Annotated in this window: 212 protein-coding genes, 1 tRNA gene, 3 pseudogenes and 1 riboswitch (1 of these 217 cut by a window edge); of the genes and pseudogenes, 110 read left to right on the forward strand and 106 right to left on the reverse strand. The window is 64.1% G+C overall.

Annotated elements, in window-relative coordinates:
* On the reverse strand, positions 1–931 hold a 931-nt coding region (locus HYH07_RS36200; protein WP_228749151.1), incomplete at its 3' end, for a HAMP domain-containing protein.
* 424 nt (positions 932–1,355) lie between these two features.
* Here HYH07_RS36200 and HYH07_RS00405 point away from each other — a divergent pair.
* Entirely contained in the window at positions 1,356–1,640 is a 285-nt protein-coding gene (locus HYH07_RS00405) for a hypothetical protein (RefSeq protein ID WP_409363866.1), read from the forward strand.
* A gap of 2 nt (positions 1,641–1,642) precedes the next feature.
* Here HYH07_RS00405 and HYH07_RS00410 read toward each other — a convergent pair whose 3' ends face one another.
* The gene (locus tag HYH07_RS00410; RefSeq protein ID WP_220000589.1) at positions 1,643–2,158 is read right to left on the reverse strand and encodes a DUF4142 domain-containing protein; all 516 of its coding nucleotides are present in this window, start codon (positions 2,156–2,158) and stop codon (positions 1,643–1,645) included.
* Positions 2,159–2,355: 197 nt separating this feature from the next.
* Between HYH07_RS00410 and HYH07_RS00415 the strand changes: the two genes are divergently transcribed.
* From HYH07_RS00415 to HYH07_RS00425, 3 genes are all read left to right on the forward strand, one after another.
* Positions 2,356–2,550, forward strand: coding sequence for a hypothetical protein (locus HYH07_RS00415; RefSeq protein ID WP_220000590.1), 195 nt, complete (start codon positions 2,356–2,358; stop codon positions 2,548–2,550).
* Between the two features lie 79 nt (positions 2,551–2,629).
* Positions 2,630–2,818 carry a hypothetical protein gene (locus HYH07_RS00420; RefSeq protein ID WP_220000591.1) on the forward strand — a complete coding sequence of 63 codons (189 nt, stop codon included), beginning with the start codon at positions 2,630–2,632 and terminating at the stop codon, positions 2,816–2,818.
* 84 nt (positions 2,819–2,902) lie between these two features.
* Entirely contained in the window at positions 2,903–3,109 is a 207-nt protein-coding gene (locus HYH07_RS00425) for a hypothetical protein (RefSeq protein WP_220000592.1), read from the forward strand.
* A 153-nt stretch (positions 3,110–3,262) separates the two neighbouring features.
* Here the strand turns inward: HYH07_RS00425 and HYH07_RS00430 are convergent, their stop codons facing one another.
* Positions 3,263–3,511 (reverse strand): hypothetical protein, encoded by a 249-nt coding sequence (locus tag HYH07_RS00430; RefSeq protein WP_220000593.1) that lies wholly within the window; start codon positions 3,509–3,511, stop codon positions 3,263–3,265.
* Positions 3,512–3,684: 173 nt separating this feature from the next.
* On the opposite strand from HYH07_RS00430, the gene HYH07_RS00435 reads away from it, so the two are divergent.
* Positions 3,685–3,855: a hypothetical protein gene (locus HYH07_RS00435; RefSeq protein ID WP_220000594.1), complete on the forward strand. Its 171-nt coding sequence runs from the start codon at positions 3,685–3,687 to the stop codon at positions 3,853–3,855.
* 191 nt (positions 3,856–4,046) lie between these two features.
* Here the strand turns inward: HYH07_RS00435 and HYH07_RS00440 are convergent, their stop codons facing one another.
* From HYH07_RS00440 to HYH07_RS00470, 7 genes are all read right to left on the reverse strand, one after another.
* On the reverse strand, positions 4,047–4,487 hold the full coding sequence (locus HYH07_RS00440; RefSeq protein WP_220000595.1) for a hypothetical protein: 441 nt from the start codon (positions 4,485–4,487) through the stop codon (positions 4,047–4,049).
* A complete protein-coding gene (locus HYH07_RS00445; RefSeq protein WP_220000596.1) occupies positions 4,487–4,834 on the reverse strand; it encodes a DUF3147 family protein in 348 nt (115 codons plus the stop codon). The genes HYH07_RS00440 and HYH07_RS00445 overlap by 1 nt, the downstream gene beginning before the upstream one ends.
* Positions 4,827–5,405 (reverse strand): phosphatase PAP2 family protein, encoded by a 579-nt coding sequence (locus HYH07_RS00450; RefSeq protein ID WP_220000597.1) that lies wholly within the window; start codon positions 5,403–5,405, stop codon positions 4,827–4,829. Before HYH07_RS00450 ends, HYH07_RS00445 begins: the two co-directional genes overlap by 8 nt.
* 81 nt (positions 5,406–5,486) lie before the next feature.
* Complete coding sequence (locus HYH07_RS00455; RefSeq protein ID WP_220000598.1) at positions 5,487–6,377, reverse strand: SDR family oxidoreductase; 891 nt, start codon at positions 6,375–6,377, stop codon at positions 5,487–5,489.
* A 204-nt stretch (positions 6,378–6,581) separates the two neighbouring features.
* On the reverse strand, positions 6,582–7,133 hold the full coding sequence (locus HYH07_RS00460; RefSeq protein WP_220000599.1) for a DUF4142 domain-containing protein: 552 nt from the start codon (positions 7,131–7,133) through the stop codon (positions 6,582–6,584).
* Positions 7,134–7,214: 81 nt separating this feature from the next.
* A complete protein-coding gene (locus tag HYH07_RS00465) occupies positions 7,215–7,442 on the reverse strand; it encodes a hypothetical protein (RefSeq protein ID WP_220000600.1) in 228 nt (75 codons plus the stop codon).
* Between the two features lie 8 nt (positions 7,443–7,450).
* Positions 7,451–9,250 carry a thiamine pyrophosphate-requiring protein gene (locus HYH07_RS00470; protein ID WP_220000601.1) on the reverse strand — a complete coding sequence of 600 codons (1,800 nt, stop codon included), beginning with the start codon at positions 9,248–9,250 and terminating at the stop codon, positions 7,451–7,453.
* A gap of 142 nt (positions 9,251–9,392) precedes the next feature.
* Here HYH07_RS00470 and HYH07_RS00475 point away from each other — a divergent pair, with 142 nt between their 5' ends.
* From HYH07_RS00475 to HYH07_RS00490, 4 genes are all read left to right on the forward strand, one after another.
* Positions 9,393–9,767 (forward strand): PRC-barrel domain-containing protein, encoded by a 375-nt coding sequence (locus tag HYH07_RS00475; RefSeq protein WP_220000602.1) that lies wholly within the window; start codon positions 9,393–9,395, stop codon positions 9,765–9,767.
* Between the two features lie 23 nt (positions 9,768–9,790).
* Positions 9,791–9,949 carry a hypothetical protein gene (locus HYH07_RS00480; protein ID WP_220000603.1) on the forward strand — a complete coding sequence of 53 codons (159 nt, stop codon included), beginning with the start codon at positions 9,791–9,793 and terminating at the stop codon, positions 9,947–9,949.
* A 186-nt stretch (positions 9,950–10,135) separates the two neighbouring features.
* Positions 10,136–11,293: an HlyD family secretion protein gene (locus HYH07_RS00485; RefSeq protein ID WP_220000604.1), complete on the forward strand. Its 1,158-nt coding sequence runs from the start codon at positions 10,136–10,138 to the stop codon at positions 11,291–11,293.
* Positions 11,290–12,909: a DHA2 family efflux MFS transporter permease subunit gene (locus HYH07_RS00490; RefSeq protein WP_220000605.1), complete on the forward strand. Its 1,620-nt coding sequence runs from the start codon at positions 11,290–11,292 to the stop codon at positions 12,907–12,909. The genes HYH07_RS00485 and HYH07_RS00490 overlap by 4 nt, the downstream gene beginning before the upstream one ends.
* Positions 12,910–13,092: 183 nt before the next feature.
* On the opposite strand, the gene HYH07_RS00495 is transcribed toward HYH07_RS00490, so the two are convergent.
* The gene (locus tag HYH07_RS00495; RefSeq protein ID WP_220000606.1) at positions 13,093–13,557 is read right to left on the reverse strand and encodes a helix-turn-helix domain-containing protein; all 465 of its coding nucleotides are present in this window, start codon (positions 13,555–13,557) and stop codon (positions 13,093–13,095) included.
* 162 nt (positions 13,558–13,719) lie between these two features.
* Here HYH07_RS00495 and HYH07_RS00500 point away from each other — a divergent pair, with 162 nt between their 5' ends.
* From HYH07_RS00500 to HYH07_RS00515, 4 genes are all read left to right on the forward strand, one after another.
* The gene (locus tag HYH07_RS00500; RefSeq protein ID WP_057753882.1) at positions 13,720–14,457 is read left to right on the forward strand and encodes an SDR family oxidoreductase; all 738 of its coding nucleotides are present in this window, start codon (positions 13,720–13,722) and stop codon (positions 14,455–14,457) included.
* Between the two features lie 64 nt (positions 14,458–14,521).
* Complete coding sequence (locus HYH07_RS00505; RefSeq protein WP_220000607.1) at positions 14,522–15,523, forward strand: nitronate monooxygenase family protein; 1,002 nt, start codon at positions 14,522–14,524, stop codon at positions 15,521–15,523.
* A gap of 108 nt (positions 15,524–15,631) precedes the next feature.
* Entirely contained in the window at positions 15,632–16,096 is a 465-nt protein-coding gene (locus HYH07_RS00510) for a hypothetical protein (RefSeq protein WP_220000608.1), read from the forward strand.
* A 422-nt stretch (positions 16,097–16,518) separates the two neighbouring features.
* Complete coding sequence (locus HYH07_RS00515) at positions 16,519–17,337, forward strand: aldo/keto reductase (protein ID WP_220000609.1); 819 nt, start codon at positions 16,519–16,521, stop codon at positions 17,335–17,337.
* 236 nt (positions 17,338–17,573) lie between these two features.
* Here the strand turns inward: HYH07_RS00515 and HYH07_RS00520 are convergent, their stop codons facing one another.
* Together HYH07_RS00520 and HYH07_RS00525 are read right to left on the reverse strand one after the other, a co-directional pair.
* Positions 17,574–17,795 carry a hypothetical protein gene (locus HYH07_RS00520; RefSeq protein WP_220000610.1) on the reverse strand — a complete coding sequence of 74 codons (222 nt, stop codon included), beginning with the start codon at positions 17,793–17,795 and terminating at the stop codon, positions 17,574–17,576.
* A gap of 94 nt (positions 17,796–17,889) precedes the next feature.
* A complete protein-coding gene (locus tag HYH07_RS00525; protein ID WP_220000611.1) occupies positions 17,890–18,354 on the reverse strand; it encodes a hypothetical protein in 465 nt (154 codons plus the stop codon).
* A gap of 161 nt (positions 18,355–18,515) precedes the next feature.
* Here HYH07_RS00525 and HYH07_RS00530 point away from each other — a divergent pair, with 161 nt between their 5' ends.
* Positions 18,516–18,788: a helix-turn-helix domain-containing protein gene (locus HYH07_RS00530; protein WP_220000879.1), complete on the forward strand. Its 273-nt coding sequence runs from the start codon at positions 18,516–18,518 to the stop codon at positions 18,786–18,788.
* Positions 18,789–18,905: 117 nt separating this feature from the next.
* On the opposite strand, the gene HYH07_RS00535 is transcribed toward HYH07_RS00530, so the two are convergent.
* Together HYH07_RS00535 and HYH07_RS00540 are read right to left on the reverse strand one after the other, a co-directional pair.
* Positions 18,906–20,138 (reverse strand): PLP-dependent aminotransferase family protein, encoded by a 1,233-nt coding sequence (locus HYH07_RS00535; RefSeq protein ID WP_220000612.1) that lies wholly within the window; start codon positions 20,136–20,138, stop codon positions 18,906–18,908.
* A 255-nt stretch (positions 20,139–20,393) separates the two neighbouring features.
* Positions 20,394–20,924, reverse strand: coding sequence for a DUF3124 domain-containing protein (locus tag HYH07_RS00540; protein ID WP_220000880.1), 531 nt, complete (start codon positions 20,922–20,924; stop codon positions 20,394–20,396).
* 288 nt (positions 20,925–21,212) lie between these two features.
* Between HYH07_RS00540 and ribB the strand changes: the two genes are divergently transcribed.
* The 3 genes from ribB (at position 21,213) to HYH07_RS00555 (ending at position 24,668) form a co-directional block, all read left to right on the forward strand.
* Positions 21,213–22,289 (forward strand): 3,4-dihydroxy-2-butanone-4-phosphate synthase, encoded by a 1,077-nt coding sequence (gene ribB / locus HYH07_RS00545; protein ID WP_220000613.1) that lies wholly within the window; start codon positions 21,213–21,215, stop codon positions 22,287–22,289.
* An 83-nt stretch (positions 22,290–22,372) separates the two neighbouring features.
* Entirely contained in the window at positions 22,373–23,587 is a 1,215-nt protein-coding gene (locus HYH07_RS00550; RefSeq protein ID WP_057753629.1) for an acyl-CoA dehydrogenase, read from the forward strand.
* Positions 23,588–23,750: 163 nt separating this feature from the next.
* On the forward strand, positions 23,751–24,668 hold the full coding sequence (locus HYH07_RS00555) for an MBL fold metallo-hydrolase (protein ID WP_220000614.1): 918 nt from the start codon (positions 23,751–23,753) through the stop codon (positions 24,666–24,668).
* Between the two features lie 115 nt (positions 24,669–24,783).
* On the opposite strand, the gene HYH07_RS00560 is transcribed toward HYH07_RS00555, so the two are convergent.
* Positions 24,784–25,641, reverse strand: coding sequence for a DUF1499 domain-containing protein (locus tag HYH07_RS00560; protein WP_220000615.1), 858 nt, complete (start codon positions 25,639–25,641; stop codon positions 24,784–24,786).
* A 204-nt stretch (positions 25,642–25,845) separates the two neighbouring features.
* The gene (locus HYH07_RS00565) at positions 25,846–27,474 is read right to left on the reverse strand and encodes a fatty-acid--CoA ligase (protein WP_220000616.1); all 1,629 of its coding nucleotides are present in this window, start codon (positions 27,472–27,474) and stop codon (positions 25,846–25,848) included.
* 65 nt (positions 27,475–27,539) lie between these two features.
* On the opposite strand from HYH07_RS00565, the gene HYH07_RS00570 reads away from it, so the two are divergent.
* A complete protein-coding gene (locus HYH07_RS00570; protein ID WP_220000617.1) occupies positions 27,540–28,685 on the forward strand; it encodes an extensin family protein in 1,146 nt (381 codons plus the stop codon).
* 41 nt (positions 28,686–28,726) lie between these two features.
* On the opposite strand, the gene HYH07_RS00575 is transcribed toward HYH07_RS00570, so the two are convergent.
* Complete coding sequence (locus tag HYH07_RS00575; protein WP_057753617.1) at positions 28,727–29,410, reverse strand: L,D-transpeptidase; 684 nt, start codon at positions 29,408–29,410, stop codon at positions 28,727–28,729.
* A 338-nt stretch (positions 29,411–29,748) separates the two neighbouring features.
* Between HYH07_RS00575 and HYH07_RS00580 the strand changes: the two genes are divergently transcribed.
* Together HYH07_RS00580 and HYH07_RS00585 are read left to right on the forward strand one after the other, a co-directional pair.
* Positions 29,749–30,726: a magnesium transporter CorA family protein gene (locus HYH07_RS00580; protein WP_220000618.1), complete on the forward strand. Its 978-nt coding sequence runs from the start codon at positions 29,749–29,751 to the stop codon at positions 30,724–30,726.
* A gap of 207 nt (positions 30,727–30,933) precedes the next feature.
* On the forward strand, positions 30,934–31,152 hold the full coding sequence (locus HYH07_RS00585; protein WP_220000619.1) for a hypothetical protein: 219 nt from the start codon (positions 30,934–30,936) through the stop codon (positions 31,150–31,152).
* A 178-nt stretch (positions 31,153–31,330) separates the two neighbouring features.
* Here the strand turns inward: HYH07_RS00585 and HYH07_RS00590 are convergent, their stop codons facing one another.
* Positions 31,331–32,083, reverse strand: a complete 753-nt coding sequence (locus HYH07_RS00590) for an SDR family NAD(P)-dependent oxidoreductase (RefSeq protein WP_220000620.1) — start codon at positions 32,081–32,083, stop codon at positions 31,331–31,333.
* 38 nt (positions 32,084–32,121) lie between these two features.
* A complete protein-coding gene (gene pdxH / locus HYH07_RS00595; protein WP_220000621.1) occupies positions 32,122–32,763 on the reverse strand; it encodes a pyridoxamine 5'-phosphate oxidase in 642 nt (213 codons plus the stop codon).
* Positions 32,764–32,918: 155 nt separating this feature from the next.
* Between pdxH and HYH07_RS36680 the strand changes: the two genes are divergently transcribed.
* Complete coding sequence (locus HYH07_RS36680; protein WP_312016616.1) at positions 32,919–33,284, forward strand: RT0821/Lpp0805 family surface protein; 366 nt, start codon at positions 32,919–32,921, stop codon at positions 33,282–33,284.
* A gap of 166 nt (positions 33,285–33,450) precedes the next feature.
* On the forward strand, positions 33,451–34,410 hold the full coding sequence (locus tag HYH07_RS00605; protein WP_220000623.1) for a DnaJ C-terminal domain-containing protein: 960 nt from the start codon (positions 33,451–33,453) through the stop codon (positions 34,408–34,410).
* Between the two features lie 438 nt (positions 34,411–34,848).
* Here the strand turns inward: HYH07_RS00605 and HYH07_RS00610 are convergent, their stop codons facing one another.
* Positions 34,849–35,622, reverse strand: coding sequence for an anti-sigma factor (locus HYH07_RS00610; protein WP_220000624.1), 774 nt, complete (start codon positions 35,620–35,622; stop codon positions 34,849–34,851).
* 106 nt (positions 35,623–35,728) lie between these two features.
* On the reverse strand, positions 35,729–36,217 hold the full coding sequence (locus HYH07_RS00615) for a sigma-70 family RNA polymerase sigma factor (protein WP_220000625.1): 489 nt from the start codon (positions 36,215–36,217) through the stop codon (positions 35,729–35,731).
* A 172-nt stretch (positions 36,218–36,389) separates the two neighbouring features.
* On the opposite strand from HYH07_RS00615, the gene fabI reads away from it, so the two are divergent.
* The 4 genes from fabI (at position 36,390) to HYH07_RS00635 (ending at position 40,390) form a co-directional block, all read left to right on the forward strand.
* Positions 36,390–37,214, forward strand: coding sequence for an enoyl-ACP reductase FabI (gene fabI, locus HYH07_RS00620; protein WP_220000626.1), 825 nt, complete (start codon positions 36,390–36,392; stop codon positions 37,212–37,214).
* 12 nt (positions 37,215–37,226) lie between these two features.
* Positions 37,227–37,826 carry a histidine phosphatase family protein gene (locus HYH07_RS00625; RefSeq protein WP_220000627.1) on the forward strand — a complete coding sequence of 200 codons (600 nt, stop codon included), beginning with the start codon at positions 37,227–37,229 and terminating at the stop codon, positions 37,824–37,826.
* Between the two features lie 208 nt (positions 37,827–38,034).
* On the forward strand, positions 38,035–39,123 hold the full coding sequence (gene aroC, locus HYH07_RS00630) for a chorismate synthase (RefSeq protein WP_220000628.1): 1,089 nt from the start codon (positions 38,035–38,037) through the stop codon (positions 39,121–39,123).
* A gap of 76 nt (positions 39,124–39,199) precedes the next feature.
* Positions 39,200–40,390 (forward strand): adenylate/guanylate cyclase domain-containing protein, encoded by a 1,191-nt coding sequence (locus HYH07_RS00635; protein WP_220000629.1) that lies wholly within the window; start codon positions 39,200–39,202, stop codon positions 40,388–40,390.
* Between the two features lie 50 nt (positions 40,391–40,440).
* Here HYH07_RS00635 and HYH07_RS00640 read toward each other — a convergent pair whose 3' ends face one another.
* From HYH07_RS00640 to leuC, 3 genes are read right to left on the reverse strand one after another with little or no spacing between them, the layout of a single operon-like run.
* Positions 40,441–41,754: a 2-hydroxycarboxylate transporter family protein gene (locus tag HYH07_RS00640; RefSeq protein WP_220000630.1), complete on the reverse strand. Its 1,314-nt coding sequence runs from the start codon at positions 41,752–41,754 to the stop codon at positions 40,441–40,443.
* A 44-nt stretch (positions 41,755–41,798) separates the two neighbouring features.
* Positions 41,799–42,401 carry a 3-isopropylmalate dehydratase small subunit gene (gene leuD, locus HYH07_RS00645; protein ID WP_220000631.1) on the reverse strand — a complete coding sequence of 201 codons (603 nt, stop codon included), beginning with the start codon at positions 42,399–42,401 and terminating at the stop codon, positions 41,799–41,801.
* On the reverse strand, positions 42,398–43,822 hold the full coding sequence (gene leuC / locus HYH07_RS00650) for a 3-isopropylmalate dehydratase large subunit (protein ID WP_220000632.1): 1,425 nt from the start codon (positions 43,820–43,822) through the stop codon (positions 42,398–42,400). The genes leuD and leuC overlap by 4 nt, the downstream gene beginning before the upstream one ends.
* 113 nt (positions 43,823–43,935) lie before the next feature.
* Between leuC and HYH07_RS00655 the strand changes: the two genes are divergently transcribed.
* A complete protein-coding gene (locus tag HYH07_RS00655) occupies positions 43,936–44,889 on the forward strand; it encodes a LysR family transcriptional regulator (RefSeq protein WP_220000633.1) in 954 nt (317 codons plus the stop codon).
* A 3-nt stretch (positions 44,890–44,892) separates the two neighbouring features.
* Here HYH07_RS00655 and clpS read toward each other — a convergent pair whose 3' ends face one another.
* From clpS to HYH07_RS00680, 5 genes are read right to left on the reverse strand one after another with little or no spacing between them, the layout of a single operon-like run.
* Positions 44,893–45,198, reverse strand: a complete 306-nt coding sequence (clpS, locus tag HYH07_RS00660) for an ATP-dependent Clp protease adapter ClpS (RefSeq protein WP_220000634.1) — start codon at positions 45,196–45,198, stop codon at positions 44,893–44,895.
* A gap of 44 nt (positions 45,199–45,242) precedes the next feature.
* On the reverse strand, positions 45,243–45,584 hold the full coding sequence (locus tag HYH07_RS00665; RefSeq protein WP_220000635.1) for a DUF190 domain-containing protein: 342 nt from the start codon (positions 45,582–45,584) through the stop codon (positions 45,243–45,245).
* Between the two features lie 2 nt (positions 45,585–45,586).
* The gene (crcB, locus tag HYH07_RS00670) at positions 45,587–46,012 is read right to left on the reverse strand and encodes a fluoride efflux transporter CrcB (RefSeq protein ID WP_220000636.1); all 426 of its coding nucleotides are present in this window, start codon (positions 46,010–46,012) and stop codon (positions 45,587–45,589) included.
* Positions 46,013–46,018: 6 nt separating this feature from the next.
* Positions 46,019–46,408 carry a fluoride efflux transporter CrcB gene (gene crcB / locus HYH07_RS00675; protein ID WP_409363867.1) on the reverse strand — a complete coding sequence of 130 codons (390 nt, stop codon included), beginning with the start codon at positions 46,406–46,408 and terminating at the stop codon, positions 46,019–46,021.
* Between the two features lie 19 nt (positions 46,409–46,427).
* On the reverse strand, positions 46,428–47,636 hold the full coding sequence (locus tag HYH07_RS00680; RefSeq protein WP_220000637.1) for an MFS transporter: 1,209 nt from the start codon (positions 47,634–47,636) through the stop codon (positions 46,428–46,430).
* 98 nt (positions 47,637–47,734) lie between these two features.
* Positions 47,735–47,813, reverse strand: a riboswitch (Fluoride riboswitch).
* Positions 47,814–48,016: 203 nt separating this feature from the next.
* Between HYH07_RS00680 and HYH07_RS00685 the strand changes: the two genes are divergently transcribed.
* Together HYH07_RS00685 and HYH07_RS00690 are read left to right on the forward strand one after the other, a co-directional pair.
* Positions 48,017–48,889, forward strand: coding sequence for a DUF1194 domain-containing protein (locus HYH07_RS00685; RefSeq protein WP_220000638.1), 873 nt, complete (start codon positions 48,017–48,019; stop codon positions 48,887–48,889).
* 162 nt (positions 48,890–49,051) lie between these two features.
* Complete coding sequence (locus HYH07_RS00690) at positions 49,052–49,687, forward strand: hypothetical protein (RefSeq protein ID WP_220000639.1); 636 nt, start codon at positions 49,052–49,054, stop codon at positions 49,685–49,687.
* Between the two features lie 70 nt (positions 49,688–49,757).
* On the opposite strand, the gene HYH07_RS00695 is transcribed toward HYH07_RS00690, so the two are convergent.
* Positions 49,758–50,816: a methyltransferase domain-containing protein gene (locus HYH07_RS00695; protein ID WP_220000640.1), complete on the reverse strand. Its 1,059-nt coding sequence runs from the start codon at positions 50,814–50,816 to the stop codon at positions 49,758–49,760.
* 246 nt (positions 50,817–51,062) lie between these two features.
* Between HYH07_RS00695 and HYH07_RS00700 the strand changes: the two genes are divergently transcribed.
* Entirely contained in the window at positions 51,063–51,620 is a 558-nt protein-coding gene (locus tag HYH07_RS00700) for a hypothetical protein (RefSeq protein ID WP_220000641.1), read from the forward strand.
* On the opposite strand, the gene HYH07_RS00705 is transcribed toward HYH07_RS00700, so the two are convergent.
* The 8 genes from HYH07_RS00705 to HYH07_RS00740 all read right to left on the reverse strand — a co-directional run bounded on the left by HYH07_RS00705 (position 51,617) and on the right by HYH07_RS00740 (position 60,843).
* Positions 51,617–52,864: a methyltransferase gene (locus HYH07_RS00705; protein ID WP_220000642.1), complete on the reverse strand. Its 1,248-nt coding sequence runs from the start codon at positions 52,862–52,864 to the stop codon at positions 51,617–51,619. The two genes, HYH07_RS00700 and HYH07_RS00705, sit on opposite strands and share 4 nt — an antisense overlap.
* On the reverse strand, positions 52,857–53,591 hold the full coding sequence (locus HYH07_RS00710; protein ID WP_220000643.1) for a TlyA family RNA methyltransferase: 735 nt from the start codon (positions 53,589–53,591) through the stop codon (positions 52,857–52,859). Before HYH07_RS00710 ends, HYH07_RS00705 begins: the two co-directional genes overlap by 8 nt.
* Positions 53,592–53,614: 23 nt before the next feature.
* Complete coding sequence (locus HYH07_RS00715; protein ID WP_220000644.1) at positions 53,615–54,169, reverse strand: nucleoside 2-deoxyribosyltransferase; 555 nt, start codon at positions 54,167–54,169, stop codon at positions 53,615–53,617.
* Between the two features lie 182 nt (positions 54,170–54,351).
* Complete coding sequence (gene dxs / locus HYH07_RS00720; protein ID WP_220000645.1) at positions 54,352–56,280, reverse strand: 1-deoxy-D-xylulose-5-phosphate synthase; 1,929 nt, start codon at positions 56,278–56,280, stop codon at positions 54,352–54,354.
* Positions 56,281–56,856: 576 nt separating this feature from the next.
* Positions 56,857–57,108, reverse strand: a complete 252-nt coding sequence (locus tag HYH07_RS00725; protein ID WP_194477154.1) for an exodeoxyribonuclease VII small subunit — start codon at positions 57,106–57,108, stop codon at positions 56,857–56,859.
* Positions 57,109–57,181: 73 nt separating this feature from the next.
* Positions 57,182–58,111, reverse strand: coding sequence for a histone deacetylase family protein (locus HYH07_RS00730; protein ID WP_220000646.1), 930 nt, complete (start codon positions 58,109–58,111; stop codon positions 57,182–57,184).
* Positions 58,112–58,245: 134 nt separating this feature from the next.
* Complete coding sequence (locus tag HYH07_RS00735; RefSeq protein WP_220000647.1) at positions 58,246–59,904, reverse strand: bifunctional UDP-sugar hydrolase/5'-nucleotidase; 1,659 nt, start codon at positions 59,902–59,904, stop codon at positions 58,246–58,248.
* 177 nt (positions 59,905–60,081) lie between these two features.
* Entirely contained in the window at positions 60,082–60,843 is a 762-nt protein-coding gene (locus tag HYH07_RS00740) for an enoyl-CoA hydratase-related protein (protein ID WP_220000648.1), read from the reverse strand.
* A gap of 269 nt (positions 60,844–61,112) precedes the next feature.
* Between HYH07_RS00740 and HYH07_RS00745 the strand changes: the two genes are divergently transcribed.
* Positions 61,113–62,348 (forward strand): MFS transporter, encoded by a 1,236-nt coding sequence (locus HYH07_RS00745; protein WP_220000649.1) that lies wholly within the window; start codon positions 61,113–61,115, stop codon positions 62,346–62,348.
* A gap of 140 nt (positions 62,349–62,488) precedes the next feature.
* Here HYH07_RS00745 and HYH07_RS00750 read toward each other — a convergent pair whose 3' ends face one another.
* Positions 62,489–64,267 carry an acyl-CoA dehydrogenase gene (locus HYH07_RS00750; protein WP_220000650.1) on the reverse strand — a complete coding sequence of 593 codons (1,779 nt, stop codon included), beginning with the start codon at positions 64,265–64,267 and terminating at the stop codon, positions 62,489–62,491.
* A gap of 246 nt (positions 64,268–64,513) precedes the next feature.
* Here HYH07_RS00750 and HYH07_RS00755 point away from each other — a divergent pair.
* Positions 64,514–64,588, forward strand: a tRNA-Gln gene (locus tag HYH07_RS00755).
* 11 nt (positions 64,589–64,599) lie between these two features.
* Here HYH07_RS00755 and HYH07_RS00760 read toward each other — a convergent pair.
* From HYH07_RS00760 to HYH07_RS00775, 5 genes are all read right to left on the reverse strand, one after another.
* Positions 64,600–65,376, reverse strand: a complete 777-nt coding sequence (locus HYH07_RS00760) for an ABC transporter permease (protein ID WP_312016617.1) — start codon at positions 65,374–65,376, stop codon at positions 64,600–64,602.
* A 17-nt stretch (positions 65,377–65,393) separates the two neighbouring features.
* Positions 65,394–65,726: a hypothetical protein gene (locus tag HYH07_RS36685; RefSeq protein ID WP_312016618.1), complete on the reverse strand. Its 333-nt coding sequence runs from the start codon at positions 65,724–65,726 to the stop codon at positions 65,394–65,396.
* 1 nt (position 65,727) lies between these two features.
* Positions 65,728–68,466 carry a ribosome-associated ATPase/putative transporter RbbA gene (gene rbbA, locus HYH07_RS00765; RefSeq protein WP_220000651.1) on the reverse strand — a complete coding sequence of 913 codons (2,739 nt, stop codon included), beginning with the start codon at positions 68,464–68,466 and terminating at the stop codon, positions 65,728–65,730.
* The gene (locus HYH07_RS00770; protein ID WP_220000652.1) at positions 68,453–69,364 is read right to left on the reverse strand and encodes an HlyD family secretion protein; all 912 of its coding nucleotides are present in this window, start codon (positions 69,362–69,364) and stop codon (positions 68,453–68,455) included. The genes rbbA and HYH07_RS00770 overlap by 14 nt, the downstream gene beginning before the upstream one ends.
* 228 nt (positions 69,365–69,592) lie before the next feature.
* Entirely contained in the window at positions 69,593–70,480 is an 888-nt protein-coding gene (locus tag HYH07_RS00775) for a VOC family protein (protein WP_220000653.1), read from the reverse strand.
* 171 nt (positions 70,481–70,651) lie between these two features.
* Here HYH07_RS00775 and HYH07_RS00780 point away from each other — a divergent pair, with 171 nt between their 5' ends.
* Positions 70,652–71,839 (forward strand): CaiB/BaiF CoA-transferase family protein, encoded by a 1,188-nt coding sequence (locus tag HYH07_RS00780; RefSeq protein WP_220000654.1) that lies wholly within the window; start codon positions 70,652–70,654, stop codon positions 71,837–71,839.
* Positions 71,840–72,124: 285 nt separating this feature from the next.
* Here HYH07_RS00780 and HYH07_RS00785 read toward each other — a convergent pair whose 3' ends face one another.
* Positions 72,125–72,307: a hypothetical protein gene (locus HYH07_RS00785; protein WP_220000655.1), complete on the reverse strand. Its 183-nt coding sequence runs from the start codon at positions 72,305–72,307 to the stop codon at positions 72,125–72,127.
* Here HYH07_RS00785 and HYH07_RS00790 point away from each other — a divergent pair.
* Positions 72,306–75,413 carry a DEAD/DEAH box helicase gene (locus HYH07_RS00790; protein ID WP_220000656.1) on the forward strand — a complete coding sequence of 1,036 codons (3,108 nt, stop codon included), beginning with the start codon at positions 72,306–72,308 and terminating at the stop codon, positions 75,411–75,413. The genes HYH07_RS00785 and HYH07_RS00790 overlap by 2 nt on opposite strands.
* Positions 75,414–75,443: 30 nt before the next feature.
* Here the strand turns inward: HYH07_RS00790 and HYH07_RS00795 are convergent, their stop codons facing one another.
* On the reverse strand, positions 75,444–76,145 hold the full coding sequence (locus tag HYH07_RS00795; RefSeq protein WP_220000657.1) for a Crp/Fnr family transcriptional regulator: 702 nt from the start codon (positions 76,143–76,145) through the stop codon (positions 75,444–75,446).
* A gap of 841 nt (positions 76,146–76,986) precedes the next feature.
* On the reverse strand, positions 76,987–77,385 hold the full coding sequence (locus HYH07_RS00800; RefSeq protein WP_220000658.1) for a response regulator: 399 nt from the start codon (positions 77,383–77,385) through the stop codon (positions 76,987–76,989).
* Positions 77,386–77,476: 91 nt separating this feature from the next.
* Here HYH07_RS00800 and HYH07_RS00805 point away from each other — a divergent pair.
* The 5 genes and pseudogenes from HYH07_RS00805 (at position 77,477) to HYH07_RS00825 (ending at position 83,588) form a co-directional block, all read left to right on the forward strand.
* Positions 77,477–78,489: pseudogene (locus HYH07_RS00805) on the forward strand (chemotaxis protein CheB).
* Positions 78,490–78,497: 8 nt separating this feature from the next.
* Positions 78,498–78,779 carry a hypothetical protein gene (locus HYH07_RS00810; RefSeq protein WP_220000659.1) on the forward strand — a complete coding sequence of 94 codons (282 nt, stop codon included), beginning with the start codon at positions 78,498–78,500 and terminating at the stop codon, positions 78,777–78,779.
* Positions 78,780–78,947: 168 nt separating this feature from the next.
* A pseudogene (locus HYH07_RS00815) lies at positions 78,948–82,117 on the forward strand (CheR family methyltransferase).
* Positions 82,117–82,863: a Crp/Fnr family transcriptional regulator gene (locus tag HYH07_RS00820; RefSeq protein WP_220000660.1), complete on the forward strand. Its 747-nt coding sequence runs from the start codon at positions 82,117–82,119 to the stop codon at positions 82,861–82,863. Before HYH07_RS00815 ends, HYH07_RS00820 begins: the two are co-directional and overlap by 1 nt.
* A 509-nt stretch (positions 82,864–83,372) precedes the next feature.
* Positions 83,373–83,588 (forward strand): hypothetical protein, encoded by a 216-nt coding sequence (locus tag HYH07_RS00825; protein ID WP_228749139.1) that lies wholly within the window; start codon positions 83,373–83,375, stop codon positions 83,586–83,588.
* 141 nt (positions 83,589–83,729) lie between these two features.
* Here the strand turns inward: HYH07_RS00825 and HYH07_RS00830 are convergent, their stop codons facing one another.
* The 5 genes from HYH07_RS00830 to HYH07_RS00850 form a co-directional block, all read right to left on the reverse strand.
* Positions 83,730–84,875 (reverse strand): caspase family protein, encoded by a 1,146-nt coding sequence (locus HYH07_RS00830; RefSeq protein WP_220000661.1) that lies wholly within the window; start codon positions 84,873–84,875, stop codon positions 83,730–83,732.
* A 70-nt stretch (positions 84,876–84,945) separates the two neighbouring features.
* The gene (locus tag HYH07_RS00835; protein ID WP_220000883.1) at positions 84,946–86,094 is read right to left on the reverse strand and encodes an amidohydrolase; all 1,149 of its coding nucleotides are present in this window, start codon (positions 86,092–86,094) and stop codon (positions 84,946–84,948) included.
* A 100-nt stretch (positions 86,095–86,194) separates the two neighbouring features.
* Complete coding sequence (locus HYH07_RS00840; RefSeq protein WP_220000662.1) at positions 86,195–87,283, reverse strand: mandelate racemase/muconate lactonizing enzyme family protein; 1,089 nt, start codon at positions 87,281–87,283, stop codon at positions 86,195–86,197.
* A gap of 148 nt (positions 87,284–87,431) precedes the next feature.
* Positions 87,432–88,637 (reverse strand): M20/M25/M40 family metallo-hydrolase, encoded by a 1,206-nt coding sequence (locus HYH07_RS00845; RefSeq protein WP_220000663.1) that lies wholly within the window; start codon positions 88,635–88,637, stop codon positions 87,432–87,434.
* A gap of 158 nt (positions 88,638–88,795) precedes the next feature.
* Positions 88,796–90,043: an MFS transporter gene (locus HYH07_RS00850; RefSeq protein ID WP_220000664.1), complete on the reverse strand. Its 1,248-nt coding sequence runs from the start codon at positions 90,041–90,043 to the stop codon at positions 88,796–88,798.
* Between the two features lie 144 nt (positions 90,044–90,187).
* Here HYH07_RS00850 and HYH07_RS00855 point away from each other — a divergent pair, with 144 nt between their 5' ends.
* Entirely contained in the window at positions 90,188–90,742 is a 555-nt protein-coding gene (locus HYH07_RS00855; protein ID WP_409363871.1) for a GDSL-type esterase/lipase family protein, read from the forward strand.
* 600 nt (positions 90,743–91,342) lie between these two features.
* Complete coding sequence (locus HYH07_RS00860; protein ID WP_220000665.1) at positions 91,343–91,612, forward strand: hypothetical protein; 270 nt, start codon at positions 91,343–91,345, stop codon at positions 91,610–91,612.
* 104 nt (positions 91,613–91,716) lie between these two features.
* On the opposite strand, the gene HYH07_RS00865 is transcribed toward HYH07_RS00860, so the two are convergent.
* The 9 genes from HYH07_RS00865 to HYH07_RS00905 form a co-directional block, all read right to left on the reverse strand.
* Positions 91,717–92,016, reverse strand: coding sequence for an avidin/streptavidin family protein (locus HYH07_RS00865; RefSeq protein ID WP_220000666.1), 300 nt, complete (start codon positions 92,014–92,016; stop codon positions 91,717–91,719).
* A gap of 16 nt (positions 92,017–92,032) precedes the next feature.
* Positions 92,033–93,535, reverse strand: coding sequence for a CYTH and CHAD domain-containing protein (locus HYH07_RS00870; protein WP_220000667.1), 1,503 nt, complete (start codon positions 93,533–93,535; stop codon positions 92,033–92,035).
* A gap of 162 nt (positions 93,536–93,697) precedes the next feature.
* A complete protein-coding gene (locus HYH07_RS00875; protein WP_220000668.1) occupies positions 93,698–94,684 on the reverse strand; it encodes a dienelactone hydrolase in 987 nt (328 codons plus the stop codon).
* A gap of 39 nt (positions 94,685–94,723) precedes the next feature.
* Entirely contained in the window at positions 94,724–95,641 is a 918-nt protein-coding gene (locus tag HYH07_RS00880) for a GIN domain-containing protein (RefSeq protein WP_220000669.1), read from the reverse strand.
* Between the two features lie 13 nt (positions 95,642–95,654).
* Entirely contained in the window at positions 95,655–96,227 is a 573-nt protein-coding gene (locus HYH07_RS00885; protein ID WP_220000670.1) for a DUF1700 domain-containing protein, read from the reverse strand.
* Positions 96,228–96,551 (reverse strand): PadR family transcriptional regulator, encoded by a 324-nt coding sequence (locus tag HYH07_RS00890; RefSeq protein ID WP_220000671.1) that lies wholly within the window; start codon positions 96,549–96,551, stop codon positions 96,228–96,230.
* Positions 96,552–96,892: 341 nt separating this feature from the next.
* The gene (locus HYH07_RS00895) at positions 96,893–97,249 is read right to left on the reverse strand and encodes a response regulator (RefSeq protein WP_220000672.1); all 357 of its coding nucleotides are present in this window, start codon (positions 97,247–97,249) and stop codon (positions 96,893–96,895) included.
* Positions 97,250–97,309: 60 nt separating this feature from the next.
* A complete protein-coding gene (locus HYH07_RS00900; protein WP_220000673.1) occupies positions 97,310–97,618 on the reverse strand; it encodes an HGGxSTG domain-containing protein in 309 nt (102 codons plus the stop codon).
* Positions 97,615–98,217, reverse strand: coding sequence for a hypothetical protein (locus HYH07_RS00905; protein WP_220000674.1), 603 nt, complete (start codon positions 98,215–98,217; stop codon positions 97,615–97,617). Before HYH07_RS00905 ends, HYH07_RS00900 begins: the two co-directional genes overlap by 4 nt.
* A gap of 433 nt (positions 98,218–98,650) precedes the next feature.
* Between HYH07_RS00905 and HYH07_RS00910 the strand changes: the two genes are divergently transcribed.
* On the forward strand, positions 98,651–99,778 hold the full coding sequence (locus tag HYH07_RS00910) for a DUF1236 domain-containing protein (RefSeq protein WP_220000675.1): 1,128 nt from the start codon (positions 98,651–98,653) through the stop codon (positions 99,776–99,778).
* A gap of 46 nt (positions 99,779–99,824) precedes the next feature.
* Here HYH07_RS00910 and HYH07_RS00915 read toward each other — a convergent pair whose 3' ends face one another.
* The 3 genes from HYH07_RS00915 to HYH07_RS00925 all read right to left on the reverse strand — a co-directional run bounded on the left by HYH07_RS00915 (position 99,825) and on the right by HYH07_RS00925 (position 103,161).
* Positions 99,825–100,793: a lytic transglycosylase domain-containing protein gene (locus tag HYH07_RS00915; protein ID WP_220000676.1), complete on the reverse strand. Its 969-nt coding sequence runs from the start codon at positions 100,791–100,793 to the stop codon at positions 99,825–99,827.
* Between the two features lie 170 nt (positions 100,794–100,963).
* Positions 100,964–101,821: a VOC family protein gene (locus HYH07_RS00920; protein WP_220000677.1), complete on the reverse strand. Its 858-nt coding sequence runs from the start codon at positions 101,819–101,821 to the stop codon at positions 100,964–100,966.
* 146 nt (positions 101,822–101,967) lie between these two features.
* Positions 101,968–103,161 (reverse strand): urate hydroxylase PuuD, encoded by a 1,194-nt coding sequence (locus HYH07_RS00925; RefSeq protein ID WP_220000678.1) that lies wholly within the window; start codon positions 103,159–103,161, stop codon positions 101,968–101,970.
* 205 nt (positions 103,162–103,366) lie between these two features.
* On the opposite strand from HYH07_RS00925, the gene HYH07_RS00930 reads away from it, so the two are divergent.
* Positions 103,367–104,677, forward strand: a complete 1,311-nt coding sequence (locus HYH07_RS00930) for a sorbosone dehydrogenase family protein (RefSeq protein WP_220000885.1) — start codon at positions 103,367–103,369, stop codon at positions 104,675–104,677.
* Between the two features lie 15 nt (positions 104,678–104,692).
* Here the strand turns inward: HYH07_RS00930 and HYH07_RS00935 are convergent, their stop codons facing one another.
* Positions 104,693–105,493, reverse strand: coding sequence for an SDR family NAD(P)-dependent oxidoreductase (locus HYH07_RS00935; protein ID WP_220000679.1), 801 nt, complete (start codon positions 105,491–105,493; stop codon positions 104,693–104,695).
* A 243-nt stretch (positions 105,494–105,736) separates the two neighbouring features.
* Here HYH07_RS00935 and HYH07_RS00940 point away from each other — a divergent pair, with 243 nt between their 5' ends.
* Genes HYH07_RS00940 through cyoD form a run of 4 tightly spaced genes read left to right on the forward strand, consistent with a single transcriptional unit; the run spans position 105,737 to position 109,593 of the window.
* Positions 105,737–106,576 (forward strand): cytochrome ubiquinol oxidase subunit II, encoded by an 840-nt coding sequence (locus HYH07_RS00940; protein WP_228749140.1) that lies wholly within the window; start codon positions 105,737–105,739, stop codon positions 106,574–106,576.
* Entirely contained in the window at positions 106,566–108,566 is a 2,001-nt protein-coding gene (gene cyoB, locus HYH07_RS00945) for a cytochrome o ubiquinol oxidase subunit I (RefSeq protein WP_220000887.1), read from the forward strand. The genes HYH07_RS00940 and cyoB overlap by 11 nt, the downstream gene beginning before the upstream one ends.
* Positions 108,566–109,207, forward strand: a complete 642-nt coding sequence (locus HYH07_RS00950; protein ID WP_057753462.1) for a cytochrome (ubi)quinol oxidase subunit III — start codon at positions 108,566–108,568, stop codon at positions 109,205–109,207. The genes cyoB and HYH07_RS00950 overlap by 1 nt, the downstream gene beginning before the upstream one ends.
* Positions 109,204–109,593, forward strand: coding sequence for a cytochrome o ubiquinol oxidase subunit IV (gene cyoD, locus HYH07_RS00955; RefSeq protein ID WP_220000680.1), 390 nt, complete (start codon positions 109,204–109,206; stop codon positions 109,591–109,593). Before HYH07_RS00950 ends, cyoD begins: the two co-directional genes overlap by 4 nt.
* A 376-nt stretch (positions 109,594–109,969) precedes the next feature.
* Here the strand turns inward: cyoD and HYH07_RS00960 are convergent, their stop codons facing one another.
* Positions 109,970–110,755, reverse strand: coding sequence for a thermonuclease family protein (locus HYH07_RS00960; RefSeq protein ID WP_220000681.1), 786 nt, complete (start codon positions 110,753–110,755; stop codon positions 109,970–109,972).
* A 200-nt stretch (positions 110,756–110,955) separates the two neighbouring features.
* On the opposite strand from HYH07_RS00960, the gene HYH07_RS00965 reads away from it, so the two are divergent.
* The 4 genes from HYH07_RS00965 (at position 110,956) to HYH07_RS00980 (ending at position 115,911) form a co-directional block, all read left to right on the forward strand.
* Complete coding sequence (locus HYH07_RS00965; protein WP_220000682.1) at positions 110,956–112,554, forward strand: GMC family oxidoreductase; 1,599 nt, start codon at positions 110,956–110,958, stop codon at positions 112,552–112,554.
* Positions 112,555–112,561: 7 nt separating this feature from the next.
* Positions 112,562–113,011 (forward strand): hypothetical protein, encoded by a 450-nt coding sequence (locus HYH07_RS00970; protein WP_220000683.1) that lies wholly within the window; start codon positions 112,562–112,564, stop codon positions 113,009–113,011.
* A gap of 91 nt (positions 113,012–113,102) precedes the next feature.
* Entirely contained in the window at positions 113,103–114,122 is a 1,020-nt protein-coding gene (locus HYH07_RS00975; RefSeq protein WP_220000684.1) for a S1C family serine protease, read from the forward strand.
* A 58-nt stretch (positions 114,123–114,180) separates the two neighbouring features.
* Positions 114,181–115,911, forward strand: coding sequence for an FAD-dependent oxidoreductase (locus HYH07_RS00980; RefSeq protein WP_220000685.1), 1,731 nt, complete (start codon positions 114,181–114,183; stop codon positions 115,909–115,911).
* 133 nt (positions 115,912–116,044) lie between these two features.
* Here HYH07_RS00980 and HYH07_RS00985 read toward each other — a convergent pair whose 3' ends face one another.
* Positions 116,045–119,521 (reverse strand): indolepyruvate ferredoxin oxidoreductase family protein, encoded by a 3,477-nt coding sequence (locus tag HYH07_RS00985; RefSeq protein WP_220000686.1) that lies wholly within the window; start codon positions 119,519–119,521, stop codon positions 116,045–116,047.
* 162 nt (positions 119,522–119,683) lie between these two features.
* Here HYH07_RS00985 and HYH07_RS00990 point away from each other — a divergent pair, with 162 nt between their 5' ends.
* From HYH07_RS00990 to HYH07_RS01000, 3 genes are all read left to right on the forward strand, one after another.
* Positions 119,684–120,637 (forward strand): hypothetical protein, encoded by a 954-nt coding sequence (locus tag HYH07_RS00990; protein WP_220000687.1) that lies wholly within the window; start codon positions 119,684–119,686, stop codon positions 120,635–120,637.
* Between the two features lie 323 nt (positions 120,638–120,960).
* Entirely contained in the window at positions 120,961–121,659 is a 699-nt protein-coding gene (locus HYH07_RS00995) for a cysteine hydrolase family protein (protein WP_220000688.1), read from the forward strand.
* An 11-nt stretch (positions 121,660–121,670) separates the two neighbouring features.
* Entirely contained in the window at positions 121,671–123,338 is a 1,668-nt protein-coding gene (locus HYH07_RS01000) for a regulator (RefSeq protein WP_220000689.1), read from the forward strand.
* A 52-nt stretch (positions 123,339–123,390) separates the two neighbouring features.
* Here HYH07_RS01000 and HYH07_RS01005 read toward each other — a convergent pair whose 3' ends face one another.
* From HYH07_RS01005 to HYH07_RS01055, 11 genes are all read right to left on the reverse strand, one after another.
* Positions 123,391–125,322: a S9 family peptidase gene (locus tag HYH07_RS01005; protein ID WP_220000690.1), complete on the reverse strand. Its 1,932-nt coding sequence runs from the start codon at positions 125,320–125,322 to the stop codon at positions 123,391–123,393.
* Positions 125,323–125,478: 156 nt separating this feature from the next.
* A complete protein-coding gene (locus tag HYH07_RS01010; RefSeq protein WP_057753439.1) occupies positions 125,479–126,303 on the reverse strand; it encodes a carbohydrate ABC transporter permease in 825 nt (274 codons plus the stop codon).
* Positions 126,300–127,238, reverse strand: coding sequence for a carbohydrate ABC transporter permease (locus HYH07_RS01015; RefSeq protein WP_057753437.1), 939 nt, complete (start codon positions 127,236–127,238; stop codon positions 126,300–126,302). Before HYH07_RS01015 ends, HYH07_RS01010 begins: the two co-directional genes overlap by 4 nt.
* Positions 127,235–128,560, reverse strand: a complete 1,326-nt coding sequence (locus HYH07_RS01020; protein WP_220000691.1) for an extracellular solute-binding protein — start codon at positions 128,558–128,560, stop codon at positions 127,235–127,237. The genes HYH07_RS01015 and HYH07_RS01020 overlap by 4 nt, the downstream gene beginning before the upstream one ends.
* A gap of 79 nt (positions 128,561–128,639) precedes the next feature.
* A complete protein-coding gene (gene soxA / locus HYH07_RS01025) occupies positions 128,640–129,419 on the reverse strand; it encodes a sulfur oxidation c-type cytochrome SoxA (RefSeq protein WP_220000692.1) in 780 nt (259 codons plus the stop codon).
* Positions 129,416–129,733 carry a thiosulfate oxidation carrier complex protein SoxZ gene (soxZ, locus tag HYH07_RS01030; protein ID WP_220000693.1) on the reverse strand — a complete coding sequence of 106 codons (318 nt, stop codon included), beginning with the start codon at positions 129,731–129,733 and terminating at the stop codon, positions 129,416–129,418. Before soxZ ends, soxA begins: the two co-directional genes overlap by 4 nt.
* Positions 129,733–130,188 (reverse strand): SoxY-related AACIE arm protein, encoded by a 456-nt coding sequence (locus HYH07_RS01035; RefSeq protein ID WP_220000694.1) that lies wholly within the window; start codon positions 130,186–130,188, stop codon positions 129,733–129,735. The genes soxZ and HYH07_RS01035 overlap by 1 nt, the downstream gene beginning before the upstream one ends.
* An 8-nt stretch (positions 130,189–130,196) precedes the next feature.
* The gene (soxX, locus tag HYH07_RS01040; RefSeq protein ID WP_409363868.1) at positions 130,197–130,637 is read right to left on the reverse strand and encodes a sulfur oxidation c-type cytochrome SoxX; all 441 of its coding nucleotides are present in this window, start codon (positions 130,635–130,637) and stop codon (positions 130,197–130,199) included.
* Positions 130,638–130,650: 13 nt separating this feature from the next.
* The gene (locus HYH07_RS01045; protein ID WP_409363869.1) at positions 130,651–131,934 is read right to left on the reverse strand and encodes an FCSD flavin-binding domain-containing protein; all 1,284 of its coding nucleotides are present in this window, start codon (positions 131,932–131,934) and stop codon (positions 130,651–130,653) included.
* 46 nt (positions 131,935–131,980) lie between these two features.
* Positions 131,981–134,164: a molybdopterin cofactor-binding domain-containing protein gene (locus HYH07_RS01050; RefSeq protein WP_220000697.1), complete on the reverse strand. Its 2,184-nt coding sequence runs from the start codon at positions 134,162–134,164 to the stop codon at positions 131,981–131,983.
* 12 nt (positions 134,165–134,176) lie between these two features.
* Entirely contained in the window at positions 134,177–134,626 is a 450-nt protein-coding gene (locus tag HYH07_RS01055; RefSeq protein WP_057753426.1) for a (2Fe-2S)-binding protein, read from the reverse strand.
* A 394-nt stretch (positions 134,627–135,020) separates the two neighbouring features.
* Here HYH07_RS01055 and HYH07_RS01060 point away from each other — a divergent pair, with 394 nt between their 5' ends.
* Entirely contained in the window at positions 135,021–137,216 is a 2,196-nt protein-coding gene (locus HYH07_RS01060) for a hypothetical protein (protein ID WP_220000698.1), read from the forward strand.
* Positions 137,217–137,378: 162 nt separating this feature from the next.
* Here the strand turns inward: HYH07_RS01060 and HYH07_RS01065 are convergent, their stop codons facing one another.
* Positions 137,379–138,305, reverse strand: a complete 927-nt coding sequence (locus HYH07_RS01065) for an alpha/beta fold hydrolase (protein WP_249781096.1) — start codon at positions 138,303–138,305, stop codon at positions 137,379–137,381.
* A gap of 335 nt (positions 138,306–138,640) precedes the next feature.
* Between HYH07_RS01065 and HYH07_RS36210 the strand changes: the two genes are divergently transcribed.
* The 3 genes from HYH07_RS36210 (at position 138,641) to HYH07_RS01080 (ending at position 140,131) form a co-directional block, all read left to right on the forward strand.
* A complete protein-coding gene (locus tag HYH07_RS36210; protein WP_228749141.1) occupies positions 138,641–139,129 on the forward strand; it encodes a hypothetical protein in 489 nt (162 codons plus the stop codon).
* A gap of 34 nt (positions 139,130–139,163) precedes the next feature.
* A complete protein-coding gene (locus HYH07_RS01075) occupies positions 139,164–139,394 on the forward strand; it encodes a hypothetical protein (protein WP_220000700.1) in 231 nt (76 codons plus the stop codon).
* 425 nt (positions 139,395–139,819) lie between these two features.
* On the forward strand, positions 139,820–140,131 hold the full coding sequence (locus tag HYH07_RS01080) for a hypothetical protein (RefSeq protein ID WP_228749142.1): 312 nt from the start codon (positions 139,820–139,822) through the stop codon (positions 140,129–140,131).
* A 531-nt stretch (positions 140,132–140,662) separates the two neighbouring features.
* On the opposite strand, the gene HYH07_RS01085 is transcribed toward HYH07_RS01080, so the two are convergent.
* A complete protein-coding gene (locus HYH07_RS01085) occupies positions 140,663–141,406 on the reverse strand; it encodes an SDR family NAD(P)-dependent oxidoreductase (RefSeq protein ID WP_220000701.1) in 744 nt (247 codons plus the stop codon).
* Positions 141,407–141,550: 144 nt separating this feature from the next.
* Between HYH07_RS01085 and HYH07_RS01090 the strand changes: the two genes are divergently transcribed.
* From HYH07_RS01090 to HYH07_RS36695, 4 genes and pseudogenes are all read left to right on the forward strand, one after another.
* Positions 141,551–142,321: a methyltransferase domain-containing protein gene (locus HYH07_RS01090; protein WP_220000702.1), complete on the forward strand. Its 771-nt coding sequence runs from the start codon at positions 141,551–141,553 to the stop codon at positions 142,319–142,321.
* Between the two features lie 228 nt (positions 142,322–142,549).
* Entirely contained in the window at positions 142,550–143,551 is a 1,002-nt protein-coding gene (locus tag HYH07_RS01095) for a DctP family TRAP transporter solute-binding subunit (RefSeq protein ID WP_220000703.1), read from the forward strand.
* Positions 143,552–143,829: 278 nt separating this feature from the next.
* Positions 143,830–144,153 (forward strand): annotated as a pseudogene (locus tag HYH07_RS36690) (TRAP transporter small permease); the annotation flags it as partial.
* 243 nt (positions 144,154–144,396) lie between these two features.
* Complete coding sequence (locus HYH07_RS36695) at positions 144,397–145,680, forward strand: TRAP transporter large permease subunit (RefSeq protein ID WP_312016621.1); 1,284 nt, start codon at positions 144,397–144,399, stop codon at positions 145,678–145,680.
* Between the two features lie 157 nt (positions 145,681–145,837).
* On the opposite strand, the gene HYH07_RS01105 is transcribed toward HYH07_RS36695, so the two are convergent.
* Positions 145,838–146,908 (reverse strand): glycosyltransferase family 4 protein, encoded by a 1,071-nt coding sequence (locus HYH07_RS01105; RefSeq protein ID WP_220000705.1) that lies wholly within the window; start codon positions 146,906–146,908, stop codon positions 145,838–145,840.
* A 271-nt stretch (positions 146,909–147,179) separates the two neighbouring features.
* On the opposite strand from HYH07_RS01105, the gene HYH07_RS01110 reads away from it, so the two are divergent.
* From HYH07_RS01110 to HYH07_RS01125, 4 genes are read left to right on the forward strand one after another with little or no spacing between them, the layout of a single operon-like run.
* On the forward strand, positions 147,180–148,943 hold the full coding sequence (locus HYH07_RS01110) for an ABC transporter ATP-binding protein (RefSeq protein ID WP_220000706.1): 1,764 nt from the start codon (positions 147,180–147,182) through the stop codon (positions 148,941–148,943).
* A gap of 59 nt (positions 148,944–149,002) precedes the next feature.
* The gene (locus HYH07_RS01115; RefSeq protein WP_220000707.1) at positions 149,003–151,207 is read left to right on the forward strand and encodes an amylo-alpha-1,6-glucosidase; all 2,205 of its coding nucleotides are present in this window, start codon (positions 149,003–149,005) and stop codon (positions 151,205–151,207) included.
* Positions 151,208–151,229: 22 nt separating this feature from the next.
* A complete protein-coding gene (locus HYH07_RS01120) occupies positions 151,230–151,751 on the forward strand; it encodes a PRC-barrel domain-containing protein (RefSeq protein WP_220000708.1) in 522 nt (173 codons plus the stop codon).
* 23 nt (positions 151,752–151,774) lie between these two features.
* Entirely contained in the window at positions 151,775–153,085 is a 1,311-nt protein-coding gene (locus tag HYH07_RS01125) for an MFS transporter (RefSeq protein WP_220000709.1), read from the forward strand.
* A 41-nt stretch (positions 153,086–153,126) separates the two neighbouring features.
* On the opposite strand, the gene HYH07_RS01130 is transcribed toward HYH07_RS01125, so the two are convergent.
* From HYH07_RS01130 to fixL, 4 genes are all read right to left on the reverse strand, one after another.
* Positions 153,127–153,825, reverse strand: coding sequence for a helix-turn-helix domain-containing protein (locus HYH07_RS01130; protein ID WP_220000710.1), 699 nt, complete (start codon positions 153,823–153,825; stop codon positions 153,127–153,129).
* A 225-nt stretch (positions 153,826–154,050) separates the two neighbouring features.
* A complete protein-coding gene (locus HYH07_RS01135) occupies positions 154,051–154,473 on the reverse strand; it encodes a response regulator (protein WP_057753397.1) in 423 nt (140 codons plus the stop codon).
* 58 nt (positions 154,474–154,531) lie between these two features.
* A complete protein-coding gene (gene fixJ, locus HYH07_RS01140) occupies positions 154,532–155,149 on the reverse strand; it encodes a response regulator FixJ (protein ID WP_220000711.1) in 618 nt (205 codons plus the stop codon).
* 3 nt (positions 155,150–155,152) lie between these two features.
* Entirely contained in the window at positions 155,153–156,670 is a 1,518-nt protein-coding gene (fixL, locus tag HYH07_RS01145) for a sensor protein FixL (protein WP_220000712.1), read from the reverse strand.
* Between the two features lie 190 nt (positions 156,671–156,860).
* Here fixL and HYH07_RS01150 point away from each other — a divergent pair, with 190 nt between their 5' ends.
* The 12 genes from HYH07_RS01150 to HYH07_RS01205 all read left to right on the forward strand — a co-directional run bounded on the left by HYH07_RS01150 (position 156,861) and on the right by HYH07_RS01205 (position 168,612).
* Positions 156,861–157,691: a universal stress protein gene (locus HYH07_RS01150; protein ID WP_220000713.1), complete on the forward strand. Its 831-nt coding sequence runs from the start codon at positions 156,861–156,863 to the stop codon at positions 157,689–157,691.
* A gap of 37 nt (positions 157,692–157,728) precedes the next feature.
* Complete coding sequence (locus HYH07_RS01155) at positions 157,729–158,154, forward strand: HPP family protein (RefSeq protein ID WP_220000714.1); 426 nt, start codon at positions 157,729–157,731, stop codon at positions 158,152–158,154.
* A 253-nt stretch (positions 158,155–158,407) separates the two neighbouring features.
* A complete protein-coding gene (gene ccoN / locus HYH07_RS01160) occupies positions 158,408–160,057 on the forward strand; it encodes a cytochrome-c oxidase, cbb3-type subunit I (RefSeq protein ID WP_220000715.1) in 1,650 nt (549 codons plus the stop codon).
* A 10-nt stretch (positions 160,058–160,067) separates the two neighbouring features.
* Positions 160,068–160,802, forward strand: a complete 735-nt coding sequence (ccoO, locus tag HYH07_RS01165; RefSeq protein WP_220000716.1) for a cytochrome-c oxidase, cbb3-type subunit II — start codon at positions 160,068–160,070, stop codon at positions 160,800–160,802.
* Positions 160,803–160,815: 13 nt separating this feature from the next.
* On the forward strand, positions 160,816–160,980 hold the full coding sequence (locus HYH07_RS01170; protein ID WP_057753387.1) for a CcoQ/FixQ family Cbb3-type cytochrome c oxidase assembly chaperone: 165 nt from the start codon (positions 160,816–160,818) through the stop codon (positions 160,978–160,980).
* A gap of 6 nt (positions 160,981–160,986) precedes the next feature.
* Entirely contained in the window at positions 160,987–161,862 is an 876-nt protein-coding gene (gene ccoP / locus HYH07_RS01175; RefSeq protein ID WP_220000717.1) for a cytochrome-c oxidase, cbb3-type subunit III, read from the forward strand.
* 121 nt (positions 161,863–161,983) lie between these two features.
* Complete coding sequence (gene ccoG, locus HYH07_RS01180; protein WP_220000718.1) at positions 161,984–163,450, forward strand: cytochrome c oxidase accessory protein CcoG; 1,467 nt, start codon at positions 161,984–161,986, stop codon at positions 163,448–163,450.
* A gap of 15 nt (positions 163,451–163,465) precedes the next feature.
* Positions 163,466–163,951, forward strand: a complete 486-nt coding sequence (locus HYH07_RS01185) for a FixH family protein (protein WP_220000719.1) — start codon at positions 163,466–163,468, stop codon at positions 163,949–163,951.
* A gap of 10 nt (positions 163,952–163,961) precedes the next feature.
* Positions 163,962–166,151 carry a cation-translocating P-type ATPase gene (locus HYH07_RS01190; protein ID WP_220000720.1) on the forward strand — a complete coding sequence of 730 codons (2,190 nt, stop codon included), beginning with the start codon at positions 163,962–163,964 and terminating at the stop codon, positions 166,149–166,151.
* The gene (gene ccoS, locus HYH07_RS01195) at positions 166,151–166,321 is read left to right on the forward strand and encodes a cbb3-type cytochrome oxidase assembly protein CcoS (protein WP_220000721.1); all 171 of its coding nucleotides are present in this window, start codon (positions 166,151–166,153) and stop codon (positions 166,319–166,321) included. The genes HYH07_RS01190 and ccoS overlap by 1 nt, the downstream gene beginning before the upstream one ends.
* Before the next feature lie 129 nt (positions 166,322–166,450).
* Entirely contained in the window at positions 166,451–167,593 is a 1,143-nt protein-coding gene (locus HYH07_RS01200; protein ID WP_220000722.1) for a patatin-like phospholipase family protein, read from the forward strand.
* 68 nt (positions 167,594–167,661) lie between these two features.
* Entirely contained in the window at positions 167,662–168,612 is a 951-nt protein-coding gene (locus HYH07_RS01205; protein WP_220000723.1) for an oxygenase MpaB family protein, read from the forward strand.
* 203 nt (positions 168,613–168,815) lie between these two features.
* Here the strand turns inward: HYH07_RS01205 and glgA are convergent, their stop codons facing one another.
* Positions 168,816–170,231, reverse strand: a complete 1,416-nt coding sequence (gene glgA, locus HYH07_RS01210) for a glycogen synthase GlgA (RefSeq protein WP_220000724.1) — start codon at positions 170,229–170,231, stop codon at positions 168,816–168,818.
* 202 nt (positions 170,232–170,433) lie between these two features.
* Between glgA and HYH07_RS01215 the strand changes: the two genes are divergently transcribed.
* From HYH07_RS01215 to HYH07_RS01250, 8 genes are all read left to right on the forward strand, one after another.
* The gene (locus HYH07_RS01215) at positions 170,434–171,630 is read left to right on the forward strand and encodes a CaiB/BaiF CoA-transferase family protein (RefSeq protein WP_220000725.1); all 1,197 of its coding nucleotides are present in this window, start codon (positions 170,434–170,436) and stop codon (positions 171,628–171,630) included.
* A 130-nt stretch (positions 171,631–171,760) separates the two neighbouring features.
* Positions 171,761–173,305, forward strand: coding sequence for an ABC transporter substrate-binding protein (locus tag HYH07_RS01220; protein WP_220000726.1), 1,545 nt, complete (start codon positions 171,761–171,763; stop codon positions 173,303–173,305).
* A 7-nt stretch (positions 173,306–173,312) separates the two neighbouring features.
* Positions 173,313–174,263 (forward strand): ABC transporter permease, encoded by a 951-nt coding sequence (locus HYH07_RS01225; RefSeq protein ID WP_220000727.1) that lies wholly within the window; start codon positions 173,313–173,315, stop codon positions 174,261–174,263.
* Positions 174,250–175,122, forward strand: a complete 873-nt coding sequence (locus tag HYH07_RS01230) for an ABC transporter permease (RefSeq protein ID WP_220000728.1) — start codon at positions 174,250–174,252, stop codon at positions 175,120–175,122. The genes HYH07_RS01225 and HYH07_RS01230 overlap by 14 nt, the downstream gene beginning before the upstream one ends.
* Positions 175,119–176,111, forward strand: coding sequence for an ABC transporter ATP-binding protein (locus HYH07_RS01235; protein ID WP_220000729.1), 993 nt, complete (start codon positions 175,119–175,121; stop codon positions 176,109–176,111). The genes HYH07_RS01230 and HYH07_RS01235 overlap by 4 nt, the downstream gene beginning before the upstream one ends.
* The gene (locus HYH07_RS01240) at positions 176,108–177,079 is read left to right on the forward strand and encodes an ABC transporter ATP-binding protein (protein ID WP_220000730.1); all 972 of its coding nucleotides are present in this window, start codon (positions 176,108–176,110) and stop codon (positions 177,077–177,079) included. The genes HYH07_RS01235 and HYH07_RS01240 overlap by 4 nt, the downstream gene beginning before the upstream one ends.
* A gap of 79 nt (positions 177,080–177,158) precedes the next feature.
* On the forward strand, positions 177,159–178,226 hold the full coding sequence (locus tag HYH07_RS01245; RefSeq protein WP_220000731.1) for an alcohol dehydrogenase: 1,068 nt from the start codon (positions 177,159–177,161) through the stop codon (positions 178,224–178,226).
* Between the two features lie 130 nt (positions 178,227–178,356).
* Entirely contained in the window at positions 178,357–179,436 is a 1,080-nt protein-coding gene (locus tag HYH07_RS01250; protein WP_220000732.1) for an isocitrate/isopropylmalate dehydrogenase family protein, read from the forward strand.
* Positions 179,437–179,478: 42 nt separating this feature from the next.
* Here HYH07_RS01250 and HYH07_RS01255 read toward each other — a convergent pair whose 3' ends face one another.
* From HYH07_RS01255 to HYH07_RS01275, 5 genes are all read right to left on the reverse strand, one after another.
* Complete coding sequence (locus HYH07_RS01255) at positions 179,479–179,754, reverse strand: hypothetical protein (protein ID WP_220000733.1); 276 nt, start codon at positions 179,752–179,754, stop codon at positions 179,479–179,481.
* A gap of 299 nt (positions 179,755–180,053) precedes the next feature.
* Complete coding sequence (locus tag HYH07_RS01260) at positions 180,054–180,869, reverse strand: enoyl-CoA hydratase (RefSeq protein ID WP_220000734.1); 816 nt, start codon at positions 180,867–180,869, stop codon at positions 180,054–180,056.
* A gap of 109 nt (positions 180,870–180,978) precedes the next feature.
* The gene (locus HYH07_RS01265; RefSeq protein ID WP_220000735.1) at positions 180,979–182,343 is read right to left on the reverse strand and encodes a murein L,D-transpeptidase; all 1,365 of its coding nucleotides are present in this window, start codon (positions 182,341–182,343) and stop codon (positions 180,979–180,981) included.
* A 405-nt stretch (positions 182,344–182,748) separates the two neighbouring features.
* A complete protein-coding gene (locus tag HYH07_RS01270; RefSeq protein ID WP_020608151.1) occupies positions 182,749–183,120 on the reverse strand; it encodes a helix-turn-helix domain-containing protein in 372 nt (123 codons plus the stop codon).
* A gap of 29 nt (positions 183,121–183,149) precedes the next feature.
* Positions 183,150–184,199: a LysR family transcriptional regulator gene (locus HYH07_RS01275; protein ID WP_220000736.1), complete on the reverse strand. Its 1,050-nt coding sequence runs from the start codon at positions 184,197–184,199 to the stop codon at positions 183,150–183,152.
* Between the two features lie 470 nt (positions 184,200–184,669).
* Between HYH07_RS01275 and HYH07_RS01280 the strand changes: the two genes are divergently transcribed.
* Both HYH07_RS01280 and HYH07_RS01285 read left to right on the forward strand, forming a co-directional pair.
* Positions 184,670–184,936 carry a hypothetical protein gene (locus tag HYH07_RS01280; RefSeq protein ID WP_220000737.1) on the forward strand — a complete coding sequence of 89 codons (267 nt, stop codon included), beginning with the start codon at positions 184,670–184,672 and terminating at the stop codon, positions 184,934–184,936.
* Positions 184,937–185,144: 208 nt separating this feature from the next.
* A complete protein-coding gene (locus tag HYH07_RS01285) occupies positions 185,145–185,876 on the forward strand; it encodes a cytochrome c biogenesis CcdA family protein (protein ID WP_220000738.1) in 732 nt (243 codons plus the stop codon).
* Positions 185,877–185,922: 46 nt separating this feature from the next.
* Here HYH07_RS01285 and HYH07_RS01290 read toward each other — a convergent pair whose 3' ends face one another.
* From HYH07_RS01290 to HYH07_RS01300, 3 genes are all read right to left on the reverse strand, one after another.
* On the reverse strand, positions 185,923–187,056 hold the full coding sequence (locus HYH07_RS01290; RefSeq protein ID WP_220000889.1) for a mandelate racemase/muconate lactonizing enzyme family protein: 1,134 nt from the start codon (positions 187,054–187,056) through the stop codon (positions 185,923–185,925).
* Positions 187,057–187,058: 2 nt separating this feature from the next.
* On the reverse strand, positions 187,059–188,525 hold the full coding sequence (locus HYH07_RS01295) for a sensor histidine kinase (RefSeq protein WP_220000890.1): 1,467 nt from the start codon (positions 188,523–188,525) through the stop codon (positions 187,059–187,061).
* Between the two features lie 357 nt (positions 188,526–188,882).
* Positions 188,883–189,227 (reverse strand): DUF1236 domain-containing protein, encoded by a 345-nt coding sequence (locus tag HYH07_RS01300; RefSeq protein WP_220000739.1) that lies wholly within the window; start codon positions 189,225–189,227, stop codon positions 188,883–188,885.
* Positions 189,228–189,361: 134 nt separating this feature from the next.
* Here HYH07_RS01300 and HYH07_RS01305 point away from each other — a divergent pair, with 134 nt between their 5' ends.
* Entirely contained in the window at positions 189,362–189,595 is a 234-nt protein-coding gene (locus HYH07_RS01305) for a hypothetical protein (protein ID WP_220000740.1), read from the forward strand.
* 249 nt (positions 189,596–189,844) lie between these two features.
* Here the strand turns inward: HYH07_RS01305 and HYH07_RS01310 are convergent, their stop codons facing one another.
* The gene (locus HYH07_RS01310) at positions 189,845–191,119 is read right to left on the reverse strand and encodes a serine hydrolase (protein WP_220000741.1); all 1,275 of its coding nucleotides are present in this window, start codon (positions 191,117–191,119) and stop codon (positions 189,845–189,847) included.
* 159 nt (positions 191,120–191,278) lie between these two features.
* Between HYH07_RS01310 and HYH07_RS01315 the strand changes: the two genes are divergently transcribed.
* Positions 191,279–192,196, forward strand: a complete 918-nt coding sequence (locus HYH07_RS01315; protein ID WP_220000742.1) for an intradiol ring-cleavage dioxygenase — start codon at positions 191,279–191,281, stop codon at positions 192,194–192,196.
* Between the two features lie 12 nt (positions 192,197–192,208).
* On the opposite strand, the gene HYH07_RS01320 is transcribed toward HYH07_RS01315, so the two are convergent.
* Both HYH07_RS01320 and HYH07_RS01325 read right to left on the reverse strand, forming a co-directional pair.
* Positions 192,209–193,942, reverse strand: coding sequence for a bifunctional protein-serine/threonine kinase/phosphatase (locus HYH07_RS01320; RefSeq protein WP_220000743.1), 1,734 nt, complete (start codon positions 193,940–193,942; stop codon positions 192,209–192,211).
* An 85-nt stretch (positions 193,943–194,027) separates the two neighbouring features.
* Positions 194,028–194,867, reverse strand: coding sequence for a formate/nitrite transporter family protein (locus tag HYH07_RS01325; protein ID WP_220000744.1), 840 nt, complete (start codon positions 194,865–194,867; stop codon positions 194,028–194,030).
* A gap of 680 nt (positions 194,868–195,547) precedes the next feature.
* Between HYH07_RS01325 and HYH07_RS01330 the strand changes: the two genes are divergently transcribed.
* From HYH07_RS01330 to HYH07_RS01375, 10 genes are all read left to right on the forward strand, one after another.
* Complete coding sequence (locus HYH07_RS01330; RefSeq protein ID WP_220000745.1) at positions 195,548–196,864, forward strand: CmpA/NrtA family ABC transporter substrate-binding protein; 1,317 nt, start codon at positions 195,548–195,550, stop codon at positions 196,862–196,864.
* Between the two features lie 61 nt (positions 196,865–196,925).
* Positions 196,926–197,822, forward strand: a complete 897-nt coding sequence (gene ntrB / locus HYH07_RS01335; RefSeq protein WP_220000746.1) for a nitrate ABC transporter permease — start codon at positions 196,926–196,928, stop codon at positions 197,820–197,822.
* 13 nt (positions 197,823–197,835) lie between these two features.
* Positions 197,836–198,630, forward strand: coding sequence for an ABC transporter ATP-binding protein (locus tag HYH07_RS01340; RefSeq protein ID WP_220000747.1), 795 nt, complete (start codon positions 197,836–197,838; stop codon positions 198,628–198,630).
* 324 nt (positions 198,631–198,954) lie between these two features.
* Positions 198,955–200,334: an MFS transporter gene (locus tag HYH07_RS01345; protein WP_220000748.1), complete on the forward strand. Its 1,380-nt coding sequence runs from the start codon at positions 198,955–198,957 to the stop codon at positions 200,332–200,334.
* Positions 200,335–200,456: 122 nt separating this feature from the next.
* Complete coding sequence (locus HYH07_RS01350) at positions 200,457–200,885, forward strand: globin family protein (protein ID WP_057753819.1); 429 nt, start codon at positions 200,457–200,459, stop codon at positions 200,883–200,885.
* Positions 200,886–200,895: 10 nt separating this feature from the next.
* Entirely contained in the window at positions 200,896–202,113 is a 1,218-nt protein-coding gene (locus HYH07_RS01355) for an FAD-dependent oxidoreductase (RefSeq protein ID WP_220000749.1), read from the forward strand.
* Position 202,114: 1 nt separating this feature from the next.
* Positions 202,115–204,820 (forward strand): nitrate reductase, encoded by a 2,706-nt coding sequence (locus HYH07_RS01360; protein ID WP_220000750.1) that lies wholly within the window; start codon positions 202,115–202,117, stop codon positions 204,818–204,820.
* Between the two features lie 331 nt (positions 204,821–205,151).
* A complete protein-coding gene (locus HYH07_RS01365; protein ID WP_220000751.1) occupies positions 205,152–205,991 on the forward strand; it encodes an aldo/keto reductase in 840 nt (279 codons plus the stop codon).
* Between the two features lie 176 nt (positions 205,992–206,167).
* A complete protein-coding gene (locus HYH07_RS01370) occupies positions 206,168–207,109 on the forward strand; it encodes a DMT family transporter (protein WP_220000891.1) in 942 nt (313 codons plus the stop codon).
* Between the two features lie 60 nt (positions 207,110–207,169).
* On the forward strand, positions 207,170–208,249 hold the full coding sequence (locus tag HYH07_RS01375; protein ID WP_220000752.1) for a zinc-binding dehydrogenase: 1,080 nt from the start codon (positions 207,170–207,172) through the stop codon (positions 208,247–208,249).
* A gap of 155 nt (positions 208,250–208,404) precedes the next feature.
* Here HYH07_RS01375 and HYH07_RS01380 read toward each other — a convergent pair whose 3' ends face one another.
* Entirely contained in the window at positions 208,405–208,866 is a 462-nt protein-coding gene (locus HYH07_RS01380) for an Lrp/AsnC family transcriptional regulator (protein WP_057753316.1), read from the reverse strand.
* A gap of 130 nt (positions 208,867–208,996) precedes the next feature.
* Between HYH07_RS01380 and HYH07_RS01385 the strand changes: the two genes are divergently transcribed.
* The gene (locus HYH07_RS01385) at positions 208,997–211,360 is read left to right on the forward strand and encodes a transketolase (RefSeq protein WP_220000753.1); all 2,364 of its coding nucleotides are present in this window, start codon (positions 208,997–208,999) and stop codon (positions 211,358–211,360) included.
* Between the two features lie 272 nt (positions 211,361–211,632).
* Complete coding sequence (locus HYH07_RS01390; protein WP_220000754.1) at positions 211,633–213,063, forward strand: aldehyde dehydrogenase family protein; 1,431 nt, start codon at positions 211,633–211,635, stop codon at positions 213,061–213,063.
* Positions 213,064–213,228: 165 nt separating this feature from the next.
* Here HYH07_RS01390 and HYH07_RS01395 read toward each other — a convergent pair whose 3' ends face one another.
* Positions 213,229–214,197, reverse strand: a complete 969-nt coding sequence (locus HYH07_RS01395) for an SMP-30/gluconolactonase/LRE family protein (RefSeq protein WP_220000755.1) — start codon at positions 214,195–214,197, stop codon at positions 213,229–213,231.
* Positions 214,198–214,286: 89 nt separating this feature from the next.
* On the opposite strand from HYH07_RS01395, the gene HYH07_RS01400 reads away from it, so the two are divergent.
* Positions 214,287–215,111 (forward strand): NAD(P)-dependent oxidoreductase, encoded by an 825-nt coding sequence (locus HYH07_RS01400; protein ID WP_220000756.1) that lies wholly within the window; start codon positions 214,287–214,289, stop codon positions 215,109–215,111.
* 215 nt (positions 215,112–215,326) lie between these two features.
* Here the strand turns inward: HYH07_RS01400 and HYH07_RS01405 are convergent, their stop codons facing one another.
* Positions 215,327–216,157: an ion transporter gene (locus tag HYH07_RS01405; protein WP_220000757.1), complete on the reverse strand. Its 831-nt coding sequence runs from the start codon at positions 216,155–216,157 to the stop codon at positions 215,327–215,329.
* Between the two features lie 13 nt (positions 216,158–216,170).
* A complete protein-coding gene (locus HYH07_RS01410) occupies positions 216,171–217,076 on the reverse strand; it encodes a transglutaminase family protein (RefSeq protein ID WP_220000758.1) in 906 nt (301 codons plus the stop codon).
* Between the two features lie 196 nt (positions 217,077–217,272).
* Here HYH07_RS01410 and HYH07_RS01415 point away from each other — a divergent pair, with 196 nt between their 5' ends.
* Together HYH07_RS01415 and HYH07_RS01420 are read left to right on the forward strand one after the other, a co-directional pair.
* Positions 217,273–217,536: a GlsB/YeaQ/YmgE family stress response membrane protein gene (locus HYH07_RS01415; protein WP_220000759.1), complete on the forward strand. Its 264-nt coding sequence runs from the start codon at positions 217,273–217,275 to the stop codon at positions 217,534–217,536.
* Positions 217,533–217,943 (forward strand): hypothetical protein, encoded by a 411-nt coding sequence (locus tag HYH07_RS01420; protein WP_228749146.1) that lies wholly within the window; start codon positions 217,533–217,535, stop codon positions 217,941–217,943. The genes HYH07_RS01415 and HYH07_RS01420 overlap by 4 nt, the downstream gene beginning before the upstream one ends.
* Here HYH07_RS01420 and HYH07_RS01425 read toward each other — a convergent pair.
* Positions 217,940–218,623 (reverse strand): nitroreductase, encoded by a 684-nt coding sequence (locus HYH07_RS01425; RefSeq protein ID WP_220000760.1) that lies wholly within the window; start codon positions 218,621–218,623, stop codon positions 217,940–217,942. The two genes, HYH07_RS01420 and HYH07_RS01425, sit on opposite strands and share 4 nt — an antisense overlap.
* A gap of 147 nt (positions 218,624–218,770) precedes the next feature.
* Positions 218,771–219,460, reverse strand: a complete 690-nt coding sequence (locus HYH07_RS01430) for a GntR family transcriptional regulator (protein ID WP_220000761.1) — start codon at positions 219,458–219,460, stop codon at positions 218,771–218,773.
* Positions 219,461–219,634: 174 nt separating this feature from the next.
* On the opposite strand from HYH07_RS01430, the gene HYH07_RS01435 reads away from it, so the two are divergent.
* The 4 genes from HYH07_RS01435 to HYH07_RS01450 all read left to right on the forward strand — a co-directional run bounded on the left by HYH07_RS01435 (position 219,635) and on the right by HYH07_RS01450 (position 224,477).
* Positions 219,635–221,347 carry an IlvD/Edd family dehydratase gene (locus HYH07_RS01435; RefSeq protein WP_220000762.1) on the forward strand — a complete coding sequence of 571 codons (1,713 nt, stop codon included), beginning with the start codon at positions 219,635–219,637 and terminating at the stop codon, positions 221,345–221,347.
* 63 nt (positions 221,348–221,410) lie between these two features.
* Positions 221,411–222,406 carry a TRAP transporter substrate-binding protein gene (locus tag HYH07_RS01440; protein WP_220000763.1) on the forward strand — a complete coding sequence of 332 codons (996 nt, stop codon included), beginning with the start codon at positions 221,411–221,413 and terminating at the stop codon, positions 222,404–222,406.
* Between the two features lie 155 nt (positions 222,407–222,561).
* Positions 222,562–223,140, forward strand: coding sequence for a TRAP transporter small permease (locus tag HYH07_RS01445; protein ID WP_220000764.1), 579 nt, complete (start codon positions 222,562–222,564; stop codon positions 223,138–223,140).
* Positions 223,137–224,477 carry a TRAP transporter large permease gene (locus tag HYH07_RS01450; RefSeq protein ID WP_220000765.1) on the forward strand — a complete coding sequence of 447 codons (1,341 nt, stop codon included), beginning with the start codon at positions 223,137–223,139 and terminating at the stop codon, positions 224,475–224,477. The genes HYH07_RS01445 and HYH07_RS01450 overlap by 4 nt, the downstream gene beginning before the upstream one ends.
* A 3-nt stretch (positions 224,478–224,480) precedes the next feature.
* Here HYH07_RS01450 and HYH07_RS01455 read toward each other — a convergent pair whose 3' ends face one another.
* Positions 224,481–225,275, reverse strand: coding sequence for an enoyl-CoA hydratase/isomerase family protein (locus HYH07_RS01455; protein ID WP_220000766.1), 795 nt, complete (start codon positions 225,273–225,275; stop codon positions 224,481–224,483).
* A gap of 238 nt (positions 225,276–225,513) precedes the next feature.
* Between HYH07_RS01455 and HYH07_RS01460 the strand changes: the two genes are divergently transcribed.
* Complete coding sequence (locus HYH07_RS01460; protein ID WP_220000767.1) at positions 225,514–226,734, forward strand: NAD(P)/FAD-dependent oxidoreductase; 1,221 nt, start codon at positions 225,514–225,516, stop codon at positions 226,732–226,734.
* A gap of 96 nt (positions 226,735–226,830) precedes the next feature.
* Here the strand turns inward: HYH07_RS01460 and rbsK are convergent, their stop codons facing one another.
* A protein-coding gene (gene rbsK / locus HYH07_RS01465; RefSeq protein ID WP_220000768.1) for a ribokinase crosses the window boundary here: on the reverse strand, positions 226,831–226,998 show its end. 738 nt of this gene lie beyond the right edge of the window; only the last 168 of its 906 coding nucleotides appear in the window; its start codon lies off the right edge, out of view; the stop codon is at positions 226,831–226,833.

Genomic DNA, 226,998 nt, shown 5'->3' on the forward strand with positions numbered 1-226,998 from the left:
CCACCATGGTGTTGATGGTGTCCTTCAGCTCCAGGATTTCGCCGCGCACGTCCACGGTGATCTTGCGCGACAAGTCGCCGCGCGCCACGGCGGTCGTCACGTTGGCGATGTTGCGAACCTGTGCGGTGAGGTTGCCGCACATCGCGTTCACGGAATCGGTCAAGTCCTTCCAGGTGCCGGCAACGCCGGGCACGATGGCCTGGCCGCCGAGCTTGCCGTCGGTGCCGACTTCGCGCGCCACGCGCGTCACTTCCGAGGCGAAGGAGCGCAGCTGGTCGACCATCGTGTTGATGGCTTCCTTGAGCTGAAGGATCTCGCCGCGGACGTCGACGGTGATCTTTTTCGACAGGTCGCCGTTGGCGACCGCGATCGTCACCTCGGCGATGTTGCGAACCTGGTTGGTCAGGTTGTTCGCCATCGAGTTGACGCTCTCGGTCAGGTCCTTCCAGACGCCGGTCACCTCAGGCACCTGGGCCTGGCCGCCGAGCTTGCCCTCGGTGCCGACCTCGCGCGCGACGCGCGTCACCTCGGAGGTGAACACGCCGAGCTGCTTGATCATCGTGTTGACGATGGTCGCCGATTGCAGGAATTCGCCGCGCAGCGGGCGGCCATCGACGTCGAGCTTGACCGTCTGAAGCAGGTCGCCCTGCGCCACGGCCGCCACGGCGCGCGTCACCTCGCGCGTCGGCCAGAGCAGATCGTCGATCAAGGTGTTGACGGACCCTTCCATGTCGGCCCAGGAGCCGGAGGCGAGGCCGAACTTGACGCGCTGGCGCGTCTTGCCTTCGCGTCCGACCACCTGGCCGACCAGCTCGAGCTGCTGCGCCATGCGCTGGTTGGCTGCGATGATTTCGTTAAGAGTGTCGGCGATCTTGCCGTCGATGCCGAGATAGTCGCCGCTCATGCGCACGGAGAAATCGCCGCTGCGCATGGCCTGGAGCGCGAGCAGCAATTCCTGCCGGGCATCGGGCTCTGAGGTGCCATTGGGTTTGGGTTTTGGGACGCGACGACCGGAGCGTGATGCAGTTCCGGGATCGAGGTCGCTCATACTGATTCCCCCGCAGGCGTCCGCCGAATCTCTTGGCGCGACGCGTCTGATCAAACTTAGAGCGTCAGCCAAATTCGAAATCAAGCGCCAAGGTAGCGACGCCGGGAATTGGAACCTGCCGTGCTCAGCCCGACGAAGCTAACGGCGAAGAGTATCGAGAGTTCCATTCGATTAGCTAAAAGTTCTTCGACCCTTAATGGGGTGGGCGATGTTCCGGTTTCGAAACCCACGAGCCCTGGGCTTAGGAACGCCGGGACAGGTCCTGAGGTTAGCCCCAAACACAGGGAGAGCGCATATGAGAGCCGGATTGAGCGTCCTCATCGCCGCATTATTCGCAACGGGATCTGCGCTGGCGCAGGCTGGGGCGCCCAGCGGGCGCGGGGCCGTAACAGGAGATCCAGCCGCCAGCTCCGCCACGCCGCAGGCGGATTCACAGACCACGGGGAGCGCCACCAAGTCGAACCCCAGTGGCAGCGGCACCTCGACTTCGGGGGGCAAGGACGACAATGGCGACGCCGGCCGGGACAAGATGCTCGACAGCAATAGCGCTGCGCGCCCGATGGATCAGCGACATCATCCGGAGGACAAGTAGGGCTATTGCTTGTCGGCCATGGTGCGCTCGGCGTCCTTCAACTGCGCGCGGAGCACCGGGAGGTGCTCGCGTGCGAAGGCCGCGAGCGCGGGATTGTCAGGCGTCCTCAGATAGCGCTCGAGCAGGGTGATCGCGGACTCGTATTCGGGGATCTGGGCGGCATAGAAAGTTCTGACATAGGCCGGCCCCTCGGCATCATCGGGTTTTGCGAGGCTGATGCCGGTTGATGTCGCCTTGCTCAGGCGCGGCTCGGCGCCGATCGCATCCTGAATCTCCTTCAGCGTCTTGTCGCGCTTGGCCGCCTCCTCGGCGCGAAGTGCGGCGAGGTTCTTGACTTCCGCATTGCCCTTGAGGTCGGTACTCTCCAACAGGTCTTGCTGGAAGCGGCTGAAAGTGTAGAGGCCACTGATGACCTCGGTGGCGTCAGGCACACGATCTCCGCGCATTTGCTCGCCGGTGCTGTCGGCAACGGCCGCGGTGCTGATGAAGGCCAGGATGATCGCGACAAATATCCGCATGATCATTCAATGACCTGTAGCGTGCAAGGTTCCGGCGGAGGATACGATCCCGTTAGAGCATGATCCGGAAAAGTGTGCAGCGGTTTTCCGAAAAGATCATGCTCAAACAATAACCTAAAGCGCAATGAGGGTTTCATCCTGATCTCATCGCGCTTTAGGCGGTTGCGGGCGCCGGGTTCCGTACCCACGTCTAAGGCATGAAACAGTCTGATATCTTCAGGGACAACGCAGAGAACTGCCTGCAATTGGCCGAGCGCTCGGAAGGGCGGCCCGCCTTTAATCGCTATTCCCGCATGGCGGATGCTTGGACGGCCTTGGCGAGAGAGCAGGACTGGCTCGACGGCGAAGTCCCGCCCGTCAGGGTCAGCGTCGTGCAAAGCCAGGGCGTCTGAAGCTAGGGCCGTCTGGCGGCCGCCTTTGTCGTGGCTCTGCGTGTGAGGCGGCTCACGGAATGAGCTGCAGAAATCAACGATGATCCGTCAACAGTCGGTCGCATTGATTTTTCGATTCCAGAAGGAGGTTCTTGCGATGGCTCCACGTCTGGCACTTCTCTCACTCATTCTCGCCTTTGGCGTCTCCGTCGCGTTTGCGACCGTGACGACGATCCGGCAGGTCCATCAGGAAAACGCCTCCGTGGCGGTGCACGCGGCACACAGCTAGCACTGCTTCCTCTCGCGCTCGTAGGAACATTCGGTGCATGGAGGCGTAAGCGCTTCGAGGCATCGGAAGAAGCGAGAGGACATCATGGCACATTCCGACCACGGCATCGTCAAGGACAAGCGCGGGGAGGATCAGCCGCGCGACAAGCACCGTGCGCAGACCGTGCACAAGACAAACGAAACCGGTTCACCATCGCGCGAGGCGACGCGCGATCCCAAGCTCAACGACAACAGCAAGACGCCGGGCTCAGGCATGACGTCGGATGATTCCGGCGAGGCTCCGAGCGGCTAATTTTTCGCGAGGAACGAATCGTCCTGCGAAGAGTCGACTGATTGCTTCCGGTGACATGCCCCCGGTGCTCCGGAAGCAATCTCCAACGGCCCTGGCACGCCCCGTGCCGGGGCCGTTTTGCTGTAAGGCTGCGATCAGCCCCCGGTGCCGTTTTCAGCCCCCGGCGCCGTTCTCGGGATCGTTCTGAGTGTGCCCCTCCGGTCCGCGCCCGAATACGCCGAAGCTGCTCGACTTGACCCCCGGTATCGCATCGACGCCAACGGCGGCCAGTCCCGACTTGAGAAGTTCGCGGACGGCTGCCGCACGTGTCGGCATGCGGTGCTTGAACCGGAAATCGTCAACCGCGGCCAGCTCTTCCCGAGAAAGCATGACCTGGAGGCGCTCCGCGCGAAGGTCGTTCATGGTCGATCACACAAAGTGAGTAAGTTGAGTAGTTTGTTCAACGGGCGAGATCGGCGCGGGTTCCACAAGAGTCGTCAAAACCTCCAAATGAGTTAGAATAGTCAATGAAATCAATAAGTTAATATTGAAACGAGTTGGGCTTTGGTGCATTCTCCTGCAAAGGGAGATTGGCCATGACAGATGAAGTCAGGTTACCCCGCAACCTTTCCGACGAGCCCGAAGGACCAAAGCCGGTGCGTCCGAGCCACAAGAAGGTCATCGAGCAGATCGAGCGCTGGGCCAACAGCCCGGGCCTGCAACCCCCAAGGACAGATCCAAGGACAGATGATGCGAAAACGATCTGAGCCCCATACGTTCGAACAACGTCTCCATGAGCAGAGGCTGCGGCTCGAGAATGAGCTGTCGCGCCTGCCTGACGGTCATCAGCGCGACTCCGTCGCGGCCCGTATCGATCAGTTGAAAACGGCAGCCGAGATGTACGATTTCCTCAAGTTGGGGGAAGCGGCAGTGGCTTCTCGCTGATCGCCCTCAGCGTTCAGTCCGCGTGACGGGAGGTGATGCGAAGCTTTCGCCTCAGCCACCACGCAGCCACAGAGACGGCAGCCCATACCAGGATAGAAGCCGCGAATGCCCCGACCACGCTCGCCGTGACCAGGGCGTGGAAGGTCGCGGCAAACGCCGCAAGACCAATGCTTCCGAGGCCAGCCCCCGCAGCATCGAGAGCTGCAGCCTGCTGCCCGCGTCGCCGTCCGGCAAGACCGGCCTTTTCCTTGGCGCGGCGCTCGTGGCTCTCGATCAGGGTCGCGCTGGCGCAGAAGATGGCTGGGAGCGCGAGGAAGAGCCCGCCGATGGCCACGCCAAAGCGTGCGCTGACGAGGCCGGTGAAAACGGTCGCCGATCCGCCGAGCACGAAGCGAATGCCGTACTCGTACCAGCGTGTTTGCTTTAGAGCCGATGATGACAGCTTGACCAGCATCACGTGGTCCCTCCTAAGCCCGCGAGCAGGGCGAAGGCGACCGCAAGCCAGACGACGGAAGCGATGAGAGTGGCAGAGAGCGCCCGGAAGCGAAACCTCATCAGAATTTGGCAGACCGCGATGCTGTAGCAGGCGAGGGCTGCTGCGCCATAGATCATGGTCCAGCTTTCCGCAGCAGCATATCGCGCGCCGTGCTGAACGACGGCGATGCTGAGGGTTGCCAGCGCCACCGACGGCGCCGCCGCGAGGAGCCCTGCGAAACTCTTGGGTCGCAACATGTCGCCGAGAATCGCGAAGGCCGATACGATCGCGCCCCCGGCGATGAATCGCAGGAGATACTCAGTCATCGCCGAGCCCGGGAGCGCTGTGCCACCGGCTGAGCGTAAAGAGCCGTAAAACTCGTTCGACAGCGATGCCCAAGGTAAAACCGGCCAGCACATCGCTCGCCCAATGTGCAAGCAGGACGACGCGGGTCAGCGAAAGCCCTACGGCGAGAGCGCGAACCATGCGCCGCGGCCCGGACGGAAGCAGGCCAGCAGCGGAGGCGAGGGCGCCCATGTGGACGGCGTGGCCGGACGGAAATGCGTCTCGGGCACGCCCTGACAAGGGAACGCCACGACAATGGCCGAGTGCCGTCAGCCGATCCGGTCGTGTCTGATCGAACACGGACTTCAGGACATGCGGCAGCGCCGCCGTTACCAGCGACACCAGCAAGATGTGATTTGCGGTCGAACGTTGCCTGGGCGCGCACAGTTGGGCGTAGACCCATCCAGCCGCAGCGAGTCCTATCAGAACGTGCTCGTCGGCTCCCCAAGTCAGGGCCTCGGCTACATGCTCCAGTTTCGAGTTAGTGTGGCTTGCGATCTGGTTGGCGATCGCATTGTCGACGCGTGTCGGTTCTACAGTGAAGAGCGCCATTGATCCGTTGTGAACAAGCTAACATCGTGACAGTTGCGTTACACTTGCATGACAACGGATTTTCCGGCCCGAGAGTTCCTTTTACGGTTGCCCGGATCCACCGGCAGAACCATAGACTTGGCCGGTCGCATAACTCGCATCGGCCGCGGCAAGCTGCACATAGATCGAAGCCAGCTCGGCGGGTTGGCCGGGACGGCCAAGCGGCGTCATGCCGCCGAACTTTTCCAGCTTCTCCATCGTCGCGCCGCCGGAGACCTGGAGCGGCGTCCAGATCGGTCCCGGCGCAACGCCGTTGACGCGAATGCCCTTCGAGGCGAGCTGCTTGGCCAGGGACTTCACATAGCTCATCGTCGCCGCCTTGGTCTGCGCGTAGTCGTAGAGATCCGGCGAGGGATCGTAGGCCTGCTCGGATGTCGTGCCGATGATGCAGGAGCCGGGCTTGAGATGCGGCAGCGCCGCCTTGATGATCCAGAACGGCGCGTAGATGTTGGTTTTCATGGTCGCGTCGAAATCCTCCGACGAGACATCGAGGATGGACGCGCGGGTCTGCTGCCGGGCGGCGTTGTTGACGATGATGTCGAGCCCGCCGAGGCCCTGGACGGCCTCGTCCACCAGCTTCTTGCAGAAAGCTTCGTCCTTGAGATCGCCGGGAATGGCGAGGCCGGTGCGACCTTCCTTCCTGATCAATGCAATCACCTCCTGCGCGTCCGGCTCCTCCGCGGGCAGATAGTTGATGGCGACGTCGGCGCCTTCGCGCGCATAGGCGATCGCGGCCGCCCGGCCCATGCCGGAATCGCCGCCGGTGATCAGCGCCTTGCGGCCTTTGAGGCGGCCGGAGCCTTTGTAGCTGCTCTCGCCGTGATCCGGTCGCGGCTCCATCTTGCCGGCGAGGCCGGGCCAGGGTTGCGATTGCTTCTTGAAGGGCGGCTTGGGATAGCGGGTGACGGGATCGATCAGGTCTTGCTCGGCCATGTCAGCGTTTCCTTGCGCGGTCGACGACGCCAGCGAAGCCGCAGCGAGCGTGGCGCTCGCCGCGCGGACGACGTGCCGGCGGGACACTGAAGTCTTGCCTTGATGTGCCATGAGGGCCTTCACATTCGCGATCTCAATGCGCGGAGGCTGGCATCGTTGCAGAACGATGGACGCCGGGAGCCACCGGCGTCCTCACGAAGGCTTTTACTTCGACTGCCCGACGCTCGGTGCTTTGCCGAGCTCCTTGGCCATGTCGAGGTGGTGCCTGAGCGCGGGCAGCGTCTTACCCGCCCAATCCTTCAGCTCGGAATTGTCGCCACCCTTGGCGTAACGCTCAAAAAGGGAGACTGCGTCCTCGTGGGCGCTGACCTGGTAGGAGTTGTAGTCCGTGCTGAAATCCTTGCCCGAGGCACTCGTGAGCTTGTCGAGCTTGCTCTGGTGCGAGCTGTCGAGCGCGGTCGGCAACGTCGCCTGGACCTTGCCGTTGCCGACGAGGCCCTTCAGCTCGCTGCTGGTCTTGCTGTGGTCGGTGACCATTTGCTGCGCAAAGCTCTTCTCCTGCGCGTTGCCCTTCTGCTGTGCGAGCTTGCTCGACTCGATCTCGAACATGTCGCTGATGGCGACCTCCTTGACGAAATCGGCGGTCGCAGGCGCGACACCGAGCGCCGAATTGACGCCGGTCTTCTCGCCAAGCGACTGGGCGAGAGCTGGGCCTGCAAGAAGCACGCAGGCAAACGCGATGACGGTACGTTTCATGGTCCGGTCCCTCTGATTGACCGCACGGCGCTTGCCGCGCCGGTCTTCGTGGCGATCAACACGGTTTCGGGACCGAGGTTCCTAATCCGTGGGGTGACGGCCGGTGCGGGGATTGATCGGATCGGTCGCCTTTCGCCGCAGCCGCTCGGGCAGGAACGGCTCGGACGGCGAGGCCGACGGTTCGGCTCGCACGTCGGCATGACGCTGCGCCCGCTCGTGCGGCGTCTGGTTGGTGTTGATCTGACGCTTCACGTCGACGCCGTCGACCGGATCGTTGACGCCATGCTGAATGTCACGAAAGTCGCTCATGGTTCACCTCATTCCTTTCCAGGCAGGATTTTTTCGAGCACCTGCCGCGCCGCGCCCTTGATCACGCTGCTCTCGTTGGGATCGCCCTTCATCAAGGCGAGGGAGAAGTTCTTCGCCTGCTGCAAGGTGATGTGCGGTGGCAGCGGCGGCACCTCGGGATCGGTCTTCACCTCCAGGACCACAGGCTTCTCGCTTGCCAGCGCCTGTTCCCAGGCCGAGCCGAGCAGCTGCGGGCTGTCGACGAAGATGCCGGTGAGGCCGATCATCTCGGCAAAGCGCGAATAGGGCACGTCGGGGATGCGCTGGGAGGCCTCGAATTTGGGGTCGCCATTGATGATGCGTTGCTCCCACGTGACCTGGTTGAGATCCTCGTTGTTGAAGACGCAGACGACGAAGCGCGGATCGCGCCAGGATCGCCAGTATTTGGCGGCCGTGATCAATTCGGCCATGTTGTTCATCTGCATGGCGCCGTCGCCGACCAATGCGATCACGGGGCGGTCAGGATGGGCATATTTCGCCGCCAGCGCATAAGGCACGGCGGCGCCCATCGAGGCGAGGCCGCCGGACAGCGAGGCCATCATGCCGCGTCGTATTTTCAGATCGCGCGCAAACCAGTTGGCGCAGGAGCCGGAATCGCTGGTGATGATGGCGTTCTCGGGCAAGCGCGGCGACAATTCCCAGGCGACGAGCTGCGGATTGATCGGCGCAGCGGGCTGATGCGCCCGGTCGTCCAGCGTTGTCCACCATTTGGCGACGTCATCCGCGATCGACTGCCGCCAGGCGCCGTCGCGCTTGGGGGCGAGCCGTGGCAGCAGGCTCCGCAACGTCTCGGCCGCATCGCCGACCAGGCTGACCTCCATGGGGAAACGGATCGACGTCATGCCGGCGTCGATGTCGATCTGCACGCCGCGCGCGGCGCCTTCCTTGGGAAGGAATTCCGCGTAAGGGAACGCGGAGCCGACCATCAGCAGCGTGTCGCATTCCATCATCATGTTGTAGCTCGGCTCGGTGCCGAGCAGGCCGATCGAGCCCGTCACCCATGGCAGGTCGTCCGGCAGCGCCGCCTTGCCGAGCAGCGCCTTGGCGCAGCCGGCGGACAGGCGGTCGGCGACTGCAATCACTTCGTCAGTGGCGTGCAGCGCGCCGGCACCGACCAGCATCGCGACTTTCTTGCCGGCGTTGAGAACTTCGGCGGCATGATCGAGCTCGGCCTCGCGCGGCATCATTCGTGGACCGCTGTAGCCGACACCGGAATGCAGCGTGCCGTGCGTGCGCGGAGGCCCTTCATAGGGCTCTTCCTGCAGGTCGTTGGGCAGGATGATGGCCGTCGGGGCCCGGCGTGCGAGCGCGATCCGTACCGCGCGGTCGATCAGGTGCCGCACTTGAGCGGGCGAGGAAGCCTGCGCGACATAAGCGCCGGCAACGTCCTTGAACATCGAGACGAGATCGAGTTCCTGCTGATAGCTGCCACCGAGCGCGTTTCGCGCCTGCTGGCCGACAATCGCCAGCACGGGCTGGTGGTCGAGCAGCGCGTCATAGAGCCCGGTGATGAGATGCGAGGCGCCGGGGCCGGAAGTTGCGATGCAGACGCCAAGCTCGCCGCAGAATTTCGCATAGGCCGATGCCATGAACGCCGCCATCTCCTCGTGGCGGGCCTGCACGAAGCCGATCCTGGTCTCGGCCTTGGCCTCCGCCCGGTTCAGGGCGCCGAACACGCCGTTGATGCCGTCGCCGGGGTAACCGAAGATGTGACGCACGCCCCATTGATGCAGACGCTGGACGATGAAGTCTGAGACGGTCTGAGACATCGCGGGCGGCTCCCGGTTTCCTTGGCTGGACAACCAAGAACAGCGCGCCTGCGGCGATGTTCCTGCCTGGGCGCAGGTGCCGTCTGGAACGATCGCCCCTGGGCGCCAGTTGATCCCCATATCGGCTGAGTGGAGAACAGACATGTTGAATCAAGGCGAGCTGGACCGCAGCGAGATGGGCCGTCTGATCGGCAGCGACAAGGTCGAGGGAACATCGGTCTACGGTGCCGACCGCAACCGGATCGGTTCGATCGAACGCGTGATGATCGACAAGATCAGCGGCAAGGTGTCCTACGCCGTGCTCGGCTTCGGCGGATTCCTGGGGATCGGCAACGATCACTATCCCTTGCCCTGGCAGTCGCTGAAATACGACACCGAACTCGGCGGCTATGTCACCGGAATCACCGCAAAGGCGCTCGAAGGCGCGCCGAAATATGGCGAGCGCAGCGATTGGAACTGGGGCGACGATGCCGCGATGCGCGGCATCAATGCCTATTACGGCGTTCCATTCGCGTGAACATGTTGCAGAAAGGCTGATCGATGAGCAAGGAACGGCCGACCGACGATCCCCGGGATCAGACTGACTGGGGTTCGCACAGGCAGACGGACACGCCCTGGAAGGGCACTCCGGAAAAAGAGCAAGGATCGGACAAGGTGAAGCCCGATCTGGAGAAATGGCACGAGACCAAAACGCACTGATCTCGTGCGCAGGCAATGGATGAAGCGCGGTACCGCCGGTGCCGCGCTTCTTTCTTGCGCAATGCGTTCACGATTGACGGCGGTGCTTCCGGCAGCCGGAACCATGCTCCAGCGCTACGGTTAGGTTCCGGCGTGCGCGCAAGGCGAGCCTCTGCCGCAGCAAAAACCCCGATCGAGGTGTTCGCCGTGGATGCTCAAATCCGGGAGCGTGGCCCGTCCGCGGAGCAGCCGCAGAAGGCGGAAGCTCCAAAGACTTCGCCTGATCCAAAGCTCGAGAGCAGGGAGCACCCGGCCAAGCCGGACCAAACTCCGACGCTGCGCGAGCGGATCGCCGAGCACTGGCTGCTCGCAACCGTCGGCACCATCGTGCTGATCGCAGCGTTGGTCGGCGGTCTGCTCTACTGGCTCCAGGTCCGCCACTATGAATCCACTGATGATGCCTTCGTCGCCGCCCGCAGCTTTTCCGTGGCCTCGAAGGTCGGCGGCTACGTCACCGAAATTCCTGTGACCGACAACCAGCATGTCAATGCCGGCGATCTCCTCGCCAGGATCGACGAGCGCGATTATCGCATCGCCGTCGATCAGGCCGAGGCCCAGGTCGCGGTCTCCAAGGCCAACATCAGCAATGTCGCGGCGCAGATCGATTCCCAACAGGAGCAGATCAAGCAGGCCCAGGCGCAGCTCGAGCAGGCGCAGGCCCAGCTTCAATTCTCGCAGGAGGAGTTCAACCGCGCACAAGATCTCGTCGAGAAGGGCGCCGGCACCGTGCAGCGTCAGCAGCAGACCCGCTCCGATCTTCAGGCCCAACAGGCCAACACGGAGCGCGCGAAGACGGCGGTGATCGCGGCGCAAGTCGGCATCAAGAGCCTGGAAGCCCAGCTGGAAGGCGCCAAGGCGCAACTCGAGCAGTCGCAGGCGCAGCTCGATCAGGCCAGGCTGAACCTGCAATACACCAGCATCGTCGCGGCGCAGTCCGGCCGCGTCGTCAAGCTCTCGGGCGCCAAGGGCACGTTCGTCTCCGCAGGCCAGAGCCTGATGATGTTCGTTCCCGACGATGTCTGGATCGTCGCCAATTACAAGGAGACCCAGCTCGCCGACATGCGGCCGGGCCAGCCGGTCGAGATCCGCATCGACGCCTATCCCGGGCGCAAGCTGACCGGCCATGTCGATTCCGTGCAGCCGGGCTCCGGCACCGCCTTCAGCCTGTTGCCGGCGGAGAATGCCACCGGCAATTACGTCAAGGTGGTGCAGCGCGTGCCGGTGAAGATCGTGGTCGACGTTTGGCCGGCCGATCTGCCTGTAGGCCCCGGCATGTCGGTCGTGCCCTGGACCAGGGTGCGATGACGGACTCAACGCAAGACGGCGCGTCCGCTGGTGCCTGGTCGCCGGAGCGCTCGGCGGCCGGCGGGCACAATCCTTATCTCATCGCCTTCGTGGTCTCGATCGCGACCTTCATGGAGGTGCTCGACACCACCATTGCCAATGTCGCGTTGCGCCACATTGCCGGCGGGCTCGCGGTCGGCATCGACGAGAGCACCTACGTCATCACCAGCTATCTCGTCGCCAATGCCATCGTGCTGTCGATCTCGGGCTGGCTGTCGACCGTGATCGGCCGCAAGCGCTTCTACATGCTCTGCGTGGCGACCTTCTCGGTGGCGTCCTTGTTGTGCGGCTTCGCGTGGAATTTGCAGGCGCTGGTGCTGTTCCGCATCCTGCAAGGTCTCGGCGGCGGCGGCATGGCCACCAGCGAGCAGGCGATCCTCGCCGATTCCTTCCCGCCGGAGAAACGAGGCCAGGCCTTTGCGATCTATGGGGTCGCCGTTGTCGTCGCGCCGGTGGTCGGCCCGACGCTTGGCGGCTGGATCACCGATACCTATAGCTGGCACTGGGTGTTCCTGATCAACGTGCCGATGGGGCTGCTCTCGCTGTTCCTGGTCGGCACGCTGGTCAAGGAGCCGTCGGGCGCGGAGGAGGAGCGGGCGAAGCTGCTCGCGAAGGGCCTGCGCGTCGACTATATCGGCTTCGCCCTGGTCGCGATCGGGCTCGGCTCGCTCGAATTCGTGCTCGACGAAGGCCAGCGCAACGACTGGTTCGGCTCGAATATGATCGTGCTTTTCGCGGTGCTCGCGGCGGTCTCGCTGCTCGCGCTCATCCCGTGGGAGCTGACGCGCGAAGACCCCATCGTGGATCTCCGCCTGCTCGGCCGCCGCCAGTTCGCCGCCTGCTTCCTGGTCATGCTCGGCACCGGCGCGGTGCTGATCTCGACCACGCAGCTTCTGCCGCAACTGCTTCAGACCGAGCTGAATTACACGGCGATGCTGGCCGGTCTCGCGTTGTCGCCCGGCGGTATCGCAACATTGTTGCTGATGCCCGTGGTTGGCAGGCTCGTCAGCACGGTGCAGCCCAAATATCTCATCATGTTCGGCGCCGCGGTCGTGGCGTTCTCGATGTGGCATCTGACCGGGCTCAATGGCGACATCACGTACGGCTACGCGGCGCTGGCTCGCATCTTTCTAGCGGTCGGCCTCCCCTTCCTGTTTCTGCCGGTGACGACGGCCTCCTATGACGGCGTGCCGTCCGACAAGACCAACCAGGCCTCCGCGCTGATCAATGTCGCCCGCAATATCGGCGGCTCCATGGGCGTCGCGCTGGCGCAAACGATTCTTGCGCAGCGCCAGCAATTCCATCAGAGCCGCCTGATCGAGCATGCCGCGCCATCCGACCTCGGCTACCAGCAGACCATCGAGGCGATGACGCGCTACTTCCAGGCCCAGGGCTCGAATGCGAGCGATGCCGCCTCGCAGGCGGTCGCCTGGGTCGGCAGGACCTTGCAGCAGCAGGTCGATTTCCTCGCCTATATCGACGTGTTCTGGACGCTCGCGATCATTGCCGTGCTGATGATTCCGACCGCGGCCGTGCTGCGCCCGATCAATCTCGGCGCGCCGGCGCGCGGGCATTGAGCGCAATGGCGGTCAGTGCGTCGATGGCGTGAGATCGTATCCCACCCTCGGCGTCATCGCCCGCGGAGGCGGGCGATCCAGTACGCCGCGGCGGATGTGGTGAGAGCGAGCCCTTCAACGCTGGCCTCTGGAATACTGGATCGCCCGGTCAAGCCGGGCGATGACGGCTGTGGTTGGAGCAGCTTAAGCAATCGCCCTTGCCTGCCCAGGCCCCGCATGCACATGAACCTGCTTGGCATGCAGCACATCGCCGCATTCCGAGCACACCATCACCGGGTCGAACAGCTTGCCGCAGCTCTTGTGCTCGTGCAGCAGCGGGCGGCCGCGCTCGTCGCCCATGTGGGTGTCGCCCCAATGCACCATCGCCATGATGACAGGATAGAGGTCGAGGCCCTTCTGCGTCAGGATGTATTCGTAGCGCTTGGGCGCTTCGGAATAGGGGACGCGGCGCAGGATGCCGAAGCGGACCAGCTTCTTCAGCCGCTCCGACAAGAGATGCCGCGTGATCTGGAGCGACGACTGAAACGCCTCGAAGCGTCGCACCCGCAAAAAGCATTCGCGCAGGATGAGCAGCGTCCAGCGGTCGCCGACCACGGCGACCGTGCGGGAGAGCGAGCAGGGCTCCTCATCCAGCCTATCCCACTTCATGATCCTGTCTCCGGCACGCACATAGTCAGTCAGAAAAAGGAACTGACTTTGAATGAACACGGCTATTTCGGCATGAAGCTAGCATTCGGATCGCAAGTTTGACAGTTCTATTTTAGAACTATAGCCTCCGGCTCAATCATGCTCTCATCGGAGGAGGCGACGATGTCCAGGCGAAACGCGACCGCGGCCGTGATCGGGGCCGGCGATTTCATCGGCGCCGAGATAGCCAAGAAATTCGCAGCCGAAGGCTTCTCGATCTACGCAGGCCGCCGCAACGGCGACAAGCTGGCGCCGCTGGTGAAGGATATCGAAGCCGCCGGCGGTGAGATCCACGCGCGGTCGCTGGACGCGCGCAAGGAGGAGGAGGTCATCTCCTTCCTCAACGACGCCGACAAGCATGCGCCGCTGGAGGTCTGCATCTTCAATGTCGGCGCCAACGTCAATTTCCCGATCCTCGACACCACCGAACGCGTGTTCCGGAAAGTGTGGGAGATGGCCTGCTATTCCGGTTTCCTCGCCGGCCGCGAGGCGGCGCGGCTGATGCTGCCGCGCGGTGGCGGCAATATCTTCTTCACCGGTGCGACCGCGTCCTTGCGCGGCGGCAGCGGCTTTGCCGCCTTTGCCAGCGCCAAGTTTGGCTTGCGCGCCGTGGCGCAGGCGATGGCGCGCGAGCTCGGGCCGAAGAATATCCATGTCGCCCATCTCATCATCGATGCCGGCGTCGACACCGAATGGGTGCGACAGCGCCGGCTCGAGGCGCTCGGCCCCAACGCGCTCGACAATCCCGACCTGCTGATGCCTCCGTCGGCCGTCGCCGAGTCCTATTGGCAGCTTTATCAGCAGCCGAAGAGCGCCTGGACCTTCGAAATGGAGATCCGCCCCTTCGGTGAGACATGGTGACCGCTGCGCAAAAGTCCGGCTAGACTGAACGCAACATCAGGCAAATTCCGGGGAGGAGAATGAAGTGAAGACCGCGATCACCGAACTGTTCGGCATCGAGCATCCCATCATCCAGGGCGGCATGCATTTCGTCGGCTTTGCCGAGCTTGCCGCTGCCGTCTCCAATGCCGGAGGCCTCGGCATCATCACCGGCCTCACCCAGAAGACGCCGGAGCTGCTGGCCAAGGAAATCGCCCGCTGCCGCGACATGACCGACAAGCCGTTCGGCGTGAACCTCACCTTCCTGCCGGCTTTCTCGGCCCCGCCTTATCCGGAATACATCGCCGCCATCGTCGAAGGCGGCATCAAGGCGGTGGAGACCGCGGGCCGCAGCCCGGAAGCATACATGCCGGCGCTGAAGGCGGCGGGCATCAAGGTGATCCACAAATGCACCTCGGTGCGTCATTCGCTGAAGGCCGAGCGCATCGGCTGCGACGCCGTCAGCGTCGACGGCTTCGAGTGCGGCGGCCATCCCGGCGAGGACGACATTCCCAACATGATCCTGCTGCCGCGCGCAGCGGAGGAGTTGAAGATCCCGTTCGTCGCCTCCGGGGGCATGGCCGACGGCCGCAGCCTCGTCGCGGCGCTGGCGCTGGGCGCATCAGGCATGAACATGGGCACGCGTTTCATCGCCACCAAGGAAGCGCCGGTGCATCAGAACGTGAAGAACGCGCTGGTCGCGGCGACCGAGCTCGACACCCGCCTGATCATGCGGGGCTTGCGCAACACCGAGCGCGTCTTGAAGAACGCCAATGTCGAGCGCCTGCTCGAGATCGAGCACGCCAGGGGCGACAAGCTCACGATCGCCGACATCCACGACCAGGTCGCGGGCGTCTATCCCAGGATCATGCTGGAAGGGCAGATGGATGCCGGCGCCTGGAGCTGCGGCATGGTCGCAGGCCTCATCCACGACATCCCCAGCTGCAAGGAACTCATCGATCGCATCATGATTGAGGCGGAACAAATCATTCGTAACAGGCTGATCGGGTTCCTGGATGGGACGGGTGCGACGCGAAAGGTCGCCTGACCCCGCCAAACTTCTTAACCACTGTTACATTTGGCCGCTGGAAATGCACGCGGCGCCTCCTAAATAGGGGTAAATTACTCCTTAACTAATCAATTTCAGGAGGCGTCCGTGGTCCTGAAAAGCATTCCCAGTGTGGTTGCCATTGCCCTCGTGCTCGCAGTGGGCGGTATCGCGCGCGCTGACGATTACAAGCCTGACGAATATCTCGGTCTCGATCTCTCCAAGGCCGTGCTGTCGCCGAAGCGGCTCGGGCCCGAGACGCATTTCGCTCCGGTCGCGCTGGAAGCGAAGGGCGGCAATGAGGCGCAGGCCCGGGCCGAGCCGGTCGACGTGCCGAAGAAGGTCGCGGCCGAACGCGTGCACGTCTCCGAGCCCAAGATCGCTCACACCGAGATCGCTGACACCAAGATCGCTGACACCAAGATCGCTCACAGCAAGAGCAGCCAGCCGCGCGGCGCAGCCCGCACCAGGCTCGCGCATCGCCACGCCAATCCGCTCGACGCGCAGGCGATGGACACCCGCATCCAGACCTGGCCGTGCCGTTCCGGCGGCATCTGCAACTGGAAGCATTGAGGCGTAGCTGCTGATCATACGCCTCTGCCGCTTGCGCCGGGACTATCGCCTATGAGGAAGCGTGGCGGATAGCTCGCCTGCGGCCATCCTTCGAGACGCCCGCCTCCGGCGGGCCCTCAGGATGAGGGTGGAATGTGTGGCAGCGGTCTCGATGGGCGACGCTGCTGTTTAGCCTCATCCTGAGGAGACCGCTGGAAGCGGTCGTCTCGAAGGACGAGGCGCTCGCTCGGGCCTCGCGAGCTCATATACGACGGGCCCTGCGCTCGCTGGAGAGGCGGCCCTAACCCGATATTGATTAGCCGCCGCGCGCCTGCCGCGCTATCATGCCCGCTCCCGCCACCTCTTTTCCATCACCGAAGAGTCTGCTCACGCGGCATCGCCGCGTGCATCCGGCGGGCTGCAATATCTCAGGAGCCTGTTCCATGGACCATCTGAAAACACGGGGCATCAGCATGCCCAAGCTCGGCCTCGGGACCTTCCGCATGCAGGGCGATGTCTGCCGCGAAGCGGTCGAGAGCGCGCTGTCGATCGGCTATCGCCACATCGACACCGCCGAAATGTACGCCAACGAGGAGGCCATCGGCGCCGCGCTCGCCGCTAGCTCCGTGCCGCGCGGCGAGTTGCATGTCACGACCAAGGTCTGGCACGAGAATCTCAGCCCGGATGCGATACGCCGCGCCTTCGACGCCAGCCTGGCAAAGCTCAGGCTCGACCATGTCGACCTCTATCTCGTGCACTGGCCGTCGAGATCGGCGAACTGGGGCGCGGTGTTCGAGACCTTGATGAAGCTGAAAGAGGAGGGGCGCACGCGGGCGATCGGCGTTGCCAATTTCACTACGGCATTGCTCAAGATCGCGCTCGAGGACATCAAGGCGCCGATCGCCTGCAACCAGGTCGAATATCATGCGATGCTGGATCAATCGAAGCTGCTGGCCTATCTCAGCGCGAAGTCGATCCCGCTGGTCGCCTATTGCCCGCTGGCGCAGGGGCGTTTTGCTTCGGACTCGGTGCTCGCCGAGATCGGCGCGAAACACAACGCGAGCGCGGCACAGGTCGCATTGAGATGGCTGCTCGACCAGGACGGCGTTGCCGCGATCCCCAAGGCGTCACGCCGCGAGAGCCAGCAGGCCAATCTGGATGCGCTGAAGATCAAGCTGGATGATGCCGATCGCAAGAAGATCGCCGCGCTGCCGAAGGACAAGCGCTGCGTCAATCCGGGCTTCGCGCCGCAGTGGGATTGATGGGCTCGCGAAGTATCGTAGGGTGGGCAAAGCGACTTGCCCGCCGTAGCTCGAAGAGCGAAGGCGGGAGCGTGCCCACCTCCTGGTCGTGGGCACGGCGCAAGTGCGTCTTTGCCCACCCTCCGATTTTTCGGACTTGTGGAGAGATACCTATCGCCCGTCTCGCCTTGCAAGGGAGAGGGCGCAGAACGCATAGAAATGGCCCCGCGAGGGGCCATTTCCAGTTGCGTTGCGCGTTAGTAGTCCATGTGGTGATGGCGATGCTTGATCACCACGACGCGGTCGTGATGGCGCCAGCCGCGATGCAGGCCATAGTCGCGATGCTCGCGGAATTCGGCGCGGGCGCCGTACAGGCCGTGATGGCCGTGCTTGACGATCACAGTCTCAGCACTTGCCAGCGTCGGCGCCGCAACCGCGAGCGCACCCAGAGCGGCAACGACATAACCAAGCTTCTTCATGATGTCCTCCTCCAATCGAATGCAAATTCAAACGGCGCATTCGCGCGAACGTTCCCAAGGGAACGGGAAGAGAATTCTGAATGGATGTTCAGGATCAGGACGATGGTTGAGTGCAGCGTTGCTGTGGAGGCGTCGGCGCGCCAGTCTTCACGTATTTGCCATCCTTGATCGTGTATTCGTCCCGATCGCTGCGATTATAGATCGCGCGCAGGCTGCCGTCATTCGCATGCAGCAATCCGAATTCGCGCGTCTGATGCAACGATGCGAAGTAGACCATCAGGTTGAGCAGGCCTTCGGCGTCGACGGAGGCGGACACCACCTCGTTCTCATCCTTGACGTCACCGAAATTGCGCCGGTACATCACCCGGCCGTCCTTCCGGATTTCGTAAGTCAGCACCGCGCCCTTGTCGCGGTCGGGCGTGACAGCGCAGTCGACCGCCCATGACCCGAGCAAGCCCCATTGCTCGATCGTCGCCGCGAGCGTCTCGGCACGCGCGATCGAAGTGAACGCAACCCAAAGCACCGCCGCGCTGGTCCAGCGGCTCAAATGACGCATCATGTCCCGAAAGGCCCCGCCTCGAATAATTCCAAGCAAAGTCTAGCATCCCCGTCTCGATCGTCCACGGCAGGTCGCGATCGCGCGCGAATTTGATCCGCGTCAATGAGGCCACGCGCCTACGGGGTAAGATGACGCTCCCGAAGGCGAACGTGGTGAAAGCAATGCTGAATCAAGTCATGGATTTCGCGGGTGAGGTGCTGCCGGGGAGCTGTGCCGCGCCGCCTTGTTCGGAGACCGCGTTTCTGGCGGAGCTGGGCGAGCGTCTGAAGACGTCCCGCGCCCGCTGCGAGCTGTCGCGCCGGGAGCTGGCGCGACGCTCCGGGATTTCAGAGCGGTATATCGCCCAGATCGAGGCCGGCAAGGGCAACGTCTCGATCGTCCTGTTATTGCGGCTAGCCTCCGCGATCCACGGCAGCCAGCCTCGGGTGGCCTGATGTGCCGCTCAAGCGGAATGTGTTTTGGTTAATCGATGCGAACCGGGAGCTCAGTTCACCTCTCCCCGTCGGGGAGAGGCGATCCCGCACGTCGATTGATCCTAACTTCATCGCGCGCTACGCACGCTTCTCCACATTGGCGCTGCGGGCCGGCACGCCGAACTCCTTGCGGCAGATTTCGGCCAGCACGGCGACGCCCTCGCGAATCTGCTGATGCGACGGACTCGCAAAGCACAGCCGCAGGCGCGAGCTTGAATAGCCTTTGTTGGTCGACCATTCCGGGCCCGGATTGATCGAGACGCCGGCAGCGAGCGCAGCCTGATAGAGCTTGAGCGTATCGACCTGGTCGGGCAGCTTCACCCACAGGAAGATGCCGCCTTTGGGCTCCCTGAACTCGGCCGCGGTCCCGAACTGCTCGTTGAGGGCTTCCATCAGCGTATCGAGCTTGGTGCGCAGCGCCTTGGACAGCGCCGGCACATGGCTGGCGAAATGCGGCTTGCAATAGCTGGCGAGCACCATCTGCTCCAGCGCGCCGGAGCCGGCATCCGTCTTCAGCGCCAGCATCCGCGACATCACCTCCCAGGGCGACACGATGAAGCCGACGCGCAGCGCCGGCGCGATCGACTTCGAGAATGAGCCGATATGGATCACCCCGCCGTTCCGGCTCATCGCGTAGATCGCCGGTGGGCGATGCCCCGACCAGACCAGGTCGGCATAGCAATCGTCCTCGAAGACAGGCACGCCATGTTCGGCCGACAGCCGCAGCAGCTCGGCGCGGCGGCTCTCCGGCATGATGCTGCCGGTCGGGTTCTGCACGGTCGGGATGGTGTAGATGTATTTCGGCCGGATGCCGCGGCTCCTGAGGTCCGCCAGCGCCGAGGCTAGCGCATCCATCCGCATGCCGTCGTCGTCGAGGGGAATGCCGACGGTGTTGACGCCGAGGCGCGTCAGCCGCTGCAACGCCCCCTGGTAGGTCTCCTGCTCGACGATCACGGTGTCGCCGCGCGAAAGCAGCGTGTTGTTGACGAGGTCGAGCGCCTGCAGCGAGCCGGAGACGATCATGAGATCGTCGACCGTGCAGCTGATGCCGGCATCGCGCTTCAACTTTGTCACCAGGAACTCGCGCAGGGGGATGTAACCTTGCGGGCCGTGCGCCAGCCCGTAGGTGGCGAGCGAGCGGCCCTCGCGTTGCAGGGCCTGTTTGGCGGCCTCGATCAGCTCATCGAGCGGCAGCTGCTCGGAATCGTTGTTGCCGCCGACAAAGCTGTATTTGGCAAGGCCCGTCCAGCGCGCAGAAGGGGCCGGCAGCCCTGCGGGAAACAGGGGCGCGAAGTCAAAGCTGGACGTCATGGGGTTCCTCGTTGTTTTTTATTGAGTGTTGTTTTTATTAGGCAGGCCGGCGTGGTGCCGACCGGGCGCCGCGATGTCGATCATGACATCATGCCAGTGTTTTGCCCGACGCGTCAAACGAAATTCGTAAAATCCGCATCCTCATCGCGCATGGGAACAATGCGTTGATTTCACTGATGCGGCTACTGTGCATGGGGTTGTTTTCGTGGTTTCGGTGGGCGCTCGCGACGGCACCCGCTCGAAGCAGCGGCCGCGTTACTTCTTGCCCACCGTCCTGGTCGGACGTCCCTGGCTGATGAAAGCGTAATGCGCATTGGCGACGCCGCCAACCATCAAGGCCTCGACGACGGGCTCGGCGATCTCGCCCGTGGCGGCCCAGTCGACGATGAAATTGGCTCCGGTCCCGCCGCGCACATCGTCGGTCGGAATGACGATCGAGATGGTGGCGAGCGGCTTCACCGCGACCGGTGCCTTCAGATAGCTCTCGACCTGTTTCCCGGCGGTGTCGAAATAGGCGATGCGCCTGACCACCAGTGCTTGCGTCTCGGAGGCGTTGTGGACGCTCAGCGTCACCGAGAAGTCGACCCGCAGCTTGCCCTGGCTCATCGCCACGCTGGAATAGGCCGGCACGTAGAAGCCACCGGAGATGGCAAGCTCCTCCTTCGGCATCGCTGTGAGCGAGCTGGCGAAGGTCTGCTCGATCTCGACCTTGCTTTGTGCGAGCGCCGGCGTGACCAGGACGAGGGGGCACAAGAGGCCCGCGAGGAGTGGAGCGACGAATCTCATCTGGTGCATTGCCCGTTTCACCCTTGTCACCCTTGGCGTAGTTTGCCCGGCAGCCACGATCCTGACTACCCTATTGCCGGGGATTGCACAGCTCTATCAGGCGCGGAGCGGGTCTGGTCAGGGGAAGGTTCGGACACCTTCCGCGCGCCCCCGCCACGCCTATATGGCTGGTATCCGCCGGTACAAGGCTCAAGGCCGGTACGGCGCATATGCGGTTGCGGCCGGGGCACTAGCGCATGGATCGGAGTCCGGCTAAGCCTCCCGCCCACACCATTAAGAGATTGGGAAATGCCCGATACCGTTCAGGAAGTTTTGCAGGCCTTTGCCCGGGGCGAGCTCGTCGTCGTGACCGACGACGAGGACCGCGAGGGCGAGGGCGATCTGATCGTCGCCGCCTCATTCTGCACGGCGGAAAAGATGGCCTTCATCATCCGCCACACCTCCGGCATCGTCTGCGCGCCCATTACCCCCGAGGATGCGCGCCGGCTGCGGCTCGATCCGATGGTCGCCCACAACGATTCCGCGCACACCACCGCCTTTACGGTCTCGATCGACTACAAGCCCGACGGCGGCACCGGCATCTCGGCCGAGGAGCGCGCCTCCTGCTGCCGTGCGCTCGCCAATCCCAATGTCGGCGCCAACGACTTCGCCCGTCCCGGCCACATCTTCCCGCTGATCGCCAAGGACGGCGGCGTGCTGCTGCGCTCCGGCCATACCGAGGCCGCGGTCGATCTCTGCAAGCTCTCAGGGCTTCCGCCGGTCGGCGTCATCAGCGAATTGATGAACGACGACGGCAGCGTGATGAAGGGCGAGCAGGTCGCCCAGTTCGCCGCCAGGCACAAGCTGAAGCACGTCACCATCGCCGACATGATCGCCTACCGGCAGGCGCGCGAAAAGCTGATCGAGCGGGTGTCGACCTTCACGACCGAAAGCCCGATCGGCCCGCTTCAGGGCTATGCCTACCGCTCGCCGTTCGATTCCATCGCCCACGTTGCGTTCGTTTACAACGGCGTCGGCGACGGCAAGAATGTGCTGACGCGCTTCCACAAGCCGAACATCGTCAAGGACACCTTTACCGGCCACAAGCGCATGGCGGTCGTGCTCGAGCACTTCAAGAAATCGGGCCGCGGTGTGCTGGTTTACTTGCGCGATGGCGCGGCCGGCGTTCCGGTCTCGCCGCTGCCGGATGAGACATCGACGGAGGCTGACCGCAACCGCCAGTGGCGCGAGGTCGGCGTCGGCGCGCAGATCCTGCGTGATCTCGGCGTCACCTCGATCCGCCATCTCACCTCGTCGGTGCACGACTACAAGGGCCTCTCCGGCTTCGGCATCGAGATCGTCGCCAACGAGCAGCTTGAAAGCTGACGCCAACGCAATTGCACTTGTTGCGCTGGCGCTTTAGTTTGTCGGGCAATTTCTAGACGGAACCAGATGCGAAAGGACGTTTCATGAGCGTGCGCCCTCAGACCAAGGACAAGCCGGCCGCGGCTTCCTTCCAATGGGACGATCCGTTCCTGCTCGACGAGCAGCTCACCGAAGACGAGCGCATGGTGCGCGACACGGCGCGCGCCTACGCCCAGGACAAGCTGCTGCCACGCGTCACCAAGGCCTATCTGGAAGAGAAGACCGATCGCGAGATCTTCAACGAGATGGGAGAGCTCGGCCTGATCGGCATCACGCTGCCCGAGGAGTATGGCTGCGCCAATGCGAGCTACGTGGCTTACGGCCTCGTCGCGCGCGAGATCGAGCGGGTCGATTCCGGCTATCGCTCGATGAACTCGGTGCAGTCGTCGCTGGTGATGTACCCGATCTACGCCTATGGCGACGAGAACCAGCGCAAGAAGTACCTGCCGAAGCTTGCCAGCGGCGAGTGGGTCGGCTGCTTCGGCCTGACCGAGCCTGACGCCGGCTCCGACCCGGCCGGCATGAAGACCCGCGCCGAGAAGGTCTCGGACGGCTATCGCCTGACCGGCAGCAAGATGTGGATCTCGAACGCGCCGATCGCCGATGTGTTCGTGATCTGGGCCAAGTCGGCCGAGCACGACAACCAGATCCGCGGCTTCGTGCTGGAGAAGGGCATGAAGGGCCTCTCGGCGCCGAAGATCGGCAGCAAGCTGAGCTTGCGCGCCTCCATCACCGGCGAGGTCGTGATGGACGGCGTCGTGGTTCCTGAAAGCGCGCTGCTGCCCAACGTCTCCGGCCTCAAGGGCCCGTTTGGCTGCCTCAACCGCGCCCGCTATGGCATCTCCTGGGGCGCGCTCGGCGCCGCCGAAGACTGCATGCATCGCGCCCGCCAATACACGCTCGACCGCAAGCAGTTCGGCAGGCCGCTCGCCGCGACCCAGCTGGTGCAGAAGAAGCTCGCCGACATGGAGACCGAGATCGCGCTCGGCCTGCAGGGTTCGCTTCGTGTCGGCCGTCTGATGGACGAGGGCAAGTTCGCGCCCGAGATGATCTCGATCATGAAGCGCAACAATTGCGGCAAGGCGCTCGACATCGCCCGCGTCGCGCGCGACATGCACGGCGGCAACGGCATCTCGGCCGAATTCCACGTGATGCGCCACGTCCATAACCTCGAGACGGTCAACACCTACGAGGGCACCCACGACGTCCACGCCCTGATCCTGGGCCGCGCCATCACGGGCATTCAGGCGTTTTTCTGAGCGCTACAAATTCCGTGGTGGTTGTCTTGCTCAACTGTCATCGCCCGCGCAGGCGGGCGATCCAGTATCCCAGAGACCCCACCTTCGCCACGGACGCCACGGCGTACTGGATACCCCGCCTTCGCGGGGTATGACGGCAGAGGGTGCGGCTACAGGAATTGCCATGTCCGACAATGACGACGTCCCGTTCAACCGCAACTTTCCGCTGAAGGCCGGCGTCGTCGAGGAAGTCCGCCCCGGCGTGCGGCGCGTGCTGTGTAACAATCCGAGTCCGTTCACCTTCACCGGCACCGTCAGCTACATCGTCGGCACGGGCAACGTCGCGATCATCGATCCCGGTCCTGATGATGAGGCCCATGCGGCCGCTCTGCTCGATGCCGTGCGCGGCGAGACGGTGAGCCACATCTTCGTCACCCACACCCACCGCGACCACTCGCCGAACACGGCGCGGATCAAGCAGGCGACCGGCGCGCCAGTTTATGCCGAGGGCCCGCATCGCGCCTCGCGGCCCCGCTTCGAGAGCGAGAAGCACAATCCGGAATCCGGATCGGATCGCGACTTCGTGCCCGATATCAGGATCGCCCATGGTGACGTCGTCGAAGGCGCCGGCTGGCGGCTCGAAGCCGTGGCGACGCCCGGCCACACCGCCAATCATCTCGCCTTTGCCTGGCCCGAGCGAAAATTCAACTTCGTCGGCGATCACGTGATGGGCTGGTCGACCTCGATCGTGGCGCCGCCCGATGGCTCCATGATCGACTATATGGAATCGCTAAATCGGCTCGCTGCGCGCGAGGAGGATCTGTATTTCTCCGGCCACGGCCCGGAGATCCCGGAGGGGCAACGCTTCGTGCGCTTCCTGATCCGTCACCGCAAGGCGCGTGAGGCCTCGATCCTGCACCGCCTCGCCAAGGGCGAGACCGATATCCCGTCCATGGTGCGCGCGATCTATATCGGCATCGATCCCAGGCTGACGACGGCCGCCGGCTATTCCGTGCTGGCGCATCTGGAAGACCTCGTCGCACGCGGCATCGTCGCGACGGACGGCGATCCCGTGATTGGCGGGACGTACCGGATGGCCTAGCTGTCATTCCGGGGCGATGCGAAGCATCGAGCCCGGAATCCATCGGGCTGCAGCGTTTTTGGAGGAATGGATTCCGGGTTCGCCGCTTTGCGGCGCCCCGGAATGACGGCGGGAGCTATTTCTTCACAGTCTTTGCCGGAGCCTTGGGTGGCGGCGCCACCGGGGTCTTCTTCGCCGGCTTCAGCGCATCGGCCTCGGCCGCGGTGTTGAGATCATCGATGAACTTCGTCACGCGCGCGGCGTTGCTGCCGAGATCGCTGTCGAAATAGCGCGAGGCTGAGCGGATATCGACGCGGGAATCGTCGCCGTCAGGCACGACCCTGATCGAGACATCCTCGCGAAAGCCCATGATCGGCGTGCGCGCCACCGCCTCGATGCGGCCCATGCGGCGCGGCGGCTGCGGCTCGCGTTCGTCGATGACGGTCCATTTGCGCTTGATGACGAGCTGGCGCGCGATCGCATAGGCGCGGTCGACGGGGATCTCGAGCTCGACCGGTTCGATCTCGGGATAGAACTGACGCTGCTGCTCAGCCGAATACAGCCCGGCATAGACGGCGGTGTTGGTGCCGTCGCCGGTGCGCAGGCGCGACAGCGCCTCGAAGCGCGGCGGGTCGATCGGGTCGGTCGTGACGTCGTAGATGTGAGGCAGCTTGCGGTAAAGCAGCGCCTGATAGGTCGGATAGGCGAGAATCGCTCCGTCGATCAGGAAGGCGAGCAGGATGCGCGCCATGCCGCGCGAGCCGTTCTGCCAGATCGCGGCAAAGCCAGCGAGGCCGAACAGGATGGACAGTCCAGCGATCGCGAGCCCGCCAAAAAAGGTGGCCAGCGCCGGTTTCATCTCCAGGAAGTCGAAGCGGACGATGATGACCGACACCACCACCGCCACCACCGCGAACACGGCCAGATTGCGCGCCCAGGTGGCGAGGCTGGACACGGGCTCCGTCTGATAGGGAGCGGAAAACCTGCGGGCCATCGGATGAGCTCAACGGGGGTTTTGGGGCGGTGCCGGCCGATTTGGCGCGACGATCAGCCGTTGAGACCACGGTCTGGCGGCAAATTCAAGGGAGTCCCGGTTGTTGCAGTCCGTCATTCCGGGGCGGCTCAAAGAGCCGAACCCGGAATCTCGAGATTCCGGTTCGATGCCTGCTGGCATCGCCCCGGAATGACGTGAGTGTCCCTACGCTGCCGCGTTCGGGAAGCGATAATCCTTGAACTGGTCGCGCAATGCGGTCTTCAGGATCTTGCCGGTCGCGGTATGCGGGATGCCCTCGACAAAGGCGACGTCGTCGGGCATCCACCATTTGGCGATCTTGCCGTCCATGAACTTCAGGATGTCCTCGCGCGTGGCCTGCTGGCCCTGCTTGAGCTGGACGATCAAGAGCGGGCGCTCGTCCCATTTCGGGTGGAAGACGCCGATCACGGCAGCTTCCGCCACGGCAGGGTGGCCGACCGCGAGGTTTTCGAGGTCGATCGAGGAGATCCACTCGCCACCGGACTTGATCACGTCCTTGGAGCGGTCGGTGATCCGCATATAGCCACCCTCGTCAATGGTCGCGACGTCGCCGGTGTCGAAGAAGCCCTCCTCATCGAGGATGTTGGTGTCGAGGCGGAAATAGGCCTTTGCGACCGCGGGGCCGGAGACCTTGAGGCGGCCAAAGGTCTTGCCGTCCCAGGGCAGCTCCTTGCCGGCATCGTCGGTGATCTTCATCTCGACCGCGAAGGGCGCATAGCCCTGCATCTGCAGGACGTCGAGCCGCGCCTCGCCGGTCGCATTCTGGTGCGGCGGCTTCAACGCAGCGACGGTGCCGATCGGGCTCATCTCGGTCATGCCCCAGGCGTGGCGCACGTTCGAGCCCATGTCGAGGAAGGCCTTGATCATCGAGCGCGGCATCGCCGAGCCGCCGCAGATCACCATCTTCAGATGCGGCAGCTTCAGATTATTGGCGGTCATGTGCTGGAGCAGCATCAGCCACACGGTGGGCACGCCGGCGGTGTGCGTCACCTTTTCGGTTGCGAGCAGTTCGTAGACCGAGGCGCCGTCGAGCTTGGCGCCGGGCATCACCAGCTTGGTGCCCTGCGAGGGCGCGGAGAAAGCGATGCCCCAACTGTTGGCATGGAACAGCGGAACCACCGGCAGCATTGTCTCGGAGGCGCTGGTGCCGAGCGCATCGACATTGTTGGCCATCAGCGCGTGCAGCACGTTGGAGCGATGCGAATACAGCACACCCTTCGGATCGCCCGTGGTGCCCGAGGTGTAGCACATCGCAGCTGCCGTGTTCTCGTCAAAGTCCTTCCATTTGAATTTGCCGTCGGCCTCGGCGATCCAGTCCTCGTAGGCCACGACATTCTTCAACGTGGTCTCGGGCATATGCGCCTTGTCGGTGAGGATGATGTACCGCTCGACACTCGGCAGCTTGTCGGCGAGCTTCTCGACGACCGGCACGAAGGTCAGGTCGACCATCACGATGCGGTCCTGCGCATGGTTGATGATCCAGGCGATCTGCTCGGGGAAAAGGCGGGGATTGACGGTATGGCAGATGGCGCCGATGCCCATGATGCCGTACCAGACTTCGAGATGGCGCCAAGTGTTCCAGGCGATCGTGGCGACGCGGTCGCCGAGCGTGATGCCGTCGCGCTCCAGCATCTGCGAGACCTTGAGCGCCCGCTGGTGGATTTCGGCGTAGGTGGTGCGATGGATCGGTCCTTCGACCGATCGCGTGACGACCTCCTGTTTGCCGTGAATCTTGGCGGCGTGTTCGATGATCCGGTGACAGAGCAGGGGCCAATCTTGCATCAAACCGAGCATTCAGACGTTCCTCCGAGAAATCGCTGGGCGTATTGCCGCTCTCAGCGCAGGGCCAAAGAATTGACATGAGTTTTAGCCTGCCGGACTTTCGCCGCAAATGGTCTTATCGCGGCAATATGTCCGCCGGCGCGGCAATGGTTACCGCTGCGCTTGGGCTAGCTATTGTGCTGCCTGAGCCCGTGGATGCCCGAAACTATGCTGCACCGCTCGATATCTTTGGTCTTGGTACGCCACGGAGGCACCGGAGCGTTCATGCGACCAAGATACCGCTACCAAAGCCTCGCCCCGAGGACGCTCCCAAAGGAACGGGCAAGCCAACCGACGAGGCTGCGCCGGAGGCTGACGACAAGGCTTCCCCGGACAAGCCCTCTCCAGACAAGCCAAACGGAAGCAAGCCGGCCGAGGCTGCGCCGCCCCCCGAGAAGCAACTCTCGGCGTGCCGGCTTGCGCTGACCGAGGAGATCGCGGTCGCGCCATCCATTCCCGACATCCACGGCCCCGGCGCCTGCGGCGGCGAAGACCTGGTGCGGCTGGAGGCCATCGTGCTGCCGGACAAGCGCAAGGTCGCGGTCAAACCGGCGGCGATTCTCCGCTGTACCATGGCGTCGGCGATTGCGGATTGGGTGCGCACCGACATGGCGCCGCTGGCTAACAGCCTCGCCTCGACCATCACTGATCTGGACAATTTCGACAGCTTCGAGTGTCGTGGCCGCAACCGCGTCGCCGGCGCGATGCTGTCCGAGCACGGCAAGGCCAACGCGCTCGACGTCCGTTCGCTCAAGCTCGCCAACGGGCAAACGATCGGCCTGACCGATCGTACCCTATCCCGCGACGTGCGCGAGCGCGTGCTGCATTCGGTTTGCGCGCGCTTCTCCACCGTGCTCGGCCCGGGCTCGGACTGGTATCACGAGGATCACATCCACCTCGATCTCGCGCAGCGCCGCAACGACTACCGCATTTGCCAGTGGAACGTGTGGGATCCCTTGCCGCAGATCGCGCCCCTGCTGCCGGCGGAGCGCCCCGCGGAGGCGCCGCCACGCGAGGTCGCCGCCAAGTCGGAAGCTGCCAAGTCGGAAGGCGCCAAGTCGGAAGGTGTCAAGTCGGAAGGTCCCAAGGAAGGGGCCGACGATCAGGAGAAGCCTGCCGCGCCGGCGGACAAGCCAGCAGCCAAGTCCGGCAAGAGCAAGCCGGCAACAAAAAAGCGCCGGTAAGACCGGCGCTTTTCAAAAGCCTTCAGATCACATGGAATCCGCTAATTGCTGCTCGGAAAACCGCCGCCGCCCTGCAGCGCGAGGCGCGAATTGTAGGGCGAGTCGCCATGCTTCGGCTCGAGCACCACGACGATGGTGCCGATCTTGACGCGGCTGTAGAGGTCGATTGCGTCCTCGTTGGTCAGGCGGATGCAACCCGAAGAGATCGAAGCGCCGATATATTCGGGCTGGTTGGTGCCGTGGATACGGAACAGCGTGTCCTTGCCGCCCGAGTACAGGTACATCGCGCGCGAGCCCATCGGATTGTCCGGACCGGGGGCGACGTAGGTCGGAACGCCCAGACGCGAGATCTCACCCGGCGTCGGGTGCCAAGCCGGCCATTCCGTCATGCTGCCAACCTTGGCGATGCCGGACCAGGCCATGGCCTCTTCGCCGACGGTGATGCCGTAGCGGATCGCCTTGCCGCCATCCATCACGTAGTAGAGGTAATGGTTGTCGGAATCGACCACGATCGAGCCCGGCGCCTCCTTGCGGTGGTAATCGACAATGGCACGACGGAACGGCTCTGCCACCGGCGTATTTTCGTACCGGATCTTGGCAAGGAGTTCCTTGTCCTTCGGCTTGAAATTCTGGGTGTTGGTGGCTTCGTAATGCGTGGCCTGCATGCAACCCGAGAGCATGAAGCCCGCAGCCAAAACGCCCAACATAACTTTCAGCGACGACATGGTTTGGTTCCAATCAAACAAATACCGCGCAGGTCCTTGAAGCGTAGCACCCAAGGCCTTCGACTCCGTTGAGTTCATTATCGTTGAAATCTGCCACAATTCCAGCTTTTAGGGGCTTATCCCGCGCTGCGAGACCCAACCTGTGGCTTTTTTGCCGCAAGTTTTCCGCGGATCGGCTGGCTTTTTGGCGCGAAAAGCACAGTTGTCGAGTCGCGCCACAGTTGGGCCGTGCGGCCGCCACAAATGCAAATGCTCCGTTAATGTGGTTGTCATCATGAACTTGTCAGAATCGCGCTAAGGGCAGTCATTCTGTCGCAGGCCCTCTGCTGGAGTTGTTCATGTTTTCTGTGTTCGTCCCCACCGACACCTCCTTGAAGAAGGCCGTCGTCAACGATCTCGGGGCGGTGCCCGATCACGCCGTGTGGGTCGACCTGGTCAATCCGACCGCAGCCGAGGACAAGGCCGTGGAACGGCTGCTGGGCATCGCGATCCCGACCCGCGAGGACATGCAGGAAATCGAGATCTCCAGCCGCCTCTATATCGAGAACGGCGCGCGCTACATGACCGCGACACTGATGTGTCATTCCGATACCGATATGCCCCGGACCACAGCGGTGACCTTCATCCTGGGCGACCACCGCCTGGTCACTGTGCGCTACGACCAGCCCAAGCCTTTCGCCCTGGTGGAGGCGAAGCTTGCCCGCACCTGCGCCCCTGCGATCACGGGCGAGATGGTGCTGATGGAACTGCTGGACGCCGTGATCGACCGCTGCGCAGACATTCTGGAACGCTGCGGCACGGAAATCGACCAGGTCAGCCACGACATCTTCGAGCCGGAAAGCGAGCGCCACGGCCACGCCAAGCAATATTCGCAGATCCTGATCTCGATCGGCCGCAAGGGCGACCTGACCTCCAAGGTCCGTGAGAGCCTGGTGTCGATCGGCCGCGTCGTCACCTTCCTGTCGGCGGTGGTGGAGGGCGTGAAATGGTCCAAGGACATGCGCGAGCAGCTCAAGACCATGCAGCGCGACGTCGCCTCGCTGACCGACCACGCCTCCTATCTCTCCAGCAAGATCACCTTCGTGCTCGACGCCATGCTCGGCGTCGTCAACCTCGAGCAGAACAACATCATCAAGCTGTTTTCGGTCATGGCCGTTGTCCTGATGCCGCCGACGCTGATCGCCTCGATCTACGGCATGAACTTCAAGGCGATGCCGGAACTCGAATGGGCGCACGGCTATCCGTATGCGCTGGTGCTGATGGTGATCGCGGCCGTCGTGCCGTACTGGATCTTCAAATGGAAGAAGTGGCTGTGATCCGGCTCGCGTTTTTCGAAATGGCTACCGAGACCTTACGCCGGTTGCCAAGCCAAGGCTGATGGTGTCGCAGAATAGAGCGTCATTGCGGCCGCGCTGTGATGTGTGTGCCGTGCCCCAATTCCTCCGGTAAAATTTGAGCGGTGGGCTGAACGTTTGCGCGAAACTTGTCTGCGATAAGCAGCGGGTTAGCCGCGAGGAAGAACCATGGTTGAAAAACACATAACGACGCTCCCCAACGTCATCGATCTGACGAGCTATCGTCAGGTGGTGGCGAGCGGCAAGGCGCCGTCGTTGTCGGTGCGCATGTGCCGACACTGTGGTGCTCCGCTGCTCGATGGTGAGAACGATGACGATTGCTCGACGGCATTCAACGCAGCCACACCGCGGCTGCGCGAACGGTCGCGTCGAATTCGCCTGGACTGAGGAGCGGAAGGAAGGGCGGGCGATCCAGTCTTGCGGCGGCGTTGTCTGGATCGCCTGGCTTGCCTAAGCGCAAAATTTCGTCATTGCGAGGAGCGAAGCGACGAAGCAGTCCAGACCGTCTCCGCGGAGGCAGTCTGGATTGCTTCGCTGCGCTCGCAATGAGAGGAGAGAGGATTACCTAGACGTGCTGGCCGCCGTTGATGTGGATCTCGGCGCCGTTGACGTAAGAACTGGTGTCCGTGCACAGCACGTAGACGATCTTGGCGACTTCGTCGGGCGTGCCGAGACGGTGCATCGGAATCTGCTGGTCGACGATCTTCTCGGTGCCCGGCGACAGGATCGAGGTGTCGATCTCGCCCGGCGCGATCGCGTTGACGCGCACGCCGATGCGGCCGAAGTCGGAGGCCATCTCGCGCGTCAGTGCGGCAAGCGCCGCCTTGGAGGTCGCGTACGCCGCGCCCGCGAAGGGATGCACGCGCGAGCCGGCGATCGAGGTGACGTTCACGACCGAGCCCTTGGCCGCCTTCAATTCCTCCATCAGGCCACGCGCGATCATGATCGGCGCGAAGAAATTGACGTTGAAGACGTGCGTCCAGGTGTCGAGATCGGTGTCGACCGAGCCGAGGCGGGAGCCGCCGGGCCCCTTGGGCGAGATCGCGGCGTTGTTGACGAGGGCATGCAGCATGCCGCCTTCGAGGCGGCTCCGGATTTCCGAGATCGCGCGTGCGGTGTCCTGGGGGTCGCCGAGGTCGACCTGGATGTGATCCTCAGGGCCCGCATCCCACGGGCAATCCTCGGGGAAGGCATGCCGCGAACAGGTGATGACGCGCCAGCCCGCCGAGGAGAAGCGGATCACGGTGGCGTGGCCGATGCCGCGGCTCGCTCCGGTCAGGAGCAGCGTGCGGCGCGGCGCATTGGACGAATGCGGCATGGACATCTTTCAGGTCGGGCCAATGGTTGAGGCAAAGCTCAAGGATACATCCGCGTCTTGGACCACGGCCGGCCGGCCGCGTCACGACGAAATTCGATGCGGTCGTGCAGGCGGAACGGACGGTCGTGCCAGAACTCGATGCGAACAGGAGTGATGCGCCAACCGCTCCAGCCGGGCGGACGCGGCACCTCGCCGATGACGTATTTGGCCGCGACCTTGGCTATGGCCTGCTCGAAGGCGAAGCGGCTCTCGAGCTCTTGCGACTGCTTGCTGGCCCAGGCGCCGATCTGCGCCTGCTTCGGTCGTGTTGCGAAATAGGCGTCGGCCTCGGCATCCGTCACCGGCGTCACGTTGCCGCGGATGCGGACCTGACGGCGGAGCGACTTCCAGTGAAAAAGTAAAGCCGCCTTAGGATTTGCGGCAAGTTCGCGGCCTTTCTGGCTGGCGATGTGGCTGTAGAAGACGAAGCCTCCGGTATCGAAGCCCTTCATCAGCACCATGCGCACGTCAGGCAGGCCATCGGGATCGACGGTTGCAAGCGCCATCGCGTTCGGATCGTTCGGCTCGCTCTTGATCGCCTCGTTCAACCAGGCCTCGAACAGCGCAAACGGCTCGTCGGCGGCGGTGAAATCACCGGATGTTAAGGGTGTCTGGTGTTTCATCGAGGTCGTGTCGGTCATGTCTGGAGTCCGAATTGCGTCCCGCGGCCCAAAGCGCGCTGTCATCTGCTACTGTCCTATATAGGGCATGGGGACGCGTTGGCCTATCGGCGATGCGGTCATCCAGCTTCGTCCTTACAACGATTCTGATCGGTCTCGGCGCCGCCGGCTGCAGCATGTCCCGCACCGACACCAACGCCTACGCCAAGGCTGACGACGGCGACCGCACGGGTTCGATCGCGCGGCCGGCCAAGGACTCCGCACCGACCGAGACCGACCTGGCCTTTGCCCGCAACGCCGCCTCCGACGTGCTCAGCATGGGTGACAAGGACGCCAGCCAGCACTGGGAGAATCCGGAAACCGGCGCGCGCGGCTCGGTAACGCCGATCGCGCAATCCTACGCCGCCGAGGACGGCCGCAAGTGCCGCGATTTCCTGGCGAGTTATGTCAACGGCACCACCGAAAGCTGGCTCCAGGGGGCCGGTTGCCAAAGCAGCCGTGGCCGTTGGGAGATTCATACGCTAAAGCCGTGGCGGAGCTGAGCATGATCCGGAGAAGTGGGAACCGGTTTTCCGATAAGATCATGCTCGAAACGTAGAGAGTCGGCTGGCCTGACTAGTTGCAAAAATGCCACGCCCTCCCCACATGGATGCCAGGTGGGGCGGGGAGCCCTTTGAACAATTGGATTCCGTGAAGGAGACGTGACGGATGCGCGACCCCTATGAGGTCTTGGGGGTGCCGCGGAGCGCCACCGCTGCCGCGATCAAAAGCGCCTATCGCAAGCTTGCCAAGAAGCACCATCCCGACAGCAACAAGAACGACCCGAAGGCTGCGGAGCGTTTTGCCGAGCTCAATTCGGCCAACGAGATCATCGGCGACGAGGACAAGCGCAAGCAGTTCGATCGCGGTGAGATCGACGCCGAGGGCAAGCCGCGCTTCCAGGGCTTTCCAGGCGGCGGTGGGCCTCGCGGCCGCGCCGGTCCCGGCGGGTTCGAGAGCTATTCGTTCCGTAGCGGCGGCGCAGGTCCGGGCGCCGGCGCGTTCGAGGACATTCTCAACAGCATGTTCGGCGGCGGCATGCGCGGCGCTCGCCCCGGGGCCGGCGGCGGAGCCCAGTTCGAATTCGACACGGGCGGGATCGGCCTCGATCTCGACGTCAATGTCGCCATGTCCGTCTCGTTGGAAGAAGCGGTCAAGGGCGGCGAGAAGCGCGTCCGGCTGCCGAACGGCAAGGAACTCAACGTCAAGATTCCGGCCGGCGTCATCGAGGGCCAGCAGATCCGTCTGCGAGGACAGGGCGAGACCGCGCAAGGCCATCCGCCCGGCGACCTCCTGATCACCATCAGCATCGCAGCCCATCCCTTCTTCAAGGTCGATGGTGCGGACCTGAGGATCGACCTGCCGGTCACGCTTTACGAGGCTGTGCTCGGGGCTAAGGTCCGGGTGCCCACGCTTGGCAATGCCGTGGAATTGTCGGTCCCGAAGAACACCTCCAGCGGCCGGACCTTCCGCCTCAAAGGCAAGGGCCTGCCTAAATCTGGTGGATCCGGGGATCTCTTCGTCACCATCAGGATTATGCTACCGGACGGGAACGACGCCGAGCTTGAAGCATTGATGGAAAAGTGGCGGGACCAGCACCCCTACAATCCACGTAGCGGGCTTGGCTGACGCATGATTCGGACCCGGAGGGCCGGAGTGTGAAGCGGTTTTCCCCCGCGACAAACGCGGAACGCGTTTGCGCGGAGATCATGCGCAAACAATAAGCTAAAGCGCGAGCTATCGCGCTTTAGGGTGGCGAGAGCTGAAGGGGTTTCTCCTAAAGGCCCAGGGCATCATCTCGGAGATGATGCTCATCATATGCCTGAGGCGTGGTAGCGCCTCATGTGTTGACGTATCGGCTGTCCGGCCGGGCAGCCGATAAAAAGGTGCGGCCTCGAGAGGGGGACCAGCGCGGTACCAAAAACCCCAATCGAGGCCGCCCGCGTCGATCGGCGGATCGAACGCTGCACATTTTCGCGTGAGCATCCGGTGCGATAATGAGACGCGCCCATGTCCTGATTCCAAATTTTCAATGACGGAATCTGGGCACGGCGTTTGCTCGGTTGTTTAGCCGCCGTTTTTCTCGGCCTGGTCGTACACGGCCTGCGCCACCTTGGTCAGGCGATCGCGGTCGGCGCCGCCGCCGCTGACGACGTAACCGACGCCGCGCTCGGCCCAGAACAGCGCCCCATCCTTGTCCGTCCTGGCATAGCGCATCTGCGTTGCGCCGGTCTCGGTCTTGGCAGTGTAGATCGTGTAGCGGTCGCCCGAGGCGCCCTCATACATCAGGAAGGACGCCGGCCCATTCGGCCCCGGCAGCAACCGTCCGCCGACCAGCTTCAGCCCGCTCGCCTCCAGATTGGGCGCGAACACGGTCCAGCCACAGCGCCGGGTCAGCCAGGCCTGGAGGTGGTCGCGTTCATTGCCGCCGACCTCGACGGGGTGGCGCACCTCGACGACATAGAGGCGGTGGGCGTCGAGCGCATCCGCCGTGAAGGCCTGGAAGGTCGAGGGCGCATTCGCGGCGCCATGCGCGACCCAGCCGGCCGTGCCGCCGGCGACGAAGGCAACCAGCGTGGCCGCGATGGCGCCATAGAGCCATTGCCGCGGACGGCGCTCCAGCCGCTCGAGCTCCAGCCGGGCTGGCACCGGCTCCTGGGCGACGCCGTCGTAACGGGCGTGCAGCATCTCGGCCATGGTCCGCCAGGACTGCACCCGTTCGGCATCCACGGGGTGGGCAGCAAGCCAGGCTTCGACGTCGGCGCGGCGTTCGGGTGGCAACTCGCCATCGACAAAGGCGTGCAATTCGTCTTCGGTCACTGGAATATTGTGGTCGTTCATATCGGTCGTCTCTGGCTCTGCGGCCCAAAATATCTGACGTGGTTCAACTGCGCGGTTTCTCTCTTCATGCAGGGGACGCAGCATCCGCGATGCATCAATCCTGCCCTCATTTCACCCGCCTGAGCGCCGGGCGCTCACCCACCAGCGACGCTTTGACGTGGGCGCGGGCCCGTGCCAGGCGCGACATCACGGTGCCGATCGGCACGCCCTGGATGTCCGCGACCTCGCGGTAGCTCATGCCCTCCAGCATCACCAGCAGCAGCACCGAGCGTTGCTCCTCGACCAATGTCGAAAGGGCTCGCTCGATGTCGCGTCCCTCCGCCTCCGTCCCGCTGGCATCCGGGTTGTTCTCCGTCAGCTGCATGAATTGCGGCCGCCTTGCCAGCGAGCGCCGCCGGTTCTTGTTGAGGTTGGTCAGGATCGTGTAGAGCCAGCTCCTGACGTCGCCTCCCAGAAACAATCGCTCCGAGCGCAGCGCACGCACCAGCGTGTCCTGCACCAGATCGTCGGCCGCATCCGCATCGCGCGTCAGCGCGCGGGCGTAGCGGCGCAACGCCGGGATCATGGCTTCTACATTCTGGCGAAACGCACTCATGCCGTCCTTGCTGTCCTGCCGTTCGGCGCGAGCGGCTCTTGCAATCATAACACCCGAACGGAACGGCTATTCCGGCGCCGGAAACAGCGTTAACGCCTCGGATTAGGACTGTACCACAGGGGAGGGCTGGTGTACCTCCAGACCTTGATCCAGTTCGACGGGACGTGAAGAAATGGCGCAGAATTCAGGTCTGATGCAAGGATTGATGCAAGGCAAGCGCGGGGTCATCCTCGGGGTTGCCAACAACCGCTCGATCGCCTGGGGCATCGCCAAGGCATGCCAGGCAGCCGGCGCCGAGATCGCGCTCACTTACCAGGGCGATGCGCTGAAGAAGCGGGTCGAGCCGCTCGCCGTCGAGCTTGGCGCGCTCATGCTTGGCCATTGCGACGTCACCGATGCCGCGACCATCGACGCGGTGTTCGATGTGCTGAAGGAGAAGTGGGGCAAGATCGACTTCGTCGTCCACGCCATCGCGTTCGCCGACAAGGACGAGCTCGAGGGCCGCTATGTCGATACCACCGCGGACAATTTCTCCAAGTCGATGCTGATCTCCTGCTACTCGCTGACCGCGATCGCGCAGCGTGCCGAGAAGCTGATGACCGACGGCGGCTCGATCATCACGCTGAGCTATTACGGCTCCGAGAAATGGATGCCGAACTACAACGTCATGGGCGTTGCGAAAGCGGCGCTGGAGGCGAGCGTGCGCTATCTGGCCGCCGATCTCGGCGTGAAGGCGATCCGCGTCAATGCGATCTCGGCAGGGCCGATCAAGACGCTGGCCTTCGCTGGCATCGCCGATTCGCGCCTGCTGCTGAAATACAACGAGATCAACGCGCCGCTGCGGCGCAACGTCACGATCGAGGAGGTCGGCGACAGCGCGGTGTATTTCCTCTCGGACATGTCGCGCGGCGTCACCGGCGAGGTGCATCATGTCGATTCCGGCTACAACGTGTTGGGGATGATGCGGCCTGAAGCCACGGATACGTCGAAGGACTGATCACCGCCCGCAATGCCCGTGCCCACGATCTATTATCTTCGCCACGGCGAGACCGAGTGGAATGCGCTCGGCAGGCTTCAGGGCACCAGGGACATTCCGCTAAATGGGCGCGGCCGCGACCAGGCGTTGCAGGCGGGCCTCATCCTCGCCGATCTCTTCAGGCGCGACGGCCGCGACAAGGCTGATCTGCCCTATGTGTCGAGCCCGCTCGGCCGCGCCCGCCAGACCATGGAGCTCGCGCGCGGCAGGCTCGAATTGCCGGTGACGGACTATGCGCTGGACGATCGCCTGCGCGAGATCGGTTACGGCGTCTGGGAAGGGTTGACGCTGGCCGAAAGCGAGGCGAGAGACCCCGAGATCTATGCCAGGCGCCTCGCCGACAAATGGACCGTGGCCCCTGCGGGCGCCGAGACCTATGCCGACGTGCAGGTCCGTGTCCGTGCCTGGTATGACGAGCTCAAGGCCGACATCGTTGCGGTCGCCCATGGCGGCACCTGCCGGGCCCTGATGGTCTTGCTCGGCCTGGAGACGCCGGCCAGCGCCGCCGATCTCTATATCGAGCAGGGCGCTGTCTACGTGTTCCGCGACGGCCGGCTGGAGAAGTATAGTTAAGCCGGGCTGTCGTCGCCCCGCCCTCCGCCGTCATGCCCGGGCTTGTCCCGAGCATCCACGTGCCCTCTTTCCCGCCGTAACCAAATACGTGGATGGCCGGGACGAGCCCGGCCATGACGAACTCGGCGGGTATTTGACCCCCCACCCAGATCGCGTTACGTCACGTTCAACAAAAACGTTGTCATCCAACGCTAGGCAGCAGCTCGGTATGTCCTTCAACACCTTCGGCCACATGTTCCGCGTCACCACCTTTGGCGAGAGCCATGGAGTGGCGATCGGCTGCGTGGTCGACGGCTGCCCGCCGATGATCCCGCTGACCGAGGCCGACATCCAGCGGGACCTCGATCGCCGGAAGCCGGGCCAGTCGCGCTTCACCACCCAGCGCCAGGAGCCGGACCAGGTGAAGATCCTGTCCGGCGTGATGGCGCATCCGGAGACCGGCGTGCAGGTGACCACGGGCACGCCGATCGGGCTCCTGATCGAGAACACCGATCAGCGCTCGAAGGACTATTCGGAGATCAAGGACAAGTTTCGCCCCGGCCATGCCGACTTCACCTACGAGGCGAAGTACGGCCTGCGCGACTATCGCGGCGGCGGCCGCTCCTCGGCGCGCGAGACCGCGATGCGCGTCGCCGCCGGTGCGATCGCGCGAAAGGTGCTGCCTGATGTGAAGGTGCGCGGCGCGCTGGTGCAGATGGGCCCGCACAAGATCGATCGCGCCAAGTGGGACTGGGACGAGATCGCCAGGAACCCGTTCTTCTGTCCCGACAAGGACAAGGCTGCGTTCTTCGAGACCTATCTCGACGGCATCCGCAAGAGCGGCTCCTCGATCGGCGCCGTGCTCGAGATCGTCGCCGAGGGCGTGCCGGCAGGCCTGGGCGCGCCGATCTACGCCAAGCTGGATTCCGATCTCGCCGGCGCGATGATGACCATCAACGCCGTGAAGGGCGTCGAGATCGGCGCCGGCTTTGGCGCCGCCGAGCTCACCGGCGAAGAGAACGCCGACGAGATGCGCACCGGCAATGACGGCACGCGTTTCCTGTCCAACCATGCCGGCGGCATTCTGGGCGGCATCTCCACCGGGCAGCCGATCGTGGTGCGGTTTGCGGTGAAGCCGACGTCCTCGATCCTGCAACCGCGCCTCACCGTGGATCGCCAGGGCGCCGACACCGAGATCATGACAAAGGGGCGCCACGACCCCTGCGTCGGCATCCGCGCCGTCCCCGTCGGCGAAGCCATGATGGCATGCGTACTGGCCGATCACTTCCTGCGCGACCGCGGGCAGGTGGGGCGCTGAGCTCCAAGCTCTTGTTCCGCGGTACCAGCCCACCGCGCAGCTTGACGATTCCACAACTTCGTCGGCTAATGCGGGCATGGAAAGCTCCGAGCTCCAGCGCATCATTAATTGGCTGATCGGCGGTGCCAGGTCGTCGCGCGGGTCGGCCGAGATGATCTCGGACGCCTGCGAGCAGCTGGTCGCGGCCGGCCTGCCGTTGTGGCGGTTCGGCGTCTTCATCCGCACGCTGCATCCCGAGATATTCGGCCGCAACTTCATCTGGCGGCAGGGCGAGGACGTCGAGATCGGCACCGTCGATTTCGAGATTCTCGCCACACCCGAATTCGCGCGAAGCCCGCTGCGCATCGTGTTCGAGGAAGGCCTGGAGGTGAGGGGCCGCATGGACGACCCCGACAGCAAGCGCTTCCCGTTCCTGGACGACATGCGTGCCGAGGGTGTCACCGACTACATCGCGACGCCGATGCGGTTTCTCGACGGCTCGATCCATGCCATCAGCTGGAGCACGCGACATCCCGGCGGCTTCAGCGATGAGGACATCGCGACGATCCGCTCCATCGTGGCGCCGCTCGCGCGCGTCAGCGAAATCGTCACGTTGCGCCGCACCGCTGCGACCCTGCTCGACACCTATGTGGGCAATCGCGCCGGCGAGCGTATCCTCGCCGGCCAGATCCGCCGCGGTCACAACGACACCATGCAGGCCGCGATCTGGCTGTCAGACCTGCGCGGCTTCACCGCGCTGTCGGACCGGCTGCCGGCCGAGACGGTGGTCGAGATCCTCAACCGCTATTTCGACTGCCAGGTCACCGCCATCCGGGGGCACGGCGGCGAGGTGTTGAAATTCATGGGCGATGGCCTGCTCGCGGTGTTCCCGATCGACGAATATGTCGGTGACGCCGCGCATGTCTGTTCGCGCGTCCTGGAAGCGGCGCGCGAAGCCCGCGCCAGCGTCGAGGCCTTGGCGCATCCGGTCGGCGATGTCGTCGAGCGCTTCCGCTTCGGCGTCGCGCTGCATGTCGGCAACATCCTCTATGGCAATATCGGCGGCGGCAACCGCCTCGACTTCACCTGCATCGGCCCGGCCATCAACCTGGCGGCGCGGCTGGAGAAGATCGCCGGCCGCCTCGGGCGGACCGTCTTGGTGTCCGAGGGCTTTGCCAAAGCCTGCCAGCACGATTGGCGCAATCTCGGCGAGTTTCCGATCGCAGGGTTCTCCAAGGCGCAGCGCGTGTACGGGCTCGCCGAGGAAACGCCGGTGGTGATGGCGTGAAGGCGGCGGCTGACGACGTTCTGGATCACCTTCCGCCGCTATAGCGCGTCTTAAGAAGCAACCTTCATCGCGAGCGTCGCGATCACGATCATGATGGCGCCGCCGACGCGGGTTGCGATCTGGGCGAAGGCCATCAGGCCCATGCGATCCGCGGCGCCGAGGATGGCGACGTCGCCGGTGCCGCCGAGGCCGGAATGACATGCGGTCACGATCGCCGCCTCGACCGGATACATGTTCAGCCATTTGCCGACGAAGAAACCGGAGGCGACCATCGCCAGCACCGTCGCGGTGCAGATCGCGATATAGCCGGGATTGAACGACGCCACCAGCTGCTGCCATGACACCAGCAGCGTGCCCATTGCCACCAGGATCGCGAAGGTGAGGTTGGTCGACATGAATTTGTTGATCTGGTAGGCGCCGAGCTCCATCTCTGCTGGAAGCAGCTTCGTCAGCTTGAGCGTAACAGCGGCGATGATCATCAGGATCGGACCGGGAATGCCGGTCGTCGGCGCGAGCACCATGCCGAGCACGAACAGCACGCAGGACAGCACGATGCCGGCACCCAGCAGGCCGAGATCGATCGGATGATCGGATGGCGCCGGGCCGAAGATGTCGTCATCGCCTGACTTCACCAGCATGCCCTGGCCATTCAGATCGCGCCGCTTCTCGGCGAGCCGCGCGAGCAGCCCTGCCGCGACGATGGCGACGACATTGCCGAGCAGCGCTGCCGGCACCATCTGCGCCACCAGCTCTGCTTGCGGCCGGTGCAGCATCTCGGAATAGGCAATGGACAGCGGCAGCACGCCTTCGGCGAGGCCGCCGCCGATAATCGGGATGATGACGAAGAAGAACGTCTCCTTGGGGCTGTGGCCGAACAGCAGGCCGACAGCGATGCCGATCGCGATCGCGCTGAGCGTGCCGACCAGCAGCGGTACGAACATGCGCAAGAAGCCCTGCACCAGCACGCGATGCGGCATGCCGAGGATCGAGCCGGCGACGAGGCAGGCGATGAAGAAATACTGGAAATTGGCGGTGCGGAACGTCGTCGCGATCGCCTTCAGCGCCGTTTCCGGCATCAGGCCGTAGGCGACCAGCGCCGCCGGCACGAACAGGCACATGATCGCCGTGCCGCCGATCCGCTTCAGAAGCGGGATGGTCTGGCCGAGCTTGCCGAGCAGGAAGCCGAGCAGCATCAGCACCGAGAGGCCGCCGATCACGTCATTCGGCAGCTTGCCGGAATAGACAGCGGCTGCGCAGACGAGCGCCGCCGGAACATAGACGGTGATCGGCAGCGGGCCGATTTTCAGCGCTGAGAGCACGGATCGTGGCGTCGTCTCCTCCAGCTTCATGGTGGTGTCGGTCAAGAAAGCCTCCCTTGTCGTTTTCATTTTTGCTTGTGGACGCGCGCTCAGAACCAGGGATTGTCCGCCCGGTGTCGCGCCTCGAAGGCACGGATGTCGTCGGCAAAGACGAGCGTCGAGCTGATCGCGTCGCGCCCCCTCAGGAACGCCTCTTTCCGCGCCGGCTCGATCGGGAACGGGATGGTGCTGCCGCTATCGATGCGGATGGTCTGCGGCTCGAGGTCGATGGTGAGGCGGTTGCTCGCGGGGCTCGCGACGATGCCGGCGAGGGTACCGACGATCGCGGCGTCGAGGCTGATCGTCAGCAGGCCGTTATTGGCGCAATTATCGCTGAAGATCCCGGCGAAACTCGTGCCGATCAGGGCGCGGATGCCGAGCTGCTGAAGCCCCCAGACCGCGTGCTCGCGGCTCGACCCGCAGCCGAAATTCGGGCCGACCACGAGAAAGCAGGCATCGCGATAGCCATCCCTGTTCAGCACGAAGTCGGGATTGGGCGCGCCCTTGGTGAAGCGCAGCAGGTTGAAGGCGCCTTCACCGAGCCCGCTGCGATCGACGCCCTTCAGGAACATTTTTGGCATGATCACGTCGGTGTCGATATTGGGCGTCATCATCGGCGCGGCGACGCCGGAGACCGAATGGAACGGCGTCATGGCAGATCTCCTTCGATCAGCTGGCGCACATCGGTGATGCGGCCGGTGACTGCGGCGGCCGCGACCATCGCGGGACTCATCAGATGCGTGCGCGCGCCGGGCCCCTGGCGGCCCTCGAAATTGCGGTTGGTCGAGGAGGCCGAGCGCTGGCCCGGTGCGAGGACGTCGTCGTTCATTGCAAGGCACATCGAGCAGCCCGATTGCCGCCACTCCACGCCTGCATTGATCAGGATCTGCGCGATCCCCTCCGCTTCTGCCTGCGCGCGAACCTGCGTCGAGCCGGGCACGACGATGGCGCGAACGCCCGATGCGACGTGGCGGCCTCTGAAGATAAGCGCCGCATCGCGCAGGTCTTCGATGCGCGAATTGGTGCAGGAGCCGATGAAGGCAAGGTCGATCGGCACCGACTGGATCGGTGTTCCCGGCGTCAGGCCCATATAGGCGAGGGCACGCGCAGCCGCTGTTTTGCGATCGGCGGCCGCGATGCCGTCGGGATCAGGGATGCGATCGGTCACGGCAATCGCTTGGTCCGGGCTGGTGCCCCAGGTCACCACAGGCGCGATATCGTCGGCATCGATCGTCATCTCGCGGTCGAAATGGGCATCGGTATCGGAGCGCAGCTGCAGCCACGCCTTGGCGGCGCGGTCCCACATCGCGCCCCTCGGCGCGCGCGGGCGCCCCCCGAGATAATCGAGCACTTTCTGATCGGGCGCGATGACCACGCCGCGGGCGCCGGCCTCGACGATCATGATCGACATCACGATGCGTCCCTCGACGCTCATCTCGCTCACCGCAGGGCCGGCGAATTCCACCGCATAGCCGGTGGCTCCATCGGCGCCGATGCGCCGGATGATCTCCATGACGATGTCCTTTGACGTGACGCCAAGCGCCGGACGCCCGGTCACGTTGACGCGCATCGTCTTCAGACGGCGATATCGCACGGTCGAGGTCGCCAGATAGTGCTCGATGTCGGAGGTGCCGATGCCGTAGCCGAGCGCGCCGAACGCACCGTAGGCGGTGGTGTGGCTGTCGCCGGCGGCGATCACCATGCCGGGCATGACGAGGCCCTGTTCGGGGGCGACGACATGCTCGATGCCCTGGCGCGGATCGAGAATGTCGAAATATTCGATGCCGAAATCGCGGGCGTTGTCGGCGAAATAGTCGACCTGCCGCGCAGCGTCGGCATCCGGCATCTGCCGGGTGCGACGGGCCGCGGTCGGATTGACGTGGTCGACCACCATCAGCGCCGCGGACGGATTCCACACCTTGCGCCCGGCGGCGCGCAGGCCCGCGAACGCCTGCGGACTGGTGTATTCGTTGAGCACGGTGCGGTCGACATAGAGCAGCACCAGTCCGTCATCGTCGAGGCGGCGGACCACATGCGCGTCGATCAGCTTGTCGTACAGCGTGCGCCCTGACATCGGACCTCCCGGTACAAATTTGACTTTGTTCGAGGGTGCAGGCGCGCCTTCTGGAAATCCAATGTCACCTCATGATATGATTATGCAGGATTTGCATAAGCAGGGCGGACGCCATGGAGATCAACTGGCTGCACGATTTCATCGCGGTGGCGTCGACCAGAAGCTTTTCGCGCGCCGCCGAGCAGCGCAATTCGTCGCAGCCGGCGCTGAGCCGCAGGATCAAGGCGCTGGAAGTGTGGGCGGGTGCCGCGCTGTTCGAGCGCACCACGCATGCCGTCAGTCTCACTGCCGCGGGCGATGCATTCCGCCTGACCGCCGAGGACATCATTCGCCGCCTGTCCACCGGCCGCCTCGAGGCCCAGGAGCTGGCGCGCGGCTCATCCGACGTGCTGAAATTCGCCTCGACCAACGCGCTGTCGCTGACGTACTTTCCGGACTGGCTTCGCGGAATCGAAACGACGCTGTCCTTTGTGCCGAACGTGCAGCTCGTCGCCAACCACATGGAGGCGTGCGAGCGCATGCTGCTGGCGGGCGAGGTGCATTTCCTGCTTTGCCATCATCATCCGTCCGTGGTCACTGCGCTGACGACGTCGCAATTCCGCTCGGCCCATGTCGGCGATGATCGCCTGATCCCGGCATCTGTACCGCTCTCCAGGTCGAGCAAGACGCCGCGCTTCAGGCTACCGGGAACGGCGGCAGCGCCAGTGCAATTCCTGAGCTATCGCTCCGAGTCAGGCATGGGCACGATCCTCGAGGCCGTCCGCTCGACTTCACCGCTCAAGGCGGAGCTGAAGCCGGCATTCACCTCGCATCTTGCAAAGCTGCTGGTCACCATGGTCCAGGCCGGCCGCGGCATGGCCTGGCTTCCGCAAAGCCTGATTGTGGATCAGCTCGCGTCCGGCGAGTTGGTGAAAGCCGGCGGACAGGAGTGGGAGATCCCGATCGAGATCAGGGTGTTCCGCCCGAGGTCGCGACTGACGCCGGCGGCGGAGACATTCTGGACCTGTGTTCAGGAGGGGCCGCCGGCGACAAGTTCGCGCAAGGCGCCTCGCGCGCGGCGCGGCTAGCTGTTATTCCTCCGGCTCGGTCGTGAACAGCAGCGGATAGCCCTTGGCGCGGCCGGCATCGGTGGCGCGGGTGGCCTTGGTCTCGGCGACGTCCTTGGTGAACACGGCGACGACGCAGGCGCCAAGCTTGTGCGCGGTGATCATGACCTTGTAGGCCTGATCCTCCGTCATGCGGAATTCGGCCTTGAGCACCATGGTGACGAATTCACGCGGCGTGTAGTCGTCGTTGATCAGGATGACCTTGTGCAGCTTCGGCCGCTCGACCTTGGTCCTCGTCCTGGTTTTCGGCGTGGTAACGGTGTCGATCATTCCGCCTCCCGACACGGCGGGCTGGGGTTCCTCAGCCGGAGCGATCAGCTCGCGGCCTTCGTACCATATTGCAGGACCTGCACCTTCTCCAAGGTGATCAGGCCGCTCGACATCATGCCATCCAGGATGGGCAGGAATGCGTTGATGTTGTCTTCGCTGTCGACGATCTCGATCAGCAGCGGCAGATCTTCCGAGAGCCGCAGGATTTTCGAGGTGTGCAGCCGGCTCGACTTGCCGAAGCCCATGGGACCGCGCAGCACGGTGGCGCCGGCAAGGTGCCGCTCGCGCGCTGTCATCACGATGGCTTCATAGAGCGGCTTGCCGTCGTAATGGTCGCTCTCGCCGATGAAGATCCGCAGCGAAACAGCCTGATTGGGGATTTGCATGGTCAACTCCTCGTCAAGCGGTTGTAGCGGCTCGCCATCATATGCCCTGCCCATACCGACACCAGCCAGCAGACGATGGATGCCACGACATAGGCGAAGGCGGTATATTTCATGCCGCCGTGGAACAGGCGAAAGGTCTCCAGGCTAAAGGTCGAGAAAGTGGTGTAGCCCCCGCAGAAGCCGGTCATGACGAACTGCCGGTGCTCCGGCCGCGCCAGCATGCGGCCGTCGGGCCCGGTCAGCGTCGCATAGAAGCCGATGATCAGCGAGCCCGTGGCGTTGATGAACAATGTGGCGAAGGGAAAACCCGGGCCGGTATCGAGCGCGAGCCCGACCAGATAGCGCGTCAGCCCGCCGACGATGCTGCCGGCGGAAACCCAGGCATAGAGGATTGCGGTACGCCAGCGGTCGGCGGAGGAGGGCTTCATTCGCCTCTATCCCCCAAATCCGTCAGCAAGGAGGAAGCCGCAGCTCACGGCTGCAAGGCACAGGCCGACGGAGAACACGACATTGCCGAGCGCGTGTGCCGGCTCGCCATTGCGGGCCAGAGTCAGCGTTTGCAGGCTGAACGAGGACACCGTGGTGTAGCAGCCGAGGAAGCCTGTCACCGCGAACAGCCACGGATCGGGCGTCGCGAACACCGAACCGGGATGGGTCGCCAGCGCGCCAAACATGCCGATCAGGAAGGCGCCGGTGACGTTGATGGTCATAGTGCCCCAGGGAAAGGTCTCGCCCAGCCGGCGCGCGATGACGCCGGAGACGAAATAGCGGGCGCAGCCGCCCAGCACGCTGCCGGCCACGATCGCGATCACTCCGCTCAGCACGATGAACAGCCCCCTGTCATCATTTCTTCTCCATGGCCAGGCCGTCGCCGACGGTCAACAGTCCCACCAGCGCGGCCAGTGCGAAGCCAAGCCCGGCAAGGAACGTGCCGACCGGCCCATAGGCATCCCACAGCGCGCCGGCGATCACGCTCGCGGCCAGCATCGCAAGGCCGGTGAACAGGTTGAAATAGCCGAACGCGGTGCCGCGCAGGCTTGGGGGTGCAGTATCGGCGACGAGGGCCGAGAGCAAGCCTTGCGTCAGTCCCATATGCAGGCCCCACAGCACGACGCCGAGCGCGAGGCCGGCCAGATCAGGCAGTAGCGTCAGCGCAAGGTCGGCGCCAGCGAGGAGGACGAGGCCGAGTGCGAGCAGGGCGGTCCGGTTGATCCGGTCCGACAGCGCGCCGGCCGGGTAGGCGGAGAGGGCGTAAGCGACGTTCATCAGCACCAACACCGCCGGCACCCACATCGCATTGAGCCCGATGTTCTGCGCCCGCAGGATCAGGAAGGCCTCGCTGAAACGCGCCAAGGTGAAGATGACGCCGACTGCAACGACCCGCCAGTAGACCGGTCCGAGCTGCCGCATTGCGGCAGTGTTGAGCGGATTCTTCGCCGGCTCCCGGCTGGCATCCGGCTCCGGCTCGGTCACTGCGAAGGTGATCAGTCCGAACGACAGGAACGCCGGCAGCACCGCCACCCAGAACACGGCGACAAAATGATCTGAGGTCCACCACATCAGTCCGATTGCGACCAGCGGTCCGACTAAGGCGCCGACCGTGTCGAGCGACTGCCGCAGGCCGAAGCTCGCGCCGCGCAGGCCCATCGGCGAAATATCGGCGATCAGTGCATCGCGCGGTGCGCCGCGAATGCCCTTGCCGACGCGATCGATGAAGCGCGCTGCCACCAACCAGCCCACGCTTGGGGCAAGCGGGAACAACGGTTTTGTCAGTGCAGCCAGCCCGTAGCCCAGCGCCGCGAGCAGCTTGCGACGGCCGAGCCAGTCGGACAGGGCTCCGGAGAAGATCTTGGTGACGGCAGCGGTCGCCTCCGCGATGCCCTCGATGAAGCCGACGGTGAGGGTGGAGGCGCCGAGCATGGTGACGAGATAGACTGGCAGCAGCGCATGAATCATCTCGGAGGAGATATCCATCAGCATCGAGACGAAGCCGAGCACCCAGATCCCCCTGGGCAGCTTGGCATGGGCGGCATTCGGTGTGGTCGTCGTCACGTCGTGGACGTCTCCTTGGCCTTCGTTTCAGGCAACAAAAAACCCGCCAGCGGCGGGTTTGTCCATGCTCCCGCCACAGGCAGAGGCTGATGGCCTAGCCTTGGGCAGGAGTCATCAGCCCATTGCAGTCACGCGACCGCCGGGCGGTTGTCGGGGGACTCCATCCCCATCTGTCGGATCAGCCTAGCATGGAAATCAGGGGGAACAAATGGGCGGCCAGTCACGCGGCGCGATCGCGTGGCGGCGCAAGCGTGGCGACACGGCGGCGGTTTCGCGCCGGCGTATGAAAATCCTAACCTGAATGTGAAGCCCAAACGATCTTCGCGCTTTGCGGCACGGCGTTTGCGTGTCACCATCGCGTCATACGACGGGAGACTGCGATGCGCTTGCTGTTCTCGATCGGGGCTGTGCTGGTGGCCGGTGTGCTTGCCGGAGGGGACGTCGCGGGCTTCGCGGCACCAAGTTCTAAATTCGGACCGCCGAAATTCGAGCCAACGAGACAGCAGCGGCAGGCGGCCGACGGCGATGCGCAGTCGGTCGATGTCGAGCTGATCCTCGCGGTCGATGTCTCCTACTCCATGGATATGGACGAGCTCGCGATCCAGCGCGAGGGCTATGCCCAGGCGATCCAGTCCAAGGAATTTTTGCAGGCGCTCAAGGCCGGCCCCAATGGCAGGATCGCGGTAACCTATTTCGAGTGGGCCGCCTCGAGCGACCAGAAGATCATCATCCCCTGGCGCCTCATCGACGGACCGGAGACGGCGGATGCGGTCGCAGCCGAGATCTTGAAGACGCCGATCCGGCGCGCCTCGCGAACCTCGATCTCAGGCGCGATTGGATTTGCGATGCCGCTGTTCGACGAGGATCCCTATCACGGGCTCCGCCGCGTCATCGACATCTCGGGCGATGGTCCCAACAACAATGGCGGCCCTGTCACGGTGGCGCGCGATCTCGCACTCGAGAAGGGCATCATCATCAACGGCCTGCCGATCATGGTGAAGGAGCCGTCCTATTCGACGATGGATATCGACAATCTCGATTACTATTACGAAGATTGCGTGATCGGCGGACCCGGCTCCTTCGTGATCGCGATCAAGGATCGCGAGAAGTTCAAGGAGGCGATCCGCACCAAGCTGCTGATGGAGGTCGCGGGCCGAACTCCCACGGTGATGCACGTTGCGGACAAGGACAAGGAGCCGCGCGTGAGCTGCCTGATCGGCGAGAAGATCTGGTCGGATCGCTGGGGCCGCTGAAGTGCCCGATGAGGCCATCCGTCGCCTCGCGGCCGGCGGCTGTAATTAACTGTCCGTTAACTCCGCCGTGCCCCTAATCCAATTGTTTCTGAACGTTGCCGATGCTGCCTGCCGCCGCTCGCAGGCCAGCGAGCCCGTCGAACTCGTCCATCGCATACACTTATGCCCACCATCGCGCCAAGCACCAGCCAGATTTCGCCCGCCAACGAACGGCTGTACCACCAGAGCGCCTTGATCGGCGACTGGAAGGGCACTTGGGCGGGCAACAACCAGCCCGTCGGCTTCAAGGTCGTGAACATCCGCGGCAACCGAGCGCAGGTCGAGTACACCCATAACGGTCACACCGAGCGCGGCTTTGGCGAAGTTCAGGGCACGCTCATCAACTTCGGCGGGGTCACGGTCGGCACCAAGGACGGCAAGAACATGGTGCTCCTGTTCTCCTTTGGCGGCAGCGGCAAGCAGACTGCAAATCTCGAGAAGCAGGCACCACCGGCCTCCGACAGCCGCCTGATGGGAAGCTGGGGTGGCTATTCCAGCGACATCGGCAAGAGCGCGAGCTTCAAGGTGCTCTCGGTCAACGGCAACGAAGCCAAGGTCAGCGTCACCACCGAGGGCATCACCCGCCAGGGCACCGGCATCGTCTACAAAAACGTCATCATGTTCGGCCAGGCGCAGATCGCAACGGACGACGGGCAGAACGGCAAGATCACCTACCAGGTCGGCACCAAATCCTTCACGGTGCCGGTGACGAAATATCCGCCGGCGGATTCGTCATCCTCGGTCGACCGGACCGCGTAGCAGCTCGCCGGTGCTTCGCACCGACGCCGCAGCTTGACATGGTCGGCTGCGGCGCCCAGCGCGATCAAAATCAGATCCGCGCTTCCAGGATCAGGTTGAACGGCGTTTCCGCAGCGCGGCGGAAGCGCGACAAGCCGCCTTCGTTCGCGACCTTGCGTAGCCTTGCCTCGCCGGCTTGCGCGCCGAGTGCGAGGCCCACCTCCTGATCGAGCGAGGCCGGCGTGCAGATCATGGTCGATGCGGCATAATAGACGCGCCCGACCGGATTGAGATTGTCTTCGAGGCGGTCGCCCGCGAATGGCTCGACCAGCATGCAGGTACCGTCCTTCGCCATGGTCTGGCGCACATGGCTGATGGCGCCGACGGGATCGCCCATGTCGTGCAGGCAGTCGAAGAAGCAGACGAGATCGTAGCCCTCGGCCGGATAGGTCTTGGCCGAGTGAACCGCGAAGCTGACGCGATCGCCGAGCCTGGCCTCGGCGGCCGCCTTGCGCGCCGCCTCGATCGAACCCTCGTGATAGTCGAAGCCATAGAAGCGGGAGTTCGGAAAGGCCTCCGCCATCAGCCGTGTCGAGACGCCATGTCCGCAGCCGACGTCGGCGACCTTGGCGCCGCGCTTCAGCTTGTCCACGACGCCGTCAAGCGCGGGCAGCCATTCCTGCACCAGGTGATGCATGTAGCCGGTGCGGAAGAAGCGGGCGGTGCCGCAGAACAGGCACTCGCTGCGCCGGTTCCAGCCGACGCCCTTGCCGGACTTGAAGGCGTCGGTGACCTTTGGCTCATCGAGAAAGGCTGCGGCAATGACGTTGCCGACCGCGCCCAGGAACACCGGGCTGTCCTGGTCAGCGAGCGCCATCGCCTGCTCCGGCAGCATGGAGAACTTTCCCGAGCCGGCATCGTATTCGACGTAGCCGGATGCCGCCTGGCTCGCCAGCCATTCGCGGACATAGCGCTCCGCCGTTCCGGTGGCCTTTGCAAGTTCGGCCGAGTTCATCGGTCCCTTTGCGGCAAGAGCGCGATAGAGGCCGAGCTTGTCGCCCAGGAGGACCAGCGATGCGTTCATCGCCGCCCCGACCTCGGTAATCATCTTGCCCATAAAGGCATTCAACCTGTCGGAATTGACCTCCATGACAGCCTCCATCCAATGTCGGGCATTTTCAAAGGTCTGCGCGATCGCGCGTGATCGGACGGCATCGGGCTTTCGCGGTCAAAGCCGCGGCTTCAGCTTGCGCGTCCTTTCAATGGGTCAATCCGGCACCCAGGAGGTTCAAAGCGTCAGGGTCTGGTACCCGATGGCGTGATCAGCGGCATCGCATCACTGGCATTCGCACCTCACCGGGCGTATATTTTGCGCACCATTCTGACGGTTATCTCGATGTCCGGTTTTACTCGTACCTGCGGTCTTACAGCTCTTCTCGCACTGCTCTGCCTTGGCGGCGGACCTGCTCAAGCCCAGGTCGCGCCTGTGCAGTATTGGATTCCGGGCGGGGCTTTCGGCTATGGCGGCAGCACCGAGAGCTACAGCAATGGCTATGATTTCCGTCCCGGCTTTTTCGTCGGAAGCCGGAGCGGCGATCTCGGCCTGAGCGGTTTCACCCATGCTGGATCTTCAGGCAATTTCAGCGCGCTCTCCTACGACAGCACGCAGTTCGGCTACAACATGAAGACCGCGGGCGGCTCGCCCGTGACCTTCTTTGCCGGCTTCGACACGCTGAAATACGGTAACGGCATCGGCAGCTCGGTTGCACCGCTGACCTCCGCCGCCGGTCCCGGCTACGGCGGATTTGCGGGCGTCGAATTCAAGCCGACGTCCAATCTCAGCCTGTCGTTCGGCGCCGGGTTCACCCAGCGCGACTCCGGCCTCATGGACAGCGATATCAGGTCGAACATGCTGCCGGGCGAGTCGCCGGCGCTGGGCCAACTGAGACGCTAGCGGCTGAACTTCGCCACCAGCTCGACATGCGGCGTGTGGCGGAACTGATCGACCGGGACGACATTCTCGATCTTGTAACCGCCATCGATCAGCAGCCGCGCGTCACGGGCGAAGGTCGCGACATTGCAGGACACCGCGATCACCACGGGCACCTTGCTCGCGGCGAGTTTCAGCGCCTGTGCCTGTGCGCCCTGGCGCGGCGGATCGAATATCACGGCATCGAAATCGCGCAGCTCCGGCGGCACCAGCGGACGGCGGAACAGGTCACGCGGCTCGCACCTGATCGGCTTCAGTCCCGGCGTGCGCGCCGCCTTCGTGAGCGCGGCGATCGCGCCGGCGTCGCTGTCATAGGCGGTGACGCGGGCTTTCTCGGCAAGCCTGAGCGCGAACGGGCCGACGCCGCAGAACAGGTCGAGAACCTCCTTCGCCTTGCCGACGCGCTCGGCGACGAGTGAAGCAAGCGTCTCTTCACCGGCCACGGTCGCTTGCAGGAATGAGCCCGGCGGCAGCGTCACCTCGGCACGGCCCATCCGCACCGTTGGCGGCAGGCGTTGCAGCACCAATTCGCCGTGCCGCGTCAGCCGCGCCAGACCATGCTGCTCGGCGACGCGCGACAGCGCGGTGACCAGCGGCGTCGGCAGGGGGCCGGAGCCGCGCACGTCGATGTCGAGGCCGTTGATGGTGGCGGTCACCTGGATGTCGAGCGGTTTGGTCACCGGCATTTTCGACGTCAGCGGCTCGGCGATGGCCCAGGCGGCATCGAGCGCGCCGTCCAGCGCGGGATCGAGGATCGGACAGCGGTCGATCGGGATCACGTCGTGGGAGTTCGTCGCGGAAAAGCCGACCTTGAGCACGTCATGCGTGCCGAACCTTCCGTGCAGCGTGACGCGCCTTCGCCCGGCACCATGCGCATCGACCAGCGGCGCCACCTCGCAAGTCATGCCGGCCTGCCCCAGCGTCTCGACCACGATGTTGCGTTTCCAGGCCTGGTAAGGCTCCGCCGCCCAATGCTGGATCGCACAGCCGCCGCAGACGCCGAAATGCGGACAGAACGGCTCGATGCGCTCGGGGCTGGCGATATCGACCGCCAGCAGCTTGCGACGGTCGGGATGATGGCCGGCAACGTGATCGACCTCGACGCTCTCGCCGCCGAGCGTGTAGGGCACATAGATCGCATCGCCCGTCGTGAGCGAAACGCCGTCGCCGCGATGGCCGACATGATCGATCGTGACGCGTTCAACCACGGCGCGCGCCCAGGAAGAATTCGATATTGCCGTCACCGCCTGATATCGAGGAGGGAAACACCTCGATCTCGGTGCAGCCGAGCGAGGCGGCAAAGGCCGCGATGTCGTCGCAGATCTCCTGATGCACGGCGGCGTCGCGGATGATGCCCTTCTTGTTGTGCTTCCTGTCAGCCTCGAATTGCGGCTTGATCAGCGCCAGCAAGCTCATCGGCGCGGCCGCCAGCGACAGTGCAACGGGAAGTACGGTCTTCAGCGAGATGAAGCTGACGTCGATGACGACGACATCGGGCCGCGCCGGCAGCCGCTTGCCCTCATAGGCACGGATGTCGGTCTCCTCCATCGACACGATTTTGGGATGACCGCGCAGCGAGGCGTGCAACTGGCTGGTGCCGACATCGACAGCGAACACCAGGCTCGCGCCGTTCGCCAGCAGCACCTCCGTAAAACCGCCGGTGGAGGCGCCGACGTCGAGGCAGACATGGTCCTCGATCTCGATTCTGTAGCGCTCCAGCGCGCCGGCGAGCTTGACGCCGCCGCGCGAGACGTAGGGATGCGCCGGCTCGGCCTGGATCACGGCGTCCTCGGCGATCGTCTCCGAGGGTTTTTCGACCTGCTTGTCGTTGGCCGTGACGAGCCCGGCCTCGATTGCCGCGCGCGCCCGCGCTCGGCTCTCGAACAGGCCGCGCTCGACCAGCAGAACATCCGCGCGCTTGCGGGCAGGGGACATCGATCTCTCCAGCGACTTGATCGCTATGTAGCGATCAATCGCGCGGCCGCCATCCGGACGCAAGCCTCGAACGCGGCCAGATCATGCCAGACGTCGACAGGCATTTGCGCCGGCGTCACCAGCGGGCAGCCATGTAGCTCCAGCGCATGGATCATCATCAGGTTATCGACGAGGCCAAAATCCTCGACGGTCAGCCCCTGCGCATCGACCAGCCGTCCGTCCTCGGGGGTGACGGCCATGAAGCGACTGAGGCGGTCGGCATAGGTGGCGGGATCGTTGCAGTAAGCGAGGCAAAACTTGCGGCGGCCGGCCATGTAGCCGAGCTCGTAGACGGTGCCGGGGTCGGCGCCGGCACCGCGGAACGGGGTGAGATTGGCGATGATGGCGTCGGCCCCGTCCATCATCGCCTCATTGCCGCAAAAGATCCGCCGCGAGGCGTCTGAAGCGGTGAGGTCGATGGCGTTGTCGAGGGGATAGAGACCGGTAAGACCGTGGGCGGTGCAGATCGCGGCTTTGCGCCGGCCGATCTCAACCGCATCCGGCAGGAACACGTCGGGACCTGCCAGATAGATTTTCATGGAGATAGAACCAGAAAGTTTGAGGCGAGGTGCAAGCTACAGCTTGCGGTCTGCTCCCTCCCCCGCCTGCGGGGGAAGGGTGGGGAGAGGGTGTCTCTGCAACGGGACAGTCTCCCAGAGGATAGAACTCTCACCCGACGCTTCGCGTCGACCTCTCCCGCAAGCGGGAGAGGTGAACCAGATCAAGCCAGCTTGACCGTCTCGGCCTTCACATCCTTGCCGAGCGCTTCGAACACCTTGGCGACGATGCCCTTGGCGTCGAGGCCGGCCCGGGCGTACATCGCGGCCGGGGTGTCGTGATCCTGGAATACGTCGGGCAGGACCATTGCGCGGAACTTGACCATGCCGGTATCGAGCACGCCCTGATCGGTCAGGAACTGCGCGACATGCGAGCCGAAGCCGCCGATCGAGCCTTCCTCGATCGTGATCAGCACGTCGTGGTCGCGGGCAAGCTTGAGCACCAGCTCGGTGTCGAGCGGCTTCATGAAGCGCGCATCGGCGATCGAGGTGGAGAGGCCGTGGGCGGCGAGCTCGTCGGCCGCCTTCTCGCATTCGGCCAAACGCGTGCCGAACGAGAGTAGGGCGATCTTGTTGCCCTGGCGGATCATGCGGCCCTTGCCGATCTCGAGCGGAATGCCGACCTCGGGCATCTCGATGCCGCGGCCTTCGCCGCGCGGATAGCGCAGCGAGCTCGGACGGTCGTTGATCGCAACCTGGGTCGCCACCATGTGCACGAGCTCGGCTTCATCGGCCGCAGCCATAATCACCATGTTGGGCAGACAGCCGAGATAGGCATTGTCGAACGAGCCGGCATGGGTCGCGCCGTCGGCGCCGACGAGGCCGGCGCGGTCGATGGCGAAGCGCACGGGCAGGTTCTGGATCGCGACGTCATGGACGATCTGGTCATAGCCGCGCTGCAGGAAGGTCGAGTAGATCGCGCAGAATGGCTTGTAGCCTTCGGTCGCAAGACCGGCGGCGAACGTCACCGCGTGCTGCTCGGCAATACCGACGTCGAAGGTGCGGTCCGGGAACGCCTTGTTGAAGATGTCGACGCCGGTACCCGACGGCATCGCCGCGGTGATGGCGACGATCTTGTCGTCCTTCTGCGCTTCCTTGACGAGGCTCTGGCCGAACACGTTCTGGTAGGCCGGCGCATTCGGCTTGGCCTTGGCCTGGGTGCCGGTGGCGACGTCGAACTTGACGACGGCGTGGTACTTGTCGGCGGAGGCTTCCGCCGGGCCGTAGCCCTTGCCCTTCTGCGTCACGACATGGACCAGGATCGGGCCGGTCTCCATGTCGCGGACGTTCTTCAGCACGGGCAGGAGATGGTCGAGATTATGGCCGTCGATCGGGCCGACGTAGTAGAAGCCGAGCTCTTCGAACAGCGTGCCGCCGTCCATCATGAAGCCGCGGGAATATTCCTCGACGCGGTTGGCGCGGTTGGCGAGGATCTTGGGCAGGCGCTTGTTGATCTGCTTGGCCGCATCGCGCAGCGTGCGGTAGGTCTTGCCGGAGTAGAGGCGCGACAGATAGGCGCTCATGGCGCCAACCGGCGGCGCGATCGACATGTCGTTGTCGTTGAGGATCACGATCAGGCGCGAATTCATGGCGCCGGCATTGTTCATGGCCTCATAGGCCATGCCCGCCGACATCGCACCGTCACCGATCACGGCGATAACGTTGTTCTTGCCGCCGGAGAGATCGCGCGCGACGGCCATGCCGAGACCGGCCGAGATTGAGGTCGAGGAATGCGCGGCGCCGAACGGATCGTAATCGCTCTCGCTGCGCTTGGTGAAGCCGGACAGGCCGCCGCCGGTGCGCAGCGTGCGGATGCGGTCGCGGCGACCGGTGAGGATCTTGTGCGGATAGGCCTGATGGCCGACGTCCCAGATCAGCCGGTCACGCGGCGTGTCGAAGACGTAGTGGATCGCGGTGGTGAGCTCGACCACGCCGAGGCCCGCGCCGAAGTGACCGCCGGTCACCGAGACGGCATCGATCGTTTCCTGCCGCAGCTCGTCGGCGACCTGGCGAACCTCCTCGACCTTGAGCTTGCGCAGGTCTTCCGGCGTCCGGATGGTGTCGAGAAGCGGCGTTTTACTGTATGCGTTCACGGCGATTTCCAATTTGTCAGCGCCGGAAAGTCATTCCGGTGCGCGATGGGTTTGCACAATATCGGCGCAGCGCGAGTCCTTAAACCGTCGGAGCCACCTGCATGGGGCAAGGCCCCGTCTTCAAGCTTAGGTGAGCCTAAGTGCGCTCCGGTTCAGTCTGTGTGATCCCTGTCACGTAGATCGGCTTCGTCCGTCCCAGCCAATTCATTAGCGATTTGAGGCACTTGACATCGAAAATCGGTCCCCACGTCAAGGCTAACAAAAAGCCACACTCCGCGCAGCTTTACACCAAAGCTGAGGCCAAAGCCAACCCACAGGGCCGATCACGGGTATGCAGGTGCAACCGGCGGGCCAATTTGGTTAATCGTGGCGCCGGAGGGAAGGTTCCACTCCTGCCCGGTTCCTTGGCAGGATCTTTGCGGAAAGACAGCCTTTTCGGCGGAATTCGCGGGATGGCGAACGCCGAGGCGGAACTCTCAGGCCTTGGCGCCGGCCTTCCCTTCGCCGGCCAAGACGGGGCATGCGAGCTTGAAAAAATTGCAGGCGGCCGATGCGCGAGGCGGCTGGCTGCGCGCCTTACTGCACGTCCAGGGGTGCCGTGCCGGCGGCCTGGCCATTGGCATCTGTGGTGATCTTGTCGACGCGCGCCTCGGCCTGGCGCAACAGCTCCTCGCAGCGCCGTTTCAGGGCTTCGCCGCGTTCGTAGATCGTGACGGATTCCTCGAGCGGCACCTTGCCGTCCTCGAGCCGCTTCACGATCGTTTCGAGTTCCTCGATCGCGCGCTCGAAGGTGAGCCTGGAGACGTCGACTTGGGTATTTTCGGCCATATCCGTTTCCGATTGCCCGATTCGCTACGCTTGCAAAACAGCAGGGTTTTGCGGGCTTAATGTGGCGGGTATCTCAAGCGCCCATCAGGGCGCCGACATGCGCCGTAACAGATTCTTTCAGTCCTTGCAGGTCGTAGCCGCCTTCAAGCACAGAAACAACGCGTCCCCCGGCGGACTTGTCGGCGAGGTCCATCAGCTTGCGCGTCACCCAGGCATAATCCTCCGCGCGCAAGTTCAGCGAGGCCAGCGGATCGCGGTAATGCGCATCGAAGCCCGCGGAGATGATGAGGAGCTCGGGGCTGAATTTCTCCAGCCGCGGCAGGATCAGATTCTCGAACGCGCTGCGGAATTCGGGGCCGCCGTCTTCCGAGGCGAGCGGCGCGTTGACGATGGTGTCGTGATCGCCGCGCTCGCCCTTGGCGCCGGTGCCCGGAAACAGCGGCATCTGGTGGGTCGAGCAGTACATCACTGATGGATCCGACCAGAAGATGTCCTGGGTGCCGTTGCCGTGATGGACGTCGAAATCGACGATGGCGGCGCGCTTGATGCCGTATTTGCGCTGCGCGTGGCGCGCGGCGATGGCGACATTGTCGAAGAAGCAGAAGCCCATCGGCTTGCCGATCTCGGCGTGGTGGCCGGGCGGGCGCACCGCGACGAAGGCGTTGCGGTGCTCGCCGTTCATCACGGCCTCGGTCGCCGCCACCGCGCCGCCGACGCCGCGCATCACCGCTTCCCAAGTACCCGGGGACATCGAGGTGTCGCCGTCGAGATAGATTTGGCCGCTGGTCGGCGCGACGTGGCGCAGCTCGGTGACGTAGTGCTCGTTGTGGCACAGCGTGACGAGATCGAGATCGCCCTCCGGCGCCTGATCGCGCGCCAGGAACTGGAAGCGCTCGACCGACAGCGCTTCCTCCACCGCACGCAGGCGATCCGGGCGCTCGGGGTGTCCCGGCGGCGTGACATGGTCGAGGCAGGCCTTGTGGGAAAGGAGAAGCGTGCTCATCAGGTCGGCCTCACGGGGAACGAACTCTCGACGTCGCTTGGCGCATCCGGCGCCAAAACGCAATGCAAAACCCAATCTAGGCGTTCCGCAGCGAATGGCAAAGGCCCGACCCGTTCCGGCCCGCTTGATCCAGATCAATTGATGCGCAGGATGCGGGTGGGCGGCAACGGGCCGATCGGACCATGCGCCTTGAAGAAGGCAAACAGCGCGTCGGAATCGTAGCCGCCATATTGCGGCGAGGTGCCCTGCTTGGCGACGGTAAAACCGTCGCCGCCGACCGCCAGATAGTCGTTAAGGGTCACGCGATAGAAGCCGGCCGGCTCGATCGGCTTGCCGTTGAGCGTCATCTTGTCGGCCATGATGCGCTCGCCGAATGGCTTTGACGCGTCCCAGCTGTAGCTGAACCCGATCGAGACCTGAAGGATTCGCGGCCGCTTCGGATCGAGCCATTGCTGCTCCAGCATATCCTTGAGCTGACTGCCCGTGAGCGTCATGGTGACGAGGCGGTTGCGGAACGGCTGGCTTGCGAACAGGTCGCCATAGGACACCGCGCCGTTGTCCTTGGGGATGAGATCCGTGCGGATGCCGCCGGGATTGGTCAGCGCGATGACAGCGCTGCCGTCCTTGGCATCCTTCGTCGCGGCGAGCTGGGCATCGGCGATGACGTCACCGAGTGCGCTTTCACCGGCTTCGTTGGGAACGCGCGACAGCGTCTGCGTCACCGATCCGGCCGGCCGGTTGGCGATCGGCGCCGACAGCCTGTCATAGGCGTCGATCAGCGCGGTTTGCTCCGGATCCCTGGCCAGCGAAGCGTTGGCGACGATGACGTTCTCGGCTTTGGCGCCGACAACGTCGCGGGTTGCAGGATCGAGCTTGAGGTCGATCGCCGTAACCAGCGTGCCGTATTTGTCGCCGCTGGTGACGAGCCGCCCATCGATATCGCAAACATAGGCGCGGTGCGTGTGGCCGCTGACGATCACGTCGACGGCAGGGTCGAACTTCTTGACGATGTCGACGATGGGTCCGGTAATGGCAGGGCATTCGTTGTAGTCGCCTGCGGGCTCACCGCCCTGGTGGATCAGCACCATGATCGCCTCGACGCCTTTCGCCTTCAGCTGCGGCACCAGTGCGTTCACCGTCTCGGCCTCATCGCGAAATTCCAGTCCCGCAATGCCCCTGGGCGAGACGATGCCGGCGGTCTCCTTCAAGGTCAGCCCGATGAAGGCGACCGGAATCCCATCGAACTCGCGAATCTCGTAAGGCGGCAGCACGCTCTTGCCGGTCGCGGTCTCCACGGTGGACGCCGCGAGATAGTGGAATTTGGCGCCGGTGAAGGGATGCGGCCCCTGGCAGCCGTCTTCGGGATGGCAGCCGCCATTCTGCATCCTGAGCAGCTCGGTCTTGCCTTCGTCGAATTCGTGGTTGCCGACCGAGGTGATCGCAAGCCCCATCATCGAAAGCGATTCGACCGAGGGCTCGTCGTGAAACATCGCCGACAGGAACGGGCTCGCCCCAATCAGATCGCCGGCGGCGACGAAGATGGTGTTCTTGTGCCCCTCGCTCAGCTGCTTCACCAGCGTCGCCATGTATTCGGCACCGCCGGCGGCCACCATCGCCTTCCTGGTCTTGTCTTCGGGGTCATTGATGCGGATGCCGCCCGGCGGCGGACGGAGGTTGCCGTGGAAATCGTTGATCGCGAGAATCCGCAGCTCGACCGGCGCTGCGGTCTGCGCCGCGGCGGAGAGGGGGAGAAGCGCGAGCGAAAGCGTGGCAAGGATGGATTGGTATCGCATGGAACAAGATTAATCGCTCGGGACGAAGATTTCACGAAAGTTCTCGCTGTCATTCCGGGGCGCGACGAAGTCGCGAGCCCGGAATCCATTCATCCGCTAACTCTGCCGCCCCATGGATTCCGGGCTCGCGCTTCGCGCGCCCCGGAATGACGGCCATTCGCTGGGCGCTGGACAGTCTTACTTCTTCTTCTTCCTGTTCGCGAACGCATTGAACGCGGCAATCGCATCGTTGGACTTCAACCGCTCGCCGAACAGATGGGCCTCCTGGTCGATGCGGCGGGTCAGTTCCTCCGGCGGGGCGCGCAGCAGCTTGCGCGAGATTGCGACCGCCTCGGCCGGAAGCCGGCAGATCTCGCGCGCCACCTTGCGGGCTTCGACCTCGGTATGTCCCGGCGACACCACGGTGTTGACGAAGCCGGCAGCATGGGCCTCGGCGGCCGTGAAGCTGCGGCCCATCACCAGCATGGCGAAGGCGCGCTGGTAACCCATGGTGCTGGGCATCAGGAGGCTGGCGGCACCGACCGGAACGAGCCCGAGATTGATGTAGGGCGCCGAGAAGGTCGCGGCGTTCGAGGCGAGCACATAGTCGCAGTGAAACAGCATTACGGTGCCTATGCCGATCGAGGCACCGTCCACGGCTGCGATGATCGGCTTGACGTTGAGCGCCAGCGAATAGAGGAATTTGGCGCCGTCCGACAACGTCTCCGGACGCGCAGCGTCGGCATGCATGAAGTCGTCGATATCGTCGCCGGCGGTGAACACGCCGGAGCCGCCGGTGATGATCATGCAGCGGATATCGGGATTATTCTGTGCGGTGTCGATCGCCCGGCTCATCTCGCGATACATGTGCTGCGTGATCGCGTTCTTCTTGCCGGGACGGCGCAGGGTGATGACGCGTGTGCCGCGGTCGTCCGTGACGATGATATTGCCGTTCGGCATGAGCACTCCCTGCGCTCGCCGCGGCGCCTGCCGCTCGCGAGTCTTGCACGGCTCAGCCTACATGATCCCGCAGGCGTGCCAATCCTGTGGCTCAATCAATTCGGCAGTGATGCCGCTAAATGGTTGCATGACACCCGCCCGATGGCGTCGGGGGAACGACCCGGCAGCGCGATTTGCGCATTGCAACAATCGGCTACAACGTTTCATTTGAAAAACCGGTGGTTGTGCGTCACGATCAGCCGTTTCGTTCCTCAGGCCGATATTTGACGATGATCGCCGCAACGGAGGTTGACGAGTCCTCGCTGCGCTACCGCGGCTGGCGCGTGGTGCTGGCCTGTTTCCTGATGGCCTTCTTCATGTTCGGCTTTGGCCTCTACGGCCAGGGCGTCTATCTCGCCGAGCTCCAGCGCGCCCATGGCTGGCCGGGCACGCTGGTGTCCTCGGCCAGCACCTTCTCGTTTCTGCTGAGCGCCGTCCTTGTGATCTTTACCGACGATCTGCTCGTCCGCATCGGGCTGCGCGCCCTGATCCTGTGCGGGCTTGCGGCGCTCGGCGCATCGACCGCGCTGCTGGGATTGATGCAATTGCCCTGGCAGCTCTATCTGGCCTATGCCCTGATGTCGGTCGGCTGGACCGGAATGGGCTCGGTGGTGATCGCCACCGTGCTGAACGCCTGGTTCGAGCGACGGCGCGGGCTCGCGCTCAGCCTCGCCTTCAACGGCGCCACCTGCGGCGGCATCATCCTCGTTCCCGTTCTGCTGGCGCTGAGCACCAGCATCGGCTTCCGTTCGGCCATGCTGGCGGCGACCCTCGTGATGGTGGCGCTGGTCTTGCCGGTGGTCGTCGTCTTCACCGGCTGGCCGGCCGCCGTGTCGCTGCATGCAGCGGGACCCGTTTCAAGCGGCGAAGGCGCCGCGCGCCATTCGCGCCGGGCGCTGCTCGCCGCTGCATCATTCTGGACCATGGTGCTGCCGATCGCGATCGCGCTGCTGGCGCAGATGGGATTCATCATTCACCAGGTGACGTTCCTCGAACCATTGATCGGCCGCGCCAGTGCGGGCCTCGCGGTCACCATCATGGCCGCGATGGCGGTGATCGGGCGGCTCACGCTCGGCCTGTTCGTCGACCGGCTCGATCCGCGGCTTGCCTGCGCGGCGTCGATGATGAGCCAGGCGGCGGCCTTGCTCGTGCTCCTGCACAGCCAGAGCCCGATCGTGCTGCTGTTGTGCTGCGCCGTCTACGGCTTCTCGATCGGCAACATGATCACCTTTCCGCCCTTGATCATCCAGCGCGAGATCGGCAGTGCGGCGTTCGCGGCCGCGATGGGGCTGGGTACGTCGATCAGCGGCATCGTCAGCGCCTTCGGTCCCGGCATCGTCGGCCTCGTGCGCAGCGCGAGCGGCGACTACACCATGGCGTTTGCGATGTGCGTGGCGCTCGATGTGATCGCGGCCGGCATCGTGCTATGGCGGCCTGGGAAGCGGGCGGAGGTCGCGGCTTCGTAAGCGCGTAGGGTGGATTAGCGAAGCGTAATCCACCTCTTCTGTTCACGCGGCGGCACAAGCGGTGGGTTACGCCACGCAGATGCGCTCTGCGCATCTGCAGGGCTAACCCACCCTACGCACCGACGCTCGCGGCAAGCAGCTTACCCCAACAGCACCGCATCCGCCGCCGCGACCGACTCCGCGCTTTCCGTCACGGTGCGCTCGAGCGCGCCTGCCTGCACGGTGATGTTCTCGGCGAAGAAGCGCGCGAGCGAGACGTAGCGCGCCGCCTCGGTGTTGCCGTCGGCCTTCGCCGCGAGCGCCTCGGAGGCGAGCAGGCAGCCGCCGAGCGTCGAGCCGAACTGCTGCAGATACGGCGTCGCGCCGGCGAGCGCCTCGTTCGGCGCCGACGTGACGCGTTCGAGCAGCCACTTGCTGCTGCGCCTCAAGGCCTCCAGCGCCTCGCGCAGCTTTGCGCCGGTGGTGCCGAAGGCGGGGTCGTTGGAGGCCTCGACCTGTTTGACCGTGGCCGAGAGCTCCTCAATCAGCGCCCACACCGCCGCGCCGCCGTTGGCGGCAAGCTTGCGCGTCACGAGGTCGATCGCCTGGATGCCGTTGGTGCCCTCGTAAATCGTGGTGATGCGGGCATCGCGATAATGCTGCGCGGCGCCGGTCTCCTCGATGAAGCCCATGCCGCCATGGATCTGCACGCCGAGATAGGCAACCTCGTTGCCGATATCGGTGGAATAACCCTTTGCCATCGGTGTCAGCAGCGCCGCGCGTGCGGCCGCATCGGCGCGGACCTTCGGATCCCTGGCGCGCATGGACACGTCGAGCGCGACCGCTGTCGCATAGCAGATGGTGCGCGCGGCCGCGGTCTGCGCCCGCATCCGCATCAGCATGCGCTTGACGTCGGGGTGCACGAAGATCGCATCCGACCCGTCGCCCTTTTTGCCGACGGCGCGGCCCTGCTTGCGCTCCTGCGCATAGGCGAGCGCCTGCTGATAGGCGCGATCGGCGATGCCGACGCCTTCCAGGCCGACGCCGAGACGGGCCTGGTTCATCATCGTGAACATGCAGCGCATGCCCTGGTTCTCTTCGCCGATCAAAAATCCGATGGCGCCGCCATGGTCGCCCATGGTCATGGTGCAGGTGGGGGAGGCGTGCATGCCGAGCTTGTGCTCGACGCCCGAGGCAAAGATGTCATTGCGTGCGCCGAGCGAGCCGTCGGCGTTGACCATGAATTTCGGCACCAGGAACAGCGAGATGCCCTTGGTGCCCGCGGGGGCATCGGGCAGGCGCGCCAGCACGAAATGCACGATGTTGTCGGTCATGTCGTGCTCGCCATAGGTGATGAAGATCTTCGTCCCCTTGATGCGATAGGTGCCGTCGGCCTGCTTTTCGGCACGGGTGCGCAGCGCACCGACGTCGGAGCCCGCCTGCGCCTCGGTCAGCTGCATCGTGCCGGTCCATTCGCCGGTGACGAGCTTCTCCAGATAGATCTTTTTCAGCTCCTCGCTGCCATGCGCCTCCAGCGCCTCGATCGCCGAGGCCGTCAACAGCGGGCAGAGGCCGAAGGCGATATTCGACGCGCTCCAGATCTCGGTGCAGGCGGCGTTGATCGCCAGCGGCAGGCCCTGGCCGCCAAAGTCCTCGGAGCCCGAGACCGCGTTCCAGCCGCCGTCGATCCAGCGCTTGTAGGCGTCCGGCCAGCCCGGCGCCGTCGTCACCTTGCCGGCATCGAGCTTGATGCCGTGCTCGTCGCCGACCTTGTTCAGCGGCGCCAGCACGTCGGTTGCGAATTTGCCGGCCTCTTCCAGCACGGCGGCGGCAATGTCGGCGTCGAAATCGCCGTAATGGCCGGCCTCCACTGCGGCCTTGAGGCCGGCGCCATGGTTGAGCGACAGCAGCATGTCAGAAATCGGCGCGCGGTAGGTCATGGCAAACTCCCCGTGGACAGGTTTGCCGCCGTATTCCCATGAAATGGCTGAGGCCTCAATGGGTGCGATACGGGACCGCATCGGGCCTTCGCCCCCGCCTATATCAAGGTGTGGTGCGCCCGCGCCCCGGGCGGTGGTATTTTGCCCCTCCAGGCGGTTGAAATGCCGCGCCGCACCCTATAGACCGGCTGCGACCGAAGGGAATCTGCGGGTGCCAGCTCGCCCGGCCTTCCCGAGGTCACCTGATGGGGCGTAGCCAAGCGGTAAGGCAGCGGATTTTGATTCCGCCATTCGGAGGTTCGATCCCTCCCGCCCCAGCCAGCTTCCGAGACCTACTGCACCCGTGCCAGCATCCGGCGGAAACGGGCAAGTGCGGCCGCCAGGAAGATTGCGCCAAGCGCGACAATCGCGACGAGATGCGGCCAGACCTGGTCGATGCCGGCGCCCCGGCACAACACCGACTGCGTGAATTGCACGAAATGCACGGCCGGCGAAACCTGAATCGCGACCTGGAGCGGCTGCGGCATGGCTTCGAGCGGGGAGGCGCCGCCCGACAGCATGTTGAGGATGAGGAATACCGGGATCGCGAGCAGCGCGAACTGCGGCATGGTGTTGGCAATGGTCGCAAGCAGGATGCCGAGCGAGGCGATGGCGAAAAGATAGAGCACCATGCCGGCAACGAATAGCGGGATCGAGCCCGCGATCGGCACGTGCAATACGCCCTTGATCACGATGAGCAGCGACAACGTGCCGAAGAACGCCACCACCAGCGCATTGGCCCAGATCTTTCCGGCGGCGATCTCATGCGCGCGGACCGGCATGACCAGGAGATGTTCGATGGTGCCGCGCTCGCGCTCGCGGATGACCGCTGCGCCGACCAGCAGGATGGTCAGCATGGTCAGGTTCTCCACCAGCGCATTGATCGCCATGTGCCAGAAGCCTTCCAGGTTCGGATTGAAGAAGGCGCGTTCGACGCTGCGCACCGGCAGTTCGCGCGCGATGCCGCGGGAATGCAGATAGTTCGTCGTTTCCTGCTGCAGGATCGAGGACACGTAGCCGGCGCCGACTGCCGCCTGCGTCATGGCCGTGGCGTCGATGTTGAGTTGCACCGCCGGATCGCGCCGGTTCAGCACATCGGCCTGGAACCGTGGTGGATGTCGAGCACGAAGGCGTACTGACCTTCATCCATGAGGCGGTCGACGGCAGAGCGGTCGACCGGGACGGGCCGGCGGAAATAAGGCTGCAGCAGCGCGTCGGCGATGCGGGTGGACAGCACCGAACGATCGGAATCGACGATGGCGACCGGCGCGTTGTTGACGTCGGTCGTGATCCCCGTCGACTCGCTATAGACGCTGAACGAGAAGGAATAGACCACGAAGAAGGCCAGCACCACGTCGCTTGCGAGACTCGCGAGCTCCTTGACGCCGAGGCGGAATACGTTGGAGAGCCACCGGGTCATGTCAGCCGTCCTGCTTGCGCAACAAGAGGCTCGCCGCCACGAGATAGGCAAGTCCGAAGGCGAGCAGCATGAGATGATTCGGATAGAGTTCGACGAAGCCGCGCGCCTTGGTGATGGTGCCCAGCGAAATGTTCTGGAACCAGAGCGAGGGAAAGCTCATGCCGATGAAGCGACCGCTGCCCTGCAGGGCGGCGGCCGGGTAGAGGTAGCCGGAGAAATTGATCGCCGGGACGGTGCTGACGATGGCGGTGACGATGATCGCGGCGACCTGGCTGCGCACGAAGACGGACACCAGAATGCCGAAGGCAGTCGAGGCGAAGACATAGAGCATGCCGCCCAGCGCGAGCGCGGCAACCGAGCCCTTGACGATCACGCCGAAGGCAAGGCTCGCCAGCACCAGCAGGCTGACGAAGCTGGCGCAGCTGAACAGAATGTAGGGCAGCTGCTTGCCGAGCAGGAACTCCGCGACCGTCGCCGGCGAGGCGTAGAGATTGGTGATCGATCCGAGCTCGCGCTCGCGCACCACGCCGAGGGCGGCGAGCATCGACGGGAACAGCACCATGAAGATCATGACCAGTCCGGGCGTGAGCGCGAACACGCTGCGGAAATCCTGGTTGTAGCGAAAGCGCGGCTCGAGCGATGCCGCCAGAAGGTCCGGCACCGCGCCGCGGGTGCGGCGCGCGAGGTCTTCGACATAGGAGAGCACGATGCCGTCCACGTAGTTGCGTGTCGTCTCGGCGTGGAAGGGCGTGGCACCATCGAGGAAGAAGGCAACCTCGGGCTGGCGGCCGGCGACGAGATCGCGGCCGTAGCCGGGCGGGATGTCGATCACCAGGCGCAGGTCGCCAGCGCGCAGACGGCGATCGACCTCCGTCTCGTTGTGCAGGGGCGTCATCTGCCTGAAATAGCGCGAGGCGGCGAAGCTCTCGACCAGTTGCCGGCTGTCGGCACTATGGTCGCGATCGAGCACGGCGAAAGACAGGTTCTCCACGTCGAAGGTAATGCCGTATCCAAAGGTCAGAAGCAGCAGCAGCGGACCGAGCAGCGCAAAGCCCAGCCGCACCCAGTCGCGCTGCAGTTCGCGCATCTCACGGTAGCTGAAGGCCCACATGCGGCGCAGCGATGCAAGCAGGCTGGCCGTCGGCAGCGGACGGGCTGTCGCCGAATTCGTCCAGACGGCGCGCGCCCCTTCCTCCACCGTCCCCTCGGGATCGGCCTCTTCGAGATAGGCGATAAACGCGTCCTCCAGGCTGGCAGTGTCCTTGGCCTGCCGCAGCTCTGCCGGCGTGCCGACAGCAAGCACCTTGCCGGCGTGCATGAGGGAAATGCGGTCGCAGCGCTCGGCCTCGTTCATGAAGTGCGTCGATACGAAGATGGTCACGCCGTCGCGCCGGGACAATTCGCCGAGCAAGCGCCAGAACATGTCGCGCGCGGCGGGATCGACCCCGGAGGTCGGCTCGTCCAGGATCATCACCTCTGGGCGATGCAGGCATGCGGCTGCAAGCTGCAGCCGCTGCCGCATGCCGAGCGGCAGGCTCGGCGGCTTGCTGTTCGCCGCCTCGACCAGGCCGAAACGTTCCAGGGCCCGGTCGACAACTTGCTTCACCTCCGCTTCCGCAATACGATAGAGGCGCGCATCCAGCGCGAGATTTTCGCGGACCGTCAGCTCCTCGTAGAGCGAGAAGCCCTGCGACATGTAGCCGACGCGCAGGCGCGTGGAGAGGTCGCCCGCCTCGACGGGACGTCCGAGCAGTTCGGCGCGTCCCTCGCTGATGTCCAGCAGGCCGGTGAGCATCTTCATCGTCGTGGTCTTGCCGCAGCCGTTGGAGCCGAGGAACCCGAAGATCTCGCCCTGCCGGATGCTGAAGCTGACATGATCGACGGCGACGAAATCGCCGAAGCGGCGCGTCAGCCCCTCGGCCACGATGGCCGGCTTGCCGTCGGCGCTCGGCGGCAAAGGCGCGATGGGCGCCATCTCGGGTGCCACGCTGCCGCCGTGCAGCGCGATATAGGCCTGCTCGAAGTGCTGGGTTCCGGTCTGCTCGAGGAGCTCGGCCGGAGCGCCCTGTGCCAGCACGCGGCCGGCGTCGATGGCGACGACGTGGTCGAAGCGCTCGGCTTCTTCCATATAGGCGGTGGAGACCAACACCGTGAGCTGCGGACGCTGCGCGCGAATGTCGTCGATCAGCCGCCAGAACTGCCGCCGCGACAACGGGTCGACGCCGGTGGTCGGTTCGTCGAGGATGAGCAGGTCGGGATCGTGGATCAGCGTGCAGCACAGCGACAATTTCTGCTTCATGCCGCCCGAGAGATTGCCGGCCGGCCGGTCGAAAAACGGGGCAAGGCCGGTCGCTCTCAACAATTGCTTGATGCGTGCCGCGCGCTCGGCCCCTGACTGGCCGAACAGGCGGCCGAAATAATCGATGTTCTCGGCGACCGATAGGCTCGGATAGAGATTGCGCCCGAGGCCCTGCGGCATGTAGGCGATGCGCGCCATGATGTCGTCGCGGTGCGCGTGCGAGGCGATGTCGCCGCCAAGTGTCCGGATGCTGCCGGCCTGCAAGCGGCGTACGCCGGCGATCAGCGCGAGCAGGGTCGATTTGCCGACGCCGTCAGGCCCGACCAGCGCCGTGGCGTTGCCGGCGCGGACGGACAGCCCGATGTCGGCCAGCGCCGTTACCTCGCCGTAGCGGTGGGCAACCTCGCTGACCTCAACTGCGAAAGGCTCAGCCGGCGACATTGGGCAGCCGGATGGCAAGCCAGGCGGGCCAGGTCGCGTTCGGAATCACCTGGACATAGGCGTTGCCGCTGAGGCCGGCTTTGACATAGTCCCGGTAGGTGTCGAGCAGCTTCGGGTCGATGGCGAGCTTGACGCGGTACATCAGCTTCTGCCGCTCGTTCTGTGTCTCGACCGTCTTCGGCGTGAACTGAGCCTCGGCAGCGACGAAGGAGACGGTGGCGGGGAACACGGCGTTCGGAACCGAGTCGAGCACGATACGCGCCTGCGAGCCGAGTGCGATCCGGCCGCTGTCGCCGGTCGGCAGGAAGACGGTCATGTAGACGTCGGAGAGATCGAGGATCGTGACCACACGACCGCCTGCAGCGACCACTTCGCCGGCCTGCACCAGCTTGTACTCGACACGACCCGACACCGGCGTGTGCAATTCGGAATCGCTGAGCGTCGCCTCGATCTGCGCGACCTGGGCGTCGGCGGCCTCCCTGGCCGCATTGGCTTCGACCATCGCCGCGCGCGCACCCTCGATTTGTGCGGCGGCGACGAGGCTCTGTGCGCGGCGCCGTTCGAGATCGGCCCTGGTTCCGGCGGACGTCTGCTCCAGACGCGTCGCGCGCTGCGTCTCGATCTCGGCGAGGTCGTACTCCGCCTTGCGGATGTTGATGTCGGCCTCGGCATGGGTGGTGGAGGCTGCGGCGCGCTGAACCGCAGCCTTGGCGCCGGCAAGTTGTGCGCGCAGCTCCGTGGTATCGAGCGCGGCGATCAGCTCGCCCTTCTGGACGGCATCACCTTCCTTGACGCGGACTTGCGCCACCCGCCCGGGCAATTTGGAGGCGATGTCGACGCGCGTCACTTCGATGCGGCCGTTGGCGGTCGCAAGCCCGACAGGGGTCTGCACCGCCATCACTTGCGTCCAGTAGATATATCCGCCTGCAGCGAGCGTAAGCAGGGCGGCGATAGCAAATATCGCGGGGCCACGCATGTTGGGCACGATACCTCAATAGTCCGATCGAATGCTTTGAATAGCCCAAGCTCGTCGGAACAAATTGAGTTAGCTCAAGCAGGGCAACTCTTGGCTGGCCTTGCCCTCGGCTTTGGCGACCGATTTGCCCACCGCCCCGCCAGGTGCTCGCTACCCCTCGTATTGATCCGGTCCCATCGCCCACGACGTCTGGTCGTGACTGTGCGCGTAGTTGCGGTTGTTGACGGCGGGATTGCGATTGACCAGCGGCCGCATGAACATCGGGTGCGTCGCGCTGCGCACCTCGTGCTCGACGGTGAAGAGAGGCTTGCCGCTGTCGAGATCGATGATGTCGCAGAAGCGGTACTGATACTGATTGTCCTCGCGCGAGATCAAATCGCGCGCCAGCAGCTTGCGATAGGGGCCCGAGAAATCAGTGATGTACATCTGCACATGGTGGCCGTCATAGCCCGGCTGCGGCCGGTCGGTCTCGCGGAACAAGAGATGCTGGTCGCGGCCGGTCTTCACCGCGGCGACCTTGCCGTCACCGTTGCGCAAGGCCGCGGGCATGCCCATGACCTCAGGATAGAAGGCGCAGATCGCCTGCGCCGATCCCACCGGCACATCGAACGCGACATAGGGAATGCCGAGCGTGATGCGCCCGAAGCGCGCCGCGTCGGGTTCATGGACGCGAATTCGATTGCCCCAGGGGCAGGTCGCCTCGACATAATCATTGTGCTCGGCGTAGCTGAAGGCCGTGCCTTCGAGCTTGCCCTTGACCGAGGCCAGTCGCGCCAGCAGCGCCTCGCGTCCTTCGATGACGAGCCCGGTATGGCCGCGCAGCACCTGCGCCTTGCCGCTAGGCAGATGAAACTGGCTGCGTCCGGCATTGATCCACATGTTGGTGTCCGAGACCATCAGATAGGGATCGCGGGTCAGCCCGAGGCCGGTGACGTAGAACAGTGTGGCGAGGCGCTGATCCGGAACCGTGATGTTGACGTGCTCGAGATGAATGGCGTTGCCGAGATCTTCTGCGGATCGGTCGAATTGTTGCGGCATGGCTGTGTGTTCCCGGCTGGAGGGACTGCTGGCTCCATCCTAGAGCAGAATTTCCGCCAGCCGAAACACTTGCCCGATCACATCTTGCGAGCAAGGCAGGGTGCGGGCTGCCACCTTGCCGCGGCACCCATTCCCTGTAATCTGGCTGGAAAGAGATAAGGAACGAGGTCGATGGGAGGAGTTCTGGAAGGCGTGCGCGTCCTCGATTTCGGGCGCTATATCGCGGGTCCCTATTGCGCGACATTGCTGGCCGAGTTCGGCGCCGAGGTCATCAGGGTCGAGAAGCGCGACGGCAGTGAGGACCGCTTCGTGGCGCCGGTCGGCGAAGGCGGCGAGGGCGCCCTGTTCCTCCAGGTCAACCGCAACAAGAAGTGCATCACGCTCGATCCGATGACGGGCGAGGGGCAGGAGGTGATGCGCAAGCTGATCGCGACGGCCGACGTCGTCGTCGCCAATCTGCCGCCGCAAACGCTCCGCGCGATGCAGCTCGACTATGATTCCCTCAAGGCGATCAAGCCTGACATCATCCTGACGACGGCGACCGCGTTCGGCGGGCCGGGTCCCTGGTCCGATCGCGTCGGCTTCGATGGCGTCGGCCAGGTCATGTCGGGCTCTGTCTACATGACCGGCGCGGGCGATCCGCCATATCGCGCCGCGGTGAACTGGGTCGATTTCGGCACGGCACTGCATTGTGCCTTCGGGACGCTTGCCGCGCTGATCGAGCGCGGCAAATCCGGGCGCGGGCAGATCGTCGAGGGCGCGCTGCTGGCGACCGCTCTGTCCTTCACCAATGCGACGCTGATCGAGCAGGCGGTCATCAACGTCAACCGCGTGCCCACAGGCAATCTCGGCCAGACCGCGGCGCCCGCGGATATCTATCGCACCAAGGATGGCTGGGTGCTGTGCCAGGTCACGGGCCATCCGCTGTTCAAGCGCTGGGCCAAGCTGATGGGCGAGGAGGAGCTTTGGCTGAACGATCCGCGCTTTGCCGACGATATCGGCCGCGGCAACAACGGCCGTGTGATCAGCGAGCGGATGGCGCGCTGGTGCGCGATGCGCACCACACAGGAGGCGGTCGACACGCTCGGCAAGGCGATGATCCCGACCGGGCCGGTGCTGAGCCCGCAACAGGCGCTGGATCATCCACACATTCGCGCCGCCGGCTTCTTGCAGGACGTCGACTATCCCGGCTTGCCGAGGCAGGCCCCGGTCGCGCGCGCCGCCGTCAGGCTCTCGGAAACGCCCGGTGCGATCGCATCGCGCCCGCCGACGCTCGGCGAGCACACTGATTCCGTGCTGGCGGAACTGGGCTATGACAAGGCCGCGATCGCAGCGCTGCGGCAGAGCGGCATCATTTAGCCGAGACCTGATCACAGGAGTGGAAATAGGCCGGCGCGTCTGCTAGACGACTGGCGGCTCATCCTCGCGCATTGTGCGTTGGCCGGCGACCTCTGCGTCGCACGAGGTTTTTCGGAGAGGCGCATGTTCGTGCGCCCCATCCCATGTGCATGACCATTCGCAGCCGAATCATCATGAGCTCGGTGGCGGCTGGCATTGACGACCGCCCAAGACGACCGCCCAAGACGACTGCCCAAGACGACTGCCTAAGACGACTGCCTAAGACGAGAAACGGATTCACGTGCGTCATTCCAAGACATTCCGGCCCGCCAAGAACGCAGCAATCAAGAAAGCGGCAGTCAAGACTTCGCCCGGAAAGCGCGCGCTCGCAAACAGCCGGACAAGCAGGCGCCCGCCAGGCAAGGCTTCGCCGAAGCCGAGCAAGGGCGCGCAGCGCGCCACGATCTCCTCGTCGTCGCCGCTGGGCATGATGGCGCTGCATCTGCTGGCGCAGTGGAAAGAGTCTGGCCGCAGCGGTCTTGTGTTCCTCGCCGAGAGCGAGAACAGGGCGGAGCGGCTTGGCAGCGTCATTCACGCGCTGGACCCGACTTGCGAGGTGCTGGTGTTTCCGCGGCTGAACACCCTGCCGTTCGATCAGTTGGAACCATCGCGCGAGATCGCGGGCCGCAGAGCCTCGGTGTTGCGGCGTCTGGCGAAAGCCAAACAGCCGATCTTTCTCATCTCCACAGCTGAAGCCGTGATGGAGCGCCTGCCGGCGCCAGCGAGCCTGTTGCGCATGAACCTCAGCTTGAAGGTCGGCGGCCCCTTCTCCGAGAGCGAGCTTCGCGCCCGCCTGGAAGAGCTGGGCTATGATCTCGACGACGAGCCGGATTATCCGGGCGGCGCGCTGTTTCACGGCCAGACCTTCGAGATATTTCCCGCGGGCGCGCTGGGGCCGTTCCGGGTGGAGCATTCCGGGCGCACCATCAAGCGGATCGTGGCGTTCGACCCGCAACAGCACGACATCATTTTCGAGACAAAAGAGCTTCTCGTCGATCCCATGTCGGAGCGAACAGCCCTGTCAGGCGCGCGCGCCAGGCGTGCGACGCTGTTCGACTATTGCGGCAAGGCCAGGTGGATCGCGGATGCCGGCGTGCCTGATCATGCCGGTGCCTGGCTGAGCACGATCGAGGAGGCCGCAGGCCGCGCCGACAGGGAACGCGAATATCTCGGGCGAAGCGACTGGAAGCAGGCGACCCGCGGCATGAAGGTGCTGCCGCGCACCTCTCCGTTCCAGCCGACGCCGGAATTCTCGAAGCTGTCGTCCGCCAGGAAAGCCCTGCGCGCCTATGTCGAAGAGACCAGGCGCGCCGGCTCGCGCTTCATCTTCGTCGCCGCGCAGGAAGAGGATCTGCGCGTGATGGAGCGGATGAGCGGCGTCAGGACGGAGCGCATCGCCGATTGGGCGGCGGCCGAGGGCGCGCGCCATCGCGACGTGGCGCTGCTCGCCGATCTCGATGGCGGCTTCGTCATGCCAGGCAGGAAGCCTGCCGTGGTTCTGACCGCGACCGACGTGCTCGGCAGCCGCGCGCATCATCCGCAGCCGATGGCGCGAAGCTGGAGCGCGGCATTCGATCATGCCGACGTGCCGGAGCAGGGCACGGTGGTCGTGCATCTCCAGCGCGGCATCGGCGTGCTCGATGGCCTGCAGACCATAAACACCGGCGGCGGCGCCATGCGCGAGATGGTCAGGTTGTCGTTCGCCGGCGACGATGCGGTGCTCGTGCCGCCGTCTGACCTCGCGTTGATGTGGCCGTATTCTACCGAGCGCGGCAAGCTCGCGCTCGACAAGGCCGACGGCAGCACATGGTGGGCGCGCCGCAGCGCGGCCGAGCAGGAAATCCAGGCCGCCGGCAAGGTGCTTGCCAAGCACATCAGCCAGCGCAAGCGGCGCAAGGCGGCAAAGCTGGTGCCGCCGGGGGCGCCTTACGAAAAATTCGTCGCGCGCTTTCCCTATTTCACCACCATCGATCAGGCCAAGGCGATCCACGACGTGCTGGACGACCTCGCCTCCGGCCATCCCATGGACCGGGTGATCTGCGGCGACGTCGGCTTCGGCAAGACCGAGGTGGCGCTGCGCGCGGCGGCGGCCGTGGTGCTCTCGGGCAAGCAGGTCGCTATTGCGGTGCCGACCACCGTGCTGGCGCGGCAGCACGTCGCGACCTTCCGCAAGCGCTTTGCGCCTGTTGATATCGAGGTCGGCAGCCTGTCGCGCGCCACCTCGGGCGCGGAGGTCAGGGAGACCAGGGAGGGCCTGCGCAGCGGCCGGATCAAGGTCGTGGTCGGCACGCAGGCGCTGACGTCGAAGGACGTGAAGTTCGATGATCTCGGCCTCGTCATCATCGACGAGGAGCAGCATTTCGGTGCTGCCGAGAAGGCGAAGCTCTCGGGGCTTGCCAGGAATGCCCATACGCTCTGGATGAGCGCCACGCCGATCCCGCGCACGCTCGCGGCCGGCCTTGCCGGTTTCAGGGATCTCAGCGTCATTGCCTCGCCGCCGGTGCATCGCTTGCCGGTCGCGACCAAGATCGCGCCGCTGTCGGATGCTGCCATCGCCTCGGCCCTGCTGCGCGAGCAGCGGCGGCACGGGCAGAGCTTTTTGATCTGCCCGCGCATCCAGGACCTGGAGCCGATGCTGGCGCGGGTGCAGGCGGTCGCGCCCGATCTCAAGATCGTCTGCCTCCACGGCAAACTGCCGGCCGACGAGATCGACGAGCGCATGATGACCTTCGTCGAAGGCAAGGCCGACGTGCTGCTGGCCACCAACATCGTCGAGAGCGGCCTCGACATCCCGCGCGCCAACACCATCGTGGTGTGCTGGCCGGAGAATTTTGGTCTGGCCCAGCTGCACCAGCTGCGCGGGCGTGTCGGCCGCGGCGGCATCCGCGCCTTCGCCTATCTCCTGACCGAGTCGGCCTCGGGGCAATCAGAAAAGCGGCTCGCGGTGCTGGAGGAGTTCAGCCGCCCGGGCGCCGGCTTTGCCATCAGCGAGCGCGACCTTGATCTGCGCGGCGCGGGCGATCTGTTCTCGGAGCAGCAATCCGGCCATGTCCAGGTGTTCGGCCCGGTGCTCTACAGCCACCTCCTCAAGATGGCCTCGGAGAAGGTCGACGACGGCATGTCCGTGGTGTGGGTGCCCGATCTCAACCTGCCGATCGCCGATATGCTGCCCCCGAGCTACGTGCAATCGGCGCCTGTGCGGCTCGAGCTCTATGCCCGCGCCGCGCGCTGCGCCAGCGAGGACGATCTCGACGATCTCGAAGAGGAGACCTCGCGCCGCTTCGGACCCTTGCCGCAGGCCGCCCGCGATTTCTTTGCAGCAGCGCGGCTGCGGCTGGACTGCAAGCGCCGCGGCATCATTCGCCTCGACGTCGGGCAAAGCGCGGTGGCCGCGACGTTCCTGCCGGGACGGCTGCGGAAGTCCAAGGGCAAATCGCTGCAGCGCGACGGCGATCGCGTCGTCTATCACAGCCCGATGCGCGATGCCCCGTTCGAGCGGGTCGAAGAGTTGCTGGAGCTTCTCGACGAGTCGTGAGCGCCGCCCGAGTTGTCTATATGCGATGCTTCAACGTAGGTATTCTTGGTTGAACTCTGCAATGAACTCCAGCTCTGCACGTTGCAGCAACTCTAGCGTTTGGCCTTGCCAGTCAATCAGGCGGCGGCGACGGAGTTCTTGAATTGTGCAGTTGATGTGCACTGTCGAAAGGCCGCAAGCATCGGCAAGGTCAGCTTGAGTGAATGGCAAATTCATTTTGCCATTCTCCGCCAGCCCGACTCTTTGCAGTCGTGTTGAGAGTTCGCAGAGCAAGTGGGCAACTCGCGGAAGTGCAGCGCGTGCGCCGAGGTTCTCGACCCATTCTCGATAAATTGCCGCCTGTATAACCGACTCTCCCCAAAGGGCATAGGTTAGCCCAGGGAAATCCCGCAACACCTGTCTGAGCGCAACGTGGCCGACAGTGGCGATGATGGAGGGACCGGTGCTGCACAGGTCGTGATCCATCATTGGCACATGCAAGCAGTGGAGGTTCGGGATGTCTCCGGGTACGTAGAAGGCGGATATCTGATTTCGTTCTGAAATCACCCGCTGCCGAGACAAGAAACCGCTCATTAACACCGTGCAGCCGGAGGGGCGTTCACCCTGATGCACAGCAATGTCTCCGTCCGCCAGATTGCGCACGGCATAGGGCAATCCAGCTAACGCTTTCTGCTCCGCCTCCGACAGCCTGCTAACTGCAAGCAAACGTCTAATGAGATTTTGGTGCGGCATGACGGCGCTCCCTTGAAATGCAGGCGGGAGCTCGCTCGGTCTCTCAGCCACCGACGCCTACGGGACAGAGCCTCGGCCAGTGATCGTGAAACAATACGCCAGCACAACCGGAGGGCACATTTAGCTATGTTAACATTAGGCTCGGCTTCCTCTCTCGAAAGAGGCCTCCCACCCGTGGCGGCCTCTTTCGGCGCTGCTCAATAAACTCAAGGCTATTGCCGGATCGTTCGGCATGGCAGTGCTTCTGAAGAGACGGGGTAGCTGTGAGCTACGCTTACGCGTGATCGGGGCGGTCGCAGCTTCGGCGGCTCGGGCAGGCATTCCGCTGGCGTTACGATAGACGAGGCGGCTGATCCTGGCTATTAGCTGGCGGCCGGAGCTCTTGCGAACTAACGCGGCGCGCTATCTCTCTATTCTCGGGAGGGAATGCCTCTTGAGTCTTGCGACCTAAAAACGTGTTTGGCGGTGGGGCCTCGCGGAGCAGCTCGATCGATCGAGCCGCAGCGGCCCGGGCCTGTGCGATTTGCCTGGACAGATAAATGCGCGAATGCGCGTGGTGGTCCGCCATGACGGCGCTCCTTCGCTTGGTAGGCGGGAGCGCTGCTATCGGTCTCTCAGCCACCGACGCCTACGGGCAGAGCCACGGCCGGTGATCTGGTGACGGTGGCCTAATTCGGCTGGAAAGCGAGTCCTTTATTTCCGATGCGAAACGGAACGCTTCGTCTTGGACTGGAACGACCCGTCCCCAGAAAATTGCACGCTGGTTAAGGACATCTGGTCGAATGGCGTCCGCGATAACAACAATCGCGAAGGCCGTGATTGATCAACTCAAAAGAGAGCGCTACATCTTGTGCGAGCCGATCAGTCCGCCGAGTCCGCGGATCATTGACGCGATGTCGATCGGCTTCTCCCAGAGCGTCACGTCCTGGAATTGGGGTGCGATGCTCACCGGGTCGTAGCCTGTCGTGAACACGAACGGCACGTGGCGTGTCCTGAGCTCTTGCGCAATGGGATAAATCGTCTCGCTGCGAAGGTTCACGTCGAGCACCGCGCCGTCGATCATCGAGCCGTCGTGGAGGATGCGCAGCGCATCCTCGACTTCGCCAACCGGTCCGGCGACCTCGGCGCCGGCCGATCGCAGGGCACGGCCGATATCGTCAGCGAGGTAATATTCGTCCTCGACGACGAGGACTCGGCGTCCCGATAGCGGCCCGCGCTCATGCGACGACGTTGGCATCATCGGCAGGTTTTCCTCCGCTGCCCGAAAGACATTGGAACATACGGCCAAGGGCCGCCTTGGTGCAAACGAAGCAGGAGATGGCGGGTTCCCGATGAGCAACCGCGACATCATTGTCATCGGTGGCTCCGCCGGCGCCACCGCCCCGTTGAAGCAGATCTTGGCCGGGCTTCCGCACGACTTGCCGGCCGCCATCTTCATCGTGCTGCACATTCCCGCGCAGGGTATCGGCATCCTGTCGACCGTGGCCGCCGCTGCGGGGAGGCTGCCGGTTCATCAGGCGGTTGACGGCATGGCCTTCGAGCGCGGCCATGTCTATCTGGCTGCACCCGACCACCACCTTCTGCTGTCGGGAACGCACATCCGGCTTGGGTGTGGCCCGCGCGAGAACATGGTCCGTCCGGCGATCGACGCCCTGTTCCGCTCCGCGGCCGTGCACCACGGTCCCCGCGTCATCGGGATTGTCCTCAGCGGCCTGCTCTCGGACGGCGCTGCCGGGCTCCATGCCATCAAACGCTGCGGCGGAATGGCGCTGATCCAGGACCCCGCCGACGCGATTTCGCCGGAAATGCCGCAGCGCGCGCTGGGGGCGACGCGACCATCGCCGATCTCTGCGTTCCGGCTGCAAGACTCAGCGATATCCTGTCCGATCTCGCGCAGGAGGCGCCGGGGACCGCGCTGCCGGTGGCTCCCGACATCCGCCTGGAGGTCGAAATCGCGGCCGGCGAAAGAATCGGGGCAGGAAGCCTCACCAAGATTGCGGATCCTGCAGCGCTGACCTGTCCGAGCTGCGGCGGGGTTTTATCCCTGTTGAAAGGTGGCCGGCCCATGCGCTTTCGCTGTCAGGTCGGCCATGCCTATACCGCCGACGCGCTCGCCAAGGAGCAGGAGGGAGAGGTTGACGAGGCACTGCGTGTGGCGCTGCGGATCATCGAAGAGCGCGCCGAGCTGGTGCAGCGCATGGCGGACGATGGAAGGCGCAGCGGTCGGCCCGCGGTCGCCGAAATGTACGATCTGCGCGCCGCCGAATATCGCGAATATGCCGACATGATCCGGCGGGTCGTGCTACAATCGTTCGATCCGGCGATCCGCCCGCGACAGACTTAAGGCGCGACATGGCGATCTCCCTTGCCGAGCGGACCGAGCAACTCCACGCCGAGCAGCGCCTTCTCGTGAAGGCGGATGCCGACATCGACGAAGGTTGGCTGCGGATTCGCAACCAGGAGGATCTGGTGCGCAAGCTGCGGGCCGGGGGGCACGACTCGCGCCATGCGGAAAGACTGGTCGATCTGTTGAAGCAGACCCTCGTCGAATGGGAGCGGCACCGCGCCCTGATCGTCCAGCGGGTCAACTACCTCCAAAGTGAGGTCGATTCCGCGCCACCGCCGGCCCGCTGATCGCCTCGATTTTCAGGGCAGCCGATCAGCCTCTCCCCCTTGTCTTATGATCCCCTCCAGGCGGAACACGAAGCTATTTCCGCCATTTGGCTGTTGGGATAGGCTGATTTTCTGATATCTGCGGACGGCTGAATTGCCTGGATCCCGAGAACGAGAGTAACGGCCATTATGAATGAAGTTGCCACTGCGTCGGGCGATGGAGAGCGGCAGGGCAAGGCGCCACTGATTATCGGGGTTGGTGCCTCCACCGGCGCCATCGACAGCATCGAACGCTTCTTCGCAAAGCTTGCTCTTGGGGACGACCAGACGGTCGTGCTCGTGCTTCAGCACCGCGAGGCGCTCGCGGACGAGCGGCTCAGGGCCCTGATTCAGCGCGCGGAGGGAGTCCGGCTTTCCGAGCCCCGCGACGGGGCGGCGATCGAAGGCGGAACGATCTACCTCAGCCCGGTTGCCATGATTACCACGATCCAGGGCGGTCGTTTTGCCGTGCGCAAGGCGGAGCAGGGGCCCGGCGAGCGGGCCACCATCGACAGCTTTTTGGTGGCGCTTGCGGAAGAGCGCGCCGAGCAATCCATTGGTGTGCTGCTGCACGGGACCGACGGCGACGGCACGCTGGGTGCGGCCACCCTGAAGGACCATGGCGGCTTGGCGATCGCCGAAAAAGTGGCCGACGACGATTCCGAGCATCTCGTCGACAGCAACAGACCAGCCGCTATCGCCGATTATGTGCTGCCGCCGGAAGACATTCCGGAGCATATCCAGATCTATGCGCGCCATCTGCGGCGCCTGGAGGAGAAGCACGGCTTTGACGAGGTGCTGGCGGCCGCCGCGACCTCGCTGTCGCGTATTGCCGACATTCTGCGCAACAAGACCGGCAACGACTTCCATGGCTACAAGCAGAACACCTTCCTGCGCCGCGTCCAGCGCCGCATGCAAGTCGTGCAGATCGAGGAGATCGGCTCCTATGTCGATTTCCTCAGGAACGACAAGGATGAGGCCCAGCATCTCTTCAACGATCTTCTGATCGGCGTCACCGAGTTCTTTCGCGACAAGCGGGAGTTCGAGGTGCTGGAATCCCAGATCATTCCAAATGATCTTCCAGAACAAGGCCGCCGGGCAACAGGTTCGCGTCTGGGTGCTCGGCTGCGCGACCGGCGAAGAGGCCTATTCGATCGGCATCCTGCTGCGGGAGCATATGGCGACGCTGGAGGCCGCCCCGCAGGTCCAGATCTTCGCGACCGACATCGACGGACGGGCGCTGGCGACCGCGCGCGTCGGCCGCTACCGCACCAATATCGAGCATGACATGAGCGCCGAGCGCCTGGTGCGCTGGTTCGTGCGCGAGGGCGACACCTATTGCGTGGTCAAGGAGCTCAGGGAGATGTGCATCTTCTCCCAGCACAACGTGATCAAGGACGCGCCGTTCTCCAAGCTCGATCTGGTATCCTGCCGCAACCTCCTGATCTATCTCAACGCCGAGCTGCAGAACCGCGTCATCCCCCTGTTTCACTTTGCGCTGCTGCCTGAGCGCTATCTGTTCCTCGGCAATTCCGAGAACGTGACGCGGCATCCGAAACTGTTCGCGCCGGTCGACCGTCGCGCCCGTATCTTCAAGAAGCTGGATACCGGCACGCGGCTGCCGCCGGAATTCCCCATCTCGACCACCGCGGGCCGCGTTCCGGTCGAGTTGCCAGCGGTTCGTTCGTTCGGACCTGACGTCGGGCTGGAGCGCCGCGCCCAGCGCATCGCCGAGCGTTACGCGCCGGCCTATGTGATCACGGACGATAATTTCCAGATCCTGCATTTTTCCGGTCGCACCGGCCGCTATATCGAGCCGACGGCGGGGGCTGCCTCGCTCGACCTGCTCCAGCTTGTGCATCGCGACCTCAGGCTGGAGCTCCGCACGGCGCTCAGCCGCGCCACCGAGACCCGGTGAATCCGCCCACGCCGAACAGGTCCAGCTCGGCGTCAACGGCCACCGTGTTCTCGTCGACATCACCGTGGAGCCGTTCCAGGATGGCCCGGACGGCCACCGTAGTTTCGTCGTGCTGTTCAAGGATGGACCGGCGCGCGGACTGGAAGCAAGCGACAGCAGTCCGGGCAGTCTGGTGCGAACCGAGCATGTCGAGCGGCTTGAGAGCGATTTGCGCGCCACGCGCGAGCGCCTCCAGGCGACCATCGAAGAGCTTGAAAGCACCAACGAGGAGCTGAAATCCTCCAACGAGGAGTACCAGTCGCTCAACGAGGAGCTGCAATCGGCGAACGAAGAGCTCGAAACCTCGCGGGAGGAATTGCAGTCGGTCAATGAAGAGCTGACCACGGTCAATGGCGAACTCGCCCACCGCGTCCAGGAGTTGACCCGCGCCACCAGCGATCTGAAGAATTTCCTCGAAAGCACGCAGATCGCGACCGTCTTCCTGGACAACGATCTGCGCGTGATGAACTTCACGCCGGCGATCACCCAGATCCTGCATTTGGTCGAGACCGATGTCGGCCGTCCCATCGCGCACATCAAGGCCCGTATTCCGATCGAGGAGCTCTACGACGATGTCCGTCGCGTGCTGCGCACGCTCGCCAGCGCCGAGCGCGAGCTGACCGCGCCGGACAGCGGCACGCGCTATATCGTCCGGATCCTGCCCTATCGCAGCATCGACAATTTCATCGCCGGCGTGGTCATCACCTTCATCGACGTCACCGCGATCACGCGCGCGGAAGAGCGACAGCGGCTGCTGCTGGCCGAGCTGCAGCACCGCGTCCGCAACACGCTCGGCGTTGTCAGGTCGATCGCCCGTCGTTCGGCCGAGACCAGCTCCACCGTCGAGGAATATTCCGCGCATCTCGACGGCCGGCTGAACGCCTTTGCGCGAACGCAAGCGCTGGTAACCCGCGATCCCGAGGGCGGTGTCGATCTCGAATATCTCGTCGTCGAGGAGTTGCTTGCCTATAATGCCCGCGAGGGTGAGCAGATGCGCGTGTCCGGCCCTGCGGTTCGTTTCCAACCCAAGGCCGCCGAAACCTTCGCGCTGGCGATCCACGAGCTTGCGACCAATGCGCTCAAATACGGCGCGCTCGGCCACCCCATGGGCCGCCTCGAAATCTCCTGGCGCATCGATGAAGCCGCCGACCCTGCGCAGTTGCTGTTCGAATGGCGCGAGCGAGGCGGACCGCCGGTGGCCCAGCCAATGCGGAAAGGCTTTGGCTCGGAGCTGCTGGAGCGGACGCTGGCGTTCGAGCTGAAGGGGCAGACGATGATGGCCTTCAACGCCGCAGGCTTCGTGTGCCAGATTGCAATTCCCCTGACCAAGCGAACCTTTCACACGCCTTCGATGGACGGCTGATGCGCTCCCACGGCAACGAAGGAGGATTGGCACAGGCGGCCGTTCGCCGCCTCAACATGTTGCGGCCCTTGTCGGAGGACGCTGTTGCGGCACTCGAGCAAGCCATTTTCGAGGGTCTGTTCCGGGCCGGTGCGGGAGAAGATCTGGTCGCAGAGGGCGATCCGATCGACAGCGTCAGGGTGGTGCTCTCGGGCTGGCTGTTCCGGCACAAGACGCTCGAGGACGGTCGTCGCCAGATCGTCAACTTCATCCTGCCCGGCGAGACCTGCGACGCGCACGCCTACCTTCTGCCTGCCATCGACCATTCGATTACGACGGCGACGCCGGTTGCCTATGCCGAGATCAAACGTCCCCGCTTCGAAAAGCTGATGGCAAGCGAGCGCACGCTTGCCGAAGCGTTCATGTGCGAGACCGTTCTGAACAACGCGATCCAGCGCGAATGGGCGATCAATCTCGGGCGGCGCGTGGCCCTGGAAAAAGTCGCTCATTTGTTCTGCGAGATTTACGAGCGGCTTCGCCCCGTCGGCCTGGTCGACGGCAATTCGTGCAGCTTTCCCGTGACCCAGCTGGATTTGGCGGACGCGACCGGGCTTTCGGTTGTCCACCTCAACCGCACGATCCAGGAGCTCAGGGCAGCTAGGCTGATCACGCTGCGAGAGCGGACACTCACGATCCCGGATCTCGATGCGCTCAAGAGCGCGGCGCTGTTCTCCCCCGGGTATCTGCAGGTCTACCGGGGCGACTGAGCAGGCATCAGCTTACGTCCTGCGCTTGCCCGCCGCTGTCGAGGCGGTGGGAAGGACTACAATCCGCCGCTTGCCCCGACTGCGCATTAAAGCAGGTGAATCCCGGCGCCCGCGTCGTGCGCTCAAAAATTCCCACCCGTTAACCTATGAAAATGCCGGAACCGGTCTCGCGCTCGAAGCTGCAAACCCTGCCGGTTCAGTTGGTTCTCGGCGGGCAAGGTAGGGGCCCCGGCGCAAGACCTCCTCGCCGGGGCCAGCTCGTTCGATGATCTGTCTCGTAGGTGTTCGATGACGGCCAAACGTAACCGAAGGAAACAAACGCAATCGCTCCAGGAACGATTGATGGCATTCGCAAATAGCGCCAAGGAGCGCGCCCGCCACATGCCGCCCGGCAAGGAGCGCAAGATTCTGCTGGAGCGTGCCAAGCAGAACGAGGTGGCCTCTGATCTGACCAATTGGCTGAGCGCGCCAGGTTATAGAAGGCCAAGCTACAGACGGCACGGAGGGGCATGATGCAATCCGTCAAGCACTATCGCGCCTTCCAGATCGATCCCGACGGTCACGTGTTCGGCTGCATCAATCTCGTTTGCGGTGATGACGAGGATGCCAGGCGCCAGGCCGCGGCTCTCGTGCTGGTCCACCGCATCGAGCTGTGGCGTCTGGACAAACGAATCGCGCGGTTCGACCAGCCCGGCGAGTTCGGGCCGCCACCGGTCCTCAGCTAGACATGATCCGGAAAAGCGCGAAGCGGATTTCCGAAAAGATCATGCTCAAACAAGGCGCCAAAGCGCGATGACGAATCAACCCAATCTCATGGCGCTTTGGCGCGTTTCCGAGGCCGGCGCCACGCGGCATCGCGCGTGCGCCTACTCGGCGCTGCGCTTCCAGGCACCGGTGCCGAGCTTGCCTGTGATCACGGCGAGCGCGTCGTGGATCTCATAGAAGCCGCCATCGCTGTAGCCTGACAGGCCCCTGGTTGCGCGCAGGGTCCAGCGGCCGTTCGCGGCCGTGATCGTGCCTTCATGCGCACGCGCCGAGCGCTGCGGCTCGGCATGGAATCTGTAGGTGCCGTCGCCCATGATCTGCCAGATCCAGCGCGACTGGCCGCGGCCGCTCGACACCACGATCTCCCAGGTGCCGACCAGCGCGGGATCGATCGTCGGCGACGTCGGTGCAGGCGACACCGCCGCCGGAAGCGGGCTCGGCGGCGGTGCCTGCTCGCGACCATCAGCCGGCCGGCCGGCGAGATAGATCGCCTTGCGCGACAGCGAGCCATAGACGAACGGCTGCTGTGCGTTGCGCGTCGCCTCCATCACGTCGTCGCGGACGTTGCGGAACATGAAGGTGACCTCGACGCCCGGCGCCTCGATGTTGCGCAGCAGTGCCGCGGCAAACGGGCTGTTGCGCGCATCGCCGTCGAGCGCCGTGGTGCCGTCGCGCGCGGCATAGGCGACGAGAACGTTGCCGACGGGCTCGATGCGGCCGAGCCCGCTCACGGGAGCGGCGCGCGTCGCGATCGACCTGTTCATCTTGGCCGCAAACGGATTGTTGCGGCAGGCGTCGAGAATGACGAGGCCGAGGCTCGTGGTGTTCGACACCTGCAACATCACGCTTTGCAGATTGATGGCTTCATTCGCCGCGTCGGTGTCCCGCTTCAGCTCGGCATCAACAGGGATCAGCCAGTTCTCGCCATTGATCTCCATGCCATGGCCGGCGAAATACACGGCCGCCATGTCGGCGCCGGCGGCCTCGCGCCCGAGCGCGATCAGGCCGCGCCGCATCTCGTCGAAGCTCGCATTCGTTGCCAGGGAGACCGTGAAGCCGAGCCGCCTCAACGCCGCGGCGAGGTCGTTCGCGTCGTTCGGCGGATTGAGCAGCGCGGGCACGTTCCTGTAGGCGCCATTGCCGATGACGAGCGCGACGCGCTTTGCTTCAGCGGCTTCAGCCAAAGGCGCTACGTTCGCGAATGCTGACGCCGCAGCCAATCCTGGGACGAATTCGCGCCGGTTCATCCTGATCTCGCTGGATCGAATCCGTTTCGATCCTAGCGCATCCGGCCCAAGGGAGCCACGGGGCCGCCTCTCAGTTCGCCGCCAGCGCGGTCTTGGCGACTTCGGCCATCCAGCCCGATGCCACCGGGAGAATCGCGTCGTTGAAATCGTAGCGCGGACCGTGCAGCTCGGCGCCGTCGCGCAGGGGCCCGTTACCGATCCACACGAACGCGCCGGGCCGTTGCGCGAGATAGTGGGCGAAATCCTCGCCGGCCATGCTCGGCGCGAGATCGCGCCGCACGGGCGCCCCTACCTTGTCCGCGGCCATGCGCGCAAGGCCCGCTTCCGCCGGCGAATTGATCGTCACGCCGACGCCCATGACAATGTCGGGCGTGACCTTGACGTCAAAACTCGTGGCGATGCCGGCGCAGATCTCGGCGATCCGCGCCAGAATGATGTCCTTCACGCCATTGCGATGATGCCGCAGCGTGCCGCGGATCGTGACTTTCCCCGCGATCTGGTTGGGCGCAGTGCCGCCCTCGATCGTCGACAGCGAGAGCACGGCAGTGTCGAGCGGATCGATGCCGCGCGAGACGATCGACTGCATTGCCACGATCAGATGGCCGGCGGCCATCACGGGATCGCGGGTGAGATGCGGCATGCCGGCGTGGCCTGCATGGCCCTCGATGGTGATGGTGAGGCGTCCGCCCGAGGCCATCACCGCGCCGTCATGAACCGCGATGGTTCCGGCCTCGAGACCCGGCCAGTTGTGGAAGCCGAACACGCGCTGCATCGGGAAGCGCTCGAACAGCCCGGCCGCGACCATCGCGCGCGAGCCGCCAAAACCTTCCTCGGCCGGCTGGAAGATGAAATCGACGGTGCCGCTCCAGTCGGTGTCGGCGGCGAGCAGCGCGGCCGCGCCGAGCAGCGAGACGGTGTGCCCGTCATGGCCGCAGGCATGCATCACGCCCGGATGTTTCGAGGCGTAGCTGAGCCCCGTATCCTCGGTGATCGGCAGCGCGTCCATGTCGGCGCGCAGGCCGACGCGCCCCTCGGCCGACCCGCGCGTCAGCGTCGCGACGATGCCGTGGCCGCCGATGCCTGACACGAAGGGAATGCCGAGCTCGGTGAGCCGCTCCTGCACGAAGGCGGCGGTCGCCTTTTCCTGGAGGGATAGCTCGGGATGGGCATGCAGATGCTGGCGCCACGCGGTCAGTTTTTGATGCAGCTCGGGGGTCAAAATGCGGCTCTCTCTGATGGTGTCAGCTGTCACCACTCTAATCGATTATCCGCACTTCGCATCAAGCCCGTTGGAATGCCTCGCGTGCAGCAACGCGTTCCTACGCCGCCAGCTTCGCCAGCCCGGTCCAGTCGAAGCCGATGCCGTGGCCCGGGCGGTCCGGGGCCAGCGCCCTGCCGTCCTCGAGCACCAGCGGATGCTCGATATATTTGTCCAGCCCGAAACCGTGCGCCTCGAGGTAAGAGCGGTTCGGGCAGGCCGCGAGCAGATGCACGGTGACGTCGTGCGCGCCGTGGCTGGTGACGGGCAAATTGAAGGCCTCCGCCAGCCGCGCGATCTTCATGAAGGCGGAAACGCCGCCGCAATTGGTGACGTCGGGTTCGGGATAGGACACCGCGCCTGCCGCGATGTAGTTCTTGAACTCCCACAGCGAGCGCAGATTCTCGCCCGCTGCGATCGGGACGCCGCCGGCCCGCATGATGCGCGCGTGGCCTGCGACGTCGTCGGGAATGACAGGCTCCTCGAGCCAGGTGAGGTCGTAAGGCACCAGGGCGCGGGCGGCGCGGATCGCTTCCTCCACCGTCCATTTCATGTTGGCGTCCGCCATCAGCGGAAAGCCCTCGCCGAGATGCTGTCGCATCGCCGCGACGCGCGCGACGTCGGATTTGAGATCGGGCCGGCCCACCTTCATCTTGATGGCGCGAAAGCCCTTGGCGAGATTGCCGTCGGTCTGCTTGAGCAGCGCCTCGACCGAGAGATCGAGATCGATGCCGCCGGCGTAGCACGGCACGCGTGCATCGAAGCCGCCGAGCAGCTGATACAGCGGCAAATTCGCGCGCCGCGCCTTCATGTCCCAGAGCGCAATGTCCAGCGCGGACAGCGCCAGCACCGTCGGCCCGCCGCGCCCGCCATAATGCAGGCCCCACCAGACGTGGTGCCAGATCGCTTCGGTGTCCTCGGCCTCGCGCCCACCGACCAGCGGTGGAATCTCGCGCTTGAGGATATCGGCGACAGCGCCGCCATTGCGTCCGACCGTGTAGGTGTAGCCGACGCCTTCGGCGCCATCGGCATCGCGGATGCGGCAGGTGATCAGCTCGAACGCCGACATGTCGCCATGGGTGGAGTCGGACAGCGTGACGGGGAGGGGAATCCGGTAGAGTCCGGTCTCGATATCAGCGATGCGCGGCATGTGGCCTCCCTGTTTTTTTTCTTTTGCAGGGTGGGTTAGCCGAAGGCGTAACCCACCACTTCTGTCTCTGCGGTGACAAACAGCGGTGGGTTACGCCCTGCAGATGCGCTTCGCGCAGCTGCAGCGCTAACCCACCCTACGGATCTCTCTAGCGCGTCGTCGCCAGCTGCACGGCCAGCGCACAGGCCCGGTCGTATTCGTCCAGATTGATCCACTCGTCGATCGTGTGCGCCTCGTTCTGGCCGGCGCCGAACGTCACGGTCGGAATGCCGTGGCGGACCATCCAGTTGGCATCCAGGCCGCCATTGGCGGCGCGGACGTTGGGCGTGCCGCCGACGGCAGACACGGCCTCGATCGCGCGCTTCACCACCGGCAGGTTCTCCTTCATGCGGAACGGATAATAGTCGGTCTCGGCCTTGAACTTGACCTTGCCGGACTTGCCCTGCGCATTGGTGACCTTCTTGGCCGCCTTCTCGAACGCGGCCTTGTAGGCCTTGGTGATCTCCTTGAAGAATTTACCGTCATGGCTGCGGCATTCGCCGCGCACATGCACATAGTCGGTGACGACGTTGGTGGCATCGCCCGCAGGCCGGCCGTCGCCGCCGGTGACCGGGCCGACATTGCTGGTGCCCATCCGCGCGCTCGCGCCCTTGCCCTTCACCACCTTGCCGAACCAGCCGCCGGCCTTCACCTCGGCAAGCGCCAGCGCCATGATCATGGTCGCGGAGATGCCGCGTTCCGGCGCGACGCCGGCATGCGAGGCGCGGCCGAAGATCTCGACGGTCCAGCGGTCGGCGCCGACAGCGCCGATCACGACATTGGAAGCCGAGCCGCCGTCATAGTTGAACGCCATCACCGGCGAGCCGAGCTCGTCCAGCTTGACGTGGCGCGCGCCATAGAGCCCGCTTTCCTCGCGCACGCAGAACAACAGCGTGATCGGCGGATGGTCGAGCTTCTGCTTCTCAAGCTCGGCCGCCAGCGTCACCAGCACGCCGCAGCCGCATCTGTTGTCGCCGCCGAGCGCGGTCCTGGCCTCGTTGACGATCTTGCGCCCCGATTTCTTCGGTTTGGCGCCGGCGCAGAGCGGCACCGTGTCCATATGCGTCATGAACATGATGCGCGGCTGGTTGTGCAGCGCGCCGCGGCCGGGCAGGTCGACGATGAGGTTGCCGGTTTCGGTCGGCACGGGAATGCGGCTGTTGGCGTCATCGAGCCGGATCGCCTTGGCAGGCACGCCGACCTCCTTCAGCGCAGCGGTGAGCTCACGCCCGATCGCCGCCTCCTGTCCGGTGACGCCTTCCACGGAAAGGAAGCGCATGAGACGGTCGGTGGCGGCTTTGGTGTCGACAGGCATGATGCATTCCTTCAATGCGCGGACTGTAGGGTGGGCTAGCCCCGGGCTGCGCGAAGCGCAGTCCCTTGGCGTAACCCACCACTCTGGCTTCCGCAGTGACAGAAGTGGCGGGTTACGCCAAGCAGATGCGCTTTGCGCATCTGCAGGGCTAACCCACCCTACGAACTCGCCGAGGTGTAAGTCAAAAAGATCATCACGCCGATGAACAGCATCGCGGCCATGAACAGCAGCACCGCCGGCAGTCCCGCGACCGCCGCGACGGCGCCTGACATCGACTGCATCAGCGCGGTGCCGAGGAAGAAGGCGAGGTTCACCGCCGCCAGCGCCTTGCCCGCGACTTGCGCGTCGACCAGCTGCCGGCACATGCCGAACAGCAGCGGCTGGGCGGAGGTCGCTAGCCCAATCAGCACGAACAGCACGAGATCATATTGCGGCGGCATGACCTCGACGCCGAACAGCCATGCCACCGCATAATGCGGCGCGCCGAGCGCCATCAGCGCCACCAGCGTCGCCGCGAGACTGTGCGTGCCGGCCACCAGCTCGCGGCGGCGGCCGACCTTGCGGTCGAGCATGCCCATCAGCAGCGGTCCCGCGATCATCGCCAGCGTGTAGGCGCCGAGCTGGTTGCCGGCCTCGACCCGCGACAGGCCCTTGACCTGCATCAGCCACGGCCCGCCCCACAGGCCGCGCAGCACCAGCGAGGTCGCGAGCGACACCAGCGCCAGCGCGATCAATCCGCGCAAGGGCCGCGACAAGCCGAGCCTCAGCACCTCGATCATCTGCGACAACGGTGACGAATCGTCCTTGTGCTCGGCCGGCTGGTTCGGCACCAGCACGAACACCGCGAGCGCCACCGCGATGCCGCCGGCTGCGGCGATCCAGAACCCGGCGCGCCAGCCGTAAGTGTCGACCACGAAGGCGAGCGGGCTCGCCGACAGCAGCATGCCGATATTGCCAATCGACAGGATCGCGCCCGACCACAGCCCGAAGCGCGCCGCCGACAATTGCTTGGCCGCCAGCGTCATCGGGCACATCAGCATGCCCGATGTGGCGACGCCCAGCAGCAATTGCCCGAACGCAAAACTCTCAGGTCCCGTCGCCAGGCCCGATGCGGTCGCGCCGATCACGGTGCCCGCAAGCAGGCTCAGCGACACCGGCCGCACGCCAAAGCGGTCCATTGCCGCGCCCACCGGGATCTGCGAGGCCGCGAAGGCAAAATGATAGACCGAGCTGAGGCTCGCGAGCGCCTGCGGCTGCACGTGGAAATCCGCCGCCATCAGATCGAGGCTGAGTGCCGGGATGGTGCGCAGCAGCGTGGACAGCATGTGCCCGCAGGCCAGCGCCACCAGCGCAAAGATCAGCGCGCGAGTGCCGTGCCCCGCGTCGTCATTGGCAATCGCATCCATCCGCGTCCCGTCCCGGCAAGGTTTTTGTCGGGTTACATGATTGGAGAGGGCGTGCCAATGGCGCGAGGGGGCAGCTTATCGCATGGCCCGCCAGCGGTAGCGGCACGACGCTCCGGCGCCGCGCTCGATTGGAGCGTGCGCGTGATGCCGCAATCGATGATAAGCATGTGGCGGGAATATCATATCGATCAGGGGGCAAAAGTGATCGCAAGGCTCGGACGGATCGTTCTTCTCGGTGCATTCGCGGCGTTCGCCATGTTTGGCACCGCTCACGCTGCAACCGTCGTCGCCCTTGGCGCCAGCAACACGTTTGGCAAGGGCGTCTCGCGCAGCCAGGCCTATCCCGCACAGCTGGAAGCGCTGCTCCGTGCGAGGGGGCTTAACGTCCGCGTCATCAATGCCGGCATCAACGGTGACACCACGGGAGGCATGCTGGCCCGGCTCGATCGAGTCGTTCCCAAGGGAACGAGCGTGGTGATCCTCCAACCCGGCGGAAACGACCGGAGAAAGCTGGCCGCCGACAACACGCCCGAAATCCAGAGCCGGCTCGGCGCGATGGGAATCAAGGTGGTCATGCTGCCGAACGGGATGCTGCACGGACTGCCGCATCAACCCGACGGGCAGCATCTCACGCCCGAGGGCTATCACATGCTGGCAGAGCAGCTGGCCGGCCAGGTCGCCGCGGCGCTGGGCAAATAGCGTTAGATCGTCTGTTGAGATCAAGCAGCTCAAGTCGGAACGGCTAGGCCGTTCGACTTGAGCGAAGCTCGGCTCGTTGCTGGTAGTCGCCGTTCAAGGCTTCGAAGCCGTTTGCATCTCGTGCCCCGGGCTGAAGCTGGATGCTCCCGGCTGCCCGGAGGGCGGGCTTGAAGTCGCCGCCTGCATCTCGTGCCCCGGGCTGAAGCTGGATGCTCCCGGCTGCCCGGAGGGCGTGCTTGAAGTCGCCGCTTGCATCTCATGTCCCGGGCTGAAGCTGGATGCGCCCGGATGCCCGGAGGGCGGGCTTGACGTTGCCGCCTGCATCTCGTGTCCCGGGCTGAAGCTGGATGCGCCGGAATGCCCGGCATGGCCTGGTGAACCGTGATGTCCGGTATGCGAGTGCGAGCTCGAAAACACCGCTGAAAACGCCGCCTGTATTGCGTGTCCCAGGTGTCCCGGGCTGAAGCCTGACGCGCCGTGATTCGTTCCATGCGAGTGCGAGCTCGAAGACGCTGCTTGCATCGCGTGCCCTGGAGCTGACGCCGAACTGCCGTGGCCGCCTCCTCCCACTCCGCCATGCCCTGCACCCACGCCGCCGCCATGTCCCCCACCCATGCCAACGCCGGCTCCGACGCCGCCGCCTCCGCCAACTCCCCCGCCGGCGCCGCCGCCGCCACCACCGCCGCCGCCCCCGCCGCCACCACCCCCACCACCGCCTCCAGCGAGCAGCGGTCCAGACGTTGCGATCAACAAGGCCGGTATGGCGGTTATTGCAAGCAGCTTGGCGAGCTTCGTCACGATGATCTCCTCTTCGCCATCAATTCTGCGCGGCTAACCCAGGGCAACACGACGCGTGTCGATGGTGGTTGAAAGTCGAGCGCTCGATCGAATGTTCCGCACAAAGGGTGATTGATTAAGGCGAGCAGGTGCGCACGCCATTTCTGGCGCGGACTGTTACCCGAACGGCACATATTTCACTCCGTACAGGAGTGCTCGGGGCATTGCTCTCCTCCGGCGAGCATTGCGCGCAGGTAAAGCAGGCGGCGAGGGGCCCGCAGGTACCTCCTGATCACGCGAGGCCGGTGATTCTCTTTGGCCGATGCAATTGCCCGGTGAAATCCGGTGACTTGCACCGTTTGCCCATAAAAGCCGCTGTCCTCGAGCGCAGTCTCGAAGGTGCCCTCGATGCGGCCTTCCGCATCGCTGATGATGCGCAAGATCGAGCCGAATTGATTTCGCCAAGCACCAACCCATGACGTGCCGACCCATGCCATGCCTGATCTCCCGAAGTCATTTGCCCGGCGCGATGCGCAACGAACGCAACCGATGCAACTCCTTTGCTGCATCCTGCATCAGCCCGCGGGCCGCCTCGCGTTCCTGGCCGACGATGAAGCCCGAGGCGAAAGCCTGGGCGCGCCGGTTCGCCGGCGGGGCGTTCAGCGCGGCCTCTGTTGCCAGCTCGCGATGCGCCATGAAGTCGTTGAGCGATCCCAGCGCGGATTGAATCCGCTTCAGCCGGGACGAAAGCTCTGCAAGCTCGTTCTGGTCGCGCTCGCGATAGAGGCTCCCGAAGAAGTCGATGGCATAGCGGATCTTCTTGATCCTGATGCGCAGCTTGTGGCGCTGGTCCGGAGCGAGCTCGCCGAGCCGTTTGCCCTGCTTGCGCGCCTTGTCGATGCGCCGGCCAAGCACCTCTTCTGCGTAGGCAGGGATCCCCACGTCATCATCGGGGCGGGGGCGCAGCGTTTCGATCCATTCGAGCACGTCGATCAGCAGACGGCGGTAGCGCGCCGACCCAACCGCCTCGCCGGCGCGGCTGAACGCCGCCTTCCGCTCTGCGGAGAACTTGTCGCGGAGCGCGCGTGCGCCCCGCTTCGGCACGCCCCGGTCGGCGATCGGTCGAACGCTCTCGTTCACGAACACGTCGATCTCGCGCGCCGGCGCAAGCTCGCCGGTGAGCCATTTGAGCTCGGCCTTGATCCGCGCCGTCTGCGCGCGCGGCAGGACATCGCCAAACAGCGAGATCGCCGCCCGCAGCCGCCGCAGGCCCACCCGCATCTGGTGGACCCCTTCCGAATCCATCTTCCGGACCGGATCGGCATTGGCCGTGATCTGCCGCAGCGTCGAATGGGCGATGGCGCGGAATGCATGGAGGGGCGACATCTCGTGATCGAGCTGGATCGGCTCGGCGTGCTGTGCGCCGTCGCGCGCGCCGGTGGCAAGCCGGTAACCCCGCTCGGCCTTCGAACGCAGATCGAGCTCGGCGCCGGTTTTGCGCGCGATGGTTCGCGCCATCTGGAACAGATCGCCGACACGGCCGGATTTCAATTCCAGCTCGAGCTCCGCGATCGGCTGCGCGCGGCGTTTGGCGCCGATCCGGCCGCGGTCGACCGCAAGCTCGACCCGGCTGTTTCTGATACGACGCGCCTGCGCGGTGCGATGAACAAGGGTTTGAAAAACCGGCCTCAGCTTGCGCGAAAGCTTCTTGCTCGCGAGCTTGTCGAGCGGCGTATCCCTTGTCTTCTCGAGATCGGGCTTTTCGCCGGCGACGTCCTGTTCCCACTCGCCGCGGGTCAGGCCTCCCGCTCCGCCCGCCTTCACGGTCTGGACGTAGCGGCCCTCGACCTTGCGCACCCGAAGCGTCAGCCCGTGCCGTCGCAGCTTGTGCTTGCTCGTGTCGTAATAGGTCGAAACGAGCGTCTTCTCCGACCGGTCGCCTCGCTTGCTGCCGTGCAGGGCCGACGACAGTTTTCGGGGCGCAACGCGGAATTTCAGTTCCGTTTCGGCATTCATCGGCCATGCCTCCGTTGCGGGATTCAAAGTGACGCAGCAACGGGAAGTTCCGTGGAAACTTCGCGGAACGTGGCGTGTCAGCGCAACGTGCTGCTGAACGGGTCCATCGCGATTGGCGTCTTGAGCCCGTTCATCTCAGTGCCATCCCGGTCTCGATGCATCTCACTCGGCCGGCTGGATCAACCATCTCCGGAAGAATGCGAGCACGCCCGCGTTGAACTCGGCATGGAATGCGCCGCGGTCGAAGCCGGGCGCATCCGCGCAGAGTTCGGGCCGCTCTTTGACCAGCGCCGGCGGACACAGGAAGAACGCGAAATGGCCGGCGTTCGAAACGACGCGATATTCGTGTCGGGCCGGCAGGTTTGCGTCCACACCGGCGACATCGTGGGGCAGCACGCCGTCCCCACCGCGTTCCGATGCCCAGAGTTGAACCGGCGCCTTGAGAGGCGCCAAACTCTCGGCAGAGAAGAAGATGGCCAGAGGATCGGCGAGCACCGCGGCCTTGATCCGCGGATCGTGCGTCAGGGGCTCCGAAGGATATGTCCTGCCGAGGATCTGTTGGCAGAACAGCGACTGCCCTCGGCGGCAATAGTTCGTGGCCGCACCGGTCCAATCCGGATTGGCGCCGAGCAGCACAAGTCCGGTATAGCCGCCGCGCGAGAAGCCGAAGAAGCCGATTCTGTGTTGATCGATTTTCGCGGCGAACGGCGATGTCCCGATCATGAAGTCGATCAGGCGCTTGATGTCGGTGGGCCGCTCGACGAAGACCGAGAGATCGCCGGAACGGCCTGGATCCAGCGCGGTATCGCCTGGGTGGTTGATAGCTGCAACGACGAAGCCGCTGTCGGCGAGCGCCTCGGCGGTGTCGCGATTGCCGAGAAACGAGGCGCGCCGTCCATGGGAAGCGGCGATCAGCGGCAGGTGGTCTCCTGCGAGCGGGCAATTCTTCACGCCTGGCAGGACGAAGCTGCCGATACGAAGCTCTCCCGGCGGTTCGGCGCAGGGATACCAGACCATGCCGTGAATCGCCGGACCATCGGCGTCGGCGGGAATATCAATCGATCGCAGGCCAGCAGCTTGCGCCAACGTCGACGTGAGGCAGAAGCCGATGGCGGCGAGGAATCTGCAAGCGTTGACGGAAGCGGACATCGACGTCTCCTTCGTGTTGCGCTGAGGCTGATTGCGCGGCTATGGCACGCGCTTGATCTCACCTGAGCCCGACACGTGCGAATTGACCCGCGCCACGGTGCCGTGCAGCTTCACGACGGCGCTGCCGGAGACCGCGATATCGGCATCCTCTCGCGGCGCGAGGTCCACGTTGCCGCTGCCGTGGATTTTCGCGCTGGCTTGTTCGGTGATCAGTCCGCCGAGATCGGCGCGGCTGGAGCCGGCAGATTCGAGCGACACTTCGTGGGCCGTTCCGTTGGCGGTTATGGTGCTGCTGCCGCTCATGACGACGCGCAGCATGTCCTGCTTGACATCGGCGAGCTTGAGCTTCGCGCTGCCCGACATGTTGATGCTGGTTTTTTGCGCGACGAGCCGGCCGAAATCGGCTCGTCCGGAGCCGGCGGCATCGAACCACAACTCCTTGGCTTCGCCGCTTGCCGTCACAATGGCGCTGCCGTGCAAGGTGAGGCGCAGCACATCCTGCTTGATGTCGGAGAGGGTGAGTTCGCCCGAGCCGTTCAGCGTCCAGGCCGTGACCGCAGGGCCGGAGAGCTGGACGACGAGATCGCTCGCCGGAAAGCAATCAACCAGGCGGTCCCACTCCACCGTGTCCCATTCCAGCGTGCCGTCGTGAAGGCGCACATGGCTGACCAGCTCGGCGTCGCCGCTGACGCTGGCCTGTGGCTTCGGGCCGGGACGATAATGCACCTGCGCCGGAATTCTGATCCTGACGGCATCGCTGCCGGCCCATGCGAGATCGACGGTGCGGCGCTCGCTTGCGCCGGCCGGTTTCGCCGCAGCACAGTTTCGCAACGTTCCTGCCCAGGATCGGTGGTCGCCGTCCATCCATTCCGTTGCCGAGGTCAGAACCGCGATGACCCCGCACCCCGCCGCAATGCCCAGCGACACCATTGCGGTCCCTAACAGACGTCTGCGCATGGCGCACCTCCTATCAAGCCGGATCTTGTTCTGGTTTGAGCAGCCGGTAGTGCAGCCGGGCGTAATTCCCGAGCAACTTCACGGCGCCGTCGAGCGCCAGCAGCAGCAGTGCGCCGCATCCGACACCTGCCGAGATCAGCCCGATGCCGGCTACCGCGCGCAGCAGGATCGCGGCGATCGAGGCAAAGTGCCCGATCTTCACGAGGCTCAGCAGCAATCCGAGCCCGACGATGCCGAGCGCGAAGACGACGAGGCCGATCACCAGCATGATCAGGGCTACAGCGAACAGCAGCGGCAGCAGGAACAGAATATCGACCGTGGCCAGTCCCCCCAGCGCGAGCAGGGCGGCGGCGGAGTTGCCCGGCGTGCGGCGATTTTCCCAATGACGCAGCCCGGTCTCGGCGCGCAGCTCGCGCGCCAGCCGCCTGGGGTCACCGAGCGCCGCTGCCACATCGGCCTCGCTTCGCCCGGCTGCCTCGGCTTCGTCGAAATAAGACATGTAGTCGGCGAGGATGTCGTCGATCTCCCGCGCTGGAAGTCCGGCGAGCCCGTCATTGAGAATGGTCAAGAAGGCGACGCGGTTCATTCAGCGTTCTCCCAGCAACTGGTTGACGGCATCCGTGAACGTCCGCCACTCGCGCTTCTGCGCCGCGAAGGCAGCGCGGCCGGCGGGGGTGAGCCGATAATATTTGCGAGGCGGGCCGCTGTTCGATTCGGCGAGGCGCGTGTCGACGAGCCCGTCGTCCTGCATGCGCCGCATCAGCGGGTAGATCGTTCCTTCTCCCATGCCGACGCCGGAAGCGAGCGCGCTGGCAATCTCATAGGCATAGCTTTCGCCGCGCGCCAACAGCGCCAGCACGCACAGTTCGAGTGCACCTTTCTTGAGCTGGACCTGGTTCTGTTCGGTCATGGCAACTGCGCGGTTGAGCGTGCCAGAGAATATATAACAAGGTACCTTTTAATGCAAGGTACAGGTTTATGAAGGTAGTGCCCGCCGGCCGCGAGCGCGGCCGGCGGTTTCCCTGCGGAGCATCCTTCGAGACGCGTGCCTCTGGCGGCCCCTCAGGATAGAGAGGAGTGCGTGGCAGCAGTTTAAGCGGACATCGATGCCGCTTAGCCTCATCCTGGGGAGGCGAAGCGGTCGCCTCGAAGGACGAGGCGTGCGCGCAACTCGCTCAACGAATCCATAAGCGATAGCCCTGCGCATCAACCTGACGGGCAGCATCTCGCGCCGACGCCGGCAAACCGCTTCTATCGGCCAGCTTCCTCCAGCAGCGTTGTCGCGTAGACCGGCTTGGCGAGGAATGTCGCACCAGCCGGCAGGGGACGCGGCAGCGGACGGCCCGAGATCACGATGATCCGCATGTTGGCGTTCTGCTGCTGGGCGAAGTACGCCAGAGCCACGCCGTCCATCTTCCCGACCAGATTGATGTCGGTGACCATCAGGGAAGGGTGCCGTGCTTTCAGCGCCAGCGCCGCGGTCTCGGCATCCTCGCACTGAAGCACCTCGAAATTGCTCTCTTCGAGCAGAAGCGCCAGCATCTCGCGTTGAATGTCGTCATCTTCGACGACGAGCGCGGTCGGCCGGATCGGCTTTGATTGGCCCATGGCGCACCTCATCTTCTAACATTTGTTAATCGCGGAGGAGGGAATCTGTTCCCTCCTAGTTCATCCGGCTTCGCTCTCGTCTGGGTTGCGAATTGTTTCCGGACGCGTGAGCAATTTGCGCAGCAGATCTTCAGATTCGATCAGCACGGTGCGAACAAGCTTGCGCTCCCCGATCGCCTCGCTGGTGAAGTAGCCGTGCTTGAGGGCATTGCTGTTTCCACCAGGCGCGCCGGATCCCCATGCGCCGCCGTGCATGCGGCAGCGCATCCTGCCGCGCAGCGCCGGCGCGCGGCAGGCGTCACCATTGCGTGTTTGCGCGCCGCAACGCCGGCTCGTTCGCATCGCGCAGGTGTTGCGGGCGTGGCTCATGCGGGGAGGGCCGCCGCATCCACAAAGCCGGGCTGCGCAGCGATCAGGTTTGCGTGCTGCGTGAAGTTGCCGACCACGGCCTTGCCGCCGTCCTGAACCGAGAGATTCTGCACCGTGATCGCACAGGCGCCGTTGCTGCGGTGACGGTTCAGCGCCTCGATCTGCGCGGCGAAGGTGCGTGACAGCCGGGTCAGGGCGCGCGTGAGGCTCTCCTGCTGCTGCACATCGTCGGTGCAGGCGAGGCGACAGGCGCAGCGCATGGTCGCGACCTGAATGCTCACCATCTGCGCCGCCAGCATGGATTCGAGCGAATCCCTCGGCGCGATGCTCTTCAGTGTCGAGACCATGAAGGCGAGGTTGCCCTGGTCGGGCTTGCGCGCGACGACGCTGGCCTTCACCAGCTGGCTCAACAGTCCATGCAGCGCGTCGCGGTCGGCGGCGCCGAGCGCCTCGGCCAGCAGCGCTTCGCCGGCCTTCGTATCAGGGTGTTCGATCACGATGCGCCTGCGACGGAGTTTTACTTTCGGGCTGGCGATGATCGCGGCGCGATCGCTGGCTGCGATGGCCGTCGTTTCGGCAGATGTCAGGGATGTGGTCATGAGATGTGTCCTTTGCCGGCGCAGGCGCGCGGCCTCGCTGCAAGCGAAGCCGATCGCGCGTCTACTGATGCGGCGGTTGAGATTTTTCAGGTGGTGATGAGACGTTGTCGCGCAGCCGGGTCGAGCGCGCCGCCTCGTTGGGCGGAGCTGGACAGAGCCTGATAGCGCGATGATGCCACTATACTCCTGTTTTGCCCGACGGGTCAAAGCGATTTTCTGAAAATCAGTAGTCGCTGGCGCGCAAGCTCTTGATCTGGCGGGCGCCGGCTACTGTGCATGGGGTTGTTTTCGACAGGCCGGGATGCCGGCGCTTGTCGATGGCCTCCGCAAGGTTCCGTGCCGATGAAGCGCCCCGGGCCTGGTCCGGGAAAAACTGGAACCTCGCTTCTTAGCGCAGGTTAATAGCCAACTTCAGGACCAAAGGGAGAGAACCATGATCCGCCTGTTGGCAACCACCGCATTGGGACTTGTGCTGGCGAACGCCGCCTTTGCGCAAGCGCCGAACGCGAACACGACCTCGCAGCAATCCGCACCATCGCAAGACAAATCCGCGACGCCGTCCACCACCACGCCATCGGGGACGGCTCAGTCGCAGCAGACCACCTCGCAGCCGCAGCAGCCCTCGACGTCGGGACCGTCGGCACAGAATAACCAGAGTACCGCGCCATCTTCCACGTCCCCCGGTTCCGGGACCAACGCGGCCAACAGCGCGGATAATTCGTCACGGCCGCAGAGCGGCACGGCGAGCTCGAGCCAGACCAATCCGCCCGCGACCCAACAGGGCGCCAACCCGCCGGCGACGAACACGAACCAGGCGCAGGATCGCAGTCAGCCGCCCGCCAACACCAACCAGGCGCAGCAGGCGCCCGGCGCGACCGGCACCAACCAGGCTCAACAGGCGCCGACCAACAACCAGGCTCAGCAGGCGCCGACCAGCAACCAGGCGCAGGGCGCGCGCACCGAGACCAATTCGCAGATGGCTGCGCGAACCGACGTCAAGCTCGACCGGCAGCAGGAGACCAAGATCAGCGCCTCGATCTCGCACCTCAACGTGCGGCCACTGACCAACGTGAATTTCTCGCTGAACGTCGGCACGGTGGTGCCGCGCGACGTGCAGCTGGCGACGCTGCCACCTGACGTCGTGGAGATCGTGCCGCAATATCGCGGCTACAGCTTTGCACTGGTCAAGGACGAGATCGTCATCGTCGATCCCGCCACCTACAAGATCGTAACGGTGCTGCCGTACTCAGGGCAATCCACCGCGACGACGACGACGACGCGCGAGCGCAGCGCCAGCAAGTTCTCGGATAGGGATCGCGAGGTCATCCGCAAGCATGTCAAGGCGCGCCCCGAGCGGAGCGAGGTGCGGACCACCGGCAGCACCGCGCGCACCGAGATCCATGTCGGCGATCGCGTTCCTGACAGTGTCGAGGTCGAGGAGTTCCCGAGCACCGTCTATCAGGACGCGCCGGGTCTGCGGGACTACCGCTACATCCATCGCGACACGCGGACCTATGTCGTCGAGCCTCACGAGCGTCGCGTGATCGAGGAGGTCGAGTAGCCGCAGCAAGGAAGCCGCTCCATCGAGCGGCTTCCTGATCTATGGATCAGCCCGAGGAGCGCTCGCGCGCCGCCACGCGGACGGCGTGGGCCTTCGCCCCCTTCGCTCCCCCCTTGGCGCGGGCCGCGATCATGCTGCGCGCCTTGCCGCGGGCCGCGCCGCCCTTGCGGAGCAGGGACACGAGATGCTTGCGGGCGCGATTGGCCGCGAGCCGCGCCGCCAGCTGCTCGGCCTTGCGAATGATGCTGGCCGTCGAGGGCGTGAGGCTCGCGGGCACCCAGGCAACGTCCCGGATCTTGGAGAGGCTGCCGACGCCTTCGCACGGCGCCTCGCGCGGCAGGTCGATCCGGATCGCCAGCGCATCCGAACGCTCGATCCAGTCTTCGGCTTTGGTGCCGGTTATGATGCGGACATAGTCGCGCGTCTCGCGCGGCAGGTCACTCTCCCTGGCGAGCCATTTCTGGATGCGGCCGGGGCCGGCATTGTAGGCGGCCGCGGCGAGGCCGAGATTGCCGAAATCATCGCGGAGCTTGCGCAGGAATCTTGCCGATGCGGGCAGCGCCTTCATGGGATCGAAGGGATCGTCGAGCCCGACCTCGGCTGCGGTTTCCGGCATGAATTGTGCCACACCTTGCGCGCCGGCCTGGCTGACCTCGTTGGACTTGAAGCGGCTCTCCTGCCAGAGCAGGCGGGCAAAGAACGGCACGGGAATGCCGCTCTCCTCGGCCGCTTGCTTCAGCGCGCGACAGAATTGTTCGGTCGGGGACGGCGGAGTCTCCGCGGCAGCTTCGACTGCGGGCTCCGGCTCGATCGTCTCCTCGTAGGACGCACGCGCATTGGCAAGTTCAATGGCCTGTACGCTGGCGAGGAAGAGGTCGACGAGCGGCACCAGGGAGGGCGCGCGATCGGACTTCGGCGTGGCCTGGTCGACATGTGAGATCTGCCATGTCGGCTCCGGGCTGATGTCGCACATCAGAAGCAGGAACGCAGCGCAAGCCGCGACGAGAAATCGCATCTCGGTAAGAGTCCTCGAACTGTGGGGAACGACCAGCGAGCGCTGGTGACAAGGACTTCTTAACCGTAATTGCGGCGAAGCTGCGATTCCGCGGGACCACCGGTGTTAGTACGGTGTTCCCGTCGCAGGAACGCCGGCGGCCGCTCCCGCCGTTCCACAGCAGCTCAGGATCAGCCGGCGATGAAGGCGATCAGGGTGCCGTTGGCCTTGGCCGGGGGCACGATGATTGCCGCTCCGCTGCGGACGCCTGCCGGGCCGAGTGCCTTCTCGGTCGCTGCGAGATCGCCGCTGACGAGCACCAGCGCGGCGCCGCCGCGCCCCGAGAGGCCAGCGAGCGGCACGCCGGGATAGCGCTTGCCGAGCTGCTCCAGCGTCAGATAGACGAAGTCGGCGCGGTCGCCGCCTGAGGGCACTGTCACTGCGCCGTCAGCTCCTGCCTTCGGCTCGCGATCGATCAGCCGCGCCAGATGAGCGGCTTCCGCTGCGGGCTCGGGCGCCGCGATCAGCACCTGGCTGATCCGCTTCGCCGCGTTGGCGTGCTTCATCAGCTCGGGAATCCACACCGTCTCGCGGGTCTTGTGCTGACAGGCGAAGATGCGCACGCCGCCGGGCGCTTCGGCGGTCGGCCACATGAACGTGCGGAATTTGGCGGCCGAGACCGTGCCATCAGGTAGTGTGACCGGCCGCTCGAAATCGGTCGGACCGATCGGCGTGAAGCCGCGTGCGCGGATTTCCTCGGCACCGGCTGTGGAATCGATCGCGGTGAAGGCGATGCGCTCGATGCCTTCACCCTGTCGCTCGACAAAGGCGCGCGCCGGCGCATTGTGCTCGGTTGCGACCAGCACGCCGAGCAGCTCCATATAATCGGGGTCGAACATGATGGTGTAGTTGCCGGTGCCCATATGCGCGCTGTGGGTGCCCCGCGGCGACAGCGTGAAGCCAAGCTGGCGATAGTTCTCGGCAGCCTTGTCGAGGTCCTTCACCATGACCACGGCGTGGTCGATACCGATGACGTTCTTGAGGGCCACTGTGATTTCCCCGGCAATTGCGAACTGACTCTGGACGGCCTGCGGCCGCCGGTCCTGTCTACGCCGGATAAGCGCCCAAGTCATTTTCAAATCGGCGGGGAGATCCGGATTTTCATTCCGCGAAACGCGGCATCGACGCGCAGTGATCAGCGATCCTGCTCGCCGATATAGGCGGCGAGGACCGCGCGCTCCTCGCTGGTCATTTCGGTGATATTGCCCGGCGGCATCGCATTGGACCAGGCCGCGACGCGCCCGATCAGGCGGATGTTGCGATGGATGTGCTCGGGTGCATCGAGCAGGATGCCCTTCGGCGCGGTGACGATGCCGGCCCAGACCGGCTCCGCAGCATGGCACATGCTGCAGCGGGACATCACGATCTCCTCGACATTGGCGAGTGTCGGCTGCGTCGACAGCGCGCCGGTCTTGACCTCGCGCGGGCCAGCTGCGGAGAGAAAAAGGATCGCGATCGCGCCAACTGCCGCCACGCCCCATACCCACCATGGCGATTTGCGTCCGGCATGGCCCTCGTTGAAGAAGTGGCGGATCACCGGTCCCAGCGCCAGCACGATCGCGACGATGATCCAGTTGAAGCGCGTGGCGTAGAGCAGGGGATAGTGATTGCTGATCATCAGCACGACGACCGGCAGGGTCAGATAGTTGTTGTGGACCGAGCGCTCCTTGCTGGTCTTGCCGAGCTTCGGATCGGGCGCCTTGCCTGCGATCAGGCTAGCCACGATCTTCTTCTGGTTCGGAATGATCACCGCGAACACGTTGGCGACCATGATGGTGCCGATCAGCGCGCCGATCTGGTTGAAGGCGCCGCGGCCGCTGAGCACATGGGTGAAGGCGTAGGTCAGCGCGACCAGGAACAGATAGCCGCCGAGGGCGAAGGGCAGCTCGCGCTGCGCAAGCCCGGTGCGGCAGGCGGCCTCGTAAAGCAGCCACGCCAGTGCAAGGCTGCCGAAGCTGAACAACCCGGCCTGGAAAGGCGTGAGATCGAGGATCGACTTGTCGACAAGGAACAGGTCGGCGTCGAGATAATACACCACCACCATCAGCGCGAAGCCGGACAGCCAGGTGGTGTAGGCCTCCCATTTGAACCAGGTCAGCTCGTCCGGCATCTGGGCGGGAGCCACCAGATATTTCATGATCCGGTAGAAGCCGCCGCCATGGACCTGCCAGGCCTCGCCCTGCACGCCGTCAGGCAAATCGCTTCTGGGCTTGAGACCGAGGTCGAGGGCGATGAAATAGAACGAGCTGCCGATCCAGGCGATCGCGGCCACCACGTGCAGCCAGCGCAGCAAGAGGCCCGCCCATTCCGATACGATCGATCCCCACATGATCACCCCATCAATCGCGACACCGATGCCGCAGCTTTGATGACCGCAACCTGCGGCCGTGCCCTTACAATCTGTTGCACCGATCCGCGCCGTTTTCCAGTACGATGGATCACACCATCTGCACATCGTGCGGGCATGAGCTGACGTGGGATTTGGCAGATAAGTCCGGGAGGAAGGTGGCGTGAAGATTCATGTTTCTCACATGATGCTGTTCGCGTGGCTGTTGATGGCCTGCACCGTTGCACAAGGCGAACCCGTGCTGCAGGGCAAGGATGCCTATGGTAGCTGGCAGGCCGACAAGCCCGGTACCGTCAGGCTGATGCGCCCGCAGGATCTGGCCAAGCCCGGAGCCTCGCCCTCGGTCTCCAATCCCACGCGCGTGACCGCGCGCGGCAGCGCGACACCTGACGTGCCTGACGGATTCAAGATCGAGCTATTGGCTGACGGCCTCTCCGACCCTCGCGTGCTGCGCGCCGCGCCCAATGGCGATATCTTCGTTGCCGAGACCGGGCCGGGGCGCATTCGCGTGTTGCGTCTCGGAGAGGGCGGCAAGGCTGCGAGCAACGAGGTCTTTGCCAGCGGGCTCACCCGACCGTTCGGCATCGCCTTCTTCCCGAATGGCGACAATCCGCAATGGGTCTATGTCGCCAATTCCGGCAATGTCGTCCGCTTTGCCTATCATGCCGGCGACCTGAAGGCCTCGGGCAAGGCCGATGTGGTGGTGGCCAACCTGGCGCATGGATCGGGCCATTCCACCCGCGCCATCGTGTTTACGCCTGACGGCAAGCGCATGCTGGTGTCGGTCGGCTCCGCCAGCAATGTCGCCGAGGGCATGGGCAGCCCGCCCGGCGGGCTCGAGGCCTGGGCGCGCACCCAGGCGCTCGGCGCGTCCTGGGGCTATGAGGCGGAGCGGGCCGCGGTGCTCTCGTTCACCCCCGAAGGCAAAGACCGCAAGCTTTACGCCACCGGCATCCGCAACTGCGTCGGCCTTGCGATCCAGCCGCAGACCGGCATGCCCTGGTGCTCGACCAATGAGCGCGACGGACTCGGCGACGATCTCGTGCCCGACTATGTCACCAGCGTGAAGGAGGGCGCCTTCTACGGCTGGCCCTGGTTCTACATCGGCAACAACGAAGACCCGCGTCATGCCGGCGCGCGGCCGGACCTCAAGGACAAGGTGACGGTCCCGGATGTGCTGATCCAGCCGCATTCAGCCTCGCTTGGCATGACCTTCTACCACGGCACGCAGTTTCCGTCCGAATATCAGGGCGACGCCTTCGCCGCTGAGCACGGCTCCTGGAACCGCTCGAAGCGCACCGGCTACAAGGTGATCCGCATCAGGATGAAGGACGGCAAGCCGACTGGCGAGTACGAGGATTTTGTCACGGGCTTTGTCGTGAATGACAGCCAGGTGTGGGGGCGGCCGGTGGGGATAGCGGTGGCCAAGGATGGATCGCTGCTGATTTCGGAAGATACTGGCGGCACGATCTGGCGGGTGACAAGCGCGCCGCGATGATCGTGCTTGCCGCCCTCATCCCCGCCGCACACTCGCTCCGCCATCCACCGGCAGCGTGACGCCGGTGATGAAATTCGCCTCATCCGACGCCAGGAACAGCGCGGCATTCGCGACGTCCCAGCCAGTGCCCATCTTCTTGCGCAGCGGTACCTTGCTGTCGCGCTCGGCTTCGACCTCGGCGCGGGTCCTGTGCCATTCGCGGGCGCGGGTATCGACAGCCATCGGCGTGTTCATCAGGCCGGGCAGGATGACGTTGGCGCGGATACCGTATTCGGCGTTCTGGTAGGCGAGCTGCTCGGTGAAGGCGATCATCGCCGATTTCGTCGCCTTGTAGGCGACGTAGGGATAGGTGGTGATCGCTGCCATCGACGAGATGTTGATGATGGCTCCGCTCTTCTGCGCGCGCATGATCGGGACCACTTCCTTGGCCGCGAGGATGCAGCTCTTCAGATTGATGGCGACGACGCGATCGAACGCTTCCTCGGTGATTTGCAGCAGCTCGGCGTCGCCGCCGGCGAGGCTGACGCCGACATTGTTGTGCAGCACGTCGATCCGGCCCCAGCGCGATATGGCGTCCGCTACCATCGCCTTGATATCGGCGGACTTGGTCACGTCGGCCTTGAAGGCCGCGGCGGTCCCGCCTTTTGCGGTGATTATCGCAACCGTTTCCTGCGCCGATTCCAGGTCGTGATCGACGCACAGCACCTTCGCGCCCTCGCGCGCGAAGGTGAGCGCGGTGGCGCGTCCGTTGCCGATGCCTTCGCCGGGGCTCTGGCCGGCGCCGACCACGATCGCAACCTTGTCTTTGAGGCGCATCTCACTTCGCTCCCTGGATCGATACATCGAATTATTTTCGTGCACATTAGCAATCGATCCGACCTGAGAGAAGAGCGCGGCTCCTGCGTTCATGTCATTGACATCACATGGAATTGCATGCTGCGGCCGGCTCATCGGGCTTGGTTGCCCCTTGTGTTCAGGAACCGTTCCGACGCCGGCGCGTTTGTTGCGGAGCCTTTTCCGCGCTAGGCTCTCTTCCGGGGCTTCCCAATCGCCAGTGGCATGCCGATGAATCTGCTCGATCCACAAGGGCCGGTGGCTGCCGCCAACAGCACCATCCTGGTCGATTCCGTCTTCATCATGCTCGCGATCGTGGTGCCGACCATTGTCGCGATCGTCGCTTTTGCGTTCTGGTTTCGCGCCTCGAACACGAGAGCACGCTTCCAGCCGGACTTCGTCTATTCCGGCCGCGTCGAGATGGTGGTGTGGTCCATACCTGCGCTGACCGTTATCCTGCTCGGCGGCGTCGCCTGGATCGGCTCGCACCAGCTCGATCCCAGGGCACCCGTGCCAGGCACCGGCAGCCCGGTGCGCATCCAGGCAGTGTCGCTCGACTGGAAATGGCTCTTCATCTATCCCGACCAGCGCATTGCGACCGTCAACAGTTTGACAATTCCCGCAGGCGCCGAACTGAATTTCCAGCTGACATCGTCGAGCGTGATGAACGTGTTCTTCATCCCGCAGCTCGGCAGCATGATCTACACCATGAATGGCATGGTGACGAACTTGAACCTGCGTGCCGACAATGAGGGCAAGCTGCAAGGCCTCTCGGCGCATTTCTCCGGCGACGGCTTTCCCGACATGATGTTCGACGTCAACGTGGTCTCGCCGCTCTCATTTCCGGACTGGGTTGCTACCACCGCGAAGACCGATGCCGTGCTGAACGAGGACAGCTACAAGAAGCTGATGCAGCAGGGCATCGAGAAGGGCAGGCCGACCTATCGGCTCGACGATCCCCGCCTGTTCGACCTGATCGCAACCCAGCACATTCCGCCAGGGCCGGGGCCGGAGCTCGTCTCCGATGCCGGCCGTCCTCACACTGGAGGCGTTGATGCTCGGTAAGCTCGACTGGTCCGCCATTCCGTTCGATCAACCTATTCCCCTGATCGCGGGTGGCGTGGTGCTGGTTGCGATCCTGGCAGTGCTGATCTGGGTCGTCGTGAAAGGGCATCTGCCCTATCTCTGGCACGAATGGATCACCAGCGTCGATCACAAGCGGATCGGCGTCATGTACATCCTGCTCGCCTCGGTGATGCTGCTGCGTGGCGGCAGCGACGCCATCATGATGCGGATTCAGCAGGCGATCGCCTATCAGTCGCAAGGCTATCTGCCGCCGGAGCACTATAACCAGATCTTTTCTGCGCACGGCACCATCATGATCTTCTTCGTGGCGATGCCGTTCGTGATCGGACTGATGAACCTCGTCGTGCCGCTTCAGCTCGGCGTCCGCGATGTCGCGTTTCCGACGCTCAATTCGGTCGGCTTCTGGCTCACCGCGACAGGTGCCCTGCTGGTCAATCTGTCGCTCGTGATCGGCGAGTTCGCCCGCACCGGCTGGCTCGCCTTTCCGCCGCTGTCGGGGCTGTCTTATTCGCCCGGTGTCGGCGTCGACTATTACGCCTGGTCGCTCCAGATCTCCGGTGTCGGGACGCTGGTCGCCGGAATCAATCTTGTCACGACAGTGCTGAAGCTGCGGACCAAGGGCATGAACTATCTGCGCATGCCGATGTTCTGCTGGACCACGCTGGCCTCGAACCTCCTCATCGTCGCGGCGTTCCCGATCCTCACCGCGACGCTCGCGATGCTGCTGCTCGACCGTTACCTCGGCTTTCATTTCTTCACCAATGAAGCCGGCGGCAACGTCATGATGTTCATGAATCTGATCTGGGCCTGGGGGCATCCGGAGGTCTACATCCTGGTGCTGCCGGCCTTCGGCATCTTCTCCGAGGTGGTCTCGACCTTCTCCGGCAAGGCGCTGTTCGGCTACCGCTCCATGGTGCTTGCGACCATGGCGATCTGCGTCATCTCCTTCATGGTCTGGCTGCATCACTTCTTCACCATGGGCGCCGGCCCCGACGTCAATGCCATCTTCGGCATCGCCAGCATGATCATCGCGGTGCCGACGGGCGTGAAGATCTACAATTGGCTGTTCACGATGTATGGCGGCCGCATCCGCTTTGCGACGCCGATGCTGTGGGCGGTCGGGTTCATGGTCACCTTCATCATCGGCGGATTGACCGGAGTGCTGGTCGCGGTACCGCCGGCGGACTTCATGCTCCACAACAGCATGTTCCTGGTGGCTCATTTCCACAACGTCATCATCGGCGGCGTGCTGTTCGGCGCCTTTGCCGGCTTCGAATACTGGTTTCCCAAGGCATTCGGCTTCCGCCTCGACGAGCGCTGGGGCAAGCTGGCGTTCTGGTTCACCTTCTCAGGCTTCTGGATCACCTTCGTGCCGCTCTATGTCGCCGGCATGCTCGGCATGACGCGGCGCTTGCAGCATTATAATGTCGCGGAGTGGCGGCCGTGGATGATCGTGGCGGCCATCGGCATGGCCGTGCTGTCGATCGGCGTGATCTGCCAGATCATGCAGCTCGTGGTCAGCATTCGCAACCGCGAGGCCTTGCGCGACCGCACCGGCGATCCCTGGGACGGCCGCTCGCTGGAATGGGCGACCTCGTCGCCGCCGCCGGTGTTCAACTTCGCCTTCCATCCCGATGTCCGCGGCGAGGATGCCTATTGGGACATGAAGATCGCGGCCCAGCAGCAATCGCTCGAGCATGACGTGCCCGAATATCAGGACATCGAAATGCCCCGGAATTCGCCGACCGGCTTCGTCTGCGCGTTCTTCGCCACGATCATGGGCTTTGCGCTGATCTGGCACATCTGGTGGATGGTGATTTTGGGCGGCATCGGCGCCTTCGCGACCTTCGTCGTGTTCGCCTGGCGCGACCATGACGAATACGTGATTCCGGCAGCCGAAGTCGCCGCCATCGACCGCGTCAATCTCGAGGAGCGGCGCAGCCTCGTCAGCATGGCGGGGGCGATCTGATGTCGATGACTGCGACCGCCGGCCGCGCCCATGCCGATCCCCATCACATCGGTCTTGTCATCGAGCATCCCGGGCCCGCGCCAAAGCGGACCGTGACCGCCTATGGCTTCTGGGTGTTCCTGCTCTCCGACATCGTGATGTTCTCCTGCTTCTTTGCGGCTTACGCCGTGCTGGTCAACCAGACCGCTGACGGCCCCAAGGGCTCGGAGATTTTTGAGCAGCGTAACGTCGCTATCGAAACGGTTTGCCTGCTGCTGTCGAGCTTTACCTGCGGCATGGCCAGCATCGCCGCCGACGTCCGCAACCGGTTCTGGTTCTATCTCGGCATGGCCGTGACCTGCGTGCTCGGGCTGATCTTCCTCGCCATCGAGTTCAGGGAGTTCGCCGACCTCGTCTCCCGCGGCTATGGGCCATCACGCAGCGCCTTCCTGAGCGCGTTCTTCTCGCTGGTCGGCTGCCACGGCCTGCATGTCTCGGCCGGCGTGCTCTGGCTGCTCACCATGATGGCGCAGGTCTTCGCCAAGGGCTTTCGCGCCGACGTGCTGCGCCGGATGATGTGCTTTGCGCTGTTCTGGCATGCGCTCGACATCATCTGGGTCGGGGTGTTTTCCGTCGTCTACCTGCTAGGGGGTGGCGCATGAGCGATCAGACGCATATGCCGGCCGGACATGATCTCGCGCCGGGCGACGAACAGCAACACAGTGTCGGCGAGCGGGTGCTTGGCTATGTCGTCGGTCTTGGGCTGGCGCTAATCCTCACGGCGACCTCGTTCTTCATCGCGGGCACCGATCTGGTTTGGCAGCCATCGATCCCCGTCGCGCTGATCGTGCTCGCGATCGCGCAGATGGGCGTGCATCTGGTGTTCTTCCTGCACATCACCACGGGCCCAGACAACACCAACAACGTGCTGGCGCTGGCCTTCGGGCTGCTGGTCGTTTTCCTGGTGGTCGGAGGCACCGTCTGGATCATGTCGCATCTCAACCAGAACATGCCGCCGATGGATCAGTTCATCCGGATGCACAGCTAGCGCGCGTGTGTAACAGCAGAACGGGACGTTCGCTCTGATGCATTGACGTCTCCACATCGTCATGGCCGGGCTTGACCCTGCCATCCACGTCTTGCAGCGTGGCACGAAGAACGTGGATGCCCGGGTCAAGCCCGGGCATGACGGACAGAGCCGATGCTCACGACCGCACAAAAAAGAAGAGCCGCTTGTGCGTGACAAGCGGCCCAAGTCTAGGGAGGAAACGCCCGAGCAAGGACAATCCGATGAGGATCGTCTGCCAAGGAAACGCCCGCGCAAAGCGCGTGCGTACACATATAGGTGCAGCAACTCCCGTTTCAGTTCAATTCCGGATCATTACTGTCTCGGCCCACCACTCACGGCTGCGTGAACCCATTTTTTACTTTGGCCGGCGGCAATTATAGGCCTTGCGGAAGCCCGAAGCCTGGGCGTCGTCCTCCGAGCAGAACCAGCGGTCCGGCTTGGTCGTCGCGGCATAGCTCGGGCAGCCCCTGAGGTGATAGATGCCGATATTGCCGGTGACGCGGGCGCGCACTGCGAGCTTGCCCTTGATGGCGCAGCTCGGCGGCGCCGTCAGCTCCTCCGGAAACAGTACCGCCCGAATCTCCTTGTCGCGGTCGGGGCGGCAGGCGGCGCCGAGCAGGGCACCGTCCTTCTTCCCGGTGCGGAATTCTTGCGGTGCAACAAAGCAGCCCTTCCAGATGCCTGATGACGCGGTCCTGGCCTCGGCCGCCGCCGGCTTGACATTGGCCTTGAGCGGCTCGCGGGCGATGGCAAAGCCCAGCCTGACCAGTTCCTCGTTCAACGAAACCTTCTCGCCCTCGACCGTGCAGATCGCGCGGTGGCGCTTGCCGAATTTCTTCTCGGGACCGACGTCGTCACAGCGCACCGGCTTGCCACCGATCAACTTGGTGAGCTGGTCGCGGGCCTCGATGCCGCAGGTCCAGGAATCAGCGTGGTCGTCGATGCAGACCTGGTCGAGCTCGGGCGCGTCGACGCCGTCGAGCCGGTAGGTGACGTCGCCGAGCTGGATCGAATTGGCATCCCGGATCGTCGCAGCCGCAGTCAGCGCGGCGGCAGGATTGGACCCCAAGAATCCGGACAGAGCGAGAAATAAGACAAGGACGAAGGCGCGGGCGGCGGCCGATGAATTTTCGAAGGACATAATTTCTCGCTGTCGATTGCTCTGGCTGCTCGTTCCTAGCATCCGGTCATCGCCAGACCAATGGTCTGCGTTGTGCGAAGTGCGACATTCGCCAGCCAGCCTTTACTCGCCGGCCGGTCTACCCCTATCGTTCTGCGGCCTTGTAAGCCGTGATGGCCGAATCGCCCGGGAAGTGGCGAGGGCGGGAGGAAGACTTTTCGATGAAAGACCCCGTGGACGTCCTGATCATCGGCGCCGGCGCTTCTGGCGCGGCGGTGGCGTGGTCGCTGGCCGAGACCAAGATGCACATTCTCTGCCTGGAGCAGGGCGGCTGGATGAACCCGGCGGAATATCCGAGCACGGGCCGGGATTGGGAGGCCAGGTTCTTCGGCGAATGGTCGTCGAGCCCCAATATCCGCGGTCGGCCCGAGGACTATCCTGTTAACGACGACAATTCGCCGATCAAGGTCGTGAACTATAACGCCGTCGGAGGCTCGACGGTGATGTACACCGCGCACTGGCCGCGGCTGCATCCGTCCGATTTCAAGGTGAAGACGCTCGACGGCGTCGCCGACGACTGGCCGATCGACTATGACGCGCTGACGCCGTTCTTTGAAGAGAACGACCGCATGATGGGCACGTCCGGCCTGTCAGGCGATCCGCTCTCTCCGCTGACGCATCCGCCGATGCCGCAACAGCCGATGGGATTGTCCGGCGCCATCGTCGCCAAGGCCATGAACAAGCTCGGCTGGCACTGGTGGCCGTCGGACACGACGGTCGCGACCATGGACTACGAAGGCCGGGCGCGCTGCATCAATCTCGGCCATTGTACGCCGGCCTGCGCACAAGGCGCAAAATCCTCGACCGACATCACCTATTGGCCGCATGCAATCCGCGCCGGTGTCGAGCTGCGCACGCATTGCCGCGTGCGCGAGATCACCACCGACGAGAACGGCATGGCTTCGGGCGTGGTCTATTACGACAAGGACGGCATCGAGCAGTTCCAGCCCGCGCATGTCGTGATCATCGCCTGCAATGGCGTCGGCACGCCGCGGCTGCTGCTCAACTCGAAATCCGACCGCTTTCCGAACGGCCTTGCCAATTCGTCGGGCCTCGTCGGCAAGAACCTGATGTTCCATCCCTATGCGCAGATCTACGGCTACGTGAAGGAGCCGACCGACTCGAACCGCGCACCGCCGACCTGCCTGTGGAGCAAGCAGTGGTACGACACGGACCTCTCGCGCGGCTTCGTGCGCGGCTATGGCGTTCAGTTCGTGCGCGGGGCAGGTCCCGTATTCGAGGCCGTGGTCAGCGAGCAGAAGGGCATTCTGCCGTGGGGCGCGGATCACCACCGCGTCTTCCGCAAGCTCAATGGACATCGCTTGGGCTTCTCGGCGATCTGCGAGGATCTGCCGGAGGAGCACAACCAGGTCACGCTCGATCCCGTGCTGAAGGACAGCCACGGCATTCCCGCGCCGAAGATCGACTACACGATCTCCGAGAACAGCCGGAGGATGATGGACCATGCGCTCGCCCGCGGCCGCGAGGTCCTGGAGATGGCCGGCGCGACCGACATCTGCGTCAACTCCCCGATCCCCTGGGGCGGCTGGCACCTGCTCGGCACGGCGCGGATGGGGACTGACCCCAAGCGCTCCGTCGTCAACGAATGGGGCCGCACGCATGACGTGAAGAACCTCTTCATCGTCGACGGCAGCATTTTCGTCACCTCGGGCGGCGTGAATCCGACCTCCACCATCCAGGCCCTTGCGCTCTACATCGCCGACCAGATGAAGCAGCGCCTCGCCAATTTGTTCGATTGAGGCCGTCATGACCGCTGACAACCAACTCACGCGCGCTCAGCGCGACGACCTCCGCACCATCGCCGCGATGATCGTGCCCGCCAGTGACGAGTACAAGGTGCCAGGCGCCGACGATGCCGCGATCCAGGCCGACATGCTGGCGACGCTCGGCCGCGACACCAAGATGGTGTCGGCGGCGCTGGACCATCTGGCGCGGCTGGCCGGCGGGCCGCTCGCCGAGATCGACGCGACGCAGCGCGATGCCGTGGCGCAGGAGTTTCGCAAGAACGGCGGCGCGGCTGCGGCAACGCTCGTTCGCGTCGTGCTGCAATGCTACTACCGCGACGACCGCGTGCTGCGCTCGCTTGGACTGGAGTTGCGCGCGCCATTTCCCAAGGGCCACGTGCTCCCCGACGGCGACTGGTCGCTGCTCGATCCGGTCAAGGCGAGGGGCGGCACGCTGCGGCGCGCGCCCTAGCCATCTGGGCAGTTCAGTCCCGCGCCCCAGGCGGGTCCCTTGCGCGGCAGGGAACAGGCCACCATCTGTGTGAGCTTCAAGGACTCTTGCCATGCTGGATTTCACCTCAGATATCGTCGATGACGCAGCGTCATCGCGAACGACAGAATCTGCCCCGGTCGATGACCGGGCCCTGTTGGACGCCTATTCCAACGCCGTTATCGATGTGACCGACCGCGTCGGTCCTGCCGTCGTGCGCGTTGAGACCGGACCAAAAACGCCGAATGGCCGCGAGCGTGGCGGGCTTGGCTCGGGCATCGTGATTTCGCCCGATGGCCTCGTGCTCACCAACAGCCATGTGGTCGGCTCGGCCAAGGAGATCCGGCTACGCGATGTCGAGGGCCATGTCGGCGATGCCCGGGTGCTCGGCGTCGATCCGGACACCGATCTGGCGCTGTTGCGCGCCAACGGCGTGCGCGACTTGCCGTATGCCGCGCTTGGCAATTCCAAGACGCTGCGGCGCGGCCAGCTCGTGATCGCGATCGGCAATCCGCTCGGCTTCGAATCGACCGTCACCGCCGGCGTGGTCTCGGCGCTCGGGCGCTCGATCCGATCTGTGAGCGGCCGCACCATCGAGGACGTGATCCAGACCGATGCCGCGCTCAACCCCGGCAATTCCGGCGGGCCGCTGGTGTCGTCGAATGCCGAGGTGATCGGCATCAACACGGCCATCATCAATGGGGCGCAAGGCATCTGCTTTGCGGTCGCCAGCAACACCGCGCAATTCGTGCTGTCGGAAATCATCCGTCACGGCTATGTCCGCCGCGCCTATATCGGTGTTGCCGGGCAGACCGCGCCGGTGCCGCGGCGGCACGCGGTGCTCGCCGGCGTCGAGAACAAGATGGGTGCGCTCTTGATGCAGATCGAGCCGGATGGACCGGCGGCGAAGGCCGGCCTGTTGCCCGGCGACGTCGTGATCAGGCTTGACGGCGTCGAGATCAACGGCGTCGACGATCTGATCCGCGTGCTCGATCGCGACCGGATCGGCCGCCGCCTCGCGATGGACGTGCTGCGGCTCGGCCGGCTGCGGGCGATCGATATCGATCCGATCGAGCGGAAGCCGCAGCGCTAGCCGCGGGACGGCGGGCGGGGTATGACGGCGTCATGCCTCGCCTCCGGATCCCGGCCGCATGATGCCTGTGCATGAGACCTACGACGTCATTGTCATCGGCGCGGGTGCCGGCGGCATGACGGCTGCGGCCGTCGCCGCAGCCGAAGGCCTGCGCGTGCTGGTGATCGAGAAGACCGCCTTCGTCGGCGGTACCACGGCGTGGTCCGACGGCATGGTCTGGATCCCCGCCAATGCCAAGATGAAGGAGACAGGGCTCGCCGACAGCATCGCGGATGCAGTCCAGTATCTGTCGAGTACGGTGCCCGAGCCCGCCAACGCGGGCCTGCGCGCTGCCTTTCTCGCGCGCGGCCCGGAGGCGATCGCCTATCTCGAAGCCAGGACCGAGGTGCAGCTTCGGCCGGTGAAAGCCTGCCCGGACCATTATCCGGAGCGGCTAGGCGCGACATATGGCGGGCGGGTGCTGCAGCCCGTTACTTTCGACGGAACATGGCTAGGCGAAGCTTTCGCGCGGCTGCGCCCACCGCTGCCGGAGTTCATGCTTTTCGGCGGGATGATGGTCGATTGTCTCGACATTCCACATCTATGCCGCGTCGGAAAATCGTTGCGGTCAACCCTGCGCGTCGCACGGCTCGTTTCCCAATACGCGCTGCAACGGCTGCGCTGGTCCCGCGGGACGACGCTGCATCTCGGCAACGCGCTCGCCGCGCGGCTCTACGCCTCGCTGCTGGCGCGACGGGTGGAGATCCTCTTCAGTGCCGACGTCGAGGATCTGTCGATGCAGGGTGACCGTGTCAGCGGTGTGGTCATTCGTCATGGCGCGCGCGATCGCCTGATCACCGCGCGGCGCGGCGTGGTCCTGGCGACGGGCGGCTTCTCGCATGATGCCATCCTGCGCAAACGTTTCTTCCCTGCGGCAGCCGGGTTGGTCTCGGCGACCGACACCTCGACCACGGGCGATGGAATTCGCCTTGCGACGACGGCTGGCGCTGCGCTCAACAGGGAGGCGACGAGCCCGGCCTATTGGGTGCCGGCCTCGCTCTTCCGGCGCGCCGACGGCAGAAACGGTGTGTTTCCCCACATGGTGACCGACCGCGCCAAGCCCGGCGTGATTGCCGTCAACGCCGCCGGTCGCCGTTTCGTCAATGAAGCGCTGCCGTACCATGAGTTCGCTCTCGCCATGCTGCGCGATGCCAATGGCGAGCGGGACCGGCCGTTCTACCTGGTCTGCGACCGCCCGTTCCTGTGGAGCTACGGTCTCGGCCGCATCAGGCCGTTCACGCGCAACGTGCGGCGATATGTGGCCGGCGGCGAACTGATCGAGGCGCCTGACATCGCGGAGCTCGCGGCCAAGATCGGCATCAAGCCGGCTGTGCTCACGGCGACAATCGCGAGCTATAATGCCGATGCGAAGGAGGGCCGCGATCCCGAATTCGGCCGTGGCAGCACCATCTACCAACGGCACCACGGCGATGCCGCGCACAAGCCCAATCCTTGCGTCGCGCCGATCGTTGGCGCGCCGTTCTTTGCAATGCGGATCTATCCCGCCGATCTCGGCACGGCGATCGGCATGAAGGTCGATGCGCAGGCGCGCGTGCTGCGCGAGGACGGCACGCCGATCGCGGGGCTCTATGCCTGCGGCAACGACATGGGCTCGATCACGAACGGGAATTGTCCGGCCCCGGGCATCATGCTCGGCCCGGCACTGACGTTCGGCTATATTGCCGGGCGGCATCTGGCGGAGGGGGCTGCAATGGCTATCGGAACGGCAGCAGCCTCAGCCTCAGTCTAGCCATCTCCACCGCTGTCATGCCGCGCGAAAGCGGGGCATCCAGTACGCCGCGGCTCATCGATTCAATCACAACCGTCTCGGCGTACTGGATCGCCCGGTCGAGCCGGGCGATGACACTGAGTGTGTGGCAACGCTACTCCGCCGCGGCTGCAAAGCGGCTGTTCTCCAGCTCCGCTTCCAGCCGCGCTTTCTCGGCCGCGGCCAGCTTGATGTTAGCTTCCTTGACGTGGCCGAATCCGCGGATGGTCTCTGGGACGCGGGCAAGACGGGCCAGCAGTGGAATCTGCTCCGCCTTCAGCCCGGCGATCCGCTGATCGATCATGGCGAGATAATCCGTGATCAGCTTCCGCTCGGTCCTGCGCTCCTCGGTGCGGGCGAACGGATCGAACGGACTGCCGCGCAGGAATTTCAGCTTCGCCAGCACGCGGAAGGCGTGGATCATCCAGCCGCCGAATTCCTGCTTCTGAAGCCGTCCCGTCGTCTTGTCGCGCTTGGCGAAGATCGGCGGTGCCAAATGGTACTTCAGCGTGAAGTTGCCGTCGAACTTCTCCGACACCTTTTCGGCAAAGCTGCCATCTGTGTAGAGACGCGCGACCTCGTATTCGTCCTTGTAGGACATCAGCTTGAACAGGTTCTTTGCCACGGCCTCGGTCAGCTCCGAAGACCGGGGCGAAGCGGCCATCTCTGCCTTGCGCACCTTCGCAACCGCCGCAACATAGCGGTCGGCGTAGGCCTTGTCCTGATAGCCCGTCAGGAACTCCGCGCGGGTTGCGATGACATCGTCGAGCGACTTGGTCGCGGCGGAGTCGCGGCTCTTGAACTGCAGCACGCTGCGCACGCGTGACATGTCGTGAGCGGCGAGGCGGCCCCAGGTAAAGGCGAGCTTGTTCATCTCGATCGCGGCGCCGTTGATTTCGATGGCGCGGAGCAGGGCGTCCAGCGACAGCGGGATTGCGCCCTTCTGGAAGGCGAAGCCCAGCATGAAGGGATTGGTCGCGATGCTGTCGCCCATCAGTGCCGCGGCAATGCCTGTCGCGTCGATGATCTCAAGGTTCTTGTCGCCGACGGCGTCGCGCAGCACGGTCTGCATCGTGCCCATCTCGAAATCGATATCGGGGTTTTGCACGAAGCTCGCGGTCGGCTGCAGGTCGGCGTTGATATAGGCCTTGGTCGCGCCGCGCTCGGCACGGCTCAGCGCGGTGGGGCCGGCCGAGACGATCATGTCGCACCCGAGGATGACGTCGGCGCCGCCGGTGGTGATGCGGACGGCCGAGATATCCTCCGGCCTCCGTGCGATGCGGACATGGCTCATCACGGCGCCGTTCTTCTGTGACAGACCGGTGAAGTCGAGCGCCGAGCAGCCGCGGCCATCGACATGAGCGGCCATGCCGAGCAGCGCGCCGATGGTGATGACGCCGGTGCCGCCGATGCCGGTGACGAGGATGTTGTAGGGACCGTCCAGCTCGCGCGCGGGCGGCAGCGGCAGATCGGCGAACAACTGGCCGGAATCGACCGCCGAGGTCTTCATGCGCTTCAGCGAGCCGCCATGCACGGTGACAAAGCTCGGGCAAAAGCCTTCGACGCAGGAAAAGTCCTTGTTGCAGTTGGACTGGTCGATCTGGCGCTTGCGGCCGAACTCGGTCTCGAGCGGCTGCACCGAGACGCAGTTGGAGGCCTGCGAGCAATCGCCGCAGCCTTCACAGACCAGCTCATTGATAAAGGCGCGCTTGGCCGGATCGGGATAGAGGCCGCGCTTGCGGCGGCGGCGCTTTTCGGCGGCGCAGGTCTGGTCGTAGATGATGACCGTGAGGCCCCTGATGTCGCGCAGCTCGCGCTGCACGGCATCGAGCTCGCGGCGATGATGGATGGTGGCGCCTTGTGGGAAGTAGTTCCCCTCAGGATATTTGCCGGGATCGTCGGAGACGATCGCGAGCCGCTTGACGCCCTCAGCCCAGACCTGATGCGCGATTTGCGCAACGTTGAAGGCACCTTCGGCCGGCTGGCCGCCGGTCATCGCGACGGCGTCGTTGTACAGGATCTTGTAGGTGATGTTGATGCCGGCCGCTGAGGCGGCGCGCAGCGCCAGCAAGCCGGAATGGGTATAGGTGCCGTCACCCAGATTCTGGAAGATGTGCTTCTCGGTGGTGAAGGGCGCTTGTCCAATCCAATTCACGCCCTCGGCGCCCATATGCGAGATCAGGTCGGTGCGGCGGGTCGGCATGCTCAGGGCCATGCCGTGGCAGCCGATGCCGGCCATGGCGCGGCTGCCTTCGGGCACCCGCGTCGAGGTGTTGTGCGGGCAGCCCGAGCAGAAGAACGGCGTGCGCGCGAGCTTGATCTGCGAACTGGTCGTGACGGGATTGTCGAACGCCTCGAGCCGCGCGAGGCGCTGCTCCAGCACCGGGCTGTGGTGGCCGAGCTTGCGCAAGCGCGCGACCAGCGCGCCCGCAACGATGGTCGGCGTCAGTTCGCCTTCGCTCGGCAGCAGCGGCGCGCCGCGCTCATCGCGCTTGCCGGTGATAGTCGGGCGCTTCGACGCGTCGATGTTGTAGAGGATGCGCATCAGCTGATCTTCGATGAAGCCGCGCTTCTCCTCGACCACGAGCACGTCCTGCAGCCCTTCGGCAAAGCGCTTCGCGCCGCTTTCCTCCAGCGGCCAGGTCAGCGCGACCTTGTAGATGCGCAAGCCGAGATCCTGCGCGTCCTTGTCGGTAATGCCGAGGTCGGCCAACGCCTGGCGCAGATCGAGATAGGCCTTGCCGGTCGCGATGATGCCGAGCCGGGCGGGCTTGGAATCGAGCACGATGCGATCGAGCCGGTTGGCGCGGGCGAAGGCCTGCACCGCGGCCATCTTTGGGCCGAACAGGCGCTTCTCGGCTTCCAGCGGCGGATCGGGCCAGCGGATGTTGAGGCCGCCGGGCGGCATCTCGAAATCATCGGGAAGTGCGATCTTGATGCGTTCAGGATCGCTGTAGATGGACGCCGAGCTCTCGACCGTCTCGCTGATCGCCTTGGAGCCGACCCAGCAGCCGGAGAAGCGCGACAGCGCAAAGCCGTAGAGGCCAAGATCCAGATAATCCTGCAGCGTGGCCGGATTGATCACGGGGATCAGCGCCGCCGCGAACACCTGCTCGCTCTGATGCGCCAGCGTCGAGGACTGGCAGCCATGATCGTCGCCGGCAAGCGCCAGCACGCCACCGTTGAGCGAGGTGCCGGCCGCGTTGGCGTGCTTGAGCGCATCGACCGAGCGATCGACGCCGGGACCCTTGCCGTACCAGATGCCGAACACGCCATCGACCTTGGCGCCGGGAAACAGGCCGACCTGCTGGCTGCCCCAGACCGCGGTCGCCGCCAGGTCCTCGTTCAGGCCGGGGACGAAGGCGATATCGTGCTGCTGCAGATGCGACTTCGCGCGCCACAGCGCGTGGTCGTACATACCAAGCGGGGAACCGCGATAGCCGGAGATGAAACCGCCGGTGTTGAGCCCCTGGAGCCGGTCGCGTTCGCGCTGCAACATGGGCAAGCGGACCAGGGCCTGAGTGCCGGACAGGAAGATCCGCTTCGATTCGAGCCGGTATTTATCGTCCAGCTCGACCTGCAACAGCGTCATTTCAGCAGTCCTCGTCGTTGTATCAGGTGGGAATTTTGCGCCGCGGAAAGATTGGCGACTTGCGAAGCGGATGCGGCAGTCAAAAGCATGGAGCATCGAAGTCAATATCGCTGGCCGCATCCGTGGCGGGCCTGCTAGTCATGGCTGCCTGTGGAGGAACCGATGACAGCGAACGCGTTCAATACCGAGATCACCGAAACCGCCGAGGCTCTGATCGGGCCGTGGCGTCAGCCGCGCCAGATGCTGCACGCCCAGGTTTACGACGCGCATGCCTCCATCCACGACGACGCCACCGCGCAGAAGCTCGGCTTCAAGGGCGGCACCATCGAGGGCCCCACGCATTTCAGCCAGTTCGCGCCGCTCGGCGCGCGGCTGTGGAGCCGGGCGTGGTTCGAGAGTGGTTGTCTCTCTGCGCACTATCGCAACGCCTGTTTCGAAGGCGAGGACGTGCAGGCGATCCTGTCAAAGCCTTTGCCTGGAACGAGCCAGTGCCAGATCCAGATGATAAAGCGCGACGGCACCGAGGTGCTGCGCGGCACGGCGTCAGTCGGCGATCCCCACGCTGCGACAGCGCTGGAGACGCGCCTGACAGAGCTCAAGCCGCTCGCCGATCCGGTGATCCTGCGCGACGTGAAGGTGGCGCAGACGAGCAAGCGGCAGCCGGTGCGGATGGCGTTCGACCAGAACATGGGCGACCTCTATCCGTTCTCCCTCAGGCAGAAGCTCGCAGTCATCACCGAAAGCTCGCCTTACTATTCGAGCGCCGACAATCCGTGGCGGAAGGCGATCATCCCGATGGAAATGCTGAGCGTGCTGTTCCAGTACCGTTCCAAGGACGATCCGCTGCCGGCGAAGGGACCGGCCGTCGGCCTGTTCGCTGACCAGGAGATCCGGCTGGTGAAGGGGCCGCTCTTCGTTGACGATGAGTACGAAGTCGAACGCGAGGTGGTCGCGCTGTCCGGCAGCCGTCGGACCGAAAGCGCCTGGGTCAAGACGCGGGTGTTCGACAAGGCTGGCGCGATGGTCGCGACCATGCTGCTCAACATGGCGACGCTGAAGGATTCGTACGCGCCCTATGAGGAGGAGTATCGGCGGCTGTATGGAGCGGGGCGGTAACACCACCCTCGTCATTCCGGGGCATGCGTAGCGCGAGCTACGATGCGCAATTGCGCATCTGAGAATCCATTTCGCCTCATGTTTTGCTGTTTCCGGGTTCGACGCTTGCGCGTCGCCCCGGAATGACGACGGAGGCCGCTCATCCTTTAAGCAAATGCACGTCGCAAAGCCGTCGCACAGGGAATAAGCAGACGTCGACGTCTGACGTAACCTTCTGAGCGTGCATCGATTTTCGTTGCAACTCGCACGTCGGCGCAATTGTACACAATGGCATGGTGCTTGCAGAACTCACCTCGAAGAGAGTTCTCGCGGGAGCCTGCGTCATGTTGAACTCAGCCAAGCCGACACTGGGCGTCATCAGTGCCGAGCCCGAGCCGATCAGGCTCGACTGGTCGTCGACGGCTCTCGTGATCATCGACATGCAGCGCGACTTCATGGAGCCCGGTGGTTTCGGCGAGACGCTTGGCAATGATGTCAGCCAGCTTGCGCGCGCGGTGAAGCCGATCGGCGCGGTGCTGCAGGCCGCACGCGACACTGGCATGCTGGTGATCCACACCCGCGAAGGCCATCTGCCTGATCTGTCCGATGCGCCACCGGCGAAAGTCGAGCGCGGCGCGCCGTCGTTGCGGATCGGCGATCCCGGCCCGATGGGCCGCATCCTCATTCGTGGCGAGGCCGGCCACGACATTATCCCCGAGCTCTATCCGCTCGACAGCGAGGTCGTGATCGACAAGCCCGGCAAGGGCGCGTTCTACGCCACCGAGCTGACCGATGTGCTGGAGAAATATGGCATCGAGAATCTGCTCGTGTGCGGCGTCACCACCGAGGTGTGCGTCAACACCACCGTGCGCGAGGCCAATGACCGCGGCTATCGCTGCGTCGTCATCTCGGACGGCTGCGCATCCTATTTCCCCGAGTTTCACGAGATGGGCCTGAAGATGATCAAGGCCCAGGGCGGCATCTTCGGCTGGGTCGCTAGCTCAGCCGCAGTACTGGAGGCGATGACGATTTCGACCACATAGGGGGTATTCTCATGAGCACATTGACGGGAACGGCCGGCAAATCTGAAAGCAATACGTCCGAATTCAAACCGGCGTTATGGACATCGGGCGACTGGAACGCGTTTTTCGGCTTCGGCACCAACATCCTCGTCAACATGCTGGTGCTCACGGGCCTGCTTCGTTTCGTCTTGAAGATGCCTGATAGTCTCGTGTTCGGCCGCATCCTGCCCGCGCTCGGGCTGATGATGTGCCTCTCCACCTTCTACTACGCCTTCCTCGCCTATCGGCTCGCGCAGAAGACCGGCCGCAACGACGTCTGCGCGCTGCCGTCGGGCGTCAGCGTACCGCACATGTTCATCGTCACCTTCGTGATCATGCTGCCGATCACCTTGAAGACCGGCGATCCGCTCAAGGGCTGGTCAGCCGGCCTGGTCTGGGTGTTCTTCCAGAGCTTCATCCTGATGATCGGCGGCTTCATCGCGCCGTTCATCCGCAAGATCACGCCGCGCGCGGCACTGCTCGGCACGCTTGCCGGCGTCTCCGTTACCTTCATCTCGATGCGGCCTGCGCTGGAGATGTATATGACGCCGCAGATCGGTCTCGTCTGCTTCGCCATCATCCTGGTGAGCTGGTTCGGCGGCGTGAAATACTGGCGCGGCATTCCCGCAGGCCTCGTGGCGATTGCGGCCGGCATGATCATCGCCTGGGGCTCGAACCTGTTCGGGCTCGGCCTTGGCGGGTTGAGTCTCACAGGCGTGGGCGCAGCCTTCGCAAACTTCGGCTTCTCGGTGCCAATCCCGGCGGTGGGCTATGTCTTCTCCGGCTTCGAGTTCCTCGGCATCATCCTGGTCACTGCCATTCCGTTCGGCATCTATGACCTCGTCGAGGCCATGGACAATGTCGAGAGCGCGGAAGCAGCCGGTGACGAATATCCCACCACGCGGGTGCTGACCGCCGACGGCGTCGTCAGCCTGATCGGCTGCCTGATGGGCAATCCCTTCATCAACGCGGTCTATATCGGCCATCCCGGCTGGAAGGCGATGGGCGGCCGCATCGGCTATTCGGCGGCGACCGGCATCATGGTGGTGGTGCTGGCCTGGTTCGGCATCATCTCGGTGCTGCTGGCGCTCGTGCCCGTGGTCGCGATCTCGCCGATCCTGCTCTACATCGGCATGCTGATCGGCGCGCAGGCGTTCCAGACCACGCCGATCAAGCATGCGCCCGCGATCGTGCTGGCGCTGACGCCGCATCTTGCCGCCTGGGCCAAGCTCCAGATCGACACGATGCTGGCCTCGACCATGACGGCGGCCGCGACCGTCGGCGGCATGGCGGCCGACAAAGCCGACGCAGTGAAGACCGCGGCGGTCGCCGCTCTGCCGCAGCAGGGTGTGTTCTATCACGGGCTGGAAGTGATGGGCGGTGGCTCCATCCTTGGCGGCCTCATCCTCGGCGCGATCGGCGTCTTCATCATCGAGCGTGACTTCGAAAAGGCGTCGGCCTTCGCGCTTGTCGGTGCGGTGCTGACCTATTTCGGCTTCATGCATGGTGAAGCCGTCGGCATCGGCGGCGGCCTTGGTGTCACGCCCGCCGTGGCCTTCTCCTACGCCGTGATGGCTGCCGGCCTGTTTGCGGCCAGCAAGCTTGGAGCCAGCGAGCACTACGCCGCGCATCCGGAGATGCACGCGGCTCCGGCGGAGTAGGGCCCGTCCGCTATAAAAGGCCGGGTGACATCGTGTCATCCGGCCGCTTTTTTCAGACGACGCCCAGGTCGGACAGGATATCGGCCCCGGCGCGAACCTCGTGGCTGGATCCTTCAAAATCGTCGCCGACCGGCTCACACGCTCCGCCCAGATGCCGTGCAAAGAACGCCTCGGCAATTGCGAGATGCGAGAGCTGATTGGGCGGCCTCTGGAATCCATGACCCTCGTCGGGATAGACGACGTAGGTCACCGGAATGTTCCTGGCCTGCATAGCGGCGGCGATGGTGTCGCTTTCGGCGATCTTGCAGCGAACGTCGTTGGCGCCATGAAAGATCAGCATCGGCTTCTTGATGTTGTCGACCTTGTTGATCGGTGAGCGTTCGGCGAGCAGCCTGCGGCCTTCCTCGGTACGGGGATCTCCGTAGCTGCGATACATGAATTCGGCGAAGCCAGCCCAGTACGGCGGCATCGATTCCAGTAATGTCTGCAGGTTGGAGATGCCGACGACCGGTACAGAACAACAGAACACCTCCGGTGTGAAGGTCGCGCCGACGAACGAGGCGAGTCCACCGTAGGACATGCCAAAAATCGCGACCTTGTCCTTTTGCGCGATACCCTCGGCGACCGCCCAATCGACCATGTCGATGAGGTCGTCATGCATCTTGCGCGCATGCTCTTTCTCGCTGGCGGCAACGAACGCCTTGCCGAAGCCCGTCGATCCCCGATAGTTGACCGAAAGCACGGCATAGCCACGGTCGGCCAGCCATTGGTGGTCTCTGCGATAGCCATAGATGTCGCGGCCCCACGGACCGCCGTGGACGATGAGAACCATCGGCAACGGGCGGGGTGGCCGATCGCCTTCGATATCCGCCGGCAGCGTCAGATAGGAGACAAGCGTCAGTCCATCGCGCGACTTGCCCTGCACTTCCTGCATCCGCGCCAGGCGGTACGGCTTCAGCTCGGGCCGCGCCGTGAACAGCTCGGTGATGGTCTGCCTGTCGCGGTCAAGCAGATGATAGGTGACGGGTTGATCTGGCGCGTGGCTCGCCACGATCCATCGGCGGCCATCGTCACTCTGGCTCTCGACGTGAAACGCATGATTCGGAAGTTGCGCCCTGATGAGATCAAGCTCGCCTGCAATGGCGGGCGTTAACGCCGTCCATTCCTGCTGGCCCGGGTCGATGCACACCGCTTCCGGTTCGAAGGTCCTGGCATTGAACATGGCGCCGGTCACGTCGGCGCGATCGCTTTGATACAGCAGGCGCTCTTCGCCGGTTGCCCAGTTCATCCGCAGCAGCGCCGACTTGTCGTGCTCCAGGCTCGAGCTCATGTGGAGGTAGCTGCATCCGGCATCGAACGTCCAGAGCCGCGTGCTGATGTAGGCCTCGTAGGGGACGTCGCGCCAATGCGTGACCTTGCCGCCGTCAATACGCCAGAGCCGCGTGCCTCCATCGGGCGCATTGCTCTGCGCGTAGCGGGGCTTCAACTGCCAATCGAGGCCGACGTAGTGAAACTCCTGGCGATTTTCCCAAACCAGCGTGCGCTCACCGGTCGCGACGTCGAGCACGTATACATCATGCCATCGTGCGTCACGATCGTTGAGGTTGATCGCTATCTTGCCCGGAACGATGTGGGACCAGTAGGTCGGCATCGCGCGGACATTGGCAAAGGGCGTGAGGTCCCGCAGTTCCTGCGTGTGGGGATCAACGACGAACAAATGCAGGTTTTCATCCCCATTCTCGTCGTTGAGAAACATGATGTAGCGACCGTCCGGGCTCCAGCTCTGCCAGTTGATCGGCCGGCCTTTGGTGCGCGTCACGGGCTGTCCGGCTGCTAGGCTGTCGATCGGCGAGACCCAGATGTTGAGGACATCATCGACAGGGGCGAGCCAGGACAGGAATCGACCATCCGGCGATAGTTTGGCGCCAACGTAAGTCGGATTACCAAACAGTTTTCGGCGCGGGATCAGAGGACTAGCTGACATTTGGCGTCTCGCAGGCGGGCTTCGTCGCGACCGGAAGTGCTACGATATGTAACATATGTGCGCGCAGGCGTTACGTCAACTCCAAGTAGAGCGAGGCGCCATCGTGGCATGGAAGCGCGCAAGTGCGCGCCCTCCGAACAATCGAGAATGAGGTGACTACCCGCCCTTGACGGCCCCTGCCGTCAGTCCTGCCACGATCTGCCGCTGCGCGAACACCGTCAGCAGCAGCACAGGCAGCGTGACGATCAGTGCGGCCGCGGCGAGCGGGCCCCAGCTGAGCTGGTCGAACGAGATCATGTTGTAGACGGCGACGGGCAGGGTGCGGGTCTCACGTCCCGCCAGCACGATGCCGAACACAAAGTTATTCCAGGAGAAGATCACCGCGAGAATGAAGGCGACCGCGATACCGGGCTTGGCGATCGGCAGCGCGACGTGGCGAAACACCTGCCAGCGGCCGGCACCATCAATCAACGCGGCCTCTTCCAACTCCAGTGGTGTCGTCTCGAAATAGCCGATCATGATCCAGATCACGATCGGCACCGTCACGACCAGATGGATGATGATCTGCGGCACCAGCGTGCCGAGCAGGCCGAGCCATTGGAACAGCAGGAACAGTGGGATCAGATAGGACAGGCCGGGCGTGATGCGGGCGATCAGGATCACGATCGCCGATTTGTGCGCGGCCATGCGCGCAATGCCGTAGCCGGCGGGGACGCCCACCATCAGCGCAAGCGCCGTCGCGCTGCCTGTGACGATCAGGCTGTTGAAGAAATAGGTGACGAAGCGGTTGGAGGCGAGCACGTCCGCATAGTTCTTCCAGGCGAAATGCTCGGGGATGAAGACCGGCGGGTAGGCGGCGTTGTCGACCTCGAATTTGAGCGAGAGCGACAGCATCCAGAGAAAGAACAGGATGGCCGGCGACACGATGACGAGCACCGCGAACCACAGGCTGATCTTGCCGATGATTTGCTTCGGAGTCATGCGTCGCTCGCGATCTCGGTCCATAGCATGCGCTGGCGGGCGTAGAGCATCACCGCTGCAAGCAGGACAATCAGCAGGAAGAACACCACCGCGATCGCCGAGCCGTAGCCGAGGTCGTAATAAACGAACGCGACGCTGTAGAGGTAGAGGTTAATGGTCTCCGACGCAGATCCCGGTCCGCCCTGCGTGATCGCGAAGATGACGTCAAAGCTCTTCACCGCGTCGATCATGCGGATCATGCCGGCGATGAACAGGAACGGCATGATCAGCGGCAGGGTGATGAAGCGGAACACCTGCCACAGGCTGGCGCCATCGATCTGCGCGCTCTCATAGGGTTCGGTCGGGATCGCAGCGAGCCCGCCGAGCACGATCAGCATCACCAGCGGCGTCCATTGCCAGGTCTCGACCAGCACCAGCGAGGGGATCACCGTTGCCGGATGAAACACCCAGAGCTGCGCGGGAATCCCGACCAGCGACAGCAAATAGTTGAGCACGCCGAGCTGCGGGTGGAACATCATGGTCCAGACCAGCGCGATCGCGACGGGCGTAGCCATCATCGGCATGATGAATATGCCGCGCAGAAAACCGCGGCCGGCGAATTTCTGGTGAAACACCACGGCCGCGAACGTCCCGAACACAAGCGGCAGCAGCACGGACAGCACGGTGTAGACCAGCGTATGTCCGATCGCCTCGATGAAACGCGGATCACCTGTCAGGCGCAAATAGTTGGAGAAGCCAACGAAGGTGGTCGGCGAGCCGACCTTCCATTCGTTCAGGCTCATCCAGATCGTGAACACCCATGGGAAAATGATGATCGCGAGCACGACGACCAGCGCCGGCACCACGAACGGCCAATAGGACGGCGGCCGCAACTCCTTCTCCGGCGCGGCATCAGACTGTGCCGCGCGCGGAGCAGATTGTATCAACGTACTCACGCCTTTTCGCTACGCTCCAGGATCGGCCGGAACTGGTCGTGGGCCTTCTTCAGCTCTGTTGCGGGATCGGAGCCGGCCAGGGTCGCGGTGACAGCGGCGCCGACGAGATCGCGGAATTCGGCGACCGGGATGATCACCGGCAGGCCGAGCTTGCTGATCTTGGCGGAATCGATCACCGACTGCAGCCACTCCTTGGGCATCTTCACGCCCTTCTGGACCTCAGCATCGTTCAGGATCGAATTACGGAACGGCACGCCGCCGCCGGCCTGCAACAGCCGTGCGCCCTGCGCCTTGGAGACCGCCCACTGACACAGCAGATAAGCCGCTTCCTTGTTCTTGCTCGCCGCGGCAATGCCGAGGCCGTCGCCGTAGGTGGCCGAATATTGGCCCTTCGGTCCGGCAGGCACGACAGTGTAGCCGACCTTGCCGACCACGCGCGAGGCGGCCGGATCCTCCAGGGGCGGCGCCCAGCCGACGCCGTCGATCCACATTGCCGATTTGCCTTGCGTGAACGAGGCCATCGACTCCATCCAGTTGAAGCCGGCAACGCCGGGCGGGGCCATCTTCGTCAGCAGGGTCTGGTAGAGCTTGGTCGCTGCGACGGCCTCCGGACCGTCGGTCAGGATGTTGCCCTTGGCATCAAGGAATTCGCCGCCATAATCGAGGAAGAAATTCGTCCACAACGTCATGTTGGCGTTGCGCAGGCCTCGGCCCACGAAGCCATAGGTGCCGTCCTTGGCATCAGTGAGCTTTTCGGCGGCTGCAACCATGTCATCCAGCGTCTTCGGCACCGCGACGCCCTTCTTCTGGAACAGCTCCTTGTTGTAGTAGAGGATGAAATAGTCGACCGACCACGGCAGGGACAGCATCTGCCCCTTGTCGTTCTTGCAGTACTGCAGACCTGCGGCCGAGAAATCGCTCTCGACCAGGTCAGGCGCGGTCAGCGTCGGGTCCTTCATATAGGGCGTCAGATCGGCGAGCCAGCCGGCCTTTTCGAACTGCCGCTTCTGCACGTGATAGCTGAGATGCACGACGTCGAAGCTCGGTCGGCCCGAAGTGAGCTCGATGACGCACTTCTGGCGCTGCTGCTGCTCGGGAATCTGTTCCGATTCCACCTGAATTCCGGTGAGATCGGTGAACTCCTTGATGTTCTTTTGCAGGTTGTCGCCGCGCGGCCCCTTGGCGAGGATCACCTCCAGCTTGGTGCCCGCATATTTCTTCCAGTTGACCTCGGCGCGCGCCGGCAATCCCGTCAGGCTGAGCGCGCCAGCTGCGGCGGTGCCCGTCAACAGCGTACGGCGCGAGATCTTATGGTCAGCCACTTTAGTCCCTCCCTCTGATTCAATTCTTTGGGAGGGATACTAGCGACCGTTCCACGCCTGCCTAGTCCTAATTTGGGCGTTACGGTCGCACGGCTGGCGTTTCCATCGGCATTCCGCGGGCCCGCGACATCAGATAGAGCTCGAGAGCGACCAATTCGGGCGCGCCGTAGTCATAAGCCTGGGCGCGCACGCCGGCTATGCAATTGCGCAGGCGCCGCTCCAGGGATCCCAGCGTCTGCCATTCCAACCGATAGAGCGGATAGCCGGTCGGTTGCCCTTGGGTGATCGGCGAGCCCGCAAGGTGCTTGTCAAAGTTGTCGTCATGGCAGTTGGTGCAGGCCAGGTTGAGCTGCCCCTCGCGCTGCATGAAGAGGCTGCGCCCCTGTTCGACGAAAGGTTTTAGCTGTGGATCGTCGCCCGCGGTGATCGCAACGCCGCGCGACTGATGAGCAACGAAGGCGGACAGCGCCAGGATGTCGCGACTCTCGTAAGGCAGGGGGCTCGCCTGCTGATGATTGGCACGGCAGAGGTTGATGCGCTGGTCGAGGGTAACGGGGCGCCCCAGCGTCTTGTCGAAGGTGGGATAGCGCGCCGCGACGCCTTTCATGCTGCTTCGCGCATCGCCGTGACAGTCTGCGCACGCTTTATCGGCGCCGCCGGCCTTCTTGCTCCACAGCGCCTCACCGTCGAGCACAAACAGCATGCCTGGATTGGAGGTATCGTCATCCTGCATGGCGCGGGTGTCGGCACCCATGAAGGAATAGCCGGAGCGGCGCGCATCGGCCGGGATCTCACCGGCGAGCAGGGCAGAGGTCGTAGCGACAAGCGTCGCCACTGCTATCGCGCGCCATGAGATCATTCGACCGTGATCGATGCCGATGCGGTGGACGAATAGCCGTTGTCGCCGATCCATTCGAACTCGAGCTTGCCGCTCTCTTTGGCGATCGTAAAGAAGGACAAGTACGGGTTGGCGGCGATCGCCGGAAACAGATCGGCGCGAAAGATCTCGGTGCCATTGTAGCGGCAGGTGAAGCTCGTGATGATATCGCGCGGTACCAGCGCGCCATCCATGGTGTGGCGGAAGCCGGTTTCCATGATGTGCGAGGTCAGCGCGCGGATCTCGATGACGTCGCCGCGCTTGGCCTTTGAGGGGACGTTGATGAGCGCGGCCATCAGTTCACCTCCTCGGTGCAGGCGGCGAGAGTCACGACAACATCCGCCGTGACCTGCCAGAAGCTATCGTCGGAGAGGCGGGCGATCGCAACCACTTTCTGGGTGTCGGCTAGCCGGATCCGCGTCGAGATTTGCGCGCGGCCGCAGGACGGGCTCAGGTAGAAAGTTCCGATGTTGGGCTGCGGGTTCTTCTCGTTGAAGACGTGGATGCTCTTGACGTAGTCGTCCGCCGTCATCGGACTTGTGACGCTGACCGTCATCGGCACCGTGTTGCCGTTCTCGACCAGCGGCGGAATGTCGAGCTTGACCTTGCCGGCGCGAATGGGGGCTTCGCCGATGATGTTCCGGATCGCACTGTCGAGCATCGCAGGCGTTGCTTCGACCGGCCGCAGCGTGACGATCGGAATGACCGTAACGCCGGCCAGGCTCAAAAATTGTCGTCGCGTCGTTGGCATAAGCGGTCCTAGTCGCGAAGGGTTGCGAGAAAAGCCACGATGTCCTCGATCTCTGCGGCCGACAGTATCGGCTTGCCGGTGAAATTGCGTCCGACGCGGACGAGGCCGTCCGCACGGTAGTAGGACGGCATCAGGGTGGCCGGGTTGAAACGCGAGGCGTCAACCAGACGAAGCCGCAACTGGCTCATTGTCCAGCGGTTCCCCGTGCCGGTGAGATCGGGCGCCAGGTCGCCTTGGAACCGCGCTTCCGGGAAAGGACCGGAATGGCAGAGGATGCAGGTCGTCGTGCGTGTCGCGACCAGCGTGCGTCCCCGCGCGGCGTCGCCGGTGGCGCCGGTGGCGCCGGTCAGCGATTCCGGAATGCCGTCGCCGACGATCTTGTAGGGCGCGAGTCCTTCGGCTTTCGCGCACGCGATGACTGCGAGACCGGCGGCAATCAACGTGGCCATATGGGCGATCGACCTAGCCAAAGGTGTCCGCCGTGATGGTTTGAAACCAGCGCTCTGCCTCCGCCGCTTCCCGGCTGCGCAGCTCACGCGGCGCATCGACCGGGCTCGTAGTCCCGCCTTCGACCTCGGCAAAGATGTCGCCCTTTGGCTGGTAATTGCCCGCGAGCGAGAAGCCATAGCCTGGTGCGACGATGTTGTAGCAGACGCCGGGCAAGCGCGGCGCTTCCGGCGCACGATCAGCGAGCAGGTTGACGATGGCGGCGGCGCACGCCTTGCCTTGCGCGCTCGCGGCCGCTGCTGATTTGGGGATGCCGCCGCCGAGACAGGCGTCGCCGATGACGTGAATATTCTTGACGAGCTTTGACTCGAAGGTGACAGGGTCGATCGGGCACCAGCCGGTGGCGTCCGCAGCGCCTGCGATTTCGGCAATGCGCCCAGCGCGCTGCGGCGGGATGACATTGGCAACGTCAGGGGTGTAATTGCCGAATTCGGTGACGATGGTCTTGGTGGCGGGATCGACCGAGGTGACGCGACCGCCTTGTGACAGGCCGATCCGCTCGATCATGTCGCCGTACAGCTCTTTCCACGCCGCCTCGAACAGCCGTTGCTGTGAGAAATTGTCCTTGGCATCGAGGATCAGCACTTTCGAGCGCGGCTTCTTCGTCTTCAGATAATGCGCGATCAGGCTGGCGCGCTCGTAGGGCGCCGGCGGACAGCGCGAAGGGTTGGCAGGAATCGCGATGACGACCGTGCCGCCATCGTCCATCGCCTCCAACTGCCTGCGCAGCAACAGCGTCTGCGCGCCAGCCTTCCACCCGTGCGGCATTATGTGCGATGCGGCCTCGTCATAGCCGGGCAAGGCTTCGAAATGGAAGTCGATGCCGGGCGAGAGCACGAGGCGATCATAGGGCAGCGCGACGCCGTCGGCGGTCATGACGCTGCGTTGCCGCGGCTCGATAGCGGTCACCGCATGGCCGATCACGGTGATGCCCTCGGCAGCGAGCTTGTCGTAGTCAAACTGCTGCGCTTCGATGTCGCGCAGGCCTGCGATCACCTCGTTGCTGAAAGGACAGGCGGTGAAGACCGCATTGGGCTCGATCAGGATGACTTGCAAGTCTCCTTGCGCCCGCTTGAGCGCGCGGGCGCAGGCAGCTCCCCCGAAGCCGCCGCCGACCACGACGACGCGGCCTGTCGATTGCGCACATAATAGCGATGGCCGCGCCAATGTCGCGGCCGCGGCGGTGATGCCGAGCACGGCAGTTCGCCGTGTCATTGGTCGCGCGGTCATCAGGATCATCCAGGCAAAATGCCGCGGCGGCCATCATGGCCGCCGCGGTGCTTCCTTAGGCAAAGGTGATGTTGTGGTCGCGCAGCGGCACGGAACGGATGCGTTTGCCGGTCGCCGCGAAATAGGCGTTGAGCACCGCCGGTCCCGCAACGCCGATGGTCGGCTCGCCGACACCGCCCCAGAAACCGCCACTCGGCATCACGATCGATTCCACCTTCGGCATCACTGCGATACGCATCGAATCGTAGGTATCGAAGTTTGTCTGTTCGACGGCACCATCCTTGACCGTAATGCCGCCATAGAACAGTCCGCTCAGGCCGTAGACGAACGACCCGGCAATCTGCCGTTCGATCTGGGCCGGGTTGACGGCATAGCCGGGGTCGGTCGCCGCGACGATGCGATGCACCTTGATCTTGGTACCGTCGGTGACGGAGATTTCCGCCGCCGCCGCGACGTAACTCCCGTAGGAGGCGAAGTGCGCAAGTCCGCGGTAGATGCCTTGCGGCGGCGTGGCGCCCCAACCGATCTTCTCGGCTACGGCCTCCAGCACCGCAAGATGCTTCGGGTGGTCCTTCATCAACTTGCGCCGGAACTCGAGCGGGTCCTGGCCCGCCGCGTGTGCCAGCTCATCCATGAAGCATTCGACATAGATGGCATTCTGGTTCACGTTCACCCCGCGCCAGAAGCCCGGGATGATGTGCGGGTTGCGCATCGAATGCTCGATCAGGAGATTGGGCACCGAATATCCAAACGGTGCATCGCCCTTGGCGTTGAGGCCGGCGAAGGTCGCCGGGTCCATGCCGTTGACCAACGCCTCCGGCCGCAGGCTCGCCAGGATCGACTGGCCGGAGATCCGCATATGGAATGCCGTCAGATTGTTGTCGGCATCGAAGCCCGCGGTCAGCTTGCATTGCGTGACCGGATGGTAGCGGCCGTGCGTCATGTCCTCTTCGCGCGTCCACAGCAGCTTGATCGGCGTGCCCGGCATCTGCTTGGCGATCAGCACGGCCTGCCGCACATAATCGGTCTGGCCGCGCCGGCCGAAGCCGCCTCCGAGCAGCAACTTGTTGACGTCGCATTTCTCGGCCGGAAGTTCTGACGCTTCCAGCACGGCGGCGAAGGCCGCCTCGCCATTCTGCGTGCCGCACCAGACCTCGCATTTGTCGGCCGTATAGAGCGCGGTGGCGTTCATCGGCTCCATGGTGGCGTGGTTCTGGTAGGGATAATTATAGACGGCCTCGACCGTCTTCGCCGCACCGGCGAGTGCAGCTTTGGCATCGCCATTGGAATTGCCGACATAGGCCGGACCACCATCGAGGCCTTCGGCCAGCCACTTTGCGATCGAGGCGCTGGAGACCTTGGCGTTCTCGCCTTCGTCCCAGACAATCGGCAGCGCATCGAGCGCGGTCTTGGCGTGCCAGAACGTGTCGGCCACGACCGCAACCGCGGTATCGCCTACCTTCACCACTTTCTTCACACCCTTCATGCCGGCGATCTTGGCTTCGTCATAGCTCTTCAGCTTGCCGCCGGTCACAGGGCAATCCTTGATCGCGGCATTGAGCATGCCGGGCAGCTTGACGTCGATGCCGTAGACGGTGGTGCCGGTGACTTTGTCCGGCGTGTCGAGCCGTTTCACGCCCTTGCCGACGAGCTGCCAATCCCTGGGGTCCTTCAGCTTGACGTCGGCCGGGGGCGTCAGCCTGGCCGCGGCTTCGGCGACCTTGCCGTAGGTCGTCGTCTTGCCTGACGGGGTGTGGGTGATGATGCTGTTGGCGGCCGTGCATTCGGAGACGGGCACTTTCCAATCATTGGCCGCGGCCTGGATCAGCATCATGCGCGCGGTGGCGCCGCCTTTGCGTACATAATCGTGCGAGGCGCGGATGCCGCGGCTGCCGCCGGTCGAGTAATCGCCCCAGACGCGCTTGCGGGCGACGTTCTGGCCCGGCGAGGGAAATTCGGTGGCGACCTTGGTCCAGTCGCATTCGAGTTCCTCTGCGACGAGTTGGGCAAGGCCAGTCAGCGAGCCCTGACCCATCTCGGAGCGGGCGATGCGGATCACCACGGTGTCGTCGGGTCGGATCACGACCCAGGCATTGACCTCGGGCGAGCCGTCAGCCGCGCGAACCACGGTAGGACCGCCGAACGGCAGGTCGAAGCCGATCGCGAGGCCGGTGCCCACAGCGGCGGTGCCGATCACGAAGGCGCGGCGGTTCATCTTGGGAGCAACGTGCTTGTTCATGGGCCGGCTCCCTTACGCGCTTGCGATCGTGTGGATCGCCTCGCGCACCTGCTGGAAGGTGCCGCAGCGGCAGATATTGGTGATGGCCTCGTCGATGTCGGCGTCGGTCGGCTTCGGCTTCTCGCTCAGCAGCGCCGCCACCGCCATGATCATGCCGCTCTGGCAATAGCCGCATTGCGGAACGTCCTGAGCGATCCAGGCCTCCTGCACCTTGTGCAGCGTGGCGCCAGAGGCGAGCCCTTCGATCGTGGTGATCTTCTTGCCCTCGGCCTCTGCAACCGAGATCCCGCAGGAGCGAGTGGCGACGCCGTCCATGTGCACGGTGCAGGCGCCGCATTGCGCAATGCCGCAGCCATATTTGGTGCCGGTCAGGCCGGCATTCTCGCGGATCGCCCAGAGCAGCGGCGTATCTGGCTCGACGTCGAGCGTGAAGTTTTTTCCGTTGATTGTTAGGTTTGCCATCGCAAGTCCCTTGATTGGCCCATCCACCGATGGACTCAGAGGCGCAATGTGTCCGGCAAACTGGAACCTTTCAAATCAACAGTCTGAGGGGTCGCCACGAAGATTTCCGCGGTGGCGGGAAGATTATCGATCGTGCGGTGTTGTGCGCGCTTTGGGATGGCCCACGAAGGCTCGCGCCGGATGAGCAATTGCTGGTTCCGGTCGTTGCCGCCGGAGCGGCCGCAGCGCAAAATCAGGCCTGGCTTCCTCCGAAATTCAGGGCTGCGACTGTGTGCCGCTCGCTTGACAGCGGAACAACCTGGGGGTGATCGTTTCCGGGACAACAGCGGGGCGCCATCGATTGCGGCGATCAAGATCGGCATTGCGACGAGAATAGCTTTTTCGGGGGTGCGGCATGTCAAGGAAGGTGATCGGCTGGTCGGTCGCGGCGTTCGTCGCGATTGTTCTTGTCTTCAACTATCTGCCCTCGCTAGTCGCCGACTCCATCTACAAGAATGTCGACGACATCACCGATGGCGAGATGCCCGCCACCGTCACCTCCTTTGACGCGGGACCGGATATCGTCAGCACGATTGGTGGCAGCGGGGAGGGGTTGAATTGCAGCCTTCCTGCCCTGACCAACGTCTTCTTCGATGGAAGCAGGGATTCCAGGGGCAAGCGTCATCTCGTCCTGCAGCGCTTCCGGCAGGCCTGCGTGTTCCATGACCTCTGCTACCGCCACGGCCTCGCGACCTATGGCTATAACCAGAACGATTGCGACCGCATCCTGCAAAATGCGGCGTTCCGGCTGTGCACCTATATTCGCAACGGCAGCGGGACCGGCAGCGCTGCGCGCTGCCAGACCGATTCGAAGATGGTCCTCGCAGGCGTCAGCATGGGTGGCTACAACGCCTTTCGCGGCTGGGATCGATCGACCTATTTCGAGTTCGAATCCGATCCGTTCCGCTCGAACGGATTCCAGGCGAGCCGCGTCGTGGATCATCCGTTCAAGGCCGTGGATCCGGTCAAATATCGCGACGATCCGGACCAAGTCATCCTGTCGTTCGAGAACGTTCGATCCGACATCGCCGTAACCTGCATGACTTGCGGACAACTTCCGGTGTTCGAATACACGCAGGATCCGAACGAGGTCGACGCCGAGCTGCGCTCGGTCGGCGTGACGAAACTGCCCGAGGCATTGCTCAAGCGCGAGCCGATGCTGTCGGAGACGGTGCCGATCTGGCTGCCGCCGCGCCGTCATCATGCCGCGCCGCATTTGCTGGTGGACAGTGCGGGCAAGCATCATCTGATCTGGATGAGCCGCAACAATCGGCAGGACACGATGTCCTGCATCGTCGGCGCGGATGCCGCGCGGCTTCTCACCAATACGCTGCCTCGGCGGGATCTCTGCTCGAAAGATGCCGGTTCCTCGTTGAGCATGGTGGAGGTCGACATGTTCGCGACGTCTCCGCTGCCGATGGAACTTCCGGGCGCGAGCGACCCGATCTACGCGACCGCCATCAGTCCGCAGAAGACGATCGACAATGATCTCAGCTTCTGCTCGCGTTCGGCATCGAGGCCGATCGATCAAACCGGTCATGACGACCAGTCCAAATGCATCCGCTTCTCCGGGGACGACGTCAGCAAGGGCGCAGCGCTCGGCGCGTTCCAGGACTTTCCGGTCATTCGTCCCGGCCAGCAGATCGTCTTCGCGCGGGATGTCGACCAGCGGACGAACTCGCCGCTGACGGCGATCTGGCAGCGTGTGCTTGGCGATACTTTCTCTCCAGGTGGTGCGCTGCTCGTGATCGACGTCGCGCCACCGGCCACGTCCAAGGGACCTGCGTTGGCCAAGCTGAAGAAGATCGTCCGGTTCAATATCGACGATCGCTTCGATCCGATGATGCCGATCACGCGCAAGATCGACGATCTGCGTTTCCTGAGCCTGGAGGCATCGAAGCAGACCGTGCGCCTCCGGACGATCGATTTCGCCAAGGACAATCCCGCCGTCGGTACTGTCCGGCTGACGATGGGTGCCAAGGACCTAGATCTGGATCGCTCCTGGGCCTCACGGCCCGTGATGGTGCTGGAGACCCGGGATGCTCAGCCCAAGACGAAGCTGGTGTTCTCGCGCGGTGAAATCGCAATCGACCCCGACAAACCGGTCTCGCCGGATGCGACGACGGAAGCGCTGACATTGCAGACGCTGGTCTTCGAACGCGACGCCGCGGCGCCTTCGGATGCGCCATTCGTGAAATCGGCGGGGGCGGCTTGCAGGATCACCTATGAGTTTGCGCCCGGTCATGCCGACTGGCCGTGCTATCGCGCCTTCGAGCCTGATCGTTCGATGCGGGCCTCACCGGCTGCGCGAATGCAGGCCTCGCAGATGCTGATCGGGCATTTCTCGAAGAGCGCGGGCCACGCCATCGCGTTTCCCGATGCCTGCCTGAAGTCGGAGCCGATCATTCTCGCCCCACAAGGGAATACGTTCATGCCTGTGAGCGGGTCTGCGGGCTGGGCAGGTCCACCGAAGCTGCGGCGCACGATCACATGCGAGCCGCTCGATACGGCAACCGTCGTCAGCCAGCCGATCGCGCAAAAGGCGCCCTGAAGCACGGCCTGCTTCACCGCCAATCGCACAAACTCGAAAACAACCCCATGCACAGTAGAAGGGCCCTTGGAGGACAAGGGCTTTTTCAGATGTGGACGCGACGACACCTTGAATCGCGTCGACGTTGACACGTCGGGCAAAACACCGGCACGACAGCCGCCATCAAAGCTTTTTACACTGAAGCCAGCTGCGGATAGCCTCTATGAGTTCTGCCTTGCGTTCCAGCGGCAGCCAATGCCCGGCGGGCAAACTCACTACGGTAAGGTCCGGGCAGGCCGCGCGCATCGGGTCACCTTGGTGATTTCCGGTGATGCTGCAGATTTGATCGAAGTCGCCGTTAACGAACAACACCGGTTGCGACAGGCGGCCGCCATCGGGTGCCTTGCGCGCGTAGGCGATGTTGGCATCGTCGTTCAGGTACCACGCGCAGGATGGACGGAAGCCGTGAGCCCCGAACGACTGCACCAGCACGTTGAAGTCCCCCGGCGGCCAAAGAGCAGGGTCAGGTTCGGTCGGCGGGGCGCGGTGTGCGGCGCCAAAGCGCCCTCCGTTGCGCGTAACCGTGGCGTTCGGCGAAGGCTTGCCTGTCGCAGCGGGGTTGCCCGGCCGAAAGATCGACGCCAGTGACGCTGCGAGGTCTGCATCGAGGTCGGCGACGGCCGCCTCGAAGTGCGTCGTGTAGTAACGGTAGTAGTCCCATTGGCCGTCCGGATATTGGTCGGCCGGGTAAATCGTTCGGTCGACCAGTGGGACGATCGTGCGCAGGGCGTGCCCGTCGGGTTGATACGCGAGCGAGGTCAGCACGACGCCGCGGCTGCGCTTGGGCTCATACGCGGCGAGTTCACCAACCACAACACAGCCCCAGTCGTGACCGATCCAGATCGCAGGCTTGCCGCCGAGGTGGTCATGCAGTTCCGCCATGTCTGCCACGACGTTCTCGATGGTGTAGGCGTCATTGTCCGCAGGCGTGGAAGACTCGCCGTAGCCGCGCAGATCAGGCGCGACGCAATGCCAACCGTCGGCGGCGAACGCATCCATCTGAGCGCGCCACATCAGACCGATGCTCGGCCAGCCGTGGACGAAGATCATCAACGGTCCGTCGGTCGGCCCGCATTCGATGTAATGCGTTGTCTGACGAGGCGAGCTGAAATTGCGTTGGTTGAGCTTTGGTCCGGCTCCAGAACTGGTCGGTCGAAGCGGGGCTGTCATGGCCGAACCAATCCGGTCGCATTCGGATGGTTCCCGAACGTGACCAGCTCCAGGCTTCGCAACGCTTCCATGCAGGTTGGACTACTGAGCGGCGGCCCCAAGTACAATCTGCAGGTGGTTGCAGCGATTGTCACAGAAGCGGAAGTCTCGCACGTCGCAGCCTCGTTTTTCTGGGGAACACACGCACGATCATTTCGGCACACCCGCCGCTCGAAATGCGTGCGCTCGATGGCGGTTCGAACCTAATCGCATTGACGAAATACGCTATCGACAGTTGCTCGCTGCCAGCATCGACGCCGCCCGTCTGCAAGAACATCCTGCAGCGCAGCTACGGAACAATATTACATCCGGGATATCCACGGAACGAAACGGTTCGTCAGTCTTTCTCTGCCGATTGGGAGGTGCACATGACTTCTCAGACCATAGAAGGCGCCTGTGCGTTCGCATGGCGGAACTACCTGCTGCTTCACAACGACATCAGCGAGAACGATACTCGGCGCTCTGCCCTCTATCGCTACGTCGTCAATCTTCGTGATACCGGCCTTCGTGATGCCGGCGAAGATGATTTCGATCTCTTGCAAATAGCGGCGGTCGCTTACTTGAAAAAACTCGACGAATTGCATGACGACCGATCTGCGAGACTCGCGGTAGATCAAATTTTGGCCGAACGTTTAGAAGCACGCAGTCCACGGTGCGCCACTTAGCTTCAGGCAAGTGACACTAGAAGGAGCGAGTAGCATGGCAGACAAATCCACTAACTCAGACCGGTTCGCGCGCGAACCACAAAAACGCATAGCGGCAGCGACAGCAATCGGCGTGAATGCCTTGAACCCAATCTTGCGCTTTCAGGTCTCAATGCTGAGGATGTGGGCCGATAGTATTGAGAGGTTCGCAGGTACTTACAAAAAGGAGTTGGAGGAAACCGCGACCGCCGTAGAGGAACAGTCAGACAAGGAACGCGCCGCGTAGATCAACGCGAATGGTCACGTGGAGTCCGGCTCGTTCGGCGTGCGTTGCGCGGCGTGCTCCCCGAACAGTCGGCTCAGGGTCAATCGCGTCGGTTTGCCCCGGTCAATGTCAGGTCCGGTTTACCCCTCATCCCCGACATCGACGCGTGGGCCGAATTTTGTCGCGATGGCCCAAAGGACTAAACCGCTCGCGCGGTAGGCGGGTGCGGCAGGCAGCGCGGTCAAGCCGATAGCACGACGGGGCGTCCTGTCTTGAGATTGAGGAGTTGCAACAACCTCACTCAAGACAGCAGCATCCCGTGACCGGCGAGGCAATGAGCCCGTTGCGCCGGCGCATGATCGAAGACATGACGATCCGCAAGTTCGCAGCCAAGACCCAACATGACTACATCGTCGCGAAGATCTGGAGGGTCGTGCTGGATGCCAATGCGCCATTGGATCATCAATGGCCCGGCTCATGTCGACATCATTGATCACAGCACGGGCCTGACCGTCACTGTCAATTCCGGCAACCAGATCGATACGATTGCCGGCTTTGGTTATGACTCGCTCGGTGTCATCGATCTTGCAAACGGCGCAGGCAATTATCACTCCGTGGCCGATATCATGAGCTCGCTGAGGAGCGATGGCCATGGCGGGACCCTGCTTGCCCTGGGCAGTGCGCCCAACGCTGGGTCGATCGATTTCGTCGACACCGCGATCAGCCAATTGCACCCATCGAACTTTGCGATCGTGTAGGACGCGGCTTGCTTGCAAGGTCGCCTTGCGAAAGCAAGTGGCGGGCTCGTTCGCTCCACGCGGGGGCGTTGCCCGATCAGAGGCACGTCAGTACCTCTGCCTCACATCCGTGCCTGGTGTTGATCCTGATCAAAGGTCGAGCCGTGGCTCGCGTCACGTTGGGCGGGATCAGCGTTCGCACTGGAGGAAACAACATGATCTTCAACGTCAGGCGTCTTGGGCTGGCTGTGGCAGTGGCCCTGGCAACCGCCGCACCATTGTCTCTGCACACTTCGTCCTCAACACTTCCATCCGTATCACTCGACCAAGCTGAAGCGAGAGTGGGCCGACCGCTGACGCCGATGAGCGTCGCGGGCGTGAACCGCAGAGTGCATCGGCGCGCCTATTACGGCGCGGCGGCGGTTGGAGCTGCCGGGGCTTACGGTGCGTACGGCTACCGCAGGGCCTGCGGATATTATCCGTATCCACCCTGTTATTGAGAGAGCGCGGGGTGACCTTGCCTCTCCCCGCAAGCGGGGAGAGGGAGAGAAGTCAAAACTGATACCGTCTCAATCCCCCATCCACCGGGATCACCGTTCCGGTGATGTAGCGCGCCATCGGCGAGGACAGGAACACCGCGAGTGCGGCGAGGTCTTCCGGCTCGCCCCAATAGCCGACCGGGATCTCTTCCTCGGCAAAACGCTCGCGATACTCAGGCGGATAGTTGCGCCGGATCTGCTCGCTCATGATGCGGCCGGGCGGGATGCAGTTGACGGTGATGCCGTGCTCGCCGATTTCGCGCGACAGGCCCTTGGCCCAGGCATGAACGGCGGCTTTCGCCGCGAAGGCGGCGTTGAGGCCTTCCGGCTCGGACTTGCCGGTAACGTTGACGATGCGGCCCCATTTGCGTTCGATCATCTGCGGCAGCAGCGCATGCGCGATGCGGCGGTAGCTGGTGAAGTTGAGCGCGATCGCCTCGTCCCATTTGCTGTCGGGCGCGTCGACCGGCAGGGGACGGCTGCCGCCGGCATTGTTGATGAGGATGTCGACATGGCCGAGCTCCTTCAGCGCGAAGGCTGAAATCCTTTCGGCCGCGTCCTTGGCCATGACGTCCTGCTCGAACGGCGTGATCAGGCCGGAGCCGACCTCCCTTGCCAGATCGGCGAGCAGGTCGGTGCGGCGCGCCACGCCGACGACGCGCACGCCTTCGGCGGCGAGACCCTTGGCGATGGCGCGGCCGATGCCGATGCTGGCTCCGGTGACGACAGCGGTTTTCGATTTCAGCCCGAGGTCCATGGTGACTCGCTCTCTTGATGGGGTCTTGCTTTTTGCTTTCGTTTCCTGCCGATCCCGCGCCGCTTACCGAATTGCCTGGGCGGGACGAGCAGTGGTAACCAAGGGCGATCTCGAAGGGAACACCAAAAAGAAAAGGCTTGGGCCATGGTCTGGGATCCGCAGCAATATCTGAAGTTCTCCGGCCATCGGCTCCGGCCCGCGGTCGACCTGTTGATGCGCATTCCCGATGTCGGCCCGCGCACGGTTGCTGACCTTGGCGCCGGCGCCGGCAATGTCACCAAGCTGATCAAGGAGCGCTGGCCATCCGCAGCGGTGACCGGCGTCGAGGGGTCGGCCGAGATGGTCGCTGCGGGGCGCAAGGCCGCGCCCGACGTGGAATGGTCACATGAAGACCTCGGCCATTGGCGGCCCGCGAAACAATATGACGTGGTCTATTCCAATGCCGCACTGCACTGGCTGCCCAATCATGCGGCACTCTTCCCCTCCGTCATGGAGAAGGTCGCGCCCGGCGGCATGCTTGCGGTGCAGATGCCGCGCAATTTCCTGGCGCCGTCGCATGTCCTGATCGGCGAGACCGCGATGGACGGGCCCTGGCGGTCCAAGGTCGAGCATCTCGTGACGCCGCCGCCGGTCGAGGGGCCGGCCTTCTATCATGATGTGCTCGCGCCGCTGTCGCAGAACATCGACATCTGGGAGACCGAATATCTCCAGGTCCTTGAGGGCGAAAATCCCGTGAAGGAATGGACCAAGGGCACCTGGCTGACGCGGTATCTCGACGTGCTCGAGGGCAACGAGAAGGCCGCGTTCGAGGCCGCCTATGGGATGCGGGTCGCGAAAGCCTATCCCAAGAATGCGGCGGGGCAGACGCTCTTCCCGTTCCGGCGGCTGTTCATCGTCGCCCAGCGCAAGGGTTAACAGCATTTCGGCGATGCGACATAAGCGCTCGCTCCCGTCCGTGGAGCGCGCGCCGGGTTGCGCCTGCGACCGCAGGCAAGATAGCCTCACTGCGGCATGGTTTCGCTGCGGCAAATTGGGCTTAGGTCTAGTTGTTCGGCTTGCCGATTGCTGCCACTACTGACCGGCAAAACCGATCTGCAAAACAAAAAAGAACCCGGTCTTCTAGGGTTGTTGGGGAGGTCCTTCATGCGCAAACTGCTCTTTGCGGTCGCCGCGGCCGCGCTCGCTTTGGCCCCTGTGGTCGCCGAAGCTCAGAGCCCGATCATCATCAAGTTCAGCCACGTCGTCGCCAATGATACGCCGAAGGGCAAGGGCGCGCTGAAGTTCAAGGAACTTGCCGAGAAGTATACCGACGGCAAGGTCAGGATCGAAGTCTACCCGAACTCCTCGCTCTACAAGGACAAGGAGGAGATCGAGGCGCTCCAGCTCGGCTCGGTGCAGATGCTGGCACCCTCGACCGCGAAATTCGCGCCGCTGGGCATCAAGGAATTCGAGGCGCTGGATCTGCCCTGGCTATTCAAGGACGAAGAGACCTATTCGAACGCGATGAAGGGCGCGGTCGGCAAATGGCTGTTCCAGAAGCTTGAGGCCAAAGGCATTACCGGCCTCGCTTTCTGGGACAACGGCTTCCACATGGTGTCGTCGAATCGCCCGCTGATGAAGCCGGAGGATTTCAAGGGCCTCAAATTCCGCATCTCCGGATCCAAGATCGCCGACCAGTATTTCCGCCTGATGGGTTCGATCCCGCAGATCATGGCGTTCTCCGAAGTGTACCAGGCGCTTCAGACCGGCGTGGTCGACGGCTGCGAGAACACCGCGTCGAACTATCTGACGCAGAAGTTCTATGAAGTGCAGAAGGACATCACCGTGTCCTATCACGCGCATCTGCAATACGCAGTGATCGTCAATTCGAAATTCTGGTCCGGCCTGCCGCCCGACATCCGCACCCAGCTCGAGAAGGCGATGGCGGATGCGACCGACTACACCAACCAGATCGCGCACCAGGAGAACGAGGACGCGCTGGCCGAGATCAAGAAGAGCGGCAAGACCACGCTGCATTATCTCAGCGATGCCGACCGCAAGGCATGGCAGGAGGCGATGCAACCGACCTATAAATGGGCCAAGGGCCGGGTCGGGCAGGAAGTGCTCGATCTCGTCGCCAAGGAACTCGACGTCAAGATGAACTGACGCGGTTTCCGGCAAGACTATACCAACGGTCGGGAGTGAGTGCGCTCCCGACCGTTTCGTATCGACAGGGGGGCTTTGATTTGCTGCGCGTGCTCAACCAGCTGCTCAATCATCTCGAAGAATGGTTGATCGCGACGCTCATTGCGGCTGCAACCGGACTGATCTTCATCGCCGTCGTGCACCGTTACGGTGCGGGCGAATCGATCAACCTGTCGCGCTGGGCGGCGGCGCATGGAATGACGTGGCTCGCATCGGCGTCGATGGCGGTGTTCACCTTCATGTCCGAGCTCGATCTGTCCTGGGCGCAGGAACTCTGCATCTACATGTTCATCTGGATGGCGAAGTTCGGCGCGGCCTATGGCGTGCGCACCGGCATCCATGTCGGCGTCGACCTGCTCGTCAACCGGCTGCCGGAGCATTCGCGCAAGCACGTCATCCTGTTCTCGCTGCTGTGCGGGGCGCTGTTCACCGGCATGATCGCCGCCTTCGGCGCCTCCTTTGTCGGCGAGATGTTCCACACCGGGCAGCAGTCCAACGACCTGGAAGCGCCGATGTGGTTCGTTTATCTGGCGATCCCGCTCGGCTCCGGCCTGATGTGCTTCCGCTTCCTGCAGGTCTCCTGGTTCTATTACTGGACCGGCGAGTTGCCGCATCATGACGAGACCCATGTCGAGGGCGTGGAAGCCGACGTCTCGCCGGCGCTGCATCCGCAGCCTGCCGGTGCGGCAACGAAAGCTGCTGCGCGAAAGGTTTCGCCGCTTGGCGTCATCCTGATCATGGCGCCGATCCTGATCTTCGCGCTGTGCCTTGGCGAAAAGACCGGCTTCATCGTGCTGCCGCACTGGATGCGCGCCGCGACCGTGTTCGCGCTGCTGATCGCGCTGATGCTGACGGGCATTCCGGTCTCGATCGCGCTCGGCCTCACCGTGATGACGTTCCTGTTCACGTTGACCGCGGTGCCGATCGAAGCCGTCTCGATGAAGCTCTTCACCGGCATCGAAGGCTTCGAGATCATGGCGATCCCGTTCTTCATCCTCGCCGGCAATTTCCTCACCCATGGCGGCGTCGCGCGCCGCATGATCAACTTCGCGACCTCGCTGATCGGGCACTGGCACGGCGGTCTCGGCCTTGCCGGCATCGTCGCCTGCGCGATGTTCGCGCTGGTCTGCGGCTCCAGCGTCGCGACCGTCGCCGCGATCGGCGCCATCGTGCTGCCGGAGATGGTCCGCCACGGCTATCCCATGCGCTTCGGCGCCGGCATTATCACGGTGGCCGGGTCGCTCGGCATCCTGATGCTGCCCTCGATCCCGAAGATTGTTTACGCCGTTTCGACCAACACCTCGATCGGCGCGCTGTTCGTTGCCGGCCTGCTGCCCGGCATCTTCCTGACCACCATGCTCTGCATAGTCACCTGGTGGCTGGCGCGCAGTCGCGACTATCCGCGCTTGGCCAAGGCGAGCTGGGGCGAGACGGTTCGCACCTTCCGCGAGAGCATTTGGGGCTTGATGCTGGTCGTCATCATCATCGGCGGCATCTATAGCGGCCTGTTCACCGCCACCGAGGCCGCCGCAATGGCCGCGGTCTATTCCTTTATCATCGCCGTGTTCGTCTACAAGGCGATCAGGATATCGGACGTGCCGCGCGTGCTGCTGCGCGCCGCCAATACCAGCGCGATGCTGCTCTATATCGTCACCAATGCGGTGCTGTTCTCCTTCGTGCTCTCCAACGAGAATTTGCCGGCCACGCTCGCCGACTGGATCGCGGCGCAGAACCTCGGCTGGGTCGGCTTCCTGCTCGTCGTCAACGTGCTGCTGCTGCTCGCCGGCAACTTCATGGAGCCGAACTCGATCATCCTGATCATGGCGCCGATCCTGGCGCCGGCCGCCAAGAAGCTCGGCATCGATCTCGTGCATTTCGGCATCGTCATGGACGTCAACATGGAGGTCGGCCTCTGCCATCCGCCTGTCGGCCTGAACCTGTACGTGGCCTCGATGATAGCCCGAATGCGCATCACCGACCTCGCTGTCGCGGTGATGCCGTGGCTGCTCACCATGCTCGGCTTCCTCGTCATCGTGACCTATTGGCCCGATTTGACGCTGTGGTTGCCGCGGGTGCTGGGGATGCACTAGCCGCCGTCGTGGTGGAGTAGGGGCGGTGGTGCCGCGCCCTCCGGCATCGCCACAGACTCGCTGTGATCGCCCGGCCAGTGCGCAATTGCGCACTGGGACCGGGCGATCCAGTATTCCAGAGACGGCAAGGCAGTGTGCCTTGAGGTGAGGGCGCCCTTTACTCCGCGCTGCTCACCAGCTTGATGCGTGGCGCCTGTTCTTCGGTCAGGCTGCGGTAGGCGGCGAGATAGTCGAGCGCCATCCGCCGCGCGGTAAAGCGTTTCTCGAACTGCTTGCGGATGGCGGCGCGATCAAGCTGGGCGAGGCGATTCACGACACCTGCGGCGCTGAGGACGTCCTCGACGACGAAGCCGGTGAGGCCCTCATCGATGATTTCAGGCACCGAGCCGCGGTTGAAGGCAATCACCGGTGTGCCGCAGGCCATGGCTTCGATCATCACCAGGCCAAACGGCTCCGGCCAGTCGATCGGCAGCAACAGGCCGAGCGCGCCGCTCAAAAAGTCCGATTTCTCGTGATCGCTGATCTCGCCGATGAAATCCACCAGCGGATTGCCTGCAATCATCGGCTTGATCAGCTCGTCATAATAATCCTGGTCGGCGCGATCGACCTTGGCTGCGATCTTCAGCGGGATGCCGCAATGCATCGCGATCTTGATGGCGCGGTCGACGCCCTTCTCCGGCGCGATGCGGCCGAGCACGGCGAGATATTCCTGTTTCGCCGGCTTCGGCACCAGCAGGGTCTCGGGCAGGCCGTGGTGGATGGTGGTGACCCAGTTCGCCTGCGGCACCGGCCGCCGCTGCGCGTTCGAGATCGAGATGACCGGCATCTTGGAGAAAGTATTGAACACCGGCTGATGCTCCGGCAGGTCGAGCCGGCCATGCAGCGTGGTGAGGAACGGCGTCGGCTGCCGGTGGAACAGCGACCACGGATAATAGTCGAGATGGAAATGGAGGAAGTCGAACTCCTCGTCGTCACATTTCTGCCGCACGCGCTCCAGCAGCACCATGTGCAGTGCGTTGGGATCCCGCACGGAACCGTCGAGGCGAAGCGCCCGCGGCCATAATGCGTCGAGCTTCGCCGACGTCTGCGAATCGCCGCTGGCGAACAGGGTGACGTCGTGTCCAAGGGCCACCAACTCTTCCGTCAACCAATGCACCACCCGCTCGGTGCCGCCATACAGCTTGGGTGGAACAGCCTCCGTCAACGGAGCTACCTGCGCGATGCGCATCTCACCATCTCCTCTGCGATCATGTGGAACGTTGGAACCCCCGCCGTGTATCGGCACCGGCATGCCAACAAGGGAACGTTCCCGCAGTTGCGAAGTTCCTCTCAACAAACGTTACTTATTCGACACATCGCGAAATGTCTCGATGCTGCCATCTCCTCTTCGCAGATCGTCCGCATCCGCATGTCGTGATGACGTTGCCCGGGAACCGAGGCGAACTGGTCGTTGTTCAATCGACCAGCCAGAACAATTGAAATCATCACGACGGGGTCTCATGGATCATCTTTCTGGATACGCGCGCAGGCCATTTGCCTTTGTCTTGCGCTATCTGCGGCGACGACTGGCGTCGCATCTTGTGATCCTGACCGCTGTGGTGGCAGCCGTTGCCTGCTCGGTGGGCACGCAGTACGGCGTCAAATCTCTCGTCGACGCCTTGTCGGCAGGAACTTCACATGGCGGTAGCGTATGGCTGGCATTCATTCTGCTCATGTCACTGATCGCCGCCGACAATTTCCTGTGGCGGATCGCCAGCTGGACGGCGAGCTTTACCTTCGTCCGTGTCACCGGCGATTTGCGCCGTGACATCTTTCGTCATCTGACCGGGCATGCGCCGAGTTACTTCCTGGACCGCATGCCGGGCATGCTGACGAGCCGTATCACCGCCACGTCCAATGCGGTGTTCACGGTCGAGAACATGTTCGTCTGGAATGTGTTGCCGCCGTGCATTGCCACAATTGCGGCAATCGGGCTGATCGGAACCGTAAGTCCCTATATGGCGGCGGGCCTGACCGTGATCGCCGGCGGCATGGTGCTGGCGATGTTCCGCCTGGCCGCGGCCGGCAAGCCGTTGCATGACGACTTCGCCGACAAGGCCGCCGCCGTCGACGGCGAGATGATCGACGTTATCAGCAATATGCCGCTGGTCCGCGCCTTCTGCGGCATCGGCCACGAGCATGAGCGGTTCGACGCCACGGTGAGCCGGGAAGTCAATGCGCGCGGACGCAGCCTGCGCTATCTGGAGAAGCTGCGGCTGCTGCATGCCGCCGTGACCGTGATCCTGACGATCACCCTGATGGCCTGGGCGGTTACGCTCTGGCAGCAGGGCGAGGCGACCACCGGCGACGTCGTGCTGGTCTGTACCCTCGGTATCTCCATCCTGAGCGCGACCCGCGATCTTGCCGTCGCGCTGGTCGATGTCACCCAGCACGTCGCGCGCCTGACCGAGGCGATCGCGACGCTGTTGGTGCCGCACGAGCTGCGCGATCACCCCGAGGCCGAGCCCCTGGTCAAGAGCGGTGCCGCGATCGCGTTCAACAATGTCACCTTCGGCTATCCGGGGGCTGAGAAGATCTTCGAGCGCTTCAGCCTGCGGCTGCAGCCCGGTCAGCGCGTCGGCCTGGTCGGGCAGTCCGGCGGCGGCAAGTCCACCCTGTTCACGCTGCTGCAACGCTTCTACGACGTCGACGAGGGCAGCATCACCATCGATGGCCAGGACATCTCCAAGGTCACGCAGCAGAGCCTGCGCGAGGCGATCTCGGTGGTACCGCAGGACATCTCGCTGTTTCATCGCTCGATCCGCGAGAACATCCGCTACGGCCGGCCGAACGCGACTGACGACGAGGTGCTGCGCGCCGCGATCGCAGCGCGCTGCGATTTCATCGACAGCCTGCCCGACGGTCTCGACACCATGGTCGGCGACCGCGGCGTCAAAATGTCCGGCGGCCAGCGCCAGCGCATCGCGATCGCGCGCGCCTTCGTGAAGGACGCGCCGATCCTGCTGCTGGATGAGGCCACCGCCGCGCTCGACAGCGAATCCGAGGAGGCGATCCGCGAGGCGCTGTCGCGCCTGATGCGCGGCCGCACCGTGATCGCGATTGCGCATCGCCTCGCGACGCTGCGCAATTTCGACCGCGTCGTCGTGCTCAGGAACGGCAAGATCATCGAGGACGGAGCGCCCGACCGGCTGATGCAGGGGCATGGTCCGTACCGCGAGCTGGTGACGCAGGAAATGAGCCGGCTCGCGAAGTTCGCCGCGTAAACCCAACAGTTGCGTTTGCGTTGGTCGCGTTCGAAACACTGGCAGCAGGGGAGCAGCTCATGGCAGTCGAAGCCGCAACCAGGATCAGCTCGGCCTCGCAGACGATAGAGGCCGTTGCCGAGCAGCCGTTCTACATTCCAATGACGGGGCCCGCCGCGCGGCCCCGTCGCTCGCTCAAGCACGACGACACCTTCATCGTGCTGGACAGCCATGGCGACATCGGCGCCTCGGCCGGCGGGCCGGACGGCCTGTTCAACTGCGACACGCGTTATCTGGCGCGGCTGGAGCTGGTGCTCGACGATCTCCAGCCGCTGCTGCTCGGCTCGAACCTGCGCGACGACAATTCGGGTCTGACGGTCGACCTCACCAACCCCGATATCTATCGCCAGGGCCGCATCGTTCTTCAAAAGGACCTGCTGCACATCGTGCGCACCATCTTCCTGTGGCGCGGTACGGCGTATCAGCGCATCGGACTGCAGAACCACGGCGAGCAGCGCGCCAGCTTCGAGCTGACGCTGCTGTTCGACAATGATTTTGCCGATCTGTTTGAAGTGCGCGGCGAGCGGCGGCCGCGCCGGGGGACCGGCACCAGCAGGCTGCTCGGACCGACCGACGTGCTGTTCGAATATCGCGGCCTCGACGAAGCCGAGCGCATCACCGGCCTGCATTTCGATCCGCGACCGACGCGGCTCTCGGTCAATGCCGCGACCTGGCAGCTCGAGCTCGATCCGCACGAAGCCAAATCGCTGTTCGTGGCCGTGTCGTGCAACCGGCCGCTCGCGGAGAAGCCGGCGCGCTTCTTCCGGGGCCTGCTGGCGCATCGCCGCGAGATGCGGCAATCGGCAATCGGCGCGACCAGCATCGAGACCTCCAACAACATCTTCAACGAGGTGCTGTGCCAGGCCATGGCCGACCTCAACATGCTGATGACGGAGACGCCGCAGGGGCGCTATCCCTATGCCGGCATTCCCTGGTATTCGACCACGTTCGGCCGCGACGGCCTGATCACGGCGCTGCAGATGCTGTGGGTCGATCCGCGGGTGGCCAAGGGCGTGCTGCGGCGGCTTGCGCATTTCCAGGCCAAGGCGGTCGACCCGCTCGCCGACGCCGCACCCGGAAAGATCCTGCACGAGATGCGCGGCGGCGAGATGGCGGCGCTGCGCGAGGTGCCGTTCTCGCAATATTACGGCAGCGTGGATTCGACGGCGTTGTTCGTCCTGCTTGCCGGCCGCTATTTCGAGCGGACCGGCGATGAGAACACGCTGGTCGAGCTGTGGCCCGCGATCGAGGCCGGGCTTGCCTGGATCGACGGTCCCGGCGATCCTGATCAGGACGGCTTTGTCGAGTACCAGCGCGCGACCGAAAAGGGGCTCGCCAACCAGGGCTGGAAGGATTCCTACGACGCGATCTTCCACGCCGACGGCAAGCTCGCGGAGGGCAATATCGCGCTCGCCGAAGTCCAGGGCTACGTCTTTATGGCCAAGCAGCTCGCCGCGCGGTGCGCACGGACGCTGGGCAAGCCCGATCTCGCCAGCAAGCTCGAGGCGGAGGCCAAGGCGCTCGCCGAACGTTTCGAGGCGGCGTTTTGGTGCGAGGAGCTTGGTACCTATGCTGTCGCGCTGGACGGTCAGAAGCGGCGCTGCGAGGTCCGCACCTCGAATGCCGGGCAGGTGCTGTTCAGCGGCATGGTCCGCGAGGACCGCGCCCGGCTCGTGGCCGCCGATCTGATGCGCCCGCATTTCTTCTCGGGCTGGGGCATCCGCACCGTCGCGCGCGGCGAAGTCCGCTACAATCCGATGTCCTATCACGATGGATCGATCTGGCCGCACGACAACGCACTGATTGCGCTGGGCCTCGCCCATTACGGCCTCAAGCACTCGGTCGCGCACGTCTTCAAGGGCCTGTTCGACGCCGCGGCCTATATGGATCTGCGACGATTGCCGGAATTGTTCTGCGGCTTCCGCCGCGAGAAGCGGCGCGGCCCGACGCTCTATCCGGTTGCCTGCGCGCCGCAGGCCTGGGCCAGCGCGACGCCGTTCACGCTGCTGGAGGCAGCTCTCGGCCTCGAGTTCGACGTCGCGCGGTGCGAGATCCGGCTGCGTAATCCGCATCTGCCGGCATTTCTGAACGAGGTCATCCTGCGCGATCTGCGCCTGGGCGAATCCAGCGTGGATCTGCGCGTCAGCCGCCACGGTCACGACGTGGCGCTGGAGGTGCTGCGCACGCGCGGCCGGATCCAGGTGTCGATCGTGCTGGCGCATTAGCGGCCGCGGCAAGGAGGGTGTCATGCGTACCGCCGGATGGTTGGTTCTGAGCATCGCGATCGTCGCGGGATTGACGGTTGCCGTATCGCGTGCCGCGGAAGAATTGCCCGCCTCTGCCAATGCAGCTCCGACCGAGACGAACGCACCGCCGCCGGCTTCGGTTGTGCCCGTCACCCCGAAGGATGCGGTGCCGCCGCCGTCGGTGACCATCATCGGTGCCAGCGACGCCCATGGCGTGCTCGGGCGTGACGTGCGCAGTGCGGCGGATGAGGACATGGGGCGTATTGTCGATGTCATCGTCGATCGCGAGGGACATGTCCGCGCGGCCGTGATCGATTTCGGCGGCTTCCTCGGCGTCGGCAGCCGCAAGATCGTGGTGGACTGGAATGCACTGCGCTTTGGCAAGATTGCCAACAAGAAAGACAGCATCACCTTGGAATTGACCAAAGCGCAGGTCGCGGCTGCACCGGAATATAAGGAGGATACGCCGATGGTCGTGCTCGGGGCGTCCGGCAGTCTTCAACCGCTGCAGGCTATCCAGTGAGGAGGGGGGAGGGCTGACCACCTGTGCTACTGTCGAGGAAGCCGGATCATGCAAATCGCGAAGGACGCGTTGAACAGGACAACGTCGTCGCACCCGTCCTTGCGGCTATTCCGGCGCCGTCGCAACGAAGCCTGCGTGGTCTCGACTGGTTCATCTTCTTCCTCGCCGACGTGCAGACCGGCTTCGGCCCCTTCATCGCGGTCTATCTGACAACACAGAAGTGGACGCAGGTCGAGATCGGCTTCGTGCTGTCGATCGGCGGCATCGTCGCGCTGATCGGCCAGATGCCGGGCGGCGCCATCATTGATGCTGCGAAATCAGAACGACTGGTCGCAGCGCTCGCGATCGCCACCATCGGCTTTTGTGCGCTCGCTTATGCGGCGATGCCGATCTTCCCCGTGGTGGTGACGGCGGCGACGCTGCATGCGGCGGCGAGCTGCGTGCTGGGACCGGCGATCGCGGCGATCAGCCTTGGCCTGGTCGGCCCGCTCAAGATCGGCGAACGGCTCGGCCGCAATGCGCGCTTTGCCTCGCTCGGCAACGGCGTCGCTGCCGCCGTGATGGGCACGGCCGGCTATCTTCTCTCGAGCCGTTCGGTGTTCCTGGTCACCTTCCTGCTCGCGATCCCGACACTGATCGCGCTGTCGCGCATCCGCGAGGAGGAAGTGGACATCGCGCGCTGTCACGGCGAGATGCCGCGCGAGGCGCCGGAGCCCGGCGATACCAATATCTGGCATCTGATCCGGCAACGGCCGCTGATCGTCTTTGCGCTGAGCGTATTGTTGCTGCAGCTCGCCAATGCCTCGATGATGCCGCTGATGGCGAGCGCCGTGACGGCGCGGTCGAGCCAGTGGGCGACGGTGCTGGTGGCCTTCTGCATCGTCGTGCCGCAGGCGATCGTGGCGCTGCTGTCGCCGACCGTCGGACGCAAGGCGCAGGCGTGGGGACGGCGTCCGCTGTTGCTGATCGGGTTCGGCGCGCTGGCGATCCGTGGTCTTCTGTTTGCGACCGTGCGCGATCCCTATCTGTTGGTAGCGGTGCAGGTGTTCGACGGCATCACCGCGGCGGTGTTCGCAGTGATGATTCCGCTTGTTGTGGCCGACGTCGCGTTCGGAAGCGGGCACTTCAATCTCGCGCAGGGCATTGTCGGCACGGCGACCGGGCTCGGTGCGTCCTTGAGCACCGCACTTGGCGGCTATGTCAGCGACATGTTCGGCAATGCCACTGCATTCTTAGGGCTGGCGAGCATCGCAGCGACAGGGCTCTTGCTGATCCTCTTCGTGATGCCGGAGACCCGGCGCACTGGCATTACGGCAAAAGAAATGGCCGGCTGAACGACATCAGCCGGCCATAGGTGGTAGGGAGGACGAAAAGATCAGGCGTTGAGATTGTGCAGGCGCTGGCGGTTGCGCAGCACGATCTGGCGGGCGCCGGAGAAACCGAGAATGCCTTGGGCGTGCAGTTGCGACAGCGCGCGCGACACGGTCTCGAGCGTGAGGCCGAGATAGTCGCCGATGTCGCGGCGGCACATCGGCAGTGCCATCATCCCGGCAACGGCAAGGCGGCGGTCCATTTCGAGCAGGAAGGTCGCAACCCGCTCCATCGCGGTCTTGCGGCCCAAGAGCAGCATGTGGTCTTCGGCGTGGCGCAGCTCGCCGGCGGTCATGGCCCAGAGCTTGCGGGCGACCTGCACGTCGGTGCCGGCGGCCTTTTCGAGGCTGACGCGCTTCACCAGACGCACCTCGGTGTCGATAATGGCTTCGGCAGCGAGGCGATGGCTGGCGCCGGATTCGAGGCCGAACACGTCGCCGGGAAGATGGAAGGCGCCGATCTGGCGGCGGCCGTCCGAGAGCAGCTTGTAGGTGCGGACCGCGCCGGAGACGACCTGGTAGACATATTCAGCAGGCTCGTCCTCGCCGTAGATCTCCTCGTCCTTGCGGTAGGAGAACTCGGTGGCGACCAGGCCGACATGACCAGTGATGGCGCCGAACTGGTCGGAGACGGGATGAACAGGGGCAACCCTGCCACCGATTTGGGTGTTGATCGCCTGGGTGTTGAGGGTCTGCGTCAGCATTTGCGCCATCTCCGTTGTGATGGCGCCTTGATACGCGGTATCGGGTGCTTCGAAAATTTCGCGAGATATCTTAAGGAGCGCCCCTTACGTAGATTCCCGTAGGTCGTGGAATTCAATTCGTAGCCCGGATGGAGCGAAGCGAAATCCGGGGTTGCCTCCGCAATCGGACTCCCGGATTGCGCTGCGCTTCATCCGGGCTACGGGACCTACGTAGAGTCCCGTAGGTCAATTCCGGCGGCGGGCCTGGATGGCGTGACGGATGCCTTTGACCAAATTCTCGTCGAGAAGCGGCTTCAAGATCACGTCTTTCACGCCTGCTGCCTTTGCCCGAGCCGAGATATTGCTGTCGGGATAGCCGGTGATCAGGATCACCGGCGTGTCGCGGTCGGACTGGTGCAAGCGGCCGGCGAGCTCGATGCCGTTGATGTCGGGCATCTTGTAGTCGATCACGTAGCAGTCCGCGCCGGACGGGCTCGTCGCGTTGAGCAGCGCCGTGGCGTTCCTGAACGTCCGCACGGCAAAGCCGTCGGTTTCCAGCAGAAACCGCAGGGATCCGAGCACGGCGTCATCGTCGTCGACCACGTAGACGGTGGGCTTTACCGATGACGCCATGGGGAGCCGCGCATGGTGCGAGCCGATTTCGATCATTGGAATTGGCTAGCACAGGCCGAGGCAACCGCCTTGACTTGCCTCAAGCCGCCTTGCCTCAATCCTTCAGCAAGCCGGCGCGCATTGCCAGCCGGACCAGCTCCGAGAGGCTGCCCGCCTGCATCTTGGTCATGACATTGGCCCGGTACACCTCGATGGTGCGCGGGCTGATGTCGTATTCGCGGGCGATCAGCTTGTTCGACAGGCCGGCGACCAGTCCTTCCATGACCTGGCGCTCGCGCGGACTGAGGGATGCGACGCGGGCGGCGATGTCCTGGGATATGGCTTCGTTCTTGGCGGCGGGCTCGGCCTGCTGGATAGCCGAGTCGATCATCGAGACGAGGCGGTCGTCCTCGAACGGCTTTTCCAGGAAGTCGACGGCCCCCAACTTCATCGCCTCGACCGCAAGCGGCACGTCGCCGTGGCCGGTCATGATCAGGATCGGAAACGGCGAGTGCTGCGCCTTCATCAGCTTCAAGAGCTCGATGCCGTCGATGCCAGGCATGCGCACGTCGGAGAGGACACAACCGAACGCGAGGCCGGGGAGGGCATCGAGGAAGCGTTGCGCGTCATCGAACAGGGTTACGCTGTAACCCGATGAATCGAGCAGAAAATTCAGCGAATCGCGCATCGCTTCGTCGTCGTCGATCACGTAGACAATTCCGTTGGTCGTCATGGTTCAGCTCTCGTCGGCTGCAGGCAGAGTGAAGCGGAATGTCGCGCCGCCCGATGCGTTGCTCTCGGCCCACATGCGCCCGCCATGAGCCTCGATGATCGAGCGGCTGATCGACAGTCCCACCCCCATACCGGTTTCCTTGGTGGTGAAGAAGGTCTGAAACAGATTCGGAATGACGTCGTCCTGGAAGCCGGAGCCGGTGTCGGAAACCTCGATCTCGATCATGTCGTCACCGACACGGGCGTTGGTGACGACGAGCTCCCGTCGCGGCGACTGCGCCATCGCCTCCAGCGCGTTGCGGAACAGATTGACCAGGACCTGCTGGATCTGGACCCGGTCGGCGAGGACGAGATCGGCATTCTGATCCAGACTGAACCGAAGCTGGACGTTCTGTTCGCGCGCACCGGCGAGCCCGAGCGCGCCGGCTTCCTCGATCAGCTTGGAGAGGCTTTCCACCCGCTTTTCGGACTCACCGCGTGCGACGAAATCGCGAAGGCGGCGAATGATCTGGCCCGCACGTACGGCCTGCTCGGCGGCGCGATCCAGTGCGCTTTCGATCTTCGCCAGATTCGGATCTGCGCTGCCGGCGAGCAGTCGCCGCGATCCCTTCATGTAGTTGCTGATCGCGGCTAGCGGCTGATTCAGTTCGTGAGCCAGCGCGGACGCCATCTCGCCCATCGCGCTCAGTCGCGAAACATGGACGAGCTCGGACTGCAACTCCTGGAGCCGCGCCTGGGTCTGCTGATGCTCGGTGAGGTCGCGGACGAAGCCGGTGAAATAGGGCTCGCCGCCGGACTGCATCTCGCCGATCGACAGATGCATCGGGAAGGTGGTGCCGTCGCGCCGCTTGCCGGTGACGATGCGGCCGATGCCGATGATGTGCGGGTCCTGGGTGGAGCGGTAGCGCGCGATATAGCCGTCATGGCGGGAGCGATCCGGCTCCGGCATCAGGATGCTGACGTTCTGGCCGATCGCCTCCTGCTCCGACCAGCCGAACAGGCGCTCGGCCGCCGTCGAGAACAGCTGTATGATGCCGCGACCGTCGATGACGATCATGGCGTCGGGAATGGTGTGGAGGATGGAGCGGAGGTGGGTCTCGCGCGTGCGCAGCGCTTCCTCGACGTGCTTCTCCTCGTCGATGTCCAGGAAGATGCCGCTGAGATGACGGGCGGCGCCTGCCTCATCGCGAATCAGGCCGGCGCGGGCCCTGATCCATTTTTCCCCGCCTATGGCCCCGGCGACTCTGAAGGACACATCGAGGCCGCCGCCGCGCTCGGAGACGCGCCGGATCGCACTCTCGACCCGCTCACGATCCTTCGGCTCCAGACGCGACAGGAAGAGCTCGTAGGTCTCCGGCTGGTCTGCCGAGACGCCGAGCAGGGCCCTGGACGTGTCGGACCATTCCCATTCCATCGTCTTGAGGTCGAGATCCCAGGTGCCGACGCCGAATCCCTCGATCCGGACGCGGAAATGCTCGCCCCGGCCGTCATCTTGAGGATGCGTTACGCGGGTCGGCGACAAGCAATGCTCCTGATCCTGATGCGGTGGCACCCGATGCCGTTACCGCTGCCGCAATGTCGCCCAAGCCCGGCTCGGAGGCAAGTTCCGTCGCCGGTCGGTGGGTGGAGGCGGAGCGCTCTTGATCTATCTCATCTCCGGGATTCAGGCGGGGCGTACATTTTCACCAAACAGATTGCACTGGAGGCTTCCGATGACATACGCGACGGTGATGGTCAGCCTGGCGCTCGGCCAGCCCAACGATGCGCGCCTTCAGGTCGCCGGCGAGCTTGCCGAACGATTCGAGGCGGCGATCGTCGGGGTCGCCGCGGCGCGGTTCGCCCCGCCACTTTATTTCACGGATGGCATCGCAGCTCAGCGATTTATCGATCAGGAGGAAACCTCCATCAAGGGGCGCCTTGCCGACCTGGAGACGCAATTCCGCGCCGCGACCAAGGCCCGCGGCGGACGGGTGGAATGGCGCAGCGCCACGGACTTCCCCGCACGATTCGTCGCAGCGCAGGCGCGCTGTGCCGACATCGTCGTCAGCGGAGGACAGAGCCCCGCCTTCTCCGATTCCTTTGCGCTCGCAAGTCCCAAGGATCTGGTGATGCAGGCCGGCCGGCCGCTGCTGGTGGTGCCTGACGGGATCAAGTGGCTCGATCTGCGCAGCGTGCTCGTGGCGTGGAAGGACACGCCCGAGGCGCGGCGGGCGGTGGCTGACGCGCTGCCCATGCTGCGCAAGGCGAAGGACGTCACCATCGTCGAGATTCCCGAGGCGGACGGAGATCGTGCGGTCGTTGCCGAGCATGTCAGCGACGTCGCCGCCTGGCTCGCCCGCCACGGCGTCACGGCGACGGCGCGCGTGGTGGAGGCGGGGAACGAAACGGCCGACGTGCGATTGGAGGGGATCGCCGGCGACGTCGGAGCCGGCCTGATCGTCGCCGGGGCCTACGGCCATTCCCGCTTCAGCGAGCTGATTCTCGGCGGCGTCACGGAATATCTGGTCACGCAATCCGCGCGCTGCGTGCTGCTGTCGCATTGAAGGCGAGGCCGTACCGACAAATCGATGAGGACGTGCCGTGTACAAATTCCTTGAGCAGACCGCCGGCGGCTACATGACGCGCAACGTCAGAACGGTGCAGCGTGACCACAACCTGCTCGCGCTCAGCGAGATGTTCGAGCAGGACGATTTCAACTCCTATCCCGTGGAGGACGACGGACAGGTCGTCGGCATCGTCACCAAATTCGACATCCTGAAGTGCTTTGCCTTCACGCCGAGCCAGATGCTGCCGCGCTATCACGACCTGATGAGCCGCAAGGTCGGCGATGTCATGACGCCGGAGTTCATCTATGTCAGTCCCGACACGCGGCTGACGCGCGTGCTCCAGATCATGGTCGAGCACCGCATCCGCAGCATCATCGTGCTCGACAGCGCCCAGAAGTTGGCCGGAATCATCGCGCGCGAGGACGTCATCGCCGCCCTGAAGGCGACCGCGAGCGACTGAGTGGCTCAAGCTGGCCGGTAGGGTTCCGGCCTCCGTCATTGCGAGCCAACGGGTCCGCGCCGAGCGCGGCCCCGTTGGCTCGCAATGATGAAGGGGGCAGCGGGAGCCCATCGACGAGGAGCCCAAAAATGCCGGGCTGTCGCGAAAATGACCGCCAGATCCGAAGAACTGAACGGCAAGTCTTGATTTCAATCAATTCCCCGCGAGGGTGAATGTGGTTTCTGGCAGCGTGTTCTTTCAGAGAGAATCCGCGATGCCCCAGCCCTCCATCTCCAAATCAATGACCATCGGTGAAAGCGGCTTGGCTGTCGTGTTCGCAGTCACCGCGTTCCTCTGTGTGATCGCTTCGGCCAAGGCGCTTGACGCGCCCTTCGCCTTCCACGCTGCGCTCGGAGCAGCTGGCAGCCTTGCCGCGGTGTTCTTCATCGTCAACAATTACTACGACCGCCCGGCGAGCTTGCCCGCCGAGGAGATCAACGGCCGGCCGAACTACAACATGGGCCCGATCAAGTTCTCCGCCTTCATGGCGATGTTCTGGGGCATCGCCGGCTTCCTGGTCGGGCTGATCATCGCATCCCAGCTGGCCTGGCCCGCACTGAACTTCGATCTGCCCTGGATTCAATTCGGCCGGCTGCGGCCGCTGCACACCTCCGCCGTGATCTTCGCTTTCGGCGGCAACGTGCTGCTCGCAACCTCCTTCTACGTGGTGCAGAAGAGCTGCCGTGCGCGGCTCGCGGGTTATCTCGCGCCCTGGTTCGTCGTCGTCGGCTATAATTTCTTCATCCTGGTCGCGGGCACGGGCTATCTGCTCGGCGTGACGCAGGGCAAGGAATATGCGGAGCCGGAATGGTACTCCGACCTCTGGCTGACCATCGTCTGGGTGGTCTATCTGCTGGTCTTCCTCGTCACCATCATCAAGCGCAAGGAACCGCACATCTTCGTCGCGAACTGGTTCTATCTCGCCTTCATCGTGACGATCGCGGTTCTGCATCTCGGCAACAACCCCGCGCTGCCGGTATCGATCCTCGGCTCAAAATCCTACATCGCCTGGGGCGGCATCCAGGATGCGATGTTCCAATGGTGGTACGGCCATAACGCGGTGGGCTTCTTCCTCACCGCCGGCTTCCTCGCCATCATGTACTACTTCATTCCGAAGCGCGCGGAGCGGCCGATCTATTCCTACCGGCTCTCGATCATCCATTTCTGGGCGCTGATCTTCCTCTACATCTGGGCCGGTCCGCACCATCTGCACTACACCGCGCTGCCGGACTGGACGCAGACGCTCGGCATGACCTTCTCGATCATGCTGTGGATGCCCTCCTGGGGCGGCATGATCAACGGCCTGATGACGCTGTCGGGCGCCTGGGACAAGCTGCGGACCGACCCCGTGCTGCGCATGCTGGTGGTCTCCGTCGCCTTCTACGGCATGTCGACCTTCGAGGGACCGATGATGTCGATCAAGGTGGTCAACTCGCTCAGCCACTACACCGACTGGACCATCGGCCACGTGCATTCCGGTGCGCTCGGCTGGGTCGGCTTCGTCTCCTTCGGCGCGCTGTACTGCCTGGTGCCGTGGGCGTGGAATCGCAAAGGTCTCTACAGCCTGAAGCTCGTCAACTGGCACTTCTGGATCGCAACCCTCGGCATCGTGCTCTACATCTCGGCGATGTGGGTGTCCGGCATCCTCCAGGGCCTGATGTGGCGCGCCTACACCTCGCTCGGCTTCCTCGAATATTCCTTCATCGAGACCGTCGAGGCGATGCATCCCTTCTACATCATCCGTGCCGCCGGCGGCGCGCTGTTCCTGATCGGCTCGCTGATCATGGCCTATAACCTCTGGATGACCGTTCGTGTCGGCGAGCAGGAAGTCCAGATGCCCGTCGCTCTTCAGCCGGCGGAGTGAGGAGCTTCCCATGTCGTTCTGGACACGCCATCAAATCTTCGAAAAGAACTCGATCATCCTGATCGTCGGCATCCTGCTGGTGATCGCGATCGGTGGTCTCGTTGAAATCACGCCGCTGTTCTACCTCAAGAGCACGATCGAGGCGGTCGACGGTGTCAGGCCCTACACGCCGCTCGAGCTCGCCGGGCGCAACGTCTATGTCCGCGAAGGCTGCTATCTCTGCCATTCGCAGATGATCCGCCCGCTGCGCGACGAGGTCGAGCGCTACGGCCACTTCTCGCTCGCCGCCGAGAGCATGTTCGACCACCCGTTCCAATGGGGCTCGAAGCGCACCGGTCCCGACCTTGCCCGCGTCGGCGCCAAATATTCCGACGATTGGCACGTCACCCATCTGACCAATCCCCGCGCGATCGTGCCGCAGTCGGTGATGCCCGGCTATCCGTTCCTCAGCTCGACGGAGGTCGATCCGTCGACCATCGCCGATCATATGCGCACGCTGCGGACCGTCGGCGTTCCCTATAGCGACGACCAGATCGCCAACGCGGCCGCGGACATGAAGGCGCAGGCCGATCCTGACAATGCCGGCACTGACGCCTTCACCAAGCGCTACGCCAAGGCCATCGTGCGCAATTTCGACGGCAAGACCGGAACGCCGACCGAGATGGACGCGCTGATCGCCTATTTGCAGATGCTCGGCACGCTGGTCGACTTCAAGCTCTACAACGAGAAAGCCAATCTTCGCTGAGAAGGCATCACCGATGAAAGCCATCCTGACATTCGACAATCTCGCCTCCAGTCTCGTGACCACGATCTGGACGCCGGTCTTCGTCGCGATCTTTCTCGCGATCGTTGCCTACGCATTCTGGCCCCGCAACAAGGCCGCCTTCGACGAAGCAGCCCGCCTGCCGCTGCGGGAGGAGTGAGAGATCATGACCGATCATCAAGGTGAATTCGATTCCGTCACCGGCAGGTCCACGACCGGACATGAGTGGGATGGCATCAAGGAGCTCAACACGCCGCTGCCGCGCTGGTGGGTGATTACGTTCTATCTCACCATCATCTGGGCGATCGGCTACTGGATCGTCTATCCGGCCTGGCCGCTGATCTCCGGCAACACGCGCGGTGTGCTCGGCTATTCATCGCGCGCCGACGTCGCGGTCGAGCTCGCCAACCTCGACAAGATCAGGGGCGACAAGATGGTGGCGCTCGGCGCGGCCTCGCTGGCCGACATCGAGAAGGATCCGGCCCTGCTGGCGCTCGCCCGCGCCAAGGGCAAGACCGTGTTCGGCGACAATTGCGCGCCGTGCCACGGCTCGGGCGCGGCCGGCGCCAAGGGCTTTCCGAACCTGAATGACGACGATTGGCTGTGGGGCGGCACGCTCGACCAGATCATGCAGACCATCCAGTTCGGCGCACGCTCCGGTCACGCCAAGACCCATGAGGGCCAGATGCTCGCCTTCGGCAAGGACGGCGTGCTGAAGCCGGACGAGATCGTCGCGGTGGCCAATTATGTCCGCTCGCTCGCGGGCCTGCCGACCCGGAACGGCTACGACGCTGCCAAGGGCGGGAAGATTTTCGCCGACAATTGCGTCGCCTGCCACGGTGACGGCGGCAAGGGCAACCAGGAGCTCGGTGCGCCAAACCTGACCGACAAGATCTGGCTCTACGGCTCCGACGAGGCGACCCTGATCGAGACCATCACGAATGGCCGTGCCGGCGTCATGCCGGCGTGGGAAGGGCGGCTCGATCCGGCCACCATCAAGGCGATGGCGGTCTATGTCCATTCGCTGGGCGGTGGAAAATAGCCCGAAAAGGGACGATCAGCGGCAGGCGGGGGCGAACAAAATCGCCCCCGTTTGCGCTGGATCAACGGACCCAGCGACGTCGGGTCTAGGTTTAATCGCACCTTCCGAGACGACTTGAGCGATGAACAAGGCTGTGAACCCGAAAGACCTCACATCAGATGATGATTACGGGCCGCTCTACGCAGCTCGCAAGAAGGTCTATCCCCAAAGCGTCCACGGCACCTTCCGCCGGATCAAATGGGGCCTGATGGCGTTCTGCCTCGGCGTCTATTACTTCCTGCCCTTCGTTCGTTGGAACCGCGGTCTCGGCGCCCCGAGCCAGGCCGTGCTGATCGATCTTCCCAACAGCCGCTTCTATTTCTTCTTCATCGAGCTGTGGCCGCAGGAAGTCTATTATTTCACCGGGCTGCTGATCGTCGCCGCGGTGACGCTGTTCCTGATGAACTCGGTCGGCGGCCGCATCTGGTGCGGCTATCTCTGCCCGCAGACGGTGTGGACCGATCTGTTCTACGCGGTCGAGCGCTTCGTCGAAGGCGACCGCCGTGAGCGCATGATGAAGGACAAATCGGCCGGCGCGCTGACGATCCGACGCGTCTCCGAGATCGCGCTGAAGAATTTCATCTGGCTGATGATCGCCTGGTGGACCGGCGGCGCCTGGGTGCTCTATTTCAACGATGCCCCGACGCTTGTGAAGCAGCTGCTGACCTTCCAGGCGCCCGCCATCGCCTATATCTGGATCGGCATCCTGACCGCGACCACCTTCGTGCTCGCCGGTTACATGCGCGAGCAGGTGTGCACCTATATGTGCCCGTGGCCGCGCATCCAGGCCGCGCTCACCGACGAATGGGCGCTCAACGTCACCTATCGCTACGACCGCGGCGAGAAGCGCACTTCGGTGAAGAAGGCCGCGGAGCTCAGGGCGCTCGGCGAGCATGTCGGCGATTGCATCGACTGCTATCAATGCGTCGCGGTTTGCCCCACCGGCATCGACATCCGCAACGGGCCGCAGCTCGAATGCATCCAGTGCGGGCTCTGCATCGACGCCTGCGACAATGTCATGACCAAGATCGGCCGGCCAAATCGCCTGATCGCCTATGACAACGACATCAACATCCATCGCCGCCAGGAAGGCAAGGCGCCGATCTACCGCATCGTCCGTCCGCGCACCATAGTTTACAGCGCGATCATCGCGGCGGTCGGCGGCATCATGATCTACGTGCTGGCGACCCGCACACTGCTCGACATCAACGTGCTGCATGACCGCAACCCGGTCGCGGTCAGGCTCAGCGACGGATCGATTCGCAATGCCTACACCGCCCGGCTTTTGAACAAGAGCGGACATGATCGCGTGATCGCGATCGATATCGATGGCCCGATCAATTCGACGATCCATGTCGTCGGTGCTGATTCCGTGACGCCGGACCGCCCGATGATCGTGATTCCCCGCGACTCCACCAGCGAGCTGCGCCTGCTCGTCACCGCGCCGGCCGAGGGCAATCCGGAGAAGTCGATTCCGGTTCGCTTCCACGTCACCGATATCGGGCTCGGCGAGGCTGCGTCCACCACAGACAATTTCGTCGCGCCGTAAGACCAGGAGACTGCAATGGCAACCAGGCCGCTGACCGGAACAAAGGTCTTCCTGATCCTCGTCGCCTTCTTCGGCGTCGTGATCGGTGTCAACGTCACCATGATGAAGCTCGCGATTGCGACGCTGCCCGGCACCGACGTCGACAGCCCCTATGCCGCGGGTCTCGCCTACGACCGCGAGATCTCGGCGGCGCAGGACCAGGCCTCACGCAAATGGCAGGTCAACGCCCATATCGAGCGGCGCGCCGACGGCAACGCCGTGCTTCAGGTCGAGGCGCGTGATGCAAGCGGCCAGCCGTTGACAGGATTGAAATTCGCAGGCCGCCTGGAACGACCGACCGACAAGCGCGCGGATCTCGCGGTCGGGCTCGCGGAGGCCGGCATCGGCATCTATCGTGGCAATGCCGCCGCCGTCGCGCCCGGCCAGTGGGATCTCGTCATCGAGGGCGACGCGAAAGGTGAGCGCGTGTTCCTGTCGCGCAACCGCGTCATCTTGAACTGAAGGCCGCGCCATGCAGGTGACACGCGATTTCTCCCACTACGTCCGCACCGCGGGCGCGGGCCTCCAGCACATCGACCTCGCAGTCGAGGGCGTTCACTGCGCCGGCTGCATGGCCAAGATCGAACGCGGCCTGTCTGCGATTCCGGACGTTACGCTGGCGCGGGTGAACCTCACCGACCGGCGCGTCGCGCTGGAATGGAAGGAGGGCACGCTCGATCCCGCCCGTTTCATCGACCGGCTCGAGGAGCTCGGCTACAAGGCCTATCCTTACGAGACCGAGAGCGCGGAAGCGACTGAAGTGGCGGAATCGCGCTTCCTGCTGCGTTGTCTCGGCGTTGCCGCCTTTGCCACCATGAACGTGATGATGCTGTCGATCCCGGTGTGGTCGGGCAACGTCTCGGACATGCTGCCCGAGCAGCGCGACTTCTTTCACTGGCTGTCGGCGCTGATCGCGCTGCCGGCCGCGGCCTATGCCGGCCAGCCGTTCTTCCGCTCGGCATGGCGGGCGCTGTCGAACAAGACCACCAATATGGACGTGCCGATCTCGATCGGCGTGTGCCTTGCGCTCGGCATGTCCGTGGTCGAGACCGTCAATCACGCCGAGCACGCCTATTTCGACGCGGCGATCATGCTGCTGACCTTCCTTCTGGTCGGCCGCTTCCTCGACCAGAACATGCGGCGGCGGACCCGCGCGGTCGCCGGCAATCTCGCCGCGCTCAAGGCGGAGACGGCGGCAAAATTCGTCGGGCCCGATGAGATCTCGCAGGTACCGGTTGCGGCGATCCATCCCGGCGACATCGTGCTCTTGCGGCCCGGCGAGCGCTGCGCCGTCGACGGTACCGTGATCGAGGGACGCTCCGAGATCGACCAGAGCCTGATCACCGGCGAGACGCTCTATGTCACGGCCGAGCACGGCACGCCTGTTTATGCCGGCTCCATGAACGTCTCCGGCAGCTTGCGGGTGCAGGTTTCCGCTGCGTCGGAAGCAACGCTGCTCGCCGAGATCACCCGGCTGCTCGACAACGCGCTTGCCGCGCGCTCGCGCTACATGCGGCTCGCCGACCGTGCCTCGCGTCTCTATGCGCCGGTGGTGCATGCGACGGCGCTGATCACCATTCTGGGCTGGGTCATCGCGGGGGCGAGCTGGCACGATGCCATCGTAACTGGCGTTGCGGTGCTGATCATCACCTGTCCCTGTGCGCTGGGGCTGGCGATTCCGACCGTGCAGACGGTGGCCTCGGGTGCGATGTTCAAGGCCGGCGTGCTGCTCAATTCCGGCGACGCCATCGAGCGTCTTGCCGAGGCGGATCACGTCATCTTCGACAAAACAGGCACGCTGACGCTGCCGGATCTCGATGTGACCAATGCGGCTGACATTCCCCCCGACAGTTTTGCGCTCGCCGGCCGGCTCGCGCTGTCGAGCCATCACCCGGTCGCTGCCGCGGTTGCGCAGGCTGCGGATGCAAAGTCGCCGATCGTGGGCGCGGTCGAGGAAGCCGGGCAGGGCGTCCGTGCTGTAGTGGACGGTGTCGAGTTCCGCCTTGGCCGTCCCTCCTTCTGCGGTGCCGAGGCGCTGGTCGGTCGCGCCACGCTCGATCCTGAAGCGTCTATCGTGGCTTTCTGCAAGGGTGACGAGAAATTCATCCTCTCGGTGCGGCAAGGCCTGCGGCCGGATGCGCAGGCCGTCATCGCCGCGCTGAAGGATCGCAACATCGGCGTCGAGATCCTCTCCGGCGACCGCGAGCCCGCGGTGATTGCGGCAGCCCACGCGCTCGGCATCGCCGAATGGCGCGCCGGCGTCACGCCCGCCGACAAGATCGCGCGGATTGAGGAGCTGAAGCGGCGCGGCAGCAAGGTCCTGATGGTTGGCGACGGCATGAACGATGCGCCGTCGCTGGCGGCAGCCCATGTCTCGATGTCGCCGATTTCGGCGGCACATCTGAGCCAGGCCACTGCCGATCTCGTCTTCCTCGGCCGGCCGCTGGCCCCGGTCGTCGCGGCGATCGATTCCGCGCGCAAGGCGCTGCATCTGATGCGGCAAAACCTCTGGCTTGCGATCGGCTATAATGTGCTGGCCGTGCCGGTCGCGATCAGCGGCGTGGTGACGCCCTTGATTGCCGCGGCCGCCATGAGCGGATCCTCGATCCTGGTCATGCTGAACTCGCTGCGAGCCCGCAGCGCCTCGCGGGAGATCCTGTGATGGAGATCCTGGTCATCCTGGTGCCCCTGGCGCTGATGCTTGGAGGTGCCGGCCTTGCCGCCTTCCTCTGGTCGCTCCGCAGCGGCCAGTATGACGATCTTGACGGCGCCGCCTGGCGGGCGATTGCGGATGACGAGCCGCCGCCCCAAAAACCGCCGGCAAAGCGTTAACGCATCCTTGGCTCCGTAAGCTTCTGCACTCCCTCCCGGACAATGGTTGCTGGACGGCCGATGGTCGTCGGGCGTAACAATGACGGAGGATTTTGCGTAAGGCTCTTCCGGAGCAGGAGTGTGGCGGGCATGCAGGGAAATGCCGGGGTGTGCAGGCCGAGCGGCCTGCCGGGACAGATCGTGCTGGTGCTGCAAGGCGGCGGCGCGCTCGGCGCCTATCAGGCGGGTGTCTACCAGGCCCTGCACGAGGCGGGCATCGAGCCGGACTGGGTGATCGGCACCTCGATCGGCGCCATCAATGCCAGCCTGATCGCCGGCAATGCGCCGGAAGTCAGGCTCGCGCGCCTGAAGGAATTCTGGAAGCGGATGGAGCAGAAGCCGGTCTGGCCTCTACCAACAGGCGTTCCCGGCTTCGATGACGCGCTTGCCTATTGGTCGACACTTGCCCACGGCATTGCCGGCTTCTTCCAGCCCAATCCGCTGGCGCATGCCGGCGAGTCCTTCCCGCTCGGCGCCGACCGCGCCGGCTATTATTCGACAGCGCCGCTGCAGCGCACGCTGGTCGAGCTCGTCGATTTCGGCCGCGCCAATTGCGGCGCGCCGCGCCTCACGGTTGGTGCTGCACATGTCGGCAGCAGCCAGATGCGCTATTTCGACACGCGCGACTGCCAGCTGACCGTGAAGCACGTGATGGCCTCGGGCGCGCTGCCGCCGGCCTTCCCGGCGGTGCGTATTGACGGCGAGCTTTATTGGGACGGCGGCATTCTTTCGAACTCGCCGACGGAAGCCGTGTTCGACGACAATCCGCGCCGGGATTCGCTGATCTTCTCCGTGCATCTGTGGAATCCCGTCGGCGCCGAACCGACGACGATGAGAGAGGTCCTGACCCGGCACAAGGACGTGCAATATGCCAGCCGGATCACGAGCCAGATCGAGCGCCAGCAACAGGCCCATCGCCTGCGCCACGTCATCAACCAGCTTGCGGCGCGATTGCCCGAGGGCGAGCGCGATGATCCCGCGGTGAGGGAGTTGATCGCCTACGGCTGCTCGACGCGCATGCATGTCGTGCGGCTGCTGGCGCCGCAGCTCGCGCGCGAGACCCATACCAAGGACATCGACTTCAGCCCGTCCGGCATCAAGCAGCGTTGGGACGCCGGCTATGCGCATACGAGGTCGGTGCTGGCGCGTGCGCCGTGGATCGGCGAGTTCGATCCGTTGTCGGGCGTCGTGCTGCACGAGCATATCGACGAGATGCCGCTGGCGGCGGAGTAGCGGTTCGCTTCATCGAATTGCCACAGGCCTTGCGGATCGTCAGAGGTCCGGAATCGAAAGGTCCAGCATTGGTATCCGAGAATGATCTGGAATCCGCTCTCGATAAGGTCCGCCTCGACGCGGCGGGACCCGTGGCCGGCGTGTTCGGCCCTGGCTCAGTGACCTGGCGGATCGACCGCGAAGCCGCCGTCTTTCTCGGTGCCGGCCGCGCGCTGCTGCTTCAGCTCGCCCATCCCTGGGTCGCGGCCGCCATTGCCGAGCACTCGACGACCCTTGTCGATCCGGTCGGCCGCTTTCACCGCACTTTCGACGTCGTCTTTGCCATGGTGTTCGGCTCGCTCGACCGGGCGCTGCTGTCGGCCCGGCAACTGCACCGGCGCCACACCATGATCGTCGGCGAGATGCCCGAGTCCGTCGGCCCGTTCGCGGCCGGGTCGCGCTACTGCGCCAACGACATCCCGTCGCTGCGCTGGGTTCATGCGACGCTGGTCGGGTCGGCGCTGATGGCGCATGACCTGATCCTGCCGCCGCTTGTGGTCGAGGAGCGCGAGCGCTACTGGGCCGAGAGCCGGACCTATGGCGCACTGTTCGGACTGACCGGCGATGATCTGCCGGCGGACTGGGCCGGCTTTGCGGCTTATACGGCGAAGATGATGCAATCGGAGACGTTGACCGTCAGTCCGGCCGCGCGCGAGATCGCCGCGCAGATCCTTGGTGGCGCGCGGCCCTGGTTGCGGCCGCCACGCTGGTATCGGGCGCTCACCGCAAAGATGCTGCCGGAGCGGCTCCGCGCCGGCTTCGGGCTTGCGATTGACGAGCGGGACGCAAGGTCTGCCGACACAGCGCTGCGATGGATCCGGCGCATCTATCCCAAACTGCCCGACAGGCTGCGCTATGCCAGCCCTTACCACGAAGCGCAGGCGCGCCTGCGCGGCGAGCCACAGCCCGACTGGATGACACGCGGTCTCAACAGGCTTTGGATCGGGCGGCCGCAGATGGATGTGCGCGGGAAGGGGTGAGGGGCTCCGCTTTTCATTCCGTCATCCTGAGGTGCGAGTGGCGCGATGCCAAAGCATCGCGCCGGGAGCCTCGAAGGATGCACGGCCCTGCTGCAGCAGCCGGGCCGTCGCCCTTCGAGGCTCGCCGAAGAGGCGAGCGCCTCCAGCGACAACGGCTTCGCCGTTGCGCGGGGGTGACGGGACTAAGAGTGGAATGGCCGCCCTCACGCGACCGCCAGCTTCCTGTACAGCTTGGTGTAGCTTCCCGCCGAAATGCTCCACGAGAACGACCGGCCCATGGCGCTGCGGCGCATGGTGTCGAGCTGGTCATGGGCCATGAACGCCTCGAAGGCGCGGCGGACGCCGCCGAGGAACGATTCGTGCGACGGTCTTGAGAACAGGAAGCCGGTCTCGCCGTCGGTGATGGTCTCGGCAAGGCCGCCGGTCTGGTGGCCGATCGGCAACGAGCCGAAGCGCTGGGCGTACATCTGGCTGAGACCGCACGGCTCGAACCGTGACGGCATCAGGGTGAAATCGCTGCCGGCGAAGATGCGCCTGGCCTGCGCCTCGTTGAAGCCGATGGCAACGCCGATGGCATCGGGGCGGCGGCGATGCGCGTTGATCAGCGCCTGCTCGAGCGCGGGCTCACCGGAGCCGGTGACCACGATCTGTCCGCCGGCGTCGATGATCTCGTCGGCGGCCGACAGCACGAGGTCGATGCCCTTCTGGTGCACGAGGCGCGCGACGATGCCGAACATCGGTCCGCGCGAGACCGCGAGGCCAAACTGCTTGCGCACGTAGTCCGCATTGGCTTTCTTGCCGACCCAGTCGCCGGCGCCGAATTGTTGGGCGAGCTGGGCGCATGAGCGCGGGTCCCAGCTCTCGTCGATGCCGTTGAGGATGCCGGTGAGCTCGGACGCGTCGGAGCGGACGCGCAGCAGGCCTTCGAGGCCGCAGCCGAATTCCTCCGTGGTGATCTCGCGCGCATAGGTGCCGCTGACGGTGGTGAGGTGCGAGGCGTAGACCAGGCCTGCCTTGAGGAAGGAGAGCTGGTCGTAGAACTCGACGCCGTCGATGTGGAAGGAGCTTTCGGGGATGCCGATTCGCCGCAGCGACTCCTTTGGAAACAGACCCTGATAGGCGAGGTTGTGGATGGTCAGGATCGACGGCAGCTTGGCGCCTTGCCAGGCGAGGTAGGCCGGTACGAGCGCGGCCTGCCAGTCATTGGCATGGATCAGGTCTGCTGCCCAATTCTTGTCCAGCTTGCCCATGGCAAGCTCAGCGGCAGCCGAAGCAAAGCGCGCGAAGCGGATGTCGTTGTCGGGCCAGTCGCGCCCGGACTCGTCACCGTAAGGGTTGCCGGGACGATCGTAGAGTTGCGAGCACAGCAGCACATAAACCGGCATTCCGTCCTTGGTCGCGGCCCGTCCAAGCGAGCAGGCCGGCATCTCCGCAAATGCCGGGCAGCGTCCAACGACCTGAATATGCGTGAGTTGCTCGATGATGTCGCGATAGCCGGGCAGCATGATCCGGATATCGGCGAAGGGGCGGAGTGCTCTTGGGAGGGCTGCGGAAACGGCACCAAGTCCGCCGACGCGGACGAAGTCGTCCATCTCTGTCGTAACGAATAAGACCCTCAAGAACGGCTGCCCTCTTCCGAGCCCGATTGCTGCTATGCAAGATCGGGTCCAGTTGCCTCTCGATATTCTCAGCCCCCCGTGAGACGCACCGGCTCGGTAAAGACTTTCCTACTCGACCGCCGCCATCTAGGGTCGGCGCACCAACAAGAGAGAACAACGATAGTTCCAAATGGACTAGGGACTCGGCGAGGGCGCGGCACGGATGCAATTACCAGATAAGCACGAAGCGACGACGACAAAGGCCTTCGCCGGCCTCAGGGTGCTGGATTTTTCGACCACGATCGCCGGACCCCATTGCGCGCGGATGCTGGCCGACATGGGCGCCGAGGTCATCAAGATCGAGACCGACGAGGGCGAGACGATGCGGACGCGGCCGCCGCTGCGCAAGGGCTTCAGCACCGTGTTCGGTCAGCTCAATGTCGGCAAGAAGAGCGTGGTGCTCGACCTCAAGTCCGAGGACGGTCGGGAGGCGGTGCGGCGTCTGGTCGCGACCGCGGACATCCTGGTCGAGAATTTTCGCCCGGGCGTGATGCGCCGGCTGCGGCTCGACTACGACAGCCTCCGCCCGGTCAATCCCAGGCTGATCTACTGCTCGATCTCGGGCTACGGCCAGACCGGTCCGTCGGCCGAGCTGCCGGCCTACGCACCAGTGATCCATGCGGCCTCCGGCTACGACATGGCGCATCTTGCCTACCAGCCCGGCCGCAACAGGCCGGACTATTGCGGCATCTACCATGCCGACGTCGTCACCGGCACCTACGGTTTTGGTGCGATCGCCTCCGCGCTCTATCAGCGCACCGTGACAGGGCTCGGCCAGCACATCGACGTCTCCATGCTGGAGTCGATGCTCACGCTGACGGTGATCGAATTGCAGAGCTCGCAATTTGCGGTGAAGCCGCCGCCGCGGCCGATGTTCGGCCCGACCGAGACCGCCAGCGGCTATGTCATGATCACTGTCGCGAGCGAGAAGACCTTTCAGGCCTTGATGGGTGTGATCGGTCGCCCCGAATGGATCTCCGATCCGCGCTTTTCGTCTTACGCCCCACGGCGCGAGCACTGGGCCGACATGATGGACGGCGTCGAGGCCTGGTCGCGGCAGCTGTCGACTGATGCGTGCCTTGGCGCCTTGAGCGCGGCCGGCGTGCCGGCCTCGGCCTATCGCACCATCAAGGAAGCCCTTGATGATCCGCAACTGGCGCACCGGCAGGCGCTTTCATCCGTGGAGGATGGCGGCGGCTCGTTTAGGGTCATCAATCTGCCGTTCCGGATGACGGGCGCCGATACGAGGCCGGGCAAGACCATCGCTGCGCTCGGAGAGCACACGCGCGAACTGCGCGGGGAGATTGGCCTCGCCGATGATGCGCCAATTCCGTCTGGCAAAACAGAAGCGATCAGCTGAGCGCGTCACGCCGCATATAAGCGGCATCGAACCCCCTTCCGTTCCTCTTGCCGTGGCGAGCATTTCTCGCCAATCTCGCACGAGTCGCTCAACGATCCGAAACATCGGACGAGGGATCCCGGGAGGAACCATGACGAACATCGCTGCCGCGGCGCGCAAGCGCGCGCCGATTTTCCTTGCTACGGCATTTGCGTTCCTTCCATTGGTTGAGCCTGCCCAGGCGCAGAAGGCCGGTGGCAGCATTACCGTGGGGCTGGAGCTCGACGTTCCCGGCTTCGATCCGCTCAAGGTCGGCGTCTACGATGCGGCCGCGCTCACCCCGGCCGCCGCCATCTTCGACACGCTGACCTATCTCGACGACAAAGGCGAGCCGCAGCCCAGGCTTGCGCTGTCCTGGACCCATTCAGACGACTTCAAGACCTGGACGTTCAAGCTGCGCCCCGGCGTCAAATTCCACGATGGCACGCCGTTCAACGCCGAGGCGTACAAGGCCAATTTCGACCGGCAGAAAGATCCCGCCAACAAGTGCCGGTGCGCATTCTACATCGCTGCAGTCAACAACGTTCAGGCGCCCGACGAGCTGACGGTCGTTTACAATCTGAACGATCCTTCCGTGAATTATCCGACGCTGGTGTCCTATCCGCACCAGAACGCCGCCGTGCATTCTCCGACCGCCTGGAAGACCAGGGGCGACGACTACAACCGCAACCCTGTCGGCACCGGGCCCTACATTCTGAAGTCATGGACCGCCGGCGATCGCATGGTGCTGGAGCGGAATCCCGATTATTGGGACAAGGACAAGATTTATCTCGATCGCATCATCCTGAAGCCGCTGCCCGACGCGCAATCGCGCTTTGCAAGCCTGCAGTCGGGCGAGGCCGATCTCATCTGGGATGACGAATACGATCCCGACAATCTTCAGAAGGCTCAGAAGGATCCGAAGCTGACCGTGCACAGCTATACGGGCTCGGGCGCTCAGGTCTACGCGTTCAATACGAAGGCACCGCCCTTCGATGACGTCCGGGTGCGGCAGGCGCTGGTGATGGCGATCGACCGCAAGAAGATGTCACAGGCGGTCACGAACGGGCTCGCCAAGCCCGCGACAAATCCGTACGGCGACGGCTCGTGGGTCAAGTGCAAGGATGACGGCGCGTTGCCGCTTGACGTCGCAAAGGCAAAGGCCCTGATCCAGGAGTATGGCAAGCCGGTCGAATTCAAGATGGTGGTCACGGCCACCCCGCGCGGCCGCATCATCGGACAGGTGTTGCAGCAATTCTGGAAGAATGTCGGCGCCAGCATGGAGCTCGACCAGGTCGACCAGGCGACCATTCCCCCGCGCGGCTTCATGCGGCAATTCCAGCTTCTCCCCTGGCGCATCGTCGACCTCGCCGATCCCGATCCGCAGATGTTCGCCAACTTCCACACCGGCAGCCCGGTCGCACTGGCAAATTATTCGAATCCGGAGCTGGACAAGCTGCTCGAGCACGCGCGTGTGACCGCCGAGATCGACAAGCGCATCGAGGATTATTGTGCGGCCACGCGTGTGATCAACAAGGAAGCGATCTGGTTCTGGACCTTCCAGAACACCTATTACGCGGTGTCGAGCGCCAACATCAAAGGGCTGCCCAAGATGTACAGCGGGATGATCGACGTGTCCCGCGTCTGGAAGGAATAGCCCGCGCATGGTCGGCTTCGTTGCGCGCCGCTTCTTGTACATTGTGCCGGTCCTGCTTGCCGTCTCGCTGCTCACCTTCCTGATCGCCTCGTTGCTGCCGGGCGATCTCGCCTATGTCATCCTGGGCGATCAGGCGACGCCCGAGAAGGTCGCGGCGCTGCGCCATGACATGGGGCTCGACCAGCCGCTGTGGTGGCGTTACCTGAGCTGGCTCGGTCACGTGCTTCAAGGCGATCTCGGTCGCTCGTTCCGCACCGGGCAGACGGTGCTGCAGGCGGTCAGCGAGCGCATCCCGGTCTCGCTCGAGCTGATGCTGATGGCCGAGCTCATCGGCCTCCTGATCGGCGTTCCTGTCGCCATCGCCTGTGCCGCGCGCGCGGGCGGCGCATTCGACCGCTTCATGACCGGGAGCGCCTTTGCGATGCTGTCGATGCCGTCCTTTCTGGTCGCGATCCTGCTGATCTACCTGTTCGCGGTCGAGCTGCATTGGCTGCCGGCGACCGGCTATGTGCCGTTTACCGAGGATCCGCTGGCCAATCTGCGCTTCTTCGTGCTGCCGGCCCTGACGCTGGCGCTGGCGGAATGGCCGGGGATCATGCGCGTGCTGCGCTCCGACATGATCGCAACCTTGCAGGAGGACTATATTGCGCTGGCCAAAGCCAAGGGCCTGAAGCCTTCGCGCATCCTGTTCGTGCACGCGCTGAAACCGTCGTCGTTGACGCTGGTGACGGTCACCGGCATCAATATCGGCCGCCTGCTCGGCGGCACGCTGATCGTTGAGTCGATCTTCGCACTGCCGGGCATCGGCCGGCTGCTGGTCGGCGCGATCTACACCCGCGACCTCGTCATCCTCCAGGGCGTGGTGCTGCTGGTGGCCTGCGGCTTCGTCATCGTGAACTTCATCGTCGACATGCTCTACGCCGTGCTCGATCCGAGGATCCGCCATGGCCACGCTTGAGCTGTCAATCCAGGACGAGATTGCATCCGAGCCGGTCCGCCGCGGGCGCAAGCCAGGCCTGTTGTTCTGGATCGCGAGCGGCTGGCTCGCGATCATCCTGACACTGGCTATCCTGGCGCCGGTGCTGCCGCTGCAGAACCCTGTCGACATGGACATGCTGGAGCGCCGCGCCGCGTTTTCCGGCGAGCATTGGCTCGGCACCGACGGCCTTGGCCGCGACGAGCTTGCCCGGCTGATCTTTGGCGCGCGCGTGTCACTGACGGTCGGGCTGATCGCTCCGATGATCGGTCTTGGCATCGGCGGCGCGCTGGGCCTTCTCGCCGGCTATTTCCGCGGCCGGTTCGAGACACTGGTGGTCGGCAGCATGGATGTGCTTCTGGCCTTTCCGCCGCTGATCTTTGCCCTCGCGGTGACGGCCTATCTCGGCCAGTCCATTCCCAATCTGACCGTGATCCTTGGCGTGCTCGGTGTTCCCGCCTTCATGCGGGTGGCGCGCGCGGCGACGCTGTCGCTGGCGCGGCGCGAGTTCGTGATCGCGGCTGAGGCGCTGGGCGCCAGCCACGCGCGCATCCTGCTGCGTGAGCTCTTGCCGAACGTGATCCTGCCGCTGCTGGCCTTCTTCCTGCTCGGCGTCGCCGTCACCATCGTGGTCGAGGGCGCGCTGTCCTTCCTCGGGCTTGGCGTGCCGCCCCCGATGGCGAGCTGGGGCAGCATGATCGGCGAGGGGCGCGACAGTCTCGACGTCGCGCCGCGGCTGGCCTTCCTGCCGGCAGCCGGGCTGTTCCTGACCGTGCTGGCCTTCAACCTCGTCGGTGACACCATGCGGGCGCTGACAGACCCGCGTCAGGGAGCGCTGTGAGTATGCCGCTCCTGACCATCGAGGATGTCGCCGTCGAGCTGCCGACGCCGCGCGGCAATTTGCGCGCGGTGGATCGCGTCGATCTGTCGCTGGAGGCGGGCCGTACGCTTGGCATCGTCGGCGAATCCGGCTGCGGCAAGACCATGCTCTCGCGCGCGGTGCTCCAGCTGCTGCCGAAGAAGGCAAAACTCTCCGGGCGCGTGATGTTCGACGGCCACGATCTGGTCCGGCTCGCGCCTGAAAGCCTGCGGCGCCTGCGCGCGCGCGAGCTCGCGGTCGTGTTCCAGGATCCCATGACCTCGCTCAATCCGGTGCTCACGATCGGCACGCAGTTGATGGAGACGATCCAGGCGCATCTCGAGCTCGATGCGCCCGCGGCGCGCAAGCGCAGCGTCGAGCTGCTCGCGGCCGTCGGGATTCCCGCGCCGGAGCAGCGGCTGGCGCAATATCCGCATCAATGCTCCGGCGGCATGCGCCAGCGTATTGCCATTGCGATCGCGCTGTCCTGCGAGCCTAGATTGCTGATTGCGGACGAGCCGACCACGGCGCTCGACGTCACCATCCAAGCGCAAATTCTCGATCTGCTGGCGCGCGAGCAGCGGCGACGCCATATGGCCATGATCATCATCACCCACGATCTCGGCGTCGTCGCCGGCCGCGCCGATGAGGTCGCGGTGATGTATGCGGGCAGGGTGGTGGAGCGCGCACCGACGCTGGCCTTGTTCAAGCGCATGCACATGCCCTACACCGAGGCACTGCTGGCGGCGATCCCGAAGCTGGAGACCGCGCCGCACACGCCGCTGCCGGCCATCTCCGGCCGCCCGCCCGATCCGACGCGACCGCTCAAGGGTTGCTCCTTCGCGCCGCGGTGCCCCTATGCGACCGGGCGTTGCCGTGAGGCCAAGCCCGAGCTGAAAAGCGCGGAGATATCAGAGCATCTCTATGCCTGCTTCCATCCGATCCAGATGACGGAAGGGGTGGGTGCATGATGCAACTGGCCGTTCGCGATCAGCCGCTCCTGAACGTCGACGATCTCGTTGTCGAATACGGTCTTGGCAACAAGATCGTGCATGCCGTCTCCGGTGTCAGCCTGCACGTCGCGCGCGGCGAGACGTTGGGGCTGGTCGGGGAATCCGGCTGCGGCAAGTCGACGCTGGGGCGCGCAGTGCTGCAATTGCGCCGTGCCAAATCCGGCCGCGTGCTGTTCGACGGCGAAGACCTGACGGCGATGGAAGGCGAGGCGCTGCGAAAAATGCGTCGCCGCGTGCAGCTGATCTTCCAGGACCCGATCGCCTCGCTCAATCCGCGCCGCCGCATTGGCGACATCGTCGCCGAGCCGCTGATCATTGCCGGGGTCAAGGACGCTGCCGAGCGCAAACGGCGCGTGCAGGAGGTGCTCTCCGCGGTCGGGCTTGATCCCGATCTTGTGGCGAACCGCCTGCCGCATGAATTCTCAGGTGGTCAGTGCCAGCGCATCTGCATCGCGCGGGCGCTGGTGCTCAATCCGGAATTCGTCGTCTGCGACGAGCCGGTCTCGGCGCTCGACGTCTCCATCCGCGCGCAGATCCTCAATCTGCTGGAAGAGACGAAGGCGCGCTTCGGCCTGACGCTGCTGTTCATCGCGCATGATCTTGCCGTGGTCAAAGCCGTCAGCGATCGCGTCGCGGTGATGTATCTCGGCCGGCTCTGCGAGGTCGCCCCGTCGGAGCAATTGTTTGCACGACCCGTGCATCCCTACACCGCGCTGCTGCTGCAGGCGATCCCGGTGCCTGATCCGGATGTTCGTCCCGCCGAAAGCGTGGCGACCGGCGAGCCGCCATCGCCGATCGCGCCGCCATCCGGCTGCCGTTTCCGCACGCGATGCCCGCGAGCAGACCTGCGATGCAGCGCGGAGATACCGGAGCTGCGCGAGGTCGCATCCGGCCAGTTCGCGGCTTGTCATCATCCGCTGGCCTGACTTAAGACCCCCGCCGGGTTTGTCTCGCCCCGCCGCCCATGGCATGGTGGCGCGACAACAAGCATGCCGGGAGGACGCCATGAAGAGTTTCAAGGTCGCCGATTTCAAGGCGCCGCTGCGGGAGTTCGACGAGGCGACGCCGCAGCCGGCGGGCACGCAGGTGCTGATCAAGGTGAAGGCTGCCGGGGTCTGCCACAGCGATCTCCACATCTGGGAAGGCGGCTACGATCTCGGTCACGGCCGCAAGCCGCTGTCGCTGAAAGACCGCGGCATCAATCTGCCGCTGACCATGGGCCACGAGACCGTCGGTGAAGTCCTGGCGTTCGGCCCCGATGTGAAGCCGACCGATCAGGGCGACCTCAAGCTCGGCGACGTCGGCCTGGTCTATCCCTGGATCGGTTGCGGCAAGTGTGCGACGTGTCTTGCCGGTGATGAAAACATGTGCCTGACGCCGCGCTCGCTCGGCGTCTATTGCGACGGCGGCTATTCCGACCACATGCTGGTGCCGCATCCGCGCTACCTGCTCAACCTGAAAGGGCTCGATCCCGCGACCACTGCGCCCTATGCCTGCTCGGGTGTCACCACCTACAGTGCGCTGAAGAAGGTCGAGCAGCATTTTGACACGCCGATCGTGATGTTCGGCGCCGGCGGCCTCGGGTTGATGGCGCTGTCGCTGCTCAAGGCGATGGGCGGGAAGGGGGCGATCATGGTCGACATCGATGCCAGGAAGCGCGAGGCCGCCGAGAAGGCCGGCGCGCTCGCCACGGTCGATCCAAAGGCCCCGGATGCGCTGGAACAACTGGCGAAGAAAGCGGGCGGTCCGATCCGCGCCGTGATTGATCTCGTCGGCAACTCTGCCACGACGCAGCTTGGCTTCGATTGCCTCACCAAGGGCGGCAAGCTCGTCATCGTCGGCCTGTTCGGCGGCGGCGCGACCTGGGCCCTGCCGCTGATCCCGATCAAGGCGGTGACGATCCAGGGCAGCTATGTCGGAAACCTGCGCGAAACGCAGGAGCTGCTCGATCTCGTCCGCGCCAGGAAGATCCCGCCGATCCCGGTGACGACAGCTCCGTTGAGCAAAGCCAACGATGCGCTGTTGCAGTTGCAGCAGGGCGCGGTGGTCGGACGCACGGTGCTCACGCCGTAGTTCGACGCTCTCTCCCCCGTCATTGCGAGCGAAGCGAAGCAATCCAGACTATCTCCGCAGATGTAGCTCTGGATTGCTTCGCTTCGCTCGCAATGACGACTTGGCTAGCTCGTTCCTTGAGGCCCCTCGAATGTCCGCAAACAACGCCTTCCACATTGCCGTGCTTGCCGGTGACGGCATTGGTCCCGAAGTCATGGCGCCCGCGCTCGAGGTGCTGCGCAAGATCGAGACCAGGTCAGGCTTGCGCTTCCGCTTTACCGAGGCGGCTGCCGGCGCCAACAACTATCTCGCCACCGGCAAGTCGATGCCGGACTCGACCATCAAGCTGTGCGAGGAGGCGGACGCCATCCTGCTCGGGGCCTGCGGGCTGCCGTCGGTGCGCTATCCTGACAATACCGAGATCGCGCCGCAGATCGAGCTGCGTTTCATCTTCGATCTCTATGCCGGCGTGCGCCCGGCGCGTCTCATTCCGGGCGTGCCGAGCCCGATCGTCGGCGCCGACAGACGCGGCATCGATCTCGTCGTGATCCGCGAATCCACCGAAGGCCTGTTCGCCTCGATGGGCAAGGGCATCGTCACCCATGAGGACGCGCGCGAGACGCTGGTCATCACGCGCAAGACCTCGGAGCGGTTGTTCGAATTCTCGTTCCGGCTCGCCGAGCGGCGCAAGGCGCGCGGCAAGCCGGGGTCGCTTGCGTGCGTCGACAAGGCGAATGTGTTCAAGGCGTTTGCCTTCTTCCGCCGGATCTTTGACGAAGCCGCCCAGCGTCATCCCGATGTGAAGACGGATCATCTCTATGTCGATGCCTGTTCGGCGATGCTGGTCAAGCGTCCCTGGGATTTCGACGTGATGGTGATGGAGAACATGTTCGGCGACATCGTCTCCGACATCACTGCAAGCCTGATCGGCGGCCTTGGCATGGCGCCGTCCGCCGACATCGGCGACAAATACGCCGTGTTCCAGCCGTGTCACGGGACCGCGCCTGATATCATGGGGCAGGGCAGGGCCAATCCCACCGGCATGATCCTGTCGGCCGCGATGATGCTGGACTGGCTCGCCGACAAGCACGGCCTCGAAGGCGTCGCGGAAGCCGGCGAACAAATCGAGCGGGCGGTGGACCAGGTTTATGCCGGCGGGCTCAAGCCGATGGAGTTCGGCGGCAGCAACGGCACGGCCGATATCACCAGGGCGGTGCTCGGGGCGCTGTAGCGAGCGCACCCAAAAAAAGGGGCCTTGCGGCCCCTTCGTCATCTACCAGCGATGCCAGTAGCGGTGCCGCCAGCCCCAGGGACGTCCGTAGAACGGGCGCGGGCCATAGTAACCGTAGGCGCTATAATAGTTCGGGCGCCACCAGCAGCGGCCCCAGGCGTTGCAGACCATCCGCACCTGGTCGACCTGGGCGGCCGGACCGCCGGCGACCTGATCAGCTTGGGGAATGCCGTTCGGCATCGCCGCCAGCGCTTGTCCCGACGCCAGCGCCGCGCTGCCGAGCGCAGCCAGACCAAGAACGGCAAGTTTGAGTTTCATCGCGATCTCCCTCGTTGGTGGCGGGAGAACCTGCGGCGGATCAATTGGTTGCTATCGCGATGCGGGGAAGTGAGGAATTTAATCTTGGTGAATGAAGGTTCAGCTTAGGTGAGAGTTCCTGGTGTGCTTGGTCTCTCCACCTCGTCATTGCGAGCCACCGGGTCCGCGCGAAGCGCGGCCCGATGACAGGCTCCGCGAAGCAATCCAGAATCCCACTGCGGAAGATTCTGGATTGCTTCGTCGCAAGAGCTCCTCGCAATGACGGTGGCGAGAGATGTGAGCTCACAGCGACGGAGGAGTCACTTTCCCCTGAACTGCGGCTTGCGCTTCTCCATGAAGGCCTGTCGGCCCTCGCGGAAATCGGCGCTATCCATGCAGGCGGTGCCGATCGCCTTGATGGCGCCCATGTCGCGCGCGCTTTCGTCCTTCAGCACCTCTGCGATGGTGATCTTGGCGGCCTTGATCGCAAGCGGCGCGTTCTGCGAAATCGTCAGTGCAATGGCCATGGTCTCGCCCCAGAGCTGGTCGTCCGGGATCACGCGTTCGACGAGGCCAATGCGCAGCGCTTCGCCGGAATCGATGCGCATGCCCGAATACATCAACAGCCGCGCCCAGGACGGGCCGACCAGCGACACCAAATGCTTCAACCCGTCATAGCCATAGGCGATGCCGAGCTTCGCCGCGGGAATACCGAACTGGCTGTCATGCGCGGCGATGCGGATGTCGGCCAGCATCGCGACCTGCATGCCGCCGCCGAGGCAGAAGCCCTGGATGCAGGCAATCGTCGGCTTGGGGAAATCGGCGAGCAGCGCGCGCTGGGCCGCGCTGCGCTTGCCGTATTCCTCGGACGCGGCCGCGTTGTGCCTGACCTTCTCGAACTGGCTGATGTCGGCGCCCGAGACGAACGCCTTGCCGCCGGCGCCGCGCAGGATCACGACGCGCACCGCCTCGTCGTCGCGCAAGGACGTCAGCGCTTCGCCAAATCCCTCCCACATCTCCAGCGACATCGCGTTGCGCTTGTTGGGATTGTTGAAGGTGATGATTCCGACGCCGTCGGTGACCCGCTTGAGGATCTTGCCGTCGGCGTAGGGAGTCTCTTGGGACAGATCAGGCATCGCGCGCTCGCTTGTCGTTGGGTGAGGCGCAATGTGCTGTCAGGCCGAGGCCTGGGTCAACCGCGGCCAGGGATGCGGCTCTGCATCCGCCCGTACCGCGATTGCATGCCTACTGCGCCATATGCGCGGTCAGCGGATGGTTGCCGGCATTGCTGAAGAACGCAGCTTCTTCCGCGGTCGCCTCGAGCAACTGCTCGTCCTGGTTATAGACGTCGTTGCGGAACTGGATGGTCTGGTCCTTGGTCATCCACGCCGTGAGATAGATCCAGGCCACCGGCACCTTCTTGGCCATGGCGACCTCCTGATGCTGACCGGTGGCGATCTCGGCGTCGATCGCCGCGCGCGTCCATTTCGGCTGGTCCTTGAGCAGCCAGGCGGCGAGATCGCGAACATTGTCGACGCGGGAGCAACCGTGGGAATCAAAACGGTAGTCGTCGCTGAACAGATTGCGCTGGTTGGTGTCGTGCATATAGACCGAATAGGAGTTCGGCATGTCGATCTTCACCGCGCCGAGCGCATTGAAGCTGCCGTTCTGCTGCCGCACGGTGAAGTTCGGAGTGTGCGTGCCCGACCAGTCGACCGAATGCGGATCGATCGGATTGTCGTGGGCGTCGAGCACCTCCATGTGCATGCGCGACAGATAGGTCGAGTCCTTGCGCATATGCGCTGAGATCTCGGTCTTGGCGATCGAGGAGGGCACCGTCCAGGTCGGGTTGAGCACCACGCCCGTGATCTGGGCCGTCAGCGTCGGCGAGGGTTTTTCGGTCTTACCGACGATGACGCGATAGCGCCGCACCACGACATCGTTCTCGACCGCTTCGGCGAAGGCGGCGGGGATGTTGACCACGACGTAGCGTTGGCCGAAGGAGAAGTTCGTGTTCTCCAGCCGCTCGAGCGAGGCCTCGAGCTGGCGGATGCGCTTTTGCACGGACACGTTCATCGCCGCAAGCGTGCGCGGCGTCATCGTGCCGGTCGGCGCAACACCGTGTCGGGCCTGGAAGCGTTTCACGGCATCGGCCAGATCCTGGTCGAAGGCGCCGCTCGCCTTGTCGGCCGCGAGGTCACCGGAAAGGATCAGGCGCTTGCGCAGGAGCTCGTCATTGGTGCCCTGGACGCCAAGCACGAACTTGGCGTCCGCGGGAATCGTAGGCCAGCCGCCGCGCACAGCGAGATCGGAATAGCTCAACGCCGCGTCCTTGATCCGCTGGGCGGTGCCCTCGTCATAGGTCGGCTCATGCGTCAGCGCGAGCGCAGCGGCGGAGCGGCTCTCGGCGGTCGACGCCGGGGCCGCGACTGCGGTTTTGGGCGCGGCGGCGTGAGCCGGGTTGGCGGTTGCCGGTACTGTCCCGGATGGGGCGGCGGGTCTGGGACCGGCCTGGCCCGTGGTCTCGGTCTGCGCCAACGCGGACGCGCTGGCGAGCAGGCCCGTCGCGAACAGATTCGTGGCAATGATCACGGCAAGGCGTTTCGACATCTGTCTGGTCTTCCCCATGAGGACGAGGCCCGCAACGGACGCTCGCATCAGCAATTCCCGGCCGCCGTGCCGTGTGCGCCGATTCGTTGAAATCGGCGGCAATCTAGGTCGTCAGGGTTGAGGCCCCGTTAAGCACAGCGGATTAAAAACCCCGCGCCTCCCAGTGCGAAGGCTCTCGATTGGTCGCTGCAGAGCAGGAATGGGTTCGCAAAATCAACGCCGAATGGCGGAGCAATGGCCAAAGAAAAAGGGCGGCAAGACCGCCCGGAAGCCGTGACCGCGCGCAGATCACGCGCAGGCCAAATCCGATCCGTGAGATCGGGTCCGTCAGTCCAATCCAATCCGGCCACGTCCCGTGACGTGGCGGATTGAACATCGGCCATGGTGGCCGGACCGCAGATCGGCTCAGCTTTCGTTCGCTGCGATCGATTCCATCAGCGAGACGAGCTGACGCTGCACCGTCTGATCCTTGATCTTGCTGTAGGCGCGCAGCAGGCGGAGGCTGAAAGCCGAGTCCAGGAACAGGAGGCTTTCGACTTCGCGGGCCTTGTTGTCGCCGTCATAGAAGAAGGTCACGGGCACGTCGAGAGCGGAGGCGATCTGCTGAAGCCGAGCCGCGCCGACGCGATTGACGCCCTTCTCGTATTTCTGGACCTGCTGGAAGCTCACGCCAAGCTTTTCGCCGAGCTCAGCCTGCGAGATCTTCATCTCGACGCGCCGCAAGCGGATCCGCTTGCCAAGCTCGATGTCCGGCTTGCCGGCACTGCGCTGCTTCATTCTCTTCGCCGCTGCTTTCATTTTGGTTTTCACCTTTGTTCTTCGGTTGAAAATCCCCCGAAGAGCTGGGTCAGGGGTTCGCCCATATACGAGTCCTTGAATTCATGCGGGTGCACGAATTCTTCCTTAAACCACGGGAAGCGAGCCGGATTGAAAGCCTCGATCAGCCAGTCAATCATGTGCCGCACGCGGGGAATCCGGCCGCTACCGGGATGGTAGGACAACCAGATATCCAGCGGCCGGTTCAATTCGACCTCCAGTGGAATCAACTTCCCGCCGAGAGCAATGGCATAGCTCGGGAAGACGCCGATGCCGGCGCCGTTCGCGACCGCCCAGTAGTTGGCGCTTGAGACGTTTGTCTTCATGACCAGGAGGTCACGTTCCTGAACGCCCGGGAAGAAGCTTTCAAAGGTTTCCTTGGCGGCGAGCTGGTCGGCGAATTGCAGCACCAGGCGGTGCTTGATCAATTCGTGGGCCGAGCGCGGCGTGCCGTATTTCTCAAGGTACTTTTCCGAAGCCCAGAACATCAGATGCATGCGGCCGAGCCGCACCAGCTTGACGTCGAGGGCCGAGGGCCGGGACAGATGGATGGCGACGTCGGCCTCGTGGCGGGAGACGTCGGCCGACCGCATCGCGCAATGCAAATCGACCAGGACTTTCGGATAGGCCTGCTGGAATTCGACCAGGCGCGGAGCGAGCCAGAACGTTCCCAACCCTTCCGTCACGGCGACGCGGACCTCGCCGGTGAGGGCGTTGGCGGTGGAATCGCTGGTGCGCAGCACGTCGAAGGCCGCCGCCTCCATGCGCTCGACGGCAGACACCACCATCGCGCCTTCGTCAGTGAGATGGGTGCCGTGGACGTCGCGGGTGAACAGGGTCGTGCCGGTCTGGCGCTCAAAATCATCGATTCGGCGGCGGACAGCGTTGATCGACAGAGACAGGCGTTCGGCCGCCGAGCGGAAACTGCCGCATCGAACGACTTCCAGAAATATGCGGGCCGCGTCCCAATCGGAGAGGCCGCTGAAATTTGTTTTTAGGCGTTCCTCCAGGAGAACGCCCCTTTCCGCCAAGGAGTGCATACAAGTCCCTTCGGACCGCTAAACTGGCAGAATCTAGCGCAAACCACAACCACGACGGGTTGGGGAATGGCGAGTTTTGAACGGCATACTTACCGCGCCTGATGTGGTATTGGAGTGTTGCTAGCGCTGGGAATCGGGCAAATTGTTGCTCGGAAGAGGGGTAGTTGTGCGTTCCGTTGCGAGCCTTGACGTGGCTGCGGGATTGCCGGGTCCATGTGGATCTCAGGACGGCGTAGGGAATGACGCGCGTTCCCGGGACATGGATCGATCACACTTGGCCAAGCGTTTCATCCTCGACCGTTCCGACTTGCGCCGCGAAGCAATGCCCTCCGGAACCGCAGTTTCGACGCAGAAACACATTGAATTCGTATTCGAGGGCTCGGATCCCTCGTGCTATCCTTCGGTCGCTTGGGGCGCCGAGGGCATCACTTCAAGCACGTCTCCAGCCTGAAATAACGGAAAGAACGCCGGTGTCGCATACAGACGAACAATTGCAGTCGGTGCTCGAGACGCTCGAGGAGTGCCGCAAGGTTCTCAACGAGAGCAACAGCCGTGAGTCGGCTGAGCTGCTCTCGATCGTCATCCTCGATGTCAGGATGAAGCTCAAAGGAATCGACAGCGCCGATCTCAAGGCCCTGTGCGACGAAATGCTGCGGAGCGCCGCCAGCGCGCCGCCACCCTCCTCCAAGCAGACGCAGGACCAGCCCCGGCGTCCGCTGCTCCGCGTGGTGAAGTAGCCGCGCCGCCGAATCTCGCTTTTTGGCGAGAATTGTGCGCGTCCCGATGCCGCACCTGTGATCACAGACGGCATCGGGAGGAGCCCTGGTTTGATCGCGCCTCTGTTGCGCATTCCCCGGCATCGGCTACACCAGAGCCGGTTCGGCCCAAGTCACGTGCGCAGTCCCCGCGCCCGGCCCGAGGGCCCGGGATGGCTCCGACTGCATCATGCAAAATGTTTCGATTCCCGCGGCGATGATCGCCGGTCTCGTCAGCTTCCTTTCGCCCTGCGTGCTGCCCCTGGTCCCGCCCTATCTGATCTATCTCACCGGCGCCACGATCGAGCACGTCGAGAGCGGCGAGCCTGACACGGCGTCCAAGCGCGCCATCATGATGGCGGCGCTGCTGTTCGTGCTCGGCTTCTCCACGGTGTTCGTGGCGCTCGGCGCCAGCGCCTCGCTGATCGGCGGGCTGATCCGCGCCTGGTCGGCGGAATTGTCGATCCTTGCCGGCATCGTTATCATCATCATGGGTCTGCACTTCCTCGGGCTGACGCGGATCGGCCTCTTGATGCGCGAAGGCCGGCTCCCGATCCCAAAGCCCGTCGGACTCTGGGGCGCCTATATCATGGGACTCGCCTTCGCGTTCGGCTGGACGCCGTGCATCGGCCCGATCCTCGCCGCGATCCTCTCAATCGCGGCGGCCGAGGCGACGGTGACGAAGGGCGCGGGTCTGCTCGCGGTCTATTCCGCGGGCCTCGGCATCCCCTTCCTGATCGCCGCGCTGATGATCGAGCAGTTCTCCACGCTGTTCGCGCGGATGAAAGGCCACCTCGTCAATGTCGAGCGCGCCATGGGCGTGCTGATGGTCATCACCGGCATCGGCTTCCTCACCGGCGCGGTCTCCAATGTCAGCATCTGGCTGCTGGAGACGTTCCCGGTGCTGCAGACCATCGGGTAGAACTGGGCAAATCAGAAGGTTTGCACGCGGCGTTGCGGGTCCAGTTCTAATTCACGGCAAACCGCGCCATCGCCTCGCGGTCGACCTCGATGCCGAGTCCGGGACCTTCAGGCACGCGAACGATGCCGCTACGGTGCTCGATCGGCTGTTTCAGGATCGCCTGACGGATCGGATGCTCGGTGCGGTCGAATTCGAGCATTGGCTCGAGCGGCGCCAGCGAAGTTGGCGTGTGCGGGGGCAGCACCGCGAGGAGCTGCAGCGAGGCGGCGATCGCGATTCCGGTGCCCCAGACATGCGGGTTGTAGCGGACGCTGAACGCTTCGCTCATGTCGGCGATCTTCTTGCATTCGGTGAGTCCCCCGGCCGCGCAAGTGTCGGGCTGGGCGATGTCGAGGGCATGCGAGGCAAAGAGGTCGCGGAAGCCGAAGCGCGTGAACTCGCATTCGCCGCCGGCGATGGGAATGGAGAGCGCGGACCTCACCGCGCGATAGCCAGCGACGTCCTCCGGCGGCACCGGCTCCTCGAACCAGGAGATGTCGTGACGCTCGATCAGCCGTCCGAGCCGGATCGCGGCGACGGCATCATAGGCGTGGTTCGCATCGACCATCAGAGCGACTTCGCCGCCAATCGCCTCGCGCACGGCGTGCGTGACTGCAGCGTCTTCCTCGATGCCGAAGCCGACCTTGAGCTTTACGGCGCGAAAGCCTTCCGCGACATAGCTGGCTGCTTCCTCCGGCAGATATTTGAGGGGATCGCCTGATCTGCGCCGGTAGAGCCCGGTCGCGTAGGCCTGCACCTGCTTGCGCGCGGCGCCTCCGAGCAATTGAGAGGCCGGTACGCCAAAATGCTTGCCCTTGATGTCCCACAGCGCGATGTCGATGCCACTCAATCCCTGGATAACCACGCCCTTCTGGCCGTGATCGCGCAGGCGTGCATAGATCATCTGCCACAGCACGTCGGTTCGCAGCGGATCCTCACCGACCAGCCACGGCGCGACGCCCTGCACGACGGCCGCAGTCATCCGCGCAGGACCGTAGCACTCGCCCCAGCCGGTCAGGCCGGTGTCCGTCTCGACCTCGACCAGCATGGCGGTGCGCGTGTCGTACCAGGCGCGCGAATAGGCGAAGGGCTGGGACAGTCTTGCTTCGAGGATGTGCGTCCGAATCCCAGTGATCTTCATCGTCATCCCGTTCCCCTTGTCTCGTCCAGCACGCATGTCACCGTGCAGACCACGCCGCGCGGCAGGAAGTCCACCGTTGCCTCGCCGCCGAGCTGGTCGCGGGCGCTGCGCTCGATCAGGCGTGAGCCGAAGCCGCGCCGCACCGGCTCCGTCACCGGGGGGCCGCCGGTCTCGGTCCAGATCAGCCGGAGCCGCGGCTTCGGTATATCGGCGATGACCTCCCAATCCAGCGTGACCCTGCCCGTCTCGTTGGAAAGCGCGCCGTATTTCGCGGCGTTGGTCGCGATCTCGTGCACGATCATCGACAGCACCACCGCGAGCCGCGGCGAAAGCGGCACCGCCGGCCCTGACATGCGGATGCGGTCGGGATTTGCCAGCAGGAACGGCTGGAGCGCACGCGCGATCACGTCCCGCAGCTCCGAGCCCGCCCATTTCTCCTGGCTGAGAAGATTGTGCGCTTCAGCGAGCGCACTGAGACGCCCCTCGAACTTGGTCCGCTCGTCGCGGCTGGCGCTGCGAAAAGTCTGCACCGCGATCGCCTGCATCAAGGCCAAGGTGTTCTTGACGCGATGGTTGAGCTCCTCGACCAAGAGATTGTGCAGCATCTCGCCGCGCGCGATCGTGGTCGCCATCCTGACGGCGAAGGTGAGGCCGATCAGCAGCAGCACGCCGCCGATCAGGCTCGTGACTGCGATGTTGCGCCAGAGCGGTGCGATCAGCGAGCTTTCGGGGACCCCGGCGGCGACCGTCCACCCGGTCAGATGCGATCGCGTATAGGCGGAGGCGAGGGCAACACCGTCGAGTGACACCGATGAGAGCGCAGCCTCGTCGCTGCGAAAAATATCGGCGTAGAGCGATGGCGCGGCGCGCTTGCCGAAGGTTTCGCCAGGGTTGGGTACTCGGGCGAACACTGTGCCAGTGGTGTCGAGCAGAGACACCGTCCACTCCGTGTTGGGCCGCTGCTTCTCGACGAGAGTCTGGAAGATGCCGATGGGCGGGCTGAAGCAGAGGTCGTAGACGACTTCGCCGTCGCGAAACACCGGAACCTCGACGGTGACAACCTGACGATGATTGTAGACGCCATTGAACAAATCGGAATATTGCGGCGCCTTGATCGCGAACAATCTCTCCACGATCGCCATATTGCCGCGTTGCGGCAGGCTCGCAGTGTCTTCCGTCGTGGAGGAAAACAGGATGCGTCCCTTGCTGTCGGAGATCAGTACGAGGCCGCTCTTGCCATATTGTTCGAGGAAGCCGAGCGCGATACTGCGAAAATTGACAAAGTCGTCGTTGCGGAGCGAGTCGGTGAGCGCCAGCACCTGCAATCCGCCGGTCATCCGCTGCACCTCGGAGTCCAGCACCAGGCGCATGCTGCGTACGTTCTCCAGCACACGGCGGGTCGCGTCGCTGCGGTCCTGCTTGTAATTGTAGAACGCGATGCCGACCGCGAAGACGATGAGCGGCAACATCGTCCCCGTGACCAGGAGAGCGAGCCGGACCGGCAGGGTGAGCTTTGACAAACGCGGGCGTCCCGATTCCGGCGCTTAAGCGCCGGATTATGATTTTGCAGAGAACCATACGGGCAGGAATTCCGCGGCGCCACGATTTTCGCATTGGGCGAGCAGGCCGAGGGGACTTTTTGCAGCGCGGTCGCTGACGGCGCGGAGGTCGATGCGTCAGCTCATGCTGATGGCAGTGAGCAGCAGGCACATGGCGTATACGGCCGCCAGGCTGAGCCCGGCAATCCGGGCTTCTCGATGCGGTGTCATGTGATCAGCTCCGAGAGGGCGGCCGCCCAGGAAGGCGGCCGCTCGTCCGGTTACGTCCTAGTCGATTTCCTGCACGACCGTGCGGGTGCCAGGATCGACCAGCATCACGCGATCGCCGGAGTAGACGTAGCGATATTGCGTCAGCGACGGACCCCAATCGGCCGGAACCGCCTCGAGTTCGACATCACTTGGAACCTTCGCGCCGACGATGATCTTCTCCTTCGTCGTCACCGGCCGCAGATGATGCTCGGTGACGTAGGATTTGATCCGCGTCCGGTATTGCGGTTCGATCTGGACCGCCGCGGCATGACCGGTTCCGGTCGTGGTCACCACGGTGGATTGTGCGAACGCGCCGGTCGAGATCATCAGCGCCGCCGCGGAAAGCAGGAACAGCTTTTTCATATCGTCCTCCTCATAACAAGCGCCGCACCAACATCCCACCGCCGACGACGTTCCCGACGGATAGGAACAAATTGCTAGTTTTTCCCGTTTGCAACTGGACCGGGCGAGGAACACCCGGATTGGAGGAGGAGAGAATGAAGCTGAGGATCGCAACCGCAGCAGTGATGATCGCTGCATTTTCGTTGCCGGCGTTCGCGGCCGACGAGTTCTATGTGGTGCAGGACGTCAAGACCAAGAAGTGCACGGTCGTCGACAAGAAGCCGACGGACACGAGCATGACCGTCGTCAGCCCGTCGGGCACGATCTACAAATCGCGCACCGAGGCTGAGAGCAGCATGAAGACCGTCAAGGTCTGCACGTCAAACTGAGGAGGAAGCACATGCCAGTCTTGATTTTGTGGGCCGTGCCGGCCGTGCTGGTGATTGGCGGCGGCATCTATCTGATCGGCCATTTCCACTGATTCAAAACGAGCATCATGGCCGGGCTCGTCCCGGCCATCTACGCCTTGGCGAAGCCGAACGAAGAACGTGGATGCCCGGGCCTTCGCCGCGCCGAAGCGGCTTCGGCCGCGCAGGCGGGACAAGCCCGGGCATGACGACCATCAGACGTTCGAGATGTCAGAGATTGCTCTCGGTGATCGCGGCATAGACCATGCTGCGCAGTTCGCGCCGGATCGGATAGGCGCTCGACGGCAGCACCTGGGTCATGAAGATCGTGATCAGTTCCTCGGCGGGATCGATCCAGAACGAGGTCGTGGCCGCGCCGCCCCAATTGTATTCGCCGGGGCTGCCCGCGATCAGGGTCTCGGCTGGGCGCGTCGTCACCGCAAAACCGAGGCCGAAGCCGATGCCGTTATAGGTCGCCTCAGAGAACAGCGAGCGCGAAACATCCGGCAGTGCCTGTCCGCCCGGAATGTGGTTGGTCGTCATCAGCGCCAGCGTCTTCGGCCCGATCAGTCTGACACCACCAAGCTCGCCGCCGTTGAGCAGCGCCCGGCAGAAGGTCAGATAGTCCGCCATCGTCGAGCATAGGCCGCCGCCGCCGGAGATGAAGGAGGGCGGAGACAAGAACGAGCTCGTCGTCGGGTCGTCTTGCACCGTCAGGCCCTGCCGGCGCTGGCCGGCATGGAAGGTCATGCCGCCACCGGGATCGGCGGAATAGCAGGCGGCGAAGCGATGCGCCTTCGAGGCCGGCACATGGAAATCGGTATCGGTCATCCCCAGCGGATCGAGGATGCGTTGCTTCAAGAACTGCTCGAAGGGAATTCCTGAGATCTTGCCAATGAGATAGCCGATCACGTCGGTAGAGACGGAGTAGTTCCAGGACTCGCCCGGCGAGAACTCGAGCGGGATTTTTGCAAGGCTCTCGATCATGGTCTGGAGCGTGCCTGATTTCTCGACCTCGCCGATCTTCTCGGCGCGATAGGCGGCATCGACGTTGGAGCGCTGCTGGAAGCCGTAGGTCAGACCGGACGTATGCCGGAGCAGGTCGACGATCAGCATCGGCCGGGACGGCGGCCGGGTCAGGAAGTTGGGCCAGCTGCCAGCGACGAAGACTCCGAGATTCTTCCATTCCGGAATGTACTTTGCGACCGGCTCGTCGATCGCGACCAGGCCTTCCTCGACCAGCATCATGAAGGCAACGCTGGTGAGCGGCTTGGTCATGGAATAGATGCGGTAAATGGTGTCGTCCTTGACCGGCGCCTTGCGCTCGATATCGGCAAAGCCTTGCACGGAGCTGTGGGCGACCTTGCCGCGGCGGTAGACCAGGAGATGTGTACCGGGGAAACGGCCGGCATCGATGTACCTGGCCTTCAGATGGGCATCGACGCGGTCGAGCGCGGCCTTGGACATGCCCACGGATTCGGGCGAGGCGGGGGTAGGGGCGAGCATCAGTTCCTCCGGGCAGTTTGTCAGGCGTTGATAGCCGAAATGACGACCCTATTCCAAGCGGGACTCGCTTAACGCGAGGCTCCGGGTTGGTGTAGGCTCCGCTTCGGAACGCCGTCAAAAGCCCAGCCGGGCCAACGAGAAGATCCAGGGCAACGCACCATGACCCAGTTCAACGAGACCGAGCTCACCGAGGCCGTCGTCAAAAGCTTCGACAACACGCCAAATCCGCGTGCGAAATTCCTTCTCCAGGAATTGGTGAAGTCGCTGCACGATTACGTGAGCAAGACCGGTCTCACCTTCGAGGAGTGGGAATACGCCATCGATTTTCTCACCCGCACCGGCCAGAAATGCACCGACACCCGCCAGGAGTTCATCCTGCTCTCCGACGTGCTCGGCGTCTCCATGCTGGTCGACGCGGTCAACCATCGCGATCGCGACGGCGCAACGCAGACCACCGTGCTCGGCCCGTTCTATGTCGGCGAGCACAAGGTCACCGCTCACGGCACCGACATCTCGCCGAACAATCTCACGGGCGAGCGGATGTTCGTGCAGAGCCGTGTCACCGATCTCCACGGCAAACCGCTCGCAAACGTCCCGGTCGACGTCTGGCACGCCGACGATGACGGCTTCTATGATTCCCAGAAGGCGAACTACGACGAGGTCGGCGCCTCGGCGCGGGCGCGCTTCATCACCGATGCCGACGGCCGCTTCTTCTTCCGCACGATCTTGCCGTGCAGCTATCCGATCCCGACGGACGGGCCGGTGGGCGAGATGATCGTGCAGACCAGACGCCACCCGATGCGCCCCGCGCATGTGCACTTCCTGGTCAATGCCAAAGGCTACGAGCCGCTGATCACCCACGTCTTCATGGACGGCGACAAATATCTCGATTCCGATGTGGTGTTCGGGGTGAAGGACGATTTGATCGCCAAGGTCGAGCCGCGCGACGATCCCGAGATGCCCGACGGCGGCAAGGCGAACGGGAAGTGGCACCTGATGAGCTACGAATTCCATCTCAAGCCGGGCGGTGGCATCGCGCCCAAACCGCTGGGGACGAAGGCGGCCGAACCGGCCTAAGCGATCATTGCGCTAGCGCGCGTGGAGCAGCGCGAGCAGGACCACGACGGCGCAGGCCAGCGTCACTGACGTCACCTTCCAGAACAGCAGCGGATTGCGCTCCAGCAAAGGCGTGGTCCGCGTGCTGAGATAGACCGGGTTCGGATTCCGCAGCTCGTAGGTGAATTCGAACAGGTCCTCGTGGCGCTTGTTGGGATCGGGATGCAGTGCTTTCCGCAACGCGCCGTCGATCCAGACGGGGACTGCGCGCTCATCGTGGCTGGCCGGACGATACCTGAGCTTCCATGCATCCGATCTTCCTCTGATGCGGGCGAGCTGGGCGCCATAGGGCAGGGTCCCGGTCAGCATCTGGTAGCAGATGCTCGCGAGGGAAAACATGTCCGACCGCGGCGAGCCGCCTTCGCCGAGAAAATATTCCGGGGCCGTGTACTGGACCGTGCCGAGGATCTCGGCATCAGCCGGATTGGGGGCTGCTTCGACGACGCCGGCAACCTTGACCGCTCCGAAGTCGATGATCTTCGCCGTCCCGGTCTTGTCGATCAGGATGTTGTCGGGCCTCAAATCCTGATGCAGCATCTCCATGCGGTGGAAGGCGCGCAAGCCCGCCGCAACCTGATCGACGATGCGGCGCACGGCCTCGAGGTCGGGGCGCGGATTGTCCAGCATCCATTGCCTCAGCGTCTGCCCCTCGATGAACTCGGTGGCGACGTAGAGATAGTTGCGCCGCCTGGATCGCGAGCGAGGCTTGAGGACGTGAGGGCTGTCGATCCGGCGCGCGATCCACTCCTCCATCAGGAAACGCTTCAGATAGACGGGATCGTCGCGCAGATCGATCGACGGAATCTTCAGCGCGACCATCTCCTCGGTCTCGGTGTCGACGGCGAGGTAGATGTGGCTGCGGCTGGAGGCATGCACTTCGCGAACGATGCGATAGCCGTCGAACACGGCGCGCGGCTCCAGCAGGGGCGGCAGCGGCAGTTCGGCCGCTCCACCGAAAATATCGGCCGAGCCCGTCTGCGGCACCTCGTCGATGCGCAGGATCTGCACGGTGATGTTGTCGTCGCTGCCGCGCCGGTAGGCCTCCTCGACGATGATTTGCGCGGCCGCGTCGAGATCGGCGGCGCAGGCTGCAAGTGTGCCCGTGACGAAGCGATGATCGACGAATTCGTAGGCGCCGTCCGTTGCCAGCAGGAAGATGTCGCCCGGCTCGATCTGCAGCGCCTGGTAATCGATTTCGATCTGCGGATTGATCCCGAGCGCGCGGCCGAGATAGGTCTGCTCGGACGAGACGATGATCCGGTGATCGTCGGTGAGCTGCTCGAGGGCCTTGTCGGCGACGCGATAGATCCGGCAATCGCCGACGTGAAAGATGTGGGCTGTGGTCGATTTGAGGACCAGGGCCGTGAAGGTGCAGACGTAGCCCTTGTCGCGCTCGTAAGCATATTGGCTGCGCCGGGTTTCCGCGTGCAGCCAGGAGTTGGTCGCCTCCAGAACGCGCCGCGCCGAATGCTTCACCGTCCAGGATTCGGAGGTGCAGTAATAATCGGTCAGGAAGCTCTTGACCGCCGACGCGCTCGCGACCTGGCTCACGGCGCTGCTCGAGATGCCGTCCGCTAGCACGACTGCGATGCCCTTCAGGCTCAGCAGCGGCTCGGTCGGGATCAGCGCGCCGTGAAAGTCCTGGTTGACCGGCTTGCGCCCCTTGTCGGAGTGCTGCCCGATCGAAATCTGCAAGCCCCGGCTCATCCTCGCCACCAATGCAAAGGGAGCCTCACCCTAGCAGGCAAAGCTCCCTTCTTCGACAACGCTCCCTCGTTTGAATAGCGATGGCTCAGGCCGCTGCGCGCGGCTGGCTCTTCGTCGTGACCGCACGCTTCGGCTTGGTCAGCACATGCGTGGCGTACAAGGTCAGGCCGGTGAAGGCGAGGCCGCCGACGAGATTGCCCAGCACGGTCGGGATCTCGTTCCAGATGAAATAGTCCATGATCGAGAACTTGGCGTGCAGCATCAGCCCCGACGGGAACAGGAACATGTTCACCACGGAGTGCTCGAACACCATGTAGAAGAACACCAGGATCGGCATCCACATCGCGATGACCTTGCCCGGGACGGTGGTCGAGATCATCGCCCCGACGACGCCGGTCGAGACCATCCAGTTGCAGAGCATGCCGCGGATGAACAGCGTCGCCATGCCGGCAGCGCCATGGGCGGCGTAGCCGAGGGTGCGGCCCTCACCGATATTGCCGATCGTCATGCCGACCTTGTCGGGCTCCTGGGTGAAGCCGAAGGTCGTCACGAACGCCATCATGAAGGCCACGGTCAGCGCCCCGGCGAAATTGCCGACGAAGACGAGACCCCAGTTGCGCAGGACGCCGCCGACCGTGACGCCCGGCCGCTTGTCGATCAGCGCGAGCGGAGAAAGGACGAACACGCCGGTCAGAAGGTCGAAGCCCAGGAGATAGAGCATGGAGAAGCCGACCGGAAACAGAAGTGCGCCGACGAGCGGCTGGCCGGTGTTGACGTTGATCGTGACGGCGAACCAGGCCGCGAGTGCCAGGATGGCGCCCGCCATATAGGCGCGGATGACCGTATCCCGGGTGGACATGAAAATCTTGGATTCCCCAGCGTCCACCATCTTGGTGACGAATTCCGAAGGCGCGAGATACGACATTACGATTCCTTTTGCTTCCTAAGTGAGATCGAGCGCCCCTCGAGATGAGAGCGTCGCTGAACGTCATTGGCCGTGCGAACGGCTCAGCCGTGCACGAGGGCGAAGGGTGGTTTGGAAGCCTTGGGAATCGCGTCACGACGACCGAGCCGAGGAGGGCCGCGAAGCAGTTGAGCTTCCGGGTTACGGCCGCCGGAGGCCGCAACAATGCGGCAAGCCGCAGTCTTCGTTGACATCCTCTTATGAAGCAAGTCTCGTGCCGGGTTGGCGTGGACAAAAAGGTATTTCACATCAATACGTTGCGGTGGCATCGACCGGCCTCTCTGCGAGCTGCCTGCCTTCTTGCGTGGCGAGATGCTCAAGTCTTGTGCGTCGCACAAATGTTGAGCAGGACGCAAAAGTTGCGTGCGGAACAGGGCTGCGGCAGGCTGGCACACCTCTCTTATCCAATTGATCCCAAAGATATTTCTGCATTGCTGCGCTTGGCATGAAGCTTGAATCGTTCAAGCTGACGCCATTGAAGCCGTCCCGCGAGACTTCTCATCCGAATTGCCGACGCCATCCGAACGGGGGGAATCCCCCGTCGTGCGTTCGCACGCGCCTTTTCCGGCGTGACGGGACGGACGGGCTGCTCGTGCGCACTGACGCAATCATTCGCAACGACGCAAAGGACGACACCAGACATGACCAAGCGCATTCGCCGGCCCTCTGACAATGGCCTCAGCCGCCGTCAATTGTTGAAAGCCACCGGCTCGACCGCAGCCCTTCTCGCCGCCGCCAAGCTGAATTTCCCCGCCGGCGCCTTCGCGCAGGAGGCCGGCCCCGAGGTCAAGGGCGCCAAGCTCGGCTTCATCGCGCTGACCGACGCGACCCCGCTGTTTGTCGCCAAGGAGAAGGGCATCTTCGCCAAATACGGCATGCCCGATGTCGAGGTGCAGAAGCAGGCGTCCTGGGGCACCACGCGCGACAATCTCGTGCTCGGCTCCGAAGGCAACGGCATCGACGGCGCGCATATCCTGACCCCGATGCCGTATCTGATCTCGGCCGGCAAGGTGACGCAGAACAACCAGCCGACGCCGATGTACATCCTGGCGCGGCTGAACCTGAACGGTCAGTGCATCTCGGTCGCCAAGGAATATGCCGACATCAAGGTCGGCATCGACACCGCGCCCTTCAAGGCGGCGCTGGAGAAGAAGAAGGCCGGCGGCAAGGCAGTGAAGGCGGCGATGACCTTCCCCGGCGGCACGCATGATCTGTGGATTCGCTACTGGCTCGCCGCCGGCGGCATCGATCCCGACAAGGACATCGAAACCATCGTGGTGCCGCCGCCGCAGATGGTCGCCAACATGAAGGTTGGTACCATGGATTGCTTCTGCGTCTGCGAGCCCTGGAATCTCCAGCTCATCCATCAGGAGATCGGCTACACCGCGATCACCACCGGCGAGCTCTGGGACAAGCATCCGGAAAAATCCTTCGGCATGCGCGCCGCCTGGGTCGACAAATATCCGAAGGCGGCAAAGGCGCTGCTGATGGCGGTGATGGAAGCCCAGCAATGGGCCGAGAAGGCCGAGAACCGCGAAGAGGCCGCCGTCATCTGCGCCAAGCGCCAATGGATCAACTGCCCGGTCGAGGACGTCACCGATCGGATGAAGGGCAAGTTCGACTACGGCACCGGCCGTGTCGTCGAGAACTCGCCGCAGCAGATGCGCTTCTGGAAGGACCAGGCGTCCTATCCGTTCCAGAGCCACGATCTCTGGTTCCTCACCGAGGACATCCGCTGGGGCAAGTATGAGCCTGGCTTCGACACCAAGGCGTTGATCGCCAAGGTCAACCGCGAGGACCTCTGGAAGGATGCCGCCAAGACGCTCGGCGTCGCCGCCTCCGACATTCCGGCGTCGACCTCGCGCGGCAAGGAGACCTTCTTCGACGGCAAGGTGTTCGATCCCGAAAATCCGGCAGCCTACCTGAAGTCGCTCGCCATCAAGCGCGTCGAAGTCTGATGCAGCCTGCGGCCGCCTTCGGGCGGCCGCATCGTCTTGACGAAGCCGAAGAGAAATTGCGATGAACATGCCTGCGACGAAGATTGAGGTTGAGACTGCAGCGCCTGCGCGCGCTGCGACGCCAGTTGTCGCGATGACGCCAAAGCGCCCGCCGCGCAGCGAAACATACGCACGCGTGGTGCGGGAGACTGCTGTGCGCGTCATCCCGCCGCTGGTCGTGATCGCGTTGCTGACGCTGGTGTGGGAGCTGGTCTGCCGCCGCACCGGCTCGGCGCTGCCGCCGCCGTCAAAGGTGTTCAAGGACACCAGGGAGCTGATCTTCGATCCGTTTTTCGATCATGGCGGCATCGACAAGGGCCTGTTCTGGCACCTCTCCGCCAGCCTCCAGCGCGTGGCCTTCGGCTATTCGCTCTCGGCGATCGCCGGCATCGCGCTCGGCGTCCTGGTCGGGCAGTCGGTCTGGGCGATGCGCGGGCTTGATCCGCTGTTCCAGGTGCTGCGCACGATTCCGCCGCTGGCCTGGCTGCCGCTCTCGCTCGCCGCGTTCCGCGACGGCCAGCCTAGCGCGATCTTCGTCATCTTCATCACCTCGATCTGGCCGATCATCATCAACACCGCGGTCGGTGTCCGCAACATCCCGCAGGACTATCGCAACGTCGCTGCGGTGGTGCAGCTCAATCCGCTCGAGTTCTTCGCCAAGATCATGATCCCGGCGGCGGCGCCTTACATCTTCACGGGGCTTCGTATCGGCATCGGCCTGTCCTGGCTTGCCATCATCGCCGCCGAAATGCTGATCGGCGGTGTCGGCATCGGCTTCTTCATCTGGGACGCCTGGAACTCCTCGCATATCAGCGAGATCATCCTGGCACTGTTCTATGTCGGCATCGTCGGCTTCGTGCTCGACCGCCTGATTGCGGGCCTCGGCAAGATCGTCACCCGCGGTACCGCGCAAAGCTGAGGGAGAAGAGCACATGACCGCCTATCTGAAGCTCGACCACATCGACAAGACCTTCACCCGCGGCGCCGCGACGACCGAGGTGTTGAAGGACATCAACCTCACGATCGAGAAGGGCGAATACGTCTCGATCATCGGCCATTCCGGCTGCGGCAAGTCGACCCTGCTCAACATCATCGCCGGGCTCACCAACGCCACCACCGGCGGCGTGCTGCTGGAGAACCGCGAGGTCAACGCGCCCGGGCCTGATCGCGCCGTGGTGTTTCAGAACCACAGCCTGCTGCCCTGGCTCACCGTGTACGAGAACGTCAAGATCGGCGTCGACAAGGTCTTTGCCAGGACCAAGTCGAAGGCCGAGCGCGACGCCTGGGTGATGCACAATCTCAACCTGGTGCAGATGGCCCATGCGAGGGACAAGCGGCCTGCCGAAATCTCCGGCGGCATGAAGCAGCGCGTCGGCATTGCCCGGGCGCTCGCCATGGAGCCGAAGGTGCTGTTGCTGGATGAGCCCTTTGGCGCGCTCGACGCGCTGACGCGCGCCCATTTGCAGGACTCCGTGATGGCGCTGCATCAGAAGCTCGGCAACACCATTCTGATGATCACCCACGACGTCGACGAAGCCGTGCTTCTCTCCGACCGCATCGTGATGATGACGAACGGACCGAGCGCGCGCATCGGGGAGGTGCTGGAGGTGCCGCTGGCGCGGCCGCGCAAGCGGCTCGAGCTTGCGACCAACGCCACCTATCTGAAGTGCCGTCAGCGCGTGCTCGAATTCCTCTATGAGCGTCATCGCTTCGTCGAAGCCGCTTAACGTGCTGGAACCCTGCGCCTGTTTTTGAATCATCAAGCTCAATCCTTGTGCGCCGCACAGGGATTGGGCGAATCGCAAAATTTGCGTGCGAAAAGTGCTAGCAAAAATTTCGGGCAATTCGAATAAGCCGCTGAATTCCCTATGCTTTCTGATGGTGGACAGTTGGCACGGAAGTTGAATTACCTTGTTCGACGCCAACGACGCCGTCCCTCAACATCATCAATCAGCATCGTGATCTCGCCACCGGGGCTTCGCCTCGGAGCGTGCCTCCATGCGGAGGCAGAGCCTGCAACGACGCAGCGGTGAGCCTGGAAGGGATATGCAATGACGAAGAATCCGACTTGGATTTCTGACTGGCGCCCCGAAGATGAGGCGTTCTGGAATGCGACCGGCAAGACCATCGCAAGGCGTAACCTGATCTGGTCGATCGTGGCCGAGCATATCGGCTTCTCGGTGTGGCTGATCTGGAGCATCGTCGCGACCAAGCTGCCGCAGGCAGGCTTCCACTATTCGACCGATGAGCTGTTCCAGCTCGTGGCCGTCCCCGGCCTGATCGGCGCGTTGATGCGCTTCCCCTACACCTTTGCGGTGACGACCTTCGGCGGTCGCAACTGGACCATCTTCAGCGCGGCAATCCTGTTCATTCCGACGCTGTCGCTCGCCTACTTCGTGAGCCAGCCCGAGACGCCGTTCTGGCTGATGCTGCTGATCGCGTCGACGGCGGGCCTCGGCGGCGGCAATTTCGCCTCCAGCATGACCAACATCTCGTTCTTCTTCCCTGATAGGATGAAGGGCTCGGCGCTGGGCATCAATGCCGCCGGCGGCAATATCGGCGTCTCCAGCGTGCAGCTTCTGACCCCGATCCTGATGAGCCTTGGCGTCATCAACATGTTCCAGGCGACGCCGGTCGGCGGTGTCTATCTGCAGAACGCCGGCCTGATGTGGGTGCTGCCGATCGCGATCGCGGTGTTCGGCGCGGTCTTCTTCATGAACAACCTGACCTCGGCCAAGTCGTCGGTGAAGAACCAGCTCGCGATCGTCAAGCGCAAGCACACCTGGATCATGGCCTTCATCTACATCGGGACGTTCGGCTCCTTCATCGGCTACTCCGCCGCGTTCCCGCTGCTGATCAAGACGCAGTTTCCGACGGTGACGATCTCGATCGCGTTCCTCGGGCCGCTGGTCGGCTCGCTGGCGCGGCCGCTCGGCGGCTGGCTCGCCGACAAGATCGGCGGCTCCATCATCACCTTCTGGAATTTCATCGCGATGGCGGCGGCAACGATCGGCGTCCTTTACTTCGTCGGACAGAAGGACTTCACCGGCTTCCTCACGATGTTCCTGATCCTGTTCGTGACGACAGGCATCGGCAACGGCTCGACCTATCGCATGATCCCGTCGATCTTCCGCGAAGAAAACCTGTTCAAGGTACGCGGCAAGGGCGATGCGGCGCGCGCAATGGCGCTGAAGACGGCGAGCATCGAGAGCGGGGCCGCTGTCGGCTTCATCGGCGCGGTCGGTGCCGTCGGCGGCTATCTGATCCCGAGCAGCTTCGGCAAGTCGATCGCAGCGACCGGCGGTCCGCAGGTCGCGCTCGCGATCTTCCTCGTCTTCTACGCTTCCTGCCTGGCTCTGACCTGGTGGTTCTACCTGCGTCGCGGCTCGCAAAGTGAAGGCGCGCCAAGCCTGGCGGAAGCGCGTGTGTGATCTTCGGCATGAAACACGCTTCTCCCCGTACGCGGGGAGAAGACTCTCTGATGACGTTTGATCCATGAACTTTTTCCGCAATGGCGCGGACAAAAGCAGACCGAAACAGACAGGAGACCATTGTGACGCCCGAACAGATTACCCTCATCCAGCAAAGCTTCGCCAAGGTCGCACCGATTTCCGAAGCTGCTTCGCAGCTGTTCTACGACCGCTTGTTCGAGGTCGCTCCCTCCGTGCGCGCGATGTTTCCCGAAGACATGACCGAGCAGCGCAAGAAGCTGATGGCCATGCTCGCCGCCGTCGTCGGCGGCCTGTCGAATCTCGAGACGATTCTTCCCGCGGCCTCGGCGCTCGCCAAGCGCCACGTCGCCTATGGCGCCAAGGCCGAGCACTATCCCGTGGTCGGCGCGACCTTGCTGTGGACCCTGGAGAAGGGCCTCGGCGAGGCCTGGACGCCCGAGCTCGCAACCGCCTGGACCGACGCCTACGGCGTGCTGTCCGGTTACATGATTTCCGAGGCCTACGGCTCACCGGCGCAGGCCGCCGAATAGGAGATGCCTTGTGAGTGAACCGCTTGTCATCGTCGGTAACGGTATGGCAGCCGCGCGTCTGGTCGACGAGCTCGCCAAGACCGCGCTCGGCCGCTATGCGGTCGCTGTGATCGGCGAAGAGCCGCGGCTCGCTTACAACAGGGTGCTGCTCTCATCCGTGCTGGCCGGCGAGACCGGCTCGCACGAGATCGAGCTCCGACCAGCGGAGTGGTGGCGTGATCGCGGCATCACCGTACGCTGCGGCTATCGCGTCACTGAGATCGACACCGGCCGCCGCGAGCTCAAGATATCAGGCGAAGAGAGCGTGGAATATTCCAGGCTCGTGCTCGCAACGGGGTCGACGCCGCTGCGGCTCAACGTACCGGGCGCCGATCTTGCCGGCGTGCATACCTTTCGCGACACCCGCGACGTCGACCTGCTATTGACGCTGGCCGCTGCGAGGAAGCGCGTCGTCGTGGTCGGTGGCGGCCTGCTCGGCCTTGAAGCGGCCTATGGCCTTGCCAAGGCCGGTGCGCCCGTGACCCTGCTGCATCTGATGGACCGGCTGATGGAGCGCCAGCTCGACGGGCCGGCCGCCGATCTGCTCAAGACGCTCGTGGAACGCAAGGGCATCCGCATCCTGCTCAACGCCTCAACCGCCCGCATCCACGGCGAGCGCCATGTCGAGGCCGTGGAGCTGGCCGACGGCAGCCGGATCGAGGCGGACGCCGTGATCTTCGCCGCCGGCATCAGGCCCAACATCGCGCTCGCCAAGGACGCTGGCATTGCGGTCAACCGCGGCATCGTCGTCAATGACGTGATGCAGACGGCGTCTCCCGGCATCTACGCGCTCGGTGAATGCGCCGAGCATCGCGGCACCTGCTATGGCCTGGTCGAGCCGGCCTATGAGCAGGCGCGGGTGCTGGCCCGGCATCTCGGGGGCCGCCCCGCCGCCTACCAGGGCAGCGTGGTCTCGACCAATCTGAAAGTATCGGGCGTCAGCGTGTTCTCGGCCGGCGACTTCATGGGCGGTGAGGGCAGCGAGAGCCTCGTCCTGTCGGACAGCCGACGCGGCACCTACAAGAAGCTCGTGATTTCAGACGGGTGCCTCACCGGCGCCGTGCTGGTCGGCGATACCGCCGACGCGCTCTGGTATCTCGAGCTGATCCGCACCCGCGAGAAGATTGCCGCCATCCGGGCCGACATGATGTTCGGCCGCGTCCTCGCCGTTCCTTCCAAGGCTGCCTGATATGACGGCGATCGATCCCACGCTCCGCACCACCAAGACCACCTGTCCCTATTGCGGCGTCGGCTGCGGCGTGCTCGCAACGCCCGATGGCGCGGGCGGCGCAGCGATCGCGGGCGACCCCGACCATCCCGCCAATTTCGGCCGGCTGTGCTCGAAGGGCTCTGCGCTCGGTGAGACCGTCGGGCTGGAGGGCCGGCTGCTCTATCCGATGATCCGCTGCAAGGGCGTGATGGAGCGCGTGGCCTGGAGTGACGCGCTCGACCATGTCGCGCATCGCATGAAGCACATTGTCGCGCGCGATGGCGCCGATGCGGTCGCCTTCTATCTTTCGGGCCAGCTTCTCACCGAGGACTATTACGTCGCCAACAAGCTGATGAAGGGCTTTGTCGGCACCGCCAATGTCGACACCAATTCCCGGCTCTGCATGTCGTCCTCGGTCGCCGGCCACCGCCGCGCCTTCGGCGCCGATACCGTGCCGGGCTGCTATGAGGATCTCGACCAGGCCGATCTCCTGATTTTCGTCGGCTCGAACGCGGCCTGGTGCCATCCGGTGCTGTTCCAGCGCATGCTGAACAACCGCGCAGAGCGCGGCGCACGCATGATCGTGATCGATCCGCGCCGCACCGACACCGCTGGCGACGTCGATCTGTTCCTCGGCCTCAGGCCCGGTACCGACACCGCGCTGTTCTCCGGCCTGTTCGTGCATCTCGCCGACAATGGTGCGCTCGATCAGAATTACATCGCGAACAATACCTCTGGCTTCGAGGATGCGCTGGCGCGTGCGCGTAACATCGCAGGAAGCATCACCGCGACTGCGCTTGCGACCGGGCTCTCCGAGCAGGACGTCGCCGCCTTCTTCCGGATGTTCCGTGACACGACGCGCGTCGTCACCCTCTACTCGCAGGGCGTCAACCAGTCGGCGCAGGGCACCGACAAGGTCAATGCGATCCTGAATTGCCATCTCGCCACGGGGCGCATCGGCAAGCCGGGCGCCTCGCCGTTCTCGCTCACCGGCCAGCCCAATGCGATGGGCGGCCGCGAGGTCGGCGGCCTCGCCAATATGCTCGCCGCGCACATGGGCTTCACGCCGCCCGACATCGATCGGGTCAGGCGGTTCTGGAAGGCGCCGCGCATCGCCACCCATGAAGGGCTGAAGGCGGTGCAATTGTTCGAGGCGATCAACCGGGGCGAGGTCAAGGCGCTGTGGGTGATGGGCACCAATCCGGCGGTCTCGCTGCCCGACGCGGACGTCGTGCGCGAGGCGCTGAAGAAGCTGGAGCTGTTCGTGGTGTCCGAGAACGTGCTCGGCAACGATACGGTCGAAGCCGGCCCGCACGTCCTGCTGCCGGCGCTGGCCTGGGGCGAGAAGTCGGGCACGGTGACCAATTCCGAGCGCCGCATCTCGCGCCAGCGTTCGTTCCTGCCGCCGCCGGGCGAGGCACGGCCGGACTGGTGGATTCTGAGCGAGACCGCCAAACGTCTCGGCTTCGGCGACAGTTTCAATTACAAATCGGCCGCCGATATTTTCCGCGAGCATGCCGCGCTCTCGGCGTTCGAGAACAATGGCAGCCGCGATTTCGACATCGGCGCGCTGAGCGCGCTGTCCGACGAGGCCTTCGATGCCTTGACGCCGGTGCAATGGCCGGCCCGCGAAGGTGGTGCAGCTGGCGAACGATTCTTCGCGGAAGGTGGCTTCTTCACCAATGACGGCAAGGGTCGCTTCGTCGCCCCGGAAGTGCCTTCGCTGCGGGCCGAAACCGGCCCGTCGCGTCCCCTGAGGCTCAACACCGGACGCATCCGCGACCAGTGGCACACCATGACGCGCACAGGTCTCAGCCAGCGGCTGGGCGCGCATCTGCCCGAACCCTTCGTCGAGATCCATCCTGATGATGCCAGCAAATACGGCATTGCTCACGACGGCTATGCCCGCATCACCACCGATTACGGCCAGTGCATTTTGAAGGTCGTCGTCAGCGACCGGCAGCAGCGCGGCACGCTGTTCGCACCGATCCATTGGAGCGCGATGAACGCCTCGCATGGCCGCGTCGGCGCGCTGGTGCACTCGTTCACCGATCCGTTCTCGGGCCAGCCGGAATCGAAAGCGACGCCGGCTGCGATCGCGCCCTACGAATACGTCTTCCGCGGTTTTGCGCTGTCGCGCAAGCAGCTCGCTCTGCCGCCAAACCTGTTCTGGACCCGCGTCACGGTCAGCGGCGGCTTCGGCTATCTCTTCGCCGACAATGCTGACCTGTCGCGCTGGCCGGCCTGGCTCGAGAGCGTTGCCGGTGAGGACGTGGCCGAGTACCGCGATTTCGGGGGCGGCGTTTTCCGCGCCGCTTCGTTTTCGGGCGACCGGATCGAGACCTGCCTGTTCGTCGGCCCCGCGCATGATGCCGGCGACTGGGAGGTGGTGAAAAGCGTGTTTGCGGCCGACCGCGTCACCGACGGCCAACGCCGCATGCTCTTGTCCGGTAAGTCCAGCGAAGGCGCCGTCTCGACCGGCCCTGTCGTCTGCGCCTGCTTCGGCGTCGGCCGCGGCACCATCTGCGATGCGATCGCCGGCGGAGCGCGCACCCCCGCCGAGATCGGCGTAAAGCTCAAGGCAGGCACCAATTGCGGCTCCTGCATTCCCGAGTTGAAGCGTCTGATCGCGACGACGGAGGTTGTGCCCGCGAAGCACGCGAAGGTCGCGGGCGCGGCGGGGTAGGGCATCGTTCTCGGCTGGCTCCGCATACTCCGCCGTCATCGCCCGGCTTGACCGGGCGATCCAGTACGCCGAGACGTCAGTGATTCACCGAGAAGCCGCGGCGTACTGGATTCCCGCTTTCGCGGGAATGACAGCGTGGGCTAGGTACCATCCTCCCACCCAATCGACGTGCCCGCGATTGTGGCCTATGGTGCCGCGCGGCTTTCACTCCACTCCAAGACCAATCATGATTTACCACGAAGCGCCCCCGCGTCTGGTCGAAACGTTCCCGGATTGAACTCTTGAGCGCGATAGCGGTTGCCTGTGCCAACGAGCGGCATCGGAGACAAACATGAAAACAAAACCCTTCGGCAAGTCAGGCGCCAACGTCTCTGTCATCGGGCAGGGCACCTGGTATATCGACCATGGCGAGCGCAAGCGCGCCGTCGCGGCGCTTCAGCGCGGGCTCGATCTCGGCATGACCCATATCGACACCGCCGAGATGTATGGCGATGCCGAGCTTGTCGTTGCCGATGCGATCGCGGGCCGTCGCGATGAGGTGTTCCTGGTTTCCAAGGTGCTGCCGAGCAACGCCTCGCGTCGTGGCACCATCACGGCCTGCGAGCGCTCGCTGAAGCGGCTGAAGACGGATCGTCTCGATTGCTATCTGCTGCACTGGCGCGGCTCGTATGATCTCGAGGACACCGTCGCGGCCTTCGAGGAGCTGGTGACATCAGGCAAGATCAAGTCCTGGGGCGTCTCCAATTTCGATGCCGATGATCTCGACGAGATTCTCGAGGTTGCGGGCGAAGGCAAGATCGCCTGCAATCAGGTGCTCTATCATCTCAAGGAGCGCGCGATCGAGCATGCGGTGATCCCGTGGTGCGAGCGGCACGGCGTTGCCGTCGTCGCCTATTCACCGTTCGGGCACGATGATTTTCCGGATGCGCGCAGCAGGGGCGGCGCGGTGCTGGCGCGCATTGCAGAGGCACGTCGTGCGACACCGCGTCAGGTCGCGCTGAGCTTCCTCACCCGTGCGACTACGGTGTTCGCGATTCCGAAGGCGTCGTCCGCGGAACACGCCGGCGAAAATGCGGCGGCCGGCGATCTCGTGCTGACGGAAGAGGAGATTTCGGCGCTGGATGCGGCGTTTCCGCGCGGCCCGAAGCCGCGCAGCCTGCCCATGCTGTAGCGCAATATTAACCGGGCGTTGACGCGCGTGGACGTCAGCGCATATCGGCATCCTGTTTTCGGAAGTTGTGAACGCGGCGCATTTGTCGTTTTTATGAGGCCTCTCGATTCGCCTTTTGCCGGGTTCCTACAGTGACACCGCCACCTGCTGCAGCCGCAAGGCTCGACAGTATTCCCATGCCCTTGCCGGAGAAGAAGCAGGAGGCTCGCCGCGCGCCTGCGCGCGTCGACCATCCCTTCAAGGGCATCGCGCTGGTCCTGCTGTCGACGGTATTTCTCGGCTGCTCCGACGTCACTTCGAAATATTTGTCATCGAGCCTGCCGTCGATCGAGATCACCTGGATTCGCTTCGTCACCTTTGCGCTCATGTTCCTGCCGGTGATGCTGCCGGGCTCGCCGCTGCATGCGATGCGGACCGAGCGGCTGGGCCTGCAGATCATGCGCGGCACGGCGCTGCTCGGTTCCTCCCTCTTCTTCATCACCGGCTTGCGCTTCCTTCCCATCGCGGAAGCCTCTGCTACCGGCTTCATCTCGCCGCTGTTCGTCACCGCACTCTCGATCGTCTTCCTCAGCGAGAAGGTCGGCATGCGCCGCTGGATCGCGACCGCGGTCGGCCTGATTGGCGTGATGATCATCATTCGTCCGGGCTCGGCCACATTCCACGTCGCGGCGTTCTTCCCGATCGTCTCGGCATTCTGCTGGGCCGCCGCACTGATCATGACGCGCCTGATGAGCGGGCGTGAGGCCGTTCTCACCACGATGGCCTATTCGGCGCTCACGGGTGTTGCGATCCTCACCGTGATGGTGCCGTTCGTCTGGGTCACGCCGACCTGGACAGGCATCGGGCTCGGCATCGTGATCGGCCTGGCCTCCACCGTCGGACAGTGGATCATCGTGCTGGCCTATCGCTACGGCGATGCCTCGGTGCTGGCGCCGTTCTCGTACACGCAGCTGCTGTGGGTCAGCATTTTGGGCTTCTTCGTCTTCGGCGAGCTGCCCGATGTCTGGACCATCACGGGAGCGGCCTTCATCGTCGCCAGCGGGCTCTACATCGCCCACCGCGAGCGCGTCCGCCGCGCCCAGGTTTTGGTGCAGGCAGCACGGTCTCCAAACCCCTGACGCAAGTTCGCGCGTGCTGAGACGTGCTATCGACGGTTCCAATACATCAGGAGGAGCCGGATGCGCGCTGCGATTTTCAGGAACGGTGAGATTGTTGCTGATCAGATCCCCGAGCCGAAGCCCGGCCCCGGCCAGGTGCTGGTCAAGACGCTCGCCTGCGGCATCTGCGGTTCCGACCTGCACGCGCGCCAGCACGCGCCGCGGATGGTCGAGATGGCCAAGAAGACCGGGCGCACCCCGATGGATCTGTCGCGCGACGTCGTGTTCGGCCACGAGTTCTGCTGCGAGATCGTCGACCACGGCCCCGGCACGACGCGCAAGCTCAAGCCCGGCACGCATGTGTGCTCGCTGCCCGCGCTGCTGACGCCTGAGGGCATCAAGGGCATCGGCTATTCCAACGAGTTTGTCGGCGGCTATGCGGAGCAGATGCTGCTCAGCGAGCCGCTGCTGCTGGAAGTGCAGAACGGCCTCGCGCCGGAACATGCCGCGTTGACCGAGCCGCTCGCGGTCGGCGTTCACGCGGTTGAAAAAGCCAACATAAGCGGCGGCGAGGTACCGCTGGTGATCGGCTGCGGCCCGGTCGGCCTTGCCGTGATCGCGGCGCTGAAGATCAAGGGCCTGCACCCGATCATCGCCGCCGACTATTCGCCGGCGCGGCGGGCGCTTGCCGCAAAGCTCGGCGCCGATATCGTCGTCGATCCCAAGGTGTCGCAGCCCTATGCGACCTGGGCCGAGCACGCGCAGATGTCGGAGGCGGAGAAGGCGGCACGGCCGCCGTTCCAGGCCATGCTGCCGGCGCTGAAGCCCGCGATCATCTTCGAATGCGTCGGCGTGCCCGGGCTGCTGCAGCAAGTGTTCGAGGGCGCGCCGCGCGATGCCAGGATCGTCGTGGTCGGCGTCTGCATGGAGAGCGACAGGCACGAGCCCATGCTCGGCATCATGAAGGAGCTCAACGTCCAGTACGTGCTCGGCTACACGCCGGAGGAGTTTGCGGCATCGCTGCGCCTGATCGCCGAAGGACAGGTGGACGCCGCGGCGATGGTGACGGCGGAAGTCGGCATCGACGGCGTCGCAAAAGCCTTCGCCGATCTCGCCAACCCTGAGGCCCACACCAAGATCATCGTGCAGCCGTGGCGATGATGCCCCTCGTTGCGGCGAGGAAGGTGCCGTAGGGTGGGCAAAGGCGCGAAGCGCCGTGCCCACCATCTCTCTGCGCAATCACGAGTGGTGGGCACGCTACGCTTTGCCCACCCTACGAGGCGCTTGCGGCCGTCCCTCCAGACGCCCGCGTTGTGCTACACCGGCAGCGCGATCGAATATTTCACCTGGCTGAGCGCAAAGCTGGACTCGATCGATGCGATGCCGTCGAGCCGGGTCAGCTTGGTCTTGAGGAACGTCTCGTAGGAGGCGAGGTCGGCTGCGACGACGCGCAGCAGATAATCGCGGTTGCCGGTCATCAGATAGCACTCCAGCACCTCGTCCCATTTCGAGATGGCGCGGGCGAAGCGGTTGAGGTCCTCCTCCTTCTGCCGCGCCAGCTTGATCGAGATGAAGACGCTGACATGCAGCCCCAGCGCCTTCTGGTCGACGGTCGCGACATAGCGCGAGATCACGCCGCGCTCCTCCAACAGCTTGACCCGGCGATGACAGGGCGAGACCGACAGGCCGACCCTGTCGGCGAGCTCCTGCATGGTCAGGCGGCTGTCGTTCTGGAGATGGCTGAGGATCTTGCGGTCGATGGCGTCGAGCTCGGGCATTGGAATAGAACCTGTATTTCATGGCCAATGTTGGTATGGTATCCCAATATCCGCCGGTATGACGCGAAAAATTGAGAAATCTGGCGCCGCCGGCAGGCGTATGATCCGCCTTATTTTCCGGAGCATCGCCATGCCCGTCGATTCCGCGCGTCTCGAAATCCTGACTGCTCTCGCCCGCAAGGCGCTGTGGCTGTCGTCATGGACCATCCACCACGCCAACCACATCCGCTCCAATGCTGATGGACTCAAGGTCGGCGGCCATCAGGCATCCTCGGCCTCGCTCGCCACCATCATGTCGGCGCTGTACTTTCATGTGCTGCGGCCAGAGGACCGCGTCGCGGTGAAGCCGCATGCGAGCCCGGTGTTCCATGCCATCCAGTATTTGTTCGGCCGGCAAAGCCGCGAAAAGCTGGAGAACTTCCGCGGCTTCAAGGGCGCACAGTCCTATCCCTCGCGCACCAAGGACGTCGACGACGTCGACTTCTCCACCGGCTCGGTCGGCCTCGGCGTCGCGCAGACGCTGTTTGCCTCGCTGGTGCAGGATTACGTCAAGGCGCATGGCTGGATGAAGGATCGCCGCGAAGGGCGGATGATCGCCCTCGTCGGCGACGCCGAGATGGACGAGGGCAACATCTTCGAAGCCCTGGCGGAAGGCTGGAAGCACGGCCTGCGCAACACCTGGTGGGTGGTCGACTATAACAGGCAGTCGCTCGACGCCGTCGTGCGCGAAGGCCTGTGGGAAAAGTTCGAGACCATGTTCCGCAATTTCGGCTGGGACGTGGTGATCGTGAAATACGGCCGGCTGATGCGCGAGGCTTTCGCGGAGCCAGGCGGCGAGGCGCTGAAGCGCTGGATCGACAATTGCCCGAACGCGCTTTACGCCGCGCTATGCTTCCAGGGCGGCGCGGCGTTCCGCAAGCATCTGCACGACGAGATCGGCGACCAGGGCCCGATCACTGCGCTGATCGACAAGCGCAGCGACGAGGAGCTGCTGGCGCTGATGTCGAATCTCGGCGGCCACGACATGGCGAGCATGGTCGAGGCGTTCGAATCCATCGACCATGATCGACCGGTCTGCTTCATCGCCTACACCATCAAGGGCGTCGGCCTGCCGTTCCAGGGCCACAAGGACAACCATGCCGGCCTGATGACTGTTACGCAGATGGAGAAATATCGCGAGAGCCAGAACATCCGCCCCGGCCACGAATGGGACAAGTACGAGGGCTTGCCGCAGAGCGTCGCCGAGCTCGACGCGTTTCTCGCGCGCGTGCCGTTCAACCAGGATGGCCGCCGCCTGACCGCGCCCGTGGTCGAGGTGCCTGCGCAGCTCGCCTTCAAGCCATCGCCGCAGATGTCGACGCAGCAGGGTTTCGGTCTCGTGCTGAACGAGATCGCGCGCGGCGACAGCGAGCTGGCAAAGCGGATCGTCACGACCTCACCCGATGTCACCGTCTCGACCAATCTCGGCCCGTGGGTGAACCGGCGCGGCCTGTTCGCCAATGCCGCGAAGGCGGACTTATTCCGCAGCGAGAAAATTCCCTCGACCTACAATTGGGACGCTTCGCCGAAGGGCCAGCATCTCGAGCTCGGCATCGCCGAGATGAATTTGTTCATCATGCTCTCGGCACTCGGCCTGTCGCACCAGATCAACGGCGCGCGGCTCTTGCCGGTCGGCACGCTCTACGATCCCTTCATCGAGCGCGGCCTCGATGCGCTGAACTATGCCTGCTACCAGGATGCGCGCTTCATGGTGGCGGCGACGCCATCAGGCATCACGCTCGCGCCGGAGGGCGGCGCGCACCAGTCGATCGCAACGCCGCTGATCGGCATGGCGCAGGACGGGCTTGCCTCGTTCGAGCCAGCCTTCGTCGACGAGCTCGCGGTCATCATGGGCTGGGGCTTTGAGCACATGCAGCGCGATCCGGGCGAGGGCGGCTCGGTGTACCTGCGCCTTTCGACGCGCAGCATCGAGCAGGCGCAGCGCATCATGACGCCGGAGTTGCAGCAGGGCATCACCGACGGCGCCTATTGGCTGCGCAAGCCCGGCCCCAATGCCGAGCTCGTGATCGCCTATACCGGCGCGGTTGCGCCCGAGGCGATTGAGGCGACCGGCTTTATCGGCGAGAACAGGCGCGACATCGGCCTGCTCGCGATCACGTCGGCCGATCGTCTCCATTCCGGCTGGACTGCCGCGCGAAAATTGCGACGCGATCGGCGTGGCGTGCAGCATCTCAGCCATGTCGAACAATTGCTGGCGCCGCTGCCGCGCGATTGCGGCATCGTGACCGTGATCGACGGCCACCCCTCCGCGCTCGGCTGGCTCGGCAGCGTCCGCGGCCATCGCGTCGAGGCGCTCGGCGTCGAGCAGTTCGGCCAGACCGGCAGCATCGCCGATCTCTACCGCCACTACGGCATCGATGCCAATGCCATCATCGATGCGGCCGAAAGCCTCACCACCGGCGCGCCGGTGCTGCATCGGAAGATGGCGGTGTAAGGGAAGTAACCGGCCCCGTCCTTCCGGGGCGACGCGTCGCGTCGAGCCCGGAATCCATCGGGCCCCCGTGCAGGTGGCGAAATGGATTCCGGGCTCGCGGCTTTGCCGCGCCCCGGAATGACGGCGCGCCATCTTGCCTCGCTCCCGCCATCAGCTCATATAGCCTCCGTCCGCCGCAACGCTGGCCCCGCATATGGCGGGTTCAATTGCCGGCGCTTTCGTGCAAGGATGCCTGCCGAAACGCCCCCCAAGCCCCCAAGAAGAGGTTAACGATGGTCAATCGCATGCAATTCTACATCGACGGCGCCTGGGTCGATCCCGCCGTCAAGAAGTCCACCGCCGTGGTCAATCCCGCGACGGAAGAGGCGATGTACGAGGTTGCGCTCGGCTCCAAGGCCGATGTCGACAAGGCCGTTGCCGCCGCCAAGCGCGCCTTCGCAACGTTCTCCCAGACCAGCCGCGAGGAGCGCGTCGCGCTGCTCGGCAAGATCATCGAGATCTACAAGACCCGCATCAAGGAGATCGGCGCCGCCGTCTCCGACGAGATGGGCGCGCCGTTGCCGATGGCGGAGAAGCTCCAGGCCGGCGCCGGCCTTGGCCATCTCATGACCACGCTCGACGTGCTCAAGAACTATCATTTCGAGGAGCCGATCGGCACCGCCATGGTGCTGCGCGAGCCGATCGGCGTGGTCGGCATGATCACGCCCTGGAACTGGCCGCTGAACCAGATCGCCTGCAAGGTCGCGCCCGCGCTCGCCGCCGGCTGCACCATGATCCTGAAGCCCAGCGAGTTCACGCCCACTTCGGCTTTGATTTTTGCGGAGATCCTGCATGAAGCCGGCGTGCCGAAGGGCGTGTTCAACCTCGTCAACGGCCTCGGCCCCGAGGTCGGCGCCGCCATGAGCGAGCACCCCGATATCGACATGATCTCCTTCACCGGCTCGACCCGCGCCGGCATCGATGTGGCCAAGCGCGCCGCGCCCACCGTGAAGCGCGTCAGCCAGGAGCTCGGCGGCAAGTCGCCGAATGTCATCCTCGAAGGCGCCGACCTGACGAAAGCGGTGACCGGCGGCGTGATGCACATGTTCAACAACTCCGGGCAGTCCTGCAATGCGCCCTCGCGCATGATCGTGCCGTTGTCGAAGATGAAGGAGGTCGCCGCGATCGCTAAGGCCGTCGCAGACAAGACCAAGGCGGGCGATCCGCGCGCCGATGGCACCACCATCGGCCCCGTCGTCAACCGCGGCCAGTGGGACAAGATCCAGGCGCTGATCAAGAAGGGCATCGACGAGGGCGCAACGCTCGTCGCCGGTGGTCCCGGTCTGCCGGAAGGCGTCAACAAGGGCTTCTATGTCCGCCCGACCATCTTCGCCGACGTCACGCCCGAGATGACGATCGCGCGCGAAGAGATTTTTGGACCGGTGCTGACCATCCTCGGCGCCAAGGACGAAGCCGACGCCGTCAAGATTGCCAACGACACGCCTTACGGCCTCGCCGGTTACGTCTACGGTCCCTCGGTCGAGGACGCCAAGCGCGTCGGCCGCCAGATCCGCGCCGGCAACGTCAACCTCCAGGGCGTGCCCAACGACCGCACCGCGCCGTTCGGCGGCTACAAGCAGTCGGGCAACGGCCGCGAGTGGGGCAAGTACGGCCTCGAGGACTTCCTCGAAGTGAAGGCCGTCGCGGGCTTCAACGCGGCGTAGGCTTTACGCGTGCACAAGACGACGCCGGAGCGGCAAACCGCTCCGGCGTTTATCGTTTGTGATCTTCGTAGGGTGGATTAGCGAAGCGTAATCCACCGCTTCTATTTCCATGGAGACGAACAGTGGTGGGTTACGCCTTCGGCTAACCCACCCTACGATTCCAACTTATCCTCCCAACGCTCCCTGCGTATTCACATACAGCGCGTAGATCGACTGGCTCGCCGCCATGAACAGGCGGTTGCGCTTGACGCCGCCGAAGCAGAGATTGGCGCAGCGCTCGGGCAGCGCGATGCGGCCGATCATGACGCCGTCGGGTGCGAACACGACGACGCCGTCGAGCTCGGGATCGCCCATGCCCCAGCCGCACCAGAGATTGCCGTCGATGTCGACGCGGAAACCGTCCGGCGTGCCGGGGCCGGCATCGACGAAGACGCGCTTGTTCGAAAGCTTGTCACCGGAAGGCGAGACGTCATAGGCGAGAATTTTGCGGGTCGGAACGCCCCGGGATTCGATGAGATAGAGGATTTTCTCGTCCGGCGAGAAGGCGAGCCCGTTCGGCCCGAGCACACCCTCGGCGACGATTGTGGCTTTGCGGGTCTCCGGGTCGAGCCTGTAGACGTTCATGTCGATCTCGGGCTCGGACTTGTAGCCCTCGTAGTTGCCGAGCAGGCCGAAGGTGGGATCGGTGAACCAGATCGAGCCGTCCGATTTGACAACGACATCGTTCGGCGAGTTCAACCGCTTGCCGTTGAATTGATCCATCAGCACGGTGATCTCGCCATCATATTCGGTGCGGGTCACGCGGCGCCCGCCATGCTCGCAAGTGACGAGCCGGCCCTGCCGATCACGCGTATTGCCGTTGGCGAAATTGGAGGGTTTGCGGAACACGCTGACAGCGCCGGTCTCTTCCTCCCATTTGATGATGCGCTGGTTTGGAATGTCGCTACAGAGCAGATAACGCCCGTCGCCGAACCACACGGGACCCTCGGCCCAGCGCAGGCCGGTCGCCAGCCGCTCCACCGCCGACAGCTTTAGCCAGTATTTTTCGAAACGGGGATCCAGTGCTTTTATCGCGGGATCAGGGTAATAAGTCGCCGGCCGCCAGCCTTGGTTATGGGACGATGCCTCATTCATGTCGGTTCTCTCGTTTCGTTCCCTCTGGACAATGCTGCTATCATTAGAGACACGTGACCGCAAATCGGTCACCAACGGCGAGGGACAACATGGCGCGTATCTTGATGACGGGAGCTTCGGGCGGAATCGGCACGAGCCTGCGAAAATTGCTGCCGCCGATCTATCCGGATCTCATGCTCTCCGACATCAAGCCGCCCGCCGATCTCGGCGCGAACGAGCAGTTCAAGGCGGCTGACCTCGCCGATCTCGCGCAAGTTGAGGCGATCTGCGAGGGCGTCGACGGCATCATCCATTTCGGCGGCTATTCGGTCGAAGGCAGCTGGGACCAGATCCTCCAGGCCAATATCATCGGCGGTTACAATTTGTTCGAGGCGGCGTATCGCAAGGGCGTCAAACGTGTGGTCTTCGCCTCGTCGAACCACGCCGTCGGCTTCTATCCGCGCCACCACAAGATCGGCACCGACGTCACCCCGCGTCCCGACAGCCGTTATGGCGTCAGCAAGGTCTTTGGCGAGGCCGTCGGCGCTTTCTATGCCGACAAGCACGGGCTGAAGGTGACGTGCCTGCGCATCGGCAATTTCGGCGACATGCCGCTCGACCAGCGCCGGCTTTCGATCTGGCTGAAGCCGGAAGATTTGGTGCAGCTCTGCCGGATCGGGCTCGAACATCCCGACATCCATTTCGAGGTGTTCTACGGCGCCTCTTTCAACGAGCGCGCCTGGTGGGACAACCACCGCGCCTACGAGTTCGGCTACCGCCCCACGGGGCGCGCCGAGGATTTCCGCGAGCACGCGATGGCCGAGCAGGCCAAGCTGAAGCCGGATCCGGTCGGCGATCATTTCCAGGGCGGCACATTCTGCAGCAACGAATTCGATGGCGACACGAGCCGGATCATCGATTGGAATAAGCGGTAACGGTTGCTGCGATACAGGTGTGCTCCCTCGGATCGGTTGGGGTGACGGGTTGCCTCTACAACAACGGTGAAGGTTAGGCTCGCCGCCGCCCCACGGTCATTGCGAGCGCAGCGAAGCAATCCAGAATCCCTCCGCGGAAAGACTCAGGATTGCTTCGCTGCGCTCGCAATGACGAGTTGAGAGAAGCCACCAACGGAGCACCTAGCTCGCGGAACTTAGTCCACCCCCTCATCCGGAATGTTCAGAATCGTTCCGCAAGCCTTGCAATGCACGGCGTCCACGTCATGTCGCTGCAAGCCGCAGACCGGGCAGGGGAAGCGCACCTTGGAAGGCGCGAGCAGGGCCTTGGCGAGGTTCAGGAACAACGTCACACCGAAAATCATGATGACGACGGTGATCAGCCGCCCCATGGTGCCGGGCAAGGTAATGTCGCCGAAGCCGGTCGTGGTCAGCGCGGTGACCGTGAAGTAGAGGGCGTCGGCATAATTGGTAATCTGGGGGTTGTGAGACTTCTGGGTCTCGTAGACCACCCCGGTCATCACGAAGACGAATACGCCGAGATTCGTGACCGCAAAGACGACGTCCTCGTTCTTCCGAAAAAAGGCGCTGTCGGTTCGCAAGCGCGCGACCATTCGATAGTCGCGGAGCAGCCGCAATGTTCGAAATGCCCGCAGGAAGCCGCCGGCTTCCCCGGTGAGCGGCGCAAGGAACGAAATGATGACGACGATGTCGGTCCAGGTCGACAGCCGCGCGAGGTCACGCAGCGGCTGACGGCTGCTGATCATCCGCGCGGCGAAGTCCGCAAGGATCAGGACGCCGAACACGATGTCGAACGCCTCGATGACCCCGGTGCGAGGCAGGAACGAGGTCGCGATGATGAACAGGACTATCACGATGTCGAGCCCGAGCAGAGCATACCGAAACTTTATGCAGCCGGGCGTGTCGCCTTCATAGAGCTCTCGAATCCTGATCTTAAGAGTCTCAAATGGGCCGACGATGGCGTCGAGGAGTCCATGTCCCTTTGCGTTGTTGCGATAGGATGTCATGGTCGCTGCGCGCCTAGCCCTCCGAGGGATCGAGCATTTCGCCGATCTTGTGAACGGCGACGTTGATCGACATGCCCTGATAGTCGCCGGCATCGCCGAACCACGAGCCGGCCAGCGGAACGGCCTGGCCCGGATGGCGCGCGATCGCCACGGGGATGAGGTCGAAGCCGGCGCTCAGGCTATTGGTCGGATCGTAATCCAGCCAGCCGGCGCCGGGCAGGAACACCTGCACCCAGGCGTGGGTCGCGCCGGAGCCGGTCATGCCCACGGCGCCGCCGTCGAGCGCTGAGTCGTAGAGGTAGCCGCTGACGAAGCGCGCCGCGAAGCCGAGGCGGCGCAGCGTCTCGATCATCAGCCAGGCAAAGTCCCGGCAGGTGCCCGATTTCGTGCGCAGCGTCTCCGCCGGCGACTGGGTGCCTTCCGCATCTCTGCTGCGATAGTTGAACTCGTTGCGAAACGAGCCCAGCAGGCGGCGCAGCACATCTGCCGTCCGATCCTGATCGCCGGCAACGAAACTCTTGGTCCACGCCGCGTGGCTGCCGTCGGGATCATCGGCATGTGGACGCAGATAACCGGCAAGGTCGGTCCATTCGTCCGGCGTATACTGCACCGGCACTTCCTCGGCGCGAGCCTCGAGCGGAAACGACTCAAGACCCTTGATCCCGAAATAGATGCCGCGAACCCTGAACGTGAATGTCAGCTCCGTGCCGGGCTCGCCGATGTCGATCACTGTGACGGTATTGGAGCGGGAGTCCGTGACCCAATGCACCTTGGACGCCAGGTTGGTCTGGGCGGACCAGCGAAGCAGCCGGGTCGAGGCGCCGCGCCGCGGCAGGAACATGGCCCGGTGCGTGCCGAAGGTCACCGGCTTCGCATAGCGGTAGGCCGTGGTGTGGATGATTTCGCCAATGATCGCCATGCATTGATCCGCTTCGAGGCGTCCGCATTGCGCAACTGTCGCCAGAGTGAGCGTCGACAACACCTCCAGCTTTCGGTTCGGTCGCTTTCGCCCAATTGATCTAGATCAACGTGACCCCGGGATCGGGCGGCTCTAGCTCAAGGGATCACGCAATCCTTCAAACGTTTAGGCAAACCGACCGAATGGAGCGATGGACATGGGCATCCTTTGGACGATCATCATCGGATTTCTGGTCGGACTGGTCGCGAAGTTCATCATGCCCGGCGACAAATCCGAGCCCAAGGGGTTCATCCTGACGACAGTTCTGGGGATCGTCGGCGCGTTCGTCGCGACCTGGCTCGGCCAAGCCGTGGGATGGTATCATTTCGGGGAAGGCGCCGGCTTCATCGGCAGCGTGGTTGGCGCCATCATCCTTCTCTTCCTGTATGGCCTTGTGATGGGCCGTCAGGGGCAGGCTTGAAAATTACCCTGTCCGTCGTCGCAGTGCTTGCGATGCTGGCAGGACCATCGCGCGCCGCAGCGCTCAGCGACGCCGAGGCGACATTTCTCGAAGAACTCGTCACGGCATCCGTGGTGCTGGAGCAACGTTGCGTCGGCTACGAGGTCGATGGCGCCGGCGCCGTTCAGCTCGGCGCACGGCTGCTCGGCAGCACCGATGCCGCGATGACGATGATCGATGCCTATTCCGCCGCCATCAAGGCCCGCGATGGTGAGAGCTATGATCCCGGAAAATTCCGCGCCGAGGTGTCGGAAGCGGCCGCCAAGACGTTCAGGCGGGTCCGCGCGGATCTGATCAGGAATCCGAACAGGGCTTGCGCTGACTACGGCGATGCCGGTGTCGATCGCGGCCTGCTGCGACGCTACTAGGCCCCGCTGGCAAATCCCACGAACGTCGTCGCCTCATCGACGGACTTGCGCTCGGAAACGACGGCATTGGCGGGAAAGCTGTGATCGGGCCAACCCAACGCGATGCTCTTCATGATCACCTGGTCATCCGCAATCCCGGCATGCTCGCGCACGACGGGGGATTGCATGATACCCTGGCTGTTGATCACGGCCCCAAGCCCCCGCGACCAGGCCGCGTTGACGAGTGCGGTCGCCACGGCGCCACAGTCAAAGGCCGTATCGTCGCTGGAGGCCAACTCGCGATCATATGTGATGATCACGCACACAGGCGCGTCGAACTGGCGAAAGCCGCGCAGGACCCATTCTTGCCGCTGCTGCTTGTCATCTCGCGCAATTCCCATGGCGCTGAACAATTGCTTGGCAACGCCAATCTGGCGTTCGCGATGCACGCCCTCGAACGGCTGGCCGGTTCGAAATTCGCGCGAGTGCGGCACGCCCGCCAGATTGCGCTCGGTGTTGCCCTGACGGATACGATCCAGCGGTGCACCGGTGATGACGTAGAAATTCCACGGCTGGGTATTCATCGACGATGGCGCGCGCATGGCCAGCGCCAGGATCTCCTTGATCAATTCCGGCGGGACAGGGTCGGGCTTGTAACCGCGAATGCTTCGCCGGCCGAGAATGACATCATCAAATTCCATTGTGCGGCATCCTGAAATTGGCATGATGCCGCGTTCTCCCCCACGGCTTTGATCGTGTCCATAGACTTTTTGGCGAGCGGGCAGCCCGACCTTTTCGTATTCGCCAATCTCTGCTGATGGGCCGTTGGAGCGGACGTCTTCTCCTGGTTACGAAGGTGATGCGGTTTCCCCCGCAATCCGCGCCAGATAATCGGCCTTGCTGAACTGCATGTGGTCCACGCACAGCTGCGCCAGCGCCCAGCTGTCGCGGCCTTTCAGCAGCTCGATCATCAGGTCGTGCTGGCGACGCGAGAGCGCGAGGCCCTCGCGATCGGCGAGGTTCTTGGCGCGCATCGGCAAGGTCAGGTTCATGTAATCCTGTAGCGAGCGCACCAGATAGGGATTGCCGCAGGCGGAGAATAGCGCGAGGTGGAAGGCATCGTTGGCTTCGTGGATGCCGCGCAGGTCGCGCACATCCGCCTTCGCGCAATAGTCGCGTTGCAGCGCAGTCAGCTCGTCGATCAGGGCCTGCGGCGCGGGCAGCGGGATCATCAGCGCGGCTTGCCGCGTCAACATCTCCCTGACTTCGTAGATCTGCCGGACCTCTTCGGCCGAGTAGAACCGCACGGTGGCGCCGACGTTCTTCTCGCGGCGGACGATGCCGCGGCGCTCGGCATCGACCAGCGCTTGCCGCACGAAATGGCGCGAGGTGCCATATCGAGACATCAGCGCATCCTCGGTCAGCCGCGCGCCCGGCGCGAGGCGGCCGAAGATGATGTCCTCCTCCAGCCGCGCGACGACGTCGTCAGGGTCGTCGCGCCTGGCAGGCATGGCATCTGCGGTGCGAATGTCGGACATGCCCTCGGCCTCCGGCGTCTGCCGGTTTGCCTTTAGGGAGCAGGGAAGAGGCAGATTGTCAATAATCTGACTGTTTGGCGGTGCGACAGTCCCGAAATGGTGAAGTAGACGCCTGTCTTATTGACAATCAGGGGGCAGGCTGTAGCACAATGGCTGGCGAGAAGGAGCGGTCTGATGACGGGTGGTTTGCGCAAGGGGCTGACGAGCTATGGCGATGCCGGCTTCTCGCTGTTCCTGCGCAAGGCGTTCATCAAGGCCATGGGCTATTCCGACGACGCGCTGGAGCGCCCGATCGTCGGCATCACCAACACCTATAGCGACTACAATCCCTGCCACGGCAACGTCCCAGAGATCATCGAAGCCGCCAAGCGCGGCGTGATGCTGTCGGGCGCGATGCCGTTCGTATTCCCGACCATCTCGATCGCCGAGAGCTTTGCGCATCCGACCTCGATGTATCTGCGTAATCTGATGGCGATGGATACCGAGGAGATGATCCGGGCCCAGCCGATGGACTCGGTGATCGTGATCGGCGGCTGCGACAAGACGCTGCCTGCGCAGGTGATGGCGGCGATCAGCGCCGATCTGCCGACGGTGGTCATTCCGGTCGGGCCCATGGTGGTCGGTCATCACAAGGGCGAGGTGCTGGGCGCCTGCACCGATTGCCGCCGTCTGTGGGGCAAATATCGCGCCGGCGAGATGGACGATGCCGAGATCGAGGCCGTGAACGGCCGTCTCGCCCCGTCGGTCGGCACTTGCATGGTGATGGGCACCGCTTCGACCATGGCCTGCATGATCGAAGCCATGGGCCTGTCGCTGCCGATGAGTGCAACCATCCCGGCGCCGCATGCCGAGCGTTTCCGGCTGGCAGAAGCGAGCGGCCGGGTCGCCGCCGAGATGGCCAAGACCAAGGGGCCGAAGCCGAGCCAGCTCTTGACGCCGGCCTCCTTTAGGAACGCGCAGGTCGTGCTGCAGGCGATCGGCGGCTCGACCAACGGCCTGATCCATCTGACCGCGATGGCGCATCGCTCGCCGCATCGGCTCGATCTCGAAGCGTTCGACCAGATCGGCCGCGAGGTGCCGGTGCTGGTCGATCTCAAGCCGTCAGGCGAGCATTACATGGAGCATTTCCATCACGCCGGCGGCGTGCCGAAACTGCTGGCCCAGCTCGGCGACCTCGTCGATCTCGATGCGAAGACCATCAGCGGCCAGACGCTGCGCGATGTGGTCGCCAATGCCGAGGATGTGCCGGGCCAGGACGCGATCCGCTCGCGCGACAATCCGATCAAGAAGGAGGGCGGCCTCGCCATCCTGCACGGCAACCTCGCGCCGCGCGGCGCGGTGATCAAGCAGTCCGCCGCGAGCCCGAAACTGTTGAAGCACACGGGACGCGCTGTGGTGTTCGAATCCGTCGAGGACATGACCCTGCGGGTCGACGATCCCGAGCTCGACGTCAGCGCCGATGACGTGCTGGTGCTGCGCAATGCCGGTCCCAAGGGCGCTCCTGGTATGCCCGAAGCAGGCTATCTTCCGATCCCGAAGAAGCTGGCGCGCGGCGGCACCAAGGACATGGTGCGCATTTCCGATGCGCGCATGAGCGGCACCGCGTTCGGCACCATCGTGTTGCACATTACGCCGGAATCCGCCGTCGGCGGGCCGCTGGCGCTGGTGAAGAACGGCGACATGATCAGTCTCGACGTGGCCAGGCGCAGCATCGAATTGCTGGTCGATGCCGCCGAGCTCGAGCGCCGGCGCGCGGCCTTGAAGCCGGCCGCTGCGCCCGACGAAGCACGGCGCGGCTATGCCTGGCTGTTCAACGAGACCATCATGCAGGCCGACGAGGGCTGCGACTTCGACTTCATGCAGAGGACCGGGAAGAAGACAGAGTAAGGGCTGACAACCAGCGAGCGCCGAGACCGCTGAAAGCGGCGGGCGATAAAACAGGGGGAGACGATGATTGCACGATCCATGCGTGCGTTGGTGGCCGCGGCCGCCATGCTGTTCGTCACGGGCGCGGGGGCACAGGAGGTGAAGCATTACCGCTTCGCCTATGACCAGCCCAAGATCACCGGCTATGGCATCCTTGGCGACATCTTTGCCGAGAAGCTGAAGGCGCTGAGCAAAGGCACGATGCTCATCGACCAGTATCCCGGCGCGCAGCTCGGGCAGGAGCCGCAGGTGCTGCAGCTCGTCAAGGCGGGTGATATCGAATTCTGCATCTCATCGTCTGCGAACGCCGCGACGCTCTCGCCGCAGGCCGGCGTGATGTCGATGCATTTCCTGTTCCGCTCGGAAGACCATCTCATCAAGGCAATGGCGGATCCCGCGGTGGCGAGCGCAGTCAAGGCGATGATCTCGGACACGGTTCAGGGCGCCCACGTCATTGCGCTTGCGACTCTTGGTCTACGCAACATGTATTCCAAGCGCGAGATCAAGAAGGTCGACGACATGAAGGGCCTGAAGGTGCGAGTGCAGGCGACGCCGACCGAGGACACCATGTTCCCGGCCTACGGCGCGCAAATCGTGCACATGCCGTTCGGCAGCGTCTACACGTCCTTGCAAACCGGCGTGGTCGATGTCGCCGAGAACGGCGTCAACGTCTATCTCGCCAACAAGCATTACGAGGTGGCGCCGGTGCTCTCGATGACCGAGCATGAGGCCAACAACAGCCTGGTCTGGATCAGCGACAAGCTCTGGAACAGCCTCACGCCTGAGCAGCAGGGTTGGGTTCAGGCCGCGGCGGACGAAGTCAACAAGACGCAGCCGGCCAAGGCAATCGAGCTTGAGCATCAATCGCAAGTCAAGCTGAAAGCGATCGGCGTCAAGATCGTCCCCGATGTCGACAAGTCCGGCTTCATTGCGATCGCCAATCCCTATCTCGACAAGCTCGCCAAGGATCTCGGCCCGCACGCCGAGAAGATCAAGGACCTGATCCGGGCGATTAATTAGGGCGGTGCTCGGCTCTTTCACCGAGTCGTCCCGGCGAAGGCCGGGACCCATAACCACAGGATTGAGTTTGGCGAAGACTCGGAGTCGCCAGCTCGCGCAACAACTCCCTTTCGGGGTTATGGGTCCCGGCCTTCGCCGGGACGACGGAGAGGTCGATGCCCATCGCCGACAAGCTCGTAATGCAACGGCAGCGCCATCTGAAATGGCGCTGGCTCGACTGGCTCGAGCTTACGCTGATGGTCCTCTGCGGCGTGCTGTGCTTCGGCTTCTCGCTGTCGGTCACCGCCGACATCGTCACCCGCACCATCGGCCATCCCTGGCTATGGCTGCAGGAAGTCACCTCGACGCTGTTCATCTATGCGATCTTCATCGGCACCGCCGTGGCGACGCGTCGCAACGATCACCTCTATCTCACCGCGATCTCCGAGGCGATGCACGGTGCATCCAGGATCATCGTCGAAATCATCATCCGCCTCATCGTGCTCGGCGTTGCCTTCTGCCTGATCTGGTACGGCTACCAGAACTATCTGCGCGGCTTCGGCAGCTTCCGCCTGCCGTCGGGCACGCCGATCGCCTCGCTCTACGCCATCATTCCGCTCTCCGGCATCCTGATCGGCCTCTTCGCCATCGAGCAGCTGGTCAACGGTCTGCGCAATGGGTTTGATCATCCAGAACCGCCGGACGAGGACGCTGCGCCCGTCGTGGCCGAAACGCAGGCGAGGGCGCAGCCGTGAGCGCACCCATTGTTCTGGCAATAATGTCGATCTGCTTCCTGTCGTTCGGCTATCTCGGCGTGCCGGTGCCGTTCTCGCTGATGGCCGGCGTCTTCATCGGCGCGTTGCTGTCCGATGTCTCGCTGGCCGCCATCATCCAGAAGATCTTTGACGGCGTCGATTCCGAGGCGCTACTGGCGATTCCGTTCTTCCTGCTGGTCGGCGAGCTCATGAGCTCGGCCAATGTGGTGGTGCGAATAGCCAATCTCTCGGTGTCGCTGGTCGGGCATATCAGGGGCGGCCTGTCGCAGGTCGTGGTCGTCTTCAGCATGTTCTTCTCGGAAATGTCAGGCTCGACCACGGCCGACGTCGCCGTGATGAGCCGCGCGCTGGGCGGCCCGATGAAGCGCGAAGGTTACGAGCCTGCCTTCATCGCCGCGATCATCGCCTCGGCCTCGACCATCGCGGCGCTGGTGCCGCCGAGCATCACGGCCGTGGTTTACGGCGCCGTCGGCAACGTCTCCATCGCGGGCCTGTTCATGGCAGGCGTGGTGCCCGGCCTGATGATCGGCTTCGGGCTGATGATCTACTGCTACCTTTTCGGCCCCTCGGGCCTGCGTAAGCCCCGCGCGCCGCTGCGGCAGGTGGTGTTCGCGGCCGGCGATGCGGCCCTGCCGCTGATGATCCCCGTGATCTTGCTAGGGGGCATTCTCACCGGCTGGTTCACGCCGACGGAGGCCGGCGTCGTCGCCGTGGTCTGGATCATCCTGGTGGTGATCCCCGCGCTGAACCGCGGGCATTTCAGAAAGATCCCGTACGATTTCTGCCTCGCCGGGCTCATTTTCTCACTGCCGCTGATCACCATCGGCGCGGCCAACGCCTTCGGCTGGATGCTCGCCTATCTGCGCGGCGCCAGCTACATCGCCGACATGATCACCTCGATCGCCGGCAACGATCCGCATCTGATCATGCTGCTGATGGTGCTGCTGTTCACCGTGGTCGGCGATTTCATCGAGCCGGTGCCGACCATCATCATCTTCATGCCGCTGGTGAACGCACTGACGGAGGCCGGCGACATCAACGGCGTGCACATGGGCGTGGTGCTGATCGCGACGCTCGCCTTCGGCCTGATCACGCCGCCTTATGGTCTGGTGCTGCTGATGGCCTCGAAATTCGTCGGCATCAGCTTTGCCAGGGCGCTACGCGCGGCGCTGCCGATCTACGTCGTCTTCTTCGCCACCATCGCGTTCGCCATCTACTTCCCGAGCGTCGTGCTGTGGCTGCCGCAGCACGTGCTGCCGGAGTCAGTCGGCTGCTTCAAGTCGCCGGCGGGGACGGGCTACATCTGCCCTAAGTAGATATCACTTGCTCTTGCTTGTGAATTTCTTCACGGCAACGCGAAATTCCTCCGTGTTCATCGCCATGATGATCTTGTGCTCCTCGGCATCTAACTGCTGCTTCACCGGCGTGGTCGCGGCCGCCTGGACCAGCGCCTTGGTGCCCGAGATCGCCGCCGACGGGTTCTGCGCGAGGCGCTCGGCGAGCTGCCGCGTTGCGGCTTTCAGCTCGGTTGCAGGAACAGTCTTGACGACAAGCCCCCATTCATAGGCCTGCTGTGCGGTAAAATTGTCCTCGGCGAGGAAGATTTGCAGCGCGCGGCGCGAACCGACCGTGCCGACGATCCCGACCGTCGAGCCGCCATCCGGCGACACGCCGATCTTGGCATAGGCGGGGGTGAACTTGGCGTCGTCAGCGGCGATGCAGAGGTCGGTGACGAAGGCGAGGCCCATGCCGGCGCCGGCGGCCGAGCCGTGCACGCTCGACAGCGAGATTTTTGGCATCCGCCTGAGGATCTCGATGAAGGCATGATAGTGCTTCAAGAGCTCGCCGACCACAGGCGTCACAATGTTGGCCTCGGCCGCAGCGCCGATCGTCTGCAGATCGCCGCCGGCCGAGAAGGCACGGCCTTCGCCTTCGATGACCACGACCTTGATGGCATCATCGCCCTCGATATAGGCCGCGAGTTGCTCGAGCTTCTGCGCGATCGCGAGGTTGACCGAGTTGAACGCGGCGGGGCGGTTGAGCGTGATGGTCGCGATCGCGCCCTCGATCCGTAGCAGCGCGGGATCGTCGGGCTTTGAGACGGGAGCTGGCATCTGGAATATCCCCGGCTAGAGGTTCGTTGCTGCAACTAAATCGCAGAAGGGCAGGGGTGACAATCCCCGGCCAACAGTCCCCCGGCCCTTGCGCAGCGCGGAATGATCGGCTCAAATGGGGCCGCCTTCGTCAAAGGGACGGACACGAGCGCCGGCTCCTCGCAAGGCTAGCCAAGCCATTCTTAGCGAGAGGAGACGACATGGGTCATGCTCGTGTCTTGCGGAAAAGAGCTGTCCAATGACTGAGGGTCCTGTGATCATTGTCGGTGCCGGCCATGGCGGCTACCAGGTCGCGGCATCGCTGCGCCAGGCGGGCTTTACCGAGCGCATCTGCCTGATCAATGACGAGGCGCATCTGCCCTATCAGCGGCCGCCGCTGTCCAAGGCCTACATCAAGGCCTCGGCCGGGCCCGACAGCCTGATGTTCCGCCCCGCAAAATTCTATCAGGACCAGAAGATCGAGCTGATCTCAGGGCGCGCCGTGTCGATCGACCGGGCGGCGCGAAAACTGCTGCTCGCATCTAGCGAGACGTTGCCTTATGGCCATCTCGTGCTGGCCACAGGCGCGCGCAACCGCTTGCTCGATCTGCCCAACGCCAATCTGCCCGATGTGAAATATTTGCGCATCCTCGACGAGAGCGAGGCGCTGCGGAACATCATTCCGACGAAGACGCGCGCCGTGATCATCGGCGCCGGTTTCATTGGTCTCGAATTCGCCGCCACCGCGCGCATCAAGGGCCTGGAAGTGGACGTGCTCGAGCTCGCCCCGCGCGTGATGGCACGCGCCGTGACGGCGGAGGTGTCCGAATATTTCCAGGCCCGCCACCGCGAGGCCGGCATCCGCATTCACCTCGGCGTGCAGGCCACCTCGATCGAGGCCGAGAACGGCAAGGTCACCGGCGTCAGTCTCAGTGACGGCCGCCATCTGCCCGCCGATCTCGTGGTGGTCGGTGTCGGCGTGCTGCCGAATATCGAGCTTGCGGCCGAGGCGGGCTTGCCGGTTGCCGCCGGCATCATCGTCGATGAATATCTGTCGACGGCTGATCCCAACATCTCCGCGATCGGCGACTGCGCGCTGTTCGCGAGCCCGCGCTTTGGCGGCTCGCTGCGGCTGGAATCAGTGCAGAACGCCACCGATCACGCCCGCTGCCTTGCGGCACGGCTGACCGGCGATAAAAAGCCTTACGACGGCCATCCCTGGTTCTGGAGCGACCAGGGCGACGACAAGCTGCAGATCGCCGGCCTCACCACCGGCTACGATCGCGTCGTGTTGCGCGGCGATCCCGCCAAGAAGGCGTTCTCGGCGTTCTGCTATCACGGCGACAGACTGCTCGGCATCGAATCGATCAACCGCGCCGGCGATCACATGTTCGGGCGCCGATTGCAGGCCATGGACCGCTCGATCACGCCGGAGCAGGCCGCCGATGAAAACTTTGACCTGAAGAGCGCGCTGGCTTGATCTCTCCGTCATTGCGAGCGCAGCGAAGCAATCCAGAGTCTTTCCGCGGCGGCAGTCTGGGTTGCTTCGCTGCGCTCGCAATGACGGGAGTATTGCCTAGAGCACCGCCTTGACCTCCGCGGCCGTCGGCATCGACGGCCCCGCGCCCATCCGCTGCACCGAGATCGAGGCAGCGGCGTTGGCGAAGGCGAGGGCGGTGCGCAACGGCACGCCACCGGCAAGCTGCGAGGCGAGTGCGCCAACGAAGCAATCGCCGGCGCCCGT

Source organism: Bradyrhizobium sp. BR 10261 (assembly GCF_019455395.1).
GTDB lineage: Bacteria > Pseudomonadota > Alphaproteobacteria > Rhizobiales > Xanthobacteraceae > Bradyrhizobium > Bradyrhizobium manausense.

Coding starts and splice junctions, on each gene's coding strand:
- HYH07_RS00965 (WP_220000682.1), top strand. CDS start 110,956: ATGAAAGACCCCGTGGACGTCCTGATCATCGGCGCCGGCGCTTCTGGC.
- HYH07_RS01075 (WP_220000700.1), top strand. CDS start 139,164: ATGGCAGACAAATCCACTAACTCAGACCGGTTCGCGCGCGAACCACAA.
- HYH07_RS00725 (WP_194477154.1), bottom strand. CDS start 57,108: ATGGCCGAAAATACCCAAGTCGACGTCTCCAGGCTCACCTTCGAGCGC.
- HYH07_RS01365 (WP_220000751.1), top strand. CDS start 205,152: ATGAAAACAAAACCCTTCGGCAAGTCAGGCGCCAACGTCTCTGTCATC.
- crcB (WP_220000636.1), bottom strand. CDS start 46,012: ATGAAGCCCTCCTCCGCCGACCGCTGGCGTACCGCAATCCTCTATGCC.
- HYH07_RS00900 (WP_220000673.1), bottom strand. CDS start 97,618: ATGAGCCACGCCCGCAACACCTGCGCGATGCGAACGAGCCGGCGTTGC.
- HYH07_RS01260 (WP_220000734.1), bottom strand. CDS start 180,869: ATGCCTGATCTGTCCCAAGAGACTCCCTACGCCGACGGCAAGATCCTC.
- HYH07_RS00605 (WP_220000623.1), top strand. CDS start 33,451: ATGCGCGACCCCTATGAGGTCTTGGGGGTGCCGCGGAGCGCCACCGCT.
- HYH07_RS00585 (WP_220000619.1), top strand. CDS start 30,934: ATGGTTGAAAAACACATAACGACGCTCCCCAACGTCATCGATCTGACG.
- HYH07_RS00540 (WP_220000880.1), bottom strand. CDS start 20,924: ATGAGATTCGTCGCTCCACTCCTCGCGGGCCTCTTGTGCCCCCTCGTC.
- HYH07_RS01270 (WP_020608151.1), bottom strand. CDS start 183,120: ATGAAGCAGCGCAGTGCCGGCAAGCCGGACATCGAGCTTGGCAAGCGG.
- HYH07_RS00710 (WP_220000643.1), bottom strand. CDS start 53,591: ATGTCCCCTGCCCGCAAGCGCGCGGATGTTCTGCTGGTCGAGCGCGGC.
- HYH07_RS00930 (WP_220000885.1), top strand. CDS start 103,367: ATGCTGTTCGCGTGGCTGTTGATGGCCTGCACCGTTGCACAAGGCGAA.
- HYH07_RS01460 (WP_220000767.1), top strand. CDS start 225,514: ATGACTGAGGGTCCTGTGATCATTGTCGGTGCCGGCCATGGCGGCTAC.
- soxA (WP_220000692.1), bottom strand. CDS start 129,419: ATGATCTCATGGCGCGCGATAGCAGTGGCGACGCTTGTCGCTACGACC.
- HYH07_RS01170 (WP_057753387.1), top strand. CDS start 160,816: ATGAAAGCCATCCTGACATTCGACAATCTCGCCTCCAGTCTCGTGACC.
- HYH07_RS01090 (WP_220000702.1), top strand. CDS start 141,551: ATGGTCTGGGATCCGCAGCAATATCTGAAGTTCTCCGGCCATCGGCTC.
- HYH07_RS01000 (WP_220000689.1), top strand. CDS start 121,671: ATGAGCACATTGACGGGAACGGCCGGCAAATCTGAAAGCAATACGTCC.
- HYH07_RS01345 (WP_220000748.1), top strand. CDS start 198,955: ATGACGAAGAATCCGACTTGGATTTCTGACTGGCGCCCCGAAGATGAG.
- HYH07_RS01190 (WP_220000720.1), top strand. CDS start 163,962: ATGCAGGTGACACGCGATTTCTCCCACTACGTCCGCACCGCGGGCGCG.
- HYH07_RS01375 (WP_220000752.1), top strand. CDS start 207,170: ATGCGCGCTGCGATTTTCAGGAACGGTGAGATTGTTGCTGATCAGATC.
- HYH07_RS01405 (WP_220000757.1), bottom strand. CDS start 216,157: ATGACATCCTATCGCAACAACGCAAAGGGACATGGACTCCTCGACGCC.
- HYH07_RS00935 (WP_220000679.1), bottom strand. CDS start 105,493: ATGCGCCTCAAAGACAAGGTTGCGATCGTGGTCGGCGCCGGCCAGAGC.
- HYH07_RS00520 (WP_220000610.1), bottom strand. CDS start 17,795: ATGAAGAAGCTTGGTTATGTCGTTGCCGCTCTGGGTGCGCTCGCGGTT.
- HYH07_RS00420 (WP_220000591.1), top strand. CDS start 2,630: ATGATCCGTCAACAGTCGGTCGCATTGATTTTTCGATTCCAGAAGGAG.
- HYH07_RS01265 (WP_220000735.1), bottom strand. CDS start 182,343: ATGTCGAAACGCCTTGCCGTGATCATTGCCACGAATCTGTTCGCGACG.
- ccoN (WP_220000715.1), top strand. CDS start 158,408: ATGCCCCAGCCCTCCATCTCCAAATCAATGACCATCGGTGAAAGCGGC.
- HYH07_RS00450 (WP_220000597.1), bottom strand. CDS start 5,405: ATGGCGCTCTTCACTGTAGAACCGACACGCGTCGACAATGCGATCGCC.
- HYH07_RS01380 (WP_057753316.1), bottom strand. CDS start 208,866: ATGCCCGAGCTCGACGCCATCGACCGCAAGATCCTCAGCCATCTCCAG.
- HYH07_RS36695 (WP_312016621.1), top strand. CDS start 144,397: ATGCGCGCCGCGACCGTGTTCGCGCTGCTGATCGCGCTGATGCTGACG.
- HYH07_RS00560 (WP_220000615.1), bottom strand. CDS start 25,641: ATGGCCCGCAGGTTTTCCGCTCCCTATCAGACGGAGCCCGTGTCCAGC.
- HYH07_RS00430 (WP_220000593.1), bottom strand. CDS start 3,511: ATGAACGACCTTCGCGCGGAGCGCCTCCAGGTCATGCTTTCTCGGGAA.
- HYH07_RS00960 (WP_220000681.1), bottom strand. CDS start 110,755: ATGTCCTTCGAAAATTCATCGGCCGCCGCCCGCGCCTTCGTCCTTGTC.
- HYH07_RS36210 (WP_228749141.1), top strand. CDS start 138,641: ATGCGTGCGCTCGATGGCGGTTCGAACCTAATCGCATTGACGAAATAC.
- HYH07_RS00525 (WP_220000611.1), bottom strand. CDS start 18,354: ATGATGCGTCATTTGAGCCGCTGGACCAGCGCGGCGGTGCTTTGGGTT.
- HYH07_RS00445 (WP_220000596.1), bottom strand. CDS start 4,834: ATGACTGAGTATCTCCTGCGATTCATCGCCGGGGGCGCGATCGTATCG.
- HYH07_RS01060 (WP_220000698.1), top strand. CDS start 135,021: ATGTCAAGGAAGGTGATCGGCTGGTCGGTCGCGGCGTTCGTCGCGATT.
- HYH07_RS00700 (WP_220000641.1), top strand. CDS start 51,063: ATGTCCGGTTTTACTCGTACCTGCGGTCTTACAGCTCTTCTCGCACTG.
- ccoP (WP_220000717.1), top strand. CDS start 160,987: ATGACCGATCATCAAGGTGAATTCGATTCCGTCACCGGCAGGTCCACG.
- HYH07_RS01340 (WP_220000747.1), top strand. CDS start 197,836: ATGACCGCCTATCTGAAGCTCGACCACATCGACAAGACCTTCACCCGC.
- HYH07_RS00850 (WP_220000664.1), bottom strand. CDS start 90,043: ATGGATGCGATTGCCAATGACGACGCGGGGCACGGCACTCGCGCGCTG.
- HYH07_RS00995 (WP_220000688.1), top strand. CDS start 120,961: ATGTTGAACTCAGCCAAGCCGACACTGGGCGTCATCAGTGCCGAGCCC.
- HYH07_RS00780 (WP_220000654.1), top strand. CDS start 70,652: ATGGGAGGAGTTCTGGAAGGCGTGCGCGTCCTCGATTTCGGGCGCTAT.
- HYH07_RS00635 (WP_220000629.1), top strand. CDS start 39,200: ATGGAAAGCTCCGAGCTCCAGCGCATCATTAATTGGCTGATCGGCGGT.
- HYH07_RS00890 (WP_220000671.1), bottom strand. CDS start 96,551: ATGACCGAACAGAACCAGGTCCAGCTCAAGAAAGGTGCACTCGAACTG.
- ccoS (WP_220000721.1), top strand. CDS start 166,151: ATGGAGATCCTGGTCATCCTGGTGCCCCTGGCGCTGATGCTTGGAGGT.
- HYH07_RS00535 (WP_220000612.1), bottom strand. CDS start 20,138: ATGACGTCCAGCTTTGACTTCGCGCCCCTGTTTCCCGCAGGGCTGCCG.
- HYH07_RS01320 (WP_220000743.1), bottom strand. CDS start 193,942: ATGAGCCGGGGCTTGCAGATTTCGATCGGGCAGCACTCCGACAAGGGG.
- HYH07_RS00985 (WP_220000686.1), bottom strand. CDS start 119,521: ATGACGCTGTTGCAGGTCGAGCTGGACGATAAATACCGGCTCGAATCG.
- aroC (WP_220000628.1), top strand. CDS start 38,035: ATGTCCTTCAACACCTTCGGCCACATGTTCCGCGTCACCACCTTTGGC.
- HYH07_RS00615 (WP_220000625.1), bottom strand. CDS start 36,217: ATGAGTGCGTTTCGCCAGAATGTAGAAGCCATGATCCCGGCGTTGCGC.
- HYH07_RS01275 (WP_220000736.1), bottom strand. CDS start 184,199: ATGCACTCCTTGGCGGAAAGGGGCGTTCTCCTGGAGGAACGCCTAAAA.
- HYH07_RS00655 (WP_220000633.1), top strand. CDS start 43,936: ATGGAGATCAACTGGCTGCACGATTTCATCGCGGTGGCGTCGACCAGA.
- leuC (WP_220000632.1), bottom strand. CDS start 43,822: ATGTCAGGGCGCACGCTGTACGACAAGCTGATCGACGCGCATGTGGTC.
- HYH07_RS01095 (WP_220000703.1), top strand. CDS start 142,550: ATGCGCAAACTGCTCTTTGCGGTCGCCGCGGCCGCGCTCGCTTTGGCC.
- HYH07_RS00860 (WP_220000665.1), top strand. CDS start 91,343: ATGTCCCCCACCCATGCCAACGCCGGCTCCGACGCCGCCGCCTCCGCC.
- HYH07_RS00840 (WP_220000662.1), bottom strand. CDS start 87,283: ATGCCGCGCATCGCTGATATCGAGACCGGACTCTACCGGATTCCCCTC.
- HYH07_RS00415 (WP_220000590.1), top strand. CDS start 2,356: ATGAAACAGTCTGATATCTTCAGGGACAACGCAGAGAACTGCCTGCAA.
- HYH07_RS00795 (WP_220000657.1), bottom strand. CDS start 76,145: ATGCCGCACCAAAATCTCATTAGACGTTTGCTTGCAGTTAGCAGGCTG.
- HYH07_RS01430 (WP_220000761.1), bottom strand. CDS start 219,460: ATGTCCGACATTCGCACCGCAGATGCCATGCCTGCCAGGCGCGACGAC.
- HYH07_RS00910 (WP_220000675.1), top strand. CDS start 98,651: ATGATCCGCCTGTTGGCAACCACCGCATTGGGACTTGTGCTGGCGAAC.
- HYH07_RS00715 (WP_220000644.1), bottom strand. CDS start 54,169: ATGAAAATCTATCTGGCAGGTCCCGACGTGTTCCTGCCGGATGCGGTT.
- HYH07_RS01050 (WP_220000697.1), bottom strand. CDS start 134,164: ATGAACAAGCACGTTGCTCCCAAGATGAACCGCCGCGCCTTCGTGATC.
- HYH07_RS00665 (WP_220000635.1), bottom strand. CDS start 45,584: ATGCAAATCCCCAATCAGGCTGTTTCGCTGCGGATCTTCATCGGCGAG.
- HYH07_RS00550 (WP_057753629.1), top strand. CDS start 22,373: ATGAGCGTGCGCCCTCAGACCAAGGACAAGCCGGCCGCGGCTTCCTTC.
- HYH07_RS01120 (WP_220000708.1), top strand. CDS start 151,230: ATGCGTACCGCCGGATGGTTGGTTCTGAGCATCGCGATCGTCGCGGGA.
- HYH07_RS00735 (WP_220000647.1), bottom strand. CDS start 59,904: ATGCGATACCAATCCATCCTTGCCACGCTTTCGCTCGCGCTTCTCCCC.
- HYH07_RS00820 (WP_220000660.1), top strand. CDS start 82,117: ATGCGCTCCCACGGCAACGAAGGAGGATTGGCACAGGCGGCCGTTCGC.
- ribB (WP_220000613.1), top strand. CDS start 21,213: ATGCCCGATACCGTTCAGGAAGTTTTGCAGGCCTTTGCCCGGGGCGAG.
- HYH07_RS00970 (WP_220000683.1), top strand. CDS start 112,562: ATGACCGCTGACAACCAACTCACGCGCGCTCAGCGCGACGACCTCCGC.
- HYH07_RS00410 (WP_220000589.1), bottom strand. CDS start 2,158: ATGCGGATATTTGTCGCGATCATCCTGGCCTTCATCAGCACCGCGGCC.
- HYH07_RS01085 (WP_220000701.1), bottom strand. CDS start 141,406: ATGGACCTCGGGCTGAAATCGAAAACCGCTGTCGTCACCGGAGCCAGC.
- HYH07_RS01130 (WP_220000710.1), bottom strand. CDS start 153,825: ATGCTGACGCAGACCCTCAACACCCAGGCGATCAACACCCAAATCGGT.
- HYH07_RS01455 (WP_220000766.1), bottom strand. CDS start 225,275: ATGCCAGCTCCCGTCTCAAAGCCCGACGATCCCGCGCTGCTACGGATC.
- HYH07_RS01135 (WP_057753397.1), bottom strand. CDS start 154,473: ATGATCGAAATCGGCTCGCACCATGCGCGGCTCCCCATGGCGTCATCG.
- HYH07_RS00575 (WP_057753617.1), bottom strand. CDS start 29,410: ATGTCGTCGCTGAAAGTTATGTTGGGCGTTTTGGCTGCGGGCTTCATG.
- HYH07_RS00435 (WP_220000594.1), top strand. CDS start 3,685: ATGACAGATGAAGTCAGGTTACCCCGCAACCTTTCCGACGAGCCCGAA.
- HYH07_RS01245 (WP_220000731.1), top strand. CDS start 177,159: ATGAAGAGTTTCAAGGTCGCCGATTTCAAGGCGCCGCTGCGGGAGTTC.
- HYH07_RS01395 (WP_220000755.1), bottom strand. CDS start 214,197: ATGAATGAGGCATCGTCCCATAACCAAGGCTGGCGGCCGGCGACTTAT.
- HYH07_RS01310 (WP_220000741.1), bottom strand. CDS start 191,119: ATGCTCGCCCCTACCCCCGCCTCGCCCGAATCCGTGGGCATGTCCAAG.
- ccoG (WP_220000718.1), top strand. CDS start 161,984: ATGAACAAGGCTGTGAACCCGAAAGACCTCACATCAGATGATGATTAC.
- HYH07_RS01360 (WP_220000750.1), top strand. CDS start 202,115: ATGACGGCGATCGATCCCACGCTCCGCACCACCAAGACCACCTGTCCC.
- HYH07_RS00475 (WP_220000602.1), top strand. CDS start 9,393: ATGTTGAATCAAGGCGAGCTGGACCGCAGCGAGATGGGCCGTCTGATC.
- HYH07_RS01255 (WP_220000733.1), bottom strand. CDS start 179,754: ATGAAACTCAAACTTGCCGTTCTTGGTCTGGCTGCGCTCGGCAGCGCG.
- HYH07_RS01440 (WP_220000763.1), top strand. CDS start 221,411: ATGATTGCACGATCCATGCGTGCGTTGGTGGCCGCGGCCGCCATGCTG.
- HYH07_RS01435 (WP_220000762.1), top strand. CDS start 219,635: ATGACGGGTGGTTTGCGCAAGGGGCTGACGAGCTATGGCGATGCCGGC.
- HYH07_RS01225 (WP_220000727.1), top strand. CDS start 173,313: ATGGTCGGCTTCGTTGCGCGCCGCTTCTTGTACATTGTGCCGGTCCTG.
- HYH07_RS00990 (WP_220000687.1), top strand. CDS start 119,684: ATGACAGCGAACGCGTTCAATACCGAGATCACCGAAACCGCCGAGGCT.
- HYH07_RS36685 (WP_312016618.1), bottom strand. CDS start 65,726: ATGACCCGGTGGCTCTCCAACGTATTCCGCCTCGGCGTCAAGGAGCTC.
- HYH07_RS00515 (WP_220000609.1), top strand. CDS start 16,519: ATGGACCATCTGAAAACACGGGGCATCAGCATGCCCAAGCTCGGCCTC.
- HYH07_RS01080 (WP_228749142.1), top strand. CDS start 139,820: ATGCGCCATTGGATCATCAATGGCCCGGCTCATGTCGACATCATTGAT.
- HYH07_RS00845 (WP_220000663.1), bottom strand. CDS start 88,637: ATGCCTGTCGACACCAAAGCCGCCACCGACCGTCTCATGCGCTTCCTT.
- HYH07_RS01185 (WP_220000719.1), top strand. CDS start 163,466: ATGGCAACCAGGCCGCTGACCGGAACAAAGGTCTTCCTGATCCTCGTC.
- HYH07_RS00870 (WP_220000667.1), bottom strand. CDS start 93,535: ATGAATGCCGAAACGGAACTGAAATTCCGCGTTGCGCCCCGAAAACTG.
- ccoO (WP_220000716.1), top strand. CDS start 160,068: ATGTCGTTCTGGACACGCCATCAAATCTTCGAAAAGAACTCGATCATC.
- HYH07_RS00770 (WP_220000652.1), bottom strand. CDS start 69,364: ATGGCGGTGCAGACCCCTGTCGGGCTTGCGACCGCCAACGGCCGCATC.
- ntrB (WP_220000746.1), top strand. CDS start 196,926: ATGAACATGCCTGCGACGAAGATTGAGGTTGAGACTGCAGCGCCTGCG.
- HYH07_RS00975 (WP_220000684.1), top strand. CDS start 113,103: ATGCTGGATTTCACCTCAGATATCGTCGATGACGCAGCGTCATCGCGA.
- HYH07_RS01370 (WP_220000891.1), top strand. CDS start 206,168: ATGCCCTTGCCGGAGAAGAAGCAGGAGGCTCGCCGCGCGCCTGCGCGC.
- HYH07_RS00915 (WP_220000676.1), bottom strand. CDS start 100,793: ATGCGATTTCTCGTCGCGGCTTGCGCTGCGTTCCTGCTTCTGATGTGC.
- HYH07_RS01150 (WP_220000713.1), top strand. CDS start 156,861: ATGACATACGCGACGGTGATGGTCAGCCTGGCGCTCGGCCAGCCCAAC.
- HYH07_RS00565 (WP_220000616.1), bottom strand. CDS start 27,474: ATGCTCGGTTTGATGCAAGATTGGCCCCTGCTCTGTCACCGGATCATC.
- HYH07_RS01285 (WP_220000738.1), top strand. CDS start 185,145: ATGCAAAATGTTTCGATTCCCGCGGCGATGATCGCCGGTCTCGTCAGC.
- HYH07_RS00775 (WP_220000653.1), bottom strand. CDS start 70,480: ATGCCGCAACAATTCGACCGATCCGCAGAAGATCTCGGCAACGCCATT.
- HYH07_RS01425 (WP_220000760.1), bottom strand. CDS start 218,623: ATGGAATTTGATGATGTCATTCTCGGCCGGCGAAGCATTCGCGGTTAC.
- HYH07_RS00750 (WP_220000650.1), bottom strand. CDS start 64,267: ATGACCTACCGCGCGCCGATTTCTGACATGCTGCTGTCGCTCAACCAT.
- HYH07_RS01010 (WP_057753439.1), bottom strand. CDS start 126,303: ATGACTCCGAAGCAAATCATCGGCAAGATCAGCCTGTGGTTCGCGGTG.
- cyoB (WP_220000887.1), top strand. CDS start 106,566: ATGCTCGGTAAGCTCGACTGGTCCGCCATTCCGTTCGATCAACCTATT.
- HYH07_RS01110 (WP_220000706.1), top strand. CDS start 147,180: ATGGATCATCTTTCTGGATACGCGCGCAGGCCATTTGCCTTTGTCTTG.
- HYH07_RS00785 (WP_220000655.1), bottom strand. CDS start 72,307: ATGCCCAGCGGCGACGACGAGGAGATCGTGGCGCGCTGCGCGCCCTTG.
- HYH07_RS01240 (WP_220000730.1), top strand. CDS start 176,108: ATGATGCAACTGGCCGTTCGCGATCAGCCGCTCCTGAACGTCGACGAT.
- HYH07_RS01115 (WP_220000707.1), top strand. CDS start 149,003: ATGGCAGTCGAAGCCGCAACCAGGATCAGCTCGGCCTCGCAGACGATA.
- fabI (WP_220000626.1), top strand. CDS start 36,390: ATGGCGCAGAATTCAGGTCTGATGCAAGGATTGATGCAAGGCAAGCGC.
- HYH07_RS00440 (WP_220000595.1), bottom strand. CDS start 4,487: ATGCTGGTCAAGCTGTCATCATCGGCTCTAAAGCAAACACGCTGGTAC.
- HYH07_RS01215 (WP_220000725.1), top strand. CDS start 170,434: ATGCAATTACCAGATAAGCACGAAGCGACGACGACAAAGGCCTTCGCC.
- HYH07_RS01035 (WP_220000694.1), bottom strand. CDS start 130,188: ATGCCAACGACGCGACGACAATTTTTGAGCCTGGCCGGCGTTACGGTC.
- HYH07_RS00940 (WP_228749140.1), top strand. CDS start 105,737: ATGCCGATGAATCTGCTCGATCCACAAGGGCCGGTGGCTGCCGCCAAC.
- HYH07_RS00500 (WP_057753882.1), top strand. CDS start 13,720: ATGTCCAGGCGAAACGCGACCGCGGCCGTGATCGGGGCCGGCGATTTC.
- HYH07_RS01005 (WP_220000690.1), bottom strand. CDS start 125,322: ATGTCAGCTAGTCCTCTGATCCCGCGCCGAAAACTGTTTGGTAATCCG.
- HYH07_RS00455 (WP_220000598.1), bottom strand. CDS start 6,377: ATGGCCGAGCAAGACCTGATCGATCCCGTCACCCGCTATCCCAAGCCG.
- HYH07_RS01305 (WP_220000740.1), top strand. CDS start 189,362: ATGAAGCTGAGGATCGCAACCGCAGCAGTGATGATCGCTGCATTTTCG.
- HYH07_RS01055 (WP_057753426.1), bottom strand. CDS start 134,626: ATGGCAAACCTAACAATCAACGGAAAAAACTTCACGCTCGACGTCGAG.
- HYH07_RS00490 (WP_220000605.1), top strand. CDS start 11,290: ATGACGGACTCAACGCAAGACGGCGCGTCCGCTGGTGCCTGGTCGCCG.
- HYH07_RS01250 (WP_220000732.1), top strand. CDS start 178,357: ATGTCCGCAAACAACGCCTTCCACATTGCCGTGCTTGCCGGTGACGGC.
- HYH07_RS00590 (WP_220000620.1), bottom strand. CDS start 32,083: ATGCCGCATTCGTCCAATGCGCCGCGCCGCACGCTGCTCCTGACCGGA.
- HYH07_RS00745 (WP_220000649.1), top strand. CDS start 61,113: ATGATCGCCGCAACGGAGGTTGACGAGTCCTCGCTGCGCTACCGCGGC.
- HYH07_RS00495 (WP_220000606.1), bottom strand. CDS start 13,557: ATGAAGTGGGATAGGCTGGATGAGGAGCCCTGCTCGCTCTCCCGCACG.
- HYH07_RS01300 (WP_220000739.1), bottom strand. CDS start 189,227: ATGAAAAAGCTGTTCCTGCTTTCCGCGGCGGCGCTGATGATCTCGACC.
- HYH07_RS00460 (WP_220000599.1), bottom strand. CDS start 7,133: ATGAAACGTACCGTCATCGCGTTTGCCTGCGTGCTTCTTGCAGGCCCA.
- HYH07_RS00530 (WP_220000879.1), top strand. CDS start 18,516: ATGCTGAATCAAGTCATGGATTTCGCGGGTGAGGTGCTGCCGGGGAGC.
- soxX (WP_409363868.1), bottom strand. CDS start 130,637: ATGGCCACGTTGATTGCCGCCGGTCTCGCAGTCATCGCGTGCGCGAAA.
- HYH07_RS01385 (WP_220000753.1), top strand. CDS start 208,997: ATGCCCGTCGATTCCGCGCGTCTCGAAATCCTGACTGCTCTCGCCCGC.
- HYH07_RS00980 (WP_220000685.1), top strand. CDS start 114,181: ATGATGCCTGTGCATGAGACCTACGACGTCATTGTCATCGGCGCGGGT.
- HYH07_RS00790 (WP_220000656.1), top strand. CDS start 72,306: ATGATGGCGCTGCATCTGCTGGCGCAGTGGAAAGAGTCTGGCCGCAGC.
- clpS (WP_220000634.1), bottom strand. CDS start 45,198: ATGATCGACACCGTTACCACGCCGAAAACCAGGACGAGGACCAAGGTC.
- HYH07_RS00810 (WP_220000659.1), top strand. CDS start 78,498: ATGGCGATCTCCCTTGCCGAGCGGACCGAGCAACTCCACGCCGAGCAG.
- HYH07_RS00480 (WP_220000603.1), top strand. CDS start 9,791: ATGAGCAAGGAACGGCCGACCGACGATCCCCGGGATCAGACTGACTGG.
- HYH07_RS00740 (WP_220000648.1), bottom strand. CDS start 60,843: ATGCCGAACGGCAATATCATCGTCACGGACGACCGCGGCACACGCGTC.
- HYH07_RS01445 (WP_220000764.1), top strand. CDS start 222,562: ATGCCCATCGCCGACAAGCTCGTAATGCAACGGCAGCGCCATCTGAAA.
- HYH07_RS00855 (WP_409363871.1), top strand. CDS start 90,188: ATGCCGCAATCGATGATAAGCATGTGGCGGGAATATCATATCGATCAG.
- fixJ (WP_220000711.1), bottom strand. CDS start 155,149: ATGACGACCAACGGAATTGTCTACGTGATCGACGACGACGAAGCGATG.
- pdxH (WP_220000621.1), bottom strand. CDS start 32,763: ATGACCGACACGACCTCGATGAAACACCAGACACCCTTAACATCCGGT.
- HYH07_RS00695 (WP_220000640.1), bottom strand. CDS start 50,816: ATGGAGGTCAATTCCGACAGGTTGAATGCCTTTATGGGCAAGATGATT.
- HYH07_RS00555 (WP_220000614.1), top strand. CDS start 23,751: ATGTCCGACAATGACGACGTCCCGTTCAACCGCAACTTTCCGCTGAAG.
- HYH07_RS00690 (WP_220000639.1), top strand. CDS start 49,052: ATGCCCACCATCGCGCCAAGCACCAGCCAGATTTCGCCCGCCAACGAA.
- HYH07_RS00830 (WP_220000661.1), bottom strand. CDS start 84,875: ATGAACCGGCGCGAATTCGTCCCAGGATTGGCTGCGGCGTCAGCATTC.
- HYH07_RS00880 (WP_220000669.1), bottom strand. CDS start 95,641: ATGCGCAGACGTCTGTTAGGGACCGCAATGGTGTCGCTGGGCATTGCG.
- soxZ (WP_220000693.1), bottom strand. CDS start 129,733: ATGGCCGCGCTCATCAACGTCCCCTCAAAGGCCAAGCGCGGCGACGTC.
- HYH07_RS01105 (WP_220000705.1), bottom strand. CDS start 146,908: ATGCGCATCGCGCAGGTAGCTCCGTTGACGGAGGCTGTTCCACCCAAG.
- HYH07_RS01410 (WP_220000758.1), bottom strand. CDS start 217,076: ATGGCGATCATTGGCGAAATCATCCACACCACGGCCTACCGCTATGCG.
- HYH07_RS36680 (WP_312016616.1), top strand. CDS start 32,919: ATGTCCCGCACCGACACCAACGCCTACGCCAAGGCTGACGACGGCGAC.
- HYH07_RS01290 (WP_220000889.1), bottom strand. CDS start 187,056: ATGAAGATCACTGGGATTCGGACGCACATCCTCGAAGCAAGACTGTCC.
- HYH07_RS01200 (WP_220000722.1), top strand. CDS start 166,451: ATGCAGGGAAATGCCGGGGTGTGCAGGCCGAGCGGCCTGCCGGGACAG.
- HYH07_RS01400 (WP_220000756.1), top strand. CDS start 214,287: ATGGCGCGTATCTTGATGACGGGAGCTTCGGGCGGAATCGGCACGAGC.
- HYH07_RS00685 (WP_220000638.1), top strand. CDS start 48,017: ATGCGCTTGCTGTTCTCGATCGGGGCTGTGCTGGTGGCCGGTGTGCTT.
- HYH07_RS00825 (WP_228749139.1), top strand. CDS start 83,373: ATGATGCAATCCGTCAAGCACTATCGCGCCTTCCAGATCGATCCCGAC.
- HYH07_RS01065 (WP_249781096.1), bottom strand. CDS start 138,305: ATGATCTTCGTCCACGGCTGGCCGAGCATCGGTCTGATGTGGCGCGCT.
- HYH07_RS01295 (WP_220000890.1), bottom strand. CDS start 188,525: ATGTTGCCGCTCATCGTCTTCGCGGTCGGCATCGCGTTCTACAATTAC.
- HYH07_RS00875 (WP_220000668.1), bottom strand. CDS start 94,684: ATGTCCGCTTCCGTCAACGCTTGCAGATTCCTCGCCGCCATCGGCTTC.
- HYH07_RS01230 (WP_220000728.1), top strand. CDS start 174,250: ATGGCCACGCTTGAGCTGTCAATCCAGGACGAGATTGCATCCGAGCCG.
- HYH07_RS00865 (WP_220000666.1), bottom strand. CDS start 92,016: ATGGCATGGGTCGGCACGTCATGGGTTGGTGCTTGGCGAAATCAATTC.
- HYH07_RS01325 (WP_220000744.1), bottom strand. CDS start 194,867: ATGTCGTATCTCGCGCCTTCGGAATTCGTCACCAAGATGGTGGACGCT.
- rbbA (WP_220000651.1), bottom strand. CDS start 68,466: ATGTCGCCGGCTGAGCCTTTCGCAGTTGAGGTCAGCGAGGTTGCCCAC.
- HYH07_RS00580 (WP_220000618.1), top strand. CDS start 29,749: ATGTTTTCTGTGTTCGTCCCCACCGACACCTCCTTGAAGAAGGCCGTC.
- HYH07_RS00470 (WP_220000601.1), bottom strand. CDS start 9,250: ATGTCTCAGACCGTCTCAGACTTCATCGTCCAGCGTCTGCATCAATGG.
- HYH07_RS00925 (WP_220000678.1), bottom strand. CDS start 103,161: ATGTGGGGATCGATCGTATCGGAATGGGCGGGCCTCTTGCTGCGCTGG.
- HYH07_RS01220 (WP_220000726.1), top strand. CDS start 171,761: ATGACGAACATCGCTGCCGCGGCGCGCAAGCGCGCGCCGATTTTCCTT.
- HYH07_RS01315 (WP_220000742.1), top strand. CDS start 191,279: ATGACCCAGTTCAACGAGACCGAGCTCACCGAGGCCGTCGTCAAAAGC.
- HYH07_RS00905 (WP_220000674.1), bottom strand. CDS start 98,217: ATGACCACATCCCTGACATCTGCCGAAACGACGGCCATCGCAGCCAGC.
- cyoD (WP_220000680.1), top strand. CDS start 109,204: ATGAGCGATCAGACGCATATGCCGGCCGGACATGATCTCGCGCCGGGC.
- HYH07_RS00465 (WP_220000600.1), bottom strand. CDS start 7,442: ATGAGCGACTTTCGTGACATTCAGCATGGCGTCAACGATCCGGTCGAC.
- HYH07_RS00425 (WP_220000592.1), top strand. CDS start 2,903: ATGGCACATTCCGACCACGGCATCGTCAAGGACAAGCGCGGGGAGGAT.
- HYH07_RS00610 (WP_220000624.1), bottom strand. CDS start 35,622: ATGAACGACCACAATATTCCAGTGACCGAAGACGAATTGCACGCCTTT.
- HYH07_RS00625 (WP_220000627.1), top strand. CDS start 37,227: ATGCCCGTGCCCACGATCTATTATCTTCGCCACGGCGAGACCGAGTGG.
- HYH07_RS00950 (WP_057753462.1), top strand. CDS start 108,566: ATGTCGATGACTGCGACCGCCGGCCGCGCCCATGCCGATCCCCATCAC.
- HYH07_RS01390 (WP_220000754.1), top strand. CDS start 211,633: ATGGTCAATCGCATGCAATTCTACATCGACGGCGCCTGGGTCGATCCC.
- HYH07_RS00730 (WP_220000646.1), bottom strand. CDS start 58,111: ATGAGCACGCTTCTCCTTTCCCACAAGGCCTGCCTCGACCATGTCACG.
- HYH07_RS00885 (WP_220000670.1), bottom strand. CDS start 96,227: ATGAACCGCGTCGCCTTCTTGACCATTCTCAATGACGGGCTCGCCGGA.
- HYH07_RS01330 (WP_220000745.1), top strand. CDS start 195,548: ATGACCAAGCGCATTCGCCGGCCCTCTGACAATGGCCTCAGCCGCCGT.
- HYH07_RS01045 (WP_409363869.1), bottom strand. CDS start 131,934: ATGATCCTGATGACCGCGCGACCAATGACACGGCGAACTGCCGTGCTC.
- HYH07_RS01415 (WP_220000759.1), top strand. CDS start 217,273: ATGGGCATCCTTTGGACGATCATCATCGGATTTCTGGTCGGACTGGTC.
- HYH07_RS00570 (WP_220000617.1), top strand. CDS start 27,540: ATGAGTTTTAGCCTGCCGGACTTTCGCCGCAAATGGTCTTATCGCGGC.
- HYH07_RS00895 (WP_220000672.1), bottom strand. CDS start 97,249: ATGGGCCAATCAAAGCCGATCCGGCCGACCGCGCTCGTCGTCGAAGAT.
- HYH07_RS00800 (WP_220000658.1), bottom strand. CDS start 77,385: ATGATGCCAACGTCGTCGCATGAGCGCGGGCCGCTATCGGGACGCCGA.
- leuD (WP_220000631.1), bottom strand. CDS start 42,401: ATGACGCCGTTCCATTCGGTCTCCGGCGTCGCCGCGCCGATGATGACG.